Source organism: Pseudomonas sp. R3-57, assembly GCF_051132065.1.
GTDB lineage: Bacteria > Pseudomonadota > Gammaproteobacteria > Pseudomonadales > Pseudomonadaceae > Aquipseudomonas.
Window position 1 is genome coordinate 1,254,930 of sequence record NZ_CP071655.1, and the last position, 230,686, is coordinate 1,485,615.

Annotated in this window: 185 protein-coding genes, 1 tRNA gene and 2 pseudogenes (1 of these 188 running past the window's edge); 86 read left to right on the forward strand and 102 right to left on the reverse strand. The window is 60.2% G+C overall.

The genetic code is table 11. The features are described 5' to 3' along the window. Window positions 1-84: 84 nt before the first annotated feature. The 3 genes from J3P93_RS05845 to J3P93_RS05855 are packed head-to-tail and all read left to right on the forward strand — an operon-like array spanning window position 85 to window position 2,654. On the forward strand, window positions 85-828 hold the full coding sequence (locus tag J3P93_RS05845; protein ID WP_434595773.1) for a molecular chaperone: 744 nt from the start codon (window positions 85-87) through the stop codon (window positions 826-828). A gap of 33 nt (window positions 829-861) precedes the next feature. Beyond that, a complete protein-coding gene (locus J3P93_RS05850; RefSeq protein ID WP_434595775.1) occupies window positions 862-1,362 on the forward strand; it encodes a CS1 type fimbrial major subunit in 501 nt (166 codons plus the stop codon). A 47-nt stretch (window positions 1,363-1,409) separates the two neighbouring features. Further along, on the forward strand, window positions 1,410-2,654 hold the full coding sequence (locus tag J3P93_RS05855) for a hypothetical protein (protein WP_434595777.1): 1,245 nt from the start codon (window positions 1,410-1,412) through the stop codon (window positions 2,652-2,654). A 39-nt stretch (window positions 2,655-2,693) separates the two neighbouring features. Here J3P93_RS05855 and J3P93_RS05860 read toward each other — a convergent pair whose 3' ends face one another. Then, window positions 2,694-7,811, reverse strand: coding sequence for a dermonecrotic toxin domain-containing protein (locus J3P93_RS05860; RefSeq protein WP_434595779.1), 5,118 nt, complete (start codon window positions 7,809-7,811; stop codon window positions 2,694-2,696). Between the two features lie 192 nt (window positions 7,812-8,003). After that, the gene (locus tag J3P93_RS05865; RefSeq protein WP_434595781.1) at window positions 8,004-11,141 is read right to left on the reverse strand and encodes a transglycosylase domain-containing protein; all 3,138 of its coding nucleotides are present in this window, start codon (window positions 11,139-11,141) and stop codon (window positions 8,004-8,006) included. Window positions 11,142-11,699: 558 nt separating this feature from the next. On the opposite strand from J3P93_RS05865, the gene J3P93_RS05870 reads away from it, so the two are divergent. Then, on the forward strand, window positions 11,700-13,121 hold the full coding sequence (locus J3P93_RS05870) for an amino acid permease (RefSeq protein WP_434595783.1): 1,422 nt from the start codon (window positions 11,700-11,702) through the stop codon (window positions 13,119-13,121). A 51-nt stretch (window positions 13,122-13,172) separates the two neighbouring features. Here the strand turns inward: J3P93_RS05870 and J3P93_RS05875 are convergent, their stop codons facing one another. Together J3P93_RS05875 and J3P93_RS05880 are read right to left on the reverse strand one after the other, a co-directional pair. Further along, entirely contained in the window at window positions 13,173-14,792 is a 1,620-nt protein-coding gene (locus J3P93_RS05875) for an FMN-binding glutamate synthase family protein (protein ID WP_434595785.1), read from the reverse strand. Window positions 14,793-14,951: 159 nt separating this feature from the next. Beyond that, complete coding sequence (locus J3P93_RS05880; RefSeq protein WP_434595787.1) at window positions 14,952-15,752, reverse strand: response regulator transcription factor; 801 nt, start codon at window positions 15,750-15,752, stop codon at window positions 14,952-14,954. Between the two features lie 124 nt (window positions 15,753-15,876). Between J3P93_RS05880 and J3P93_RS05885 the strand changes: the two genes are divergently transcribed. Both J3P93_RS05885 and J3P93_RS05890 read left to right on the forward strand, forming a co-directional pair. Then, on the forward strand, window positions 15,877-16,692 hold the full coding sequence (locus J3P93_RS05885; RefSeq protein WP_434595789.1) for a carbon-nitrogen hydrolase family protein: 816 nt from the start codon (window positions 15,877-15,879) through the stop codon (window positions 16,690-16,692). Window positions 16,693-16,914: 222 nt separating this feature from the next. Next, window positions 16,915-18,240: an APC family permease gene (locus tag J3P93_RS05890; protein ID WP_434595791.1), complete on the forward strand. Its 1,326-nt coding sequence runs from the start codon at window positions 16,915-16,917 to the stop codon at window positions 18,238-18,240. 7 nt (window positions 18,241-18,247) lie between these two features. On the opposite strand, the gene J3P93_RS05895 is transcribed toward J3P93_RS05890, so the two are convergent. The 4 genes from J3P93_RS05895 to J3P93_RS05910 are packed head-to-tail and all read right to left on the reverse strand — an operon-like array spanning window position 18,248 to window position 24,295. Continuing rightward, window positions 18,248-19,651: an ATP-binding protein gene (locus J3P93_RS05895; protein WP_434595793.1), complete on the reverse strand. Its 1,404-nt coding sequence runs from the start codon at window positions 19,649-19,651 to the stop codon at window positions 18,248-18,250. Continuing rightward, the gene (locus J3P93_RS05900; RefSeq protein ID WP_434595795.1) at window positions 19,648-21,462 is read right to left on the reverse strand and encodes a DAHL domain-containing protein; all 1,815 of its coding nucleotides are present in this window, start codon (window positions 21,460-21,462) and stop codon (window positions 19,648-19,650) included. The genes J3P93_RS05895 and J3P93_RS05900 overlap by 4 nt, the downstream gene beginning before the upstream one ends. Continuing rightward, the gene (locus J3P93_RS05905) at window positions 21,459-22,436 is read right to left on the reverse strand and encodes a cytochrome-c peroxidase (RefSeq protein ID WP_434595797.1); all 978 of its coding nucleotides are present in this window, start codon (window positions 22,434-22,436) and stop codon (window positions 21,459-21,461) included. The genes J3P93_RS05900 and J3P93_RS05905 overlap by 4 nt, the downstream gene beginning before the upstream one ends. Next, window positions 22,424-24,295: a putative bifunctional diguanylate cyclase/phosphodiesterase gene (locus J3P93_RS05910; protein WP_434595799.1), complete on the reverse strand. Its 1,872-nt coding sequence runs from the start codon at window positions 24,293-24,295 to the stop codon at window positions 22,424-22,426. Before J3P93_RS05910 ends, J3P93_RS05905 begins: the two co-directional genes overlap by 13 nt. A 292-nt stretch (window positions 24,296-24,587) precedes the next feature. Between J3P93_RS05910 and J3P93_RS05915 the strand changes: the two genes are divergently transcribed. The 4 genes from J3P93_RS05915 to J3P93_RS05930 all read left to right on the forward strand — a co-directional run bounded on the left by J3P93_RS05915 (window position 24,588) and on the right by J3P93_RS05930 (window position 27,608). After that, complete coding sequence (locus tag J3P93_RS05915) at window positions 24,588-25,946, forward strand: HD domain-containing phosphohydrolase (RefSeq protein ID WP_434595801.1); 1,359 nt, start codon at window positions 24,588-24,590, stop codon at window positions 25,944-25,946. Window positions 25,947-26,011: 65 nt separating this feature from the next. Then, window positions 26,012-26,446 (forward strand): NUDIX hydrolase, encoded by a 435-nt coding sequence (locus J3P93_RS05920; RefSeq protein ID WP_434595803.1) that lies wholly within the window; start codon window positions 26,012-26,014, stop codon window positions 26,444-26,446. 23 nt (window positions 26,447-26,469) lie between these two features. Further along, a complete protein-coding gene (locus J3P93_RS05925) occupies window positions 26,470-27,108 on the forward strand; it encodes a LysE family translocator (protein WP_434595805.1) in 639 nt (212 codons plus the stop codon). Window positions 27,109-27,110: 2 nt separating this feature from the next. Further along, window positions 27,111-27,608, forward strand: coding sequence for a GNAT family N-acetyltransferase (locus tag J3P93_RS05930; RefSeq protein WP_434595807.1), 498 nt, complete (start codon window positions 27,111-27,113; stop codon window positions 27,606-27,608). Between the two features lie 165 nt (window positions 27,609-27,773). On the opposite strand, the gene metR is transcribed toward J3P93_RS05930, so the two are convergent. Both metR and J3P93_RS05940 read right to left on the reverse strand, forming a co-directional pair. Beyond that, window positions 27,774-28,691, reverse strand: coding sequence for a transcriptional regulator MetR (gene metR, locus J3P93_RS05935; RefSeq protein WP_090285902.1), 918 nt, complete (start codon window positions 28,689-28,691; stop codon window positions 27,774-27,776). Between the two features lie 154 nt (window positions 28,692-28,845). Then, window positions 28,846-34,386, reverse strand: a complete 5,541-nt coding sequence (locus J3P93_RS05940; RefSeq protein ID WP_434595810.1) for a dermonecrotic toxin domain-containing protein — start codon at window positions 34,384-34,386, stop codon at window positions 28,846-28,848. A 214-nt stretch (window positions 34,387-34,600) separates the two neighbouring features. Between J3P93_RS05940 and J3P93_RS05945 the strand changes: the two genes are divergently transcribed. Continuing rightward, window positions 34,601-35,635, forward strand: a complete 1,035-nt coding sequence (locus J3P93_RS05945) for an alpha/beta fold hydrolase (RefSeq protein ID WP_434598296.1) — start codon at window positions 34,601-34,603, stop codon at window positions 35,633-35,635. Between the two features lie 237 nt (window positions 35,636-35,872). Here the strand turns inward: J3P93_RS05945 and J3P93_RS05950 are convergent, their stop codons facing one another. The 11 genes from J3P93_RS05950 to J3P93_RS06000 form a co-directional block, all read right to left on the reverse strand. After that, window positions 35,873-36,202, reverse strand: coding sequence for a GlpM family protein (locus J3P93_RS05950; protein ID WP_197677986.1), 330 nt, complete (start codon window positions 36,200-36,202; stop codon window positions 35,873-35,875). Between the two features lie 8 nt (window positions 36,203-36,210). After that, window positions 36,211-37,488: a sigma-54-dependent transcriptional regulator gene (locus J3P93_RS05955; RefSeq protein ID WP_239007589.1), complete on the reverse strand. Its 1,278-nt coding sequence runs from the start codon at window positions 37,486-37,488 to the stop codon at window positions 36,211-36,213. A 44-nt stretch (window positions 37,489-37,532) separates the two neighbouring features. Continuing rightward, the gene (locus J3P93_RS05960) at window positions 37,533-39,434 is read right to left on the reverse strand and encodes a sensor histidine kinase (RefSeq protein ID WP_434595812.1); all 1,902 of its coding nucleotides are present in this window, start codon (window positions 39,432-39,434) and stop codon (window positions 37,533-37,535) included. A gap of 157 nt (window positions 39,435-39,591) precedes the next feature. After that, on the reverse strand, window positions 39,592-40,326 hold the full coding sequence (locus tag J3P93_RS05965) for an amino acid ABC transporter ATP-binding protein (protein ID WP_007916729.1): 735 nt from the start codon (window positions 40,324-40,326) through the stop codon (window positions 39,592-39,594). Continuing rightward, window positions 40,323-40,994, reverse strand: coding sequence for an amino acid ABC transporter permease (locus J3P93_RS05970; protein ID WP_090285895.1), 672 nt, complete (start codon window positions 40,992-40,994; stop codon window positions 40,323-40,325). The genes J3P93_RS05965 and J3P93_RS05970 overlap by 4 nt, the downstream gene beginning before the upstream one ends. Then, on the reverse strand, window positions 40,994-41,740 hold the full coding sequence (locus J3P93_RS05975) for an amino acid ABC transporter permease (RefSeq protein WP_039758393.1): 747 nt from the start codon (window positions 41,738-41,740) through the stop codon (window positions 40,994-40,996). Before J3P93_RS05975 ends, J3P93_RS05970 begins: the two co-directional genes overlap by 1 nt. A 192-nt stretch (window positions 41,741-41,932) precedes the next feature. Continuing rightward, entirely contained in the window at window positions 41,933-42,859 is a 927-nt protein-coding gene (locus J3P93_RS05980; protein ID WP_434595815.1) for a glutamate/aspartate ABC transporter substrate-binding protein, read from the reverse strand. A gap of 522 nt (window positions 42,860-43,381) precedes the next feature. Then, a complete protein-coding gene (gene glpD, locus J3P93_RS05985) occupies window positions 43,382-44,917 on the reverse strand; it encodes a glycerol-3-phosphate dehydrogenase (protein ID WP_434595817.1) in 1,536 nt (511 codons plus the stop codon). 291 nt (window positions 44,918-45,208) lie between these two features. Continuing rightward, entirely contained in the window at window positions 45,209-45,964 is a 756-nt protein-coding gene (locus J3P93_RS05990) for a DeoR/GlpR family transcriptional regulator (RefSeq protein ID WP_007963957.1), read from the reverse strand. Between the two features lie 95 nt (window positions 45,965-46,059). Then, on the reverse strand, window positions 46,060-47,562 hold the full coding sequence (gene glpK, locus J3P93_RS05995) for a glycerol kinase GlpK (RefSeq protein WP_434595820.1): 1,503 nt from the start codon (window positions 47,560-47,562) through the stop codon (window positions 46,060-46,062). 77 nt (window positions 47,563-47,639) lie between these two features. Beyond that, window positions 47,640-48,491 (reverse strand): MIP/aquaporin family protein, encoded by an 852-nt coding sequence (locus J3P93_RS06000; RefSeq protein ID WP_434595822.1) that lies wholly within the window; start codon window positions 48,489-48,491, stop codon window positions 47,640-47,642. A gap of 362 nt (window positions 48,492-48,853) precedes the next feature. Between J3P93_RS06000 and ybaK the strand changes: the two genes are divergently transcribed. Both ybaK and J3P93_RS06010 read left to right on the forward strand, forming a co-directional pair. Further along, on the forward strand, window positions 48,854-49,324 hold the full coding sequence (gene ybaK / locus J3P93_RS06005; RefSeq protein ID WP_434595824.1) for a Cys-tRNA(Pro) deacylase: 471 nt from the start codon (window positions 48,854-48,856) through the stop codon (window positions 49,322-49,324). A gap of 99 nt (window positions 49,325-49,423) precedes the next feature. Then, window positions 49,424-50,206: a PhzF family phenazine biosynthesis protein gene (locus J3P93_RS06010; protein WP_434595826.1), complete on the forward strand. Its 783-nt coding sequence runs from the start codon at window positions 49,424-49,426 to the stop codon at window positions 50,204-50,206. 118 nt (window positions 50,207-50,324) lie between these two features. On the opposite strand, the gene J3P93_RS06015 is transcribed toward J3P93_RS06010, so the two are convergent. After that, the gene (locus J3P93_RS06015; RefSeq protein WP_434595828.1) at window positions 50,325-51,434 is read right to left on the reverse strand and encodes an ABC transporter ATP-binding protein; all 1,110 of its coding nucleotides are present in this window, start codon (window positions 51,432-51,434) and stop codon (window positions 50,325-50,327) included. Continuing rightward, on the reverse strand, window positions 51,431-52,351 hold the full coding sequence (gene argF / locus J3P93_RS06020; RefSeq protein ID WP_434595830.1) for an ornithine carbamoyltransferase: 921 nt from the start codon (window positions 52,349-52,351) through the stop codon (window positions 51,431-51,433). Before argF ends, J3P93_RS06015 begins: the two co-directional genes overlap by 4 nt. A gap of 404 nt (window positions 52,352-52,755) precedes the next feature. On the opposite strand from argF, the gene J3P93_RS06025 reads away from it, so the two are divergent. The 3 genes from J3P93_RS06025 to grxD all read left to right on the forward strand — a co-directional run bounded on the left by J3P93_RS06025 (window position 52,756) and on the right by grxD (window position 55,728). After that, window positions 52,756-53,046, forward strand: a complete 291-nt coding sequence (locus tag J3P93_RS06025) for a hypothetical protein (RefSeq protein WP_090285872.1) — start codon at window positions 52,756-52,758, stop codon at window positions 53,044-53,046. Between the two features lie 135 nt (window positions 53,047-53,181). Next, window positions 53,182-55,287 (forward strand): molybdopterin oxidoreductase family protein, encoded by a 2,106-nt coding sequence (locus J3P93_RS06030; protein ID WP_434595832.1) that lies wholly within the window; start codon window positions 53,182-53,184, stop codon window positions 55,285-55,287. A 99-nt stretch (window positions 55,288-55,386) separates the two neighbouring features. Continuing rightward, window positions 55,387-55,728, forward strand: a complete 342-nt coding sequence (gene grxD / locus J3P93_RS06035; RefSeq protein WP_130912021.1) for a Grx4 family monothiol glutaredoxin — start codon at window positions 55,387-55,389, stop codon at window positions 55,726-55,728. A 177-nt stretch (window positions 55,729-55,905) separates the two neighbouring features. On the opposite strand, the gene bfr is transcribed toward grxD, so the two are convergent. Then, the gene (bfr, locus tag J3P93_RS06040; RefSeq protein WP_434595833.1) at window positions 55,906-56,379 is read right to left on the reverse strand and encodes a bacterioferritin; all 474 of its coding nucleotides are present in this window, start codon (window positions 56,377-56,379) and stop codon (window positions 55,906-55,908) included. A gap of 200 nt (window positions 56,380-56,579) precedes the next feature. Then, window positions 56,580-56,798 carry a bacterioferritin-associated ferredoxin gene (locus tag J3P93_RS06045; protein WP_007953193.1) on the reverse strand — a complete coding sequence of 73 codons (219 nt, stop codon included), beginning with the start codon at window positions 56,796-56,798 and terminating at the stop codon, window positions 56,580-56,582. Window positions 56,799-57,110: 312 nt separating this feature from the next. Here J3P93_RS06045 and J3P93_RS06050 point away from each other — a divergent pair, with 312 nt between their 5' ends. Continuing rightward, window positions 57,111-57,713: a peroxiredoxin gene (locus J3P93_RS06050; RefSeq protein WP_003227723.1), complete on the forward strand. Its 603-nt coding sequence runs from the start codon at window positions 57,111-57,113 to the stop codon at window positions 57,711-57,713. A gap of 73 nt (window positions 57,714-57,786) precedes the next feature. On the opposite strand, the gene rnt is transcribed toward J3P93_RS06050, so the two are convergent. Further along, a complete protein-coding gene (rnt, locus tag J3P93_RS06055) occupies window positions 57,787-58,464 on the reverse strand; it encodes a ribonuclease T (protein WP_090285860.1) in 678 nt (225 codons plus the stop codon). Next, on the reverse strand, window positions 58,461-59,507 hold the full coding sequence (gene pyrC / locus J3P93_RS06060) for a dihydroorotase (protein ID WP_434595837.1): 1,047 nt from the start codon (window positions 59,505-59,507) through the stop codon (window positions 58,461-58,463). The genes rnt and pyrC overlap by 4 nt, the downstream gene beginning before the upstream one ends. 160 nt (window positions 59,508-59,667) lie before the next feature. On the opposite strand from pyrC, the gene J3P93_RS06065 reads away from it, so the two are divergent. Next, window positions 59,668-60,582, forward strand: a complete 915-nt coding sequence (locus J3P93_RS06065) for a flagellar protein MotY (protein WP_434595839.1) — start codon at window positions 59,668-59,670, stop codon at window positions 60,580-60,582. Between the two features lie 129 nt (window positions 60,583-60,711). Continuing rightward, entirely contained in the window at window positions 60,712-61,929 is a 1,218-nt protein-coding gene (locus J3P93_RS06070; RefSeq protein WP_007916658.1) for an argininosuccinate synthase, read from the forward strand. 129 nt (window positions 61,930-62,058) lie between these two features. Here J3P93_RS06070 and J3P93_RS06075 read toward each other — a convergent pair whose 3' ends face one another. Beyond that, window positions 62,059-62,775, reverse strand: coding sequence for a hypothetical protein (locus J3P93_RS06075; RefSeq protein ID WP_434595841.1), 717 nt, complete (start codon window positions 62,773-62,775; stop codon window positions 62,059-62,061). 507 nt (window positions 62,776-63,282) lie between these two features. Here J3P93_RS06075 and J3P93_RS06080 point away from each other — a divergent pair. Further along, on the forward strand, window positions 63,283-63,909 hold the full coding sequence (locus J3P93_RS06080) for a response regulator transcription factor (RefSeq protein ID WP_090285851.1): 627 nt from the start codon (window positions 63,283-63,285) through the stop codon (window positions 63,907-63,909). An 88-nt stretch (window positions 63,910-63,997) separates the two neighbouring features. Here J3P93_RS06080 and J3P93_RS06085 read toward each other — a convergent pair whose 3' ends face one another. From J3P93_RS06085 to metG, 8 genes are all read right to left on the reverse strand, one after another. Further along, on the reverse strand, window positions 63,998-64,177 hold the full coding sequence (locus tag J3P93_RS06085; RefSeq protein ID WP_434595844.1) for a PA3496 family putative envelope integrity protein: 180 nt from the start codon (window positions 64,175-64,177) through the stop codon (window positions 63,998-64,000). Between the two features lie 107 nt (window positions 64,178-64,284). Beyond that, window positions 64,285-64,923 (reverse strand): endonuclease III, encoded by a 639-nt coding sequence (gene nth, locus J3P93_RS06090; protein ID WP_434595846.1) that lies wholly within the window; start codon window positions 64,921-64,923, stop codon window positions 64,285-64,287. Then, window positions 64,920-65,501 carry an Rnf-Nqr domain containing protein gene (locus tag J3P93_RS06095; protein WP_434595847.1) on the reverse strand — a complete coding sequence of 194 codons (582 nt, stop codon included), beginning with the start codon at window positions 65,499-65,501 and terminating at the stop codon, window positions 64,920-64,922. The genes nth and J3P93_RS06095 overlap by 4 nt, the downstream gene beginning before the upstream one ends. Then, complete coding sequence (locus tag J3P93_RS06100; RefSeq protein WP_434595848.1) at window positions 65,498-66,103, reverse strand: RnfABCDGE type electron transport complex subunit G; 606 nt, start codon at window positions 66,101-66,103, stop codon at window positions 65,498-65,500. Before J3P93_RS06100 ends, J3P93_RS06095 begins: the two co-directional genes overlap by 4 nt. Beyond that, a complete protein-coding gene (locus tag J3P93_RS06105; protein ID WP_434595849.1) occupies window positions 66,100-67,083 on the reverse strand; it encodes an RnfABCDGE type electron transport complex subunit D in 984 nt (327 codons plus the stop codon). The genes J3P93_RS06100 and J3P93_RS06105 overlap by 4 nt, the downstream gene beginning before the upstream one ends. Continuing rightward, window positions 67,070-68,077, reverse strand: a complete 1,008-nt coding sequence (gene rsxB / locus J3P93_RS06110; protein WP_434595850.1) for an electron transport complex subunit RsxB — start codon at window positions 68,075-68,077, stop codon at window positions 67,070-67,072. Before rsxB ends, J3P93_RS06105 begins: the two co-directional genes overlap by 14 nt. Further along, on the reverse strand, window positions 68,074-68,643 hold the full coding sequence (locus J3P93_RS06115; RefSeq protein WP_434595852.1) for an electron transport complex protein RnfA: 570 nt from the start codon (window positions 68,641-68,643) through the stop codon (window positions 68,074-68,076). Before J3P93_RS06115 ends, rsxB begins: the two co-directional genes overlap by 4 nt. 114 nt (window positions 68,644-68,757) lie before the next feature. After that, a complete protein-coding gene (gene metG, locus J3P93_RS06120; protein WP_336355331.1) occupies window positions 68,758-70,809 on the reverse strand; it encodes a methionine--tRNA ligase in 2,052 nt (683 codons plus the stop codon). 154 nt (window positions 70,810-70,963) lie between these two features. Here metG and apbC point away from each other — a divergent pair, with 154 nt between their 5' ends. After that, a complete protein-coding gene (gene apbC, locus J3P93_RS06125) occupies window positions 70,964-72,058 on the forward strand; it encodes an iron-sulfur cluster carrier protein ApbC (protein WP_434595855.1) in 1,095 nt (364 codons plus the stop codon). 133 nt (window positions 72,059-72,191) lie between these two features. Here apbC and J3P93_RS06130 read toward each other — a convergent pair whose 3' ends face one another. Beyond that, window positions 72,192-72,950 carry an SDR family oxidoreductase gene (locus tag J3P93_RS06130; RefSeq protein ID WP_434595857.1) on the reverse strand — a complete coding sequence of 253 codons (759 nt, stop codon included), beginning with the start codon at window positions 72,948-72,950 and terminating at the stop codon, window positions 72,192-72,194. Window positions 72,951-73,112: 162 nt separating this feature from the next. Here J3P93_RS06130 and J3P93_RS06135 point away from each other — a divergent pair, with 162 nt between their 5' ends. The 4 genes from J3P93_RS06135 (at window position 73,113) to groL (ending at window position 76,636) form a co-directional block, all read left to right on the forward strand. Further along, window positions 73,113-73,838, forward strand: coding sequence for a HugZ family protein (locus tag J3P93_RS06135; RefSeq protein ID WP_434595859.1), 726 nt, complete (start codon window positions 73,113-73,115; stop codon window positions 73,836-73,838). A 71-nt stretch (window positions 73,839-73,909) separates the two neighbouring features. Continuing rightward, complete coding sequence (locus J3P93_RS06140) at window positions 73,910-74,386, forward strand: FxsA family protein (RefSeq protein WP_434595860.1); 477 nt, start codon at window positions 73,910-73,912, stop codon at window positions 74,384-74,386. Window positions 74,387-74,645: 259 nt separating this feature from the next. Beyond that, on the forward strand, window positions 74,646-74,939 hold the full coding sequence (locus tag J3P93_RS06145; RefSeq protein WP_007916610.1) for a co-chaperone GroES: 294 nt from the start codon (window positions 74,646-74,648) through the stop codon (window positions 74,937-74,939). Window positions 74,940-74,989: 50 nt separating this feature from the next. Then, the gene (gene groL, locus J3P93_RS06150) at window positions 74,990-76,636 is read left to right on the forward strand and encodes a chaperonin GroEL (RefSeq protein WP_434595861.1); all 1,647 of its coding nucleotides are present in this window, start codon (window positions 74,990-74,992) and stop codon (window positions 76,634-76,636) included. Window positions 76,637-76,834: 198 nt separating this feature from the next. Here the strand turns inward: groL and J3P93_RS06155 are convergent, their stop codons facing one another. Next, entirely contained in the window at window positions 76,835-77,578 is a 744-nt protein-coding gene (locus J3P93_RS06155; protein ID WP_434595863.1) for a phosphatase PAP2 family protein, read from the reverse strand. A gap of 220 nt (window positions 77,579-77,798) precedes the next feature. On the opposite strand from J3P93_RS06155, the gene colR reads away from it, so the two are divergent. The 5 genes from colR to J3P93_RS06180 all read left to right on the forward strand — a co-directional run bounded on the left by colR (window position 77,799) and on the right by J3P93_RS06180 (window position 81,524). Continuing rightward, window positions 77,799-78,470, forward strand: a complete 672-nt coding sequence (gene colR, locus J3P93_RS06160) for a two-component system response regulator ColR (protein ID WP_064119015.1) — start codon at window positions 77,799-77,801, stop codon at window positions 78,468-78,470. Further along, window positions 78,470-79,753: a sensor histidine kinase gene (locus J3P93_RS06165; protein ID WP_434595867.1), complete on the forward strand. Its 1,284-nt coding sequence runs from the start codon at window positions 78,470-78,472 to the stop codon at window positions 79,751-79,753. The genes colR and J3P93_RS06165 overlap by 1 nt, the downstream gene beginning before the upstream one ends. Before the next feature lie 152 nt (window positions 79,754-79,905). Further along, a complete protein-coding gene (locus J3P93_RS06170; RefSeq protein ID WP_203419306.1) occupies window positions 79,906-80,574 on the forward strand; it encodes a class I SAM-dependent methyltransferase in 669 nt (222 codons plus the stop codon). A 3-nt stretch (window positions 80,575-80,577) separates the two neighbouring features. Further along, the gene (locus J3P93_RS06175; RefSeq protein WP_434595869.1) at window positions 80,578-81,294 is read left to right on the forward strand and encodes a lipopolysaccharide kinase InaA family protein; all 717 of its coding nucleotides are present in this window, start codon (window positions 80,578-80,580) and stop codon (window positions 81,292-81,294) included. Between the two features lie 2 nt (window positions 81,295-81,296). Then, a complete protein-coding gene (locus tag J3P93_RS06180; protein ID WP_090285811.1) occupies window positions 81,297-81,524 on the forward strand; it encodes a hypothetical protein in 228 nt (75 codons plus the stop codon). A 158-nt stretch (window positions 81,525-81,682) separates the two neighbouring features. Here J3P93_RS06180 and J3P93_RS06185 read toward each other — a convergent pair whose 3' ends face one another. The 10 genes from J3P93_RS06185 to J3P93_RS06230 form a co-directional block, all read right to left on the reverse strand. Further along, on the reverse strand, window positions 81,683-84,718 hold the full coding sequence (locus J3P93_RS06185; protein ID WP_434595870.1) for a multidrug efflux RND transporter permease subunit: 3,036 nt from the start codon (window positions 84,716-84,718) through the stop codon (window positions 81,683-81,685). A gap of 13 nt (window positions 84,719-84,731) precedes the next feature. After that, a complete protein-coding gene (locus tag J3P93_RS06190) occupies window positions 84,732-85,880 on the reverse strand; it encodes an efflux RND transporter periplasmic adaptor subunit (protein WP_434595872.1) in 1,149 nt (382 codons plus the stop codon). Window positions 85,881-86,037: 157 nt separating this feature from the next. After that, the gene (locus tag J3P93_RS06195) at window positions 86,038-87,138 is read right to left on the reverse strand and encodes a DUF1513 domain-containing protein (protein WP_434595874.1); all 1,101 of its coding nucleotides are present in this window, start codon (window positions 87,136-87,138) and stop codon (window positions 86,038-86,040) included. A 14-nt stretch (window positions 87,139-87,152) separates the two neighbouring features. Continuing rightward, window positions 87,153-88,217, reverse strand: coding sequence for an imelysin family protein (locus J3P93_RS06200; protein ID WP_090285802.1), 1,065 nt, complete (start codon window positions 88,215-88,217; stop codon window positions 87,153-87,155). Window positions 88,218-88,245: 28 nt separating this feature from the next. Then, window positions 88,246-89,673 carry a di-heme oxidoredictase family protein gene (locus tag J3P93_RS06205; RefSeq protein WP_434595876.1) on the reverse strand — a complete coding sequence of 476 codons (1,428 nt, stop codon included), beginning with the start codon at window positions 89,671-89,673 and terminating at the stop codon, window positions 88,246-88,248. A 293-nt stretch (window positions 89,674-89,966) separates the two neighbouring features. Further along, entirely contained in the window at window positions 89,967-91,319 is a 1,353-nt protein-coding gene (locus tag J3P93_RS06210; protein ID WP_434595878.1) for an imelysin family protein, read from the reverse strand. 184 nt (window positions 91,320-91,503) lie between these two features. Next, a complete protein-coding gene (locus tag J3P93_RS06215) occupies window positions 91,504-93,555 on the reverse strand; it encodes a putative bifunctional diguanylate cyclase/phosphodiesterase (protein ID WP_434595880.1) in 2,052 nt (683 codons plus the stop codon). Window positions 93,556-93,883: 328 nt separating this feature from the next. Further along, window positions 93,884-94,480 carry a superoxide dismutase gene (locus J3P93_RS06220; RefSeq protein WP_434595882.1) on the reverse strand — a complete coding sequence of 199 codons (597 nt, stop codon included), beginning with the start codon at window positions 94,478-94,480 and terminating at the stop codon, window positions 93,884-93,886. Window positions 94,481-94,656: 176 nt separating this feature from the next. Further along, a complete protein-coding gene (locus tag J3P93_RS06225; protein WP_434595885.1) occupies window positions 94,657-95,259 on the reverse strand; it encodes a LysE/ArgO family amino acid transporter in 603 nt (200 codons plus the stop codon). A 5-nt stretch (window positions 95,260-95,264) separates the two neighbouring features. Beyond that, window positions 95,265-95,666: an ACT domain-containing protein gene (locus tag J3P93_RS06230; RefSeq protein ID WP_434595887.1), complete on the reverse strand. Its 402-nt coding sequence runs from the start codon at window positions 95,664-95,666 to the stop codon at window positions 95,265-95,267. A gap of 96 nt (window positions 95,667-95,762) precedes the next feature. On the opposite strand from J3P93_RS06230, the gene J3P93_RS06235 reads away from it, so the two are divergent. From J3P93_RS06235 to J3P93_RS06250, 4 genes are all read left to right on the forward strand, one after another. Next, complete coding sequence (locus tag J3P93_RS06235) at window positions 95,763-96,650, forward strand: LysR family transcriptional regulator ArgP (protein WP_434595888.1); 888 nt, start codon at window positions 95,763-95,765, stop codon at window positions 96,648-96,650. Window positions 96,651-96,745: 95 nt separating this feature from the next. Then, window positions 96,746-97,738: an NAD-dependent epimerase/dehydratase family protein gene (locus J3P93_RS06240; RefSeq protein WP_434595890.1), complete on the forward strand. Its 993-nt coding sequence runs from the start codon at window positions 96,746-96,748 to the stop codon at window positions 97,736-97,738. A 116-nt stretch (window positions 97,739-97,854) separates the two neighbouring features. After that, the gene (locus tag J3P93_RS06245; protein WP_434595892.1) at window positions 97,855-98,712 is read left to right on the forward strand and encodes an ATPase; all 858 of its coding nucleotides are present in this window, start codon (window positions 97,855-97,857) and stop codon (window positions 98,710-98,712) included. Window positions 98,713-98,840: 128 nt separating this feature from the next. Beyond that, complete coding sequence (locus J3P93_RS06250; RefSeq protein ID WP_434595894.1) at window positions 98,841-99,689, forward strand: cache domain-containing protein; 849 nt, start codon at window positions 98,841-98,843, stop codon at window positions 99,687-99,689. 68 nt (window positions 99,690-99,757) lie between these two features. Here the strand turns inward: J3P93_RS06250 and J3P93_RS06255 are convergent, their stop codons facing one another. Together J3P93_RS06255 and pobA are read right to left on the reverse strand one after the other, a co-directional pair. Further along, a complete protein-coding gene (locus J3P93_RS06255; protein WP_434595896.1) occupies window positions 99,758-101,275 on the reverse strand; it encodes an MDR family MFS transporter in 1,518 nt (505 codons plus the stop codon). Between the two features lie 76 nt (window positions 101,276-101,351). Further along, window positions 101,352-102,545, reverse strand: coding sequence for a 4-hydroxybenzoate 3-monooxygenase (gene pobA, locus J3P93_RS06260; RefSeq protein ID WP_434595898.1), 1,194 nt, complete (start codon window positions 102,543-102,545; stop codon window positions 101,352-101,354). 177 nt (window positions 102,546-102,722) lie between these two features. On the opposite strand from pobA, the gene J3P93_RS06265 reads away from it, so the two are divergent. Further along, a complete protein-coding gene (locus tag J3P93_RS06265; protein ID WP_434595900.1) occupies window positions 102,723-103,613 on the forward strand; it encodes a helix-turn-helix domain-containing protein in 891 nt (296 codons plus the stop codon). A 129-nt stretch (window positions 103,614-103,742) separates the two neighbouring features. On the opposite strand, the gene J3P93_RS06270 is transcribed toward J3P93_RS06265, so the two are convergent. Continuing rightward, the gene (locus tag J3P93_RS06270; protein WP_434595902.1) at window positions 103,743-103,919 is read right to left on the reverse strand and encodes a hypothetical protein; all 177 of its coding nucleotides are present in this window, start codon (window positions 103,917-103,919) and stop codon (window positions 103,743-103,745) included. Between the two features lie 107 nt (window positions 103,920-104,026). Continuing rightward, window positions 104,027-104,956 carry a LysR family transcriptional regulator gene (locus J3P93_RS06275; RefSeq protein ID WP_434595904.1) on the reverse strand — a complete coding sequence of 310 codons (930 nt, stop codon included), beginning with the start codon at window positions 104,954-104,956 and terminating at the stop codon, window positions 104,027-104,029. Window positions 104,957-105,070: 114 nt separating this feature from the next. Here J3P93_RS06275 and J3P93_RS06280 point away from each other — a divergent pair, with 114 nt between their 5' ends. Continuing rightward, the gene (locus J3P93_RS06280; RefSeq protein WP_434595906.1) at window positions 105,071-105,949 is read left to right on the forward strand and encodes an MBL fold metallo-hydrolase; all 879 of its coding nucleotides are present in this window, start codon (window positions 105,071-105,073) and stop codon (window positions 105,947-105,949) included. A gap of 43 nt (window positions 105,950-105,992) precedes the next feature. Further along, on the forward strand, window positions 105,993-106,607 hold the full coding sequence (locus J3P93_RS06285; RefSeq protein ID WP_434595908.1) for an NAD(P)-dependent oxidoreductase: 615 nt from the start codon (window positions 105,993-105,995) through the stop codon (window positions 106,605-106,607). A gap of 196 nt (window positions 106,608-106,803) precedes the next feature. Here J3P93_RS06285 and J3P93_RS06290 read toward each other — a convergent pair whose 3' ends face one another. Then, a complete protein-coding gene (locus J3P93_RS06290) occupies window positions 106,804-107,685 on the reverse strand; it encodes a LysR substrate-binding domain-containing protein (RefSeq protein ID WP_434595910.1) in 882 nt (293 codons plus the stop codon). A gap of 227 nt (window positions 107,686-107,912) precedes the next feature. Here J3P93_RS06290 and J3P93_RS06295 point away from each other — a divergent pair, with 227 nt between their 5' ends. The 6 genes from J3P93_RS06295 (at window position 107,913) to J3P93_RS06320 (ending at window position 115,332) form a co-directional block, all read left to right on the forward strand. Beyond that, on the forward strand, window positions 107,913-109,550 hold the full coding sequence (locus J3P93_RS06295) for a 5-guanidino-2-oxopentanoate decarboxylase (RefSeq protein ID WP_434595912.1): 1,638 nt from the start codon (window positions 107,913-107,915) through the stop codon (window positions 109,548-109,550). After that, on the forward strand, window positions 109,550-110,998 hold the full coding sequence (locus J3P93_RS06300) for an aldehyde dehydrogenase family protein (RefSeq protein ID WP_434598299.1): 1,449 nt from the start codon (window positions 109,550-109,552) through the stop codon (window positions 110,996-110,998). The genes J3P93_RS06295 and J3P93_RS06300 overlap by 1 nt, the downstream gene beginning before the upstream one ends. A gap of 217 nt (window positions 110,999-111,215) precedes the next feature. Further along, window positions 111,216-112,319, forward strand: a complete 1,104-nt coding sequence (locus J3P93_RS06305) for an ABC transporter substrate-binding protein (protein WP_434595914.1) — start codon at window positions 111,216-111,218, stop codon at window positions 112,317-112,319. Window positions 112,320-112,509: 190 nt separating this feature from the next. Continuing rightward, window positions 112,510-113,418, forward strand: coding sequence for an ABC transporter permease (locus J3P93_RS06310; protein WP_434595915.1), 909 nt, complete (start codon window positions 112,510-112,512; stop codon window positions 113,416-113,418). After that, window positions 113,415-114,263 (forward strand): ABC transporter permease, encoded by an 849-nt coding sequence (locus tag J3P93_RS06315; RefSeq protein ID WP_434595917.1) that lies wholly within the window; start codon window positions 113,415-113,417, stop codon window positions 114,261-114,263. The genes J3P93_RS06310 and J3P93_RS06315 overlap by 4 nt, the downstream gene beginning before the upstream one ends. 13 nt (window positions 114,264-114,276) lie before the next feature. Next, a complete protein-coding gene (locus tag J3P93_RS06320) occupies window positions 114,277-115,332 on the forward strand; it encodes an ABC transporter ATP-binding protein (protein WP_434595919.1) in 1,056 nt (351 codons plus the stop codon). 152 nt (window positions 115,333-115,484) lie between these two features. Here J3P93_RS06320 and J3P93_RS06325 read toward each other — a convergent pair whose 3' ends face one another. After that, window positions 115,485-116,414, reverse strand: a complete 930-nt coding sequence (locus tag J3P93_RS06325; RefSeq protein ID WP_434595921.1) for an AraC family transcriptional regulator N-terminal domain-containing protein — start codon at window positions 116,412-116,414, stop codon at window positions 115,485-115,487. Between the two features lie 336 nt (window positions 116,415-116,750). Here J3P93_RS06325 and J3P93_RS06330 point away from each other — a divergent pair, with 336 nt between their 5' ends. Together J3P93_RS06330 and J3P93_RS06335 are read left to right on the forward strand one after the other, a co-directional pair. Continuing rightward, the gene (locus J3P93_RS06330) at window positions 116,751-117,104 is read left to right on the forward strand and encodes an antibiotic biosynthesis monooxygenase family protein (protein ID WP_093098867.1); all 354 of its coding nucleotides are present in this window, start codon (window positions 116,751-116,753) and stop codon (window positions 117,102-117,104) included. Between the two features lie 43 nt (window positions 117,105-117,147). Next, window positions 117,148-117,390 (forward strand): hypothetical protein, encoded by a 243-nt coding sequence (locus J3P93_RS06335; RefSeq protein WP_016773447.1) that lies wholly within the window; start codon window positions 117,148-117,150, stop codon window positions 117,388-117,390. Window positions 117,391-117,394: 4 nt separating this feature from the next. On the opposite strand, the gene J3P93_RS06340 is transcribed toward J3P93_RS06335, so the two are convergent. The 10 genes from J3P93_RS06340 to J3P93_RS06385 all read right to left on the reverse strand — a co-directional run bounded on the left by J3P93_RS06340 (window position 117,395) and on the right by J3P93_RS06385 (window position 135,396). Further along, window positions 117,395-118,024, reverse strand: coding sequence for a flavin reductase family protein (locus J3P93_RS06340; RefSeq protein ID WP_206415153.1), 630 nt, complete (start codon window positions 118,022-118,024; stop codon window positions 117,395-117,397). Window positions 118,025-118,263: 239 nt separating this feature from the next. Continuing rightward, complete coding sequence (locus tag J3P93_RS06345; protein ID WP_434595924.1) at window positions 118,264-118,497, reverse strand: hypothetical protein; 234 nt, start codon at window positions 118,495-118,497, stop codon at window positions 118,264-118,266. 380 nt (window positions 118,498-118,877) lie between these two features. Next, window positions 118,878-120,197 carry an MFS transporter gene (locus J3P93_RS06350; RefSeq protein WP_434595926.1) on the reverse strand — a complete coding sequence of 440 codons (1,320 nt, stop codon included), beginning with the start codon at window positions 120,195-120,197 and terminating at the stop codon, window positions 118,878-118,880. A 368-nt stretch (window positions 120,198-120,565) separates the two neighbouring features. Beyond that, window positions 120,566-121,894: a sigma-54-dependent transcriptional regulator gene (locus J3P93_RS06355; RefSeq protein ID WP_434595928.1), complete on the reverse strand. Its 1,329-nt coding sequence runs from the start codon at window positions 121,892-121,894 to the stop codon at window positions 120,566-120,568. Then, on the reverse strand, window positions 121,894-123,654 hold the full coding sequence (locus J3P93_RS06360; RefSeq protein WP_434598301.1) for an ATP-binding protein: 1,761 nt from the start codon (window positions 123,652-123,654) through the stop codon (window positions 121,894-121,896). Before J3P93_RS06360 ends, J3P93_RS06355 begins: the two co-directional genes overlap by 1 nt. 84 nt (window positions 123,655-123,738) lie before the next feature. Continuing rightward, window positions 123,739-126,351, reverse strand: coding sequence for an RHS repeat-associated core domain-containing protein (locus J3P93_RS06365; RefSeq protein ID WP_434595930.1), 2,613 nt, complete (start codon window positions 126,349-126,351; stop codon window positions 123,739-123,741). 29 nt (window positions 126,352-126,380) lie between these two features. After that, entirely contained in the window at window positions 126,381-129,170 is a 2,790-nt protein-coding gene (locus J3P93_RS06370) for an RHS repeat-associated core domain-containing protein (RefSeq protein ID WP_434595931.1), read from the reverse strand. After that, window positions 129,167-129,688 carry a hypothetical protein gene (locus J3P93_RS06375; RefSeq protein WP_434595933.1) on the reverse strand — a complete coding sequence of 174 codons (522 nt, stop codon included), beginning with the start codon at window positions 129,686-129,688 and terminating at the stop codon, window positions 129,167-129,169. The genes J3P93_RS06370 and J3P93_RS06375 overlap by 4 nt, the downstream gene beginning before the upstream one ends. Before the next feature lie 7 nt (window positions 129,689-129,695). Next, the gene (locus J3P93_RS06380; RefSeq protein WP_434595935.1) at window positions 129,696-133,670 is read right to left on the reverse strand and encodes a SpvB/TcaC N-terminal domain-containing protein; all 3,975 of its coding nucleotides are present in this window, start codon (window positions 133,668-133,670) and stop codon (window positions 129,696-129,698) included. A 202-nt stretch (window positions 133,671-133,872) separates the two neighbouring features. After that, window positions 133,873-135,396: a fumarate hydratase gene (locus J3P93_RS06385; RefSeq protein WP_434595937.1), complete on the reverse strand. Its 1,524-nt coding sequence runs from the start codon at window positions 135,394-135,396 to the stop codon at window positions 133,873-133,875. A 435-nt stretch (window positions 135,397-135,831) separates the two neighbouring features. Here J3P93_RS06385 and J3P93_RS06390 point away from each other — a divergent pair, with 435 nt between their 5' ends. The 3 genes from J3P93_RS06390 to J3P93_RS06400 are packed head-to-tail and all read left to right on the forward strand — an operon-like array spanning window position 135,832 to window position 138,643. Further along, window positions 135,832-136,938, forward strand: coding sequence for a GGDEF domain-containing protein (locus J3P93_RS06390; RefSeq protein ID WP_208939988.1), 1,107 nt, complete (start codon window positions 135,832-135,834; stop codon window positions 136,936-136,938). Further along, a complete protein-coding gene (locus J3P93_RS06395; protein ID WP_434595939.1) occupies window positions 136,931-137,866 on the forward strand; it encodes an iron-sulfur-binding ferredoxin reductase in 936 nt (311 codons plus the stop codon). The genes J3P93_RS06390 and J3P93_RS06395 overlap by 8 nt, the downstream gene beginning before the upstream one ends. 27 nt (window positions 137,867-137,893) lie before the next feature. Then, window positions 137,894-138,643, forward strand: coding sequence for an enoyl-CoA hydratase-related protein (locus tag J3P93_RS06400; protein ID WP_434595941.1), 750 nt, complete (start codon window positions 137,894-137,896; stop codon window positions 138,641-138,643). A 280-nt stretch (window positions 138,644-138,923) separates the two neighbouring features. On the opposite strand, the gene pyk is transcribed toward J3P93_RS06400, so the two are convergent. Then, entirely contained in the window at window positions 138,924-140,375 is a 1,452-nt protein-coding gene (gene pyk, locus J3P93_RS06405) for a pyruvate kinase (protein ID WP_090285716.1), read from the reverse strand. A 172-nt stretch (window positions 140,376-140,547) separates the two neighbouring features. On the opposite strand from pyk, the gene J3P93_RS06410 reads away from it, so the two are divergent. From J3P93_RS06410 to J3P93_RS06435, 6 genes are all read left to right on the forward strand, one after another. Beyond that, window positions 140,548-140,934, forward strand: coding sequence for a tetratricopeptide repeat protein (locus tag J3P93_RS06410; RefSeq protein ID WP_093098895.1), 387 nt, complete (start codon window positions 140,548-140,550; stop codon window positions 140,932-140,934). A 230-nt stretch (window positions 140,935-141,164) separates the two neighbouring features. After that, entirely contained in the window at window positions 141,165-141,524 is a 360-nt protein-coding gene (locus J3P93_RS06415) for a PilZ domain-containing protein (RefSeq protein ID WP_434595944.1), read from the forward strand. A 280-nt stretch (window positions 141,525-141,804) separates the two neighbouring features. Then, window positions 141,805-145,197, forward strand: coding sequence for a hypothetical protein (locus J3P93_RS06420; RefSeq protein WP_434595946.1), 3,393 nt, complete (start codon window positions 141,805-141,807; stop codon window positions 145,195-145,197). Window positions 145,198-145,344: 147 nt separating this feature from the next. Beyond that, the gene (locus J3P93_RS06425) at window positions 145,345-148,962 is read left to right on the forward strand and encodes a Tc toxin subunit A (protein ID WP_434595948.1); all 3,618 of its coding nucleotides are present in this window, start codon (window positions 145,345-145,347) and stop codon (window positions 148,960-148,962) included. 54 nt (window positions 148,963-149,016) lie between these two features. Next, window positions 149,017-153,096, forward strand: a complete 4,080-nt coding sequence (locus J3P93_RS06430) for a neuraminidase-like domain-containing protein (protein ID WP_434595950.1) — start codon at window positions 149,017-149,019, stop codon at window positions 153,094-153,096. Beyond that, window positions 153,089-157,162 carry an Ig-like domain-containing protein gene (locus tag J3P93_RS06435; protein WP_434595952.1) on the forward strand — a complete coding sequence of 1,358 codons (4,074 nt, stop codon included), beginning with the start codon at window positions 153,089-153,091 and terminating at the stop codon, window positions 157,160-157,162. Before J3P93_RS06430 ends, J3P93_RS06435 begins: the two co-directional genes overlap by 8 nt. On the opposite strand, the gene J3P93_RS06440 is transcribed toward J3P93_RS06435, so the two are convergent. Genes J3P93_RS06440 through J3P93_RS06465 form a run of 6 tightly spaced genes read right to left on the reverse strand, consistent with a single transcriptional unit; the run spans window position 157,163 to window position 163,882 of the window. Next, window positions 157,163-158,494: a DUF58 domain-containing protein gene (locus tag J3P93_RS06440; RefSeq protein ID WP_434595954.1), complete on the reverse strand. Its 1,332-nt coding sequence runs from the start codon at window positions 158,492-158,494 to the stop codon at window positions 157,163-157,165. It lies immediately after the preceding gene. Then, window positions 158,491-159,492 (reverse strand): AAA family ATPase, encoded by a 1,002-nt coding sequence (locus J3P93_RS06445; RefSeq protein ID WP_434595956.1) that lies wholly within the window; start codon window positions 159,490-159,492, stop codon window positions 158,491-158,493. The genes J3P93_RS06440 and J3P93_RS06445 overlap by 4 nt, the downstream gene beginning before the upstream one ends. Continuing rightward, window positions 159,489-160,652 carry a DUF4350 domain-containing protein gene (locus J3P93_RS06450; RefSeq protein WP_434595958.1) on the reverse strand — a complete coding sequence of 388 codons (1,164 nt, stop codon included), beginning with the start codon at window positions 160,650-160,652 and terminating at the stop codon, window positions 159,489-159,491. Before J3P93_RS06450 ends, J3P93_RS06445 begins: the two co-directional genes overlap by 4 nt. Then, on the reverse strand, window positions 160,649-162,196 hold the full coding sequence (locus tag J3P93_RS06455) for a DUF4129 domain-containing protein (protein WP_434595960.1): 1,548 nt from the start codon (window positions 162,194-162,196) through the stop codon (window positions 160,649-160,651). The genes J3P93_RS06450 and J3P93_RS06455 overlap by 4 nt, the downstream gene beginning before the upstream one ends. After that, window positions 162,183-163,160, reverse strand: a complete 978-nt coding sequence (locus J3P93_RS06460; RefSeq protein ID WP_434595962.1) for a stage II sporulation protein M — start codon at window positions 163,158-163,160, stop codon at window positions 162,183-162,185. The genes J3P93_RS06455 and J3P93_RS06460 overlap by 14 nt, the downstream gene beginning before the upstream one ends. Then, window positions 163,157-163,882 (reverse strand): RDD family protein, encoded by a 726-nt coding sequence (locus tag J3P93_RS06465; RefSeq protein ID WP_434595963.1) that lies wholly within the window; start codon window positions 163,880-163,882, stop codon window positions 163,157-163,159. The genes J3P93_RS06460 and J3P93_RS06465 overlap by 4 nt, the downstream gene beginning before the upstream one ends. 238 nt (window positions 163,883-164,120) lie before the next feature. Between J3P93_RS06465 and sbcB the strand changes: the two genes are divergently transcribed. Then, complete coding sequence (sbcB, locus tag J3P93_RS06470) at window positions 164,121-165,551, forward strand: exodeoxyribonuclease I (RefSeq protein WP_434595965.1); 1,431 nt, start codon at window positions 164,121-164,123, stop codon at window positions 165,549-165,551. A 97-nt stretch (window positions 165,552-165,648) separates the two neighbouring features. Here the strand turns inward: sbcB and mvaT are convergent, their stop codons facing one another. After that, a complete protein-coding gene (mvaT, locus tag J3P93_RS06475) occupies window positions 165,649-166,026 on the reverse strand; it encodes a histone-like nucleoid-structuring protein MvaT (protein WP_085689457.1) in 378 nt (125 codons plus the stop codon). A gap of 335 nt (window positions 166,027-166,361) precedes the next feature. Between mvaT and purU the strand changes: the two genes are divergently transcribed. Together purU and J3P93_RS06485 are read left to right on the forward strand one after the other, a co-directional pair. Next, entirely contained in the window at window positions 166,362-167,210 is an 849-nt protein-coding gene (purU, locus tag J3P93_RS06480; RefSeq protein WP_394508157.1) for a formyltetrahydrofolate deformylase, read from the forward strand. An 84-nt stretch (window positions 167,211-167,294) separates the two neighbouring features. Next, the gene (locus tag J3P93_RS06485; protein WP_434595968.1) at window positions 167,295-167,471 is read left to right on the forward strand and encodes a hypothetical protein; all 177 of its coding nucleotides are present in this window, start codon (window positions 167,295-167,297) and stop codon (window positions 167,469-167,471) included. Here the strand turns inward: J3P93_RS06485 and J3P93_RS06490 are convergent. From J3P93_RS06490 to J3P93_RS06510, 5 genes and pseudogenes are all read right to left on the reverse strand, one after another. Further along, entirely contained in the window at window positions 167,455-168,453 is a 999-nt protein-coding gene (locus J3P93_RS06490; protein WP_434595970.1) for a lysylphosphatidylglycerol synthase transmembrane domain-containing protein, read from the reverse strand. The genes J3P93_RS06485 and J3P93_RS06490 overlap by 17 nt on opposite strands. Next, window positions 168,450-169,226, reverse strand: coding sequence for a DUF2334 domain-containing protein (locus J3P93_RS06495; protein WP_434595972.1), 777 nt, complete (start codon window positions 169,224-169,226; stop codon window positions 168,450-168,452). The genes J3P93_RS06490 and J3P93_RS06495 overlap by 4 nt, the downstream gene beginning before the upstream one ends. Next, the gene (locus J3P93_RS06500) at window positions 169,219-170,340 is read right to left on the reverse strand and encodes a glycosyltransferase family 4 protein (RefSeq protein WP_434595974.1); all 1,122 of its coding nucleotides are present in this window, start codon (window positions 170,338-170,340) and stop codon (window positions 169,219-169,221) included. Before J3P93_RS06500 ends, J3P93_RS06495 begins: the two co-directional genes overlap by 8 nt. A 196-nt stretch (window positions 170,341-170,536) precedes the next feature. Then, entirely contained in the window at window positions 170,537-171,301 is a 765-nt protein-coding gene (locus J3P93_RS06505; protein ID WP_434598303.1) for a methyl-accepting chemotaxis protein, read from the reverse strand. 141 nt (window positions 171,302-171,442) lie between these two features. Beyond that, window positions 171,443-172,426, reverse strand: a pseudogene (locus tag J3P93_RS06510) (HAMP domain-containing protein); the annotation flags it as partial. Between the two features lie 187 nt (window positions 172,427-172,613). Between J3P93_RS06510 and J3P93_RS06515 the strand changes: the two are divergent. Further along, window positions 172,614-174,101: a helicase HerA-like domain-containing protein gene (locus J3P93_RS06515; RefSeq protein ID WP_434595976.1), complete on the forward strand. Its 1,488-nt coding sequence runs from the start codon at window positions 172,614-172,616 to the stop codon at window positions 174,099-174,101. Window positions 174,102-174,209: 108 nt separating this feature from the next. Here J3P93_RS06515 and J3P93_RS06520 read toward each other — a convergent pair whose 3' ends face one another. Further along, on the reverse strand, window positions 174,210-174,665 hold the full coding sequence (locus J3P93_RS06520; protein ID WP_203419252.1) for a DUF721 domain-containing protein: 456 nt from the start codon (window positions 174,663-174,665) through the stop codon (window positions 174,210-174,212). Between the two features lie 307 nt (window positions 174,666-174,972). Here J3P93_RS06520 and secA point away from each other — a divergent pair, with 307 nt between their 5' ends. The 4 genes from secA (at window position 174,973) to J3P93_RS06540 (ending at window position 180,806) form a co-directional block, all read left to right on the forward strand. Further along, window positions 174,973-177,708 carry a preprotein translocase subunit SecA gene (gene secA, locus J3P93_RS06525; RefSeq protein WP_434595978.1) on the forward strand — a complete coding sequence of 912 codons (2,736 nt, stop codon included), beginning with the start codon at window positions 174,973-174,975 and terminating at the stop codon, window positions 177,706-177,708. A 122-nt stretch (window positions 177,709-177,830) separates the two neighbouring features. Further along, entirely contained in the window at window positions 177,831-179,048 is a 1,218-nt protein-coding gene (gene argJ, locus J3P93_RS06530) for a bifunctional glutamate N-acetyltransferase/amino-acid acetyltransferase ArgJ (RefSeq protein ID WP_434595980.1), read from the forward strand. A gap of 181 nt (window positions 179,049-179,229) precedes the next feature. Then, window positions 179,230-179,862: a glutathione S-transferase family protein gene (locus J3P93_RS06535; protein ID WP_434595982.1), complete on the forward strand. Its 633-nt coding sequence runs from the start codon at window positions 179,230-179,232 to the stop codon at window positions 179,860-179,862. Continuing rightward, entirely contained in the window at window positions 179,859-180,806 is a 948-nt protein-coding gene (locus J3P93_RS06540; protein WP_434595984.1) for a Nudix family hydrolase, read from the forward strand. The genes J3P93_RS06535 and J3P93_RS06540 overlap by 4 nt, the downstream gene beginning before the upstream one ends. A 120-nt stretch (window positions 180,807-180,926) precedes the next feature. Here J3P93_RS06540 and J3P93_RS06545 read toward each other — a convergent pair whose 3' ends face one another. Genes J3P93_RS06545 through J3P93_RS06555 form a run of 3 tightly spaced genes read right to left on the reverse strand, consistent with a single transcriptional unit; the run spans window position 180,927 to window position 184,514 of the window. Next, complete coding sequence (locus tag J3P93_RS06545) at window positions 180,927-181,511, reverse strand: cob(I)yrinic acid a,c-diamide adenosyltransferase (RefSeq protein ID WP_434595985.1); 585 nt, start codon at window positions 181,509-181,511, stop codon at window positions 180,927-180,929. Window positions 181,512-181,514: 3 nt separating this feature from the next. Then, complete coding sequence (locus J3P93_RS06550; protein ID WP_090285639.1) at window positions 181,515-183,551, reverse strand: sensor histidine kinase; 2,037 nt, start codon at window positions 183,549-183,551, stop codon at window positions 181,515-181,517. Between the two features lie 45 nt (window positions 183,552-183,596). Beyond that, a complete protein-coding gene (locus J3P93_RS06555; protein ID WP_434595987.1) occupies window positions 183,597-184,514 on the reverse strand; it encodes a putative 2-dehydropantoate 2-reductase in 918 nt (305 codons plus the stop codon). A gap of 140 nt (window positions 184,515-184,654) precedes the next feature. Here J3P93_RS06555 and J3P93_RS06560 point away from each other — a divergent pair, with 140 nt between their 5' ends. Together J3P93_RS06560 and J3P93_RS06565 are read left to right on the forward strand one after the other, a co-directional pair. Next, a complete protein-coding gene (locus J3P93_RS06560) occupies window positions 184,655-185,140 on the forward strand; it encodes a YajQ family cyclic di-GMP-binding protein (RefSeq protein ID WP_090285634.1) in 486 nt (161 codons plus the stop codon). 150 nt (window positions 185,141-185,290) lie between these two features. Beyond that, window positions 185,291-186,133, forward strand: a complete 843-nt coding sequence (locus tag J3P93_RS06565; protein ID WP_434595989.1) for a mechanosensitive ion channel family protein — start codon at window positions 185,291-185,293, stop codon at window positions 186,131-186,133. A 117-nt stretch (window positions 186,134-186,250) separates the two neighbouring features. Here the strand turns inward: J3P93_RS06565 and J3P93_RS06570 are convergent, their stop codons facing one another. Beyond that, on the reverse strand, window positions 186,251-187,579 hold the full coding sequence (locus J3P93_RS06570) for an OprD family porin (RefSeq protein WP_203419245.1): 1,329 nt from the start codon (window positions 187,577-187,579) through the stop codon (window positions 186,251-186,253). Between the two features lie 891 nt (window positions 187,580-188,470). On the opposite strand from J3P93_RS06570, the gene J3P93_RS06575 reads away from it, so the two are divergent. Together J3P93_RS06575 and J3P93_RS06580 are read left to right on the forward strand one after the other, a co-directional pair. Then, the gene (locus J3P93_RS06575) at window positions 188,471-188,896 is read left to right on the forward strand and encodes an HIT family protein (protein WP_434595992.1); all 426 of its coding nucleotides are present in this window, start codon (window positions 188,471-188,473) and stop codon (window positions 188,894-188,896) included. 3 nt (window positions 188,897-188,899) lie between these two features. Beyond that, window positions 188,900-189,106, forward strand: coding sequence for a SlyX family protein (locus J3P93_RS06580; protein WP_332766508.1), 207 nt, complete (start codon window positions 188,900-188,902; stop codon window positions 189,104-189,106). Between the two features lie 61 nt (window positions 189,107-189,167). Here the strand turns inward: J3P93_RS06580 and J3P93_RS06585 are convergent, their stop codons facing one another. Continuing rightward, window positions 189,168-189,770: a cold shock domain-containing protein membrane protein gene (locus tag J3P93_RS06585; RefSeq protein ID WP_434595994.1), complete on the reverse strand. Its 603-nt coding sequence runs from the start codon at window positions 189,768-189,770 to the stop codon at window positions 189,168-189,170. Window positions 189,771-190,083: 313 nt separating this feature from the next. On the opposite strand from J3P93_RS06585, the gene J3P93_RS06590 reads away from it, so the two are divergent. From J3P93_RS06590 to nadA, 19 genes are all read left to right on the forward strand, one after another. Further along, window positions 190,084-190,554: a Dps family protein gene (locus tag J3P93_RS06590; RefSeq protein ID WP_007951212.1), complete on the forward strand. Its 471-nt coding sequence runs from the start codon at window positions 190,084-190,086 to the stop codon at window positions 190,552-190,554. A gap of 184 nt (window positions 190,555-190,738) precedes the next feature. Continuing rightward, window positions 190,739-191,077 (forward strand): ribbon-helix-helix domain-containing protein, encoded by a 339-nt coding sequence (locus J3P93_RS06595; protein ID WP_434595997.1) that lies wholly within the window; start codon window positions 190,739-190,741, stop codon window positions 191,075-191,077. A 131-nt stretch (window positions 191,078-191,208) separates the two neighbouring features. Further along, on the forward strand, window positions 191,209-191,430 hold the full coding sequence (locus tag J3P93_RS06600) for an FmdB family zinc ribbon protein (protein WP_332766516.1): 222 nt from the start codon (window positions 191,209-191,211) through the stop codon (window positions 191,428-191,430). A 97-nt stretch (window positions 191,431-191,527) separates the two neighbouring features. Further along, window positions 191,528-193,303, forward strand: coding sequence for an aspartate--tRNA ligase (gene aspS, locus J3P93_RS06605; RefSeq protein ID WP_434595999.1), 1,776 nt, complete (start codon window positions 191,528-191,530; stop codon window positions 193,301-193,303). A gap of 129 nt (window positions 193,304-193,432) precedes the next feature. Then, window positions 193,433-194,179, forward strand: a complete 747-nt coding sequence (locus J3P93_RS06610) for a YebC/PmpR family DNA-binding transcriptional regulator (RefSeq protein ID WP_434596001.1) — start codon at window positions 193,433-193,435, stop codon at window positions 194,177-194,179. Window positions 194,180-194,318: 139 nt separating this feature from the next. After that, window positions 194,319-194,846, forward strand: a complete 528-nt coding sequence (gene ruvC, locus J3P93_RS06615) for a crossover junction endodeoxyribonuclease RuvC (protein WP_007962095.1) — start codon at window positions 194,319-194,321, stop codon at window positions 194,844-194,846. Between the two features lie 113 nt (window positions 194,847-194,959). Further along, window positions 194,960-195,568 (forward strand): Holliday junction branch migration protein RuvA, encoded by a 609-nt coding sequence (gene ruvA, locus J3P93_RS06620; RefSeq protein WP_090285615.1) that lies wholly within the window; start codon window positions 194,960-194,962, stop codon window positions 195,566-195,568. Further along, window positions 195,569-196,630 (forward strand): Holliday junction branch migration DNA helicase RuvB, encoded by a 1,062-nt coding sequence (gene ruvB, locus J3P93_RS06625; RefSeq protein ID WP_434596004.1) that lies wholly within the window; start codon window positions 195,569-195,571, stop codon window positions 196,628-196,630. A 127-nt stretch (window positions 196,631-196,757) separates the two neighbouring features. Continuing rightward, window positions 196,758-197,225, forward strand: a complete 468-nt coding sequence (gene ybgC, locus J3P93_RS06630; RefSeq protein ID WP_090285611.1) for a tol-pal system-associated acyl-CoA thioesterase — start codon at window positions 196,758-196,760, stop codon at window positions 197,223-197,225. Beyond that, entirely contained in the window at window positions 197,215-197,910 is a 696-nt protein-coding gene (gene tolQ, locus J3P93_RS06635; protein ID WP_008080223.1) for a protein TolQ, read from the forward strand. Before ybgC ends, tolQ begins: the two co-directional genes overlap by 11 nt. 23 nt (window positions 197,911-197,933) lie before the next feature. Further along, window positions 197,934-198,386, forward strand: a complete 453-nt coding sequence (tolR, locus tag J3P93_RS06640; protein ID WP_160767866.1) for a protein TolR — start codon at window positions 197,934-197,936, stop codon at window positions 198,384-198,386. Next, window positions 198,386-199,462, forward strand: coding sequence for a cell envelope integrity protein TolA (gene tolA, locus J3P93_RS06645; RefSeq protein ID WP_016773505.1), 1,077 nt, complete (start codon window positions 198,386-198,388; stop codon window positions 199,460-199,462). The genes tolR and tolA overlap by 1 nt, the downstream gene beginning before the upstream one ends. A gap of 17 nt (window positions 199,463-199,479) precedes the next feature. Continuing rightward, window positions 199,480-200,760 (forward strand): Tol-Pal system beta propeller repeat protein TolB, encoded by a 1,281-nt coding sequence (gene tolB, locus J3P93_RS06650; protein WP_167359937.1) that lies wholly within the window; start codon window positions 199,480-199,482, stop codon window positions 200,758-200,760. 52 nt (window positions 200,761-200,812) lie between these two features. Next, window positions 200,813-201,310 carry a peptidoglycan-associated lipoprotein Pal gene (gene pal, locus J3P93_RS06655; protein WP_003178634.1) on the forward strand — a complete coding sequence of 166 codons (498 nt, stop codon included), beginning with the start codon at window positions 200,813-200,815 and terminating at the stop codon, window positions 201,308-201,310. Window positions 201,311-201,316: 6 nt separating this feature from the next. Then, window positions 201,317-202,156: a tol-pal system protein YbgF gene (gene ybgF / locus J3P93_RS06660; protein ID WP_090285605.1), complete on the forward strand. Its 840-nt coding sequence runs from the start codon at window positions 201,317-201,319 to the stop codon at window positions 202,154-202,156. A gap of 166 nt (window positions 202,157-202,322) precedes the next feature. Continuing rightward, window positions 202,323-202,970, forward strand: coding sequence for a 7-carboxy-7-deazaguanine synthase QueE (gene queE, locus J3P93_RS06665; protein ID WP_434596008.1), 648 nt, complete (start codon window positions 202,323-202,325; stop codon window positions 202,968-202,970). A gap of 1 nt (window position 202,971) precedes the next feature. Further along, window positions 202,972-203,664: a 7-cyano-7-deazaguanine synthase QueC gene (gene queC / locus J3P93_RS06670; RefSeq protein ID WP_130886989.1), complete on the forward strand. Its 693-nt coding sequence runs from the start codon at window positions 202,972-202,974 to the stop codon at window positions 203,662-203,664. 62 nt (window positions 203,665-203,726) lie between these two features. Beyond that, window positions 203,727-203,802: transfer RNA gene (locus J3P93_RS06675), tRNA-Lys, on the forward strand. Window positions 203,803-204,073: 271 nt separating this feature from the next. Next, a complete protein-coding gene (gene nadA / locus J3P93_RS06680; protein ID WP_434596010.1) occupies window positions 204,074-205,132 on the forward strand; it encodes a quinolinate synthase NadA in 1,059 nt (352 codons plus the stop codon). Between the two features lie 134 nt (window positions 205,133-205,266). Here nadA and J3P93_RS06685 read toward each other — a convergent pair whose 3' ends face one another. From J3P93_RS06685 to arcD (J3P93_RS06740), 12 genes are all read right to left on the reverse strand, one after another. Continuing rightward, window positions 205,267-205,755: an RDD family protein gene (locus J3P93_RS06685; RefSeq protein ID WP_434596012.1), complete on the reverse strand. Its 489-nt coding sequence runs from the start codon at window positions 205,753-205,755 to the stop codon at window positions 205,267-205,269. A 96-nt stretch (window positions 205,756-205,851) separates the two neighbouring features. Then, a complete protein-coding gene (locus tag J3P93_RS06690; protein ID WP_003227496.1) occupies window positions 205,852-206,064 on the reverse strand; it encodes a cold-shock protein in 213 nt (70 codons plus the stop codon). A 405-nt stretch (window positions 206,065-206,469) separates the two neighbouring features. Further along, window positions 206,470-207,597, reverse strand: a complete 1,128-nt coding sequence (gene gcvT, locus J3P93_RS06695; RefSeq protein ID WP_434596014.1) for a glycine cleavage system aminomethyltransferase GcvT — start codon at window positions 207,595-207,597, stop codon at window positions 206,470-206,472. Between the two features lie 172 nt (window positions 207,598-207,769). Next, window positions 207,770-209,146 carry an L-serine ammonia-lyase gene (locus tag J3P93_RS06700; RefSeq protein ID WP_434596016.1) on the reverse strand — a complete coding sequence of 459 codons (1,377 nt, stop codon included), beginning with the start codon at window positions 209,144-209,146 and terminating at the stop codon, window positions 207,770-207,772. Between the two features lie 179 nt (window positions 209,147-209,325). Next, window positions 209,326-212,178, reverse strand: a complete 2,853-nt coding sequence (gene gcvP, locus J3P93_RS06705) for an aminomethyl-transferring glycine dehydrogenase (protein ID WP_434596018.1) — start codon at window positions 212,176-212,178, stop codon at window positions 209,326-209,328. Window positions 212,179-212,189: 11 nt separating this feature from the next. Continuing rightward, window positions 212,190-212,573 (reverse strand): glycine cleavage system protein GcvH, encoded by a 384-nt coding sequence (gene gcvH / locus J3P93_RS06710; RefSeq protein WP_434596020.1) that lies wholly within the window; start codon window positions 212,571-212,573, stop codon window positions 212,190-212,192. 431 nt (window positions 212,574-213,004) lie between these two features. Continuing rightward, window positions 213,005-214,513: a sigma-54-dependent transcriptional regulator gene (locus J3P93_RS06715; RefSeq protein WP_434596022.1), complete on the reverse strand. Its 1,509-nt coding sequence runs from the start codon at window positions 214,511-214,513 to the stop codon at window positions 213,005-213,007. A 198-nt stretch (window positions 214,514-214,711) separates the two neighbouring features. Next, window positions 214,712-215,074 carry a DUF5064 family protein gene (locus J3P93_RS06720; protein ID WP_434596024.1) on the reverse strand — a complete coding sequence of 121 codons (363 nt, stop codon included), beginning with the start codon at window positions 215,072-215,074 and terminating at the stop codon, window positions 214,712-214,714. Between the two features lie 62 nt (window positions 215,075-215,136). After that, entirely contained in the window at window positions 215,137-216,066 is a 930-nt protein-coding gene (gene arcC / locus J3P93_RS06725; protein WP_258448216.1) for a carbamate kinase, read from the reverse strand. 160 nt (window positions 216,067-216,226) lie between these two features. Continuing rightward, complete coding sequence (locus J3P93_RS06730; RefSeq protein WP_434596026.1) at window positions 216,227-217,237, reverse strand: ornithine carbamoyltransferase; 1,011 nt, start codon at window positions 217,235-217,237, stop codon at window positions 216,227-216,229. A gap of 69 nt (window positions 217,238-217,306) precedes the next feature. Then, a complete protein-coding gene (gene arcA, locus J3P93_RS06735) occupies window positions 217,307-218,563 on the reverse strand; it encodes an arginine deiminase (RefSeq protein ID WP_434596028.1) in 1,257 nt (418 codons plus the stop codon). A gap of 35 nt (window positions 218,564-218,598) precedes the next feature. Further along, window positions 218,599-220,026: an arginine-ornithine antiporter gene (arcD, locus tag J3P93_RS06740; protein ID WP_434596030.1), complete on the reverse strand. Its 1,428-nt coding sequence runs from the start codon at window positions 220,024-220,026 to the stop codon at window positions 218,599-218,601. A 439-nt stretch (window positions 220,027-220,465) separates the two neighbouring features. On the opposite strand from arcD (J3P93_RS06740), the gene arcD (J3P93_RS06745) reads away from it, so the two are divergent. Then, the gene (gene arcD / locus J3P93_RS06745; protein ID WP_434596032.1) at window positions 220,466-221,893 is read left to right on the forward strand and encodes an arginine-ornithine antiporter; all 1,428 of its coding nucleotides are present in this window, start codon (window positions 220,466-220,468) and stop codon (window positions 221,891-221,893) included. A 106-nt stretch (window positions 221,894-221,999) separates the two neighbouring features. On the opposite strand, the gene J3P93_RS06750 is transcribed toward arcD (J3P93_RS06745), so the two are convergent. From J3P93_RS06750 to J3P93_RS06780, 7 genes and pseudogenes are all read right to left on the reverse strand, one after another. Next, a complete protein-coding gene (locus J3P93_RS06750) occupies window positions 222,000-223,346 on the reverse strand; it encodes a CoA transferase (protein ID WP_434596034.1) in 1,347 nt (448 codons plus the stop codon). A gap of 198 nt (window positions 223,347-223,544) precedes the next feature. Beyond that, window positions 223,545-224,300, reverse strand: coding sequence for a methyl-accepting chemotaxis protein (locus J3P93_RS06755; RefSeq protein WP_430523244.1), 756 nt, complete (start codon window positions 224,298-224,300; stop codon window positions 223,545-223,547). A gap of 150 nt (window positions 224,301-224,450) precedes the next feature. Continuing rightward, a pseudogene (locus J3P93_RS06760) lies at window positions 224,451-225,752 on the reverse strand (PDC sensor domain-containing protein); the annotation flags it as partial. Between the two features lie 122 nt (window positions 225,753-225,874). After that, window positions 225,875-226,270, reverse strand: a complete 396-nt coding sequence (locus tag J3P93_RS06765; RefSeq protein ID WP_434596036.1) for a YbaN family protein — start codon at window positions 226,268-226,270, stop codon at window positions 225,875-225,877. A 163-nt stretch (window positions 226,271-226,433) separates the two neighbouring features. After that, entirely contained in the window at window positions 226,434-227,030 is a 597-nt protein-coding gene (locus J3P93_RS06770) for a biliverdin-producing heme oxygenase (RefSeq protein ID WP_434596038.1), read from the reverse strand. A 109-nt stretch (window positions 227,031-227,139) separates the two neighbouring features. Continuing rightward, window positions 227,140-229,725 (reverse strand): TonB-dependent receptor, encoded by a 2,586-nt coding sequence (locus J3P93_RS06775; RefSeq protein ID WP_434596040.1) that lies wholly within the window; start codon window positions 229,723-229,725, stop codon window positions 227,140-227,142. Window positions 229,726-229,847: 122 nt separating this feature from the next. After that, window positions 229,848-230,686, reverse strand: partial view of a FecR family protein gene (locus tag J3P93_RS06780; protein ID WP_434596042.1) — the 3' portion only. 127 nt of this gene lie beyond the right edge of the window; the window shows 839 of its 966 coding nt (coding positions 128-966); its start codon lies beyond the right edge, outside the window; the stop codon is at window positions 229,848-229,850.

Sequence of the window (230,686 nt, forward strand, 5' to 3'; positions counted from 1 at the left end):
GCAGCAGCAATATCAGCGTTATCCGGGAAGCCGACATGAACGTGCGCGCCGGCGCCTTGTTCCTTTTTTTCATGGAGTTAAGTGATGAACCGTGGTTTTTTGCTGGGCGTGCTCAGCGTGTTTTGCCTGACGGCGCACGCCGGGCCGCAGATCAATGTCGGTACGGTGTACGACTATATGGATGGCGACAAGAGCACCTATCTGAAACGGGTGTTCAACAGCGGCGATGCCACCGCGTTCGTCAAGGTAAACGTTCTGGAGATTGTCTACGATGCCGACGGCACGCCGAAGGAAATCCCGGTTGAGAACGCTGCCGACGGCGCTTCGCGCAACGGCCTGATGGCCAGCCCGGCGCGGCTGATCGTCCCGGCCGAGGGCATGCAGGGCACCCGCTTGCTGTACATGGGCGAACGCGATCGCGAGCGTTACTTCCGCGTGCGCTTCGTGCCGGTGGTGCCGGAAATGGAAGACGAGTTCGCTGTCAGCCAGGAAGAACGGGAAGACTACAAAAAAGCACTGACGGCCGGGGTCAATGTGATGACCGGTTTCGGCACGGTGTTCTTCGTACGGCCCAGGGAAACACGGTTTGCCACGACGATCAATGAAACCGACAGCCGCTACGAACTGCGCAACGACGGCAACACCGTGGTGATTGTCGACGAGTTCAGAGACTGCTCGTTGAGCGACGAAACCGACTGCGGTGTGACCACCAAACACCATGTGCTGGCGGGCAAGACGTTCGCTTTCGACAAGGAGAAGGGCCGTGGGTACCGCTTCTTCCTGATCGAAGGCAGCGAGAAGAAGAACCTGACGGTCAGCAGCCGCTAGGTCTGCTTTTCATTGACGCAACGGGTAACCAACATGATCAAGCAATGCACCGTCGTCGCGCTGATAGCCGCGGCGGCCCTGGCCAGCGATGCGGCCTGGGCGGCTCGGGAAGCACACACGTTCGAAGTGACAGTGGAAGTGCCAAACCGTTCGTTCTACATCATTCCCGCGGTGCCGGACTGGATTCACCGACCGCAGCGGCTCGACTGGAATCACTCGACCTCAAGCCTGAGCAGTGTGCGCAAGTACTTTGATGTGCGTCACGACACCAGTGCGATTGAAGCGCGGCTGGAATCCGCACCCTACCTTTCGAACGGTCGGCCGGCGGACGATATCAGTCTGCGCGTGACCTTTAACAAGGTGGAGCTGAGCGCCGAGATGGCGTCGCGCGAGGTGGTGTCGCAGGCCGAGGCCGCTGCGGGGACACGGGTGCTGTTGCAGATCGACCCGATCAGCCCGGAGGGCGGCTACCGCCCCGGGGATTACGCCGGCAACGTGCTGTTGCTGTTCAGTGCCCGAGCGCCTGGCGAGTGAGATGGCTCGCGCAATGCTGGTATCGAAGTATTTTCTGGAGACCACCCATGATTTTTTCTAGCGCCCCGGGCATCCGCCCATGGATCGGATTGCTGTTGACGTTGTTCAGCGCTGCGGCAGTGGCCGAAGTGCACAACATTGATGCCACCTTCGAGCCGGACTTTGCCAATCCGCAAAAAAATCAGTTCAAGAATCAGACCCCATCCCAGGGGTTCTGCCGTCAGGTACCGGCAACGTGCGAGTCTTTGGGGCTGTTCAGCCTGATCGCGCAAATTCCGTTCGCCGCCAATGCACCGATTCAGGCCAACCACGCCGATCCGCGCCAGGGTGGCATGGCCAAAGTGCCGTCCGACTGGAGGACTGTTTCGGTGACCAACGCTGCCGGTGATAGCCACGTTGTCGAGGTGAGAATCGCCGGTGTTGGTCACGAGGCGGGCTTCCCGTTGTCGGTCGTCGAGCTGACCGGAGGCGGCTGGTGGGATGACTTGTGGGAGGGCGGCGCCTGGTTCTACGCTCCGTCACCGTGTCTGGGTGTCGGTACCGTTACAGCGGGACATCATGGTTACAACAGCTTCTGGAGAGTTCCGGAAGGGGCGGGGGTCTGCGCCAAGAAAGCTCTGTTCGATATCCCGCTTGGCATGAACTATCAATATTTCGTCTTTGCCTACGAACTGCGCACGCCGGATCCGCTGAAAATGGATGCTGGCGACTACACCGGTGCCATTACCTACACCGTCGGTCCGAACATGGATTTCGACATGGGCGATGTGATGATCCCGAACGACTCGATTCTGACCCTCAATTTCAATTTGAGGGTCACGCACACCATGAAGGTCGATATTCCTCCCGGCGGCAACCGCGTGGTGCTGGAGCCCGTGGGCGGCTGGCAGTCGTGGCTGAACGAGGGCCGCAAGCCAACCCGGCTGATGCGTGACCAGACGTTCAATATCTCGGCCTCGAGCCGCTTCAAGATGAACCTGCAATGCCAGTACCACAGTGGCAACAACTGTGGGCTGTGGGAGCCGAATGCCGGCCACACGGTTGCGCTGGAAACCAGCGTCACACTGCCCAACGGACTGACGGATGGCGCCGGGCAGCCGGTCAATCGTCGCCGCTTGTTGCGCGACGGCAGTGGCACCGAGTTACTTCAGCCAGGGTTCTACCTGGATCGCAAAGTCGGCACCCTGCATTTTGAAGTGGCCCGCGATGATGTGGATGAAATGATCAAACCCGGCACTGCCCGAAGTTATTCGGGCAATGTCACGGTGATCTGGGATTCAGAGGTTGGCTAGCGTCCACGGCCCCTCAATGGGGCCGCTTCCGTGCGAGGCTCAGAGGCCGGCTCGCACCAGAGCTTCACGGGTCAGTTGCCGCGACAAATCGTTGTGCGCGTAACCGATGTCGTCACGGTATTTGTCGTAACGGGCCTTGCTCATGGCTTCACCGCTGAAGACGTCACGCTGATCAATCCCCAGTTGATCGGCCAGTGTCGTCAATGTCTTTCCAAGCGGCGTCAACTTCTTCACATCGGTCTCGGCGGCCCATCGGTTCTGCGTCGTGCGCAGCTCATCGAGCAGGTCGAATTTTTCCAGGGTGAGTGCGTCTTTGTCTGCGTAGCGTTGCGGCCAGGCGTTGCGCAGATGACGCTCCCAGAATGCATCGCTGCCCGGATTGACCATCTTGCTCAGCAACCCGTCGCCTTTTTCAAAGTTGAGGATGCGCTCGTAGGCCGCGTCGATTTTCCTTTGGTCCACGCCTGAGCGCGTTTGGTAGAGCATGCCTTCGGATTGCCAGGGCAGATCCAGTCGCCCGGCAAGTCCGGTCTCGTACGCCAGATGGATTTCCACTTCATCGGGCGGCGGGGTAGCCGGATCGTTCGGGGTAATCAGGTTCTGCTGTTCCTGCCGGCTGTATTCTTCTTTGGCAATATCGTTCAGCCGTTCCAGTCGGGCCGCACTGCGCGCCAGACGCACCAGGCGCGGTTCCAGCTCCTCGGGGGTGACCGACTCGGCATAGGCCTTGGACACCAGCACTTTCATGCCCAGCGAATTGAACAGCTGCGCGCCAAGATCGCCGCAGTCCTGGGGCGTGACGATCTGCTGGAACAGCGTCTCGCGAAGCTTCGCGTCCAGCGCCACGGCATCGACCATTTCCCAGACGCGTTGGGTCAATCGCTTGCGGCCATCGTCTGTATGGTAATCGGCGCTTTCTCTAAGCTTGCGAATCACGCTGAAAAAACCGGCGCTGCCCGGTTCTGCCATCAGGTCGTGCCAGGACTCTTCGCGGTACTTGTTAAAGGATGCTGACGGGCTGAACGTGTCGGATTGTTGGGGAAACGATTGCCAGTGGCGAATCTCGTCATCGGCTGCGGGGAAATAATCCTGCACAAACCCCAGGCCGACAGATTCGCGATAGCCGCCAAGGCGAACGCGGTCCTCAACGGACAGCCGCGAAGTATCGAACCGCGCCCGACTGAGGATGCGCGCCTGCGTCGAGCCGGACGTGACTTCGGGCAATGTCTTGATCGGCGCGGCGCGCATATCCAGCATGAAGCTTTGCGGTCGTTGCTTGTCTACCGCACCAACCCTGAACAGACCTTCGGGCCAGCTCTCGATACGGGTGTTGGCCAGGCTCAGTTCGGTCAAGTGGTTCATCGCGCCGACATCCGGTGGCAGGTCCAGCGGATTGCCGTTCAGATTCAGCGTGCGCAGCTGTTCCAGCTTGCCAAGCTGTTGCCGCGATTCGGGCGTCAGTTTGATTCTGTTATCGGCCAGATCCAGGTCCTGCAAAGGACGCATCAGCCCGATGATGTCCGGGAGCGCCTGCAACTCACACTGCCGAGCGCTCAGTTGGCGCAGATTGGGCAAGCTGCTCAGCATCGCACTCGGATCGGGCGGAAGACGCGCTCTGTCCAGTTTCAGTGCGGTGATGCGATCGAAGTACGCCTTCATTTTCGGCCGCTTGAGCAAGGCCCACCACCAGCGCTCCAGATCATGGCGCATCAGGTCGGAAGACAAATCCAGGGTGAAGCCTTGATCGGGATGGGCGCTGCGCTCGCCGAACATTTCACTGCGCCGCTCGAAGCACTCGATCAGGCGCTTCTCGATGAAATCGCCGCCCTTGTGCAGGTAGTCCGAGGACAAGCCCGGATAACCGGTTTCCGGATCGACCTCTGTATAACTGCTGCGCCAGTCTGTTAACTCGTTTTGCAGATCCTTGCGTTCCTGCTCGAGCCGCGCTATGGCGTCTTTCGGCTCGCCCTTGCGCGTCAGTGCTTCAAGAAATGTGCTGGCTTCTCTTTCCGTCATCGCTGGATACAGATTGCGGATCCTTTCCTCGGCGGTCGCGCGGCGCAGAAACCTCGGCAAGCCCAGCAGTGTTTCGGTTTCGACGCTCGCCACCGGGCGAATCGGCGGTTCTGCGAGAACAGTGCGGCGCTCGGCGGGGGCTGCTGCGAGCTCCATCAGCCAGACCTTCAGCGCAGCGCCCTGGCCGCGCCGATAGCCGATGTTGGTGAGTGTTTCGTCAGGCAGGGCACGCAAGATCGCATCATGAAACTCGGCGGCGGGATGCAGCGAACGGGCGTTGGCGTCGAACACTTCGTAGCGGCCGTGTTCGGTTCTGATCAGGCGTCTGAGCGTTTTCGCGTTGTCCGGTCCGCTGCTGCAACGCAAGGGGCCGTCGAAGGTGCCGTCGCGCACCTCGATGCGCAGGTCGGCGAAGGTGTCGGTGTGCAGGCGCAAGGCTCCCAGCGCGAGGCGTTCGCTGTCGGCGCTCAGTTGATGGTCGCGATAGAAACCCTCGTAGGCACGGCTGCTTCTGGCTTCGAAATTCAGCTCTCGCGCCTGATTTTTCAGACGCAACGGCAAGCGCTGTTCGTTCAGGGTGCGTTGCATTTCAGCGGCGCTGGCCTGGCCGAGCAGTTTTTCACCCAGCGGCAACGGCAGTTCGGGGAAGGTCTTGCGCACCACCTGCAGGTCAGCCTTGCTGGTGCGATCGGCCGCTTGATAAAGACGCTGCGACACGTCCTCGCGGCGTTTGTCGACGGCATCGGCGAGCTTGTTGCGCAGTGCTTGCAGCCGTTCGGCGGCGGGCACGTCACGGCCCAATAGCGTGCGCATTTGCCCCTCGTCAAGAAAGGTCAGCAGGCGCTCCGGCAACTGTCCGGCGTTGAGCTCTGCCTGGGTAGTAGTCAGCGTGTCGGCAGCGCTGGCCATCGGGTTACCGTACTGGCGGGAATAACCGTCGAGATGGTCATACTCAACCTTCAACGCGCGTTCATATGGCCAGCCCGGCAGGCTGGTGGCGATCGGTTCGAACCAGTCCGACTCGGCTGCAATCGGCTTGCCGGCGCGGATGTTGGCGCTGGCGAGCTGCGCATCATCGTAGGCTGCAAAACGGGTCAGACTGTCGGTCAGCAACGGCGGCGGCGGGCTGCTGTCGCTGTGCATCCGGCGCAGGTGATGGTGGCCGGTGCCGCTGCTGATGCGGATCTGCTCCAGTTGCGTGGGCGAGAAGCGCTCGGCCCGATGACCCAGGCGCGGCATCAGTGCGTGGTCATCCCAGTCTGCCGGGTTCTCCGCCTCATGCCGCCACGCACCGTGCTCGTTGTGTTCCAGCACTGGCTTGTAGGCATTGGCACGCTCGGGATGCTTGGCCCGCCAGGTTTTCACCTCGGGACGCGACGAGGCCTTCTCCACGCTGTAGAGCTTGCCATCGAGCGGCAGCAGGCGTTCGCGGCCGTTATCGTGCAGGCCATGGGCGTCGGGTTTGGAGGCGATATCGAGTTGCAGGTTCTTTTGTTCATAGGGGCCAAGATCGGGGTGCCACAGCGATGCTTTGCCATCCGGCAATCGCACCGGCTTCATGCCCTCCACCAATGGCGACAACTTGACCTTGAACGCCCCGGCGATTTCCGCACCCGCGCCGAACGCGGCCAGTTCAATCAGGTTGGTGACCACACTGATGACATGCTCTCCAGCTTCCTGCCACAGACCTTCAGCCAGATCGACAATGCCTTCGATGACGTCGGTGGTCAGTTGATAAGCGGTATAGACCATCATCAGCTCACCCAGCCCCGGCACGAACGGTGCGGCGATCAACAGGGCGACATTGAAAATGTCGGAGAGGATCTTCTTGAAGTTGTCCCACCAGGCCCAGCGCGCCTTGCCGTCGGTGTCGGCGGTGGAGACGGCGATTTCCCGAGCGTCATTGAGAATCTTGTTGAGCTTTTGCTGATAGGCATGGCGCCAGTATTCGCCGGGCACTCTCAGCCGCTTGAATCGCAGGTCGGGGTTGTCTACGGCATCTTTGCGCCACGCCGGGCGCTGGTCGGTCGCATCGGCAGGCGGGTGATAGCGGGTGATGAACAGGCGCTGTTCGAGTTCGGCGAAAAAATGCCCGCGTTGCTGCTGATCGACGAACTGGCTGAAGAACTGCCGGTAGGTCTGTTGCGTTGCCTCGCTGAAGCGGTCCTCGCGAAGTTGCCGGGTCAGTTCCACGCGAAAGGCTTTCAGCGAGGTGTATTCCTTGAGCGGGTGATCGGGGTCATGCGGGACGTAGACGATCAGACGACGAACGCCGCGGCTGTCCGATTGTGCGTGTGTCAGCAGCAGGATCCCGGTCAGTGCGGTGTCGAGCAGCGACAGGTCGGCGCACACCAGCGAGCGGCCATTGAGCATCAGCAGCGGTTTGTTTTCGCTCAGGCTGAGAACCATCTTGTACGCGTCGTAGGCGATGTCCTCCTTTATCAGCGCCAGATGCGCGGCGACGACGAGGGCATCTTTCTGACTTTGGCTGACCTTGTATTGCAGCACGCTCTCGGCCAGCGGTTCACCGGGCAGCAGATAGCTCTCCAGGTGCTTCTTGTACTGCGCGCCGATGTCCAGTTCGCGGCATAGCTTTTGGAAATCGTTGATCGGCATGGCGCCTTTGATCGGCACGATATCGAACAGACCGCGCTCGTCGGGCTTGCTGATGTAGTCCGAGTCGCGATCGACCGTTTCACTGCTGGCAAAGTTGTGCAGCGCGGCATCCAGCAGCGACACCGTTCGGGTAACAATGCCCTCCGACACATTGATCGCGTACCAAGGCGTTTCGGCGGGCAGATAAAGGCGCAGATACGTGCTTTTGACGTCCGGTTCGATGCCATGATGCGCTTTGATTTTTGCCTTTAGCAACGGTTCGGCGAAGGCATACAGGTCGGTTTTCGCCAGCAGATGATCGACCTTGTTCTGAGAATTCCACGCCTTGAGGTTGGCCGCAGCGAGTTTTTTCAGCCAGGCAGCGGGCGCCGAGGAGAACCAGGCCTGGGGCTTGAGGGACACGTCGGCCAAGGTGCGGGCGCGGCTGACGGTCGCGTTCTTGAAACTGTTGTCAACGGCAGACTTGATGAATTCGTAATGCCGGCCTTTTTCTGGTTGTTCGGCAGGCAGGGGAGCGGGAGACATGGCCAATCATCCTTGATTGTTGGGGAGTGATCAGCCTACTCACGGCGGGGCAAAACAAAAGTTCAAAGATTGGGTGGCAAGCGGTGGTGCGGGTGACTGACCCGACGAAAATTCGAATGTGAAAAATATCCGGGTACCACCCGCCGCCGGGGAAAAACTCACCCTGATGCCGAGCCTTCCGACACGATTTCTTTACATCGCAGCAGGACGAGACGTGTCGTTGAGGGCGACGCTCGCGGTCTGCGTCGGCTGGCATTGCGAGTCGCTGCCCGGTTGCAGATACGGCGTCAGAATCGGCGCCATGCCCTTGAGCACCTGCGTAGGCAGGGCCGAAGTGAACTTGAAGTTCTCCGCCGAGCGCCCCGGAACGAACGCGGTCAGGGTGCCGAAATGGTGGTCGCCGATGTAGAACACGAAGGTCGCGGTGCGGTTGATCGACTTTGAACTGATGATGCGCCCGCCCGAGCCGATGGCCGCGATGCGGTTGTCGCCGGTACCGGTCTTGCCACCCATGGCCAGCGGCGTGCCATCGGCCAGTTTGAAACTGCCGGAAACACGTTTTGCCGTACCGGCATCGACCACCTGCGACAGCGCCTCGCGCATGGCTCTGGCAACCTCAACGGGCATCACCCGTTTACCGACATGCGGGTCGTTGACCACTTTGGTCTCGTAAGGCGTGCCGGCAGCGAAATGCAGGCTGTCGATGCGCAGCGTCGGCATGCGCACACCGTCATTGAGGATGGTGCCGATCAATTCAGCGAGGGCGGCGGGGCGGTCGCCGGAACTGCCGATGGCAGTGGCCAGTGACGGCACCAGGTGGTCGAACGGATAGCCGACTTTTTGCCAGCGCTGGTGAATATCCAGAAACGCTTCGATTTCCAGCATGGTGCGGATGCGGCTGTCGCGGGCGCCCTTGTGCCGGCTCTTGAACAGCCAGCTGTAGACTTCCTGGCGCTCGAAATGGCTGGCCTTGACGATCTCGCTGAACGTCGCGTCCGGGTGGTGCAGCAGATAGCCGATCATCCACAGATCCAACGGGTGAACCTTGGCGATGAAGCCTTGGTCGGGCAGGTCGTAACTGCCGGGTCCATAGGCATCGTAGAGGCGGATCAAGCGGTCGTCGGTCAATTTTTCATTGAGCTTGGTGCCCTTGAGGTGCGAGCGCACGAAGCGGTTGAAATCTTCCTGACTGGCTTCGGGCAGCAGATAGCGATGCACAGCGGCCATGCGGATCGGCGTCGGGCGCATGCTGTCGAGGAAGGTGTCGAGACGCGCCTGGGTGTCTTTGTTCCGGTATTTCTTCCAGAACTTGAGCAGGAATGAAGTGCCTTCACGATCAGCGAAACTGGCCAGGTATTCCTGGCGACGCGGGTCGCGGTCATCCTTGAGCAGTTCGGCGTTCGGCCCGGAATAGGTGGTGTAACGGACGATGTCGCGCATCAGCCGAATGAACGGTAGGTTGATCGATTCGCGAAGTGAATCGCGCAGGGTCGGCAGGCGGCCGTTGTCCTCTTTGCGAAAGTTGTGGAACGTATGTAAACCCCCGCCGGTGAAAAACGCCTCACCGGGGCTGGCCGAATATTTGCGATCCAGCGCGGCGCCGAGCAGTTTCGACAGGTCGTGGTCCTTGTTCTGCAGCAGGTAATCGATGACCCACTGACTCAGGCGATCCTGATCGGCAACCTCGACCTTCTTCAGCTCGGCTGCGCTCATCGCGGCGTACTTGTCGTGCAGCTCGGCGATGATTTGTAGGTAAGTAGTGAGCACGCGCATTTTAGCCGTCGAGCCGAGTTCCAGTTTGCTGCCTTCGTTGATGTCGAACGGCTGGTCGGTGCTGTCGGTCTGCACCCGTACGCGGGAACCGTCCGCAGTCAGTTCGAACAGGGTGAAGCTGTAGCGCACCTGAGTGGTGCTGGTCGGCGTCAGCAGGCGTTCGCCGAGCAAGCCGATTTCGGCGGCATAGGCCGGGTCGGCGAGTTTTTTCAGGTACGCCGTGGCCTGGGTTTGCAGGTCGCCCTGCAAGGTGCTGGTGGCGGACAGGTCGAGGCGGTCAAGGTCGTACAACGGCCGGTTGAGCATGCTCGCCAGCCGACTGCGGGCGGCACTGATGCCCTTGTTGGTTTCGATCGGCTGAATCGTCGGTTGGGTCTGCCAGTCGCGGTACGACACGATGCTCGCCAGCGCGGCATCGGCGAGTGCGCTGTCGATCACGCCGTTCTGTTTGAGCAGGCGCAGGTGGCTGTCGGTCAGGCTGGCGAGATCCTCGCGGCCCTTGGTCAGGTAATACGAAGGGCGGCGCTGGGCGATCATCAACGAGAGCATTTCACGCAGGGCCAGGCCTTTGGCAGCCATGGTCTGCGGGTCGGTGGCCGGGCTGTTCAGTTGCTCGTTGGCTTTGGCAAAATCACTGCCGTACCAGACCCGCAAGCCTTCAGCCATGCCATGCACTTCACCGTGCCCCGGCACCGCCGACAGCGGCACACTGTTGAGGTAATCACGCACGATGTTCTGCCGTGCCCCCAGGGTCTGCGGCCCGTCTTGATAAGCGCGCACGCTGGCGGAAAACATCTGCCGGAGTTTCTCGGCGCCTGACGCGGTAAGGCCTTCAGGCGAGTGCCGGTACTTTTCCAGTTGCGTCGCCAATGTGCTGCCACCGGCCGATTGCCCCGGCAGGCGCAACAGCTTCGCCACCTGCGACCACGCGGCCATGCCGAAACGCGGCCAGTCCACGGCCGGGTTGGCCAGCGGTTGTTTCGGGTCGAGCAGAAAACGGTTTTCGATGAACAGCAGGCTGTTGACCACCACCGGCGGGATCGCCGCGAAATCGGCATAGAGCTGTTGTGGATAGTTGTAGCGGTACAGCGGCGCGGCGCGGCAATCGGTGATCGACAAGCCGGCCTGAATCTTTTCCGAATAGGGCACGAACAGGCCTTTGTCGGTGTAGCTGAGCAGCGCCGGGGAAAACCGCGTCTGTTCGGTAATCACGTAATTGCGCTTGAGCAAACGCGGCAGGAATTCATCCAGCGAGCTGTACCCCAGGCGCAGGTCGAACGGCCCGTTGCCCGGATAACGGATCGCCTCGCTCGGCCCTGGTTCCAATTTGTAAGTCAGCGAGGCGGCGTATTGGCTGAGTTCGCGCGACTGAAAGCGCGAGGTGCGCATTTCTTTGGACGCGGCCAGCCCCACCACGATCGCGATGATCAGCAGCAACAACCAGAAAGCCTTCCACCCATGCCGATTGCGACGGGGTTTTTCAGGTACAGGCGCTTCATCCATACGTTCAGTCGGAACCACGGTTTTACTCGAATCGGTTTGCCATAAAGCGCCCATAGTCGATTGATCCATACACGCAGATTGATCGGACTTGTCTGAAGCTTAGACGGTGGTTGGCGCTGGCGAAGAAAATGTCGCGGGTGGTGGTGGGCGCCGATTTCTCTATAAAGCGCTGTCGCCTTTTGACTGCCATGGCGCGCAAGTTTGCCCGCGGCTTGCCTGCGTCACGGGGCGATGCAGCGGCGGCGTCGCCGTAGAAGCAAGAGCACCGCAATAGAGCGGTCAGCGCACACCTGACGACGACATTCGGGCATGACGATGCACCATTGCCGTGCAATACTCGGCGCCGTTAGAGATTGGTGAGTTTTCCTACACGGCCAGTTGATCGGACCGGCCTGGCGGCTTAACGCGACAATTCTCGCTGAATCCCATGTTTTTAAGAGTGAAAAGACCTGCAGCAAGGTTTTTATACTGACGTCCCGCTGATCTTTCAGGTTGCCCTGCAAGACGCGTCTGCCCACGAAGCCGACGCGGTTTCCTGCCCAGCCTAGGCCTATCGGCCGACGCTTCGAAACCCGGTGGTCTTATCCAATAACAAGACGAGGTTGTACCCCTATGCCAGTTGGCAATCCTCTGCCGCACGGCGATACCGCTCAGGGCGGTCCGCTCAAACGTGAACTCGGCGAACGGCATATCCGCCTGATGGCGCTCGGTGCCTGTATCGGCGTCGGCCTGTTCCTCGGTTCGGCCAAGGCCATTGAAATGGCCGGCCCGGCGATCATGCTTTCCTACATTCTTGGCGGTCTGGCGATTCTGGTGATCATGCGCGCCCTCGGTGAGATGGCGGTGCATAACCCGGTGGCCGGTTCGTTCAGCCGTTACGCACAGGACTACCTCGGCCCGCTGGCCGGTTTCCTCACTGGCTGGAACTACTGGTTCCTGTGGCTGGTGACCTGCGTGGCGGAAATCACCGCGGTGGCGGTGTACATGGGCATCTGGTTCCCCGATGTGCCGCGCTGGATCTGGGCGCTGGCGGCGCTGATCAGCATGGGCTCGATCAACCTGATTGCAGTCAAGGCTTTCGGCGAGTTCGAATTCTGGTTTGCACTGATCAAGATCGTCACGATCATTGCGATGGTCATTGGCGGCGTCGGCATCATCGCGTTCGGCTTTGGTAACGATGGCGTGGCACTGGGGATTTCCAATCTTTGGGCCCATGGCGGTTTCATGCCCAACGGCGTGACAGGTGTGCTGATGTCGTTGCAAATGGTCATGTTCGCCTACCTCGGTGTGGAGATGATCGGCCTCACCGCCGGCGAAGCGAAGAACCCGCAGAAAACCATTCCCGATGCGATCGGCTCGGTGTTCTGGCGGATTCTGCTGTTCTATGTCGGCGCGCTGTTCGTGATTCTGTCGATCTATCCGTGGAACGAAATCGGCACTCAAGGCAGCCCGTTCGTGATGACGTTTGAGCGTCTGGGCATCAAGACCGCCGCGGGCATCATCAACTTCGTGGTGATCACCGCCGCGCTGTCATCGTGCAACGGCGGCATCTTCAGCACCGGGCGCATGCTCTACAGCCTGGCGCAGAACGGCCAGGCCCCGGCCGGTTTCGCCAGGACATCGAACAATGGCGTACCACGCCGTGCGCTGCTGCTGTCGATTGCGGTGTTGCTGCTGGGCGTGATGCTCAACTATCTGGTGCCGGAGAAAGTCTTCGTCTGGGTCACTTCGATTGCCACCTTCGGTGCGATCTGGACTTGGGTAATGATCCTGCTGGCCCAGCTGAAATTCCGCAAAGGCCTGAGCGCCAGCGAACGTGCCGGCCTCAAGTACAGGATGTGGCTGTACCCGGTCAGCTCTTACTTTGCGCTGGCGTTCCTGGTGCTGGTAGTCGGCCTGATGGCGTACTTCCCGGATACGCGCGTGGCGCTGTATGTGGGGCCAGCGTTTTTGGTGTTGCTGACGGTGTTGTTTTACGTGTTCAAGTTGCAGCCGACCGAGGTAGCGCGGGGCTCGGCGCGTTCGGCTTCTTGAATCGATAGTCAGTCGCAAAGCGGGCGTACATTTCTGTACGCCCGCTGTGTTTCAGGCAGCCACCACTTCCTGCGGCTCAAAACTGTCCGCCCGTGCCATCTGCCACATCCGCGAATAAAACTCGCCGTTCACTTCGCCGGTGAGCAATTCCCCCGGTTTCAAAAACACATGCAACTGCGAGAACAGCTTGATCTCGGTCGCCGACATGCGTCGCACCAAGTGCTTGGCCGACAGTTGCGACGGGTGTTCAAGCCCTGCGGCGGCGAGCATTTCTGCCAGCGCCTTGAGCGTGTTGCGGTGGAAGTTGAATACGCGCTGGGCCTTGTCCGGCACCACCAGTGCGCGTTGGCGCAGCGCGTCCTGCGTGGCAACGCCGGTCGGGCATTTGTTGGTGTGGCAGCTTTGCGACTGGATGCAGCCGATGGCGAACATGAAGCCGCGCGCGGAGTTGGCCCAGTCGGCGCCGATGGCCAGCACGCTGGCAATGTCGAAGGCGCTGACAATCTTGCCGCTGGCGCCGAGTTTGATCTTGTCGCGCAGGTTCAGGCCGACCAGGGTGTTGTGGACGAACAGCAGGCCTTCGCGCATCGGCACGCCGATGTGGTCGGTGAATTCCACGGGCGCGGCGCCGGTGCCGCCTTCCTTGCCGTCAACGACGATAAAATCCGGAAGAATCCCGGTTTCCAGCATGGCTTTGGCAATGCCCATGAATTCCCACGGGTGGCCGAGGCAGAACTTGAAGCCCACCGGTTTGCCGCCGGACAGTTCACGCAGTTGCTGGATGAAATGCATCATTTCCAGCGGCGTGGAAAACGCGCTGTGGCGAGACGGCGAGACACAGTCTTCGCCCATCAGGATGCCGCGGGTCTCAGCGATTTCCCGAGTGACCTTGTGCTTGGGCAGGATGCCGCCGTGGCCGGGTTTGGCGCCCTGGCTCATCTTGATTTCGATCATCCGCACTTGCGGGTTCTGCGCCTGCACGGCAAAGCGCTCCGGGTCGAAACGGCCGTCGCTGGTGCGGCAGCCGAAGTAGCCGCTGCCCAATTCCCAGGTCAGATCGCCGCCGTGTTCGCGGTGATATGGGCTGATGCTGCCTTCACCGGTGTCATGGGCGAAGTTGCCGAGTTTCGCGCCCTGGTTCAGCGCGCGAATGGCGTTGGCGCTGAGTGAGCCGAAACTCATTGCCGAGATATTGAACACCGAGGCCGAATACGGCTGGCTGCATTGCGGGCCGCCGACGATGACGCGGAAACCGCTCGGGTCGCTCAGTGGCGCCGGACGCATCGAATGGCCAATGAACTCGAAACCCGATTGGTAGACGTCGATCAGCGTGCCGAACGGTTTGTCGGCAGTTTCGTTTTTCGCCCGCGAATACACCAGCGAACGCTGGGCGCGGGAAAAGGGCAGGGCATCGCTGTCGGATTCCAGCAGGTACTGGCGAATCTCCGGGCGGATGCCTTCGACCAGATAACGGATGTTGCCCAGAATCGGATAATTGCGCCGCACCGCGTGAGGGCTCTGCAGCAGATCGAACAGACCGATCAGACTCAAAACGCCGGTGACGGCGGTGATCGGCCACAGCCAGTCATGCTGCAGAAAGGGCAGGCTGGCGAGGGTGAACACCACGCAGACGGCAAAGAAGGCGTAGCGGCTCAGCAGTGACAGGCTCATACGGTTTCCTTGGGTTCGGACTCAAAATAATCAGCGCTGCAATCTCTTGTGGGAGCGAGCCTGCTCGCGAAGACGGTGGATCGGCCAACATGAATGTTGAATGTGATGGCCTCTTCGCGAGCAGGCTCGCTCCCACAAAAAAGCGTAAATCGCGCCGTTTCAGGCGTTCTGTGCTTGCAGAAAAATCGAAAACAGCTCGGACTGGGATTTGATCCCGAGCTTGCTGTACATGTGTTTCTTATGGACTTTCACGGTTTCCACGGAGATTTCCAGCTTGCGGGCGATTTCTTTACTGGAGCAACCGCTGAGCATCAAGCGCCCGACATCCAGTTCACGCGCCGTCAGTTGCGCGCCTTTGAGTTGTTGCACCGAGGCGTCCAGTTGCACCCGCCAGTCGGCTGGCGCTGGCGCGGCAGCGAGGGCGACGGTTTCGTTGATCTCGTACGGCAGGCGCTGGCGCAACAGACCCAACACCCATGGCTGAATCAAAGACAGCAAGGCGATCTGTTGCCCAGTGAAAGGTTTTTCACTGCCCAGCGACAGGCACAGCGTGCGCTCGCCTTCAAGCTGGCAATTGAACTGGATTTCATCGGCGACCACATTCAGACGAAAGTATCGCTGGTAGTACTCGGTCAGTTCGAAATGCTCCGGCGCTACTTCCGAGAGGCGATAAAGGCCAGTGCGCGATTGCTCGCGGCAGGCGATGTAGAACGGATCGAGCAGGTACAGGCCGCGCAGATAATCCTGAAACAACGGGTCGGGGCTGCCGTCTTCGCCGGGGCTCTCAGCAAAGACTTGCGGGTGTTGATCGGCACTGAACAGCAGCACCACCCAGCTATCGAACGGTACGTACTGTTCAAGCAAACGCAGCAGTTGCGCCCAGAAATTCGGCTTGTCGAGCGCATCGATCAGTTGCCCGACAGCGCGGTGCCAAGTGATGTCATCCAGCGAAAGTGTCATCGATCTACCCCTATCGGGTTACCCCGGCCGCGTAATTCCCTGGCCGGTTGCTTGCTGCGCATACTGGCCCACAGACAGAGGCCGGGCAATCTTTCCGCACCCGGTGCGATAACAAGGAACATTCATGAAAGTCGAACTCGCCCAACTGGCGGGCCGTGACAACGACACGGCGTACAACCTGCAACGTGCCTTGGCAGCCATCGCCGCCTGTGCCGCCGACACGCAATTGCTGGTGTTTCCAGAGACCCATCTGATGGGCTTCCCGAACCGCGAGACCGTGGCGCAGATCGCCGAACCCGTCGACGGCCCGAGCATCAGCGCCGTGCTGGCGGCGGCGCGCGAACGCAATATCGCCGTGGTAATCGGCATGGCCGAAAACGACAACGGTCGCTTCTACAACACCACGCTGCTGCTCACCCCTGAAGGCATCGCCCTGAAATACCGCAAAACCCATCTGTGGGCGTCGGATCGCGGCGTGTTCGAACCCGGCGACCGTTACGCGACCTGCGTGTGGAACGGCGTGCGCGTCGGTCTGTTGATCTGCTACGACATCGAATTCCCGGAGTCTGCCCGAGCCCTGGCGCAACTGGGCGCCGACCTGTTGATCGTGACCAACGGCAACATGGACCCGTACGGCCCGACTCACCGCACCGCGATCATGGCCCGCGCTCAGGAGAATCAGGCGTTTGCGCTGATGGTCAATCGCGTCGAGGCCGGGGATGACGGTCTGGTGTTTGCCGGCGGCAGCGCGCTGGTCGATCCGCTGGGGACACTGTTGTTCGAGGCTGGGCGTGAGCAAGGGCAGTTCAGTGTGGAGCTGGATTTTGCGCAGTTGCAGATTGCGCGCAGGGATTACCGCTATCTGGATGATCAGCGTTTGAAGTTGCCGGGGGAGGTGCTGGAGCAGGCTTCTGGCATGCGCGAACTGCTGATCCCTTGACCTGTTACTCCCGATCGTCCCCACGCTCTGCGTGGGCATGCAGCCCGGGACGCTCGGCGTCCCAGGAGCGGACGCGGAGCGTCCATTGAGGCATTCCCACGCAGAGCGTGGGAACGATCAGCAACACAAAACCCACGTAACACCACAACAAAAAAACACCCCCGAAAAAACTTTGCCGCACCCGGCTCTGCCATAAAACCAATAATTCGGAGTAAGTCGCCCATGGCTCGTTTGCAACGCACCCTTTCACTGGGGTCGGTGGTGCTGTTCGGCATCGCCTATATGACACCGATCATCGTCCTCGGCACCTTCGGCATCCTCGCCCAGACCACCGCAGGACTGGTCCCTGCGGCCTATCTGGCCGCGCTGGTGGCAATGTTTTTCACCGCGATGAGTTACGGCCGCATGGCCGCCGCGTTCCCGGTCGCCGGTTCCGCCTACAGCTATGTGCGCAAGGCGATCAGCCCCAAGCTCGGTTTCATTGCCGGTTGGGCGGTGTTGCTCGATTACCTGTTTCTGCCGATGGCGATCTGGTTGATCGGCGCGGCGTATCTGGCCTCGGCGTTCCCATCGATCCCGCAATGGCTGTGGGTGCTGGCCTTTATCGGCATCACCAGTGCGATCAACATCATCGGCCTGAAACTGGCCAACAGCATCAACGCTTTGCTGATGCTGGTGCAGTTTCTGGTGTTGATCGCGTTCGTCGCGCTGTGCGTGCACTACATTGGCGGCGATGCCAGCACGCCGTTGTGGTCGATCGAGCCGTTCTTCAATGGCGACCTGCAGATGCCGTTGATCATGAGCGGTGCAGCGATCGCCTGTTATTCGTTTCTCGGTTTCGATGCGGTCAGCACCCTGACCGAAGAAACCCGCGACCCGCGCCGCACCATTCCGCGGGCAATTATGTTGATTACCTTGATTGGCGGGCTGATCTTTGTCGGCGTCTCGTACTTCGTGCAAATGGCACATCCGTCATTCCAGTTCGACAGCGTCGACTCGGCGGCCTATGAGATTGCGCGCAACATCGGTGGCGACCTGTTCGTGTCGATCTTCCTCATCGGTCTGATCGTCGGCCAGTTCGCGTCGGGGCTGGCGGCGCAAGCCAGCGGCTCGCGCCTGCTGTTTGCCATGGGCCGCGACGGGGTGCTGCCGAAATCCTTCTTCGGCACGCTGCACGTGCGCTTCGGTACACCGGTCAACAGCATTCTGCTGTGCGCCGCGGTGGCGTTGCTGGCGCTGAAGCTCGACGTCACCACCTCGACCTCGTTCATCAACTTCGGCGCGTTTTTGGCGTTCAGTCTGGTCAACCTGTCGGTGATTTTTCATTACTGGATCGGCGGCGAGAAAAAGGGGCTGCGTGAATTCGTGTTTTTCCTGTTCTTCCCGTTTATCGGACTGGTTGCCGATGTCTGGCTGATGGTCAGCCTCGATCATCTCGCGGTGTACCTGGGCCTGAGCTGGCTGGCGATTGGCGTGGTGTACCTGGCCGTGCTTACCGGCGGTTTCCGACGCCAGCCGCCGGAGCTGGATTTTCAGGAAGCGAACTGACTCTGCCTCAAGCGGCCGGGCGGTTCTGGCGCATGGGCAGCTCGACACGGAATGTCGTGCCCACGCCCAGTTCGCTGCGCACCTGTATGTCGCCGCCATGTTTTTTGACGATGCCGTAAGACAGCGACAAGCCAAGCCCGGTGCCCTGACCGACCGGTTTGGTGGTGAAGAACGGATCGAAGATTTTCTGCAGCGTGTCCGGCGAGATGCCCGACCCGGTGTCGGCGACCTCGACCCAGGCCATGTCTTGCTGCAGGCCGGTGCGCAAGGTGATGGTGCCGCGCTCCGGCCCCATGGCCTGAGCCGCGTTGACCACCAGGTTCATGATCACCTGATTGATCTGCGACGGCAGGCATTCGATGTCCGGTAGCGGCTGGTAATCCTTGATCACGTCGGCCTTGTACTTCAGTTCACTGGCGACGATGTTCAGGGTCGACTCGATGCCTTGCTGCAAATTGGCCCACTGCCACTGCTGATTGTTGTCGACGCGGGAAAAGTCTTTCAGGTCTTTGACGATCTGGCCCACCCGGCCGATGCCTTCCTTGGACTCGCGAATCAGCAGCGGGATGTCCTCAAGGAGAAAATCCAGCTCAGCCTCTTCACGCAGGCGTTGCAGTCTGGCGGCGGATTCGCTGTCGAGGTGTGGCGCACAGCTCTGGTAGGCCTCAAGCAGGGAGAGCAACTGTTTGAAGTAGCCGTCGAGGGAGCCAAGATTGGAGGAAATGAAACCGATCGGGTTGTTGATTTCGTGGGCGACACCCGCCGCCAGTTGCCCCAGCGAGGCGAGTTTTTCCGACTGCACCAGTTGGCCTTCGAGTTGTTTGCGCTCATCCATTTCCCGTTGCAGGGCTTCGCTGGCCTGTTTGAACTGCACGGTACGCTGGTCGACCAGATGCTCCAGATGGTGCATTTGCAATGAAGCCTTTTCAGTCATCTGCCATTTGGTCAGCAGGGTATTGGCCATCTGCTGCACTTCGATATTGTCGAACGGCTTTTTCAGAATCAGCAATCGGTCGTGCGCCTGCAGACGGTCAAGCAATTCGTCCCAGGAGTAATCCGAATAGGCGGTACAGACCACAACCTGCAACTGCGGATCGTGCTGCCAGAGGTGTTCGATGGTTTTCGCCCCGTCCCAGCCGTCAGGCATGCGCATGTCGACAAAGGCCAATGCGTACGGGCGCTGCTCTTGCAGCGCCTTGATCAGCTTGCCCAGCCCTTCCTCGCCACCGTAGGCCGAATCCAGCTCCAGCAACGGCCGCTGGGGACGAGCCTGGGCGCCGAACAGGGCGGCTTCCATCTCGTCCAGCTCCGCTGACTGCGCCGTCGCGGGGGTGAGAATCTTGCGAAAGTCTTCATGAATCGACGGCATGTCGTCGATCAACAGAATGCGGCGGTTCGACAGTTCGCTCATGCGTGCTCCGTTACGGTAATCAGCGGTATCTGCAAGGTGAACAGCGCGCCTTTGCCCGGCCCGTCGCTATGCGCGCTGAGATGGCCATTCATCTCGATCGCGGCCAGAGCGCAGCTGTGCAGGCCGAAGCCGTGGCCTTCCTTGCGGGTGGTAAAGCCGTGGGCAAAGATCCGCGTCATGTTTTCCGCGGCGATGCCCTCGCCATCGTCCTTGACACTGATCTGCAAAAAGCTGTCATCGACGGTCTTCACTGCCAGAGTCATGGTGCGCGGACGATTGCTCAGGTCCGACATTGCGTACTTGGCGTTACTGATGAGGTTGACCAGGATCAGCAGCAGCCGGTGTTTGTCGCCCATCACTTGCGGCACGTCGCCGTAATCCCTGACCACCGTGACGTGATGGCGGGTCAGGGCGCCAGCGTTCATGCGCAAGGCGTCTTCGAGCAGCTCATCGATAAACAGCGGCTCGGTCATGCTGCTGGCGCCGGCGTAGGATTGCTGGGTGGCGACGATGTCTTTGATGTGATCAACGCTTTTGCTCATTTGCGTCAACTCTTCGGTCATTTCCTGCTGTTCCTGGGCAATGGCGCCGACCAGTTGGTTGAGGTAGCCGGGGAGCAATTTGCCTTTGGCATCTTCTTGCAGGAATACGCCGAGATCGTCGGGGTGTTCGTTGATCAGTTGCATGGCTTTGCCCAGGCCCTGAGTCTTGCTGTTGCGTAACTTGCGCGCGATCAGGTCGGCAGAAATGTTGACGCTGTTGAGCACGTTACCCACGTTGTGCAAAACGTTGGTGGCGATTTCCGCCATGCCGGCCTGACGTGCGGCGTCGAGCAGTTCGCTTTGCGCATTCTTCAGTTCACGGGTGCGTTCCTCGACCCGTTGCTCCAGCACATCGTTGGCGGTTTGCAGCGCCGCATTGACCCGGTTGATTTCGGAAAAACTGCCGATCAGGCGAATGGCCAGGACCACCAGCGACAACACCAGCAGCACGGAAAACAGCAGCATGTAGAAATGGTATTGCCGATCGATTTTCTCGGCTCGCTGCTGGTCGCGATCGAGCAGGGTGGTGATAGTGTCCAGGCGTTCGGCCACGGGGATGGCTTCGATGCTTTCGAGCAACTGATTGACCACCGGCTGTTCTCGCCCGATCAGCGCGATGTGATTACTGAGTATCCTGATAGGTGCCTGGAATTCCTGCGGCAACCGTTGCGCGTTCACCGCCAGTTTGTTCAGCCCCAGATCGATTTCTGCGGCGCGCTCGGCACTGGTGACCTGGGCGTATTCCAGTGCACTGAGCAGCAGGTCGTAGGTGTCGGTGGTGATGTTCTGCAACTGCAGTTTGTCGAAGTCGGGCAGGTTGGCCAGTTGCTGCTGGATATCGTCCTCGGCGGTGGGCAGGAACGCCAGGGAGTTGCGTAACAGGGCGTTGTGCGATTTGAACTGCTCGACCAGGCGGGTTTTCTCTTTGATGGCCTGCAGAAAATCACTGTGCGCCTGATCCCATTGCGCTCCATGGTTGCGTCCGAAACCGGACTCGATAGCGTCGAAGCGTTCCCAGAGCCGGTTAATGGCATTGAGCGGTGAGACCAGTGGGTCGTAGTTGTGAGAAATCGCCACCCTGGCCTTGAGGATTTCGTTTTCCCACAGCGAATCCTGTTGTTTGATCTGCCGGATCAGATCCCGCGATTCGGTATACATCACGGTCTGGTCGGAACTGGACTTGATGTACAGAAACAGCAATACCGAGGCCAGCACCGAGGCGATCAGCGTCAGCATCAGCAGGCTGCGGCGCCGCGAAACGTCCATCATGGCTTGGCCTCCCATTGGCCGCTCAGGGTTTTGAGAAACAGCACGATCAGGCTTTTATCTTCGGCGCTCGGCATGCGACCCAATTGGTACTGAAACATGACGTCCACCGCCCGCTCGAGGGTCGGCGCGGAGCCGTCGTGGAAGTACGGCGCAGTGAGTGCGACGTTGCGCAGGCTGGGCACCTTGAACACCGAACGATCAGCCTCGTCGCCGGTGACGTTGAAGCGCCCCTGATCGGCCTCGGTTACCCGGCCGCGATCGGCAAGGTAATCGCCGAACACACCGAATTTCTGGAACATGTTGCCGCCGATGTTGGCCCCCTGATGACAGGCAATGCAGCCGTATTCCTTGAAGCGCTGATAACCTTGTTTTTCCTCGTAGCTGATGGCAGCGGTGTCGCCCAGCAGGTATTGATCGAAGCGCGAACCGGGGGTCAACAAGGTGCGTTCGAAGGCTGCAAGTGACCGCTGGATATTGGTCTTGGTGACGCCGTCCGGGTAGATCGCGGCAAACTTGTGACGATAATCGGCGTCCGCGCCGATGCGTTTTACAACGCTGGCCCAGTCGCTGCCCATTTCATGCGGGCTGGTGATGACCACGTCAGTCTGCTCTTCGAGCGTCTCGACGCGACCGTCCCAGAACTGCCGAAAGTTGAGGCTGGCGTTGAACACCGTGGGTGTATTGACCGCCACCGGCAAGCCGTCGAAACCCAGGGAGCGCGCGCGGTCATCGGCGCCGCTCTTTTCCAGTTGGTGGCAACTGGCGCAGGACAGGGTGTTATTGACCGATAGCCGGGGATCATGGAACAGCTGCCGGCCGAGGGCCACGCGCTCCGGGCTCTGGCGGGTCGCGGTGGGCAAGGGTTTGAGCGGCTCGTTCAACGGTTCGGCCGTAGCGCTGCCAGCGCACAGGCACAGCAGCAGTGCCCAAACGCACCGCCACAGGCCTTTCGACAGGCGGCTCAGTGACTGCATGGGGCGCTTTTTCCCTGAGCGAGCCAGTGGGCGAATGCCGCCGCCGGCAGTGCCTGGCTGAAATAATAACCCTGGCCTTCTTCGCATTGGTGATCCTTGAGAAAGGCCAGTTGCTCGGCCGTCTCGATGCCTTCGGCAATGACCTTGAGACCCAGACTCCTGCCCAGGCTGATGATCGCATCGACAAGGGCGGCATCGTTGCTGTCGCAGCTCAAGCCGCGAATGAATGACTGATCGATCTTCAGCACATCGATGGGAAACCGACGCAGGTAACTCAGACTCGAATAGCCGGTGCCGAAATCATCGATGGCCAGCCGCACGCCCAGCGCTTTCAAACGATTGAGCGAGGTCATCGTCGCCTCGACGTTCTGCATCAATACGCCTTCGGTTATTTCCAGTTCGAGAATTTGCGCGGCCAGCCCGGACTGCTCCAGTACTCGCTCGATGCTGTCGACGAATCCAGGCTGACGAAAATCAATCGGCGAGATATTCACCGACAGGCTGATCGGTGGCAGCCCGGCCCGTTGCCATTCGCGCGCCTGACGGCAGGCTTCGGCGAGCACCCACTGACTCAGTGGCACGATCAGTCCGCTGTCTTCGGCCACGGCAATGAAGTCGCCCGGATAGATCAGCGTCTGCCCGGGTTTTTGCCAGCGCACCAGCGCTTCGGCGCCGACCACGGCAGTACTGCGCAGATCGATTTTCGGTTGGTAGTGGAGGACGAATTCGTGCTGCTGCAGGGCGCGGCGCAGACCGGATTCGATGCTGTGCTGTTCACGGGCACGCTGGTTCATGGCTTCGATGAAGAAGGCGCTGGAACCGGGGCCGTGCTCCTTGACGTTGTGCATCGCGGTTTCGGCTTTCTTGATCAGTTCGATGGCCTCCAGCCCGTCCTCAGGATAAAGGCTCATGCCCAGGCTGGCGGTCACGCTGATCTCGTGGCCGGCAATGGTCTGCGGTTGGCGAATGGCCGCGAGCAGTTTCTCGGCGATGCCGTGGATTTGCTGGGGATGATGGATGTCGCCGAGGAGCACCACGAACTCATCGGCGCCGTAGCGAAACACCGAGTCCGAGTCGCGTACGCACGCGCACAGCTGCTGGCCGGTGCGCTTGAGCATTTCGTCGCCGGCCGGGTGTCCCAGCGCATTGTTGATGCGCTTGACGCGGTCCAGACCGAGAAACATCACCACCAGTTGTTGGTCATGCCGACGGCAGTTCGCCAGTGCCTGGGTCAAACGATCGCCGAGCAGGGTGCTGTTGGGCAGCCCGGTGAGCGAATCGTATTGCAACAGATGCGAAACCTTGAGCAGTTCGTGAACCCGGGCCTCGATCGTGCGCTCCAGGCTGAGCATCTTCAGCGCCGCATCCTGAGCGAGCTGCCACTTCCAGGTCAGGGCATTGGCCATCTGGCGGATTTCCAGGCTGTCGAAGGGCTTTTTCAGGATCAGCAATTGATCGCCGAATTCCAGCCGCTCGGCCATCGCTTCCCAGCTGTAATCGCTGAAGGCCGTGCACAAGGCGATTTGCAGGTTCGGATCGACCCGCCACAATTGTTCGATGGTTTCCAGGCCATCCCAGCCAGGCGGCATGCGCATGTCGATGAAGGCCAGCGCATACGGGTTGCCTGCGTGCAGCGCGCGCTCGACCAGGGTGAGGGCGTCTTGGCCCTGATAGGCCGAATCGAGCTCGAAAGTCAGATGCGGCGCTTGCGCATCGCCAAACAGCGTTTGCTCCAGCTGCTGCAACTCGACTTCGTCCTGAGCGCGTGGCGCGAGGATCTTGCGAAAGTCATCGTGAATCGCCGGTGTGTCATCGATGATCAGGATGCGTCGATTGGTTTGTGCGAAGGGTGTCTTCATCTCCTGTGCCCCCCGACATCGGACAGATGAGCCCGGGCCCTGAGCGTTGGGGTTGCTCGCGATACACACGCTGTTGTCATCGGGAACATCCTTGCCCTCGTCCTGGACCTGTTCGACGACCGCAGTCGTTTACTCGATTGAGCGTAGTTGGCGCCTCGCCATTTTGCCTGCGAGCGCCGGCAGAAGTTTTGCGTGAAAGTGTAAAAAATCATCTAGCCTTGAAGCAGGCGCCGCGACACCGGGGGGTGTGCTGCGCATCGTTCATGTCCACTGTTTTGCTTGAGGCCCAGCCATGGAAGAGCCAACCACGCCCACGCCGAGTCAGCGACCGAAGGTGCTGCTGGTCGACGACGAAGAATCCATTCTCAACAGTCTGCGCCGCTTGTTACGCGGTCAGCCCTATGATGTTCTGCTGGCCACCAGCGGTGCCCAGGCGCTGGACCTGCTGGCGCAGCAACCGGTGGATATGGTGATGAGCGATGCGCGCATGCCCGGCATGGACGGCGCGACGTTGCTGGCGCAGGTGCGCGAACGTCATCCGGGGGCTCTGCGCATCATGCTGACCGGTTATGCCGACCCGAGCGCCATTATCAAGGCGATCAATGACGGGCAGATCCACCGTTACATCAGCAAGCCGTGGAACGATGAAGAGTTGCTGCTGATCCTGCGCCAGGCGCTGGAGCATCAACATTCGGAGCGTGAGCGGCAGCGCCTGGAGCGTCTGGCCCGGGCGCAGAATGCTCAGCTCAAACAGCTCAATACTTCGCTGGAAAAACACGTCGCGTCGCGCACCGCCGAGTTGCAGCAGACCGCCGACATGCTCGATCTGGCGTACGAAGAACTCAAACGCAGCTATGTCACCGGCACCGAGGTGTTTTCACTGCTGGCAAACCTGCGTTTGCCGCCCGCCAAACAGACCAACCGGCAGATCATCGAGCTGGTGCGCGGCTACAGCAAGGTCCATGGCCTCGACGAAGCGTCGAGTCGCGACCTGACCATGGCCGCAGCGTTGTACAACATCGGCAAACTGAGCTGGCCGGATTCGATGATGGTCACGCCGTCGGACCTGCTGCATTCGGCAGAGCGCGAACGCTATCGCGGCTATCCGAAGCAGAGCGAATCGCTGCTGATGACCCTCGATCCGATGAAAGATGCCGCCCGGCTGATCCTGCATCATCAGGAACACTGGGACGGCAGTGGTTTTCCCGACCGGCTCAAGGGTGAGGCGATTCCGTTCGGCTCGCGGTTGCTGAAACTGGCGGTGGACTTCGTCGAACTGCAACGCGGCTTGATTCTCGAACGGCAGATGAACAACGACGAAGCGCTGCTGTACCTGCGTCAGTACAGTGGCCGCCTGTACGATCCGGAGCTGGTTGAGGCGTTCATCGAGGTCTGTATGACATTGCTCAACGATGTCGCCCTGATCGACCCGCAAGTCAAGGTACTCAACACCCGCGAGCTGGCCGCCGGCATGATTCTGGCGCGTAACCTCAATGCCGATAACGGCATGCTCCTGCTCAACACTGGCAAGGTGCTCAGCGGCCCGTTGATCGAGAAGCTGATTGCCTTCGAAGCCATGGAGGGTGGCAAGTACCGGGTCTTCGTCAAAGAACCCGAGGAGCCAGAGGCGGCGCTTGAGGCACAGGGCTGAGGTGCATGACGACGGACGGTCGGGCATGGGATCCTTGGTTTTTTGCCCCAGGGATTTTCCGCCTCATGCCGCTGACTTCTGACGCTTCGCCCCGCACCCTCCATATCGCTGCTGCGCTGCTGCTCAACCCGCAAGGGCAGACCTTGCTGGTGCGCAAGCGCGGTACCACGGCGTTCATGCAACCGGGGGGCAAGATTGAAGCCGGCGAAGAACCGGTGCATGCCCTCGCGCGCGAGCTGGAAGAAGAACTCGGGCTGCACATCGATCCTGCGCAAGCGCAATTCCTTGGCGAGTTTTCCGCACCAGCAGCCAACGAGCCGGGGTTTGTCGTGTATGCACAGATTTTCCAGCTGACCATCGCAGTTGACGTCTGCCCGGCGGCGGAAATCGAGGAAGTCATCTGGGTCGATCCGGCCACAGATCCCGCCGTTGAACTGGCGCCATTGACACGCGAACACATCCTGCCGTTTTATCGCCGTTCACTGAGCGCACTCGCCTGATCATTCACGCAAGGGACTTTGCCATGATCCCGCTTGAAGACCTGCTGATTTTTGCCGCCGCTGCGTTGCTGATGGTGCTGACACCGGGGCCGAACATGATTTATCTGATCTCGCGTTCGATCTGTCAGGGTCGCCGGGCCGGTGTGACGTCGTTGCTGGGCGTGGTCGGTGGATTTTTCGTGCATATGTTCGCGGCGGCGGCGGGTTTGACTGCGGTGTTTCTGGCCGTGCCAATGGCCTATGAAGTGTTGAAGTGGGCGGGTGCGCTGTACCTGCTGTGGCTGGCCTGGCAAGCGGTAAAACCGGGGGCTCGTTCGCCGTTCGAGGCGCAGCAACTGCCAGCGGATTCATCGCGCAAACTGATCACCATGGGCTTTCTCACCAGTGCACTGAACCCGAAGATTGCGGTGTTCTATCTGTCGGTGTTTCCGCAGTTCATCAGCCCTGAACATGGCTCCGTATTCTCGCAAAGCATCGTTCTGGGCCTTACCCAGATCAGCGTCAGTTTCAGCGTCAATCTGCTGATCGCGTTGTTTGCCGCGGGCATTGCTGCGTGGTTTGTGCGCAATCCGACGTGGCTGTCGCTGCAACGTTATGTGATGGGGTTTGTGCTCGGCGGTCTGGCCGTGCGCCTGATGCTCGAACAGCGCAAGACGGCCTGAACATGTGGGTCGAACGGCTGGACGCCAGTCATGCGCTGGCTTATCGCGAACTGATGCTTGAAGCCTACGACCGCCATCCGCAGGCGTTTACCTCAAGCGTGCGCGAGCGCGCGGTGATGCCGTTGAGCTGGTGGGAAGGGCGCCTGACCAGCAAGTTCGACGTGGTATTGGGCGCGTTCGAAGGCGGAGCGCTGGCCGGGATCGTCGGCCTCGCCTTCGAACCGCGGGAAAAAGCCCGGCACAAAGCGACACTGTTCGGCATGTACGTGTCGGCCGACTTTCGTCTGCACGGCCTGGGTTTCGCATTGGTGCAAGCGGCGGTTGGCGAGGCGCAAGAACACCCCGCGCTGAAGCTCCTGCAACTCACGGTGACCGCCGGCAACGATGCGGCCTTCAACCTCTACCAGCGCTGCGGCTTTATCCAGTTCGGCCTAGAACCGCTGGCCGTACGGGTGGGCGAAGAGTATTTCGACAAGATTCATATGTGGCGTGAAATCTGAGCCGCGCAGATGATCGTTCCCATGCTCTGCGTGGGAATGTCTCTACGGACGCTCTGCGTTCGGCTTCAGAAGGGACGCGGAGCGTCCCGGGCTGCATTCCCACGCGGAGCGTGGGAACGATCGAATACGGGCCCCCATGTAGGAGGGGCCTACTGCTCAGGCGGTTTAGCGCACGGCACTGACGCCATCCAGCGTCGAGAACGAGGTGTCTTTCGCCGTCAGCAGGAAATCGCGCATGTACGGCGCATCGAGCATGTCGGTGCGAATCGCTGCATACAACGTCGCAAACAAACCTTTCTCGCCGAGCCGCTTGCCCTTCACATACCCGCGCGAACTGTATTCATGCAGCGCCCAGTGCGGCATGCCGCAGACACCGCGGCCGCTGGCGACCAGTTGCATCATCATCACTGTCAGCTCCGAGGTGCGCACCTGCGCCGGTTCGATATCGGCCGGTTCGAGAAAACGCGTGAAGATATCGAGGCGGTCACGCTCCACCGGATAGGTGATCAAGGTTTCGCTGAGCAAGTCTTCCGGGACGATGTACGGCTTGCTCGCCAGCGCATGCTGATTGGCCACCGCGAGCATGGCCTCGTAGGTGAACAGCGGCACATACGTGATGCCGGCGATGTCCAGCGGATCGGACGTTACCACCAGATCCAGATCGCCACGGGCCAGTGCCGGCAGCGGCGCGAAGGAGAAGCCTGAAGCGAGGTCGAGTTCAACCTCAGGCCAGGCGTCACGGAACTGGTCGATGGTTGGCATCAGCCATTGAAAGCAACTGTGGCATTCGATCGCCATGTGCAGGCGCCCGGCAGTGCCACCGGCCAGACGGCCGATGTCGCGCTCGGCGGCGCGCAGCAGTGGCAGGGTCGCATCGGCCAGTTGCAGCAGGCGCAAACCGGCGCTGGTGAAACGCACCGGTTTGGTCTTGCGCACGAAGAGCGCCATGCCCAGGCGCTCTTCGAGTTCCTTGAACTGATGCGATAACGCCGACTGCGTCAGGTGCAGGCGGTCGGCAGCATCGACGAGGCTGTCGGCATCGCGCAGGGCGTGAAGAGTCTTCAAGTGGCGGATTTCAAGCACCCGTGTGGCTCCATGAGAAAAACTTGTGATAACTAGATAGTTGTTGAGTTTGTCTCATGATAATCCGGTTGTCGACAACGGAGCACTTCGAAGTCAGCGCCAGTCGATCTTGCTCATGGTCATTACTGACTGTAAGCAAGATCGGGCGTTGGCTTCAAACCCGCTCGAAATGCCTAAGCACAACCGATTGTTTGCCGATTTTCGCATAGGGCAGCGTCGCATCATCGGCGTGGGTCAAAAAACGGTGCTGGGGCAATTTCAAATGCGCGGTTTCGAAGCGGTCGAATACCGGTGTCGCGTTGCGGTAGTGAAAGTGCGCGTACCACAGCAACTGTTCGGGTTCGCGCGAAATGTTCCAGATCTCGTATTCCTGCAGGTAGTCCGGATGGCCGCCATGCCTGCCGAGCAATTTGATCGGCTGCGTTCGGCGTATGTCCACGGCGCCTTGACCGATCAGGTCATCGAGCATGCCATCGGTAGGCTTCAGGCTGGTCAATGAGCGTTCGGTGCGCAGGGTGCGCCCGGCAACACCAAGCTCGGCGGCTTCATCACGCAATTGCTGGATCAGCGGATGCTGTGCAGATCTGCCGGCGATGCGGTCGGCGCGGGTGTTCAGCTCACTGGCCTGGGAGTCCATCATGTGTTGCAGATCGACCGGCAGCATGCCCCGGTCGGCATTGCTGTTCACGCTGGCCCGGTAAGCAGGAATTCTGTCCAGACGCTGCCGGGCATCGCTGACCAGAGCCGCGAGGGTGACGGGTGGTGCCTCGGGTGATCGAGCCTGAGGGCCGATCTGACGCGAGCGACCGTCGGCGCCTTGCTCCCAGATCTGCACTTCACCGTCTCTGAGTTTGCGTTCATAAATCCGCCGCTGCGACTTCGTGTCGAAGCGTTCCGTGCCGTACAGCAAGTTGCCGTCCTCGGTGGTGAAAACCCGCTGGGCAGGCTGGCCGGGTGTTTTCGGCGCCGGTGGATCAATGACGCCTCGGCGGGCACGACCGGCCATCTGCTCCAGGCCGTCAAGCAGTGGTTTGAGGGTGTCCTGATGAAAATGCTCGGGATAGGCCGTGCTCCAGATGGTCATCTGCCGCCGGAAGCGGGTGTAGACATCCAGACACTCCTCAAGCATGCGGCTGCGATTCTGCGCAGTGGTCAGAATGTTCGGCAGGTCGTACTGGGTGGTCGCGGCCTGTCTGGTCTGCTTCCAGAGTTCGTCTGTGCGCTCGCGGAAGTACATCCAGGAAACGTCATTGTCATAGCTGTAATTCTTGACCAGATCCAGGCGAATGTAGGTTTTGTGATAGAGCAGATGGGCGTCGCTGTGTTGGCTGTTGATGAGCTCGACAATGCTGAACTGAGTGGCCTTGTCGGATTTCAAGGTGATGCGTTCATTCCAATGATTGACTTTGGTCCTGAGGTCCTCCAGTACCTCAAATTTTTTCACGTAGTCCAGCTGCAACTCGCGAATCTGAGCAAACATTGCCATTCGCCGCGTCCGTGCGCCTGGAGGCAAAGCGTTCACTGTCCTGCTCAGCCGCATGATGTCGTCCAATACCATAACAGACGCTGCGGACACTTGACCCGAGCGCATGGCGTAGCGCGAAGTCAGTCGTTGAGCAATAGAGCTTTGCACTCGGTTGACGGAGGCTTGCTTATTGCCGCTGGTGAGCGGTTTCAACTCAGCCAGGGCCTCGTAACGCTGAACAGACAGGCGGATATCTTCAAGGCACGCCGTTTCGGCTGCCGGCAGCAGCGCGCGCTGGTTGCTCGGGCTGGCGTCCTGGAACGCCAGTATCGCGGTCTTGTGCGCCTCGACCTTGCTGTCGATGACATTGGCCAGGCGTTCAGTCTCGAATTCCAGCTGCTGATGCCGTCGAAACGTGCGCTCTGCCCACCAGCGTGGCAAGCGCTGGCGGATCACCGGCGGCCAGTAGGGGTCCAGCGCATCGGCCAGATGCCCGGCAACGTTGCCGCCCCCGCGCAAGCCATCCGCGCTGGCGGTGCCGTAGACACCGTACCAAGTGTCCCATTGGCCGCTTTCATCCAGCGTGATCGGTTGTTTGTAGGACTTGCGCGAATTACCGAACAGGCGCCAGTGGCGTGAGCCCGTGCCCAGTTCCACTTGGTAGATACGCCCCTGACGCTCGATGAAGTCGCCGTCGACATGTCGATAAATACCCCGGTACAGTCCGTGGCTGCCTGGCTTGACTCCGGCCAGCGATAGCGGTTGTTCGTAGTCGTAATCGCGGAAACGGGCGAGCACATGCCGGGCCTGCCGCTGCGTTTTGCCATGCAAAGCCGCGACGTTGCCCAGCAGCGTATGCAACTGGCGTGTACGTGTCAGAGCGCGGGTGGTGCGCGAGAGGGCCGAGGCCACCGCTTCGCCCGGCAGCAGATCCATGAGCGCGTCGATCAACGAAAGAAACATTGTCTCGATTTCCGCCAGGCCATCCGCCACGTCGCCGCGCAAAAATGCTGCTACGGCCTGATTGGCGGCAGTCCAGGCGTCGTACAGCGCCAGGACGGAGCCAACGAAAGGCACCATGCCCAGCGCCATTTTTATGTAGTTGAACGCGCGTGGCCCCTTCAGTGCGTAGCGCTCGAAGAACAGTTCATCGTTGGAGCGCGAGCTGCCGCGATGAGCTTCGAGCAAACGCCCCTTGTGCGCGTCGAGCAGGTGCGCGGCCAGCGAAGTGCTCGCGGGCCAGCGCGGGCCAATGTCGATAATGGCTTCGAAGTTTTTTTCCACCGCCTGGCCGATACGGCTGATGTGCGCGCGAACATCGCCGTGCAACGCCTTGCCCGCCAGATATGCACTCCAACGGTCAGTTGCGCACAGTCTGAACAGCCCTTTGCGCGCCGCTTCGAGGCTGTCGTAACAGCGAAAGAATTGCTCATCCGGACTGTCCGGCAGGTACAGCACAGTGGTGCCGCTGATCTGCTCTTCGATGAAGGTCACGCCGGACAAGGTCACCGGGCCTTCACGCGGGGTGTCTTTGCCGCCGGTTTTAAGCGAAACCGGCAACAGCACGATGCGCTTGCCCTTGGCGAGCCAGGCGTCTGCGGTGTTGGCGTCGATCGCGATGTCCACCACTTCAGCTTCATCTCGGTTGAGGTGTTTCTGTGCCTGCGCATTGGCACGCTGGATTTTCAACAGCAGGCGCCAGGGTTCGATCAGGCTTTCGCGTCGATGCTCGCGGACGTACAGCGGCTCGTCGGGCGCGCCATGGAAGGCTTCATGGATCCTGCGCTCATAGGCCTTGGGCAGGTCCAGCTGCGGCAGGACTTTACGCAGATAGCTCAGGTTGATGCCGTAGAGCAGACGATTGCGATCTTGTCGGCGCGCGGCATTGACGTCCAGGCGCATGAAAACCAGGCGCTGCGACAGGGCGTCATTGAGCACTGATTGAACGTTGTCGATATTCAGTTGGGCAAGGTCTTCCAGTGACATCCTGCTGTGCGTGGCGCCAGGCACGATCACGGTTTTACGGCGCGGGCCGGCGGGGCTGGACTCCACCACCGTTTCGGTTCTGGTCGAATCGGGCAATTCGACCTGCACGGAAAAATAGCCCTCGGTGGCAAAATCCTTGCGCAGGCGCGCGTGCAGATGTTTGCGAGTGAAGTCGTCGCGCGGTTCCAGTGCCAGGGTCATCAGGGCATGACTTTTACGCATCGCCTCGATGTACGCCTGGATGAGTTGTTTGAGCGCGATCCGCTCGCTTTTCTGCAGGTGCACCAGCCAGCCCGGCAGATGAGTGGCCAGCACGCCGCTGCGTTCCTGCTCCTGCACATGCGCGAACATCAGACCTCTGGCCGCGCTGACCGGTACCTGCATGGCGGCTGTGCAATCCTGGCGGAGAATTTCCAGTGCATCGGCGTGCCCGGATTGGTCGCGCAACCTGGCGGCCTGCATTTGGCAATCGGCGATGAGCGCGTTGAGACAATGACGCAGCGGGTCCGAAGTCATAGCGTTGAGTTGCAAAGCGGATTCGCTGTCCTGATCGTCAATTTTGAACAGTGCAAGCGCCAATGCCCGGCGATCGCTGAAGCGCTGCAGGCCACCGCCGTTGCCGGGGCAGTACAGCAGCAGACTCGTGTCGGACGCGCTGTCCGTCAGTGCGGCTTGCCGGGTAAATACCAATGCGCCCTTGAGCGTTTCGCGCTGTACCGTGGTGGCTGCATCGCGGGGTTCGCTCAGCGACAGGGTCAGGCTGGCCGCGACCAGATCTGCATCGCGTGTCCCCGCCACAGGGTTGTCCAGCACGGCTTTGAGCAGGTCATGTTCAGCGCTGTCGATTTGCCCCAGCAGCGCTTGCAGCTTCGCCTCGGCATACAAGCCATTTTTGTGAGCCTGATAAATCGCAGCGAACGTCGTGTCGGAGATCGGGTCGTTGTCGAGCAACGAGGTGCAGGCGCTTTCGCAAGTCTGCTCGGCGGTTTCCAGCGCTTTCAGTGCGTCCCGGCATTGTTGAAGACGCACGCCGTCGCGGTCGTTGGCCAACAGACGTTCGAGGGCCTCGCGCTCGCGCTTGAGCGCGGCATGCCTGAGGGTGAGCGGAATGCCTGCGGACAGGCTGCCGAATAACGGCTGGTCGTCACTCGCCGTGATCTCCGGTGCGGTGCGCGCCTGGGCCGGCGCGGCGACGATGATCGCAGTGCTGCGTTGATGGTCAATCAGCTCGACATGCAGCAGCGCCTGCGCACCGTGTTCGCGCAAGCCGGGGTTGCCCCGGTTGGTATGGCGCAAGGCATTGATTTGCGCGTGATGGCGGTCGGCGAACAGATCGCTGGCGCCGGTGATCATCGGATCTGTCGCTGCGCTGTAATCGAAGCGCAGGATCTGACGTGGCAGACCGGTGGGAATCTGCACCTGGCCGGCCAGCCACGTTTGCATCTCCGCTCGAGTGTCGAACGCCTGGATACACAGAGGGCGGCAGGGCAGGTAGAGCAGCGTTCGCGATGTTGCCGGGGCACCCGCGCTGATGACCCAAGCCCCCGGGAGTTTGACTTTGCTGTGGTTGCTCAACACCAGAGCCGGTTTTTCCAGATGCACCGACTGACCTTTGAAAGTCACTGGGGTGGAACCTGAGTCAACGATGTGCTGCAGTAGCTCGAGCTGTTCGGCGTTGATGATTTTATTGGCGTAGGCGGCGTCAGCGCTTGCTTCGAAATGCGCTCGGTACAAGGCGGTGGCGCGTGTGCGCCGCGAAACCGGTGTGCCAGGTGCCCGTGCTTCCCAGAATTCGGCCCAACGTGTGGCGTGGGCGCTCTGCGGGTCGAGCGGCTTGAGCTTTTCCAGCAGTTGCGACGGCCTCAGCGCGTACAGAGGATGACCGGGCGTCAGGCCGACGACGTGGCAGCGCTGGTCGAGCGAGGGTTCCAGCGTTGGATGTTGTACGACAAAAGCGCAGGCATCGGTAAGGCTGACGAAATGCTCTGGCTGCGTTTGGCTGGCTATGAAGTTGAATCCGGTTTTTTCGCCGTCCAGTTGCAGTTGTCGCCGCAGCGACGCGTTGATCGTATCGCGCAGTGCGGGACTGCTCGCAAACAATTCGCGCAAGCCATTGCTGCTGTCGCGCCAGCGCTGATTGGCCTGTAGCAGCAAACTTTCGTCGATGGTTTCAGGCAGTGCCAGGGTCGCCGCGAACGACTCCGGGGGTGCGGGCGGCAAATCGAGGGTAAGGGATTCGAGCATGGTGGATGACTCGCAAGGGGGAGCGGGGTATCCGCTCCTGTGCGGTTCATTCAAAACAGTTCGCTTCGGACCATGGCGGTACATGGATATTGTTTGCAGTGGCGCAATGACCACTCGGCACTCTTCATCAAACTGTCATCGAACTGTGGCAGCGCGCTTGAACAAACATCATCAGACTCGCGGCTTACTGGGGTTCTGCGTTTCGGTGTTTTTCATGGGTAAGCATTTTCTTTCTATCGCGGCCGTATTGGCCGCGCTTTTGTTCGGTTCGACGGCAGGGGCGGCGGCGCGTTGCGACGTCAATGTGCCGACCGAGCGGGCCGATCTGGCGCAGGTGAGCATCGCCTATCAAAGCATTGGCCGCGCCTCGGACCCGGCGCTGCTGCTAGTGATGGGCCTCGGTGGACAGTTGATTCACTGGCCGGATGAAGTGGTGGTTGCGCTGTGTCAGCAGGGCTTTCGGGTGATTCGCTATGACAATCGCGATGTCGGCCTGTCGACCTGGCGTCAGGCGCCGGTTGAGGCCAACCTGACCTTTGAAGTGCTGCGCTACAAGCTCGGTCTGCCGGTGGCGGCGCCGTACAGCCTGACCGACATGGCGGGTGATGCGCTGGGTCTGATGGACGCCTTGCATGTGGAGCAATTTCACGTACTCGGCGCGAGCATGGGCGGGATGATCGCTCAGCATGTGGCAGCGATGGCGCCGCAGCGCGTCGAGAGCCTGACGCTGATCATGAGCACTTCCGGCGCCGAAGGCTTGCCGGCCCCGAGTGCGGCGCTGGTGCAGTTACTGTCGCGCCGCGGCGCACCGAATCGTCAGATGGCGCTGGAACAGCAAGCCGATCTGCTCGCGGCGCTGGGCAGCCCCAACGTTACCGATGATCGCCAGGCGCTGCTGCAACAGGCCGCGGCGTCCTATGACCGAGCGTTCAACCCCGAAGGTGTGAAGCGGCAGATCATGGCCATTCTTGCCGAACCGAGCCGGGTGGCCCTGCTCAACCAGTTGCGCGTGCCGACGCTGGTGGTACACGGCACGGCGGATCCGCTGCTGCCGGTGATGCATGGCGTGCATCTGGCGGCGCACATTCAGGGCAGTCAGTTGAAGTTGATTCCGGGATTGGCGCATCGGTTTCAGGAGGCGTTCAAGGAACCGCTGCTGGCGGCGGTGTTGCCGTATTTGCAGGCGCATCGTGAGGATACGTCGCATTGGGCGCGGGTTGAGCCGGTGGCGGGTGGGGATGTGCTTTAGAGCGGCGAAGATCAAGAGCCCCTCACCCTGGCCCTCTCCCGGAGGGAGAGGGGACTGACCGAGGTATCTTGCGCTATCCGCCGACCTGAGCGATTGAGTCGATTATGGTTTCGGTGAGTGTTATCAAGTTGGTGCAACCATAGTCGACTCGGCTTTTCAGCTCGACGAAACCCGCAAGAACCCTGCGGTCGGCCCCCTCTCCCTTTTGGAGAGGGTTGGGGAGAGGGGCTTTTGATCTTAGCTGTGCAGCCGCACCCAAACGCTCACCAGCACCGTCGCCGCCATCAACCACGCCACCGCCGCCACCGCCAGCGAAGCCTCCAGCCGCATCCGGTCCACCATCACATACAAGGTCGCAAGATAAACAAAGTACGGAATGATCGACCACATCCCGAACACGATGGTGGTTTTCAGATCCTCAACCGAGCGCCCTTTGCCAACGATGTAGTGCGCAATCAGCGCGAAGGTCGGAAACAGCGGCACCAGACCTGCGATGTAATAATTTCTGGTTTTCGACAGCGCCGCGAGGATCAGCACCACGGCGGCGCCGATCGCGGCTTTGAGAATCAGATCCATCAGTGGCTCAGCCCGTACTTTTTCACTTTGTCGAACAGCGTGGTCTTGGCCATGCCCAGCTCCAGGCTCGCCTGGGTCAGGTTGCCGCCGCTGCGTTGCAGGGCGTCGCTGAGCAGGTTGCGTTCGAAGGCTTCCACCGCTTCGGCAAACGCCAGGCCTTGGCCGCCGCTGGCGCCGGATTTCTTGAACGCCGGCAAGCCGAGGGCGAAGCGTTCGGCGACGTTGCGCAGTTCGCGCACGTTGCCCGGCCAGTCGTGGCTCATCAGGTTCGACAGCGTCTGGTTGTCCAGCTCCGGCAAGGCACGGTCGAAGCGCAGCGCCGATTGCTGGGTGAAGTGTTCGAACAGTTGCAGGATGTCTTCGCGGCGTTCGCGCAGCGGCGGCAGTTCCAGGGTCACGACGTTGAGGCGGTAATACAAGTCGCTGCGAAACTCGCCGGCCTTGCTCGAGGCGTCGAGGTCGGATTTGGTCGCTGCGATCACCCGGCAATCCACCGCCACGCTCTGGTTCGAGCCGAGGCGTTCGAGGGTGCGTTCCTGCAATACGCGCAGCAGCTTGATTTGCAACGGCAGCGGCATGCTTTCCACTTCGTCGAGGAACAGCGTGCCGCCGTCGGCGTGTTCGATCTTGCCGATGCGGCGCTTGCCGGCTCCGGTAAAAGCGTTGGCCTCGTGGCCGAAGATCTCGCTTTCAAAGAGGTTTTCCGGCAGGCCGCCGCAGTTCAGCGCGACGAATTGTTTGCTGTGGCGGCGGCTGAAGTCGTGCAGGCAGCGTGCGACCAGTTCCTTGCCGGTACCGGTCTCGCCCTCGATCAACACGTTGGCCGAGGTGTCGGCAACGTTGGCGATCAATTCGCGCAGATTCTGCATGGCGGGCGAACGGCCAATGATGCGGCCTTCCAGCGAATCGCGTTCGGCCAGTTGCCGGCGCAGCGACGACACTTCGCGGGCGAGGCTGCGTTGTTCCAGCGCTCGCCGCGCGACATCGACCAGCCGTTCCGGCGAAAAGGGTTTTTCCATGAAGTCATAGGCGCCTTTCTGCATCGCGCCAACCGCCATGGAAATGTCGCCATGACCGGTGATCAACACCACCGGCAGGCTGCGATCGCGGGCCTTGAGGCGGGTCAGCAGTTCCAGGCCATCGATGCCCGGCAGGCGAATGTCGCTGATGACGATGCCGGCAAAGTTGTCGCCAACCTGCTCCAGCGCTTCTTCGGCACTGCCGACGCCGATGCAGGGAATGTCTTCCAGGGTCAGCGCCTGTTGGCAGCCGAGCAGCACATGGGGGTCGTCTTCGACGATCAGCACACTGAGATCGTTATTCATATGGGCTCGGCAGGTGTAGGGCTTACCAACGGTAAACTGAGTACGAAAGTGGTGCCACCGCTGGCCGGGTGTTCGACACCCAGATGCCCGCCGGTGGCGGCTGCGAGGCTGGCGGAAAGGGTCAGGCCCAGACCCAGACCTTGCGCGCCGGGCTTGGTAGTGAAAAACGGTTCGAACAGATGCTTGCGCGCTTCGGCGTCAATGCCGTGGCCGTTATCGCGCACACGCAGGCGATATTTGCCGTCGAATTCTTCGCCTTCCAGCCACAACTCGGGTTGCGTTTGTGCGTGCATGGCGTCGAGGGCGTTGCCGATCAGGTTGACCAGAATCTGTTCAAGACGGGTCTGGTCGATGTGCAACTGCACGTCGGCGAACTGTCGATGAATCTGCAGCGTTGAATTTTCCAGGCGTGCGCCGAGCAATTGCAGCGCCGCCTCGACAGCTTTGCCGAGGCTGGCCTGGCCGTGGTTGTCGCCGCGCCGGGCGAACGAGCGCAGGCTGGCGGTGATGCGGCCCATGCGGTCGATCAAGTCGTTGATGGTTTTCAGGTTGGTGCTGGCGACGTCCAGTTGCCCACGCTCAAGGAAGCGCACGGTGTTGCCGGACAGCGTGCGCATCGCCGCCAGCGGCTGGTTCAGTTCGTGTGCAATGCTGGTCGACATCTGGCCGATGGCGGCGAGTTTGCCGGCCTGCACCAGTTCATCCTGGGCGCGGCGCAAGGTCTCTTCGGCCTGACGGCGTTCGCGGATCTGGCTCTTCAACCGTTCGTTGCTGGCGCGCAGGTCGGTGGTGCGTTCGGTAATCCGACGCTCGAGTTGGCTGTTGGCTTCTTGCAGGGCTTCGCGGGCGGCCAGGCGGGTGGCGATGACTTTGCGCCGCTCGTTCCAGGCGATCAGCAGGAAGGCGAGGAAGGCGAACGCCACGGCGACCAGAATGCCTTGATTGATTGCTTCGCGGCGCAGGTCCTGCAGTGGGGTGAGCAGGGTGAAATTCCACGGCGTGTCGCTCAGCGGCCGGGTCTGCGCCAAGTAACTGATGTCGTCTTCGTCGGACTGCACTTCGCTGTTGGCCGGGAAGGTGAGTTTTTCCACGCCTTCGTCCAGCGTTTCGCGGGCCAGCGGTTGCAGTTCATTGAGCGGGAACCAGTAGTACTGCAGGCTGCGCGCCAGTTTTTCCTTGACCTCGTCGCTCAGCGGAATCACCGACTTGAGGCGTCGGGCCGGATCGCTGGAGAGAATGATGATGCCGTTCTCGTCGCTGACAAACGCTTCCAGGCGCGCGCGCTGCCAGCGTTCTTCCATGGCTTCCAGGCGCACTTTGACCACCGCGACGCCGATGATCTTGCCGTGCTCTTCGAGGCCGTGGGCGAGGTAATAACCGGGCTCGCCGCTGGTGCTGCCGATGCCGTAGAAGCGTCCGGGTTCGCCGCGTACGGCTTTCTGGAAGTAGGCGCGAAAGGACAGGTCTTCACCGAGGTAGCTGTCGACATCGCGCCAGTTGCTGGTGGCCATGACCCGGCCGGTGGTGTCCATGACGTAGATGGCCCGGCTACGGCTGCGCCGGTTCAGGCCTTCAAGATAATCGTTGACCGTGCGCCGGGTTTCCGGGGTCGGGTCGGCCAGCAGCTGCGAAACACTGGTTTCGAGCTCGAGCAGGCTGGGCAGGTAGGTGTATTTGCTGATCTCGCTTTCGACCGCGCGGGCGTGCAGTTCCAGCTGACGCTGGCCGTTCTCGCCGAGGCTGCGGATACCGAAATGCTCACTGGTCCAGAAGCCGATGAAACCCAGACCGATCATCAGCGCGATGACCAGCGGCGGCAGGAACAGATGACGAATCAGACGGGGCTTCACGGCAAGTGATGGCGGCGCTGCGCGATAAAGATTGGGGTCGCATTTCATCACAGTTGCCTTGGGTCAACCACCACACTTACTGAAAGCTGTCACCGTCCCTGTGGGAGCTGGCTTGCCAGCGATAGCGGTCTGTCAGTCACAGCAGTAGCGACTGACACGACCCCATCGCGGGCGAGCCCGCTCCCACAGGGATAGCGGTGTTTACTCAATGCTGCAGGATTTTCTCGAGGAAGTGCTGCGCGCGTTCGGAGCGGGCGCTGATGTCGCCGAAGAATTCCTCTTTCGGGCAGTCTTCGATGATCTTGCCGGCGTCCATGAAAATCACGCGGTCGGCCACTTTACGGGCGAAGCCCATTTCGTGGGTCACGCACATCATGGTCATGCCTTCGTGGGCCAGTTGCACCATGACGTCGAGCACTTCGTTGACCATTTCCGGGTCGAGCGCCGAGGTCGGTTCGTCGAACAGCATGACGATCGGGTCCATCGCCAGCGCACGGGCAATCGCCACACGCTGTTGCTGACCGCCGGACAGTTGCCCCGGATGCTTGTGGGCATGCGCCGACAGACCGACGCGCTCGAGCAGTTGCAGACCTTTTTTGGTCGCCTCTTCCTTGCTGCGGCCCAGCACCTTGATCTGCGCGATGGTCAGGTTTTCGGTGATGGTCAGGTGCGGGAACAGCTCGAAATGCTGGAACACCATGCCGACGCGCGAGCGCAGTTTCGGCAGGTTGGTCTTCGGGTCGGCAATCGATGTGCCGTCGACGACGATGTCGCCTTTCTGGAACGGCTCCAGCGCGTTGACGCACTTGATCAGCGTCGATTTGCCCGAGCCCGACGGGCCGCAGACCACGATCACTTCGCCTTTCTTGACCTCGGTGCTGCAATCAGTCAGCACCTGGAAGTCCCCATACCACTTGTTGATGTTCTTGATAGAGATCATACGGCGAACCTTTTTTGCAGACGCTTGACCAGCAGCGAGGCGGAAAAGCTGATGATGAAGTAGACGACACCGGCGAAGATCAGGAACTCGTTGGAACGGCCGATGATGTCGCCGTTCGAGCGCGCGGAGTTGAGGAAGTCGACCAGGCCCACGGTGTAGACGAGCGAGGTGTCCTGGAACAGGATGATGCTCTGTTGCAGCAGCAACGGCGTCATCTTGCGGAACGCCTGGGGCAGGATGATCAGGCGCATGGTCTGGCCATAGGTCATGCCCATCGCTTGCGCGGCAGCCATCTGGCCTTTGGGAATCGACTGCACCCCGGCCCGCACGATTTCACAGAAATACGCCGCTTCGAACATCATGAATGCCACGACGCACGAGGTGAATGCACCGATCGGCGTGTCTTCGCCGGTGATCCAGCGCAGCACGAACGGCACCGCCAGGTAGAACCAGGTGATCACCAGCAGCAGCGGGATCGAGCGGAAATAGTTGACGTATGCGCCGGCAATGTTCGACAGCAGTCTGCTCGACGACAGGCGCATCAGCGCCAGGATCGTGCCGAGCACGATACCGCCGATCACGCCCATGACCATCAACTGCAAGGTCATGACCATGCCGTTCCACAGGCCCGGGATCGCGGGGATGATGCCGCTGAAATCGAAGTCCATTATTTACCCCCCACGGAGATCAGACCGGGCACGGCGACTTTCTTCTCGACCATGCGCATCAGCAACATCAGGCTCATGTTCAGGGTGAAGTAGATCAGCGTGGCCAGGGTGAAGGCTTCAAACAGGTTGGCGGAAAACTCGGCGGTCTGTTTGGTTTGCGCCAGCAGTTCCATCAGGCCGATCAAGGACGCCACGGAGGAGTTCTTGAAGACGTTGAGGAATTCCGAGGTGAGCGGCGGAATGATGATCCGGTACGCCTGCGGCAGCAGCACGTTCCAGTAGATCTGCGGCAGCTTGAAACCCATGGCGCGGGCAGCAGATTCCTGACCGCGTGGCAGCGCCTGGATACCGGTGCGCACCTGCTCGCAGACACGGGCAGCGGTGAACAGACCCAGGCACACGACAACGCTCAGGTAAGCCGAGGTGGTCGGGTTGAGGTCTTGTTTGTACCAGTCCTGCAGGTTCTGCGGCAGCAGGTCGGGTACCAGGAAGTACCAGATGAACAGCTGAACCAGCAGCGGCACGTTGCGAAACAGTTCCACGTAGCAGGTTGCGATGCCCGCTACGATGCGGTTTGGCACAGTGCGCATGACCCCCAGAATGGAGCCCAGCAGCAAAGCGATGATCCACGCCACGACAGCGATGCCAATGGTCCAGCCCAGGCCGGCGATGTACCAGTCGAGATAAGTCTCGCTGCCAACGCCGGTGGACTTGAAGAACACGCCCCAGTCCCAGTTGTAATTCATTAGGGTCTCCCCTCGAAATCGATCGATGTACAAGCACCCGCTTGGGGAAGTTCCTTTCCCGTCCGACGAGGAACGTCGGACACACGCGATCGGCTCGAAAACCGCCAGGTCGAGTGTTCCACAGCAAAGCCAGCAGGCAGTAACAGACGTCTGAGGGAGGTCGCTCCCTCAGACGATAAGGTTAGTCAGGAATCAGATTTTCACGTCAGGCGCAGGCTTGTCGCTCGGATTGGCGATCAGTTCCTTCACCTTGTCGCTCATCGGGAAGTTCAGGTTCAGGCCTTTTGGCGGGATCGGGCTTTCGAACCACTTGCTGTAGATCTTGTTGATCTCGCCCGACTTGTACAGGCCGACAATGGCGTCATCGACAGCTTTCTTGAACGGCGCGTCGCCTTTGCGAACCATGCAGGCATAGGCTTCGAAGGATTGCGGGGTACCGGTGATGACCCAGTCAGCCGGCTTCTTGGCCTTGGCTTCTTCACCGGCCAGCAGGGCGTCGTCCATCATGAAGGCAACGGCGCGGCCGCTTTCGAGCATGTTGAAGGATTCGCCGTGGTCTTTGGCGGAGATGATGTTCATGCCCATCTGCTTGTCAGCGTTCATCGCTTTGATGATGCGCTCGGACGTGGTGCCAGCGGTGGTCACGACGTTTTTGCCTTTGAGGTCGGCGAAGTCGTTATAGGACGGCTTGCCTTCCTTGTCTTTCTTGACCAGCAGACGGGTGCCGATTTCGAAGATGTTGACGGTGAAGTCGACCTGCTGGGCGCGTTCGGTGTTGTTGGTGGTCGAACCACACTCGATATCCGCGGTGCCGTTCTGGATCAGCGGGATACGGGTCTGCGAGGTTACCAGGTTGTACTTGACCTGCAGGTCTGGCTTGTTCAGGTCTTTTTTCAGGGCTTCAACGATTGCCATCTGAATGTCGTGGGAGTAACCCACTGGTTTGCCGGAGGCATCCGCGATGTAGGAAAACGGGATGGAGCTGTCGCGGTGAGCGAGGGTGACGGTACCGGAATCGTTGATTTTCTTCAGGGTGCCGGTGAGTTCGGCGGCGAAAACTGGCGTGCTGATCAGAGCGGCAGCAATGGCTGCGCCCAGGATATGGGGAACGATGCGCATCAAATTTTCCTCGACATTGTTTTTTTTATGGAGCCAGTTTGTCGGCCCTTTTGTGCTTCGAATGCCTGACGGCTCCTGAAGTGTTGGCTCAGCGGGCATTCGTCGAGAGAGTGTAGAGCATGAGTCGTGCCAGAGCCGTTGGAGATGGTTAACTCACTGTTTTATAAGGTTATTAAATTTCTTTGATGATGTTTTTGTGGATGGCTGATCCGGTTTACCGAATTGACTGAAGAGTCTCGTTCGGAAAACCGAACGGTCAAAAGCCCCTCGCCCTAGCCCTCTCCCGGAGGGAGAGGGGACTGACCGAGTGGTTCTTGCGGGCTTCGCCGACCTAATTGTCGAGCCGAACTCAGGTCATGAAAAGCATAAAGATCTGCCCCCTTTCCCTTCGCCCCCGTGGGGGAGAGGGCTGGGGTGAGGGGGAAGAGATCTAACTGACCCAATCAAATTTTGCAGAGCCCACAAAACAAAAAAGCCCCTGAATCTCTCAATTCAGGGGCTTTCGTTTAAGCGTTGCTCACGTCACGCCGCTTCGATCTTGCGGTTCTGCTCAACCTTGCCCAGATACGCCGCCAGCTTCTGCTGCTCGTCCGCCGTAGTGAACAACCCCAGCTTGGTGCGACGCCACAGAATGTCATGCGCGGTGGTGGCCCACTCTTCGCTGCACAGATAATCGACTTCACGGGTGTAGAGACCGCCGCCGATGTGTTCGCCCATGTCGGCCAGGCTTTCTACGCCTTCGAGCATGCGCCAGGTGCGGCTGCCGTAGGTCACCGACCAGCGACGGGCGATTTCCGTCGGGACGAAGTCGAACTTGTCGCGGATCAGTGCGCTGAGTAACTGCGGGGTGGTCATGTCTTCGCCGCCGGGCAGGGTCGCCGTGGCGGTCCAGCTTGGGCGCATCTGGGTGAAGAACGGCATCAACTGCGCCATCGCCGACTCGGCGAGTTTGCGGTAGGTGGTCAACTTGCCGCCGAACACCGACAGCAATGGCGCCTCTTGCGCGTTGCCGGACAGCGCCAGTGTGTAGTCGCGGGTCACGGCCGATGGGTTATCCGATTCGTCGTTGCACAACGGACGTACACCCGAGTAGCTGTGCTGGATGTCGTCGCGGCTGAGCTGCTTCTTGAAGTGTTCGTTGACCACTTTCAGCAGGTAGTCGGTTTCAGCCTCGGTGATCGCCACTTTTGCCGGGTCGCCAGTGTATTCGCGGTCGGTGGTGCCGATCAGCGTGAAGTGGTTCAGGTACGGAATGGTGAAGACGATGCGCTGATCTTCGTTTTGCAGAATGTGCGCATGCTCGCCTTCGTACAGCTTCGGCACGATGATGTGGCTGCCCTGAATCAGGCGGATGCCGTACGGCGATTCCATCTTCAGATCGTCGCGGATGAACTTGGCGACCCACGGGCCGGCTGCGTTGACCAGGGCTTTGGCAGTGATCGAAAACAGGCTGCCGTCAGCGCGTTCCAGGTGCAGATGCCACAAGCCTTTGGCGCGACGTGCGCTGACGCAGCAGGTCTGGGTGTGCACATGAGCGCCTTTTTCGCGCGCGGCCATGGCGTTTAGCACCACGAGGCGGGCGTCATCGACCCAGCAATCGGAGTATTCGAAACCTTTCTTGATCTCGCTTTTCAGCGCGCTGTCGGCGCCGAACTTCAGGCTTTTCGAGCCTGGCAGTTTTTCGCGCTTGCCGAGGTTGTCATACAGGAACAGGCCTGCACGGATCATCCACGCCGGGCGCAGGTGCGGGCGGTGCGGCAGCACGAAGCGCATCGGTTTGACGATGTGCGGGGCCTTGGCCAGCAGTACTTCGCGTTCGGCCAATGCTTCACGCACCAGACGGAATTCGTAATGTTCGAGATAGCGCAAGCCTCCGTGGATCAGCTTGCTGCTGGCCGACGAGGTGTGGCTGGCCAGGTCGTCCTTTTCGCAAAGGAACACCGAGAGCCCGCGACCGGCGGCATCCGCAGCGATCCCGACGCCATTGATCCCGCCACCAATGACGGCGATATCGTAGATCTCGAAGACAGGGGGCGTTCGCAAGGTAGAGGTGGACATTGGCTGGCCTCGGGTTTTTTGATTTTCTATATTTGAAATCGAACATAAATGTTCATTTGCGAAAATGGTAGCCCATAAACACGCGCACAGCCAGTCGCCTTCGATTGAAAAAACTCATCGAAGGGCGGGGAAAGGAAAATTATCGAACATGGGGTGCGCGCAAAAGCGCCAGAGGTGTGCTGCTTGTAGGCGCCTATTCGCGAGCAGGCTCGCACACAATTTGAAATGCATTCCAAAGGTGGGAGCGAGCCTGCTCGCGAAGGCGTCAGTACCGCCAGCGAGGAAGCGGGATCAGACGACTTCCAGGCGAATCTTGTGCTGACTCAGCAACTGCGCCAGAGCCGGCACCGGTTGCTGATCGGTCACCAGGCAATCGATCAGGCTGATCGGCCCCAGCCGGATCATCGCGTTACGCCCGAACTTGCTTGAGTCTGCCGCCAGAATCACCTGGCGCGCGTTGGCAATGATCGCCTGGGATACCCGCACTTCCTGATAATCGAAGTCGAGCAGGCTGCCATCCTCGTCGATGCCGCTGATCCCGACCAGGGCGAAATCGACCTTGAACTGATTGATGAAATCCACGCTCGCCTGACCGACCACGCCGCCGTCGCGCCGTACATTGCCGCCGGTCAACAGTACGTCGAAATCGTCCTTGGCACTGAGCATCGACGCGACGTTGAGGTTGTTGGTGATGATTTTCAGATGGCTGTGGTTGAGCAGGGCGCGGGCAATCGATTCGGTGGTGGTGCCGATGTTGATGAACAGCGAGGCGTGATCGGGGATCTGCGCGGCGATGGCTTCGCCGATGCGTTGTTTTTCGTCGCGCATCTGATCGGCGCGCATCGCATAGGCGGTGTTTTCGACACTGGAATCGTACGCCGCGCCGCCGTGGTAGCGACGCAGCAGATTGGCTTCCGCGAGCTGATTGATATCGCGGCGAATGGTTTGCGGGGTAACAACGAACAGCGTGGCCATTTCCTCGATGCTGACATAGCCGCGTTCGCGGACCAGCTCGAGGATTTGCTGCTGACGGGGAGGCAGATTCATGGGGCTTCCTTTGGGCTGCCAAGCAAAATTTGCCCATGATGACGCAGGAATCCGCTCCCGACCAGTTTGATGCCTGTCTGTAACTGAACCTTGGCTTATTCAGCGTCCTCGCGCGCCCAGTCACGGGTGCGGCTGACGGCTTTTTTCCAGCCTTTGTACAGTTTCTCTTTCGCCGCTTCGTCGAGGCTCGGTTCGAACTCGCGCTCGATCACCGCTTTGCCGCGCAGTTCTTCCAGGCTGCCCCAGAAACCGCACGCCAGACCGGCCAGATACGCCGCGCCGAGGGCGGTGGTTTCGCGCATTTGCGGGCGCTCGACCTGCGTGCCGAGGATGTCGGCCTGGAACTGCATGAGGAAGTTGTTCGCCACCGCGCCGCCGTCCACACGCAGCGCCTTGAGGCGTTCGCCGGAGTCCTGTTGCATGGCGTCGAGCACATCGCGGGTCTGGTAGGCGATCGATTCCAGCGCGGCGCGGATGATGTGATCCACACGCACACCACGCGTCAGGCCGAACAGCGCGCCACGGGCATACGGGTCCCAGTACGGCGCGCCGAGACCGGTGAAGGCCGGTACCAGATAGACGCCGTTGCTGTCCTTGACCTTGTTGGCAAAGTACTCGGTGTCGTGGGCGTCGTTGACGATTTTCAGTTCGTCACGCAGCCACTGCACGGTCGAACCGCCGTTGAACACCGCGCCTTCCAGTGCGTAAGCCACTTCGCCGCGTGGGCCGCAAGCGATGGTGGTGAGCATGCCGTGCTGCGATTTCACTGCTTTGTCGCCGGTGTTCATCAGCAGGAAGCAGCCGGTGCCGTAGGTGTTTTTCGCCTGGCCCGGTTCGACGCACATCTGGCCGAACAGTGCTGCCTGCTGGTCGCCGGCGATACCGCCAATGGCAATGCCGCTCTTGGTGCGACCGTAGATTTCCGACGAGGCTTTGACTTCCGGGAGCATTTCGCGCGGGATATCGAGGATCTCCAGCATCTTCGAATCCCATTCCAGCGAATGGATATTGAAAAGCATGGTGCGCGAGGCGTTGGTGTAGTCGGTGACGTGCACCTTGCCGCCGGTGAATTTCCAGATCAGCCAGCTATCGACGGTGCCGAACAGCAGTTCGCCGTTACGCGCACGTTCGCGGCTGCCTTCGATGTTGTCGAGAATCCACTTCAGCTTGGTGCCGGAGAAGTACGGGTCGGTGACCAGGCCGGTGGTGTCGCGGATGTAGTCTTCATGGCCATCACGCTTGAGCTGCTGGCAAATCTCGGTGCTGCGGCGGCACTGCCAGACGATCGCGTTATAGACGGGACGGCCGGTGGTCTTGTCCCACACAACGGTGGTTTCACGCTGGTTGGTGATGCCGATGGCGGCCACCTGATCGTGATGCAGGCCCGCCTGGGCCAGCGCTTCGACCATCACCGCGCTCTGAGTGGCGAAGATTTCCATCGGATCGTGTTCGACCCAACCGGCCTGCGGGTAGTGCTGGACGAACTCGCGCTGCGCGGTGCAGACCACGTTGGCATCGCGGTCGAAAATGATCGCGCGCGAACTGGTCGTACCCTGATCGAGGGCAATGATGTAGTTCTTGTTCTGAATGTCGGTCATGTCGATTGCCTTGGACGAAATAAGGGAGAGTGGGCCGTGGCGCAGGCTCGGACGGGCAGGAGCCGGCGCCGACTGTTTCAGGACGTTCTGGGTTTGCCGTCAATGGCCGGTTCTGCATCCTTTGTAGCAGGTGTGGCGCCGGTCAGGTGACGGGCGATGAGCCCGCGGTACCCGGCAGCGCCGAGGCAGGCACCGACAATCGGTGCAAAAATCGGAATCAGGAAGTACGGAATGTCACGGCCGCCAGTGAGGGAAATTTCACCCCAGCCGGTGAAGAAAGTCATCAGTTTCGGACCGAAATCGCGCGCCGGGTTCATCGCAAAACCGGTCAGCGGGCCCATCGAGCTGCCGATCACGGCGATCAGCAAGCCGATCAGCAGCGGCGCCATCGGGCCGCGCGGCAAGCCATTGTTGTCGTCGGTCAGGGCCATGATCACGCCCATCAGGATGGCGGTGATGATCATCTCGACCAGAAAGGCCTGAGCGGTCGACAGCGCGGGATTCGGGAACGTCGAGAACACCGACGCCAATTCAAGGCTGGCGGCCGAGCCACGAACCATTTGGTGAGTTTGTTCGAAATCGAAGAACAGATTGCTGTACAGCGTATAGACCAGCAGCGCGCCACAGAAGGCGCCGGCAATCTGCGAAAGAATGTAGAACGGCAGTTTGCGCTTTTCGAAATCGGCGAAAACCGCCAGAGCGATGCTCACGGCCGGGTTCAAGTGCGCGCCGGAGACCCCGGCGGTCAGGTAGATCGCCATGCTCACGCCGACGCCCCAGATGATGCTGATTTCCCACAGGCCGAAGCTGGCGCCCGCGACTTTGAGCGCGGCGACACAACCGGTGCCGAAGAAGATCAGCAGGGCGGTGCCGAGAAATTCGGCCAGGCATTGGCCCCAAAGCGATGGTTGCGGTAAAGCAGTGGTCATTGAAAACCTCGGTTTTTGTTGTTGTCTGGCGCGCTGCTGACAGGGCAAGGCGCGATTTTCACCGGTTGGGAATCCCCATTCCGTTCCCGGTTTACTGCTGGGTACTGCGATATCGATAATTCTTACATTATTCAGTTTCGAAAAAATATAGACAAGAAACAAACCTGTCAAAGGTCGAAAGTGAACTGTCGGTCACAATAAAACTATTCGTAGCGTGAATGATCCCTCGTCGAAGGTGCCGTCTGGTTGGCCTGAAATCGCTGCAGGTCCCGGGAATCGTGGCATGCACTAGAGCCTTTTGTACGGTGATCGCCTAGAATCCGCCGCAGGTTATTTCTGTCACTGCCGAGCCCGGAGCTGCCATGACCCCCGCGTTGGACTTGTTGAAAAAAGTTCGTGCCGAACATCGCGTGCACAGTTACGAACATGACCCCAAAGCCGCTTCATACGGACTCGAGGCTGCAGAGAAATTGGCGCTTGAGCCGGCGCAGGTGTTCAAGACGCTGCTGGCGGCGAGCGAAAAAGGCGAATTGCTGGTGGCGGTGGTGCCGGTCGTCGGAAGCCTTGATCTGAAAGGTCTGGCGCATGCGGCAGGGGTGAAGAAAGTTGAAATGGCTGACCCGGCAGCGGCGCAGCGTTCCACCGGTTATCTGTTGGGCGGCATCAGTCCGCTGGGGCAGAAGAAGCGCCTGCGTACGTTCATTGATAACTCAGCGCAAGGCTTCGCCACTGTCTATGTCAGCGCCGGGCGCCGTGGTTTGGAAGTCGAGTTGGCGCCAGCAGTGCTTGCCGAGCACACCCAGGCGACATTCGCCGACATCGGCCGGCCATGAACTGCCTCGGCACTGTATGAAAGAAAATCGCCGGTTCTGTCACTGGCGCCGCCCGCCGCGTGGTCGCATGCTGTGTCGATTGACTTAAAGGAGAAGGTTATGCAGCTTGCGTTTCATCAGGTCGACGCGTTCAGTGACCGGCCGTTCAGCGGCAATCCGGCGATGGTATATCGGCTCGATGCGTGGCTCGCCGACGAGTTGATGCAGAAGATTGCCGCTGAGCACAATCTGGCGGAAACCGCGTTCCTGGTGCGCGAAGGCCAGGCCTGGCATATCCGCTGGTTCACCCCGACCACCGAAGTGCCGCTGTGCGGGCACGCGACGCTGGCCAGCGCTTATGTGCTGTTCGAGATCTACGGGGAAACCGCTGAGCGTATCGACTTCATCTGCAAATCCGGGCCGCTGAGCGTCAGCCGTGAGGGCGAGGGGTTGTGGCTGGACTTCCCGACAATCGTGCCGACCGAGATCGGCGTGACACTCGACGTGGAGCGCGCGTTGGGTGTCGAAGCGGTGGATGTGCTCGGCTCCAACGAGCTGTTCGTGGTGCTCGAGTCAGAACAGGCGGTGCTCGATTGCACGCCGGACATGGCGGCGCTGGCGAAGCTGCCGTGGCTGGGCGCGATCGTTACCGCTCGCGGCAACCAGCATGATTTCGTCTCACGCTATTTCGCCCCGGCGATTGGCATCAATGAAGATCCGGTCACCGGATCGACCCACTGCAGCCTGATTCCGTATTGGTCGAAGCGTCTGGGCAAATCGAGCCTGACCGCGTGCCAGCGCTCGGCGCGAGGTGGGGAGTTGTTCTGTCGACTGGAAGGTGAGCGGGTGAAGATCGGCGGCAATGCGACATTGGTGGCGAGCGGAACATTGCTCCTTAACTAATCGCAAAACTCACTGTGGGAGCTAGCCTGCTAGCGATTGCGATGTGTCAGTCACCTCAGTAGTGACAGATCAATCGAATCGCTAGCAGGCTAGCTCCCACAGGGTATCAATGTGTCGCTTAAAGGGCTGTGCTATGCCGGCGAACGCCATTTTCCACTGCCGGAATCTGCGCCGCCGTGCTGCCGGATGCCTGGAACAGCACCAGATGCTCGGCCACTACCCGAATCCCCACATCGGCACCGACCTGATGGTCCGCATGGCTGGGGAAAATCGATTCCAGTTGCGCACCGGTCGGTAGCTGCAAGCGATACAGCGTCGAAGCGCCGAGGAACGTCTTGCCGACAATCTGCGCCTTCAGTGAGCTATCCGGCGCATAGACAATGTCGTCCGGACGCAGCAACACATCGACCGCACCGCCAATTGGCCAGGTGTAAGCACGGTTGCCGCGCAGTTCACCGAGTTCGGTCTGCACCGACTCCGGGCTGGCGAGTTGCCCGCGAATGAAATAGCCCTGACCGATGAAACTGGCCACATAAGGCGTCGCGGGCTCGTGGTAGAGATTGTACGGGGTGTCCCATTGTTCCAGCCGCCCTTCCTTGAACACCCCGACGTGGTCGCTGACGGCGAAGGCTTCTTCCTGATCGTGGGTCACCAGAATCGCGCTGGTGCCACGTGCCTTGAGAATGTCGCGCACCTCATGGCTGAGCTTGCGTCGCAGTTCGCCATCAAGGTTGGAAAACGGCTCATCGAGCAGCAGCAATTGCGGCTCTGGCGCCAGGGCGCGGGCGAGGGCGACGCGCTGTTGCTGGCCGCCGGACAATTCGTGCGGGAAGCGCTTGCCGAGGTTCTTCAGGTTGACCAGTTCCAGCAGCTCTTCGGTGACGCGTTGCTTGTTCGGGTGCTTGCGAATGCCGAAGGCGATGTTGTCGGCGACGCTCAGGTGCGGGAACAGCGCGTAGTCCTGGAACACCATGCCGATCCGGCGTTTCTCCGGAGCCAGGGTGAACCCGGCGCTGGACAGGGTTTCGCCCCCCAAGGTGATTTCGCCTTCATGCACCGGCTCGAAACCGGCGATGGCGCGCAGCGTGGTGGTCTTGCCGCAGCCCGACGAGCCGAGCAGGCAACCGATGTCGCCGGCGTTGAGGTGCAGATTGAGGTTCTGCACCACACGTTGATCTTGATAGCCGCAAGCGAGGTTGCGCAGGTTCAGCAGTAATTCATGACTCATGCGTGGTGATATGCCGGTTCGACGAGGAACTCGAGCAGGGCCTTCTGTGCGTGGAGACGGTTTTCTGCCTGATCCCAGGCGACGGAGCGCGGGTCATCAAGCAGGTCGAGACTGATTTCTTCGCCGCGGTGCGCCGGCAGGCAATGCATGAACAACACGTCCTCGACGGCGAGGTCGAGCAGGGCACGGTTGACCTGAAACGGCGCGAACAACTTGAGGCGCTTGGCAGTTTCCTCTTCCTGACCCATCGAAGTCCAGACATCGGTGCTCACCAGATGCGCGCCACGCACGGCATCCTGCGGATCACGGACGATGGTGACACGGTCACCGGCACGGGCGACGAACTCGGGGTTCGGCTCATAGCCTTGCGGGCAGGCAACGCGCAACTGGAAGTCGAACTGGATCGCCGCTTCTATATAGCTGTTGCACATGTTGTTGCCATCGCCGATCCACGCCACGGTCTTGCCCTGGATCGAGCCGCGATGTTCGAGGAAGGTTTGCATGTCCGCCAGCAACTGGCACGGATGCAGGTCATCGGACAGGCCGTTGATCACCGGCACGCGCGAGTTGGCGGCGAATTCGGTCAGGGTGCTGTGGGCGAAGGTACGGATCATCACCGCATCGAGCATGCTCGACATGACGATGGCGCAGTCGCCGATCGGCTCGCCACGGCCCAGTTGGGTGTCGCGCGGCGAGAGGAAGATCGCCTGGCCGCCGAGCTGAATCATCCCGGCCTCGAAGGAAATGCGGGTGCGCGTCGAGGACTTTTCGAAGATCATCCCCAGCACGCGGTTTTTCAGAGGCTCGAACAGTACGCCGCGCTTACGCAGGTCCTTGAGCTCAACGCCTCGACGGATCACGCTGACCAGCTCTTCGGGCGTGCAATCCATCAGGGAGAGAAAGTGCCTTGCGCTCATCATTGACTACCTTTTTGCTACCAACCGCAGATGCTCAAAGCCTTGTTTAACGGAACAACGGGCGAGACCTGCGGCGTAAGCCGCACGGGGCGACGGAATAGGGGAAGGCGCGATATTGACATTAAATGTCGCGTTACGCCAATAGGCTACGGTTTACGCGGGAATCGAAGGGCGCGCTGCGCGTTGCAGTCGCGCATTTGCAGCCGGGTTCAGGGCAGCAGCGAGCCTCTTTGTACACTGGCCCCGCCGCGCTTGGCAATGCGCGGCGCCGCACACGGCATGGCTTTGGTCGGTTTGGCGCGGGGTGGCGGTGGATTCGCTTGGTCGGATGGCCGGGTTGAAACATTTGCTAAAGCAAAGTGCCGGGTTATAAATAACATTCGAGCGACGCAGGAAGCCTCCGCATGGAATCGAAAGAACAACTGTTAATGGAACTGCTGGGCCACACGGCTCGCTCCTTGACCCACCTCACCGCGTCGGTCACCTCGATGTCGTTCGAACTGCTGCGCAGTGAAGACGAAGTGGTGAAGACGGCCGGCCGGCACATGATCGACCGCATGGCCACGATCAGCGCCGGGCTCGACGAGCACTGGCGCCTGATTGGCGAACTGACCGGCGTGCACGTCGCTCACGAGCAGATCGAAACCATTCAGGAAATCCAGCTGGCGCCGCCACCCCAGTTGCCGTCGAACTGACGGCTGCAGCGGTATCGGCTCGCCTGATAAGCCCCGATTCACAAGACGAACGTCGCTGGCGCCGTGGTGCTGGCGGGGCCATAGTTTTGTTCCCGTGGGCGCGATCGCCCGCCCCGAACAAGACAGAGACTGGCCATGACCAAGATTCTCCATCATCGTGCCTGCCACCTGTGTGAGGCCATCTGTGGCCTGACCATCGAGACCACTGAAACCGATGGCCATGTCGCAATCACTTCGATCAAGGGCGATGCCCTCGACAGCTTTAGTCGCGGGCACATCTGCCCCAAAGCGGTGGCGCTGCAAGATATCCAGAATGACCCGGATCGCCTGCGCCAACCGATGCGGCGGGTGGGTAGCGAATGGCTGCCGATCGGCTGGGACGAGGCGTTTGCCCTGGTGGCGTCGAAGCTGGCGGCAATTCAGGAGCGTCACGGGCAAAACGCCGTGGCGGTCTATCAGGGCAACCCGAGTGTGCATAACTATGGGCTGATGACCCACAGCAACTACTTTCTCGGCTTGCTGAAAACCCGTAATCGCTACTCGGCGACGTCGGTTGACCAGTTGCCGCATCACCTGAGCAGTTACCTGATGTACGGCCACGGCTTGCTACTGCCGATTCCGGACATCGATCACACCGATTTCATGTTGATCCTTGGCGGTAATCCGCTGGCGTCCAATGGCAGCATCATGACCGTGCCGGATGTCGAGAAACGCCTCAGAGCGATTCAGGCGCGCGGCGGCAAAGTGGTGGTGGTCGATCCGCGCCGCAGCGAAACGGCGGCGATGGCCGATCAGCATCTGTTCGTGCGTCCGGGCGGCGATGCTGCGCTGTTGTTTGGCGTGCTGAACACATTGTTCAGCGAAGGTTTGACTTGCGACAGCCATCTGCCGGTCGATGGCCTCGACGAGGTGCGCGCTGCGGTGGCGACGTTCACGGCGGAGGCGATGAGCCCGTTGTGCGCCGTCCCAGCGGAGCAGATCCGCCAACTGGCGCGCGACTTCGCTGCCGCGCCGAGTGCGGTGTGCTACGGACGCATGGGCGTTTCGACTCAGGCGTTCGGCACGCTGTGTCATTGGCTCGTGCAGTTGATCAACCTGGTCACCGGCAACCTCGACCGCGTCGGCGGTGCTTTATGCACCGAGCCCGCTGTCGATCTGGTGGCTTCGACTTCGGGCGGGCATTTCAATAAATGGCAGAGTCGCGTCTCCGGCCGTCCCGAATACGGTGGCGAGTTGCCGGTGTCGGCGCTGGCCGAGGAAATGCTCACCGGAGGCGACGGGCAGATCCGCGCATTGATCACCGTGGCCGGCAATCCGGTGCTGTCGACACCGAACGGGCGGCAACTGGAGCAGGCGCTGGACGGGCTGGAGTTCATGCTCAGCATCGACCTGTACATCAACGAAACCACGCGCTACGCCGACCTGATCCTGCCATCGACCTCGGCACTGGAAAACGATCACTACGACACCACGTTCAATCTGTTTGCGGTGCGCAATGTCAGTCGCTTCAATCGCGCAATCCTCGCCAAACCTGAAGGTGCGCTGCACGACTGGGAAATCTTCGTCGGCCTCGCCAAAGCGTTTGCGGCGCAGACCGGCAAGGAACTGAAACCGACCATGCCGCCGTCGAAGATGATCGACATGGGCCTGCGCATGGGCCTTTATGGCGACGCGTCCGAACACAAACTGTCGCTGGCGACGTTGTTCGATCATCCGCACGGGATTGATCTGGGCGCTCTGCGGCCCAATCTGGCCGCGCGTCTGAAAACCTCGAATCAGCGAGTCCAGGCCGCACCACCGCAAATACTCGCCGATCTTCAACGCTTCGCCGCATTGCAGGCACCCGCTATCGATCAACTGCTGATGATCGGCCGCCGCCACGTGCGCAGCAACAACTCGTGGATGCACAACTACCATCGTCTGGTGAAAGGCAAACCGCGTCATCAGTTGCTCATGCATCCGGCCGATCTCGCCAGTCGAGGTCTCAGTGACGGCCAGCGAGTACGCGTCAGTTCGCGGGTCGGCCAGATCGAAGTGGAAGTGCTCGGCAGCGAGGACATGATGCAAGGAGTGGTCAGCCTGCCGCACGGTTGGGGCCATGCGCGACCGGGCGTGCAAATGGCAATTGCCAGCGGCCAGCCGGGCTCGAGTGCCAACGACCTGACCGATGAATGCCAACTCGATGAGTTGTCCGGCAACGCGGCGCTCAATGGTGTGCCGGTGACGGTGGTGGCGGCCTGAGCATGTGTCTGTCGGGGAGACCGAGCAGCGCGCTCGGGATTCCGTTACAATGCGCCACCGTGCCGACCCATGAGTCGGAAAGTTCAGCCGAGGTGCTCCATGGATATCATCGAAACGATTAAAGAGCAGATTGCCAACAACACCATTCTGCTTTACATGAAAGGCTCGCCGAATGCCCCGCAGTGCGGCTTCTCCGCAAAAGCTGCGCAGGCTGTCATGGCCTGTGGCGAAAAGTTTGCGTACGTGGACATCCTGCAGAACCCGGAAATCCGCGCCAACCTGCCGAAGTACGCCAACTGGCCGACTTTCCCGCAACTGTGGGTCGGCGGTGAGCTGATCGGCGGCAGCGACATCATGACCGAGATGGCAGCAGACGGTTCGCTGCAAAGCACCATCAAGTCGGCTGTCGAAGCCGCTGCGGCGAACAAGTCCGAAGCTTGATCGCTTTTCTGTAGGAGCGAGCCTGCTCGCGATAGCGTTCTGTCAGTTGGTTGAAATGTTGACTGACCCACCGCCATCGCGAGCAGGCTCACTCCTACAACGCGCCAGGCAATAAAAAGCCCCGCACCTCCAAAGAGGGCGGGGCTTTTTAGTGTCTGGCGTTCAGTGGGCGCTGACTTACTCTTCGCCCATCTGCGATTGCAAATAGTTTTCGATACCGATTTTATCGATCAGGCCCAGTTGGGTTTCCAGCCAGTCGATGTGTTCTTCTTCGGACTCGAGAATGTCTTCGAGCAGTTCACGGCTGCCAAAATCGGCAACGGTTTCGCACTGGGCGATGGCGGCCTTCAGATCGGCGTGGCCGGTCTTCTCGATACGCAGATCGCACTCGAGCATTTCGCGGGTGTGCTCGCCGATGTGCAGCTTGCCCAGGTCCTGTACGTTCGGCAGGCCTTCCAGGAACAGGATGCGCTTGATCAGCTTGTCCGCGTGTTTCATCTCATCGATGGATTCTTTGTATTCGTGCTTGCCGAGCTTGTTCAGACCCCAATCTTCGTACATGCGCGCATGCAGAAAGTACTGATTGATCGCGACCAGCTCATTGGCGAGGATCTTGTTGAGATGCTGGATGACGGTAATGTCGCCTTTCATGATCGGAGTCCTGCCCTGTAATCGCGGTATATAAGGCGGAGTTTGAGCTTCACACTTATAAGTGTCAAACCTAAGTTATTGAATAATATATGAAAATTAATCGGAATAAGAATGTTTGTGTTCCGCGTCTTGACGCTAAGCGATTGATTTTCAGGCATAAAAAAACCGGACATAAGTCCGGTTCTTTGAAATTGGGCTGATCAGGCGGCAGTAAATTCTGCAGGATAAGGAATCGCGGCCTGAGCGGTTTGCAGCTTGGTCAGGGTTTCGCGGACCACTTCCTTGGCCAGGCACGCGCATTTGCCGCACTGGCTGGCGACGCCGGTCGCCTGGCGAACTTCTTTATAGCTGCAGCAACCTTCATAGATCGCTTCGCGGATCTGTCCGTCGGTGACGCCAGTGCAGAGGCAAACATACATAAGTAAGAACCGTCGCTGGTTGTGACTCAATTGCGATGGATCTTAATGTTAACGAGAATGATTGTCAAAGTGCTTTACGGCAGCTTTTGGCCTTATTTGGCTCATGACTGACGAACGGTGTTTGAGCGCCGTTTGACTGTCCCTATAAATGCCAAACGGACAGCCGACCTGGAAAATCCGTTGAGGACAGGCGAAAAACGCAGTGTATGATGGTCGTCCCTTGCGAAGAGGGTTTGTGTCACAGGGCTGTCGCCTGAGGGTGGCAGGCTGGCCCGGACCCTGAACTTCAAGTCTTTACACCAGGAGATATCAATGAGCGTACTCGTAGGCAAACAAGCCCCTGACTTCACCGTCCCGGCCGTACTCGGCAATGGCGAGATCGTTGACAGCTTCACCCTGTCCTCGGCCATCAAAGGCAAATACGGCCTGGTGTTCTTCTACCCGCTGGACTTCACCTTCGTCTGCCCGTCCGAGCTGATCGCTCTGGACAACCGCATGGCCGACTTCAAGGCACGCAACGTTGAAGTGATCGCTGTGTCGATCGACTCGCACTTCACCCACAACGCGTGGCGCAACACCCCGGTCAACAATGGCGGTATCGGCCAGGTGAAATACACCATGGCAGCCGACATGAAGCACGACATCGCCAAGGCCTACGACGTTGAGTCCGAAGGCGGCGTGGCGTTCCGTGGCGCGTTCCTGATCGACGACAAGGGCGTTGTCCGCTCGCAGATCATCAACGACCTGCCGCTGGGCCGTAACATGGAAGAGCTGATCCGCCTGGTCGACGCGCTGCAATTCCACGAAGAGCACGGCGAAGTCTGCCCTGCCAACTGGAAGAAAGGCGACAAAGGCATGAACGCTTCGCCAGAAGGCGTTGCGGCTTACCTGACCGAGAACGCTGCTGCCCTCTAAAGCGCAACGTCGAGGTATAAAAAACCGGCCCAAGTGGCCGGTTTTTTTGTGCTCGGGTTTTATTCGGCGAGGATCAATCGTCGAAATCTTCCCAGCCGCCCATCTGCTTCCAGCGGTTGACGATGCCGCAGAACAGCTCAGCGGTTTTCTCGGTGTCGTAACGCGCCGAGTGCGCCTCGCGGCCATCAAAATCGATGCCGGCGGCCTGGCAGGCTTTGGCCAGCACGGTTTGACCGTAGGCCAGACCGGCCAGCGTCGCGGTGTCGAAGCTGGAGAAGGGGTGGAACGGGTTGCGCTTCATGTCCAGACGCGCAACTGCCGCGTTGAGGAAGCCCAGATCGAAGCTGCTGTTATGCCCAACGAGAATCGCCCGCTTGCAGCCGTTGGCCTTCAGCGCCTTGCGAATGCCGCGGAAGATGTCGGTCAGCGCGGTTTCTTCGCTGACCGCCATGCGCAACGGATGATCGAGTTTGATCCCGGTGAACTCCAGCGCCGCCGCTTCGACGTTGGCGCCTTCGAACGGCTCGACGCGGAAGAAGTAGGTGTGATCCGGGTACACAAAACCCTTTTCATCCATGGCGATGGTGGTCGCGGCGATCTCCAGCAAGGCATCGGTGGCCGCGTTGAAGCCACCGGTTTCTACGTCGACGACAACCGGCAGGTAGCCGCGAAAACGTGCTGCCATTGGATGGCGGGAACCGCCGCCGCCATTTTGACCGTCCAGTTCGTCGTCGAAATGCTCTTCACTCACGCGTGTTCCTCCAGCAGGCGCCAGCGCAGTTTTTCACCGGCGCGCAGCGGGATAACGGTCAGCTCGCCGAAAGGCAGACTGGTCGGGGCGGTCCATTCTTCACGAACCAGGGTGATGCGGTCGGTGTTTACCGGCAAACCGTAGAAGCGCGGGCCGTTGAGGCTGGCGAAGGCTTCGAGCTTGTCCAGTGCGTTACGCTGTTCGAACGCTTCGGCGTACATCTCGATCGCGGCGTACGCGGTGTAGCAGCCGGCGCAGCCGCAGGCGGCTTCCTTGGCGTGCTGGGCGTGCGGGGCCGAGTCGGTGCCGAGGAAGAACTTCGCGCTGCCGCTGGTGGCGGCGTCGAGCAAGGCTTCCTGATGCGTATTGCGCTTGAGGATCGGCAGGCAATAGAAGTGCGGCCGAATCCCGCCCACCAGCATGTGGTTGCGGTTGTACAGCAGGTGATGCGCGGTGATGGTCGCGCCGACGTTGACCGAAGCCTCGTTGACGAACTGCACGGCGTCACCGGTGGTGATGTGTTCGAACACCACTTTCAGCGTCGGGAACCGCTCGACGACACGGCGCATGTGTTCGTCGATGAAAATCTTTTCGCGGTCGAACACATCGACGTCGCCACGGGTGACTTCACCATGGATCAACAGCGGCATGCCGACTTCGGCCATGGCTTCCAGTGCCGGGAAAATCTTGTCGATGCTGGTGACACCGGAATCGGAGTTGGTGGTCGCACCGGCCGGGTACAGCTTGGCGGCATGCACGAAACCGCTGGCCTTGGCTTCACGAATTTCTTCGGGCTGGGTGCGGTCGGTGAGGTACAGCACCATCAGCGGCTCAAAGCGACTGCCGGCCGGGCGGGCAGCGAGGATCCGCTGGCGATAGCCGTGGGCTTCAGCGGCGTTGCGCACCGGTGGTACCAGGTTGGGCATGATGATCGCGCGCCCGAAGGTGCGAGCCACATCGGCAACGGTATTGGTCAACACGGCACCATCGCGAAGATGAATGTGCCAGTCGTCGGGACGCAGCAGGGTCAGGCGGTCGGACATGGGGGGCTTCCAGGCGGGTCAAACTGAGGCGAATGCTACCGGAAAAGACTCTTGCAGGCACTCGCTATCAAGTTTTGCGGCAAGCGTCCGATATCCCGAAGGTATGCCGTAAACATTGTGTGAATCGGTGTTTGTGTTTCACAAGCCAATGGAGCCTCCCGTGCGCCAGCGTTATCTAGCCTTGCTCAGTGTGTTTGCCAGCCTCCCTGCGATGGCGCTCACCTACCAGACCCGTCTGGAGAACATTGAGTGGACGGTCGCCGGCGACAAATTCGAGTGCCGTCTGACCCAGCCGATCACCGATTTCGGTTCGGGCGAGTTCGTGCGCAAGGCCGGCGAGCAGGCGATCTTCCGCCTCAACGCCTACAACGCCATGCTCGGCGGCGGTTCGGCGACCTTGCTGGCGGCCGCTGCACCCTGGCAGCCGGGGCGTGGCGACATCAATCTGGGCAGCGTGCGGCTGGGCAGCGGCAATGTCCTGTTCAACAGTTCGCAGTCGCAGGCCGGTGGGCTGATCAGCGGCCTGCTGGACGGTCGCAGTCCGGTCGTGCGCCGTGCATCGGGCGATGGCCGGGTCTCGGAAGTGCGTCTGCTGCCGGTCAAGTTCAGCAAGGCCTTCAACGATTATCAGACTTGTGTGGCGAAGTTGTTGCCGCAGAATTTTGACCAGATCAAGCAATCGCAGATCGGCTTTCCCGGCGAAGGCGTTGATCTCGACCCGGCTGCCAAAGCCAAACTGCAAGTGATGCTCGAATACATGAAGGCTGACCCGTCGGTGAACCACATCGAACTCGACGGCCACTCGGACAACAGCGGCAATCGCCTGACCAACCGTGAACTGTCACGCCGCCGAGCGCTGGCGGTGGTCGACTTCTTCAAGGCCAATGGCATTCAGGAGTCGCAGATCACTGTGCGTTTCCATGGCGAGCAGTATCCGATCGTGCCGAACACCAACAAAGCCAACCGGGCGAAGAATCGTCGCGTCAATGTGAAACTGGCGCGCGTCGCACCGACGACAGCCCCGGCCCCGACGCCACAAGCGGGTACGCCCGCCACTGCTGCAGCGACTTCCTGACTCGTCGGTCATCGTCGCGCTCTCGACAGATTCTGTCGCTTTGTCGTCTTAAGCTGTCGCGCCTCTGTAAATTATCGCGTTGGAGCGGTAGACTCCCCGGCTTTCCGTAGAACCCCGTGGAGTGATGGCATGGCGGACGTAAACAAGGTCGTTCTGGCGTATTCCGGCGGCCTGGACACTTCGGTGATCCTCAAGTGGCTGCAGGATACTTATAACTGTGAAGTGGTGACCTTCACCGCCGATCTCGGTCAAGGCGAAGAGGTCGAGCCGGCCCGCGCCAAGGCCCAGGCCATGGGCGTCAAAGAAATCTACATCGACGACCTGCGCGAAGAGTTTGTGCGTGATTTCGTCTTCCCGATGTTCCGCGCCAACACCGTTTACGAAGGCGAGTACCTGCTGGGTACTTCCATCGCACGTCCGCTGATCGCCAAGCGTCTGATCGAAATCGCCAACGAAACCGGCGCCGACGCCATTTCCCATGGCGCCACCGGCAAGGGCAACGACCAGGTGCGTTTCGAGCTGGGTGCTTACGCGCTCAAGCCAGGTGTGAAAGTGATTGCCCCTTGGCGTGAGTGGGACTTGCTGTCCCGCGAGAAGCTGATGGACTACGCCGAGAAGCACGCGATCCCGATCGAACGTCACGGCAAAAAGAAATCGCCGTACTCGATGGACGCCAACCTGCTGCACATCTCCTATGAAGGCGGCGTGCTGGAAGACACCTGGACCGAGCACGAAGAAGACATGTGGAAATGGACCGTCTCCCCGGAGAACGCTCCTGACAAAGCGCAATACCTGGAATTGACCTACCGTAACGGCGACATCGTTGCGCTGGACGGCGTTGAAATGACTCCGGCCACCGTGCTGGCGACGCTGAACAAGATCGGTGGTGCTCACGGTATCGGCCGTCTCGACATTGTCGAAAACCGTTATGTCGGCATGAAGTCCCGTGGCTGCTACGAAACCCCGGGCGGCACCATCATGCTGCGCGCGCACCGCGCCATCGAGTCAATCACCCTGGACCGCGAAGTCGCTCACCTCAAAGACGAGTTGATGCCGAAATACGCCAGCCTGATCTACACCGGCTACTGGTGGAGCCCGGAGCGTCTGATGCTGCAACAGATGATCGACGCATCGCAGGTCAACGTGAACGGTGTCGTGCGCCTGAAGCTGTACAAGGGCAACGTCATCGTCACCGGCCGCAAGTCCGACGATTCGCTGTTCGACTCCAACATCGCGACCTTCGAAGAAGACGGCGGCGCTTACAACCAGGCCGACGCGGCGGGCTTCATCAAGCTCAACGCGCTGCGCATGCGCATTGCTGCCAACAAGGGCCGCAAGCTGTTCTAGGCATCAAACGCTGACGCACAACAAAAAGGGCGGCCTTGTCTTCGAGACAGGGTCGCCCTTTTTGCATCAATGGGTGGCTGCTCCGACCGAGCATTTTTCCAGGCACCGGCGCGTGGCAGTGGCTCATTTTCAGACTGTTCCCAGACGCGTCACCGCTTGTGAGCAGAGGTTATAGACGATGCACAGCGTTTTACCGGAGCCTTTCTTGATCTGCCTGGCTTGCAACAGCGCATGTTGGGTAAGCAAGACATCCGATACATGATTGGAAAGAAATACAATCACTCGCGCCGTTTTGCGATCAAGGTTGCGGATGTTGTCCAGAATCGTCGCCAGTTCCTTTGCCGCATCGACATCCCGGGCATCGATCAGATGCAAATGACTGACCCACGCCGGCAATTGAATATTGTGCTGAACGATCTGACTGGATTTCGCATTGCTATTCGTCGGCGGATCGGCCGCATTGTGGACTTTGCACGAATCTTTGCGCTCGACACTGCCGGACTCGCTGGGGACGATGCAACTCGATAGCCCGAATGTACCTTGATCGCAGGGCTCCGAGGATGGTGCGTTTCGCTTGCTGTCGCGTTCATTGTTATCTATCACTTTGAGAAAGTTCTTGTCTTTATCAAAGTCTGACGGAGAATACAGAGAGCGATAGTTGAAGTTCAGGGTGATAAAGAAAAGAAACAGCAAGTAGAAAGGAAAGCTTATAAGGAACCACACATATATCTCCCTGTCCTTATTGTCCAGAAAAGGCAGGGAAACCGCCGCGGATGTTTCCGAGATGGCTGCAAATATGGCAATTACCGTCATTGGATTGGCGATCTTGTTTTTTAGTTTGATCATCTTTGTGCTCTTTGTTTTGATCTTTCTCATGGTCAATGTTTGTGTTGGTTGAGTTGTTTTAGTTGGGCTTTGTGCGTTCATATTTATAGAAAAAATATTGCCTTGGGTATAAATATCTTGTTTCAAGTGTTTATGTATCGAGGGGTTTTTCGCTAGCCGTATAAGCGACGGCTTCTGCATGTGTGCAATTGTTAAGGCATATGTTTCACAGTTCGGATCAGGCGGCTTCAAGCGGCGTTGGAACGCAGGTAGAGATCGCGATCAATCCTGCTGCCGATGCTGTCAGACGCACCCTGAAACAAAAGTAAAGGCGAAATCTTGCCGTAGGCCAAACAGCCAAAAGCGTCAGATGTTTAGGAAGTTAGCGATTTTTTGTAGGATTAATCCGCGATCGCTGTAGGGTATGTCTCTCGATGCAAGTGCGTGTCAACCCTGGCATGCCATGGAGCAAGTGACTGGGCTATTGTGCGTGTTCTAAAAATTCGAACAGCGAAACTGGACTTGCCCATGAATAAAGTGCTGATCGTGGATGATCACCCTGTCATTCGTCTTGCGGTGCGTATGCTAATGGAGCGTCATGGCTACGAAGTCATCGCAGAGACGGATAACGGTGTGGATGCGTTACAACTTGCTCGAGAACAAATGCCGGATATTGTCATTCTGGATATTGGCATTCCGAAACTTGACGGCCTGGAAGTTATCGCACGGCTGAGCTCGACGGCTATGCCTATAAAAGTACTGGTGCTGACTTCGCAGGCGCCCGGGCACTTTTCGATGCGTTGCATGCAATCGGGGGCCGCCGGCTATGTGTGCAAACAGCAGGACCTCACCGAATTGCTCAGTGCGATCAAGGCGGTGTTGTCCGGTTACAGCTATTTTCCCAACCAGGCCTTGCACACCGTGCGCACCAGTCTGGGCAATGCCAGCGAAGCGGACATGGTGGATCGTCTGTCCGGTCGGGAGATGATGGTTTTGCAGCAACTGGCGCGAGGCAAGACCAACAAGGAAATTGCCGACGGCATGTTTTTGAGCAACAAGACCGTGAGCACCTACAAGACGCGCTTGTTATTAAAGCTCAACGCGCGTTCGCTGGTCGATCTGATCGAGCTGGCACAGCGAAACGGTCTGGTCTGAATATACTGAAAGCTGACAGGTCATGGGCCGGCCGGAGCCAGTGTATTGCAGAAAGTAAAAAGCCTCCGGTTCGGGAGGCTTTCAAGTATCAAAGATCAAAATCGTAATCAGCCAATTGCCTTTGCAGTCGGCGCTCCTCAAGCAGGTTATCGATGGTGCGGCGCTTGCTCAGGTTGGTCTTTGCAACTTCTACGACGGGCTCTACCTCGTCGGCCTCAACGGCGACAAAATCGTCTTCTACGTCCAATTGCTCTTTGTCGGCACTCATAAGGTTAGCTCCCGGCCAAGTTTGCCTTTGGCGCTCCTTATATCGACATTCGGTTGGCGGGTAAAAAAGTTTTTTTCAATCGGCTTATCAGTTATTCCAATAGCCGCTCAATCGTCAGAAGTTTTTGCTTTGTACTCGCACAGGTCTTCTATCCGGCAACTGCCACAGCGCGGCTTGCGCGCCAGGCACACATAACGTCCGTGCAGGATCAGCCAGTGGTGGGAGTCGAGCAGGAATTCCCTGGGCACAAATTTCATCAGTTTCATTTCCACTTCAACCACATTTTTGCCCGGCGCAATGCCGGTGCGGTTGCTGACCCGAAAGATGTGGGTATCGACGGCCATGGTCAGTTGCCGGAACGCGGTATTAAGCACCACGTTGGCGGTCTTGCGGCCCACACCGGGCAAGGCTTCCAGTTCTTCACGGGTTTGCGGCACTTCACCACCGTGGCGTTCGACCAGCAGGCGGCAGGTTTCAATGACGTTTTTCGCCTTGCTGTTGTAGAGGCCGATGGTCTTGATGTATTCGGACAGCCCTTCAACGCCCAAGGCATGGATCGCGGCCGGCGTATTCGCCACCGGGAACAGCTTCGCCGTGGCCTTGTTGACGCCCACGTCCGTCGACTGGGCCGACAGAATCACCGCGATCAACAGCTCGAATGGCGACGAATACGCCAGTTCGGTTTTCGGCTCTGGGTTGTCTTCGTGCAGACGGCGGAAAATCTCCAGACGTTTTGCGGCATTCATGGGCGATGCGTTTCCTTTGAATTCAATTTCGGGCGAACCAGCGCCTGACGCGCTGCCAGCAGCAGCGCCAATACAATAAAAGCGCCGGGGATCAGACTGATCAGTGGCAGTCCGTCGCTGAACAGGACGATGCCTTGCCAGCTGTCGAAGGGGCTACGGCCAAGACTGCCACTCCCCGCGAGTTCGCGCACAGCCCCTAGCAGCAACAGCAATGCACCGAACACAGCGCAGAGTTTGCCGCGCTCAGCCAGTGCCTGGCGCCAAAAGCCATTGTATTCAAGCACCACACATTGCAAGGCGATCAAACTGGCATACAGGCCGAAGGCTTGCTGCCAGGGCAGAAACCAGCGTTGCGCCAACACATCTGCGCAACTGCTGAGCGCGGCGGCGAGCAAGACGCTGACCAGCAATCGGCCTGTTTCCGTCAATCGCGGGCGTAACGAGCGCATGCACAGACCGTACAGGCCCACGACAACGCTGAATACCAACAACGTGCCGATTGCGCTGACCAGTGAACCACTGCTGCCCAGCAGCAACGGCAGCATCAGACAGTGGGCCAGACCCGGCGACGGCTTCATGTTCCGCTCCCCAGCAGCGCGGCGCGATGGTCATCAAAATAGCGCAGGGCGTCATGCACCGCATTGATGACTGCGCGAGAAGTGACGGTCGCTCCGGCGATCTGATCGAACTGTCCTTCATCCTTCTTCAGCGCCCAGCCTGCTGCCGTCGGCGTATCACTCGACTTGCCGGCAAACGCCTGCAGCCAGGTACTCGGTCGGTCCGCCAGGTGCCCGCCAAGCGCTGGTGTTTCTTGCTGTTCTAACGTTTTCACCGCGAGCAACCTGCCATTCGGCTCGATGGCGATCAACAATTCGATGACGCCCACATAGCCCTGGGTCTGACTGTGCAACAGTATTGCAACGGGCTTGCCGGTCAGGGTCGCGCGATAGCCTGCGCTCAACTGGCTGTGGTCCAGTCGGGTATCGGTCAAACTCAGTGGTTGTTGCAGCGGCTGGTTGTCGTAGCTCTCCGGCGGCAGCATGTCGAGCCATTTACGGTTGTCGAGCAGTTGCTGCGCGGCGGCGATTTGTGGCGTGCTCCCACGCTGTACAAGGTAAGTCGCGGCGATACCGCTGATAGCCACCAGCAGCACGATCACCGTGCTGGCCCGGCGCTTCACGGGGTCACCTTGATCTGGCGATTGGCGACGAATCGCTCCAGCGCCGGCACGCAGAGATTCATCAGCAACACCGCAAACGCCAGCCCGTCCGGGTAGCCGCCCCACGTGCGGATCACGTATGTCAGCAACCCGACCCCGACGCCAAAGAGCAGGCGCGCCAGCGCGGTTTTCGCGCCGCAGACCGGTTCAGTGACAATGAAGAACGCGCCGAGCATGGTCGCGCCGCTGAGTAGATGAAACAGTGGCGAGCCATGCGAATCCGACCCCGAGCCATTCCAGCACAGCAGGCTGATCACCAACAGACTGGCGAGCATGCCCAGCGGTGCGTGCCAGCTGAACACCCGACGCTGCAACAAGAACACGCCACCGGCCAAAAAGGCCAGATTCACCCACTCGGCAGCGCGTCCGCCAAAATGCCCGAACGCCGGATGGCTGGCGAACAGTTCGTCGATGGTCAGGCTGGCGTTGACGCGCAGCGTGTCCAGCGCGGTCGCCTGCGCCCAAGCGTCCGGCGCCTGACTCCAGCCAAATATCGGCTGCAAGCTTGCCGCCAGATCCAGACCATGGGCCGGCCACAGGGTCATCGCTCTCGGGAACATGACCATCACCAACGCAAAACCGAGCATCGCCGGATTGAACGGGTTTTTCCCCGTGCCGCCGTACACGTGCTTGCCAAACAGCAGGCCCCCGGCGGTTGCCGTCACCGTCAGCCACCATGGGCAATAGGCCGGCAGTGCGGCCGCCAGCAATGTTGCACTGACCAGCGCACTGCCGTCGCGAAGCGTCGGCTGCACAGGCTGTCGGCGCAGTTGCGCAACGCCCGCTTCGACGATCAGGGCGGTGGTGATCGCCAGTATCAGGTTGATCAACACGCCCCAACCGTAAGACCACAACAGCGTCAGCAGCCCTGGCACCGTAGCCAGCAGCAAGGTTTTCATCGCCTGTTGCAGGCGATCGTCCGCTGCCTCAAGGGGCGGCATGTTCGCTTACCTGACGCTCGGCGGCTTGCAGTCGCGCGCGGGCCTCTTGAAGAATTTCGACGGGAGTGTCGGCGTTACGTTCGAGCTTGCCGTATTCGGCGCGACACATCGCCAGCTGGATCTTGGCGCGCTTCAAGTCGGCGTCTATGGCGGGCGGTGGTGCTGCGGCTGTGGGGGCGGCGCTGTTTTCCAGTTGCGCCAGCGCCTCTTCGGCCGCTTCGAACTGGCGCTGCAGGACAATCAATTGCGCCTGCTGCTCAAAGGTCGGTGGATGGCCGAAGGCTTTCAGCGATTTGTGCAGTTGCGCGCGGCTCATCGCAACCTCGACTTTGGCTTTTTTCACCGCCGCATCCGCGTTCGTCGCTTTTTGCGCGCGCACCCGTTCGAGTGCCGCTTGCACCGGGTCGGTGGTGCTCACTTGCGCTTGCGCCGGTCGCTTTGCCCGCGCCTCACGCTCAGCCTGTTTCTGTTGCTCTTCACGATGCAGGCGCTCGTTGCGCCGCTCGAAACGTTGCCGTGCGTGATCACGTTTGGCGGCGCGCGCGCGTTGCTCGTCGAGGCTGAACGCCAGCCCGCCCACCACCGGCAACGTCTCGGGTGGCAGCGGATGCATTTCGATGCAGTCCACCGGGCACGGCGCCACGCACAGGTCACAACCGGTGCATTCGTCGATCAGGACGGTGTGCATCAGTTTCGCCGCGCCGACAATCGCGTCGACCGGGCAAGCCTGAATGCACTTGGTGCAGCCGATGCACTCGGCTTCGCGAATGAACGCCACCTGGGCCGGCGCCGGGCCGCGGCTGACGTCCAGTTCCAGCACCGGCACTTTCAACAGCTCGGCCAGCGCAGCGATGGTTTCTTCGCCACCGGGCGGACACTTGTTGATCGGCTCGCCGGCGGCAATGCCTTGCGCGTAGGGTTTGCATCCGGGATGGCCGCACTTGCCGCACTGGGTCTGCGGCAGAAGAGCATCGATGCGTTGAATCAGACTCATGTTTTGATCAGTCCACTGAATCCGAGAAAAATCACTGCCATCAGTCCTGCGCCGAGCAGATCGATCGGCAAGCCGCGAAAGGGCAGAGGGATATCGTTACCCGCCGTACGTTCGCGCAAATCGCTGAACAGGCCCAATACCAACCAGAACCCCAACCCGGCACCCAGGCTCAGCGCCATTGTGTGAAGCAGGCCTTGATCGTTTTGCGCATTGATCAATGCCAGGCCGAGTACGCCGGCATTGCCCAGCAACAGCGGCCATAAGCCGTCGAAGGGCAGTTTCGGCAACCCGCGCCCCAGGCCTTTGAGCAGCGGTGCGATCAGCAAAACGCTCAACGGCAAAAACACGAACAGGCGCAGGGCTTGCAGTTGCAGCGGCACCAGCAGCCAGTGCCAGATCGCGTAGCCCACCACGCCGACGACAACCATCAGACACAAGGTCGCCAGCCCCAACGCGTGCACCTGGCGCCGGCTGCCCGCCAACAGCGGATCGACGCCCAGCGGCCAGTGCAACACGAAGTTGTTGAGCAGCGCGGCACTGATCAGCGTTAGGACGAATTCGGTCATGGTTCTGCCAGCGAAACGGGCGGGTGTCTCTCAAGGTTAGGCCTTATCCAGCCGCCTATGAAAAATCCCACCGGCATGCAGGGCACGCCGGTGGGATCGAGTTGCCGCAGGGTCTTACTTGATACGTTGACCCGGCTTGGCACCGCTGTCCGGGCTCAGCAGGTAGATCTCTTCACCGCCAGGGCCAGCCGCCATCACCATGCCTTCGGAGATGCCGAACTTCATTTTCCGCGGCTTCAGGTTGGCGATCATCATGGTCAGACGACCGTCGAGCTTCGACGGATCCGGGTAAGCACTCTTGATGCCGGAGAACACGTTGCGTTGCTCGTCGCCGATATCGAGGGTCAGGCGCAGCAGCTTGTCGGCGCCCTCGACGTGCTCAGCCTTGACGATCAGCGCGACGCGCAGGTCGATGGCGGCGAACGCGTCGAAGTCGATTTCCGGCGACAGCGGATCCTTGGCCAGTTCGCCATTGCCGGCCGGGGCGGCAGCGCCGGTGTCGGTCTGGCTGGCGCTGAGGTCTTCTTTCGAGGCGTCGGTCATGGCTTGCACTTTCACCGGGTCGATACGGGTCATCAACGGCTTGAATTCGTTGAGCTGATGGTTGGCCAGCAGCGTGGTGTGGTCGTTCCAGGTCAGCGGCGCGACGTTGAGGAACGCCTCGGCATCGGCGGCCAGCAGCGGCAGCACCGGTTTGAGGAAGATCACCAGCTGGCGGAACAGGTTGATGCCGGTGGCGCAGATCGCCTGGACTTCGTCCTGCTTGCCTTCCTGCTTGTTCAGCGACCACGGCGCCTTGTCGGCGATCCACGCGTTGGCGCGGTCGGCCAGGGCCATGGTCTCGCGCATGGCACGGGCAAAGTCGCGTGCTTCATAGGCGTCGGCAATGCTTGGCGCGGCGGCGAGGAAGGCCTCGGTCAGCTCCGGTGCGGCGTTGTTGTCGACCAGCAGACCGGCGTTGCCCTTGTGGATGAAACCGGCGCAACGGCTGGCGATGTTGACCACTTTGCCGACCAGATCGGAGTTGACCTTCTGCACGAAGTCTTCGAGGTTCAGGTCGAGGTCATCGACGCCACGGCCCAGTTTCGCCGCGTAGTAATAACGCAGGTATTCCGGCGACAGGTGATCCAGATACGTGCGGGCCTTGATGAAGGTGCCGCGCGATTTCGACATCTTCTGGCCGTTGACGGTCAGGTAGCCGTGCACATTGATCGCGGTCGGCTTGCGGAAGCCCGCACCTTCGAGCATCGCTGGCCAGAACAGCGCGTGGAAGTTGACGATGTCCTTGCCGATGAAGTGGTACAGCTCGGCGGTGGAATCCTTGCCCCAGAACGCGTCGAAGTCAAGCGCAGGCGTGCGGTTGCAGAGGTTCTTGAAGCTGGCCATGTAGCCGATCGGCGCATCCAGCCACACGTAGAAATACTTGCCCGGCTCGCCCGGAATCTCGAAGCCGAAGTACGGCGCATCGCGGGAGATGTCCCACTGTTGCAGGCCGGCGTCGAGCCATTCGGAAAGCTTGTTGGCGACGGCGTCCTGCAGGGTGCCGCTGCGGGTCCAGGCCTGCAGCATGTCCTGGAAGTCCGGCAGCTTGAAGAAGAAGTGCTGGGAATCCTTGAGCACCGGGGTAGCACCGGAGATCGCCGACTTCGGATCCTTCAGGTCGGTCGGGGCGTAGGTCGCGCCGCATTTTTCGCAGTTGTCGCCGTACTGGTCTTCGGTGCCGCATTTGGGGCAGGTGCCCTTGATGAAGCGGTCGGCCAGGAACATTTTCTTTTCCGGGTCGAAATACTGGGTGATCGAGCGTTGGGCAATGTGCCCGGCGTCACGCAGCTTGAGGTAGATCTGGCTCGACAGCTCACGGTTTTCTTCGGCGTGAGTGGAGTGGAAATTGTCGAAATCAACCAGGAAGTCGGCAAAGTCGGCGCTGTGTTCAGCCTGCACGTTGGCGATCAGTTGTTCCGGGGTGATGCCTTCCTTTTCCGCGCGCAGCATGATCGCCGAACCGTGGGCGTCGTCGGCGCAGACATAGATGCATTGGTTGCCGCGATGCTTCTGGAAGCGCACCCACATATCGGTCTGGATGTATTCCAGCATGTGGCCAAGGTGGATCGAACCATTGGCGTAGGGCAGGGCGCTGGTGACGAGGATCTTGCGTGGCTCGGACATGTAGGGCTTCGCTACTTGATGAAACGGAGGTCGGCCACTATAAAGCGCCGGACAAGATATTTCACCCCTGCAAATCGTTGCCGGGCATGCCGTCCGGAGGATAGAAGGGGTAGGATAGCCGCCATCTTTTCCAGTTTTGTTATCGGAGTTGCCCATGAGCGCCGTCACTCGCGCAGCGGTGGAAGCCGTCCTCAGCCAATACACCGACCCTTACCTGAACCAGGACCCGGTCAGCGCCGGTTGCGTGAAAAACATCGAGATCGTCGGTGACCGCGTCAATGTGCAGCTGGAAATCGGCTACGCCGCCGGTCTGTTCAAGAGCGGTTGGGCGCAATTGCTGCAACTGGCCATCGAAAACATCGACGGCGTGGTCATCGCCCGGGTTGAGGTCAACAGCGTGATCGCCGCGCACAAGGCCCAGGCGCAGATTCCGGGGCTGGCCAACGTCAAGAACGTGGTCGCCGTAGCCTCGGGAAAGGGCGGCGTGGGCAAGTCGACCACCGCCGCCAACCTCGCCCTGGCGCTGGCCCGCGAAGGCGCCAAAGTGGGGATTCTCGACGCCGATATCTACGGCCCGAGCCAGGGCATCATGTTCGGTATTCCCGAGCGCACCCGCCCGGAGGTCAAGGACCAGAAGTGGTTTGTGCCGCTCAAGGCCCACGGTGTTGAAGTCATGTCGATGGCGTTTCTGACCGATGACAACACGCCGATGGTCTGGCGCGGGCCGATGGTTTCCGGCGCGCTGCTGCAACTGGTCACGCAAACCGCGTGGGGCGATCTGGATTATCTGGTCATCGACATGCCGCCTGGCACCGGCGACATTCAACTGACCCTGGCGCAGAAAGTCCCGGTGGCGGGCGCAGTGATCGTCACCACGCCACAGGACCTGGCCCTGCTCGACGCACGCAAAGGCGTGGAAATGTTCCGCAAGGTCAACATTCCGGTATTGGGCGTGGTGGAAAACATGGCCGTGCACATCTGCTCGAACTGCGGGCATGCCGAGCATCTGTTCGGTGAGGGCGGTGGCGAGAAGCTTGCCACCCAGTACGGCGTGGAACTGCTGGCCTCGCTGCCGTTGTCGATGCTGATCCGCGAACAGGCCGATGGCGGCAAGCCGACGGTGATCGCCGAGCCGGACAGCCAGATCGCCATGGTCTACCAGGAGCTGGCCCGCCACGTCGGCGCGCGGATCGTCTTGCAGGAAGCGGCGACGCCGGCGATGCCGAATATCACCATCAGCGACGATTGATCTATCAGCAACGCTGAGATCCCTTGTAGGAGTGAGCCTGCTCGCGATCGCGGTTTAACATTCTCCAGCGATGGTGAATTGATTACCGCTATCGCGAGCAGGCTCACTCCTACATTTGTTTTTGTGTTGGCAGTCAGATACGCAAGCCGCCATCCATCTCCAGAATCCGCCCGGTGTAGTAGTCGTTCTCGAAGATATACGCCGCCGAATGGGCGATCTCTTGCGGCTTGCCCATGCGCTTGAGCGGGATGCCCGAGGTCATTTTCTCCAGCGCTTCGGGTTTCATGCCCAGGGTCATTTCGGTTTCGATGAAGCCCGGTGCAATGCCGGCCACGCGAATCCCGTAGCGCGCCAGTTCCTTGGCCCATGTCACGGTCACCGCGGCGACACCGGCCTTGGCCGCGGAATAGTTGGTCTGGCCGACATTGCCGGCGCGGGAGATCGACGAGATGTTGATGATCGCGCCGCTGTTCTTCAGCTCGACCATTTTCGCTGCCACCTCACGGGTGCAGAGGAACACGCCGGTCAGGTTGACATCGATCACCGCCTGCCACTGGGCAAGGCTCATCTTGCTCATTTCGCCGTCCTTGACCTTCAGCAGCAGGCCGTCACGCAGAATCCCGGCGTTGTTGATCAGGCCGTGAATCGCGCCAAAGTCAGCGGCAACCTGGGCGACCATGTGCTCGACCTGTTCTTCATTGGCGACGTTGCACAGGTAGCTGCGCGCTTCGACACCCTTGGCTTTGCACGCGGCGACGGCGTCGTCGAGCTTTTCCTGATTGAGATCGACCAGCGCGAGCTTCGCGCCTTTGCCGGCGAGATACTCGGCCATGGAGCGGCCCAAACCCTGGCAACCGCCAGTGATAATGATTACTTTGTCGTTGAGTTGCATGCGCGTGCCCCGATTGCTGGTCTGATGGTTTTTATTCTTGGCGGCTCCCGTTCGCCCCGGCCGTGGCCGGGTTGCGCAGGAGCATTGCCCGATGGCGTGGCCGAAACCTGTTTTCGCGCGCCTGTCCGTTTTTTCGACGGATTCTATCTAAGGAGTCATAAATTGAGCGTTGAAGTGGCGAAGAATGCCCGAGAATTGCTTCTCAAGGAATACCGTGGAGTGCTCTCGACCCACTCGAAATCGATGCCCGGATTTCCGTTCGGCTCCGTGGTCCCGTATTGCCTGGACGAGCAGGGCCGGCCGCTGATTCTGATCAGCCGCATCGCCCAGCACACCCACAATCTGCAAAAGGACCCGAAGTGCTCGATGCTGGTCGGTGAGCGCGAGGCCGATGATGTACAAGCGGTGGGGCGCCTGACGTATCTCGCGGAAGCGCAGAAACTCGAAGACCCTGCCGCCATCGAAGCCGCCGCCGAGCGCTACTACCGCTACTTCCCTGATTCGCAGAATTATCACAAGGCTCACGATTTCGATTTCTGGGTACTGAACCCGGTGCGTCACCGCTATATCGGCGGTTTCGGGGCGATTCACTGGATCGATCAGTTGACTCTGGCCAATCCGTTCGCCGGCAAGGCTGAAGTCAGCATGGTCGAGCACATGAACAGCGACCACGCCAAGGCCATCGCCCATTACGTTGAGCTCGCCGGTCTGCCGAACAGCGTGCCGGCGCAACTGGCCGGGATCGACAGCGAAGGCATGCACTTGCGCATCGGTCAGGCGCTGTACTGGCTAGGCTTCCCAAGCCCTTGCAATACGCCGACACAAGTGCGCGAAGCCTTGGTTTCATTGGCTCACGCCGAGGCCTGGCCAAAAAAAGCGGATTCTTAAGGTTGAATTCACGCAAGGGCGGCGTCATCTAAGGCTTACTGCAAGGCATTTCTTGCGTTGAGGACAATTTGATGCGCCCTTTTCTGTTGCTCTTTCTGCTGTTTCCAGTGCTGGAGCTGTTCGTATTCGTCAAAGTGGCAGGGGCGATCGGGTTCTTCCCGGCCCTGCTGCTGATTATCGTCGGCTCGATGTTCGGCGTGTTCGTGCTGCGCATCGCCGGCCTCGCCACGGCGCTGCGTGCCCGTGAAAGCCTGAACCGCGGCGAACTGCCGGCACAGACCATGCTTGAAGGTTTGATGCTGGCGCTGGCCGGCGGTCTGCTGATCATCCCGGGTTTCATCAGCGATGTGGTTGGTCTGGTCATGCTGCTGCCGTTCACCCGACGCTTGCTGGCGAATAAAATGCGCCAGCGTGCCGAAGACCAGGCCATGCGCCAGCGCGCTTTTGCCGATGACCTGCGACCCCGTGGCGGTCCGGCACCACGCGAGCCGTTGGGCCGTGAGCCGAATGTGATCGAAGGCGAGTACGAACATCGCGACAACAAGTAACGTCAACATCGACACGGCACCTTCGGGTGCCGTGCTCGTTTATGCGGCCTACTCGTCGGACGGCGTCAAAATTTTTTTTACCCCAGCCCTTGTAATCAGCTTGTACGCCCCTATGTATCGGTCACCGAAAGGTTTCCGGTGATTACACCGGACAGACTTGCGCGGTTCGCTCGACGAGCCGCACCCGGCACAGGCCGGATTTGTTAAACCCGCCGGGACTACACCGGCCGATGAAAACCACAATTAGGAGAGATCGACAATGAAGCTTCGTCCTCTGCATGACCGCGTCGTCATCCGTCGCAGCGAAGAAGAAAAGAAAACCGCTGGCGGTATCGTCCTGCCAGGTTCGGCTGCTGAAAAGGCCAACCACGGTGTGATTCTCGCTGTAGGCCCGGGCAAAGCTCTGGAAAACGGCGAAGTGCGTGCACTGTCCGTGAAGGAAGGCGACAAGGTTGTGTTCGGTCCTTACTCCGGCAGCAACACTGTGAAAGTCGATGGTGAAGACCTGCTGGTAATGAGCGAGAACGAAATCCTCGCTGTTATCGAAGGCTGATACTCCCGTTCATTTTCCCGTTACTACAAAGTATTTAAGGAATATCGATCATGGCTGCTAAAGAAGTTAAGTTCGGCGATGCCGCCCGCTCCAAGATGCTCAAAGGCGTCAACGTTCTGGCTGACGCGGTAAAAGCGACCCTGGGCCCGAAAGGCCGTAACGTGATCCTCGAGAAGAGCTTCGGCGCTCCGACCATCACCAAGGACGGCGTTTCCGTCGCCAAAGAAATCGAACTCGAAGATCGCTTCGAAAACATGGGCGCGCAGCTGGTCAAAGACGTTGCCTCCCGTGCCAACGATGACGCCGGTGACGGTACTACCACTGCCACCGTTCTGGCTCAGTCGATCGTCAACGAAGGCCTGAAAGCCGTCGCTGCCGGCATGAACCCGATGGACCTGAAACGCGGTATCGACAAGGCGACCATCGCCATCGTCAAAGAGCTCAAAGCCCTGTCCAAGCCATGCGCTGATTTCAAAGCCATCGCTCAGGTCGGCACCATCTCGGCCAACTCCGACAACTCCATCGGCGACATCATTGCCGAAGCCATGGAAAAAGTCGGTAAAGAAGGCGTGATCACCGTTGAAGAAGGCTCGGGCCTGGAAAACGAACTGTCGGTTGTAGAAGGCATGCAGTTCGACCGTGGCTACCTGTCGCCGTACTTCGTCAACAAGCCGGACACCATGGTTGCCGAGCTCGACGGCCCGCTGATCCTGCTGGTCGACAAGAAGATCTCGAACATCCGCGAAATGCTGCCAGTCCTGGAAGCCGTTGCCAAAGCCGGCCGTCCGCTGCTGATCGTTGCCGAAGACGTTGAAGGCGAAGCCCTGGCGACTCTGGTGGTGAACAACATGCGCGGTATCGTTAAAGTCGCTGCCGTCAAGGCACCAGGCTTCGGCGATCGTCGCAAGGCCATGCTGCAGGACATCGCTGTTCTGACCGGCGGCACCGTGATCTCCGAAGAGATCGGTCTGAGCCTGGAAAGCACCACCCTGGAGCACCTGGGTAACGCCAAGCGCGTGACCCTGTCCAAGGAAAACACCATCATCGTTGACGGTGCTGGCGTGCAGGCAGACATCGAAGGCCGTATCGCTCAGATCCGTGCCCAGGTTGCCGAAACTTCCTCGGACTACGACCGTGAAAAACTGCAAGAGCGTCTGGCCAAGCTGTCCGGCGGCGTTGCAGTGATCAAGGTTGGCGCGGGTTCCGAAGTTGAAATGAAAGAGAAGAAGGCCCGCGTTGAAGACGCCCTGCACGCAACCCGTGCAGCCGTTGAAGAAGGCGTGGTACCTGGCGGTGGCGTTGCGCTGATCCGCGCTCTGGAAGCCCTGACCGAACTGACCGGCGACAACGCTGACCAGAACGTCGGTATCGCTGTGCTGCGTCGCGCTGTTGAAGCGCCGCTGCGTCAGATCGCTGCCAACTCCGGTGACGAGCCAAGCGTAGTCGTCAACGAAGTGAAGAACGGCAAAGGTAACTTCGGTTACAACGCTGCTTCCGGCGAATACGGCGACATGATCGAAATGGGCATCCTGGATCCAACCAAGGTAACCCGTTCGGCTCTGCAAGCCGCAGCCTCGATCGGCGGTCTGATCCTGACCACCGAAGCGGCCGTTGCCGACGCGCCGAAGAAGGAAGGCTCGGCTGGCGGCGGTATGCCAGAAATGGGCGGCATGGGTGGCATGGGCGGCATGATGTAAGCCAGCCTTACCCCCGTAACGAAAAACCCCGCCGGCGCAAGCAGCGGGGTTTTTTATCGCCCGAATTCTAGGGTGGGCTACAGACCGAGGTGTGGCCATCGCTGGCAAGCCAGCTCCCACAGGAGTCCTAGGTCAGGCACATAGTGTGTGAACACTCTCAGTCCCTGTGGGAGCTGGCTTGCCAGCGATGGCGTCCGCTCAAGCGCTGACGGGGCGTGCTTTGACAACCGTTGCAGTCTTGCCCGCCGGGCGATACAGCACCCAGTAATAAGCCCCCAGACAAATCAGCCAGCAGAAGATCGCCGTCCATACGTTATGCGAGAAGAAGTGCGCGCCCTGCATCATCCGGCTGATCGAAAACACCGAGCCCAGCGCAAAGGCGAAGATGAATGCCTGCCGCGCCAGTCGTGGGCGACGATCGCGCAGAACGAAGAACAGCGCAAACAAGGTGAAACCCGTCGCCGCATGACCGCCAGGCCAGCAACGCCCCGGCTTGTCGGTTGGCGGGCGATGGTCCATCAACTTGCTGTATTTTTCGTGCCCGCCGAATTGCTCAAGGCTCCACGGGCATTGCACTGCCGTCACGGCTTTGACCGGGGTGACGAACGAAGTGGCCAGGCCCAGCGACAGCACCAGGCAGCCCAGCTCACGCTTGAAGGGTTTGAGTCGGGCGAGGAAAAACGAGCCGATGAAACCGAGGATCGCGAACACCGAGAAGGCGATAACCACTTCTTTGGCGCGGTCATGCAGGATGTCTTCGAGAAAATAGCTGTGCCGTCCGATGAAGTCGCCGGCGACCGGGTCATAGAACAGTCGGGCCAGGTCCATGTCCAGATCGGTCAGTTCGAGCAACACCAGAATGATCGCCGCAACAGCGGGTATGCCCAGGCAGAGCCAGAGGTTCAGCGGTCGGGAAACGGGATGGGCAGAGGTCAACGCCATGGGCAATTCCTTGGTGGCAAGAATGTTCGAGGGAGCGCAATCGCGCGGAGTCTGTGCGCACGGGCGTTGCCGATTCGTTAATCGAAAGTGAAAAAAACGTTGGCGGTCGCCGTGAGCATTTTTATCGGCAAACAACCCGACACATGCCTAGCCGTGAGCCACACTTGGCCGTAAGCTGCGCGGGCCAAGACGGCCGTAACCCCGTTCGGAGAAGGTGCCCATGCGTATTCTGCTGGTCGAAGACAACCGCGACATCCTGGCCAATCTGGCCGATTACCTGGGCCTCAAGGGCTACACCGTCGATTGCGCGCAGGACGGTCTGTCCGGCCTGCATCTGGCCGCCACCGAGCATTACGACCTGATCGTCCTCGATATCATGTTGCCGGGGATCGACGGCTATACCCTGTGCAAACGCCTGCGCGAAGATGCACGCCGCGACACACCGGTGATCATGCTTACCGCGCGCGACCAACTGGACGACCGCTTGCAGGGCTTCAAGTCGGGTGCCGACGATTACCTGATCAAACCGTTTGCCTTGTCCGAACTCGCGGCGCGGGTCGAAGCCGTGATGCGTCGCGCTCAGGGCGGTGGCCGGCGCGCCTTGCAGGTCGCCGACCTGAGCTATGACCTCGACACCCTGGAAGTGACGCGCGACGGCAAACTGCTCAAGCTCAACCCGGTCGGCCTGAAGCTGCTGGCCGTGCTGATGCAGAAGAGCCCGCATGTGTTGCGCCGGGAAATTCTCGAAGAAGCCCTGTGGGGCGATGACTGCCCGGACAGCGACAGCCTGCGCAGCCACGTGCACCAGTTGCGCCAGGTGATCGACAAACCTTTCGCCAAGCCACTGCTGCACACTGTGCACGGGGTGGGCTACCGCTTGGCCGACGTGTAATGGAGTTCAAGCAAAGCCTTTCGCAACGGATCATTATCGCCTTCGCCTTGATGAGCGCTCTGGTGGCTGGCGCGTTTGCCATGGGCATCGTTGCGACCGTGCATCTGGTCGAGGAAAAACTGATTTCGGCGGGGCTGGGCGGCGACTTGCAGCGCTTGTTGCTGATGGACAATGTTTCCGACTGGAGCCACCGCCCCGAACCGGATCAGCTGTTCTATTTCAGCGGCGGGCCGGGCGATTTCGATCTGCCCAAGGACCTGCGCCATCTCGATGCCGGTTTTCATGAAGTGTTCCGCGAGCAGCTGTCGTATCACGCGATGGTCGAGATCGTCGATGGCCGCCGGTACGTTCTGTTGCAGGATCAAAGCGATTTCGAAGAGCGCGAACGCGTTCTGTTTGCCGTGGTGCTGGTGGGTTTCGTGCTCAGCCTGGCACTGGCGGTGTTCCTCGGCTGGGTGCTGGCGCGCAAGGTGATGGCGCCGGTCGTACGGCTGGCGCGGCAGGTCCGTCATCGCGATCAGTTGCTCGGGCTGGCACCGCCGCTGGCGCCGGATTATGCGGCGGATGAAGTCGGTGAACTGGCGGTGGCGTTCGACGCGACATTGGGGCGCCTGCGTCAGGCGCTGACCCGCGAGCGCTTGTTCACCAGCGACGTCAGTCATGAATTGCGTACGCCGCTGATGGTGCTGGCCAGCTCCTGCGAGCTGCTGCTGGAGAATCCGGGCATCGATCAGCGCGGTCGCTCGCAGGTCGAGCGTATCGCTCGTGCCAGTGAGGAGATGCGCGAATTGGTGCAGACGTTCCTGATGCTGGCGCGCGCGCAAAACGAAGAGCCCGGAGCGGCGCCGCAACACAACCTTACGCAAGTGGCGCAAAGCCTGCTGTGCCTGTGGCGCGAGCCGATCGAGCGCAAGGGCCTGAGGCTGGTGTTCGAGCCGGGCAGCCCATCGGACGCCCGCTACAACGCGACGTTACTCAACGCGGTGATGGGCAACCTGCTGCGCAACGCGCTGCATTACACCGAGGAGGGTTTCATTCGCCTGACCCTGACGGCCCACGGCTTTATCGTCGAGGATTCCGGTGTCGGGATTCCCGAGGAAAAGCGCGAAGCGATGTTCGAACCGTTTGTGCGCGGCAGTGAGAAACGCGGTGACGGCCTCGGGCTTGGCTTATCGCTGGTGCAGCGTATCTGCGAAAACCAGGGCTGGACCGTCAGCTTGAGCACGATGGAACCCAATGGCTGCCGATTCGAGGTAGATCTTGGCGTGAATGCAGGCAAATAGTCGTACGAGGCTACTCCCGCCAACCTGTCGGATTCCTGTATAACGTTGTAATACTTTGCCGGTTTACCTGACATTTTTTTCACAATTGGATGACCTGACGCTGACACGCCGCTGACTAAGGTGGCGTCATCAGACATTCAGGAGTCCAGATCATGGCCGACCCGATCAAGCTCGATTTTTCCGAGAAGTATGACGACCAGCACGCGCAGCGATATCTGCGCAAGCACAAGGAGAGTCTGGGCCGTCGCCTGTCGCATTGGCGCGATGAACAGTTGGCACGCAAGGCCTTGTCACTGGCGGGTGATCCCGGTCTGGTGCTGGACCTGCCCTGCGGTGCCGGGCGTTTCTGGCCGATGCTCGCGGAGAAACCCAACCGGGTGATCATCGGCGCGGACAATTCCGAGTCGATGATCAAGACGGCACTCGAGGGACAACCGGCCGACGTGGTCAAGCGGGTACAGCCGCTGCATACCTCGGCGTTCGACATTGCCTTGCCGGACAACTCGGTCGACAGCATCTTCTGCATGCGTCTGCTGCACCACATCGGTGAGTCCGAGCATCGTCAGGTGATCCTGCGCGAATTCGAACGCGTGAGCCGCGACAGCGTGATTGTTTCATTGTGGGTAGACGGCAACTTCAAGGCCTGGAAGCGCAAGCGCGCCGAGCTGGACCGGCCGAATCGTGATTACCAGAATCGTTTTCTGATTCCGGCGGCGACGATCGAGAAAGAATTTGAACAGGCCGGGTTCCGCATTCAGGAACAACTGGACTTTATACCGCTCTATGCGATGTGGCGGGTTTACGTATTACGCAAGAGGTAGAGAATGGCAGTGCAAGCAGCGGTTGAAGCGGATGTCGCTCCACAGGATCGTTTCGATTACTACTGGGCCCAGCGCGGCGAATGGGTTGAAGAACCCAATGTGCGCCGCGGCGGCGAAAGCGGGGTACAGCGCATCGTCGGTCGCGACGGTCAGTTGCTGTACGCCAAGCGCCAGACCGGACACATCTATCGCAGCTGGTTGCACCCGTTCGGTCGTCCTACCGTATTGCGTGAACTCGATGCGCTGACCGGCGTAAGCAAACTCGGTGTACGCGTGCCGCAAATCGTTTTCTGTGGCGCTCAGCCTGATCCACAGCACAAATGGCGCGCACTGCTGGTGACCAGATCCCTGGACGGTTTCCAGGAACTGGAACACTGGCTGGCCGCTGCCGGCGGGCGTGATCAATGTGGCGACGTGGTCTACGAGCGCGTGCTCAAGGACCTGGCGGAAAACCTCGCGCGCATGCACAAGGGCCGCTGGCAGCACAGCTGCATCTACATCAAGCACGTATTCGTGCGGGTGACCGGCGAGGGCGAGTCGGCCAAGGTTGAAGTAGCATTGATCGATCTGGAAAAATGCCGCCAGCGCTTGACCGCCTATCGCGCCGCACAGCACGACATGAAGCAACTGCGTCGCCATTCGTCGTTCCGCGATGCCGACTGGAAAAAACTCGTCTATTTTTATGAGACGGCGTTTGGCAGCGCTATCAAAGGTTTATAGCGATGAAACTAGAAATTGCACGAGGTTTGTTTCTGGTCGGAGCCTTGGCAGTCGCTTCATTGGCGGTGGCTGCCTGGGAGCAGCCCCGCATGCAGGTCATCGGAGCGTCCACGACGGACGCTCATTGCACACTGCCACGGGTGGCGAAAGCCTCCGTGGCGACCAAACCCGATCATGATCTGCTGTTGTTCATGTTCGGGCTATCTCAAGGGATGAGGCCAGCCAGTTGAAATTGATGCCCACGTAAAAGGCCTCGCAGATGCGAGGCCTTTTTTTTACACACCGCTCCCCCCTGTAGGAGTGAGCCTGCTCGCGATAGCGGTGTGTCAGTCAACATTATGGCAACTGACATACCGCTATCGCGAGCAGGCTCACTCCTAACAAGGGGCTATGTCGAGGGTTTGGGATCGGGTTTCGCCAGCAGGGTATATACGCACGGCAACACGAACAGCGTAAACAGCGTGCCGATCGACATGCCCGTCGCAATCACCATACCGATATCAAAGCGGCTGACCGCCCCCGCGCCCGTTGCGAGAATCAGCGGCACCATGCCGAACACCATCGCCGCGGTGGTCATCAGCACCGGGCGCAAGCGAATCGCTGCCGCTTCCTCAACCGCTTCACGGGCTGTCAGGCCTTTGTCCTTGCGCAACTGGTTGGCGAACTCGACGATCAGGATCCCGTGTTTGCTGATCAGCCCGATCAGCGTCACCAACCCGACCTGGGTGTAGATGTTCATGCTCGACCAGCCGAGAAACAGCGGAATCAACGCCCCGCAGATCGACAACGGCACCGTGACCAGGATCACCAGCGGATCGCGGAAGCTTTCAAATTGCGCCGCCAGCACCAGAAAGATGATCGCCAGCGCCAGAGCGAAGGTGACCCACAAGGCGCTGCCTTCCTGAACGAATTGCCGGGATGCGCCGCCATAGTCAAAGGCAAACCCGGCAGGTGCTTCTTCGCGGGCGATCTGCAACACGGTGTCGATGGCTTCACCCATGCTCACCAGCGGGAAACCGGAAATCTTCGCCGCATTGAGTTGCTGGAACTGGTTGAGCTGACGCGGCCGCGCACGGTCGCTGACCTTGATCAGCGTCGATAGCGGCAACAGTTCGCCCTGGGTGTTCTTCACGTAGTAGTTGTTCAGCCAGTCCGGGTTGTCGCGGTAAGGCCGTTCGACCTGCGCGATCACCTTGTAGCTGCGTCCCTCAATGGTGAAACGGTTGATCTCGGCCTCGCCCAACAAGGTCGCCAGAGTGCCGCCGAGGTCGAGCATCGACACGCCCATCTGCGCGGCCTTGGCGCGATCGATATCGACCACCACTTCCGGTTTGTCGAACGCCAGATCAAGGTCGACGAAGGCGAACTTGCCCGACTCCATCGCACGTTTCTTGATCCGATCAGCGACTTGCAGCAGCAGCTCGTAATCGTTGGCCGTGTTGACCACGAATTCGAACGGCAACCCTTCGCCGGTGCCGGGCAGGGAGGGCAGGTTGAAGCCGAAGATCTGCAAGCCCGGAATGCTTTCGAGTTTGCCTTGCACTTCCGGGAGGATTTCCATCTGCGTGCGGCTGCGCTCGTTCCATGGTTTCAGCAGGAAGCCGCCAATCCCCGCCTGCACACCGTTGTAGCCGTTGATCTGGAACGAGGAATAGTACTCGGGGAATTCCTTGAAGATCTTGATGAATTCGTCGGTGTAGGTACTCAGGTAATCGAGGTTGGTCGGCTGCGGCGCACTGGCCATCATGAAAATGATGCCCTGATCTTCGTCCGGCGCCAGTTCCGACTTGGTGAACTTGAGGAACACTGGAATCAGGCACAGCACGATCAGCGCAAACACCAGCACCACCGGCCGTGTATTGAGCGTGCCATGCAGCATGCTCTGATAGCGGCGTTTAAGGCTGTCGAAGATCCGGTCGAGACGATGGGCCAGGCCGCTGGGGTTCTGGTCATGCCGCAGCAGGAACGCGCACATCATCGGTGACAGGGTCAGGGCCACGACGCCGGAAATCACCACCGCACCGGCCAGAGTCAGGGCGAACTCCTTGAACAGCGCCCCGGTCAGGCCGGTGAGAAAGCCGATCGGCGCATACACCGCCGCCAGGGTGATGGTCATCGACACCACCGGCATGGCGATTTCACGGGCACCTTCCAGCGCTGCGTCGAACGGTGTCTTGCCTTCCTCGATGTGGCGGTGAATGTTCTCCACCACGACAATCGCATCGTCGACCACCAGCCCGATGGCGAGCACCATCGCCAGCAGCGTCAGCAGGTTCATCGAGTAACCCATCATCTGCATGAAGAACATCACGCCGATCATCGACAACGGAATGGTCACCACCGGGATCACCACCGAGCGCAGCGCACCGAGGAACAGGAACACCACGACGATGACGATCAGCACCGCTTCGAACAGGGTTTTCACCACTTCGTCGATCGAGGCCTGAATGAACAGCGTGGCATCGTAGGCGATTTCGCTTTTCAGGTTCGGCGGCAACTGCGCTTCCAGTTCCGGCATCAGCTTGCGCACTTCCTTGATCACATCCAGAGGGTTGGCCCCCGGAGTGGCCTTGATGCCGATGTACACCGATGGCGTGCCGCCGAACGAGCTGATCGAGTCGTAGTTTTCCGCGCCCATCTCGACCCGTGCGACATCGCTGAGCAATACGCGGCTGTCGCCATCGACCTTGAGCGGAATCGCCGCGAAGGCTTCGGCGGACTTCAGTTCGGTATTGGCGTTGATGCTGGTCACGGTGTATTCGCCTTTCACTTCGCCGGCGGCGGAGAGAAAGTTGTACTGGCGCACCGCGTTGGTCACGTCAGCGGCGCTGAGACCGAAACCGGCGAGTTTCACCGGGTCGAGCCACAGGCGCATGGCAAACACCTGATTGCCGAGAATCTCTGCTTCGGCCATGCCCGGCAGGGTCGCCAGTTTTGGCTGGATTACCCGTGACAGGTAATCGGTGATCTGCGGGTTGCTCAGGTCCTCGCTGAAGAAACTGATGTACATCAGGGCCGAGGCGTCGGCGGATTCCTTGCTCAGCACCGGATCTTCGGCGTCCTGCGGCAGCTTGTTTTTTACCTCGTTGGCCTTGGCCAGCAGTTCGGTGAAAAGGCGATCGGTGTTGGCGCCGATTCGCGCATAGATCGAAATCACCGAGAAGTTCTGCCGGCTGACCGAGGTCATGTAGTCGATGCCCTCGGCACTCGCCAGACTTTGCTGCATCGGCTGGGTGATGTAGCCCTGAATGGTTTCGGCATTGGCCCCGGGGTAGGCGGTGGTGACCGTGATCAGCGCGTTTTCCATTTGCGGGTACTGGCGCAGCGGCAACTTGCTCCAGGCCTGGAAGCCGAGCAGCACAATCAACAGGCTGACCACGGTGGCGAGCACCGGGCGACGGATGAACGGGTCGGTGAAAGCCATGGGGATTCCTTGATCAGTCGGCGCGGGGCGGACTGTTCTGCTCGCCGAGGGTCTTGTCGTCGCTGATGGCGATGTGTGCGCCGTTGTCCAGTTTGATCTGGCCGGCCGTCACCACTTGCTCGCCGCTCTGCACGCCCTTGTTGATCATCACCAGGCCATCGCGGCGCTCACCGGTTTCGATGAAACGGCGTTCGGCGATCAGCACCAGTTGGCCCTTGTCGTCTTTTTCGACGCTGCCGTCCTCGGCTTTCTTCTGCCCGACCACGTACACCGAGTTGCCGTAGAGGGTGTAGGTGATCGCGCTCTCCGGCACCACGATGTGTTTCTGCGGCTCCGGCAGCAGCACTTCGAGACTGGCGAACATGCCCGGCAGCAGCTTGCCATCGGGATTGGCCAGGGTCGCGCGGACCAGAATGTTGCGCGTAGAGCTTTCGACGATCGGGTTGATCGCGCTGATCTTGCCAGCGAAGTTCTGCTGCGGATAAGCGGCGACTGCGATCCGTACCGGTTGACCGATGGCCAGTTTCGGCACCGATTGTTCAGGCAGGTAGAAGTCGGCGTAGAGGCTGCTCAAATCCTGCAGCGTGGCGATTCTGGTACCGCTGGCGAGATAATCGCCTACGTCGACCTGACGGATGCCGATGGTGCCGCTGAACGGCGCGAGAATGCGTTTTTTCGCCAGCGATGCGTTGAGCTGATTGACCGTGGCCTTGTTCTTTTGCAGCACAGCGGAGAGGCGGTCGTACTCGCCTTTGGAGATGGCGCGGCTGTCGACCAGTTGGCTGCCGCGGCCGAAATCCAGTTGTGCCAGGCCGAGATCAGCCTTGGCGGTTTCCAGCAGCGCGGTTTCGACGGCGCTGTCGAGTTGCAGCAGCGGCTGCCCGGCCTTGACCTTCTGCCCCGATTCGAACTTGAGTTCGGTCACCGTGCCGGCGACTTCCAGGCTCAGTTCGACACCTTGCAGCGCCTTGAGCGTGCCGACTGTCGGCAGGCGCATCTGCCATGGCTGTTCGCTGGCCCTGGCCACGGCGACGCTGATCGGCGGTTTCGGTTTGGCAAAGCCCTGGATCATCGTGTAGATCGAAAAGGCTTTGTACCCGCCCAGCACCAGGACGATCAGCAACACAACACCCAACATGATCAGCATGCGGCGACGCAGCATATTTCCAGTTCCTTGGATAAATCAGGTGAGACAGGCGGGCACATTACTCCGAGTACAAGGGGTATTCCAACTGGCAGTTATTACAGGCGATGAAAAGGGCGAGGGCCATGAAATGACGCTCGCCCTCGAGATGCTGTCAGCCGCTGCCGCGCGCGGCTTATGCCATCAGATGCAGATGGTTGTCCCAGAGCCCTGCGGGCAATTCCAGCGGCTTGGCCAGCAACTGCGCCTGACGGCAATCGTAATAACGGCAACGGCCTTGACCTGAGGTCACGACAAAACCGTCCTGCACCGCACCGACCCCGGCGCAATCGGGCAACGGCGCGTCGAGGCGCACTTCGCCGCTGTCCAGATCCCAGATGAAAAAACGGTTGCCCCGCGGCGCGGTCAGCGCGACCAGCCGTAACTCGCTGTGCACCGCGACGCTGGCGGTGTAATGCCCCATCGCTTGCAGCTGATGTTCCGGCACCGGGAATGCGACGAATGGCTGCCCCGGGCGCTTGATCGCCAACAGCTCCGAGCGCTCATGAGAGGCGCCCATGAACTGCTGACCGGCGACGATGGTGCCGTCACTGGCGATGCCCAGGTGGCGCACGCTGTTCATCTGCTGGGCGAGGGTTTCCTTGCTCAGCAAAGTCCCGTCGCGCTGCATCAGCACCAGGCTCGGCTCCATGGCGTTGAGGTTCATGTCGACGCGGCTTTCCGCTTCGGTTCGAATCCCGCCGTTGGCTACCACCAGCGTCTCGCCGTCGGGCATCCAGGACACCTGATGCGGGCCGAGACCGTGGGTGGAAATCTCGCCGCTGTGCACCAGCCGCGCGCCGTCGAACTTGTACACGCCGAGCAAGCCACGACCCGGATCGGTGGTGTCGTTCTCGGTGGCGTACAGGTATTCGCCGTCCTTGTGCACCACGGCATGCCCGTAGAAATGCCGGTTCGGTTGTGAGGTCACGGTTTGGAGCAGGGTCCCGTCGCGCAGGTCGATCAAGTAGCTTTCGGTGCCCGGACGACGGGCCACGAACAGTGCGATCGGCTGCGTCGGGTGGTTGATGATGTCGTGGCAGCGCTGGCCGACCTGCGTGGCAAACACCCGCGTACCGTCGAGCCGATAACCGACGGCGTAATGCCTGCCGTCGGTGTCGTCGCGCGCCGACAGCAGCAGCGGGCTCTGATCCTTGCGTTTGAACAGCGTCCAGCCGCCCAGCGTCACTGCTCCCAGCAGCACACTACCTAAAGTCAGAGCCTGGCGTCGCAGCATGGCACTTGCCCTCATCAGTCACCGTCGTTGGCGTTGAAGCCCAGTTGAATGCCCAGCGCCTTGGCCAGTTCGCCTTCGTGCAGGCGATGGACGACGTTGAGGCTGTCGTAGATGTCGTTCAGTTGCTGACGACCGGCGTCGTCTTCAAGCATTTCGCCGAGCGAGCGCTGGGTGCTGTCGAACAGTTTCAGCGAGGCAGCATAGGCGGCGTCGATCTTGTCGGCCAACGGCTTCTGCTCGGCTGGCAACAGACCGCGCAGGCCTTTGTTGTCGACGCCTTCCCAGACGGTTTTGGCCGCTGCAAGACTGGCTTGCAGTGCGGTCAGCGACGACTGGCTGCGCCACGCATCAGCCTGGAACGGCTGTGGCACGCCCTTGCTCTGGCGGCCCATCGGCGTGCCGAGCTTTTTCTTCAGGGTGTCCAGGGCGGTGACCTGCACGCGCAGCAGATCGGCGATCGCTTCGTGAGAGTCGGCATAACGCTGATTCGGGAATTTGCTCATCTGCGCGAGCATGCCGTCGGTGTTGTTCCAGCCCTGCAGAATCTCTTCGGCCAATTGCTTCTGGCGTTCGCCGATGGCGATCAGCAGCGGGCAGTATTTGGCTTTCTGCTCGGCGTTGGCGACATCAGGCTTGGCATCGAAGAGGATGTATTCGTAGGCCGACAGGCCCTGAACCACCACGCTCGACTTGGCCAGTGCCGCAGCATCGATCTGCGGCTGGGCTACAACCAGTTGTTCGACCTGACGGCCCACGAGGTTCTTCTTGTCCGGCCAGAACTGCACCTGCCACGAACGATTGCCCTCGGCCAGCGGGCCGATCAGCAGCGGTTGCAGCTCAGCCCAGGCTTTCTGCGCGTGAAGGAAATCAGCGCGCGCGGTTTCCAGGGTTTCCTTGCCCTGGCAGTAGGCGAGGGCGCTGACGGCCAGTTGCTTATCGGCTTCAACCCAGCGGGTATAGGTCGGCAGAATCACCGATTTGGCGATGGCTGCCGAGGTGACCGCTTGCGGGTCCTGCGGCGAGCAGGCGCCGAGGGCGAGCGCGGCAAGGCTGGTGAACAGTAGCTTGGGACGGAACATGTCGGGCTCCCGATTCTTTTTTCAGTATTTAAAGTGAGTTCAAAAATGCCAGCAACGCAGCACGCTGCTCGGCATTGAAAGACAAAACCTGTTGCTGCGCGGCTTGCGCTTCGCCGCCATGCCAGAGCACGGCTTCAAGCAGATTGCGCGCGCGGCCGTCATGCAAGAACTGGGTGTGGCCGCTGACCGCTTGCGTCAGGCCGATGCCCCACAACGGCGGGGTGCGCCAGTCGCGGCCGGAGGCCTGGAATTCTGTGCGATTGTCCGCCAGACCGTCGCCCATGTCGTGCAGCAGCAGATCGCTGTATGGCCGGATCAGTTGATTGGCCAGTTCCGGTTCGGCGGCGTTGGCGGCGGTGGTGTATTTCGGCGTATGGCACGACTGGCAGCCAGCCTGGAAAAACAGATTCTTGCCGGCTAGCACCTCGGCATCGTTGACGCCACGTCGCGCCGGCACCGCGAGGTTGCGGCTGTAGAACAGCACCAGCCGCAGAATGTTATCGCTGACTTCCGGTTCGCCGTTCGGCCCGTTGCCGTTCGGTGCCTGCTTGCAGGCGGTTTGCACGTCGGAGCAGTCATCGAAGGGGCGCAGGCTGGTGGTCAGGCCCATGTCACCAGAAAAGGCGTGAACGTTTTGTTGATTGAGGTTCGGTTGCCCGGCTTTCCAGCCGAAACGGCCGATCACGGTTTTCTGCAACTCATCGTCCCAGACCCGGTTCGGCCGGCCGTTGATGCCCTGGTTGTCTTTGGCTTGTGCGGCTGCGTTGGCAAGAATCGCTTCTTCCGGGATCGCTTCAAGCAGACCCAGACCGATCATCGGCGGGGCGACGCGCGCGGAAAACCGCGTGTCCGGGTGCATCGGACCGTAGCCCAGTTGCGTGATCTGCAGCACCGGTTTGCGCAGCTCGACCTCCGTGCCATCGGCGAACCGCACCGGCACCGGCGTGTAGTCGACGCGCACCTTGCCTTCCGGGGCGACGCCGGGCACGGCCATGTCCTGGAGTTGGCCGCCGTAGACCGGTTCCGGCACCACGCCAAGCTGTTCGATGACTTTGGCATATTGCGGCGCATCGGCAATCGACAGCCTGACCAGCATCGACACCGCATTGCTTGCGTTCGGCGCCGGTGGATGACCGCGACCGTCCTTGATGTGGCAGTTCTGGCAAGCGTTGGTATTGAACAGCGGGCCGAGGCCGTCGCGCGCAGTGGTGGTCGACGGCGCGATCACCCACGGGCTGCGAAAGAAGCTGTTGCCGACACTGAAATCCACCCGTCGCGACGGTGGCAGGTTGGCTGACGGCAGGGAAAATGCGTTCTGATCGCTCTTGCGCACCGTCGCCGCGCCACCCGAACGCGCTTCACCGGGCTCGGCCTGGGTGAAACGCGGGGCGTCATCGCAGGCACTCAGGCCCAGGGCCAGCAACAGTGCGGACAAGCGAAGAGGCAGCGAGGGCATCAGACATCCTGCAGACGGGCGAAAACAAAGGCGCAAAGTCTAACAGGGCCGGGGAGTTTGAATAAGAGGAATTATCGTTTGCTTGATTTGCGGCAGAGTTTCATTTGAGGCCGTGCGGCCTCTATCGCTGGCAAGCCAGCTCCCACAGGTTTTGCAGTGTTTGAAAAATCTGTGTACGCCACCCTTCCCTGTGGGAGCTGGCTTGCCAGCGATGGGGTCACCAGCATCAACACAAAAGGCAGAGATCAAAAAGGCGACCCGAAGGTCGCCTTTTTTTGAAGCACACGCGTTGATCAGAACTCGTGATCGGCGTTGTCCGGGTTCAGGTCGCTGATGCCCAGTTTGCCGGCAGCGGCTTCGATCGAACCGGTCTGCTTGACCAGCGCGGCGATCGCGTCACGAACGATCTGGTTGCCCGCGGTGTTGCCAGCCGCGATCAACTGGTCGTAGTGCTCGCCCTTGTTGGCGTGATCGACCATGACCTGGATCTTCGCTTCGGTTGCGGCCAGATCGGCTTTCAGTGCGGTGTCGGCAGCCGGATCAGCCTTGGCCACCAGCGACGACAGGCTGGCGCCGGTCAGCTTGGTGCCGTCGACGCGGGTGTACTCGCCCAGGTAAACGTTACGCACGCCTTTGGCATCGTAGAAATGCGAGTAGTGGGTGTTGTCGCTGAAGCAATCCTGCTCGTCTTCCGGGGAGTTGGCTTCCAGGGAAACTTTCATGCGCTCGCCCGCCAGTTCGCCGAGGGACAGGCTGCCCATACCGAACAACATTTTGCGCAGACCGGATTCACCCGGCTCGGCTTCCAACGTGGCGCGGTAGTTGTCGGCCACGTTTGGCTTCCAGTTGCCGACCATTTCTTCCAGATCGCTGACCAGCAGCTCGGTCACGGCTTTGAGGTAGGCACGGCGACGATCGTTGTGACCGCCGGTGGCGCCGGCGCCTTCCAGGTAATCGGAGGCCGGACGGTTGCCAGCGCCCGGGCCGGTGCCGTTGAGGTCCTGGCCCCACAGCAGGAATTCGATGGCGTGGTAGCCGGTAGCGACGTTCGCCTCGGAACCGCCCAGCTCGTTGAGGCTGGCGAGTTTCTCGGCGGTGATGTCCTTGACGTCGACCTTGTCTTCGCCAACCTGAACTTCGGTGTTGGCGATGATGTTGGCGGTGGCGCCCGGGTTACCCAGCGCGTGCGCGTAGGATTTGTCGACGTAGTCGATCAGACCTTCGTCCAGCGGCCAGGCGTTAACCTGACCTTCCCAATCGTCGATGATGGTGTTGCCGAAGCGGAACACTTCACTTTGCAGGTACGGAACACGTGCGGCGACCCAGGCAGCCTTGGCGGCTTTCAGGGTGTCGGCGTTCGGCTTGGCGAGGAACGCGTCGATCGCGCTCTGTAAGGTTTTCGCGGTGGATTCGGCATCGCTGTAGACGGCGAAGACCATGTCGGCGTAGTGCGCGACCACAGCCTTGGCGGCAGCATCGTCGACTTTACCGGCAGCAGGCGCAGGCGTAGCGACAGGGGCTGGAGCAGCGCTGCTGGAAGCCGGCGTCATTTCGGAGGCTTTTTCTTTGTCCTTGCCTTCGCCGCAACCGGCGAGGGAAATAGCGATGGCCAGCAGACTGGCGGTAGCCAGAGGCATACGAATCATGGCGAACATCCTGCTTCGGTAGTTGAGTGGACTGGCGCCGAGGGCGCGCAAAACTGCGACATAATGCAAATCTTTCGCATTATGTGTAAAGGGTTGTGGCTGGAAATATTTCTTGTTTACGACATGGGTGCGCTGGATCAAGCGCACGATCCCGATCGGCGAGAGGCGCCGCATTCACGGCGTTTCACAGAATGACGGCGTTGCTGCGTTGCGCCTGCTTGAGATAAGCGCTCAACTCGCGGGCCGGCAGCGGTTTGCTGTAGTGATAACCCTGACCCTCGTGGCAGCCTTCAGAGATGATGTAGGTCTCCTGCTCGGCGGTTTCCACGCCCTCGGCAATCACCTGCATGCCAAGGCTCTTGCCCAACTGGATGATCGCGCGAACGATGGTCGCATCGTCGTCGTCATCGAGCAGGTCCTGGACGAAGCTCTTGTCGATCTTGATCTTGTCCAGCGGCAGGCTTTTCAGATAACTGAGCGATGAATAACCGGTGCCGAAGTCGTCAATGGCGATCAACGCTCCGGAGCGGCGCAGGCTCAGTAGATGCTGGGCGGCGGTGCTGATGTCTTCCATCAGGCCGGTTTCGGTCACTTCCAGCTCCAGACTGCGCGGCGGCAAGCGGTACATCTGCAACAGGTTGTTGACCACTCGCGGCAGCTCGGCGTGGTGCAGTTGCACCGTCGACAGATTGACCGCCATGCGCAGATCGGCAAAACCCTGATCGTGCCAGTCGCGTAGCTGCTTGCAGGCTTGATCGAGCACCCATTCGCCGATGGCGATGATCGTGCCGTTCTGCTCGGCCAGCGGAATGAACAGGTCCGGCGGCACCAGGCCGTGTTCGGGATGCTGCCAGCGAATCAACGCTTCGACACCGACTACACGGTGATCGCGATAGCTGATCTGTGGCTGGTAGACGAGATAGAACTGATCGCGGATCAGCGCATCGCGCAGGTCTTTTTCCAGCTCGCGACGACGACGCATCTCGCTGTCGACGCTGGCGATGTAGAACTGATAACGGTTGCGTGAGCGAGTCTTGGCCAGGGTCATGGTCTGCTCGGCTTTCTGCAACAGCTTCTCGGTGCTGTCGCCATCCTCCGGGAACAAAGTGATGCCGATGGTCGCGCGCAGGCGGATCTCCTGATGATCAAGGGCGAATGGCGCTTCCAGATCGTCGAGGATGCTTTGCGCCAGTTCCGCCGCTTCGTAGGGCTGTTCGATATCGGCCTGGACCAGCGCGAACTGATCGCCGCCAAGACGGGCGAGGGCGCCGAGGCGACCGCTGTGGGCGCGCAAACGGTCGGCCAGGGCCAGCAGCAACTGGTCGCCGGTCTGGTAGCTGAACTGCTCGTTGATGCCTTTGAAATCATCCAGCCCTACGCACAATACCGCGACGCGGCGTTGCAGCTTCCCGGCGTCGACCAGAATCTTGTCCAGTTGCTGCTGCAACTGCTGGCGGTTCGGCAGGCCAGTGAGGAAATCGTACTGGGCCATGCGCAGCAGGCTGTTTTCCGCTTCGTGACGCAGATGGGTGTTGCGTTCGATCGATTCCAGCAACTGATTGGCGGTGTTGATCCATACGCCCAACTCGTTTTTCTCGTGGCCCTTGAGCTGCGGAATCTTGTGTTCGCTGGGGCGATCCGGGTTGATCTCGGTGAGGTGCTCGATGATCCGCGACAGCGGCTTGGTCAGCAGCCAGTGATAAACCAGGTACAGCACCAGGCCCATGGCCAGGGCTCGCAGGACGCCGGAAATGAAGATGATCACCGAACTGACAAGAAAACCTTCGCCATAAGTGGCGGTGTCGAGGGTAATGCTCAGGTCGCCGTAATACTCGCTATAAGGCCCGCGCCCGACCAGTTGGGTGGTGAAGGTGCGTTCCTGCCCGAGGATCAGGTCGGTCAGCCAGCGGCTGTTGGAGTGCTGCAGCTCGCGGGATTTCTGCGCGAGCATGGCTTCGTTGGGATGGCCGATGGATGCCTGACGCACGGCATCGTCCTGGAACAGGCCTTCGATCACCTGCATGCCCATTTCCCGATCCAGGCTGTACACGGCCTGAGTCGACGGGTCGCGGAACATGTCGAGGATCCGCTCGGCATCGCCGGCCACCGCCTGACGGGTCTTGTAGGCATCGAAGACAATTTGCGCGCAGCTCAAGACCACACCGACGATCAATGCCGACAGGAGCACGACCCGGAGCAACTTCACCGACAAGCTGTTCTTGAGTTCCAGCTTCAAAGAGGTATTCCTTGTTCCGTGCGGGTAGCGTCAAGTTGCCATGAGTATTGGCAATCCCGGGGTGGCAGTCAAAGGGACAATCGGGCTCAGGGATATTCCCCCAAGCCTTGGTCAGAATGCTGCCAATTGGAGTATTAGCTCTGAATTAACTGTGTCGGTAGTGGCGGCCCTCAACTTGAGCCTGCACATGATATTTTTTGCGCTCTGTGATGGTAGCTTCACGTGCGCTCCCGACAAACGGCACGAAGCTGTTTTCAGCGTGAGAAAAACGCCATCCGCGAGCATAAAAAAACCCGGCAAAAGCCGGGTTTCTTGTCTGGCGTGCAGCTTAAGCAGTGAAGGCTTTACCTTCGAACTGCTCGGCCACGAACTTCCAGTTGACCAGGTTCCAGAACGCTTCTACGTACTTCGGACGCACGTTGCGGTAGTCGATGTAGTAAGCGTGTTCCCAGACGTCGCAGGTCAGCAGCGGGGTGTCGCCGCTGGTGATCGGGTTGCCGGCGCCGATGGTGCTGGCCAGCGCCAGGGAACCGTCAGCCTTTTTCACCAGCCAGCCCCAGCCGGAACCGAAGGTGCCGATCGAGGTTTTGCTGAACTCTTCCTTGAACTTGTCGAACGAACCGAAGGCTGCGTTGATCGCTTCAGCCAGCGCGCCGGTTGGTTGACCGCCGGCGTTTGGCGCCAGGCAGTTCCAGTAGAAGGTGTGGTTCCAGACCTGAGCGGCGTTGTTGAAGATACCGCCCGAGGAAGTCTTGACGATTTCTTCCAGGGTCTTGCCTTCGAACTCGGTGCCTGGCACCAGGTTGTTCAGGTTCACGACATAGGTGTTGTGGTGCTTGTCGTGGTGGTATTCCAGGGTTTCCTTGGAAATGTGCGGCTGCAGGGCATCGTGTGGGTAAGGCAGCGGCGGCAATTCGAAAGCCATGATGATTCTCCTAATCAGGTCTGTTGCGGTGAGCGCAAGGCCGATCACGGGCGGCCAGAAATGCACCGGCGAGTTTTTACTCTTTGCGGCGCAGGGTCTGGATCATAGCACCGGGGTTGCGGCATAACCACGCAACAACTGTGTGGGATAGAGGTTCCAGAGCTGTTTGGAATAAATCAACTCGAGATAATCAACTGCCCGGCCACCGCGAACATCATCAACGCCACCACCAGATCGAGAATCCGCCAGGTACTCGGTCTAGCGAGCCACGGTGCCAGCCACGCCGCGCCCAGCGCCAGGGTGAAAAACCACAGCAGCGAAGCGCTCGCCGCGCCGACCACATAAGCCCCCGGCACCGATTGTTGCGCACCGAGCGAGCCAATCAGCAACACGGTATCCAGATAAACGTGCGGATTGAGCAGCGTCACCGCCAGCGCGCTGAGCATCACGGCACGCAATGAACGTACGGTCTGGTTTGCGCCTTGATCCAGGCTTTGCTTAGAACAGGCCCGGCGCAACGCCTGGCTGCCATACCAGATCAGAAAGGTCGCGCCGCCCCAACGAGCGATCGCCAACAGCGTCGGGTTCTGCGCGAGGACCGTCGCCAGGCCGAACACCCCGGCCGCCACCAGCAGCGCATCGCACGCCACGCACAGTGCGGCGACCGGTAAATGATGTTCACGGCGCAGGCTCTGCGCCAATACGAAAGCGTTCTGGGTGCCGATCGCCATGATCAGCCCGAGGGCCACCAGCAGGCCGTTCACATAGCTTTGCCACATGACGTTTACTCCGCGTTGGCTGCGAGATCGCGCAGCACTTGCATGGCGCGTTCGGCGTCGGCCTGGCCGACGAACAAATGGTCGTGGTAGTAGCCGGCAATCACGTTGCAACTGATCCCGGCCTGGCCCAACGCCGTGGCGAACGCGGCGGTGAGACCGACCGCTTCCAGCGCGGAGTGCACGTTGAGAGTGATCCACGCCGCCACATAGTCGAAGTGCAAACCGGCCTGTTCGGCATGGGCACGCTGCACGATCAGCGTCAGGCCTTCCTGCTCGCGGAAGCTGCCGACAATCTCCAGATCGCGCGGCAGCACGCCATCGGGCAGGGTGCAGAACACGTATTCGCCGGCGTTGAGTTGCGGGCTCATGCTGCGTAATAAAGTGTTGAGTGAAGTTTCGCCGGCCATGAACGTGATCCTTGAGAATGAGTGCTTACTGGCTATTCTCCGGTCGAGCGTTGTATAAGAAAAACCAATATTGCTGATCGCTCATTAGGAAAACTGATGTTCGACTATAAATTGCTGTCTGCATTGGCCGCTGTGGTGGAACAGGCCGGCTTCGAACGGGCCGCGCAGGTACTGGGTTTGTCGCAATCGGCGATCTCGCAGCGGATCAAACTGCTCGAAGCGCGAGTCGGTCAGCCGGTGCTGATTCGTGGCACACCGCCGGCGCCAACCGAGATCGGCCGGCGCTTGCTCAACCATGTGCAGCAGGTGCGTTTGCTGGAGCGTGACCTGCAAAGCGTTGTCCCGGCGCTGGACGAAGAGGGGGTGCCGGATCGTCTGCGTATCGCACTGAACGCCGACAGTCTCGCCACCTGGTGGGGGCAAGCGGTGGGGGATTTCTGCGCTGCCCAGCATCTACTGCTGGACCTGATCGTTGAAGACCAGACGGTCGGCCTCAAACGCATGCGCGCCGGTGAAGTGGCGGCCTGTCTTTGCGCCAGCGAGCGACCGGTGGCCGGCGCGCGCAGTGTGTTGCTCGGGGCGATGCGTTATCGCGCGTTGGCCAGCCCGGCCTTCATCGAACGGCATTTCCCCCAGGGTGTGCGCGCCGAACAACTGCCGCGCACGCCGGCACTGGTGTTCGGCCCGGACGATTTTCTGCAGCATCGCTATCTCGCATCGCTGGGCGTCGATGGTGGTTTCGAACACCATTTGTGTCCGTCGTCGGAAGGTTTCATTCGCTTGGCCGAGGCCGGAATCGGCTGGGGACTGGTGCCAGAGTTGCAGGTGCGCGAACAGTTGCGCAGCGGCGTATTGCGCGAGTTGTTGCCAGATAAACCGATCGATGTGCCGCTGTACTGGCATCATTGGCGCAACGGCGGGCAATTGCTCAACCTGCTCACCGAGCAATTACTGCGCTCGTCAACGCAATGGCTAGTGGCTTAGAAGCAGCTGCGAGCGTCAAGCTGCAAGCGGCAAGCGCAGCGTTTTAACTTGCAGCTGATGGCTTGTGGCTTGCAGCTGTATCTGTGGAGTTTTTGATGAAGATTTTGGTTACCGGCGCGAGCGGCTTCATTGGCGGGCGCTTTGCGCGTTTCGCCCTGGAGCAGGGCCTTGAGGTGCGCGTCAACGGGCGCCGGGCCGAGAGCGTCGAGCATCTGGTGCGCCGTGGCGCCGAGTTTGTGCCCGGCGATCTGACCGATGCCGAACTGGCCCGCGAGCTGTGCGCGGATGTCGAAGCGGTGGTGCATTGCGCCGGTGCGGTCGGTGTGTGGGGGCGTTATCAGGATTTCCATCAGGGCAACGTGCAGGTCACCGAGAACATCGTCGAGGCCTGCCTCAAACAGCGAGTCCGGCGTTTGGTGCACCTGTCGTCACCGTCGATCTATTTCGATGGCCGCGACCATCTCGGTCTGACCGAAGAACAAGTGCCCAAGCGCTTTCGGCATCCGTACGCGGCGACCAAGTATCTGGCCGAGCAGAAGGTCTTCGGTGCTCAGGAATTCGGCTTGGAAACCATCGCGTTGCGCCCGCGCTTCGTCACCGGGGCCGGCGACATGAGCATCTTTCCGCGCCTGCTCAACATGCAGCGCAAGGGCCGTCTGGCGATCATCGGCAATGGCCTGAACAAGGTCGATTTCACCAGCGTGCACAACCTTAACGAAGCCATGCTCAGCAGTTTGCTGGCGGCGGGTTCGGCGCTGGGCAAGGCCTACAACATCAGCAACGGTGCGCCAGTGCCGCTGTGGGACGTGGTCAATTATGTGATGCGCAACATGGACGTGCCGCAGGTGCGCAAGTATCGCTCCTACGCGCTGGCCTACAGCGTTGCCGCGCTCAACGAAGGTGCCTGCAAACTTTGGCCGGGGCGCCCGGAGCCGACGCTGTCGCGGCTGGGCATGCAAGTGATGAACAAAAATTTCACCCTCGACATCAGCCGCGCCCGGCATTATCTGGACTACGATCCGAAAGTCAGCCTGTGGTCGGCCCTCGACGAGTTCTGCGCCTGGTGGAAGGCTCAGGACATTCGTTGAAACCATTCGGTCGGCCAGCAATGAACCGCGCCCCCGGATGGGGGTCAATGCCTGCGGCTGCGGCGGTTATACTTCGCAGCATTTAGCCATCACCGCGTTTCTCAAAGGTTGCCTCAATGTCCATGCGTAACGATGCTCACGACGACGATTTCGATAACGTGCCCAGCCTGCGCGCCGACCCCTTCGACGACGATGACATTCCCACCACTGCCCGCACCTCCGTGCACTCGCGCACGCCGTCGGTGGTCAAGGTCAAGGCGGCCAGCACCGGGCCTTTGTGGGCGTTGGTCGGCGCATTGTTCTTTGCCTTTATCGGTCTGGCCTGGTGGAGTTTCCAGCAAATCTCGCTGATGGAGCAGCAACTGGTCGCAACCCAGGAAAGCTTTGCGCGAATCAGCGAAGAAGCGGCAGGGCGCCTGCAGGACATTTCCGGCAAGGTCGTAGCCAGCCAGTCCAACGTCAGCAGCGACAGCGAAGCGTTGAAATTGCAGATCAAGCAACTGGAAGGCAAGTTGCTCGATCAGAGCAAACAGCAGCAAGGCGTTGCCGGGCAGGCCAGCGACCTGGACAAGCGTCTGGCGCAGATGACCGCGCAGACCAGCGAACTGCAAAACGCCAACAACCAGCTGCAGGCGCAGGTGAAAACCTTGAGCACCGAACTGGCGACGCTGAAAAGCACACCGGCTGACACCAGCAAGCTCGACGCGGAATTGAAAGCGTTCGATGCGCAGTTCAAGAGCCTCGGCGCCGATATCGTCGCGCTGAAGAAACAGGGCAACCCGAGCGCAGCCATCGATCGGCTGGAGCAGGAAATCGTCGTGCTCAAAAGCGAACAGGACAACCGCCCGGCAACGCCGCAGGGTGGCGGCAACACCGCTGAGTTCGACGCCTTCCGTGCGCAGATGACCCGCAACCTCAACACGCTGCAGGCGCAGATCCAGAACCTGCAACAGCAGATCAACGCGCGACCTTGATGTCGAACGACTGTGGCGGGGCTTGCCCGCCGCAGCCACCGCGTAACGTTCAGAAACCCTCTGAATGTCCATGCATCAGCCCAAGCCGTCTACGCTCTTGAAACACCAACAAGAACGAGGGATGCGCTATGGGGTTTTTGCATAAAGTGGCCTGGCTCGGCGTGATGCTACTGGCCGGTTTCGGCCAGGCCAGCGCCGCGACCGATGGCAAGGATGACAGCCAGGCCGCCGTCGCCCTGCTGGAAAAAGCCCTGGCTTACTACCACGACAACGGCGACAAGGCGTTCGCCGCGTTCAGCCGGCAGGGGGAGTTCGTCGATAAGGATCGCTACGTATTTGTGGTCGATACCAAGGGTGTGATGCTGGCCAGCGGCGGGCCTTCAGCGGCATTGATCGGCCGCGATGTCAGCGAGGTACTTGGCCCGGATTTGCAAAAAGCCTTCAAGAACGCCCTGAAAGTCCCGGAGGGCAATGGCGTCCAGCAGGCCGAGTACCGTTGGCAGAACTGGGCTGACGGCAAGGTCGAGCGCAAGCACGTGTTTTATCAGCGCGTCGGGCAGCGGATTCTGGCGGTGGGTTATTACTTGCCGCGCGCTTCGGCCGAGCAGGCCAAAGCGCTGCTGGATAAAGCCGCGACGGACCTCGGCAAGGACGAAAAGGGCACGCTGACCGCGGTCAACTCGCTCAAGGGCGGTTATCTGCAGGATGACCTTTATGTGTTCGTGGTCGACCTCAACGCCCGCCGCTACGTGGCGCATGGCACCAACCTGCGGCTGATCAACACCGATTTCACCAAGGTCAAGGATCCGGAAGGCAAACCGGTGGGCGAACCGATTCTGGCGCTGATCGGCAAGCAGGATGAAGGCGAATACGAATACCGCTGGAAAAACCCGGTGACCGGCAAGGTCGAGGACAAACACGCCTACCTGAAAAAGGTCGGGCATTTCCTCGTCGCGGTGGGTTACTACAGTCCTTGACCGAAACACCGGCCCCCCCTTGTGGGAGCGAGCAGGCTCGCTCCCACAAGGGGTCTGTAGTGTTGCGGTTATTTCGCGCCGTGCTCGCGCCCGCGCAGCAGGTTGTTCGGCATGGCAATCGCTGCCGCGAGTCCGAGCAACGATACCGCTGCACTCACCCACAGCAAGTGCCGGAACGTCACCAGCAACTCCGCCCGCAGCGCATTCTGTGCATCGCCGGGCGCTGCGTTGAGGCCATCGAGCAGGACATTGCCCGAATGCCCCTCGCTGAGCAGTGAACTGCTTGCCAGGTGGGCGAAACTCGAATGTTGCAGCAGTGCCAGCAACAGTGCCGACATCAACGCCACACCGACCGCACCGCCAAGGGAGCGAAACAGGTTGGTGGTGCTGGTGGCCACGCCAATGTCGCGTTGTTCGACCGAATTCTGCGTGCCGACCAGCGAGGTCGGGAACTGCATGCCGCCGGCAACGCCGCTGAGCAACATGAACACGCCGCTGAGCAGCGTCGCTTCCGGTGGGCTGAACGCCATGCCGAGAATCGAGATCGGCATCAATATCGCGCCGGCGAGAATTTGCGGTTTGTAGCGCCCGGTGATCGAGGTGCGGCGACCGGCGAAATACGCGCCGATCGGCAGACCCATGGCCAGCGGCAACAAGTGCAGCGCGGCGCTGTCGGCCCCGGCCCCGGTGACGCTCTGAAAACGTAGCGGCATCAGCACGATCAGCGAAATCGCCTGGAAACTGGTGAAGAAAATCGTGCACCAGCACAGCAGGGCGCTGCGGTTGGCGAACAGGTGCATCGGCAGCAACGGCTCGCGTGCGCGCCGTTCATGCCAGACGAACGCCGCCAGCACCAACACCGCACAAGCGAGCAGACCGAGCACTTCGCTGCTGCGCCACGAATGCCCCTGACCGACCTCGGTGATCCCGAGCAGCAGGGCGGTCAGACCGATGATCATCAACACCGTACCGAGGTAGTCGATCACCGGTTTGCGCTGCGGTATCGGCAAACCGCGCAGGTTGCGCCGGGCCACCCACCAGGCACCGAGGCCCAGCGGCAGGTTGATCAGAAATACCCAGCGCCACGACAGGTATTCGGTCATGTAGCCGCCGAGCACCGGGCCGGCAACACTCGCCACCGCGTACATGCTGCTGAAATAGCCCTGATAACGGCCCCGTTCACGCGGCGGCACGATGTCGCCGATGATCGCCTGACTCACCGAAATCATTCCGCCGGCACCGATGCCCTGAAGAATACGCGCCAGCACCAGTTGCTCCATGCTCTGGGCCATGCCGCAGAACAGCGAAGCCAACGTGAACAGGCCCATGCCGAACAGCATCAGTTTGCGCCGCCCGTACAGGTCGCCGAGCTTGCCGTAGATCGGCACCGCCACAGTCATCGCCACCATGTAACCGGAAATCACCCAGGCCAGCAGGCTGACGTCCTTGAATTGCGCAGAGATGGCCGGCATCGACACGGCGACAATGGTCTGGTCGAGCGCGCCGAGAAAGATCGCCATCATCAGGGCGACCAGCACGCTGCGAATGGCCGGTTTGGGTATTTCAGGCGGGTTCAGAGTGGTCACGGTAAACCTGCGGGCAGTGATTGACCCGCAAAGACATGGCGAGCGGGGATGCTCGCCAGTGTAAGTCGATAGCAGGCTATTCGATAGCCTCGTACGCAAGCCCGACGTAATTTTCTGCAATGGTTTTGCGCCCGGCCTCCGAGTCGACGAAATAGTCCAGTTCTGCGGCGCAGATGCGCTGGTTGAACGCGTCGTGATCGTCGAAGCGGTGCAGCATCGAGGTCATCCACCAGGAAAAGCGCTCGGCTTTCCACACGCGGCGCAGGCAGACTTCTGAGTACTTCTCCAGCAAGTCGGTGCGCCCGTCGCGGTAAACCTTGAGCAGAATATTGAACAGCGTACTGACATCGCTGGCCGCCAGGTTCAAGCCTTTGGCGCCGGTGGGCGGGACGATGTGCGCGGCGTCGCCGACCAGGAACATCCGCCCGTATTGCATCGGCTCGACGACAAAGCTGCGCAGCGGCGCGATGCTTTTTTCGATCGACGGACCGGTGACCAGTTTCTCCGCCAGTGCGCTCGGCAAGCGGCTTTTCAATTCGTCCCAGAAGCGCTCGTCGCTCCAGTCCTCCACGTTGTCATCAGCCGGCACCTGCACGTAATAGCGCGTGCGCGTCTGCGAACGCATGCTGCACAAGGCAAAACCACGTTCGTGACGGGCATAGACCAGCTCGTCGTGTACCGGCGGGGTGTCGGCGAGAATGCCCAGCCAGCCAAATGGATAAACCCGTTCGAAGACCTTCAGGCAATCGGCCGGAATCGATTGCCGGGCGACCCCGTGGAAACCGTCGCAGCCGGCGATGTAATCGCAATCGACGCGCCAGGTTTCGCCATCCTTTTCAAAAGTGACGAAGGCTTCGTCGCTTTTCATGCCGTGCGGAACGACATTGCTCGCTTGATAAATCGTCGGCGCGCCGGCCTCCCGACGAGCGGCCATCAGGTCGCGGGTGACTTCGGTCTGGCCGTAGATCATCACGCTCTTGCCGCCGGTCAAAGCGTGCAGGTCGATGTGCACCTGGCGTCCGTCGAGGGCCAGTTCGAAACCGCCATGGACCAGCCCTTCGGCGTCCATGCGCTGGCTTACCCCGGCCTGACGCAACAGCTCTACCATGCCTTGTTCAAGCACGCCGGCGCGGATGCGCCCGAGCACATAGTCGGGCGTTTGCCGTTCGAGGATAAGGGTGTCGATGCCAGCGTTGTGCAACAACTGGCCGAGGAGCAAACCGGACGGGCCGGCGCCGATGATCGCGATTTGGGTTTTCAGCGTTTTCATTGTTTTTATGACTCGCAAGCGTCACACGGCAAACGCCGGTGAGGGTTTTTTATGGATCGAGTGCTTGCATTTTTCCCTTGCGGGTCTGTCAATTGAAGGTGAAAACTGAGCCGATACCTGTACATTCTGCCAATCGGTGCGATTATCGCCCACAACCCCGAGGCCTGGATTGAAGTGATGAACAAGCCTGAGCTGCCTTCGATTCCCGTGTTCAAGCTCTACGGTGAAAGCCTGGACTGGCCGACCCCTGACTTGCTGCACTGTGAAACCATTTCTTCCCGCAGTCGCGAACATGAATGGGAAATCAAACCCCATCGCCACGCCGATCTGTGCCAGTTGCTGTTCGTTTTCAAAGGTCAGGCAGAGCTTGAAATCGAAGGCCAGCGCACGCAATTGCAAACCCCGGCGATCCAGGTCCTGCCACCGCTGTCGGTGCACGGCTTTCGGTTTTCCGAGGACGTCGAGGGCTTCATCGTTACCCTCGCCACACCGCTGATCAACCATCTGCAGGCACAACTGGGCGATGCGGTACACGCGCTGGCCAGCGCCGAGCATTACCCGGCGGGCGCGGACGGCGACTACCTCAACAGTCTGTTCAGCGCCTTGCAGGCCGAGTACAACGGCCATCAACCAGCGCGGGAAATGCTCATGCATTCGCTGGTCAGCGTGATCATGGTCTGGGTCAGTCGCCAGGCGATCGTGCGCCACAAAGCCAGTCAACGACCGCAGCGTCAGCGCGAATATCTGAATGGTTTTATTCAGTTGGTGGAAGAAACCTATCGCCAGCACGTGAAGGTCGAGGACCTGGCCCATCGCCTGGGCATTTCCGTCTCGCACCTCAACGGCACCTGCCGCGAACTGGCCGGGCAACCGGCGTTGCAGATCATGCACGAGCGCCAGCTACTCGAAGCCAAGCGCTTGCTGACCTACACCAGCATGACCATTTACGAGATGTCGGAGCTGCTGGGGTTTTCCGACCCGACCAACTTCACACGCCTGTTCCGGCGTCGGGTGGGGATATCGCCGAAAGCGTTCCGTGATCGCCTGAAGAGCGAGCAGCAATCCTGACAACACCGCCAAACCCTGTGGGAGCTGGCTTGCCAGCGATAGGGGCGGATCAGGCGCCTGCAATGCTGAATGTCTGTCTGCAATCGCTGGCAAGCCAGCTCCCACGGGGCTCAATTCAAGCCCGACCCATCAGCGCAACGCATTGAGCGTCGCATTGTGCGGAATACAGCGCTCGTAATTGCAGCTCGCGTACTCGCGCGGCAGCTGACGCAACTGCTCGACCCGCCAGGCTGCGGTGCCGTACAGCGCCAGCGAGGCGGCGCAGGTGATGAAAATTGCGAAATACCTTCTTGTTTTGATGTTCATGGCGATGACCTCTGAACGACATACCCTGCGGTACTACTTTCAGCATAGGTCAGTAGGGGGCAGCTGCAAGCTTCGAGTTGTAAGCTGCAAGTTGAGTCATGACGGCGCTAGCTTGTGGCTTGTGGCTTGCCGCTTGCAGCTTCGTCCCATTGCGGATTTTCGGGAAAGCGTTCCACCAGAAAATCCAACAGGCTGCGCAGTGCCGCAGGCATGTGCTTGCGTGAGGCATACACGGCATAGATGTTCATTTGCCGTGGTTCGGCGTGGGGCAGCAGGCGCAGCAGTTCGCCGCTGCTGATATGCACGCCGGCCTGATAGGTCGGCAGCATCGCCACCCCGGCGCCGGCCAGTGTCGCGCGCAGCAGGGTGCTGGCCTCGTTGGCGCTGATGTTGCCCTGCACCGGCACCGAAACCGCTTCGCCATCTTCTTCGAAATGCCACAGGCTTTTGCCGAAATACGAATGGGTCAGGCAGTTGTGTCGAGTCAACTCCTCGACCCGCACAGGCGCCGGTTGTTCTTGCAGATAGGCCGGCGCCGCGCAGACCACCGAACGGCACACGGTCAGGCGCCGGGCGATCAGGTTGGGATCGAGATCGTTGCTGGTGCGAATCGCCAGGTCGATGCGCTCGTCCACCAGGTTCACCGTACGATCGAGCATCTGCAGGTCGATGCTTACACCCGGATAACGTTTGACGTAGACCGCCATCGCATCGGCCAGCTGCGCCTGACCAAACGAGGTGCTGACGCTGATGCGCAGCAGCCCGCGCGGCGCGGCGTCGGGTTCGCTGACGGCGGCCTGCATGTCGCTCGACAGTTCGAGCATTTGCCGGCAGCGCGGCAGGATCTCGTTGCCGGCGGCGGTCAGGCTCAATTTTCGTGTGGTGCGGTGCATCAAGCGCGCGCCGACCCAGTCTTCCAGCTCCGCCAGATAACGCGAGACCACTGGCCGTGAGAGGTCCAGATGGTCGGCCGCCGCCGACTGGCTGCCCAGATCGACCACACTGACGAACACGCGCATTGCTTGTAGCCGATCCATGATTTGCCCGCTTTCAGAAACAAACTATGTTCAAGCATCGCATTTTTTGTACCGAGTCAGGCAACTAAGCTCTGTGCCATCGCCAGCAACGGCATTCGCACAGCGGAGCAACAGATGATCGGCTTCACCACACTCAAACGCGTTGTACTCGCCACGGCAGCCCTCGGTTTCGCCGCACACGCAGCGGCGGCCAACCTGACCCTCGACGTCTACAACCCGGGCACCGAGGCGATTTTTCCGGTGACCTCGGTGCTGGTCAGCGGCGAAAAAGAAGCCATTCTCGTCGACGCACAGTTCGGCAATTCCCAGGCGCAACAGGTGGTGGAAAAGATCCGCGCCAGTGGCAAGCAACTGACCACGATCTACATCAGCCATGGCGACCCGGATTACTACTTCGGCCTCGACACCCTGACTCAGGCCTTCCCGAAGGCCAAGGTGCTGGCCTCGCAGCCGACCGTAGATCACATCAACCAGACCGTCGCCGGCAAACTGGCGTTCTGGGGCCCGAAAATGGGCGCCGACGTTCCGGCGAAAACCGTCGTGCCCGGCGTGCTCAAGGGCGATAGTCTGGTGCTCGAAGGGCAAAAATTGCAGGTCATCGGCCTGCAAGGCAAACAACCGGATCGCAGCTTCGTGTGGATTCCTTCGCTCAAGGCCGTGGTCGGTGGTGTGGTGATCGCCGAGAACATTCACGTATGGATGGCCGACACCCAGACCGCGCAATCCCACGCTGATTGGCTGGAGACGCTGGATTCGATCGAATCCCTGAAACCGACCACAGTGATACCGGGCCATTACCTCGGCGACAGCAGCCGTTCGCTGGCCAGCGTCAAGTTCACCGCTGACTACATCAAGGCGTTCGACACCGAAACCGCCAAGGCCAAGGATTCCGCGGCATTGATCGCCGCGATGAAGAGACGCTACCCGTCGCTCGGCGAAGAAAGCTCGCTGGAGCTGAGCGCCAAAGTCGCCAAGGGCGAAATGGCCTGGTAAGCCGATTCCATACGCAGCACTCTCAAGCCAACTGGAGAACGTCATGAGCAAGATCGCAATCATCGGTGCCACCGGCCGTGCCGGCAGCCAATTGCTGGAAGAAGCCCTGCGTCGGGGGCACAGCGTTACCGCCATCGCCCGTGACACGTCGAAGATCGGCAGCCGTGCCGGTGTGGTCAGCAAGAATGTCGATGTGCTCGATGCGGCGGCGCTGCAGGACGCAGTGGCCGGTCACGATGCTGTGATCACTGCGGCGCACTTCGCCACCGTGGCAGCGGCTGCGATTGTCGGGCCGGTAAAGCGTGCTGAAGTAAAGCGCTTGCTGGTGGTCGGCGGTGCCGGTTCGCTGTTATTGCCCGATGACACGCGGGTGATCGACAGCGCGGGGTTTCCGGCCGAGTACAAGACCGAAGCCAGCGCCGGGGCGGCGTTTCTTGAAGCGTTGCGTCAGGAGAGCGATCTGGACTGGACGTTCCTGTCGCCATCGGCGGAGTTTGTTGAAGGTGAGCGCACAGGCACGTTTCGTGTCGGCAAGGATCATTTGCTGGTGAGCAGCGAAGGGCGCAGCTGGATCAGCTTTGCCGATTATGCGATTGCGTTGATCGATGAAGTGGAAACGCCGAAGCATGTGCGTCAGCGGTTTACAGTCGGCTATTGAGTGAACCCTTTCCCCTCACCCCAGCCCTCTCCCAAGGGAGAGGGAGCCGACCGGGTTGTCTGGCGTTGTACATCGACCTGAATGAGCGAGTCGATTATGGATTCAACACAGTAATTTCACGTCGGCGTATTTTTAGAGCATCCCCCAATCAGTCTCCTCTCCCTCAGGGAGAGGGTTAGGGTGAGGGAAAAACGCTTCAGCGCAAATGCGCCTGCTCAACCAGCCAAAGCATCAACTCTTCCAATTGCGGCGACGGCTGCGCTCTGTCAGGCAGCACCACGTAATACGCCAGCCCCGTCTTGACCTTCAGCTCGAACGGCATCACCAGTCGCCCGGCACGCAAGTCATCGCCGATCAGCGACCAGTCCCCGATCGCCACGCCCGTGCCATGCGAGGCCATCGACATCGCTTGGTCCAGCGTCTCGAAATGCTGGCCGTTGCCGAGATTGCTCAACTGCAAGCCCGCCGCATCGAGCCACACCGACCAGTCCTGAATGTCGTGGGTCGGGTGCAGCAACAGATGCTTCTGCAGATCCGACGGTGAATTCAGCGCGGCTGAACCGTTGAGCAGCTGCGGCGAGCAGACCGGTGTCAGTTGTTCGTCGAACAAGTGCAAGGCGCCTGGCGAATGGTCCGGTGGCGGGCCATAGATCACGGCGGCATCGAACTGCTCGCGCTGAAAGTCCACACCGTGTTGCAGCGAGGCCGTCAGCTTCACCGGCACGTCCGGACGTTCTTTTTGCCACTGCAGCAGGCGCGGCAGCAGCCAGCGCATCACACAGCTCGGTGCCTTGAGTTGCAAAGTCTGATGCTTGAGCCCGATCTGCTCGGTCGCTTCGCTGATGAGCCCGAAGACTTTCTCCACCTGCGGCAGCCATTCACGTCCTTCGGCCGTCAGCGTCAGCCCACGGGCCAGACGGATGAACAGCGGATAGCCGAGCTGTTCTTCCAGCCCGGCGATCTGCCGGCTCACCGCACCCTGAGTAATGTGCAGCTGCTCGGCGGCGCGGGTGAAGTTGCAGCACTGCGCGGTGACCAGAAACGTGTGCAGGGCGGGCAGGGGAGGCAGTCGCTTCATGTGGATCCAAGGTATGACGTGAGGACATGGCTAGTATGACTTTTAATCGATTGTTGCCGCTAGCGGCCGCCCGTTCAATGAGCCCCAGTGAACGGCTTTCTGTAGGAGTGAGCCTGCTCGCGATAGCGGTGTGTCAGGCAACAACCATGTGACTGACACACCGCTATCGCGAGCAGGCTCACTCCTACAAGAGACCGTGTATTCAGCGAACAACAAGGGCAATCGACATGGCGACGTGTGGCGAAGTACTGGTCAAGTTACTCGAAGGTTACGGGGTCGAGCAGGTGTTCGGCATTCCCGGTGTGCATACCGTGGAGCTGTATCGCGGGCTGGCTCGTTCGAGCATCAACCATGTCACGCCTCGGCATGAGCAGGGCGCCGGTTTCATGGCCGACGGTTATGCGCGCACCAGCGGCAAACCGGGCGTGTGCTTCATCATCACCGGCCCGGGCATGACCAACATCACCACGGCGATGGGCCAGGCCTACGCCGACTCGATTCCGATGCTGGTGATCTCCAGCGTGCAGAGCCGCAGTCAGTTGGGCGGCGGGCGCGGCAAGCTGCACGAATTGCCGAACCAGAGCGCGCTGATCGGCGGCGTCGCGGCGTTCTCGCACACCTTGATGTCGGCCGCGGAACTGCCAGGTGTGCTGGCTCGCGCATTTGCCTTGTTCCAGGCTGGCCGCCCGCGCCCGGTGCACATCGAAATTCCATTGGACGTGCTGGTCGAAGACGCCGACGAACTGCTCGCCAGCCTGCCGGTGCATATCGACCGCGCCGGTGCCGCGCCGGCTGCCATCAGCCGTATGACCGAATTGTTGGCCGGCGCGCAACGGCCGCTGATCCTTGCGGGTGGCGGTGCCATCGACGCCGCTGCCGAACTCAGCGAGCTGGCGGAACTGCTCGACGCGCCGGTCGCGCTGACCATCAACGCCAAAGGCCTGCTGCCTTCGACGCATCCACTGTTGATCGGTTCGACGCAAAGCCTGGTCGCCACCCGCGCGCTGGTCGCCGATGCCGATGTGGTGCTGGCGATCGGCACCGAGCTGGCCGAGACCGATTACGACGTGACCTTCGCTGGCGGTTTCGAGATTCCTGGCAAGTTGCTGCGTATCGACATTGATGCCGATCAGACCGTGCGCAACTATCCGCCACACGTCGCGTTGGTTGCCGACTCGCGCAACGCCGCGCAGGCCTTGCTCAGCGCCTTGTCGCACAAACCGCTAGCCGAGCGCCGCAACGATTGGGGGCAAGTACGCGCAGCTCGTCTGCGTGATGACCTGGCCGCGAGCTGGGACACCGCGACCCTGGCGCAGACGCGTTTCCTTGAAACCGTGCTGCAGGAATTGCCTGACGCGGTATTCGTCGGCGATTCGACGCAACCGGTGTACACCGGCAACCTCACCTTCAATCCCGAGCGCCCGCGACGCTGGTTCAACTCGTCGACCGGTTACGGCACCCTCGGTTATGCCTTGCCGGCGGCCATTGGCGCCTGGCTCGGTGGGCCGTTAGAGAAAGGCGTCCGCCCGCCAGTGGTCTGCCTGATCGGCGACGGCGGTCTGCAATTCACCCTGCCGGAACTGGCCAGCGCCGTCGAAGCACGTACGCCGGTGATCGTCCTGCTGTGGAATAACCAGGGCTATGAAGAGATCAAGAAATACATGGTCAACCGCGCCATCGAGCCGGTCGGTGTCGACATCTACACCCCGGACTTTATCGGCGTCGCCAAGGCCCTCGGCTGCGCCGCCGAAGCGATCGGCTCTGTAGCGCAATTGCGCAGTGCGCTGCGTGCCGCTACTGATCGCCAAGGCCCGACCGTGATCGAAATCGACCAGAACCAGTGGATGCAGGCGGTGGCCCAATGATCAATTTTCCAACCACACTCGACGGCCTCTACATCGACGGCCAATGGTCTGCCGGCCGCGAGCATCTGCGGGTGATCAACCCGGCCACCGAAGCGCTGCTGACCACGGTCAATGGCGGTGACGAACTTGCGGTCGATCACGCCATTACCGCAGCAGTCGCCGCATTCAAAGACTGGTCGCAAACCAGCGGCGCCGAGCGCGCGGCAATCCTGCGCAACATCGCCAACGGCGTGCGCAACGGTCGCGAGCACTTGATGAATCTGCAATCGAGCAACAACGGCAAACCGCTGTTCGAAGCGGCGATCGACGTCGACGATGTCATCGCGACCTTCGAGTATTACGCCGAGCTCGCCGAAGGCCTCGACGCGCAGCGAGACATGAATGTGCCGCTGCCCAGCGACGACTTCAGTGCACGTCTGCGCCGCGAGCCGTGCGGTGTGGTCGGGCTGATCGTGCCGTGGAATTTCCCGATGGTCACCACGGCCTGGAAACTCGCCCCGGCGCTGGCGGCCGGCTGCTGCGTGGTGCTCAAACCCTCGGAAGTCACGCCGTTGCCGGAGCTGGAACTGGCGGCGATCATCGCTGAGTCCGGTCTGCCGGAAGGCGTATTCAATCTGGTCTGCGGCACCGGCCTGGCCGTGGGCGCGCCGCTGTCGGCGGACCCGTGCATTGCCAAGATCTCCTTCACCGGCAGCAACGCCGTTGGCGTGCAGGTAATGCAACGCGCGGCGGAAACGGTGAAGGGCGTAAGTCTGGAGCTGGGCGGAAAATCTTCGCTGCTGGTGCTCGAAGACGCTGATCTGGAGCTGGCGGTGGAGCTGGCCTGTGGTGGCGGGTTCTTCAATGCCGGGCAGATGTGCTCGGCGACCAGCCGCGTGCTGGTCGCCGATGAACTGGCGGATGAATTTCTCGAGCGTTTGCAGCAGCGTGCGCAAGCGATTCGCGTGGCCGACCCGTTCGAGGCGGACGTAGAAATGGGCGCACTGGTCAATCAGGCGCAATACCAGCGCGTGCTCGGGCACATCGATCACGGCCTCAGCGCCGGAGCGAAGCTGGTCTGCGGCGGCAATCGTCCGGCGCACCTGCCGCGCGGCTTTTTTTTGCAGCCGACGGTGTTCACCGAAGTGCCTCTCGACAGTGCGCTGTGGTGCGAAGAGATTTTCGGCCCGGTACTGTGCGTGCGCAGTTTTAGCAGCGAAGAAGAAGCGATTGCGCTGGCCAACGACAGCCCGTTCGGCCTGGTTGCCAGTGTGGTGACGCGTAACGCCGAGGCCGCCGAACGTGTCGCCAATGCCTTGCAGGCCGGGTTGGTGTGGCTCAACGCGCCGCAAGTGATTTTTCCGCAGACGGCGTGGGGCGGTTACAAACAGAGCAGCATCGGCCGCGAACTGGGGCCGTGGGGCCTGCAGGCGTTTCAGGAAATCAAGCATGTGATCCGGGCGCGCTGAGCGCCCGTAAAAGGGCAGCGCATGCCTCGCAACGAGGCATGCGCAAGCGTCATGGCATCAATGAGTTTTTATCGATAGTCAGGTGTTTTGCACGACCTCAGGATGAACCCGTCGGCAGCGCTCAAGCCCTTGTAACACGGGGCCTGGCGCGGATCCGGCCGCGCGGATGCAACGGTTGCGACCAATCTCATACTTAAAAGAACAAAGGGAGTCCGTCATGGGCGAGCACGATCTGAACAGGCGTCAATTCATCAAAACCGTCGGCGTCGCCTCGGTGGCTGCGGCCGCCCTGAGCATGCCCTTCATCCGGGCAAGTGCCAGCGACACGCGTTTCGCCGGCAAGACCCTGCGCTTGCTGACCTGGTCGGATGACACCGGCCTGGCTGCACTGCGTAACATCGCCGCAACGTTTGAGGCCAAAACCGGCGCCAAGGTCATCGCCGACCGCACCGGCAGCACCTCGGAAATGGTCGCCAAACTCAAGGCCGGCGGCGATCGTCCGCAGTACGACATCATCACCCTGGCGGGCGTCGGCGCCGAAGGTCTGGCCGCCGCCGGGCTGCTGGAAAAACCCGACCTCAACCGCATTCCCAACCTGATCGACGTGCCGGAGCAATACCGCACCGGCGCCAATGGCCACGGCATCGGTTATCTGCTGTGGTGCAACAGTCTGGTCTACAGCACTCGTACGCAGAAAGAAGCACCGACCAGTTACGCCGCCCTTTGGGACGCCGATCTGGCGCCGAACATTTTCCTGCCGCCGCCGAACTGGACCGAGGCCATGGACCTGATCATCATCGCCGCGAAACTGGCCGGCGGTGACGAACACAACATCGAACCGGGCTTCAAGAAACTCGCTGAACTGAAGGACCGCGTGGTGACGCTCGGCGAAAACCCCAATCAGATTGCCGAGCTGTTCCGCACCGGTTCGCTGGACATGGGCGGCTTGTACGCGCCGGCATTTTTCCCCAAGCAGATTCGTGATCCGAACTACGGCCTCGGTGCCACGTTCGGCATGAAGGAAGGTTTCTACACCGACCTGATGCTTTCGGTGATGCCGAAGAACCGTCCCGGCGACACCGACCTGGCCTACGCCTTCATCAATCACTCTCTGGACCCGCTGGTGCAGGGCAAAATGGCCGAAGACATCTTCAACGGCCCGGTAAACGCCAAGGCGATCATTTCCGCCGAAGCGCGCAAGAGCCCGTTCATCCTCACCCCGGAGCAGATCGCCGAAAAGGCGATCATGCACGACAACGCCTTCCTGGCGACCGTGCATGATCAATGGATTCGTCGCTATACGGAAATTTTTTCTTCCTGAGCCGAACACCAGTCTTCAGAACACCGCAACCCCCTGTAGGAGTGAGCCTGCTCGCGATAGCGTCATACCCGTCAACCTATCAAGGTGACTGACACACCGCTATCGCGAGCAGGCTCACTCCTACAAGGGATCGGGGGTGGTTTGAAGAGTCGTGTTCGTCAGTTGTTTTTCCATTGACGAGATCATTGCTATGGAACATCAATCCCTGACCCAAGCGGTCGGCGCCGCTGCCGGGCGCCCGGCGCGCGCTGTTTCACCGACCGCGCGGGCGTGGCTTTTCCTTTCACCGTCGATGCTGTTTCTCGGCGTGCTGATCGCCGCCAGCCTGCTGGTGCTGCGCATGAGCGTTGGCACCAAAGGCGCGGAATGGAGCGGTTTCAGCCTCGCCAGTTACGCGCAGTTGCTCGAACCCTATTACCTGAAATCCTTGCTGCTGACGTTGCGTCTGGCGCTGATCAGCGCGGTGATCGCCGTGCTGCTGGCGATCCCGGTGGCGTACACCATGTCGCGGCTGACCTCGCCGTTCGTGCGGCGGATTTTTCTCGCTGCGGTGCTGTTGCCGTTGCTGGTCAATCTGCTGCTGCAAAGCTACGGCTGGCTGGTGATCCTGGGCCCCGCCGGCATGCTCAACCAGGCGCTGATGGGCCTGGGCCTGATCAAGCGGCCGATCATGTTGCTGTACAACCAGAACGGCGTGCTCATGGGCCTGGTGCAGACCGCGTTCCCGCTGGCCGTGCTACCGATCGCCAGCGCCATGCGCGGTGTCGCGCGCAGTTACGAGGAAGCGGCGGCAACCCTCGGCGCCAGTCGTTTTCAAGTGTTCCGTCAGGTGGTGTTACCGATGAGTCTGCCGGGGATCATTACCGGTGCGACGCTGGTGTTCGCCTACAACGCCAGCAGTTTCGTCGTGCCGCTACTGCTCGGCGGCCGGCGCGTGCCGATGCTGGCGGTGATGGTGCATGACCAGATCGCCCCGCTGATGAACTGGCCCGCCGCGTCAGCAGCCGGGGTGGTGTTGATCGTCACCACGCTGCTGATCATGACGTTATCCGAATACATCACCGGCCGTCGTCGGCGTCTGCTGGAGGCTTCGCAATGAGTGTTCTGAGCAAAAAGCGCATGGCGTTGCTGCCCGGCGATACCGGCAAGTTCGCCGGCATTCTTTCCGGGTGCATTCTGCTGTTGGCGGTGTTGCCGATCCTGACCATGATCGTGATGTCGTTCAGCGGCGCGTCGAACCTCGATTTCCCGCCGAGCAGCTACAGCCTGCAGTGGTACAAGGCGGCCTGGCACACTTTTGTGTCGCCGGACGCCAGCGACGTACTGAGCCTCGGCCAGGCCATGGCCACCAGCCTGGTGGTGGCATGCCTGACCATGATCTTCGCTACGTTGATTGCGGTACCGGCGGCCTATGCGCTGACCCGCTGCGAGTTTCGCGGCAAGGCCGTAGCCCTGCAGCTGATGTCGCTGCCGCTGGTGTTTCCGATGGTAGTGCTGGGGCTTGCGTTGCTGCTGGTGTTCGACAGCCTGCCGTTCCATATGACCACTTCGCGGCTGGTGATCGCCCATGTGATTCTGGCGTTGCCGTTCGTGGTGAAAAATTGCACTGCAGCGATGCTTTCCATTGGCAGCGAAGTCGAAGAGGCGGCGCGGATGCTCGGTGCCTCGCCACTGCGGGCGATCATCGATGTGGTGGTGCCGTTGATGAAATCGGGGATTCTGGCGGGCATGCTGCTGGCGTTCATCGTCTCGTTCAACGAATTCACCGTGACCTATTTCCTCTACACCATCGACGTCATGACCGTGCCGATCTGGATGTACAGCCGCACCGTGTCATCGCTCGACCCTACCGTGTTCTCGTTTGCCGTGCTGATCGTGCTGATCGACTTCGTCCTGATCTGGGCGCTGGAGAAGCTGGTGGGCGAGGGCGGCGTTTCCTTTTGATTTGAGGTGCAACATGACTGGTCTGATTTTGGAAAACGTCGAAAAATTCTACGGTTCGGCGTGCGCGGTACAAGACGTCAACCTGCATTTGCCGGAAGGCAAGCTGGTGTGTTTTCTCGGCCCTTCCGGCTGCGGCAAAACCACTTTGCTGCGGATGATCGCCGGCCTGGAAACCCTTAGCGGCGGCGAGATTCGCCTCGATGGCGAAGACATCGGCCACACCCCGGCGCACCTGCGCAACTTCGGCATGGTGTTCCAGTCGCTGGCGTTGTTCCCGCACATGACGGTGGGCGAGAACATTGCCTATCCGCTGAAACTGCGCGGCGTGAGCAAGGCTGACCAGCAAAAACGCGTGGTGGAGTTGCTCGAGCTGATCCAGTTGCAGGCCATGATCGATCGCCCGGTGGCGAAGCTTTCCGGCGGGCAACGCCAGCGCGTGGCGATTGCCCGGGCGATCGCCTCGCATCCGAAGATTCTGTTGCTCGACGAGCCTTTGTCGGCGCTCGACGCCAAACTGCGCGAATCGATGCAGGTGGAAATCCGCCAACTGCAGCAACGCCTTAACATCACCACGATCATGGTCACCCACGATCAGCGCGAGGCGATGACCATGGCCGATATCGTCGTGGTGCTGGGCGAGCAAAAGGTCCAGCAGGTAGGGACGCCGATCGAAATCTATCGCCATCCGGCCAACGAGTTTGTCGCTGACTTCATTGGCTCGGGCAATATTTTTGCGGCCACGGCACTGGGCGACGGCAAGGTCAGCCTGCCGGGCGGTGATGCGCTGCAGGTACCGATCTGCAGCAGTATCGTCGTCGGGCAAAAAGTGAAAATGCTGATCCGCCCGGAGGACCTGCAACTGTCTGCCGCGCAGGCAACGGCGGGGAATCGTTTGCTGGGCAAGGTGACGTTCGTGCGCGATATCGGCGCGACCATCGAAACCACGGTGGAATGTTCGGGGGTGACGTTTACTGCGCTGAGCACGCCGTGTCAGGGGATCGGACTGGGGGTTGGGCATCCGGTGTCGGTGACCTTGCCGGCTGAGGCGTGCCGGGTGCTCGGTGCCTGATTTTGGATTGAGGTTGTCTTGACTGACCCCATCGCTGGCAAGCCAGCTCCCACAGGTTTTTCGGGGTGTGCACAAATTCTCTGTTCAGCATAAAACCCTGTGGGAGCTGGCTTGCCAGCGATGGCGTCAGTCGACACAGCGCAATGTCGGTATCAGACCGTCAGCCGCAACCGCGCCAGATCTCTAAGCGGCGGCGCGCCAAACAGGCGGCTGTACTCGCGGCTGAATTGCGACGGGCTTTCATAGCCCACGCGGTACCCCGCGGCCGACGCTTCCAGCCCTTCGGTCAGCATCAGGCGCCGCGCCTCTTGCAAGCGCAATTGCTTCTGATACTGCAACGGACTCATCGCCGTCATCGCCTTGAAGCGGTGATGCAGGGTCGAGACGCTGAGGTTCACTTCTTTGGCCAGATCATCGATGCGCAGCGGCTGCTCGAAGTTGCCGTTGAGCCATTTGATCGCCTGGCTGATGCGATGGCTCTGGCTGTTGGCAATCGCGATTTCGTACAAGCGATGGCCCTGCGGACTGCGCAGCAGGCGATAGAGAATCTCGCGGCGAATCAGCGGCGCGAGCATGGCGATGTCTTTCGGTGCATCGAGCAGTCGGGCCAGACGCAGCACCGCGTCGAGCATCGAACTGTCGATGCGCTCCACGTACAGGCCACGCCCGGTCGGCCGGGTCGGTACGCCCATCGGGCCGGCGTCGGCGATCAGCGCGGTGATTTCGGTCGGGTCGATATCCAGGCGCACGGCGAGGATCGGTTCGTCCGGCGAGACATTGACCACGCGCCCGCTCAGCGGCATCGAAACCGATACCACCAGGTAATTCAGCGGGTCGTAATTGAAGAATTCGTCGGCCAGCCGCACCTCTTTGCGCCCCTGCGCCATGATGCACAGCGCCGGTTGCGCAAGCACCGGGGCGAAGTCGTGGGATTTGGTGTGACGCGACATGAACAGCGAGCCAATGGCGGTCTGGTAGCTGCCATCGTCGCTGGTGTTGCGGCGAATGATTGCCGCCAGCTCCGCGCGCTGTTTTTCCATGTCAGCAGTGGGTTCGGCTTGAAAACGATCGAATGACGTCATGCACGGCATCCTCGGCAGGTGAGGTGGAATGCAGCAGAGCATAAGTTTGTGCAAGCGCGAGCGGTAGACACATTCTGTCAAATGCTTGCCTGATTCTGCCGGCGCTTGCCTGGCTGCCGAGCCACAGCAGGACGCAGCCCGGCAAACTTGCTTGATACACCGTATGACAAGCCTGTGACACGGATTTACAGCTTGTTACAGGTGCAGCGCGCAGCCACGCAGGATTGGGCAACTCGTCGACAGGAATCGACTAACGGCGCAAACGGCTCGGCGCTTAATCTTTGCTTCAGTCGCAGCCCGTCCCTGGCTGCCACGCGATTTCATGGAGGGTTGATCATGTCCAAGCAGATGCCTGTCAGTCACATGGCCTTCGTTCGTGCCCAAGCCGGGCGTTCGGCGGAACTCGGTGTGCGCCTGAGCGCGTTGATCGAAGTTTCACGATCGGCACCCGGTTGCCTGAGTTTTTCCTTGCAACAATCGCAGTGCGATCCAGAGCTGTGGCTGGTGTCCGGGTTCTGGAGCAGTCAGCCGATGATGACCGCCTATTTCAATAGTCCATCGATGGAAGTTTTCGCCGAGCTGGTGCAGGACCTGGTGGTCAACAGCCTCGATTTTCACACCTTCCGCGACGTCTCGGCTGCACAAGCCCTGCGCCAGTGCCCGGCGCCGGTACACAAACTCGTCGGTTGAGGGTTTAATGGCCGGCTTATTTGTCTGAGCCGGGATGTGTGACATGGCACGTAAAGAGTTCGAACGCTTCGAAGCGGTTTCCGCAGTGGTCCCCGTCGAGTTGGGCGGCAACAAGGGTTATTACGCGGCAATCGCGGTCAAGGCCCTGGTCGATGGCGGTGCGCCACGCTTTCACAAACTGCTCGATGAGCAAGTGTTCCCCGGTGCGATTGCCGCCGACGACGCCGCGATCAATGAGCTGGACAAACTCAAGGGCGTCACTGATGACGCCGAGTTGATCTGGTAAGCGTTTACTTGCCTGCGCCCGGACGCCACATCTTGAACAGCGCCTCCGGCCCCAACTGGAAATAATCCGCCGGCCCGCCGCCGCGCAAAATCGGTTGGGCCGCGGCGGTGTCGTAGATGCCGTCTTTCAGCAACCACTTGGCGATGTGCACGGCGACCACTTCGCCGAGGATCAGCCAGCTCGGCACCGTTTCGCCATCGGCGCGCTGCAACTGAATGATCTGCGTGACCTTGCACTCGAAGGACACCGGGCTTTGCGCCACGCGCGGCACGGCGATCACCTTCGACGCTACGGTCGTCAATCCCGCCAGTTCGAACTCGTTCACCTCAGGCGCGACCATCGCGCAGCTCTGGTTCATCTGCTCGGCCAGTGGCCGCGTGGCGAGGTTCCAGGCGAATTCGCCGGTCTGCTCGATGTTGTTCAGGCTGTCTTTGCGACCGACGCTGGAAAAGCCAATGATCGGCGGAATGTAGTTGAACGCGTTGAAAAAACTGTAAGGCGCCAGGTTGAGCTGACCTTCGGCACTCTGCGAGGAAATCCAGCCGATGGGCCGCGGGCCGACGATGGCGTTGAACGGATCGTGTGGCAGGCCGTGGCCGTTGGCGGGTTCGTAGAAGTGGATGTCATCGGGCATGGCGGGTGGTCCTGCGAAATGTTTTTCGAGCGCTACATAGTGCAAGCCCACGTCGCAGATTTCCAGCCAGATGCAAATCCCCTGTGGGAGCCAGCCTGCTGGCGATAGCGGTGTATCAGTTACAACTGCATTGACTGATATGGCGCTATCGCGAGCAGGCTCGCTCCCACAGGTATGTTTGCAATGCCCGAAAATGAGCAAGCCCGGACTGAGCCGGGCTGTGTGAGGACTGCGGTGACTCAGCTGATTGCGTCGGCCGTACCGGTTTTGTCGAAACCATCGGCGGCGACGGTTTTGCCAATGTGGGTCTTGTCGAAACCGTCCGCGGCATAAGTGCTCGAATGGCTGGTTTCGATGGCAGCAGTGGCGCCGGAAATGAAGTCGGCGGATTTGGTTCGGTCCGAGCCATCGGCAGCGAAGGTGTTGGCAGCCAGTACGGACAGGGTCAGGGCAAGCATCAGTCGGGTTTTCATGGCGGCTACTCCGGATGAGTTGGCGTGTGTGTCTTGCATGGGTTAGATGCTACGCCAATTAAAGTGATTGAAAATCGCAAATTAATGCTAAAAACTATCGATTAACTTGATATTAAGGGCGGCGCATGTTTTTCGCTTTCTTCGCAGGAGCGAGCGTCGCGCAGGTCATCGATCAGGTAGGGGCAGGATGCGGTGGCGGGATTAATTAGCGATTAATCGATTTCAGGGGGAGGTTGATTCTTAAGCCTGTAGACCGTGGAGCCCTATCGCGAGCAGGCTCACTCTTACAAGGGATTGGTGCAACCACCGATCCAGTGTAGGAGCGAGCCTGCTCGCGAAGGGCCAGCAAAGCCACCGTTGCAGTGGCGTTGTGAACCCGATCAGTCAGTCACAATGCGCGAATGCTTCTGGGTGTCCTTCATGGTGATGTACACCAGTAACGACACGGCGATGCACGCGGTCACGTACCAGTAGTAACCGGTTTCCATGCCGATGCTCTTGAACCACAGCGCGATGTATTCGGCGGTGCCGCCGAAGATCGACACGGTCAGTGCGTACGGCAGGCCGACGCCCAGGGCACGGATTTCGGTCGGGAACAGTTCGGCTTTGACCACCGCGTTGATCGAGGTGTAGCCACTGACGATGATCAGCGCCGCCATGATCAGGAAGAACGCGCCCCACCAGGTCTGGATGGTGTGCAGGGTCATCAGGATCGGCACGGTGAAGATCGTCCCCAGGACACCAAACGCGATCAGGATCGGGCGACGACCGATCTTGTCCGACAGGCCGCCGATGATCGGTTGCAGACACATGAACAGGAACAGCGTGGCGGCGGAAATGGTGGTCGAATCGGAAATGCTCATGCCCACCGTGTTGACCAGATATTTCTGCATGTAGGTGGTGTAGGTATAGAACGCCAGCGTGCCGCCCATGGTCAGGCCGACCACGGTCAACAGCTCTTTGGGGTGACGCATCAAGGTGCGCATCGCGCTTTCCTTGGACTTTTCTTTCTTGGTGAACGACTCGGTTTCTTCCATGCCGCGACGCAGGTAGAGCGCAACCACGGCACACAGCGCGCCGATGGCGAACGGAATGCGCCAGCCCCACGCGTACAGTTGCTCAGTGGTCAGCGTGTTCTGCAGCACGATCAATACGCCCAGCGCGATGAGCTGGCCAGAGATCAGGGTCACGTACTGGAAACTGGAGAAGAAGCCACGACGTTCCTTGGTCGCCATCTCCGAGAGGTAAGTGGCCGAGGTGCCGTATTCGCCACCGACCGACAGGCCTTGCAGCAGACGGGCGAACACCAGCAGGATCGGCGCGCCGATGCCGATGGTTTCGTAGTTCGGGCTCAGCGCGATCAGCAGCGAGCCGAAGCACATCAGGTAGACCGAGGCCATCAGGGCTTTCTTGCGGCCGACCTTGTCGGCGTACATGCCCATCAGCCAACCGCCGATCGGACGCATCAGAAAGCCGACGGCGAAGATCGCCGCAGTATTCATCAACTGCGCAGTGGTGGAACCGGCGGGAAAGAAGGTTTTTGCGAAGTACAGCGAGAAGGCGGCATACACGTACCAGTCGTACCACTCGACCATGTTGCCGACGGAACCGCTGAAGATCGATTTGATCCGGCTGGCGGTGGTTCTTGCTTTGATCGGCGCAGCCGCCGACCCAAGTGGCAGGGCGTTGGAGTTATCCATCGAAGGATCCTTCGTTTAATTGTTTTTGTGAAGCGCGTCGAAACGCAGCCTGCCGGGGCTATAGCAGGAGCTGTGCCAACGGGGGGGAGGGCCGGTTTAGAGGGGGTGGCAGGAAAGCGTGAGCGGATTTGTGCCGACCAATTTGGCTGCGTGAGCGGATTTCCGCTTATCGGCGTAAAGATCAACAGCCCTCACCCTAGCCCTCTCCCAAGGGGAGAGGGGACTGATTGAGTGGATTGTTCGAGGTGCACCGACCTGAGCTATCGAGTCGAACTCAGGTTTTGAAAAGCGTGAAGATCAGCTCCCTTTACCCCTCGCCCCTTGGGGGAGAGGGTTGGGGTGAGGGGGATGGTTCAGCCCACACAAAATCATTCGGCCAGAAACATCTCCCGACTCAACCCATGCCGCTGCATTTTTTCATTGAACGTGCGGCGCGGCAGTTGCAGCTCCTCAAGCACCGCTTTCACATCACCTTTGTGCCGGGTCAGCGCCGCACGTAGACATTGCGCCTCAAACGCTTCCTGCTGTGCGGCTAGCGATTGCCCGGGATCGATCCCCGGCACCGGTTCATCCAGCCCCAGTATCTGGCGTTCGGCAACGTTCGCCAGTTCGCGCACGTTACCCGGCCAGTCATGGCTGAGCAGGTGACTCAGCTGCGCGCCGCTCAACGGCGCAAAGGTGCGACCGAGGCGCTCGGCGGCCTGGCGGGCGAAGGTGTCGAAGAGCAACGGAATGTCTTCGCGGCGCTCGCGCAGCGGCGGCAAGCGCAGCTCGGCGACATTCAGGCGATAGGCCAGATCTTCGCGAAAGCGTCCGGCGCGCGCTTCGTCGAGCAGGTCAGGCTTGGTCGCCGCGACAATCCGCAGATCGACGCGGATGCTCTGGTTCGAGCCCAGCCGTTCCAGCTTTTGCTCCTGCAACACCCGCAGCAGTTTCACTTGCTGGGCCAGGGGCATGCTTTCGATCTCGTCGAGAAACAGCGTGCCGCCATCGGCATATTCGAGTTTGCCGATGCGCTTGCCCGAGGCACCGGTGAACGCGCCGCTCTCGTGGCCGAACAACTCGGCTTCGAACAGTTGCTCGGGGATCGCCGCGCAGTTCAGCGCCACAAACGGCTTGTCTGCGCGCGGGCCGAAATCATGCAGGCAGCGCGCGACCAGTTCTTTGCCGCTGCCGGTTTCGCCGCGAATCAGCACGTTGACCGGCAACGCGGCCAGATCCAGCACTTGCCGGCGCAGGGTCTGCAAGCCACGGGAAACGCCGAGCAGGGTCGCATCGAGTCTGGCGCGGTGGTCGGCCTGTTCGTGCAGCGCGCGGTTCTCCAGAACCAGGCGACGTTTGTCCAGCGCCCGGCGCAAGCTGCCCAGCAGGCTCTCCGGGCTGAACGGTTTTTCCAGGAAGTCGTAGGCGCCGTCGCGCATCGCTTCGACCGCCATCGGCACATCGCCGTGGCCGGTAAGCAGAATCACCGGCAGATCGGCATCGCGTTTCTGCACATCGGCCAATAACGCCAGCCCGCCCATGCCGGGCATGCGCACGTCGCTGAGGATTACCCCGGCAAAGTGCGCGGGCAGGGCGGCGAGGCATTCTTCGGCACGGCTGAACAGTTGCACCTCGAACCCCGACAGGTTCAGCCACTGTTCGACGGCGCTGCGAATGCTGCTTTCGTCATCGACCACCATCACCGAATTGAGCATCAGATGTGTGCCTCCAGATCGATCGGCAAGGTCAGGCTGAACACCGCGCCAGCGTCGCCATTCTCGGCGCTCAGGCGGCCGCCGGATTCATGCACGATGGCGAACGATACCGCCAGGCCAAGGCCCAGACCATCACCCACCGGTTTGGTGGTGAAGAACGGGTCGAACACCTGGGCCAGATGTTCTTCGGCAATCCCGCCGCCATTGTCGCTGACGCTCAGGTGCCACAGTTGCTCATCGGCCTGCAGGCGGATTTCCAGACGCTTGCAGGGTTTGCCGTGCATCGCATCCAGTGCGTTGCGCAGCAGGTTGATCAATACCTGTTCGAGGCGAATTGCATCACCGCGCACCCATGCCGGGCGGGTCAGGTGCAGCACCAGGCTGACCTGTTCGTCACGCAGCCGTGCATCGAGCAGTTGCAAGGCCTGATCGACCACGGTCGCCAAGTCCAGGCGTTCACGCAAACCGCTGGGGCTCTTGCGCGCGAAGGTCTTGAGATGGCCGGTGAGGGCGGCCATGCGCGTGAGCATGTCGTCCACCGGTTTCAGCGCTTTGTAGGCATCGTCGACGCGGCCGTGTTCGAGCAGCAAGCGCAGCGTCGCCAGTTGCATGCGCTGAGCGGTCAGCGGTTGATTGATTTCATGGGCCAGCGCGGCGGACATTTGCCCGAGCGCGGCCAGTTTGGCCGATTGCACCAGACCTTCTTGCGCGGTGCGCAGGTCGCGGGTGCGTTCCTCCACCAGCCGTTCCAGCTCTTCGCGGTTGCGCTGGCGGATCTTCGACAGGCGCCAGCGCTGATTGAGAAGCAGCAACAGAAACACCACTGCCAGCCACACCCCGGCGGCGGCCAGCCCGGCATTGCGCAGGTCTTCGAACGCCACCTGCGGACGGCGCAGCAGATGCAGGGTCCAGCCTTCGGCGGCCAGCGGCAGCGATTCCCACAAATAATCGGCGGTGCCGTCCGGGCCTTCGACGCGGCGCAGGTCGCTGTTGTCATCGAAACGGCGCAGCGCCAGATGCGTCAACGGCAGCAATGTCTGTTTGTCGTACTGCCGCGTGGCCTTGATTTCGGCCATGTCGCTGGCACTCAACGGCCGCAGCGCGCGATAGCGCCAGCCCGGCTGATTGGCGATGAAAATGATCCCGCGTGCGTCGCTGACCAGCAGCGTGTCGCTGCCCTGGCGCCACTCGCGCTCAAGCTCCGGGAACTCCAGCTTGACTACCATTGCGCCGAGAAACTCGTCGTTGTCGCTGAGTACTGCACTGGAAAGGAAATAGCCGGGAATCCCGCTGGTCACGCCCACCGCATAAAACCGCCCGCTGCCTTGGGTGCGGGTCTGGCTGAAGTACGGGCGAAAACCGTAGTTGTGGCCAACGTAACTGCTCGGCAACCGCCAGTTGCTCGCCGCCACGGCCAGACCGCTACGATCAAGCAATTCCAGGGTCGAGGACTGTGCCGCGCCGTTGATCTTTTCCAGTTTCAGGTTCAGCGCCGCTTGTTCTTCGGCATCCACCGGACCTGTCAGCGCAGTACGCAGTTGCGGGTCCAGCGCCAGCACGGCGGGCAGGGCGCGGTAGCGGTCGATCAGGGTGTGCAGCGAGTTGGCATACAGCGCCAGTTGCTGATTGGCGCGGGCGGCGTCTTCTTCCAGTGCCTGACGTTCGGCGTGACGGATCGCCAGCGTCGCGGCCAGTGCGGTACCGGCGATGATCAGCAGGGTATACAACGACAGACGCAGGGTACGGGAAGTCGGCAGCATGCTGGGCGAAGGGTCGGCAGGACGGGCGGGCACGATAGCATGCGCCGAGGTGGCCCGGCGTGCTGTCCGCGCGGGCCACGTGGGTCATACGGCCGTTTCCTGCACCGAACGTCTTCGCTGTAGATTCAGCCGTGGTTTCGGCACGGGTCTGGGACGTGGCTCGTCAGCAATTGACTGTTCCAGTTGTTTCAGGCGTTCAGTCACATCCTCTGCTTCGCTGAGGTTATCAAGTACGTCTCGAGTCGTTTCCAGTGCGTCCCGGGTGTTGTTGATAAGCGCAGTGGTTTTAGCCGTTATCGTGCGGTAAGCGTCAGCGACGGAAAGGCCCTCGTCCACTAGTTTTGCGAAATCAAGCTGATCGAGTGGGGCCATCTTTTGGACCTTTTGCAGAATGGCCTCTGTGGCTGTTTGCCGGAGCTGGTTGATCCCTTCCTGAATGGACTGTGGCAGCGTGCCATTGGCCAAATCATTTGCACCCTGCGCAATGGTTTGTGTGGCGTCGCGCACTTCAGCCGTGTGCAGCGCTTCGGTTACGCGAATGCCGCGCTTGAAAAACCGGTAACGAATAAAGGCTGCTCCCAATCCGCCGAGCAGACCACCGACAAAACCGCCAATCGTGTTGCCAATGACCGGTGCGAACGAACCGGCCGCTCCGCCGACGGCGGCACCGACAGTGAAACCCAGACCGAAAGCCCCCAATCCGTTTTTGCTGAAGAGGTAGCGGCGGAAGGTCATCCCGGCCCGGGTTTCCTGGCTGACATCGGCTTCGTCATCGGGACCATCAAATTCAGTTGCTGCATCATGAGCCTGGCTCGCGACGTTGGCTGTGGTGCGAAACACACCGACGATTTGGGAAAAGTCGAACTGTCTGCGGCCATCGGTATCGACATTGACCATCGGGTTGTTCGACACCATCGCATACAGATTCAACCCGTCCACATCCCCCGCAGGGTCTGCACTGACCCAACGCTGCAACCACGGCGCGTAATAACGGGCGCCGTAGTAATACAACCCGCTGACATCCATTTCCTTGCCCGAATAACGGACAAACCTGTAGCTCACTTCAAGCGCTGAGCGCGCGACCATCCATGCGGTCTCGCCAAACGGGTAATAACCTTCGTGGCTGATCAGTTGTGCGTGTTGATCAAGTTCGATCACGCAGGAACCGAGATGATCCTCAAGGCTGTAGCGCAATTGATCAGCATCGATGCCATCGGGTTTGTTCGCCACCCAGTGCAGGCAGCGCGCGCTGCCGACGCTGATGATGTGCAGTTCTTCGCCGTTGTCTTTGGTACGGATTTCCAGGCCTGGCAAATAGCGCACCTGATGAAAATGTTCGGCGTTGGCGGCCAGGTATTCGTGGCGTTTGAAAACGCGCATCCCCTGGCTGTATTCGTATCGCTCGATATCGCAAATCTGATTTTCGCGGCCGACCAGCGTCACCTGTTGCACTTCGTCACGAACAGTCCAGAGCAGAGGTTTGCCGGGGTGCACGGCCTGTTGATTGCCGTGGCGGTCGAACAGCGTGTCGAAGTCCGGATCGACGCCTTCTGCCCAGCGCACCGCGCGATTGCTGCGCGAATCAATGTGCATTCGCCGGGTGTAATTGTTGCCGGCGCGCACATGCCGCAACTCGATCAGGTTGCCGCCGTGGTCGTATTGGTAGGTCTGGGTGTAATTGAGACGGTTGTTCGGGTCGGTCGGTTGCGGCAGGCCGGGAATATCGCTTGGTGGCGCGTCGTCGTAACCCGTGGCGTGGATCAATCGGTAAAGCGAGTCGTAGCTGAATTCGCGGTGGCCGTCGACGCGCTGGTTGGCAAAATAATGCGGCTCGAACGCATGATCTTCGATGCGCAGGATGTTGCCGACGCGGTCGTAAAAGTATTCGAAATCCTGCAAGACACTGCCGTCGCTCTTGCGGCTGGACTGGGTGTGCAGACGGCCGTCCGCCGGGTCGTAGGTCCAGCGACTGCGCACATCGTTGCCGGCCAGTTGCTCAATGATCTGGTTGGCGGCGTTGTAGCTGATGACTTGCAACACCGTCTGCCAATCGGTTTTGCCATTGATCAGCAGATGCATTTGTTTGAGTTGTCCGGCCAGACCGTAGCGCGATTGCTGCCAATGGCCGCCAGCGTCGGTCTGCTCAAGCACTGCACCCAGCGGGCTGAACACATATCGGCTGGTGAACGCTGCACCCTCGTGGAAAGTGCGGGTTTCGCTCAGCGTGTGGTCGACAAGGGCGAAGCTGTCGGTGCGCAGGGAGCCCGAGCGATCCTTCTGTTCCAGCAACTTGCCGCGCTGGTTATATCCTGCATCAGCCGTGGCGCCAGCGTAGGTGAAGATGTCGACACCGGCCTCGTTGTTTTCATCGACCGCCACTTTGCGCAGTTGCTCATCGAAGGTCGTCCGCCAATGGTTGCCGCGCGCATCCCAGCGCTGCAACGGCTCGCCCGCCAGGCCTGGCAGACTCAAGCGCCAGCCGGCATCGACACTGCCGGTTTTCAACCGTTCGCCGTTCAGTGCATGAATGGCAGTGAGGTTGGCCTCGGGCAGGCGTGGGTCCCGCTGGGCTATCAGTCTGCCTGCCGGGTCGTGCTGTTGGCGCGTGACCAGAGCGATGACGACGCCGTTCGCTGTTTCGCGAAGGTACTCGATCCGCCGTACCGGCAACTGGCGAGGGTCTGTCACGGCAAGCATCGGCGTACGCCAATGGACTGCTCCGGCTTTCATCCTTGGGTGTACCAGTTATACAACCGCCCGTGCGGTTTTTTGCTTGCCTGATGAGCTTGCCTTAACAGGTGCTGATTGTCCGTTGAGCCCGTTTCCTTGTAGTAGGCGAGCATGTTTTGCGCGCGGCTGATGTGGCCCAAGGTGGTTTTGGTTTGCTGGCGCAGTCCTGAGCGAGTGATCGGTGCCAGGGCTTCGGGGGACGTCATATGAGTGACGTTGGTCAGTACGTTTGCAGGGTCGATGGCGTCCGTGCCCAAGGCATCGAATGCGTTTTCTGCCCAGGCAGCGCGTTGCCCGACGGCAGCTTTCCATTCATCGAGCATTTTTTCGATTTTTTCGATTTTCACTGGATCGAGCCGATTCTTGATGTCCTCGTTCTCCACGGCCCTGGTGAACAGCGTCAGAAAATGGGGAATGATCGAGAATACTGAGCCAACCACTCTATTCATGATGAAGTCGGGATTGAGGACAGAATCGAGCGCCGGGTTGAGCAGTTCGTCCGTCATGTCTGACCAGGAATTGATTTCGCTGACGGCGCCACTGACGCCCAATCGTTCGTCAATGGCACTGACAGACATTTTCGACGTCTGCGGAATAAGCGGACCAAACCCCAGCCCGGCACTCTCTGCTACCGGAGCGATCATGCCTGCGGTGACATCGCCGGCGATGTTGCCGCCGATAAGCCCGGCGGGTGTGGGAAATATGTTGGCGTCAGGCATGGGAAGAACGGGTTCGACAAGGCCGCTACCCAGATTGCCTCCGTGGTACGTCGAGGCAAGCCAATAGCCACCTTCTACGGCAAAATTCATAAGCATGTTCGCGGCAGCGGGCTGCGGATAGAGGATGTTATGTAGCTGGGCGACCACCTGTTGGGAATGTTCGTTGACTGCAGAAACAAACTGCGATGCCAGCATGATGACGCCTTCCGCTCTTTTGTTTCCGTCTGGATCTACATAGCGCATCGGGTTATTGCCCACAAACGCATACAGATTCAAACCATCCGCCTGCTCCGCATCCGTGCTGATCCAGCGCTGCAACCACGGCGCGTAATACCGGGCGCCGTAGTAATACAACCCGCTGACATCCATTTCCTTGCCCGAATAACGGACAAACCTGTAGCTCACTTCAAGCGCTGAGCGCGCGACCATCCATGCGGTCTCGCCAAACGGGTAATAACCTTCCTGGCTGATCAGTCGCGCCTGTTGATCGAGTTCGATCACGCAGGAACCGAGATGATCCTCAAGGCTGTAGCGCAATTGATCAGCATCGATGCCATCGGGTTTGTTCGCCACCCAGTGCAGGCAGCGCGCGCTGCCGACGCTGATGATGTGCAGTTCTTCGCCGTTGTCTTTGGTACGGATTTCCAGGCCTGGCAAATAGCGCACCTGATGAAAATGTTCGGCGTTGGCGGCCAGGTATTCGTGGCGTTTGAAAACGCGCATCCCCTGGCTGTATTCGTATCGCTCGATATCGCAAATCTGATTTTCGCGGCCGACCAGCGTCACCTGTTGCACTTCGTCACGAACAGTCCAGAGCAGAGGTTTGCCGGGGTGCACGGCCTGTTGATTGCCGTGGCGGTCGAACAGCGTGTCGAAGTCCGGATCGACGCCTTCTGCCCAGCGCACCCCGCGATTGCTGCGCGAATCAATGTGCATTCGCCGGGTGTAATTGTTGCCGGCGCGCACATGCCGCAACTCGATCAGGTTGCCGCCGTGGTCGTATTGGTAGGTCTGGGTGTAGTTGAGGCGGTTGTTCGGGTCGGTCGGTTGCGGCAGGCCGGGAATATCGCTTGGTGGCGCGTCGTCGTAACCCGTGGCGTGGATCAATCGGTAAAGCGAGTCGTAGCTGAATTCGCGGTGGCCGTCGACGCGCTGGTTGGCAAAATAATGCGGCTCGAACGCATGATCTTCGATGCGCAGGATGTTGCCGACGCGGTCGTAAAAGTATTCGAGATCCTGCAAGACACTGCCGTCGCTCTTGCGGCTGGACTGGGTGTGCAGACGGCCGTCGGCGGGGTCGTAGCTCCAGCGACCGCGCACCTGGTTGCCAGCCTGTTGTTCGACGATCTGGTCAGTGGCGTTGTACTGCGCATCCTGCAACACCGTTTGCCATTCGGTGTGGCCGTTGATCAGCAGATGCAATTGTCTGGGTTGCCCGGCCAGACCGTAGCGTGACAGTTGCCGGTGGCCGCCGGCGTCGGTCTGCTCCAGCACTGCGCCCAGTGGACTGAACCGCCGCTGACTGCTGAACGCCAGGGCGTCGGCAAAAGTGCGGGTTTCTTTCAGCGCTTGGCCGGCAAGAGAAAAGCTGTCCACTGTCAATGTGCCCGAACGATCGTTCTGTTCCAGCAATTGGCCACGCTGATTGCGTCCGGCATCAGCCAACGCATCGGCATAGGTGAACCTGTCGGTTACCTCGGCGTTTTCGGCAAGCGTCAGCACGCGCAGTTGTGCATCGAAGGTCGAGTTCCAGCGCGTGTGGCGCTGGTCCCAACGCTGCAAGGGCTCCCCGGCCGGCCCCGGCAAGTGCAGGCGCCAGCCGGAATCGACGCTGGCCGACCGCAGTAGCGCGCCGTCGAGGCGGTGTACCGCGATCAGCGCCGGCACCGCAAGACGCGAATCCCACTGCTCGACCACTCGGCCCGCGTGGTCATGCTGCTGTCGGGTCACCAGGACAACGGGCGGCTCATCGGCGACAGTGCGCAGATATGCGATCTGCCGCACTGGCAAACCGCGCGCATCGCTCACCGCCAGCGCCGGCGTACGCCGATGCAGGCTGGCGATCATGACCGCTGCACCCTTACAGGCAGCGGTGACTCGGCGGTGTCATTGAAGTCCTCGCTGGCGTGATACCACGGGTGATACGACTCGCGAGAAAAATCACCCTTGGCGTTGATCAGTCTGATCTGTCGGCCCAAGGCGTCATAAAACACCTGATCGAAATAGCCCGACTCGCGCAGCGACTGGTCGTTGACATAGCGGTGAGTGTTGGCAAAAAAACCCCGGAACTGACGCACCGGCAGGCCCTTGTTGTTGTACTCGACGCGTTCGCTGATGCGCCAGCGCGGGTCGGCATCGACTTCCTTGATCTGGCCGTTTTCCACGATCAGCGAGCCGTCTGCGCCCACCGCCCAGGCCTTGCCCGGATCTACCAGCTGCTGGGTCTGCAGCGCCCGACCAAACCCGTCAACGCAGGCTTTGATGATCTGGATCTGCGCCGGCACCGGATCGTCGGGGTAGCGGTCGGCACTGAGCATCACGCTGTGTACCGGTTCGCGATGCGCCGTCGTAATTGCTTCGAACAAGGACTGTTCATCGGGCGGCAGGGCGGTCCGGCGCCGTTCGAGTTGCCAACGGGCACTGGCTCTGACATGGCCGCTGGGCAGAAGGTAGCCGCGGGCGACCCATGGGTCGATATCGCCCGGCACACGCCCCATCCAGCTGAACAGATCCTTGTGCAAGGTGCTGGCGGCTTTTTGCAACGTCCCGGCGGGGTCGGCAATGGCAGCTTCCGGGCTGGTCCTGCACCGGTTCGTAGGCGTCCAGGGGCGCAAAGCCTGCGGGCAAGCCGTTTTCGGTACCGTAAAAACTGGTCGCCAGCGGCTGGCCGGAAGGCTCGTAAATTGCCTCGTGAATATTGTCGTTGGCATCAATGATGCGCAGTGGTTGCAGCGCGTGGTAATCGTACGTGATGCGCGTGGTGCAGCCATCCGGCAGCTCGACGAGCGTGACGGCCAGTCCATGGACGTCATACTCGCCGCGGGTGTAGCCGTGGCTGAGCGTTTCGCGGTAGCGACGGACTTTGTAGAAACCTTCAAGACCGGCATATTCGGCGTAGCCGTAACAGGCGGACCAGAGGTTCTGCTCGTCATTAGGCGGCGACTCCTGGAACCGAAACGGCATGGGCTCGTAACCGATTTTTGCCAGTTCCACCCGTATGTCGATGCCCAGGGCCGGATCGCTGTAGGCATCCAGCGCAGTTTTGTCCAGTTGCGCCAGTTCCAGGCTCCCGGACAACGCTTCGAACCCGGCAACGCCATCGGGTAGCGGGCGACCGCTCGTATCGACGTAGCGCTGCACCGACTGGCTGGTCAGCACACGTTCGCTGTTCCAGTGCGTGGAATCCTCATGAGCGATAAGGGATTCATAGGTAATCTGCGCCGGTTCCAGTCCTGCGGGCAGCGTGCCCTTGGGCAGCACCAACGCATTGCCACGCTGTTGATACGGCAACCCCAGGCGCCAGTGATCAGGCTCCAGCAGATCAATGAACCGCGCGCGCATTTCATTCACGTAATAACACTGCTGGCACGGGTCATGGGCGTCCTGCCACCAGCGCTGTTCATCGGGATCGCCGAACGGAGGCTCATCCTTTTCGGTCAGTCGCCGGGCGTAACTGACGGTCATGGAATGGGTCGGCTGACCATGGGCGTTGAAGCGCAGGTTGAGCTCTTTGCGGCACAGCGGATCGTCAACGAAACGGTCGTACTGGTAATCGATTTTTTCCAGCAGCAGCGGCAGCAGCACCGCAGCGCCATACACACCTTGCGGGCGTACCTCGCGTACCCGGTAGCGCAGCTCTTGCACCGTGTGAGGAACAGCGAGGCCAGGCACGTCCAGATCGGCTGCAGCCCAGGTTTCGCTGCGCAACACCGAGCCGACCAGTGCTCGGGCCATCTGGTAGCGGGTGTCGTCATTCGGCGGATCGATTGTTTCGTCCTCGTCATCGTTGGCGTGATAGCGGCTGAACAAGGTATCGCCCAGCGCCACCGCGCCCCGGTCCCGATTGAAACAGTCATCGCGCGGCAGATCCAGCGATTGCCCGGTGTGGAACCAAGTGCAGACGCGCACGGCTTCACTGAAACCGGCATCCTCGTCACCCGAGGCGCTTTCGCTGTCGGACTGCAGCAATTTGCCGAAACCGCGGAATTCGCGCTCGCGGCTGTCGTACATACCCTGGCACCAGCTAAATTGCTGAGTCAGGCAGTTGCCGGTGATTTCATCGAGTTGCCGCTGTTTCTTTACCACCGGCACCGGAAACGGCAAATGGCAGACCGGCAAGCGCTTGAGGGTCAGCAAGCGGTGTTTTTCATCCAGCCATTCCTGCGCCGAACTGCGGTAGATCACCTCGGCGCTGCAACCCATATTGTTGTTGCTGGTGGTCAGCAGATACGGTTTGGCCGCAACGAAATCGTAGCGCCAGTGCTGCGGCTGCATGTGCGGCACCGTCAGGATCAAACTCGCGCATCCGAGGCCTTGCAGGTCGGCGAAACTGACTTGCGTGAAGCGGTCATAGCGCACGCCGGCAGGCCATGGCACGCTGATCGGTATCTGCTCCAGACCATTGCCGCCGCGGTTCAGGTAGATATCGAAGGCCTCCGAGCGCAGGTAGATCAAGGCTGTCGCGCCCGATCCGTCGAGGTCGGCCAGACGCACTCGGGAGGCATCGAATTGCTCGTAGGTAAACGGCAGATCGCTGATCTTGCGACCCTTGCCGAAGCGGCCATGACCGAGGTTCGGCCAGCAACGGATTTCGTCGTGGCGAATCCGGCACAGCTCGGGCATGTCGCTGCCCAACAGATTGCCCAGCAGCACCCGCTCCGTGGGCGAATCGCCGAACACCGGCAAGCGGTCATCGTCGGGTTTGTGCACCACTTCTTGCGCCGCGGCGAAGCCGTGTTCGCGCTGGTTGGCGTAAACCTTGACGGAGTGCGGGTTGATCAAACCTATCGAGATCAGGCCGTCGCCGCTGAAGTCACCGCGTACTGCGTACGGGTTGAAAAAATCCAGCGGGAAGGCCTTGAACGGCACGAAGTCGGCGAACACCTGTTGCGCGGTCAGGGTGCGAAAGCCGCTGCTGCCCGGTTGTGCCGTGACCCATTCCAGCCGCCCGTCACCGGTCAGGTCCGTGAGCAGTTGTTGCACCGCGCGATTGCGGTTGGCCGCGGGAATCCGCTCCAGCGCGGTCCACGGCCCGTAGGTGATCTTGTCCGTTCCCACCCCGTCGCGCAGCGGTTCGCGGTAATACCAGCTCTGGTCATATCGACACAAAAAACCGGGTACGCCTTCGCCGTGAAGATCGACGCACTGGTAGAACCCACCGTCTTCAATCCCAGGCTGAACCTGGTGTTCGAACAGTCGCGTCGACGTTTTATCGAGTTCGAAAGGGCTGTAGTCGAATTCTATCGGCGGTGTGTTTTCGACAAGGCCACGGGCATCGAACGCCTGATAATGCGCTGCACAGATCTGGCTGTAAGCCCATTGTCCGATATTCTGTGGCTGGCGATATTCCAGCAGCAGACGGCGCACGAGTTTTTTGCTTCGGCTTTCTCCAACAGGGATGTCATGAAACATCAGTACTTGCCGGCAGAGGCGGCGGGTGCCCAGTTCGAAGCCCTGACCATGGGTGAAAAAGCGGTCCGCTCGCAGCGTCCACGGTTGAAGTGTTTCACCCTCATACACCGGGATATCGGTCAACGAGGTGCTGCGCTCGCCATAGTCAAACACCAGATGGAAGTACCAGTCGAGTTCGGCGGGGTTGGTTGTTCCCCAGCTATCCAGCTGGCTGCTGGCGGTGCAGTTGCCGTAGTAAACCCGATGCAGATAGCGCTGCGCGCGGTAGTCATGCAGCGGGTCGGCTTCCTGATCGTCGGCCTTGTATTCGTAATAGATGTGATGACCGCGAGCGTTCATGCTTTCGCACAGCAGCCAGGCGCTGATTCGCTGCGGGGCGTCGGGATCGGCGCGACGTGAAGCGGCCGTTTTGCCGTAAAGGTGCAGCGAGCCGTCGGCGCCGTGGATCAGCCAGAAGTCGGATGGGCTGGCTTCTTTGGATTGCCGCTGCCAGCGTTCGCGCAAAGCGAAATCGCTTTCGATCGCCGGCCAGTAACGCACCACGCGGTGCGGGCCGATGTCGACGCCGTTGTAGCTCGACTCCAGTCGTGCCTTGATTGACCCGTCGGTTTCGAGCTCTGGCATCCACACTTCGCCATCGTGACCGATGATTTCATCGTGATCGGTGTAGCGCGGCACACCCTTGTTGGTGCGACGGCTGACCTGACCGACGCCGAGCAGATTCCAGCCGATGCCAAAGCTACCGTTGCCGCTCTGGCTGCTGTAGCTCAGCGCCAGGGTGGGGCTCAAGACATCCGCAGTCGAAAGGGGAATCGGCAGCTCAAACGATGCAGCGCCGGTCGGTCCGACACTGCCCCAGCTCTTACCGATGGTGGCGATCGACGTGCTGGTAGCGATGGAGGGCGTGGTGATGCTCAGGTCTTGTGGCTCAGCCATGGTCGAATCCATTGCGCGCAGGTCGGGCTTGAATGGATTGACGCTAACAAGAATCGCCGAGAAATGGACCTGTCAGATCTGACAGGTGCGCAAGACTGTTTTGTGTGCTTGGCCAACGTTTTTATCGCCAAATGCACGCATAAACAAAAACGGCCGGGTCATCGCTGTGGATGAACCGGCCGTTTTCATTCAGGCAAAGCGCTTATTGCACTTCGACCGCCAGGCTTTCGCTGATCTTCTGTTGCCAGATCGCAGGACCGGTGATGTGCACCGACTCACCCTTGCTGTCCACCGCCACGGTGACCGGCATGTCCTTGACCTCGAACTCGTAGATCGCTTCCATGCCCAGTTCGGCGAATGCCAATACCCTGGACTTCTTGATCGCCTGGGCGACCAGGTAAGCGGCGCCGCCCACGGCCATCAAGTACACGGCCTTGTTGTCCTTGATCGCCTCGATTGCGGTCGGGCCGCGCTCGGATTTGCCGATCATGCCCAACAGGCCGGTCTGCTCGAGGATCTGCCGGGTGAACTTGTCCATCCGCGTCGCGGTGGTCGGGCCAGCCGGGCCCACCACTTCGTCACCGACCGGATCGACCGGACCGACGTAGTAGATAAAGCGACCTTTCAGATCCACCGGCAGGGTTTCACCCTTGTTGAGCATCTCGACCATGCGCTTGTGCGCAGCGTCACGACCGGTGAGCATCTTGCCGTTGAGCAGCACGGTTTCGCCCGGTTTCCAGCTCTGCACGTCTTCCGGGGTCAGGGTATCGAGGTTGACGCGACGGGCTGACGGGCCGGCTTCCCAGACGATTTCCGGGTAGGCGTCGAGCGGCGGCGCTTCCAGCGAGGCCGGGCCGGAACCGTCGAGCACGAAATGCGCGTGACGGGTGGCGGCGCAGTTGGGGATCATGCACACCGGCAAGGAGGCGGCGTGGGTCGGGTAGTCCATGATCTTCACGTCGAGCACGGTGGTCAGGCCACCGAGGCCCTGGGCGCCGATGCCCAACTGGTTGACCTTCTCGAACAGCTCCAGACGCATTTCTTCGATGCGGTTCTGCGGGCCACGGGCCTTCAGTTCGTGAATGTCGATGGACTCCATCAGCACTTCCTTGGCCATCACCGCGGCTTTCTCGGCGGTGCCGCCGATGCCGATGCCGAGCATGCCCGGCGGGCACCAGCCGGCGCCCATGGTCGGGACGGTCTTGAGCACCCAGTCGACGATCGAGTCGGACGGGTTGAGCATGGCCATTTTCGACTTGTTCTCGGAACCGCCGCCCTTGGCCGCCACGTCCACTTCCACGGTGTTACCCGGAACGATGGAGTAGTGAATGACCGCCGGGGTGTTGTCCTTGGTGTTCTTGCGAGCACCCGCCGGGTCGGCGAGGATCGAAGCCCGCAGGACGTTTTCCGGCAGGTTGTAGGCGCGACGCACGCCTTCGTTGATCATGTCGTCCAGGCCCATGGTGGCGCCATCCCAGCGCACGTCCATGCCGACACGCACGAACACGGTGACGATACCGGTGTCCTGGCAGATCGGGCGGTGGCCGGTGGCGCACATGCGGGAGTTGATCAGGATCTGCGCCATCGAGTCACGGGCCGCTGGCGATTCTTCGCGCAGGTAGGCTTCGTGCATCGCCTGGATGAAATCCACGGGGTGGTAATAGGAAATGAACTGCAGGGCGTCGGCAACGCTCTGAATCAGGTCGTCTTGCTTGATCACGGTCATGAGTCGCGCTCCTCTAAAACACGATGGGGCAGCTACAAGCTTCTAGCTTCGAGCGGCAAGTTAAGCATTACGCGGACAGCTTGAGCTTGCCGCTTCAGGCTTGCGGCTTGTAGCTGTCCCTTTGTGGCGCGACGCTAAAAAGGCGCGGCAGTATACCGCGCATCAAAGGGGCATACACGCATTGGCGGTCATTCTCGGCGGCAGCTTCAAGCTTCAAGCGTCGAGCGGCAAGTTCAAGCAGTACGCGTAATGCTTTAACTTGCCGCTTGAAGCTCGCGACTTGTAGCTGCCCGTCTGGGCCAGGCGGGCCACACTTTTGACGCCATTTTCCCGGCCCGAAAATCGGTGGTCATTTAGCGACCGGGCCTCTAAAGTGGCAACCGGTCTGTAGAGTAGGACACTCGGTCAGCTTCTTATCGCACGGTGAGTCAACGATTGACCCATAACGCCATTCAACGTCTTTTGCTCAAACGCTTCGCCCTCGCTGCCGCCACCTACGGATTGGCTTTGCTGCTGCTGTGGCTGGCGTTTTTTACCGGTCATTACGAGCAATCCCTTAGCGCCGTGAGCATCGGCAGCGCGTTGGTGGTCATCAGCCAGGCGGTGCTGTTTGCGTTGTTCTGGAGCGGGCGCAACCTGCGTTTCGCCGACCCCAGCCTGACCGAAGCGCAAGTGCTGCTCGGGCTCGGCTGGCAGACCTGGCTGATCGCCCATCTGGATGAGGCGCGCGGCGTCTTTCTGGTGTTTTACGTGATGATCCTGTTGTTCGGGCTGTTCCATCTCAGTCGGCGAGCGTTCGTCCGTTGTGCCTTGCTGGTGTTCTTCAGTTTCAGTGCGATCACCTTGTGGGACGGTTACCAGTTGCGCCTGCGCGAACCGGCGCTCGCGGCGTTGCAGGTGTGCGTACTGGCGCTGGTGCTGGCGTGGCTGGTGCTGTATGCGCGCTTCGTCCAGGTTTCGCGGCAACGCCAGCGCCAGCGCCGGTTTGCCTTGCAGGCGCATCAGGACACCTTGCGCGGGATGATGCGCCAACTCGAGGATCTGGTCGCCACCGATGAACTGACCGGGTTGTTCAACCGTCGGCACTTCCTGCGCCTGGCCTCACGCGAGCTCAATGCGATGGACAGCGATGTCGTGCATGGCCTGGCCTTGATCGACCTCGACCATTTCAAACGCATCAACGACCTGCACGGTCATGCGGCGGGTGATCAGGTATTGCAAGCCTTCGCCGGGGTCGCCCAGGCATGCCTGCGCGAGGGCGATGTGCTGGCGCGTTATGGTGGCGAGGAATTCGTCGTGCTGCTGCCCGATTGCGACGCCGAACGGCTGACCGCGTGCTGCGAGCGCCTGCGTATCGCCTTTACCGATGTGGAACTGGTGGGCTTGAATGTGCGCAACCTCAGTTTGTCGGCTGGCATGACCCTGCTGGGGCTGGGTGATGATCTGGACGACGCCTTGCAGCGCGCCGATCAGGCGCTGTACCGGGCCAAGCGCGACGGGCGCAATCGCTGCGCGGCAGCGTGGGAGAACGTCGATGCCTGAACTGCGTGTCGGTGAGCGGCACTGGTCGGTGGCGGCGGGCAGCAACCTGCTCGATGCGCTCAATCAGAACGGCGTCGCCGTACCTTACAGTTGCCGCGCAGGCAGTTGCCATGCGTGTCTGGTGCAGTGCGTGCAAGGCCTGCCCGCCGATAATCGCCCGGACGCCTTGAGCGTTGAGCAGCGTCAGGACGGCTGGCGCCTGGCCTGCCAGTGTCAGATAACCGAAGATTTGCAGATACACACCTTCGACCCGGTTACCGACGGTCGCCCGGCCGTGGTCGAGGCTCTGGACTGGCTCAGCGACAACGTCCTGCGGCTGCGCCTGACAGCACAACAGCCACTGCGCTACAGCGCCGGGCAACATCTGGTGCTGTGGCTCGGGCAGATTGCGCGTCCCTATTCGCTGGCGAGCCTGCCGCAGGAAGACCGTTTTCTCGAATTCCACCTCGATTGCCGTCAGCCTGGTGAGTTCAGCGACGCGGCGCGCCGCTTGCAGATCGGCGACCCGCTGCGCCTCGGCGAATTGCGTGGCGGCGCCTTGCACTACGACCCTGACTGGCACGACCGGCCCTTGTGGCTGCTGGCCGCTGGAACGGGGCTGGGCCCGCTGTTCGGTGTGCTGCGCGAAGCCTTGCGCCAGGATCACCAAGGCGCCATCCGCGTCATTCATCTGGCCCATGACGAGCGCGAACACTATCTGGCCAAACCCCTGGCGGCACTGGCGGCGCAGCGCGAAAACCTCAGTGTCGAGTTATGGACGGCGGCCGAGTCGGCCGTCGCTTTGGCGCAACTGCGCCTTGTTTCCCGGCAAACCCTGGCTTTAGTCTGCGGCTCGACCGCCAGTGTCGACGCCTTCGCCCGGCGCCTGTATCTGGCCGGATTGCCGCGCAACCAACTGCTGGCCGACGTGTTCCTGAGCCGTGGTTGAGCGCTGAATTCAGACGCGAGACACGCCATGACCGAAGCCATCCTGTTGCACCGCGAATGCGGTTTACTGACCCTGCGCCTCAATCGCCCGCACAAGAAAAACGCCCTGACCCGCGCCATGTACAGCCGCCTCGCCGAGGCATTGCAACAGGCCGACAGCGATCCCGACATCAATGCCGTGCTGATCAGCGGCAGCGCCGAATGCTTCACCGCCGGCAACGACATTGCCGACTTCATCCAGCAACCGCCGAGCGACCTCGACAGCCCGGTGTTCCACTTCATGCTCAATCTGCTCGAATGCCGCAAACCGGTGATCGCCGCCGTGGCCGGTGCCGCAGTGGGTATCGGCACGACCATGCTGCTGCATTGCGATCTGGTCTATGTCAGCCGCGATGCACGCTTGCGCATGCCGTTCGTCAATCTGGGGCTGTGCCCGGAATTCGGCTCCAGCCTGATCCTGCCGCGGCTGCTCGGGCAGGCCAGAGCAGCAGAGCTGTTGTTGCTCGGCGAAGGCTTCAGCGGTGAACAAGCCGCAGCCTGGGGCATTGCCACCGAGGCGCTGGGCAGTGGCGACGCGGCGTTGAGCAAGGCCCGGGAAGTGGCGCTGCGCTTCGACGAACTGCCAGCCGAGGCGGTGCGCATTAGTAAGCAATTGATGAAGGCGCCGGATCGTCAATTGTTGCGCAAGGTGATTGAGGAGGAGGGCGCGTTGTTTACCCAGCGGCTGCGATCGCCGGAGGCGTTGGCGGCTTTGAGCGGATTTATCAAACGGCATTGAAAAGCCAACCCTCACCCCAGCCCTCCCGAAACGTCGGACCGCCCCGAGGGAGAGGGCGCCAACCGAGGTGTGATGCGTTTTACATCGACCTGGAAGAACCGGTCGGATTCAACGCAGAGCTATCAGGTCGGTGCAATTCTGCAATATCCCTCGATCGGTTCCCTCTCCCTCGGGGCGGTCCGACGTTTCGGGAGGGCTAGGGTGAGGGCTTTCGATTCAACGTAGACAACAAAAAGCCCCGGCATTCACATGCCGGGGCTCTTGTTTTTCAGCGCGTCACTCAGACCTGCGGATCACCGACATGCAGAATCTTCATGCCGTTGGTGCCGCCGGTGGTGTGGTAGCTGTCGCCCTTGGTCAGGATGACCCAGTCGCCTTTTTCCACGACGCCGCGTTTGGTCAGTTCGTCGATGGCTTTCTGGCTGACTTCGTGCGGTTCCAGCGAGGCTGGATCGAACGGGATGGTGTAGACGCCGCGGAACATCGCCGCGCGAGCCTGGGCTTCGCGGTGCGGGGTAAAGGCGTAGATCGGCACCGAGGAGCGGATACGCGACATGATCAGCGGGGTGAAGCCACTTTCGGTCAGGGCGATGATCGCCTTGACGCCCGGGAAGTGGTTGGCGGTGTACATGGTTGCCAGCGCGATGCTTTCGTCGCAGCGGGTGAATTCCTTGCCGATGCGGTGGCTGGAGGTTTTACCGGTCGGGTGCTTTTCCGCGCCGACGCAGATCCGCGCCATCGCCTGCACGGCTTCCAGCGGGTACAAGCCAGCGGCGGATTCGGCGGACAACATCACGGCGTCGGTGTAATCGAGCACGGCGTTGGCCACGTCGGAGACTTCGGCGCGGGTCGGCATCGGGTTCTGGATCATCGACTCCATCATCTGGGTCGCAACGATCACCGCCTTGTTGTGGCGGCGTGCGTGCAGAATGATCTTCTTCTGAATGCCTACCAGCTCAGCGTCGCCGATTTCCACACCGAGGTCACCACGGGCAACCATCACTGCGTCGGAAGCCTTGATCAGGCCGTCGAGGGTTTCGTCGTCCGCTACGGCTTCGGCGCGTTCGATCTTCGCCACCAGCCAGGCAGTGCCGCCGGCTTCGTCGCGCAGTTGACGGGCGTATTCCATGTCGGCAGCGTCACGCGGGAACGACACGGCGAGGTAGTCGACTTCCATTTCCGCGGCGAGCTTGATGTCGGCCTTGTCTTTTTCAGTCAGGGCCGGTGCGGTCAGGCCGCCACCGCGACGGTTGATGCCTTTGTGATCGGACAGCGGGCCGCCGATGGTCACGGTGCAATGCAAGGCATCGTCGGTTTGGGTATCAACGCGCATCACCACACGGCCGTCGTCGAGCAGCAGCTCGTCGCCCACGCCGCAGTCCTTGACCAGATCCGGGTAGTCGATGCCGACCACTTGCTGATTGCCTTCGGTCAACGGATGGCTGGTGGAGAAGGTGAACTTGTCGCCGATCTTCAGCTCGATCTTCTTGTTGGCGAATTTGGCGATACGGATTTTCGGGCCTTGCAGGTCACCGAGCAGGGCGACGAAGCGGCCGTGCTTGGCAGCCAGGTCACGCACCAGCTTCGCGCGAGCCTTGTGCTCGTCGGGGGTGCCGTGGGAGAAGTTCAGACGGGCGACGTCCAGACCAGCCAGAATCAGCTGTTCGAGAACTTCCGGCGAGTTACTGGCCGGGCCAAGGGTAGCGACGATTTTGGTACGACGGACGGACATGCAAAGACTCCTGAGTTCAAGCGCCAGCGAAGGCTACTATGCTCGAAGGGTGTAGTCATTGTTCGTTTGCACTACTTATCGTTTTCTTTATTGAACGCAGCAACTTCGGGACAAACGCGCCTGAAGATTTCCGACGATGGGTCGATACAGAGCACAAGACAGGAGAACCCCCATGCGATTGTTGCCCATTGCCGCCCTTGCCCTCAGCGTCCTCGCCGTCACGGGCTGCACCCGTTGGTCGATGAACCATCATTTGAATAACGCCTACAGCGCCTACGACCGTGGCAACTGTGAGCAGGTCATGCTCGAGCTGTCCAAGGTCGAACGCGCCAGCCGTGCCCGCCCGTACGTGTGGCCGGAAGTGTCAATGATGCGCGGCCAGTGCCTGGAACGGCAGAAGCTCTACATCGACGCGGTGCAGACCTACCAGTTCATCATCGCCTCGTACCCGAACAGCGAATACGCCTACCGCGCCCGCGCGCGTCTGGAAACCTTGCAGAGCCTGGGCCACTACCCGACCCGCAGCGCGGCAGCCGTGGTCCGTCCGACGCGTTTCTGATCCCAGCGTTGCGGTACAAAATCTGGCCGTGTGTACAAGCTCAGCTATAGTCAGATAACCCGGATCCAGCGCACACGCAGAAATCCGGAACAACACCTGCAACTGGTCAGCGGTAAGGTGACGGCGACTTGGCGACCGGCACACCGGAAGCGGGGAGAGCGGCCCCAGTACGGGCACGTTCCGAAGCAAAGGTGCGGCTCCGTGATGGAGCCTTGCATGGCGAACTGCGCATGTTTACCGACCGCCGGATCCAGCGGCATCAGCTGCCGTATTTCCTCAGGGTGTTCAACACCGTCACCGACAAACCGATCGGCTTTCTGGGCGACGTCTCCGAAGACGGGCTGATGCTCATCAGTCAATTGCCGATGATGGTCGGCGTCGACTTTCAACTACGTTTGAAAATCCCTTCCAGCGATGGCTGCCAGCAGACCATCGACTTCAGCGCCTGCTGCGTGTGGTGCCATGAAGATGCCACGCCACTGCATTACGACGCCGGGTTCATTCTTCTGCAACCGCCAGTGGAATTTGGCCTGTTGGTGCAAGCGCTGCGGCAGTATTTCAGTTTTCAGCCGTTGCCGGCTTCGGCTTGATTCGATTGCGCGAAAATCCTTCGTGTCACTCACAGGCCACTAAATCGACCACTGATTGGCGACGCTACGGCTCACGTTGCGAGCATCTTCAACATGCCGGCGAGTTCCCGGCGATGTAGACGCAACAGCGCCCGCTGCTGTTGTTCACGTCTAAAGGTCATCAGCCTATTGGAAAGATTACCGCTCGTCGGGACTGTCAGAATTTACAGGTGTCGTATTTTAAGGCAGTCGATTTAATTGCAGCGGCAGCTCTTGCATCCATTCATTGAGGCACCGTGTCATGGAAAATGAACTGAACGACGACGATAAAGCGGCCGGTGAACAACTTGAAAATGGAAAAAAAGAGCTCGCAAAGCCTGGGCGGGAAGAAACTCCAAGTATTCTTGTTCCCATCAAGGAATTTCGCAAACCTATATCAAGACATGTACTTGACATTAAGGAAGATTTTATTGCGCCAGCAATTGGCGATGTACACGAAATAGAGGCGCATATTTACGATGATGCTACTGGTAATTACTATGGTAAATATCATCGTTGGGCGATGCCTGGGCAAGTAATTAGAGATCCGATACATTTATGGTATGAATTAGGGCCTCGAAAAGTTGGGGCCAACTATCTTCACTACCAGTACAGAGTCAACGATTGGTGGAGCGGTTGGTTCGATTCTGGTTCGTTTTTCTTAATGGAACCTCCGGTTATTAGTTCAGAGAAATTCAACGTTTATACATCGAGTGTTGTAATAATTGAAGGCTCTGCCGCTCCAGGCGCGGAGGTGCAGTTGTTTCTTTCTACAGGCGAGCCTTGTAGTTCCAGAATAGCGGTTTCCGATAAAGGTTTATTCAAGATCGTGACCAGTTTTACTGAAGGTATTAAACTTGTTTATGCTAAGTGTACAGTGAACGGTTATGTCAATGGTATAGACTCGATTTTCCATCCTTTCGCGGTGATGTGGTCTGGTCCGGTAATTACTTCAGTCGATAGTGGGCGGCATCCACGTATCAGTGGTGAAAAGGCAATATATGGTGCAATAGTTGAGGTATATATAAAGAATACGAATACGAAAGTGCTTGAGGTATCCGATGATGACTTGGATGGCAGATGGAGTGATACTAGTGACTATGTTTTTGAGGCATCTGGCAGGTATACACTTGTTGCTCGTCAGCGTGTGTACGATATCCTTTCTGTAGAAGGCCCAAACTACGATTTTGTTTTCCTGGGCCCGCCCAATATCCTGAAACCACTACCGTCTTCAATACACGATCAGTCTTTCCTGTTGGAAGGTAACAACGGTGCGCCCGGCGCCCGGCTGGAGGTTCTGCCCCCCGTAGGTAACACTCCGCTTTATGGCTCGGGCACCGTGCCTGCGGGCAATGGTGCCTGGAGTATTCCGCTCACTGGAGTACCGTCGGGTAAGCTCAGTCTCGTCGTCGAACAGACTTTGAATAACGTCCCCTCCGGCCGTAGCCAACCGCTGACGCTGCATATCCGGCCTCCCGCGCTGCTGATCGCTGGGCCTCCTGCAGCTAGCCTGCAAGACACATCGTTCACCCTTACCGGGAATGGCGCGGTGGCAAACGCGACCATCAAGATTTTCAAGGATCTGGCCGGCAATCCGCCGTTGATCAGTATTCCCGGCGCGGCGGCCGGAGATTGGAGCGCAGCACTGACGGGCCTGGACCCAGGAGTACTGTCACTCGTAGCGGTGCAGGAAGGGGATGGCATTCCATCCACGCCCAGCGCTGCCCGCGCCTTCAAAATCCGCCCGCCCAAGCTGACCGCCCCTGTCGTCACCTATCCCACTGACACCACCGTGAAATTCGCTGGAGCGGGGCATGACCGCGCCACAGTGCAAATCACTGTCGACAGTGGCCCGAGTGCAACACCCCCGCCCTCTGTTGTCGTGGCGAACGGCAAATGGGAAACCATCGCGACGAACTGGCCGGTGGGTACATACGCACTGACCATTGTGCAGAGGCTGTCCGATGGCGCCGGCGGCTGGATCGACTCACTGCCCCTGCAATTCACCCTGAACAAAGCGCTGCCTGATGTCAGTGATTTAAAGCACACCGTGGAATACCGACCCACCTTCAGTGGCAAGGGTTTCAACGGTGCCACGGTGCACGTTCGGCATCCCAACAGCGCCAACCTCGCGGCGCCAACGACAGTCGTTTCCGGTAATGAATGGTCAACAACAGCATCTGCAATCTGGGGGCCCTCAAACAATCGGGAAGTCCATGTCAAACAAATTCTGGATGGTCAGTGGTCGCCCACCTGGTGCGTCCTCAAAGTCACTGTCCCCCCCCTGGCGCCCGGGCTGAACGTACCTTCCGAAGAAGGTCTTTCTCCGGTATTCAGCGGAACCGGTTGGTCGGGAGCCGAAGTGCATATCAACTTCAACGGTGATTCACAGACCTATAAAGCGCCTGTCGTTGCAGAGGTCTGGACGTTTCAGCGAGCCACACCCTTCATCGCTGATACTCCCCACACGATTGAGGTGAAGCAAGTTGCCGCGGAGCTGGAATCGCCGAAAGCGGCGAAGACTTTCACGGTTTATCCGGTAGTGGAACAGCCGGTTATCACTTATCCGCTGGAAGGCAGTGAAGTACCCCGCGACCTGTCCGTCACCGGCTCGGGCGGCATGGCAGGTGCCACTATGCGATTGTGGGATGATCGATACGGGAAGTATCTGACTCCACCACAACTCTTGGCCAATGATGGCGAATGGGTGATCGCCCTGACGGAGCTGGCGTTTGATGAGCATGTCATCCGGGCGGAGCAAACGATTTACTCGCGGCCTTTCAAGCGAAGTGAGCAACGCAAGTTCAAGGCGGTCGTCCCCCCTCCGGAGATTACCTGCCCGAACGACGGACAACGGTTGCCACGTACTTCGAAGCTCACCGGCAAGGGGATGCCACACGCAAGGGTTGAAGTGTGGATGCTCGGCGAAACTTCTGCGCCGATCACCGAAGCGAATGTTGATGGCGAGGGCAACTGGAGTGCCGAGGTGACCTTGCCGGTGGGCGATAAGACTATCTGGGCGCTGCAAATTTACGACGATAACGGTGTCCCTCAAACATCGCGAGACAGCGATCAAGTTACCTATCAGGTAGTCCCGAAAGCACCCGATATCGAGTCTCCGACGACAGACGAACATGCCGGGCGGGTATTGGTGGTCTCCGGGTTCGGTGTGGCTGGCGACACGGTGACCGTCAAGGTTGGCACTGAGCAACAAAGCGCGCCAGTGAAGGCTGATCGCACCTGGTCGGTGAGGCTGGAACTCGGCCAGCCTGGCGGCGATTCTCTGCTGGAGGTGGTCTCGGCGCTCGACGAATTCGAATCTGAACCGGCAATCCGCCCGATTGTGCTGAGCACTTACGCGCCCACCATTGAGTTACCGGCACCCGGTAGTTGGGTAGCTAACCCGGTATCCCTGTCAGGCAGCGGTCGCCAGGGTATCGGAGAAGTCGTGAGCTGGTTCGATCCGGATCTGGTGATGACCGCGAACATTCCTGTCGACCCCTTGGTTGGCTGGCGAGCGCAGGCCGGATCGTCGCTAATGACAGGAGGGCAGTGGTCTCGGTTCAGACAGAGCCTCAACGATGTCGAGAAAAGGTCTGACTGGGTCGATAGCGAGCGCTTTGAAGTTGAACCTGGTTCTTCAAAGCTGACGTAAGCCGATTTCCCGATAAACGGTCGTAAATACTGTCAGATCTGACAGTAGGCGAATCTCAGTCAAAAGCGCTAAATCTTACACACCGACCGACAATCTGATGATGACGTCAGATTGTCGGGACCCGCTATCGTCTCAAGGATATTGACCATGACTGTTGCGTCCCGCCCCGTTATGCAGATGTTCGAGCAAATATTTGGCGAAGCACAAATCGCCGACAACGCCGGGCTGGGGAAACTGAAATCCTATCTGGAACAGGACGGTTCGATTTTTCCGCTGGTGGAAAAGGGCGTTCAGGGCCTGGTCAGTGAGCAACAACTCAGTGTGGACGAGGCTCGACAATTCATTCGGCGGGCCAACAGTCTGGCCACCTATATCCGGCGCGAGTTTATCGAACACACTTTAAAAGGCGATGAAATCAGGGAGGCCGATCAATCGAGCGGGTTGCTGTCGATGGTTGAAGGTCCGAAATACGAGATCCTCTTTTCCACCCGATTCGATAGCATGTGTCCCCCCGAGGCGTTGGAATCATGCCTCTCCCCCGTGGCATACCTGATCGATCTGTTGCGCTGGATTCTCCTGCGTATCGAGCCTTTTGGAGACGCTACGCTAAAGCTCCCGCTGCATGACAGACGTACCGACTTGAAGTTGCTGTCCGTTGACTGGCCAGCGGTGCATCAGGCGGTGTCGTCGGTCGACATCATCATCGCGGTGCTGGAGAAATTCATCACGGCATATCAGTCGGATTCGATTGAAGATGCGTTGATCAACGCGCGCTACCCCAACGGCCTGCCTTACTATCAGGACTGGGTCACCATTGACGGCGTGGCGCGCTCCAAAGGGCTTTCGGTGGGGGATTTCAACCGCAGCATCGATCTGTCCTATCCTTATTTTCTACCCTCTTTTGACAGTGTTTCGCGTAACACCCGGGCTTTGGCGCATGCCTCGCGGCTAGGCCCGTACCAGCGGAATCTGCTGACTGAACCTATGTACGATATTTTGGATGCCGGGGAGTTTTATCGGGACAATTTCGATGTTTACGAGCCTGTCTGGGGGAACCTCAACCAGGTCAGATATTTTGGTGAAGCAACCCAACTCGGGACAGTGGCGATCGAGCGGTTGTTATCGGTGGGTGAATTTGCACCGGTTCGTTCGGCGAATATTGAGTATGCCGACGAAACGGATAAGTCTGCAGAAAGTGCACGTTCCGGTTCCGTTTATATCAACGCCAATGTGCACCCCGGTATCGGAATCAGTTACTCAGCGCAGGAATTCTTGAGCAAGCTGACAATTGATCCCGCAACCCAGGTAGGCCTGACTGCAATCGACCGGATGAACCGCAAATTGCGCCTGGACAGCTGGCTGGAGTTGCCAAGCGAAGAGGTGGATGCGCTGTTGACTGCGGCAATCAGAGCTGAAGCCCGCGGCAAGACGAAGGCGCCGACATGGGAGATATCTGACGACGTCGTGCATGCCTTGGGGTTGTTCCAGCATTTGCGCGAACGCTATCGCTGCACGGCGGCGGATTTCGCTGTCATCATTGATCAGTTTTCGATTTATGGTCGTGGCGAAACCCTTTCGCAATTCGATCAGATCTTCAATGGTCAGGGGGCATATCGCGAACCCTTGAAGCTTGGTGATGGACTGTTCCCGGTAACGCCAGTACCCGGTGAGGCCGACCTGACGATCAGCCAGCTGTGCAATGGCCTGGGAATCGATCTGCAGACCTATCATTATCTGGCGCTGGCGGTTGCCGGCGCTTACAAGCGAGAAACTTTACAACTCACCCCGGCGATCGTTTCCAGTTTATGTCGCCTGGTCATACTGCCGCGGCTGTTCAACATGACACCGGTCGAAGGTGTATTGATGCTGACGTTGCTGGGCGGGCAGCAATGGCTTGATGGCCTGGCGGGCGAGCCGTTGATCAACGCCTCGGCGAGCAGCACACCGGATGTGCTGAGTCTGGTCGAAGCCATGGATACCTGTGTGCAGTGGTGCGAGCACAGTAATCTGTCGGTGCTGTGGATGTTGCAACACGTTGCCGTACCGCAGCGTGTCAGCGTAGCGAGCGAGTCCGACCTGCAATTTTTCGATCAGGTCACTAACCTGCTGCCTGCTGCGCGGTTATCCAACAATGCCTTTTTGACCGCAGGCGTTCCTTCTGTTGGCGCGTTCGACTGGTTGGATTTCCTGTCGACCAGCCGGGGCGGGGGAGCTCTGGTCGATCATTACGGACTGGTGTTGCCCTACGCCGGAACGCTAGAGGAATACGAGGCTGTCGCGCGCACGAAACTGCTGTGGGTTGTGGAAAATGCTGTTGGTGGGCTCGATGAGTCTTTGCATGGCGTTATCGTTGACACAATGCTCACAGTGCTTTTGCAGACCCGGGATGCTCAGATAGCGCTAGTGAAGGAGACGATGGCCGTCTATGCCGCAATCCCGGCGGAGCACGTCATACCGATATTGGGCTGGGCGAATTCGACCACTCACTTCTTGCTGGATCAGGTGGTTGCGCATACTGCGCAAGAACGACGTGACGCGGGCGGTCCATTGTTTGATTTGCTGGCCGAGGTGCGGCGGCGCAGTGAAGTGGCCATGACACTGAACCTCAGTGTCGAGTTATTGCAGGGCTACCTGGATTACGGCCACAAGGTCTGGTTTGGCAAGGCTCCGAACGCCGAGCCTGAACTCTCGGTGCGCACTCTGTACTACTTGAGCACGCTGACACGCGCCTTCGATCTTGGCCGGCAACCGCCACATAAGCTGCTGGATTACCTGCGTGAGGTCAATGCCCTGCCAGAGGTCACAGGCAATGCATTGCGGCTGGCGCAACAGGCCTCAGCCATCAGGCTGGCCGAGTTTTTCGGCTGGAGCGCGCAGGAGGTGCGCGACTGTCTGGCACACATCGACCCGTCTGCAAGTCTGGTGCTCGGAAGTCTCGTCGAACTCGATCTGTTGATGCGTGTACGCGTGCTGTCAAGCGAAACCGGCATGGACGCATCGACAATTTTCCAGATCGGCAATCTGCCTGAGACGGTGGACAAGGAGGCCTACGCCAAGGGCGCCGAGCTTGCCTTGCTGAACGAGTCCCGGCGGCAGGTACCGCTGGTGCATGCGCCGGGCGACCTCAAGGCATTGGTCAAAACCAGGTATGAAATCCTCGATAGCAACTATCTGATCGCTAACAAACCTGATGAAAAAGCTACCTACAGAGTGACCGTTACAGATGCAGCAAACGTTCCGCTTTCGGGTGTCAACGTTTACTGGCACACCGCGCTAGGGACCATGAGCAACAAAGCGACCGATATAAACGGCCAGGTCGAGGTTGAATACTGGCCTGGCAAGGTCATGGGAACAGACCAGGTTCTGTACCGGCTGGACTTGTTCGATCCCGAGCCTGTCGACCCCATTGTTATCAACTTCGATGGAAGCAGCATGGGCTTTCCAAGTGACTTCAAATCCCCGATACCGCTGGAGATCGTTCCCCGCGGGCAGGAAGTCGAGCTTTACGCAACGGCGGAAGACAGATACGCCAACCTCGGGAAAGACGTGCTTGTGAAGTGGTTCGTGCAAAGCGTGCCGGCATCGCGGATCAATGAAGCGATCATCCGACCGGCGGATGGATTCACCAATCAGGAAGGGGTGACACGTGTGGTCGTTTCCAGCCGCACCGGCGGGACATTCGTATTCAGCGTGCGTACCGATGGTGGCGAAGTAGAAACCTATTTCGAACCCATCACCTTTGCCGGCGATGAGGCCGAGCAATGAGCGGTTTGGCCTGACGGCCATTTGACTCAGCATCTTGTCCCGGGAGCACGCATCATGGATTTGAATACCACTGCTGGTTTGCTGGAAAAACGTCGTTCGGCTTTGCTCGATTACTGCGTTGGAAAGATCAACCGGGAAAAGTATCCGTTCCTCAAGAGCCCGGAAGATCTCTTCGAATTGCTGCGCATGGATCCGCTGGACAGTTATGCCAGGCAAAGCTCATGGGTCGCTGAAGCGATCAGTTGCGTGCAGCAGTATATAAATGCGGTGCATCGCAAACTGGAACCGGGCTTCACCGATTACCAGGTGCCTGCAGAACATCTGGCGCAGTGGGACCTCTACAGCAACTATTCCGATTGGGCAGCCGTTCAACTCATCAGCCTCTATCCGGAAAACTATATCAACCCGTTTGTTCGCCTGCGCAAGACCAGCCTGTTCAAGAGCCTTGAAAACGACCTCAACCAGACGCGTCTGAGCGTTGATTCGGTTCAGGCAGCGATGCGCGGATATTTGCAAACGTTCGAGCAGACTTGCGATCTGGATGTCCTCAGTTGCTACATGGACGGAGATAGACCTGAACGTGCCGATTACTACTTCATTGGGCGCCAGCGTGTGCAACCGTGCCAGTACTTCTGGCGCAGGGCGCAGATCGAACTGACGTCGACCTGCACGGCGGTCAACCCGGCGGCGTGGAGCGAATGGCAAGCCGTGGACGTTCAACCAGCCAATCGGGTCGTGGACATACGCCCGGTATTCTGGAATGGCCGTTTGTGTCTGGTCTGGGCGGAATGGCGCGACCCGGTTGCCGGTAAAAACGAAGGCGAGTCCATCGACGGCAAACTGGATATCAACCTGGCGTTCATGACGCAGAACGGGCAATGGTCGGCACCGCTGATCGTCCACAGTCGCGCCTATCCGAGGACGAAGGATGCCGGGTTTTCCTTGACCGCGATGGTGGTGACGGTGCGCACCGATTCTGTGGAGCCCAAAGGGACGCTGGGCATTTTGTTCGAAGGTTTATATGGCGCTCAGGAAGTGTCAGCGCGAACGGTTCACGACGTACTGATGCGCCCCGTTACGTATGACGATGGCGCGTGGCTGGACATGGCATGGGAAAAACGCTTCAAGACCCCCGAGACCGTTCAGCATCCGCTGCCCAGCCAGGTTGAGATCGTCAGCCGGCTCGAAACAGGCGGCACGATGGTCCCCTATCTGGGGTTGCGAGTCACGGCACGTCGTGAAGGTGAACAGGATGTTCTGGTGGTGCAGGGATTTTGCACGCCAACGGGCGAATCGGGTAGCACTAAGGTGCTCGTCAAATTAGCGTTGTTGAACAGAACCAATGATGACCCGACAGACGTTTCGGCGACTCTTCCGATCACAGGCAACTGGTACATGAACGCTGATGGGGAGTTCATTCGAGCGAAAGGTACCTGGCCGAAGGAAACCACCTTCTCTCTTGATGCTGGTACGCACGGAGTCAAGCATTTCACGCTTGATGTCATCAACCTGCTGGATTTCGACCCGCCAACCCTGGTGAAGAACACCGTCGATGCCGCTCAGTTTCTTTCCTTCAACCAGGATTCGCTAACGCTGCGTTATACCCGTCTGAATTCGCTGTTTGGCCCGGAACTGGTCTGGCGGGCCAATATCTCAGTCGACGCCGTGCTGCACTGGGACACGCAGTTCATGAAGGAGCCGCCGCCGACAGGCTGTGAATTCGTCGAACCGAACGGTGCTTTTGATGGTGCCAACGGGCTGTTTTTCTGGGAGTTGTTTGTTCATTTGGTGCACCTTGTGGCGGTACGCCTGCGCGATGAGGAGCGTTATCTCGAGGCGCAACAGTGGCTGCATTACATTTTTGACCCGCAAGCCATCAAAGACGACGCCTCGCTGCCTCCAAAACCGAGCTACTGGCGCAGCCGACCGCTGGCGATGAATCAAGGTAATCCCGGCTGTGAAGCGCTGGCTCCAGCCGACCCGGATGCAATCGGTTATTCCAAGCCTGTGCATTTCAAAATACTGATATTCACCGAGTACGTTGAAAACCTGATGGCGTGGGGCGACTGGTATTACCGCCAGCTGACGCGAGACAGCCTGGTGGCGGCCAAACTATGTTATGTGCAGGCCGGCTTTCTGATGGGCAAGGCTCCCACTGCTCGCGCGGTGAGCAATTGGCAAACCGATACGGTCGGCAACCTGCTGTTGCAAAGTTGCACGCGTCCGGCTCTGGAAGCATTCGAAAAGACACTCGATTTCACTCTGGCGGATGTCCCGCCCGGTTCCGATACGGCGCCCATGCTCGGGCTCTTGGCTTGCAAGCCTTTCAAGACTCCCATCAATCAATCGCTGCTTGATCTGTTTGCCGCGCCGCAGCAGCGCATTCATAACCTGCGTAACAACCTCACGCTGGACGGCAAGCCTCTGGACATTCCCTTGTTCAGCCCACCGACGGATCCGAACCAATTGCTGCGCGATCTCGCGGCGGGCGGTGTCGCCGGTCCGCGGCCTTTGGGGGGGCGGTTGGTGGTCAACGCGTTTCGTTGGCGCGTGACATTCGAGGTCGCCTTGCGGGCCGTACAAGCGCTGCAGGATTACGGCAATCAGGTGCTCAATCTGCTTGAGCGTCGCGACCGTGCCGAGCAGGAAGAACTGCAACAGAACCATCTGGTGGAACTGGGCAGCTACGCACAAACAGTACAAGAGCAATCCATTGCCCAACTGGAGGCGAGCGTAACGGCGCTCGAGCAGAGTCGGGCAGTGGCACAGCAGCGCGCTGATGCGTATGCACGGCGTTATGACGAAAACATATCGGCCGTTGAATATGAGGTCATGGCTAGCCTGGACAAGTCAAAGGTGTTTGCGCTGACCGCAAAGGTCGTCAAGCCGGTAGGGGCCGTTCTGGCTTCGTTTCCAAACGTTTTTGGCTTGGCCAACGGCGGCCACCGTGTTGAAAAAGTCACCGATGCCGTGTGTTTCGGTTTAGAGATTGCCTCGTCACTGTTGCAAATTGATGCCGATAAGCAGTCCACCACCGAAGGCTACCGTCGCCGCCGCAATGAATGGGGGCTGCAACGCGATCAGGCATTGGCGGAGGTCGGTGCGATCAATGCACAAATCGAGGCGCAACGGCATGCGGTGACCGCTGCCCGCTCCAGCCTGGCACAAACGCTGCGGGCCAATGGCCAGGCATTGGCGGTGTACGACTATCTGCAAAAGCGTGCGACCAATGCTGAACTGTATGGCTGGATGATCGGCCAGCTCAAAGCGCTGCATTATCAGGCCTACGATGCGGTGCTCAGTTTGTGCCTGAGTGCCCAAGCGTCGTTGAATGCCGAAACCGGCGATTACGACACACAGTGGCCGTTGCTGCAGTTCTGGCTGGATCAGCGTCATGGGTTGACGGCCGGCGAGCATTTGCGTGCCCACCTCCTGCGTATGGAAAGAGAGTATCTGCAACGCAACGAGCGACGGCTCGAAATCGTCAAGACCGTTTCGTTACGACAATTGTTCGATGACGCAATAGACCCTCAGCCAGGTATAGATAGCTGGGCGGATGCGTTGACGGAACTGCAAACCCATGGCTCGCTGGAATTCAGATTCACGCAGTTGGGGTTCGACCGCGATCATCCTGGACATTACTGCCGACAGATCAGTGCGGTGGAAGTTGATCTGCCGGTTCTCACCGGGCCTCATGAGGATGTGCGCGCCACGCTGGTTCAGCTCGGCAGCATGACGGCCACCAAGGCAACGCCGCAATCGGTCAAGTATTTGCATGACGTCGAGGGCGGTGTGGCACCGATCGATGTGCAATTCAACCTGCGCAGCGGTCAACAGATCGCCATTTCCAAAGGCATTGCCGACAAGGGGTTGACGGCAATGAAACCTGATGAGGGCTTGCTCTATCCGTTCGAAAATACCGGAGCGATCTCCAGTTGGAGATTGAGTTTTCCCTGGTCTGCGCAAGATTCGCAGGCGGCAGTGCTGCGTTCTCTGACGGAGATCGTGATACGCATCCACTACATGGCCAGGGCAGGTGATGCTGCTTTCGGGCGGCACGTGGAAGACATGGTCACCACGGCTAAAACAGCGGGTGCAAAGCGTCGACGCCAAGGAGCGAGCCGCCATGAGTGAAACGGAGATTTACGCCAACGAAAGTCTGATTCGCAACGGTGAGTTTCTTCAAGGGCTGACTCATTGGAATACCACGGGGTCGGCTGCTAAAGAGGCAGAGTTATGGAACGGGTTCCTGACGCCCTTCCTGGCCATCAAGAATGGTGGTCGGGCGAGTCAGGCCTTGCAGGTACCGCAGAACCCCGGTGATGACGCGCGCTATACGTTGAGCTTTTGCTGCGAAACGAGACACGAAGAATCGGGTTGGATGTTCATCTACAAGGGTGAGGAAAAATTGCATGAGATCGAACTCAAACCGCACAGCCCGCTTGGTCACGCACAACACCAAGCCCATCGCGAAGCCGGGCAACCGCTGGCTCTGGACCTCAAGGAATACGTTTTACCCCTGGGAGAAGCGTTCGCTCGCGACGACACGCTGCGTATCGAGATCCACAGCCCGTTGAATAACGAAAATGACCGTTACTCGAAAATCTGCATTACCTATCTGGACATCCAGTTGCAACTGGACGAATTGAAGCTGCAAGCGGTGCATGTGGATCGAGAACGCCTGACGCCAGGGCAAAAAATTTATTTGTGCGTAGGGGCTTCGTTGGGCGGTGAACAGAACCCGTCGCCGATGGTCACGCCTCACCAGTTGTCGTTTGAACTCGAACCGGGCAGTTCATGGGCAGGCACCAAGGCTGCCTTGATCAGCGCTGACAACCCGCAGGAGGCGGTCGTCATAGAGCCCGACTGGGGCGTCGATCAACTTTTAACGTCAGCGTGGTCGATCGATGTTCCGATGATCAATGAACCACTGCCCTACGAATTTTCACTGAGTTTGCAAAACCAGTACCGCGCCGAAGCCTATCCGATCTGCATATCACTGGGGCATCACCGTCTGGCCTTCAGAGACCGACTCGAAGCGGCGTATTACCCGGTACTGGAATATGGCCAGAAAGTGCAACTGGGTGTGCAAGTTATATCCTTTTACACGTCCCAACCCATAGAAGGCTGCACGGTGAACTGGTCGGTGGCGGGGGGCAGCGTGAAAGCTGCATCCAATACCGATGCACGGGGCTGGGCTTACTACGACTTCGAACCGAAGGTAGCGGGAGAGGCTGTTATTCAAGCCGCGGTCGAGAGCCTTTATTACGCCAGTGGAATATGGGCTGAAAATTTCCATGTGCCGGTATTGGCCCAGGACCCGTGGGCAGACCTGCGGGCTGTAGTCGAAGGTGTTGAAACTGACTGGGACGCGCAAGGTTATCCGAATCGTGGGAGTAACCATGACCTGCAGGTGCGCCTGCCGCTACCGCTCGGCAGTCCATTGCTGGGAGCCGGGTTTTCTTTGTACTGGAGCGGCGAAAGCCCTGAGCAACTGGGTGTCGACGTCAGCCCTGCGCTTGAAACGCCGGTAGAAGGCACCGGAGACGATATGGTCTGGATCCTGAGCAGTGAGGATAAGCGCGACGGCTCCTTCAAACTGACGCTGGTCTGTTCGAAACTGTTATTGCCGTCGCTGCCCAAACCGATGTCACTGGCGCGTAATCGGGTCAAGGTGGGCGAGGTGCGCGAGGCCAACAGATTCCCGATCGTGGACGAGGCCGAAAGTGTGTTGCTGCGCTTGCAGGCTGTACACGACACGATTAGCGGTGACGGTGATCCAGTCATTGGCGCGTTGGTCGAATGGATTGTTCCCGATGGTGAACCGGTCAGCGATGTGACCGGAGCCGGTGGCTGGGCGAGTCTGCTGTATACGCCAAAAAACGCCGGCGAACTGACCGTCAAAGCTGTTCTCAGGGCGCATGAAGAGGCGGTACCGACCGGGCAAGACTTCAGCGTCAAGGCCATCGCCACGAGCCCGTGGAAAAGCCAGGCCAGAATCTGGCTCGACGATATCGATGTTCAAGGCAATCCGCTGGGTGTGCTTTGTTTACGTGGCAAGATCCACACACTGAAAGTCGTACCCATTGCCGGCAGTGAATGGTTGGGACGGAACATCAGCCTGCACTGGCGCGGTGACAGAGATCCAGGCATCGGCTTGAAACCCGCAGACCTGACAATCCCCAAACCGTTGATTGCGGGTGGGGTGCAGTGGGAACTGGTTTCCGACGAGACTGACAGCCACAGCAGTTTGTTTGAGCTTGAACTGCGCCTTGCAGACCTGCCCAGCGTACGCGAATTGTCGGGGCGGCTGCTCGCTGAGGATCTGCAGAAGGAAGTCGCTCTGATGCTCGATCAGGTGCAGTCTTCGCTAGATGAACGCAGTTTTTATCCCTGCCTCAAGGCTATTCACCGCTTCAAGGTTTTACCCCATGCGCTGAGTCCGTTGATCGGGCTCGATGCGTCATTGATCTGGACGGGCACACCTGCAGATGCGTTAGGAGCACATGTTGAGCCACCCCTGGATGAGCCACAGACGTTGAGCGACGGCGGTGCGACCTGGGTACTGAACTTTGAAGGGAGCGAGGAGCCGGACGAATTTGCCCTGACGCTTGCCTTGCCGCAACTGCAATTCGAAGCGGTTGCCAAGCCGATGGTACTTGACCACAACAAACTCAGAATCGAGGCGTGGCGTGAGTCGGCGGTGGATCCGGTCATGAACCAGGATGCGGCGTGGATGTGGGTACAGGTTTACTCGTACCACACAGAAAAGCCTGTGGATCAGGCACCCGTGAGCTGGATCATCGATGCGGAACCGCGAGAAATCCGTACGACAGTGGATGGCTGGAGCGGTTTCGAATTCAAACCGCAGAAAGCCGGCAAGCAGGCGGTGATCGCGACCGTACTCAGTCGCTTTGACGACTTTGAAGAGCGTCGTCCGATGACGGTCAATTCGTTGCCAAGCAACCCCTGGGATGAGTTGATGGTGGGTTTCGACACTCGTGACCCGGAGGACTATCAGCCGGTGGGTACGCAAACGTTCTTCCCCAGGCACCATCTCCAGCATGTGTTGAACGTCATCGCGCCGAGCGACAGTGCCTTGGTGGGCAAGGAGATGACGTTGGGAATGACCGGCACTGGACCGGCGGCACTGGGCTTGCAGTTTGAGGAACCAAGGCTGGGGGATCCCCGATTTTTTTCAGAGCTCGGACAGACTTATGCGTTCAAGGCGATTGGCGCCATGGATGGAAGTTTTGGCTTGCGCTTTGCGTCCACTCGGCTGGCCCGTTTGTCTCCGATCATTGCAATGTCGCTGGGGCCGGGTGAACGCGTATTGAAAATCGCTGAGCGTCAGCGCGTCAACCAGACATTGCTCTGGGGGGAAGAGCTGTCGGAGCAGATCAAAGTGGTCTCGGTGATCAGCGGCAGGCCGATGGCGGGGATGGTAGTTGTCTGGCGCAGTGCGGATCTTGGCGAGGTGGCGACGACCACCAACTTCTACGGCGAAGCGCGGATCCGCTTTGTGCCCAAGACTCACGGAGCGGCGCAACTGACCGCGACGGTGGGGGGCGCGCAGTATTCGGAATCGGTTTCGTTGTCGTATTTCCTGCATGAGCCTCGACAGATCAAGGAACTGTTCAGCGATGATTTGACCGGTTATCCGGGGCAAGAAATTTCAGCTCAGGCTTTGGTGGTTTCAGCCAATACAGGGGAGCCTTTGGCCAATGTTGAAGTGATGTGGGAGTACGACAACAAATCTTTACCGGCAACACTGACGGATACCGATGGCATGGCAACGGTGCGCTTTGTCTTGGGCTCTGCAGGTGAGGCAGCATTGTGGGCGTCGGTAAAGGGCGGCTTGGCTGGCTGGGATGTGGAAACGCTGCGGTTGACTGTCACGGAACGTTCTGCAGTTGTGAAGTCCGTCATCGCTGCGCCGAATCCGGCTTTCGTGAACGACTGGGTAACCATGACTGCGTTGATCGTAGACAAGGCTTCTGGAGAACCGATGCCGAAAAGGACAATTCTTGTCTCCATTAACGGCAGGCTATTCATTGATTCCAGTACAAATGGCAACGGTGAATACGCAACCTCTTGGAGGGTGATGGATCTGTCGGAAACCGTTTCCCTTGACGTCAAAGTCGAGAATCCTGACGGTACCTCGAGCAACGGATCTGTGCACGTGCGGATCGAGAGATGATCAAAGCGCCGCACTTCTCTTCCAACTGAGATACCGCGTCACCAGTTCGGCCCCCAACTCGGCAGGCCGAACATCCACCACCGGAACCCCATGAGCGCTCAACCGCTCATGGAGTTCTGCCCGTTCATTCATGTAGTTCACCGTGCCGCAGTAAGCCAACGCCTCGGGCAATATTTGCACCTTGGTCTGACGTAACGTATCCAGCATTTCTTCGCGCAGACTGGCGACCAGCACCCGATGTTGTGCGCTCAGGCGCTTGACCGCGCTCAGCAACTCCTCATCGTCCTCATCGCGCAGGTTGGTTACCAGCACCACCAATGCCCGGCGCTTCTGGCGACTCAGCAGTTGATTGGCGGCGGCCTGATAATCGGCAGGACGTTGCGTGCTGTCGAGGTCATAAACCGTGTTGAGCAGCACATTCAACTGTCCGCTGCCTTTTACCGGCGCGAGATGGCGTGGGTGTTCGCTAGCGAAGGTACTCAAACCCACCGCATCGCCCTGACGCAAGGCTACATAACTGAGCAACAGGCAGGCATTGAGCGCATGGTCGAAGTGCGACAGTTCATCGTCCTGGCTGCGCATGCGTCGGCCGCAGTCGAGCAGGAAGATGATTTGCTGGTCGCGCTCGTCCTGATACTCACGGGCAATCGGCGTGCGTTGGCGCGCGGTGGCTTTCCAGTCGATCTGATGCAGGCTGTCGCCTTCACGGAATTCGCGCAGTTGGTGAAATTCCAAGCCCTGACCGCGGCGTTGCCGTTGGCGTACACCGAGCTGGCTGAGCCAGTTGTCCACGGCCAGCAGTTCACCGCCGTAGAGCCGGGCGAAGTCTGGGTAGACGCGGGTCTGGTCGCTGACATCGAGCAGGCGCTTGCCTGTCCATAATCCCAAAGGACTCGGCAGATTGATTTCGCAGTGTTCAAAAATGAAATGCCCGCGCTTCAACGGACGCAGGCGATAGCCGATCTGGCTGGACTGACCGGGTTGCAGCTCGATGGCCAGCGGCAAATTGTCGAAGCTCAGGCCATCCGGGACATGGTCGAAGAGGTGAATGCTCAGCGGCGCGCCGAAGTCATGTTCAACCTTGAGCGGTACTTCGGCCCAGCGCCCGAGGGCGTGACTCCCCGGCATCTGCCTGCTGATCCGTACCTGCGGCAGGCGCTTGAGGCGCAGCGCATCCAGCAGCGCCAGAGCCAACAGCGCCAGCAGCAGGCCCCAGTTGATCGATATCAGGCTGGCCGGGATTGTCAATTCCAGAGCCTGCAAAGTGCCCAGCGCGATGCCAATGACCAGCAGCGCTGCGACCCAGCCCAGCAACAGTCGTGAGGGTTTCACAGACGCGGCGCCGGTACTTGATCGAGCAATTGCGTCAGCACCTGATCGACCTGCAGGCCTTCGATATCCAGCTCCGGCGCAAGGCGCACGCGATGGCGCAGCACCGCCAGGGCACAACCTTTGATGTCGTCGGGAATCACAAACTCACCACCGCGCAATAACGCGCGGGCGCGGGCGCAACGTACCAGCGCAATCGACGCGCGCGGTCCGGCACCGAGGGTCAATCCCGGCCAGGTGCGCGTGCTGCGCGCCAGGCGCACGGCGTAATCGAGGACCTGATCGTCCATCGGCAAATCACTGGCAATGCGCTGCAAGGCTTGCACATCCTTGGCCTGCAACAGGGTGCGCAGCGGTTGCACGTCGAGCATGTCGGCGCGGGTCGAGCGGCTGACCTGACGCACCATGTCCAGCTCCTGATCGGCGTCGGGATAGTCCATGCGCACCTTGAGCATAAAGCGGTCCAATTCGGCTTCCGGCAGGGGATAGGTGCCTTCCTGCTCGATCGGGTTTTGCGTGGCCAGCACCATGAACGGTTGCGCGATCGGCAGGGCGCGGCCTTCGAGGGTGACCTGACGCTCCTGCATCGCTTCGAGCAACGCCGCCTGGGTTTTCGCCGGGGCACGGTTGATCTCGTCGGCCAGCAACAGGTTGGTAAACAGCGGGCCTTTGCGCAGCTTGAATTGCTCGGTTTGCAGGTCGTACACCGCGTGGCCGGTAACGTCGCTGGGCATCAGGTCGGGGGTGAACTGAATCCGCGCGAATTCGCCGCCGAAGCAGCGGGCGAGGGCGCGCACCAACAATGTTTTACCCAGCCCCGGCACGCCTTCGAGCAATACATGGCCGCCGGCGATCAGTGCGGTCAGCACATCATCGATCACCGCATGCTGACCGATCAGTGCTTTGCGCAATTCGCCGCGCACCGCTTGTGCCAACTGGCTGGCACGCTGGCGTTGCTGCGCGGCGTGGCTGGCGCTGCCGGGCTCGATCTGTTCAGTCATAGCGTGTTCCTCAAGGTTTGCAGGTGGGCGACCTGGCGGCAGAAGTCAGCGCTGGACAGCCGCCGGTTCGACACCGGGCTCAGGGCCTGGCTGATGGCGCGGGTGGGTTGCCGGGTCAGGCGCGACAACGCCAGCCATTGTTCGGCAACGTTCAATTGGTCGAAGCCGGGATGACGGCGGCGCGCGCGGCGCAGCACGTCTTGTTGCAAGGCTTGCAGCAGCGCTTGCTGGCCGTTATGGCGCAGCAGGAAATCGGTACTGGCCCGCAGATGTTCCTGCAACTGTCGACGCCCGCTCGAGGCGGGCGCCTGAACCGGGCCATGACGCATGCCGACATGCCATAACCACAGGCCGATCAAGGCGAGCAGGGCGACGAGTGCTTGCGGGAAGTAGCGCCGAAGCAAGGTCAGCAAGCCGTCGTGTTCGCTGTTGTAGATCAGCGTGACGTCGGTGTCGGCGCTCAGATACCACAGCAGCCAGGCGTTGTCGTACTCGGCGATCGCAGCGGTTTTCCACAGCTCGGCGTCGGTCACCACCGTGATCGAGCCGAGTCCGTGAGGCAGTTGCATCATGTGCGTAGCCTTGGCGCTGTTGGCCCAGGCCTGGGCGAGATTTTTCGGATCGTCGAGGTGGAAGTCGGTATCGAAGCCGGCGTAGGCCGGTGCGTCTTCGTCTTCAAGATAGAGTTTGGTCAGCTTTGGAAAAGGCTCGGGTTCTGCGTCTGCGGGGACGTCTTTCAGATCCTTGCTCAGGGATTGATGCAGTTGCACCCGATCGAGCAGCAGGTCGTTGCTCTGTTTGCTCTGCTCGTCCCACAGCGATTCGGCGACGAATATCAGTCGCCCGCCGGCACGGGTCCAGTTCAATACCTGATCGACCTGACGTGGCGTCATTCGCGAGCGATCTTTGAACAACAGCAGCGTATGCTGGTGCGGGTCGATGTCTGGAAGTACCGCGAGGCTTTCGGCATGGCTGATGTTGAGGCCACGTTCACGCAAAAACAGTTCGGCCGCGAGATACGGATTGGCCTGGGCGGCGGGCGAGGGGCCGTGATCGATTTGTTCCTGATACGGCGTGGCCTTCATAAACAGAAAAACGCCCAGCGCGCCGAGCAACGCGACCAGCAATGCGCCGATCCACGCCGATGTGCGGCGACTCAACGGGCCGTCTCCTTGCCGAACAGAACGCGCCAGCCATCGCACAATTCCTGCCGCGCAGACGCTGTCGGTACTCGATGCCCGTAAGCCATGTTCTGCCAGTGAGCAGTCAGGCTGCGGCTGAAGGCGAGCAGTTGCGGACGCTGCAATTGCTCGACCCGCGCCAGCACCTGATTTTCGGTGTCGGCGGCTTTCAGTTGCAGATCAAAGTCGTGCAGCAAATGACTGAGCAAGCCGCGATAAAGCAGGCTCAACGCCGCGCGCGGTTGGCTGTGCCAGAGTTGTTCGGCGCTGGCGGCGATATCGTCGGGCAGACTGTCGCGGTGCACATCCAGACCGAAGGCCTGCTGCGGTACTGCGCGTTTGGGTTTTACCGGCAGCTTCGGGCGACGGCTGACGAAGGCTTTTACAAAGTCGCGATAACGCCAGACCAGCCAGCCGATCACGGCAATCACCGCAGTCCACAACAACACCTCAATGAGTTTTGCCAAACCATTAAGGTGCTGCCCGTCGAGCCAGCCCAGCAGGGTTTTCAGCCACTGCGGTGCCTCGCCAGATTCAGAGCCCTTGGCCGGCGCCGCCGGGTCGTCGCCGAAGCGATAGCGGGTGACGGATTCCTTGTGCTTGAACGGTGGCTGCTCGAGCAATGCCTTGATACTTTCTCGGGATGCCTGACTGGTCAGCGGCTGATTCAGCAGGCGTGGAGCCTGCGGACCGTCATCGGCAGCGGCAGCCCAGACTGTCGGCACATTCGGCAACACCAGACACACCGCCAGCAGCAGCCCCGACACCGAATGGTTCAGCCGCTGGCGCAGGCGGCGGAATACCAGTTCGATATCCCATGCCTCCAGTTGCGTGCGCCGGTTCAGGTACAGGCTGAAGCCGCACGCGACATACACCGGCCCCCAAACCACCAATACCAGCGCATAGAAGGCATTGGTCAGGTGTTCCAGCCAACGCCACTGATGATCCGTCGCGAGGATCAGTGACTGCCAGTCCCAATCGGTTTCGATCTGCTGCGGCAACAACAGGTAGAACAGCACCATCAGACCGATCCACAGCGCGGTTTCCAGGTGCACGCCAATGATCGTCAGCCACTGCGCGGCGCCGGCGTTGCGTTGCAACAGCACTTGCAAGCGCTGCTGACGGACGTGGCCATCAAGACCTTCGAGTTGCACTACCGGCAGCAGGAAGCTGCGGCTCAGGCTCAGTCGGCGCCAGGTCAGGCTGGCAAGCAGTTGCGGTTTGAGCAGCCGCGGCCATTCACGCAAGGCCTGGCGCAGCGTCGGCGTTTCGCCGAACAACGCCTTGGAAAGGATGTACAACGGCAATCTTTCGTAGGCCGGCTTCAGCCACCAGAAGATGAACACTGCCAGCGAGGGCGAATCCCACAGCAACAGGCTGAGCAGAGCGAACAGGGGCAGGGTGACAATCGCCCAACTGGTTATCAACAGACGCCGATGCTGCTGACTCATGAGCACGCCCAGGTCCATGGCTTCCCAGGTCGTGCGCGGGCGAATTTCCACCGTGGCGTCACTCAGGCGCATGGCGCGTCCTTCCGGCAAACAACAGGTAGACCGCAACCAACAGCCACAGACCGGCGCCGACCAGATATTTGGTCAACGGCGTGACGCTGGTTTTCGACGACCAATAGGCTTCGATGAAGGCCGCGATCAACAGGAACAGCATCACCCCGCAGACCAGCAACACGCTTTTGCGCGCCGCACATTGCAGCGCTTCGCCGCGACTCACGCGCCCAGGGGCGATCAAGGCCCAGCCGAGTTGCAGGCCCGCCGCGCCAGCCAGGGCAATGGCGGTGAGTTCGAAGGCACCGTGGGCGATAACGAACGACCAGAAGGTCTGGCCGTAACCGATGTCGCTCAGGTGCCCGGCCACCGCCCCGATGACCATGCCGTTATAGAAGAGGAAAAACGCACTGCCCACGCCGAGCAACAGCCCGCTGGCGAAAGTCTGAAAGGCAATGCCGATGTTGTGCATCACGTAATAACCGAACATCACCCAGTCTTCGCTGGCCGCGCGTTCCACGGGGCGGCCGAGGTGACCGGCGACCGGATCGTACATGCCTTGCATTTCGCGCACCTGATCGGCGGGGATCAGGTTGTAGATCAACTCCGGAAACGCATAAACCAGCACACCGACGCCGATCAGACTGCCGAAAAACAGCAGGCCGGCGGCCAGCACGAAGCGCCATTCGGCACGCACCAGTCGCGGGAAGTCCGCCAGGACAAAGCTCAGCAGGTTGGCGCCGAGGTGGCTGCGATGACGGTAGAGCTGTTGATGCCCGCGCAGCACTTGCTGCCGCAACGAGTCAATGAGAAAGCTGCTGTAGCCGCGCTCTTGCGCCAGCGCCAGATGCTGGCAAAGCCTGCGGTAGGCTTTGGGGAAATCGGCCACTTGCGTGGTGTCCTTGCCGTGCTCGAGGCGTTCGAGGGCCAGGGCGAAACGCTCCCATTCGACCTTGTGGCGGCTTTCGAAAAGGCTTTGTTTCATGTCGGGCCCAACAAGCCGCGGGCGATGCCGTTGAGTTCGGCAACGGCTTTGGGGGCGGAAATATGCAGCGGCTGGGCCAATAGCGCCGCGAGTTCATTGATGCGCGCCGGCGACAGTTCGTTCTGGCGCTCGGCAAAGGACAGCACTGCGCGTTGTTCCTTGAGGGTCAGCGTGACCGGCGTGCGCCGCGGTTCGGCGTCAGGCAGTTGCGGCCGGGTCAGCGGGCGCTCGCTGTAGACCACCAGCGTGCCAGCAGCGATATCACCCAGGCGTTTGAACGTCGGGTGATGCAGGCAGCTCAACGAGCCAAGGAAATAGCCGAACGGCAACAGGTCGACAAAGCGCAGCAGATTGCGCAGCAGCGAGGCCGACCAGCCCACCGGCGTGCCGTCGTCGTGCACCACACGCAAGCCCATCCACTGTTTGCCGGGAGAGCGACCCTGGCGCAGCACTTCGAACAGCACCATGTACCACCAACTGATCACAAACAGCAGCAGCGAACCGAGGCCCATGCCGAGCTTGCCGAGAAATGCCAGAACCGTGAACAGCACGCCCATGATTACCCCGCGCAACGCCAGATCAATGGCGAAGGCCACCGCGCGTACCGGCAACCCGGCGGGGCGCAAGGGCAGGTCGATGCCTTCCGGTGTTTCGACCTGATGCCGCGTATCCAGCGGTGGGGCCAGCGGTGCTTTCCTTGGCGGTGCTGTGGGCTCGAGCATGGGCTACCTGATGTTCGCCGGTTCGGAGGCAAGTGCGGTCGATGCTAGCAGCCTCTCGGGGGGAAACGACATAACTATGTATTGCACTGCATGTAAAAGCAGCCGGTTGAAAATCCCGCAAGGGAAATGCATGTGCAGCTGTAGGAATCTGGAGAAATGACTGTTGGAGGGCTTCAAGGCTGGCCGTGGCAACCCGGTAGCGCCTAGACTTCGGCGATCTTCAGCTCAGGAACCGCCCGTGACTTCAATCTTCTGGTACGACTACGAAACCACTGGCATCAATCCGCGCAACGATCGCCCGTTGCAGGTGGCCGGCATTCGCACCGACCACGCACTCAACGAAATCGACGAGCCGGTCAACCTCTATTGCCAGCCGAGCGAAGACATCCTGCCGCATCCGGCGGCGTGCGCGATCACTGGCATCACACCCGCCCAGCTCGCCGAACACGGCTTGAGCGAAGCCGATTTCATGACCCGCGTGCACGCGCAACTCGCGGCACCGGGCACCTGCGGCGCAGGCTACAACACGCTGCGTTTCGATGACGAAATGACCCGCTACAGCCTGTACCGCAATTTCTTCGACCCGTACGCCCGAGAATGGCAGGGCGGTAACAGTCGCTGGGACCTGATCGATGTGGTGCGCGCCGCTTACGCGCTGCGCCCCGATGGCCTGGTCTGGCCGACCGACGAGGAAGGCCGGGTGACGCTCAAGCTCGAACGCCTGACCGCTGCCAACCAGATCGACCATGGCCATGCTCATGAAGCGTTGTCGGACGTGCGCGCGACCATTGCGCTGGCCAGGCTCGTTCGCGAAAAACAACCGAAACTCTACGACTGGCTGTTCCAGTTGCGCAGCAAGCAGAAAGTCATGGACCAGATCCGTCTGCTGCAACCGTTGGTGCATGTGTCCGGACGATTCTCGGCGGCGCGCAGTTATGTCGGTGTAGTCCTGCCACTGGCTTGGCACCCGAAAAACCGCAACGCCCTGATCGTCTGCGATTTGCATCTCGACCCGCAGGGATTGTTGGACCTTGATGCGCAAACCCTGCGTCAGCGTTTGTACACGCGTCGTGACGAGCTGGCGGAAGGCGAGTTGCCGGTGCCGCTCAAGCTTATCCATATCAATCGTTGCCCGGTGGTGGCCCCGCTTGCAGTGTTGCGTGCAGAGGATCAGCAGCGTCTGGGCCTGGACATGGCGTTGTATCAACAGCGCGCACTGCGGCTAACTGACGCACAACAAGTCTGGAAAGATAAAGTTGCCGAGATTTATGTCGCTGAAGATTTCACTCCCAGCGAAGATCCGGAACAACAGTTGTACGACGGATTTATCGGTGATCGCGATCGGCGCCTGTGCGAGCAAGTGCGCAACGCCGACCCGGCTCAACTGGCACAAGAGCAATGGCCGTTCGATGATGAACGTTTACCCGAATTGCTCTTTCGATATCGCGCACGCAACTTTGCCCAGACCCTGACGGGCGAAGAGCAACAACGCTGGCGAATATTTTGCCAGCAGCGTTTGACTCAGCCTGAATACGGCGCACCGAATACCTTGCAATCTTTTACCGAGGCCGCCGAGCAATGGGCAGTTAATGCCACACCGTTGCAGAGAGAGGTGCTCAATGACTGGCAAAATTATGTCCAGGCATTGCGCAAACGTTTGGATCTTTGAATTCGAACATGCCCGGGCTTAAATGCCGGGCATAAAAAAACGCCAGCGTTCGCTGGCGTTTGTTTTTTCACCGATTGCTCAGCGAAAGGCGTACGGCTTAGCCCAGCAGGGTAGCCCAGCCTTCAACCACGTCACCGCCCCACTTGGCTTTCCACTCTTTCAGAGTCTTGTGGTTGCCACCTTTGGTTTCGATGACTTCGCCGTTGTGCGGGTTTTTGTATTGTTTAACTTTGCGTGCACGCTTGGTGCCGGTAGTTTTCACTGCGCCGCCACGTGGCGCCTTGGTTTTTGCTTCTGGATCCAGCAGCGCGATGATGTCGCGCAGGGATTTGGAGTATTCGCCCATCAGGGTGCGCAGTTTGCCTTCGAATTCCAGCTCGGCTTGCAGTTTGTCGTCTTGCGACAGGTTCTTCAAACGAGCTTGCAGCTCTTTGATGGCTTCTTCGGTGGCGCGATATTCGTTGATCAGGGACATGGTTACTACCTTGGTGAAGTGTTGAATGGCAGGGGGACAGTGTCGCAATAATAGTCAGGGTGTTTCATCAAGTAAACATTTAACCGGGGTTTTTATTTGAATTAGTTACGAGAAACTGCCGACTTTTGAATATTCCGTTAAATAATGTGATCGGCTCGTCACAGATATTCACAGTTGCCTGATCGAATGCCGCCTCCAGCGTCTGAGCGGTTGACGTTGAGTACCAACTAAAGGCGTAGCGCCCGCCGTGGCGAGGCCTGGTGCCGATCAATACTGCAGTTTTCCCGCGCAGTCGCTAGAATGGCGGCCTTTGCGAAGTTCTGGAGTTCCCCCTCATGCGCACTTTTCGTCTGGTGATCTCTTGCCCGGACCGCGTTGGCATCGTTGCCAAAGTCAGTAATTTTCTGGCCTCTCATAACGGCTGGATCACCGAAGCGAGCCACCACTCCGACAATCAAGTGGGCTGGTTCTTCATGCGTCACGAAATTCGTGCCGACTCGCTGCCGTTCGGTATTGAAGAGTTGCGCGAGAAGTTTGCGCCGATCGCCGAAGAGTTCGCGATGGACTGGCGCATCACCGACACCGAGCAGAAAAAGCGCGTGGTGTTGATGGCCAGCCGTGAATCCCACTGTCTGGCGGACTTGCTGCACCGCTGGCACAGCGATGAACTGGACTGCGAAATCGCCTGCGTGATTTCCAACCACGACGACCTGCGCAGCATGGTCGAGTGGCATGGCATTCCTTATTACCACGTCCCGGTCAATCCGCAGGACAAGCAGCCGGCGTTCGCCGAAGTGTCGCGGCTGGTCAAGCAGCACGACGCCGAAGTGGTGGTGCTGGCGCGCTACATGCAGATTCTGCCGCCCGAGTTGTGCCGCGAATACGCGCACAAGGTCATCAACATCCACCACAGCTTCCTGCCGTCGTTCGTCGGCGCCAAGCCGTATCACCAGGCCTCGCTGCGTGGTGTGAAACTGATCGGTGCGACCTGCCACTACGTTACTGAAGAGCTCGACGCCGGTCCGATCATCGAGCAGGACGTGGTGCGCGTCAGCCACAGCGACAGCATCGAAGACATGGTGCGTTTCGGCCGTGACGTCGAGAAGATGGTCCTGGCCCGCGGCCTGCGCTATCACCTCGAAGACCGCGTGCTGGTGCACGGCAACAAGACTGTGGTGTTCTGATCGAACCCACGGGCTTGAAAAAAACCGGGTCTGGGCGTTGAATCGCTCAGGCCCTTTTTTATTCCAGCCACTCGGAGCAAGCCGATGAGCGATCCACTCGACAAAGCCACCTCCAAAGCCCCGGCGACCTTGGGCGAAGGCTGTTTGAGCCGCTACGACCCGGAGGACCTGAGCCCTGACGACGGTACGGAGTTTCCCGGAGCCGCCGAGTTGTGGGAACAGCTTCAGGATCAGCAGGACGACGTCAGGAAGCCTGCCTGACATTCATCAGCTTCTTCAGCAGCGGCCGGCCCAGCATCAACACGAATACCGGGCCACCGACCAGCAGATAGAAGTAATACGTCACTACCCGCCAGATCAGGATCGCTGCCGCTGCGGTGGATTTGCCTACCATCGGTGCGAGCAACGCCGCCGAGGTCAATTCCGCGGCCCCGGCGCCACCCGGCAGCAGGCTGAACTGCCCGGCGCCCAGCGAAAGCATCTGTATCAGGAAGCTCCACGCCCACTGCAAGTCCGCGCCCAGCCCGCGCAGCGCCAGATACAGCACGCTGTAACGCAGCAACCAATGCACGCAGGTCAGGGCGAAGACCTTGATCAGGGTTTGCCAAGGCAACTTCAGGGTGTCGGTGAACGCGGCGAGAAAATGCAATAACTTGCGCGCCCAGCGCCGCCGCGTGCGCGCCGTGACGTTCATGCCGGCCAGCAATCGCCCGCTGAGGCGAATCAATGCGCGGTGATAACGCGCAATCAGCACACAACTGAACAACCCGCCAAACAGCGACACTGCACTGAGCATCAACAGCCACTCAAGACGATCGCTCAGATGCTGGAACAACGCGTAAATCAGAATGCCGCTCAGGGCGCAGAGAAAGAACAGCAGATCGCTGAGCTGATCCATGGCAAACACCGCACTGCTGCGCGCCGGGCGTACACCGAAGCGGGCCAGCAAGGCCATGATGGTCAGCGGCCCACCGCTGCCGCCGGGGGTGGCGCAATAGGCGAATTCAGCGGCCATGACCACGCCGAGGCTTTTGATCGGCGGCACCTGCCCACGCTGGTCGCCCAGCAACAGGCGCAAACGCAGAGTGTTGATGCCCCAGCAGAGCAGAATCATGCCGAACATCAGCAGCAACCAGCGCAGCGGGAAGCTTTGCAGGCGCGCCCAGGTTTCGCCACCGCCCAGCACGACTGGAATCAGCACCGCGACGAGCAGGCCGATCAGCAACAACAGGCTGCGCTTCATGCCGCACGTTCCATTTGCATGGATTGTCGAGCGAGCCAGTTGACCTTGGTCAGCGGTTCGCGGCCATCGGCCAGCAGGCGTTCAAGAGTTTGCAGCCAATAATGGCGCGAGAAAGGGTGGCGCATGTCCACCGGGTGCAGGCCCAGGCGAATCACTGGCGCCTGACGCCAGCGCTGTTCGCGCTGATCGCTGAGCACTTTAGACAAACCACGCCGCCAGGCACTGCGCGCGCTCCACACCAGTCCCGGTGCGTCGATGGCGGTGAAGTCCGGCAACCGATAAATGTGCTGCGGATCGCTGGTGTACTGCAGCGGCAATTCGCGCAATGCCTGGCGCGTGCCATCGCTCATCAGCCACGCCGGGGCGACGAAACCGTGCACAGGCCAGTCGTGGCGTTGAAAGATCTCAAGACCGGCATGCAAACGGGAGAGGGCGGTTTCGCGGGACAAGCGATAGAACTCGCCTTCGTGGGTGTAGACCCGACGCATGAACCAGTCACGCGGTGTTCTAGGGGCTGGCTCCTGGTCGTCGTGATAGTAACCGTGCAGGGCCAGTTCATCGCCCCGCACCAGCCGCTCGTCAAGCAAGCGGCGGAACGCCGGATGCGCATCAAGGGCATTACGCCGGTGAAAATCCGGCACGACCAGCCACGTCATCGGCACTGCACCCATGGCATCGACCGCTTCGACAAACGGCTGATAATCGGCCCAGGTTTCCGGCGCCACGTCATGCAAGACCAGCAGTACGGCGCCGCGATTGTTCGATTCAGCCATTGGCCACCTTGGGAGTCGCGTGGCCGAGTACGGCGTGATAGTGACTGAGCAGACTGTCGACCACATTGTCCCAGGCGTAATGCTGCTCGACGTGCTGGCGCGCTTGTCGGCCAAGTTTTGCGCAGCCGCGACTGAACAGTTCGCGCACGGCATTGGCCATCGCCTGCGGATTGTTCGGCGCGCACAACAGGCCGCAGGACTCGTCGACGATTTCTTCGAAGGCTCCCGCTGCCACGGCAACCACCGGAATGCCGCAGGCCATGGCTTCGAGAATCACCAGACCGAAGGTTTCCTGGTCACCGGCATGCACGAGGGCATCGGCGCTGGCCATCAATTGCGCGACCCGCGCCGGTGGGCAGAACTCGTCGATGACGCTAACGTTGTCCGGAACGATGGCCGGCATCGACGAGCCAACCAGCAGCAGGTGATAACGCGGGCCGAGGCGCTTCATGCACTTGAGCAGTACCGGCAGATTTTTTTCCTTCGAACCGCGCCCGGCGAAAATCAGCAGACGCGTGTCCTCGGCGATGCCCAGTTCGGCGCGCAGATTGCGCTCGCACGCGCCCGGATGGAAGGTCTGCAGATCGACGCCCAGAGGCTGCACGTAGACGTTGCGCACGCCCAGCCCGGTGAGCTTGTCGGCCATCACTTGGCTGGGGGCCAGCACGCGGTCAAAGTTGCCGTAGAGTTTGGTCACGTAGGCCTCGACATTCGGCGTGACCCAATGGCCCATGCGGTTGCCGACCAGTAGCGGCAGGTCCGAGTGATAGAAGCCGATCACCGGCACATCGAGTTGCCGCCGCGCATCCAGCGCCGCCCAAGCGGTCAGGTAGGGATCGCCGACTTCGATCAGATCAGGCTGCAAGTCCTGCAAAACATTGCGCCATGGCGCCAGGCGCAGCGGGAAGCGATAACCCTTGCCAAAAGGCAGGGCAGGGGCCGGTACGCTGTAAACGCCGTCGTTTTCGCCATAACGGGCGCCGGGAATCAACAGGCTGTGGCGAATGCCGGGTCTGCCCGTCAACCGACGGTGCTTGGCATCCAGATAAGTCCGCACGCCGCCACTGGCCGGGGCGTAGAACATGGTGATGTCGGCGATATGCACGGTGATCATCCCTCCGCTGCTGGGTTCTCCCTTGTTGACCTTTATCGAGAATGGATGTTCGGTCGGGATTGCGCGGTGGGGTGTCAGACAGGTGGTTCGAGGCATAGAGGCCGCCATCGCCAGCAGGCTGGCTCCCACATGGATCTGTGTGGCTCACAAACCCCCTGTGGGAGCCAGCCTGCTGGCGATGGCGGTAGATCAGACGCTATATGCGAAAACTGCCCACCAGTTGCTTCAACCGTGCAGCCTGCTGTTCCAGATCCGAACAGGCACGCAAGGTCGCGTGGAGGTTCTCCACGCCTTCCTGGTTCAGCGTATTGATCTCGGTAATGTCGACGTTGATCGACTCGACCACCGCGGTCTGTTCCTCGGTCGCAGTCGCCACCGACTGGTTCATGCCGTCGATTTCACCGATGCGCTGGGTCACGCTGTTCAAGCGCTCGCCGGCGAGGTTGGCGATCTCGACGCTGTCCTGGCTGTGGCGCTGGCTGTCGCTCATGGTGCTCACCGACTCACGAGCGCCGACTTGCAGTTCCTCGATCATGGTCTGCACCTGCTGCGCCGATTCCTGGGTGCGGTGGGCAAGATTGCGCACTTCATCGGCGACCACGGCAAAGCCACGGCCAGCCTCGCCGGCGCGCGCCGCTTCAATTGCCGCGTTGAGCGCCAGCAGGTTGGTCTGCTGGGAAATGCTGGTGATCACTTCGAGAATCTGCCCGATGTTCACGGTTTTGCTGTTCAGCGACTCGATGTTGCTGCTCGATGCACTGAGCATGCTCGACAACCGGTTCATTGCTTGAATGCTACGTTCGACCACTTGCTGGCCATCTTCGGCGAGACCGCGCGCATCGCTGGCCTGATTCGACGCCTGCGCCGCATTGCGGGCGATTTCCTGCGCGGCGGCGCCGAGCTGGTTGATCGCTGCCGCCACGCTGCTGGTGCGCGAGGCTTGCTGGTCGGAGTTGTACATCGACGAGTTCGAGGCCGCGACCACGCGCAGGGCGACTTCGTTGACTTGTCCGGTGGCCGACGAGACTTCGCGGATCGAGCCGTGAATACGCTCGACGAAACGGTTGAATGCAGTACCCAGCACGCCAAACTCGTCATTGTTGATGATAGTCAGGCGCTTGGTCAGATCGCCTTCGCCATCGGCGATGTCTTCCATGGCGCGGGTCATGACGTGCAGCGGCTGAATCAGGATGCGGATCAGCATGCCCAGCAGCGCCAGAATGATCGCCACGGCAATCACCGTCGCAATCACCGCCGAAGTGCGGAATTCGCTGAGCATCGCGAACGCCTGATCCTTGTCCACCGACAAGCCGATGTACCAGTTCACTGACGGCAGACCCTTGATCGGCGCGAAGGTGAGGATGCGGGTCTTGCCATCGACGCTGACTTCGCTGAAGTCGCTGCTGATGCGCGGGGTATCCTGCGGATAGGCTTCTTTGAGTGACTTCATCACCAGGGCCTTGTCCGGGTGCACGAGGATCTTGCCGTCGGCGCTGACCAGGAACACATAACCCATGCCGTCGAAATCCCGTGCGGCGAGGGTGTCGACCAGCGATTGCAGGCTCAGATCACCGCCGACCACGCCGACGCTCTGGCCGGCCTTTTTCGAGGCGGTGGCGATGGAAATGATCAACTGCCCGGTTGCCGCATCGATGTACGGCTCGGTCAGGGTCGAGGTGCTGCTGCTCTCGGCGCCTTTGTACCAAGGGCGCACGCGCGGGTCGAAACCGTCCGGCATTTTCGTGTCGGGGCGGATGGTGAAATGGCCGGTGGCATCACCCAGGTAGGTGGCCATGAACGTCGAGGTCAGGGTTTTCTGCTCGAGCAGGCTGGCGACGTTGGCAGGTTCCGGATTGGCGGCGATGTTCTGGGCGGCGTTTTCGATCAGCAGAATGCGACCGGTCAGCCAGGTCTGGATATTGCCGGCAGTGACCTCGCCCATTTCTTCGAGGTAACTGTTCAAGTCATCGCGGATCGCGTTGCGTTGCAACCAATCGTTATACAGGGTGAACGAGGCGAAGGCGGCGATGACGACGAGGGCGGCGGCAAGCAGGATTTTATGGCTGAAGCGCAGATTTTTGTTCATGGCTTGGGGTTCCGCTAAGGTCTTAATGTCCCGGGCGTGCTTTTATAGAGGCACGTGAAACGGGCAAGGGTCAAAACAAGCTGATATTTCCGTCTCTCCTTAGGGAAATGTCCGGCCTGACTCGGGTCGGGTCTCTCCACCTTTCTATCGGCCATGCAGCATCAAAGATTAACCATTGGGTGACAAAATGCCTGACTCCTCGCAACTCGTAATCGGCGCCGATCCGGCTGGCCAGCAGACTGCTCAGGCGATGCGCCTGGCGAACCGCCACGGCCTGATCGCCGGCGCCACCGGCACCGGTAAGACCGTCACCTTGCAGCGTCTGGCCGAAGCCTTCAGCGACGCCGGTGTCGCGGTGTTCGCCGCCGACATCAAGGGTGACCTGTGCGGCCTCGGTGCCGCCGGCAATCCACAGGGCAAGGTCGCCGAGCGCATCGCCGGGATGCCGTGGCTCGACCACACTCCACAGGCGTACCCGGTGACCCTGTGGGATATACATGGCGAATCCGGGCACCCGCTGCGTACCACGTTGAGCGAAATGGGCCCGCTACTGATCGGCAGTCTGCTGGAGCTCACCGACAGTCAGCAGTCGGCGCTGTATGCGGCGTTCAAGGTTGCCGATCGTGAAGGTCTGTTGCTGCTCGATCTGAAAGATCTGAAAGCGCTGCTCAATCACCTCAAGGATAATCCGCAACTGCTCGGCGAAGACGCCGCGCTGATGACCACCGGTTCCAGTCAGGCGCTGCTACGGCGGTTGGCAACCCTGGAGCAGCAGGGCGCAGAAGCCTTGTTCGGCGAGCCGGCGTTACAACTGGAAGATATTCTGCAACCGACGGCCGACGGTCGCGGACGTATTCATCTGCTCGACGCCAGCCGCCTGGTGCACGAAGCGCCGAAGGTCTATGCGACGTTCCTGTTGTGGCTGCTGGCCGAACTGTTCGAGCAATTGCCGGAGCGTGGCGATGCCGACAAACCGCTGCTGGCGCTGTTCTTCGATGAGGCGCATTTGCTGTTTGGCGACACACCAAAGGCGTTGCAGGAGCGTCTGGAACAAGTGGTGCGGTTGATTCGCTCCAAGGGCGTTGGCGTGTATTTCGTCACCCAGTCGCCCGCCGATCTGCCCGATGACGTGCTGGCCCAACTCGGTTTGCGTATCCAGCACGGCTTGCGCGCGTTCACCGCCAAAGAACAGAAATCCCTGCGCGCGGTAGCTGACGGTTTCCGCCCGAATCCGGCGTTCGACAGCTTGTCGGTACTGACCGAGCTGGGGATTGGCGAGGCTCTGGTCGGCACCCTGACCGAGAAGGGCACGCCGGAAATGGTTCAGCGGGTGCTGGTGGCGCCGCCGCAATCGCGCATCGGGCCGCTGAGCGCAACCGAACGCACCGTGCTGATTGCCGGTTCGCCGCTCAAAGGCCGTTATGACAAGCCGATCGACCGCGAGTCGGCGTATGAAATCCTCATGGGGCGAAAGGGGCTGGCGCCGGACGCTGATGCGCCCGCAGGCAAAGCGGCTGCCGAAGAACCAAGCCTGGCCGATCGGGCGGGAGAGTTTCTCGGAACCGCTGCGGGGCAGGCGCTTAAATCGGCCATGCGCCAGGCGGCCAATAATCTTGGCAAGCAACTGGTGCGCGGTTTGATGGGGTCTTTATTAGGCGGCAGCAAACGCCGCTGAACCCATGTAAGAGTGAGCCTGCTCGCGATGGCGAGGCATCGGTCGACACTTGAAGTGACTGGTCTACCGCCATCGCGAGCAGGCTCACTCTTACAGGTTTGCTGATTTTCAGGTTTTGGCCTTGGCATGCGCCGCCAGTCTTTCCAGCGCCGCACGCAACCCCGGATCGCTGATCCCGTCGGCCGTTTCCTGAATCGTCGCGGCAGCATCGGTCGACAGATCCATGGTGTGTCCGGTCGCGCCGCGCTGCACTGTCGGCGGCTGCACCTTGAACAGAATCCGCGTCAGGCTGGCGAACTCGTCGAACATCTGCAATTGCCGCTGCAAGCGTTTCTGCTGATAACGCAGGCGTGTGGCCCAATGGCCGTCGGTAACAATCAGCAGCAGACTGCCCTCGCGCCACGACGCCACATGGCAGTGTTCGCGGGCGGCGGGTTGCAGCTGGCTTTCGAGCAGACGTTGCAAATGCCCCAGCCGTTGGGCATGGCCGAGGATGGCTTTGAGCGGCTTGGCTTCGCGTAACAGAACGGCGGGTGCTCTGGCCGTGAGGGGGCGAAATGCCATGATTGAACACCTGAAGTAACAGAGGCGCCATGGTAGCAGAAAGCTGCGGAACCACTCGCCCATTGCTTTTGTCCCTGCTTTGCTCATTAAATCAACGACTAACTTCTTGCCCCTGTGGGTTGAAGTTGAGCAAAACGCCCTTATTTCAAGTGAGCCCCGTCAAAGCGCAGTGCCAGCATCGTGGAACATCGCCACTTTCCTCACCACCGTTTCCGGGTAGAATGCTCGTTCGCATGCGGCCATGAGGGCTGCACGGGCGACTCACGGGGCCGCCCTCCATCCCTTTAGTGTGGAAGATCCTGCCGATATGTTTGCGCCTTTGTTAAAGAAACTTTTTGGAAGCAAGAACGAGCGTGAAGTCAAACGCATGCTCAAGACGGTGCAGCTCGTCAATGCCTTCGAAGAGCAAATGGTGGCCCTTTCGGACGATCAATTGCGCGCCAAGACTCAAGAGTTCAAGGACCGCATCGCCAAAGGGGAAACCCTCGACAAGCTGTTGCCGGAAGCCTTTGCCGTGGCCCGCGAGGCCGGCAAGCGCGTGATGGGCATGCGCCACTTCGACGTGCAACTCGTCGGCGGCATGACCCTGCACGAAGGCAAGATCGCCGAAATGCGCACAGGTGAAGGTAAAACCCTGGTGGCAACCCTCGGCGTTTACCTCAATGCACTGTCCGGAAAGGGCGTGCATGTGGTGACGGTGAACGACTACCTGGCCCGTCGTGACGCCAACTGGATGCGTCCGCTGTACGAATTCCTCGGCCTGACCGTCGGCGTCGTGACGCCGTTCCAGCCGCCGGAAGAGAAGCGTCTGGCCTACGCCGCCGATATTACCTACGGCACCAACAACGAATTCGGTTTCGACTACCTGCGCGACAACATGGCGTTCAGCATGGAAGAAAAATTCCAGCGCGAACTCAACTTTGCCGTGATCGACGAAGTCGACTCCATCCTCATCGACGAAGCGCGTACCCCGCTGATCATTTCCGGTCAGGCCGAGGACAGCTCCAAGCTGTACATGGAGATCAACAAACTGATCCCGCAGCTGGAACTGCACGTCGAGGAAGTCGAAGGTCAGGTCACCAAGGCCGGCCACTACACCGTTGACGAGAAGACCCGTCAGGTCGAACTCAACGAAGCCGGTCACCAGTTCATCGAAGACATGCTCACCCGCGTCGGCCTGCTGGCCGAAGGCGAGAGCCTGTACTCGGCGCACAACCTCGGTCTGCTGACCCACGTTTACGCCGGTCTGCGTGCGCACAAGCTGTTCAACCGCAACGTTGAATACATCGTGCAGGACGGTCAGGTCGTGCTGGTCGACGAGCACACCGGTCGTACCATGCCGGGTCGTCGTCTGTCCGAAGGCCTGCACCAGGCCATCGAAGCCAAGGAAGGTCTGAACATTCAGGCCGAGAGCCAGACCCTGGCCTCGACCACGTTCCAGAACTACTTCCGTCTGTACGAAAAGCTGTCCGGCATGACCGGTACCGCTGACACCGAAGCGTTCGAATTCCACCAGATCTACAACCTGCCGGTCGTGGTCATTCCGCCGAACAAGCCGTTGGCGCGTAAAGACTACAACGACCTGGTGTTCCTGACCGCCGAAGAGAAATACGCGGCGATCATCAACGACATCAAGGAAGGCATGGCCCAGGGCCGGCCGATCCTCGTCGGTACGGCGACCATCGAGACTTCCGAGCACGTGTCCAGCCTGCTCGCCAAGGAAGGCATCGAACACAAGGTCCTGAACGCCAAGTTCCACGAAAAAGAAGCTGAAATCATCGCTCAGGCCGGTCGTCCGGGCGCCCTGACCATCGCCACCAACATGGCCGGTCGCGGTACCGACATTCTGTTGGGCGGCAACTGGGAAGTGGAAGTCGCGGCGCTGGAAAACCCGAGCCCTGAACAGATCGCCCAGATCAAGGCCGACTGGCAGAAGCGTCATCAGCAAGTGCTGGAATCCGGCGGCTTGCAGGTGATCGCTTCCGAGCGTCACGAATCGCGTCGTATCGACAACCAGTTGCGTGGCCGTGCCGGCCGTCAGGGCGATGCCGGTTCGAGCCGCTTCTACCTGTCGCTGGAAGACAGCCTGATGCGCATCTTTGCCTCTGACCGGGTGAAGAACTTCATGAAAGCCCTGGGCATGCAGCCGGGCGAAGCGATCGAGCACCGCATGGTGACCAACGCGATCGAGAAGGCGCAGCGCAAGGTTGAAGGCCGCAACTTCGATATCCGCAAGCAATTGCTCGAGTTCGACGACGTCAACAACGAACAGCGTAAAGTGATCTATCACATGCGTAACACGTTGCTGGCCGCTGACAACATCGGTGAGACCATCGCTGACTTCCGTCAGGACGTACTCAACGCTACCGTCAGCGCGCACATTCCGCCGCAATCGCTGCCTGAGCAGTGGGACGTCGCCGGTCTGGAAGCGACGATTGCCAGCGATTTCGGAGTGAAACTGCCGATCCAGCAATGGCTTGACGAAGACGATCACCTCTACGAAGAAACCCTGCGCGAGAAGCTGATGGCCGAGCTGATCGCCGCGTACAACGAAAAAGAAGATCAGGCCGGTGCCGAAGCACTGCGCTCGTTCGAGAAACAAATCGTGCTCCGCGTACTGGACGACCTGTGGAAAGACCACCTGTCGACCATGGATCACCTGCGTCACGGCATCCACCTGCGTGGCTACGCACAGAAGAACCCGAAGCAGGAATACAAGCGCGAGTCGTTCACGCTGTTCTCCGAGCTGCTCGATTCGATCAAGCGCGACTCGATCCGTGTGCTGTCGCACGTTCAGGTTCGCCGCGAAGATCCGGAAGCCGAAGAGCAACGGCTGCGTCAGGAAGCCGAAGCGCTGGCCGCCCGCATGCAGTTCGAACACGCCGAAGCGCCGGGGCTGGATCAGCCCGAAGCGCTGGGTGAAGAGGTCGATGTCGCCCTCGCCACCGCGCCGGTACGTAACGAGCAGAAGCTGGGCCGCAACGAGCTGTGCTATTGCGGTTCGGGCAAGAAATACAAGCATTGCCACGGGCAGATCCAGTAAAACCCGTCGCACCCGCTGAACTACCCGCGCCGCGACCGGCTCCTGCCGTCGCGGCGTTTTGCCATTCACACCATCGTCGCTGCGAGCGGCGGTGCTGACATCATTGAGTAAGGAGCGCATTCATGGCTGTTGGTCTTGGTCCGTTGCCAACGTTGCACCCGGTTGCCGGTTTTGAACTCGGTATCGCCTCGGCCGGCATCAAGCGCCCCGGGCGCAAGGATGTGGTGGTGATGCGCTGTGCCGAAGGCTCGACCGTGGCGGGCGTGTTCACCTTGAACGCCTTCTGTGCAGCGCCGGTGATTCTGGCGAAAAAACGCGTGCAGAATGCCGTGCGCTACCTGTTGACCAACACCGGTAACGCCAATGCCGGCACTGGCGAACCAGGCCTGGCGGCTGCCGAGCGCACCACCGCGAAACTGGCTGAGCTGACCGGCGTCGATGCCAGCCAGATCCTGCCGTACTCCACCGGGGTGATCGGTGAGCCGCTGCCCGTCGAGAAGATCGAAGGCGCGCTGCAAGCGGCGCTCGACGATCTGTCGGAAAACAACTGGGAAGCCGCCGCCACCGGGATCATGACCACCGACACCTTGCCGAAGGGCGCCAGCCGCCAGTTCGAGCATGATGGAGTGACCATCACCGTCACCGGTATCAGCAAAGGCGCGGGCATGATCCGCCCGAACATGGCGACCATGCTCGGCTACATCGCCACCGATGCCAAAGTCTCGCGCGATGTGCTGCACAAACTGATGCTCGATGGCGCCAACAAGTCGTTCAACCGCATCACCATCGACGGCGACACCTCGACCAACGACTGCTGCATGCTGATCGCTACCGGCAAGGCTGCGCTGCCGGAGATCACCCGTGCTGAAGGCGAGCTGTTCGCCAAGCTCAAGCAAGCGGTGTTCGAAGTGTGCATGGACGTGGCCCAGGCCATCGTGCGTGACGGCGAAGGCGCGACCAAGTTCGTCACCGTTGAGGTCAACGGCGGCGGCAATCATCAGGAATGCCTGGACGTCGGCTACACCGTGGCCCACTCGCCGTTGATCAAGACCGCGCTGTTCGCTTCCGACCCGAACTGGGGCCGTATTCTTGCTGCGGTCGGCCGTGCCGGTGTGCCGGACCTGGACGTGAGCAAGATCGACGTATTCCTTGGCGAGGTGTGCATCGCCAGCCGCGGCGCGCGTGCGGCGACCTACACTGAAGCGCAAGGTTCGGCGGTCATGCAGCAGGAAGAGATCACCATCCGTATCGAGCTGCGGCGCGGCGATTGCAGCGAAACCATCTGGACCACCGACCTGTCGCACGAGTATGTGAAGATCAACGCTGAGTACCGTACGTGATTCAAAGTGTGGGAGTGGGCTGCCGGCCTCTTCGCGGGCAAGCCCGCTCCCACAGTGATTGCGGTCGTTCACAAATGCCGTGTACACCACCGAAACCTGTGGGAGCGGGCTTGCCCGCGATGACGGACGACCAGACGCCAGACATTCTGGATTGTTTCCCTGACGAAAAGGCGCCACCACCATGTCCTTGCACCTGATCATCGGCGACAAACTGCTTTCCTCCTGGTCCCTGCGCGCCGCCCTGGCGCTGGAGCTGACCGGTGCACCGTACAGCGAAGAACTGATCAGACTCGGCAAGCCCGACACTCGCGCGCTACTGCTCAAGCATTCGCCAACCGCGAAGGTGCCGCTGCTGAAAACCACCCGCGGTACCATCGCCGATTCGCTGGCGATCGCCGAATACCTCGCCGAGCAATTCCCCTCCGAGCAGCTCTGGCCGAGTGATCTGTTCGCTCGCGCTCAGGCCCGCTCTGCCTGTGCGCAAATGCACAGTGGCTTCTTCGCCATGCGCAATCACATGCCGTTCAACCTCAACCATGACGCGCCGCTCGATCCGGTGCCGCCAGAAGTGAAGGTCGACATCGAGCGCATGCTTGCCTTGTGGGCGGAGTGTCGTGCAGCAGCGACCGAAGAAGGGCCATACCTGTTCGGCCGGGTCAGTCTGGCCGATGCCTTCTTCGCACCAATTGCCGTACGCCTGCGTACCTATCAAGTGCAACTGCCGGCCGCCGACGAAGCCTATGTTGAAACCGTCTACCAGTGGCCTGCATTCAAAGCGTGGCAGAAGGCCGGGCTGGAGGAATTGAAGCCGTGAAACGCGTTCATGTCGCCGCTGCGGTCATTCGTGACGCCAGCGGCAAAATCCTCATCGCGCGCCGCGCCGACACCCAGCATCAGGGTGGTCTGTGGGAATTTCCCGGCGGCAAGGTCGAGGCTGACGAGTCGGTAGAAAGCGCCCTGGCGCGGGAATTGAACGAGGAGCTGGGCATCGTCGTCGGCGCCGCCCGGCCGCTGATCAAGGTGCGCCATGATTATCCAGACAAACAAGTGTTGCTGGATGTCTGGGAAGTCTCGGCCTTCACGGGTGAACCGCATGGCGCCGAAGGCCAGCCATTGGCCTGGGTGACGGCGAAGGAACTGGTGAATTATGAATTCCCGGCGGCCAACCAGCCAATCGTTGCCGCGGCGCGTTTGCCCGCCGAATACCTGATCACCCCCGAAGATCTGGAAACCCCAGCGCTGCTGCGCGGCATCCAGAAGGCGATTGCGGGTGGCATCAAGCTGATTCAGTTGCGTGCGCCGAATGGCTACGACCCCAAGTATCGCGATCTGGCGGTGGATGCGGTCGGCCTGTGTGCTGGCAAGGCGCAGTTGATGATCAAAGGGCCGTTCGAATGGCTCGGCGATTTTCCTTCGGCCGGCTGGCACATCACCTCGGCGCAACTGCGCAAATACGCGGCGGCGGGGCGGCCGTTGCCGGCAGAGCGCTGGTTGGCCGCGTCGTGCCATAACGCCGAAGAGCTGGCGCTGGCCGAGCAGATGGGGGTGGATTTTGTCACCCTGTCGCCGGTGCAGCCGACGCTGACTCACCCGGATGCGCAGCCGTTGGGCTGGGAGCAGGCCGAGACTTTAGTCGAGGGTTTCAGCAAACCGGTGTTTTTGCTCGGTGGGGTCGGGCCGGCGGAGCGGGACAAGGCCTGGAGCGTCGGGGCGCAGGGTGTGGCGGGAATTCGCGCATTCTGGCCTGCGTCTCTATAAAGGCTGATGGCCTCATCGCTGGCAAGCCAGCTCCCACAGGGTTTTGTGTCGTTCACAAATTTTGCGTAAGCCACTTAACCTGTGGGAGCTGGCTTGCCAGCGATGGCGGCTAAACAGGCGCTACATTTCTGTTGGCTTTGGGGCCGCCTGCCACAAAATCTCCGCCACCCCCTGCCGCCGCGCAATCAACCTTGCCGCCACAAACAACAGATCCGACAACCGATTGATATACGCCAGGCCAACCCCGGCCAGCGGTTCCAGCGCATTCAGGTGCTGACAACGCCGCTCGGCACTGCGCGCCAGGCTGCGGCAGACATGTGCTTGAGCGATAAGCATTGAGCCACCGGGCAAAATGAAATTCTCCAGCGGCCCCAACTCTTCATTCCACACGTCGATCGCGGCTTCCAGCCGTTCGATTTCTGCTGCGTTCAACGCCTGATATTCCGGCATTGCCAGTTCACCACCCAAATCAAACAGGCGATGCTGACAAGGCGCCAGCACCTCGATCAGCTCGTTCAGCCCCGGGCAGCTTTCGCGTTCGGCGATCAGTACGGCCAGCAGCACGCCGACCTGACTGTTGAGCGTATCGACTTCGCCGATCGCCTCGATCCGTGGATGATCCTTGGGCACGCGACGGCCATCGCCGAGGCCGGTTTCGCCGGTGTCGCCGGTGCGGGTGTAGATTTTCGACAGGCGAAAGCCCATGGGTTACCTCGGTAGTTGATGGTTTTCGGCGGCGATGGGTGTTGGCTGGGTCAGTGGCAGGCGCAAGGTGAAGCAGGTGCCCTGGCCCGGCGCGGACTGCACTTCCATCTGCCCCTTGTGATTGTTGGTAATGATGAAGTACGACACCGACAGGCCCAGCCCGGTGCCCTGGCCGATCTCCTTGGTGGTGAAGAACGGCTCGAAGGTGCGTTTGCGCACGCTCTCGCTCATGCCGATGCCGTTGTCTTCGACCTGAATTTCGGCCCAGGGCGGATTGAGTCTGGTGCGCAAGATGATGCGCCCCGGCTCGCGGTCGTCTTCGCGCTGGTGAATCGCCTGCGCGGCGTTTTTCAACAGATTGAGCAGTACCTGCTCGAGCTCGTTGGCGGTGCCCGGTACCGGGCCGAGCGCCGGGTCGAACTGGCGGATGATCGCCTGGCCCTTGAAATCGAAACCGATGGCCAGATCGAAGTCGTTGCCAGCGATTTCCACGGCTTGGTCGATCAGTGCCGGCAAATCGCACGGGGCCATTTGCCGAGTGCTGCGGCGGCTGAAACTGAGCATGTGTGTAACGATTTTCGCCGCTCGCGCACCGGCCTGTTGGATGCCGTCGAGCAGTTGCGGCACTTCGCGCCCTTGCAGGTAGCGGTTGACCGTGTCCAGTTCGATGCCCAGTTGTTCGGCGGTTTCCAGGTTCTTCGGCAGATCCGCGGACAGGCGTCGGCGGATGTTTTGCACGTTGTGCAGGATCGCGCCCAGCGGGTTGTTGATTTCGTGGGCCATGCCGGCGGCGAGGCCACCGACCGAGAGCATTTTTTCCGACTGCACCATCATCTCTTCCAGCGACAGGCGCTGGGTGATGTCGTCAATGCGGATCACCACGCCGCGCCCGGCACCGCCCATCAGCGGATAAAAGGTCAGCGCGTAGTGCTTCGGCTCTTCGTCCTTGAACCAGGTGACCCGCTCGATTTTCGCCACGGTGTGCTGCTCGACGGTCTGCTTGAGTTGCGGCAAAAAGGGCTTGAGCGGTTCGAAGGCAAGGAAGATCGGCTGGTTCAGCGCTTCATCCAGACGCGTGCCGGAGAGGGCGCTGGCTTCCTGGTTCCATTGGGTGACGTAGAGCTGCTCATCGAGGGCGATCAGCGCCGAGGGCATCGAGTCGATGATGCTGTTGAGGTAGTTCTGGAAACCGGTGAGTTTCTTCTCGATCTTGCTGCGCACCTGGACTTCCAGTTCCAGTTTGCGATTGGTGTGGCGGGTTTCCTCGGCCAGCCCCTGGGCCTGATCGTAAGCCGCCTGCGAATCATCACGGGCGCGCTTGAGCTGCTGCTCGCGTGCTTCGATGCGCGAGAGCATGGTGTTGAACGCCTCGGCCAGACTGCCAATTTCATCGTGGTTACCGCGCGCGGCACGCAGGGCGTAGTTTTCTTCGCGGGTGACCTGCCGAGACAGCTCTTCGAGCTGATGGATTGGCCGGGTGATCAGGCGTTTGATCTGCCGGGCAATCACCAGCCACAGCAGCACGCTGAAAATCAGAATGCCAAGGCTTGCGGTCAACGTGCCGGTGTAGAACGCCATCGGCAATTCGCTGCTGGCGACCAGCAACAGATGGCCCGGCGAAGTGCCGGGACGGGGCAGGGTGATCAGTTGGTTGCTGCGAAACTCGGTCAATTGCCACGCCTCGACGTGGCGATAATGCTCCGGCAGGCTGAGCTTGTCGCCGCGCTGCACTTGCGCCAGGCGTTGCCCTTTGCCGTCGTAGAGGGCCGCGGCGCGCAGCGGTGAATAGCTGTCGAGCTCCTTGAGCAGGCGCTCGGCGCTCTGCGGTGATTGCAGGGCTTCGCTGACCAGGCTCGGGTTGGAGATCAGCCGGCCGATGGTCTGCAAGGCCTGCGGGGCCATGCTCTCCTGGGAGATGTAATAGGCGGCGCTGATGAAGGTCAGGTTGGCGACCAGCAGAACCGTGGTCAACAACACCAGCAGGGCGGCCAGTAATTTCTGGCCGACCGGCAGGTTTTCGAGGCGCTGGCGCAATGGCATCAGGTTTTTCGCAACAAAGGAACAAGTCGCCAGCGTAGCCGCTGCTCAGTCGCTGGGCAATCCGAGGCTGCGCAGATGGCCGATCAGACGTTGTTGCAATTGTTGCAGGTGCGGCAGGTTCACCTGATGGCGCTCGGCAACTTTGCAGGCGTGGCCCAACAGGTAACTGATTTCGGTACGGCGTTGGTTGGCGACGTCCTGGTACATCGAGGAGTAATTGGCCGCGGTGGCCTGAATCACCCGCTCGACTTCCGCTTGCAGATTGCCCGCCGCTGCCGGTTGGCCGCAGCGTTCAAGCAATTCGGCCAGTTCGCCACACAGCGTGGCAACTTCGCAGTGATGCTCGGTCAATCCGCCGTTACGGCAGTCGTGCAACACCGTCAGCGGGTTGATCGCGCAGTTGAGCGCCAGTTTGCGCCACAGGCGGGTGAGGATGTCGGCGGTCCATTCATGAGGAATGTTCGCCGCTTGCAGATCGTCCAGCCAGATCGGCGCCAATGGATTTGCCGCATCGCCGAGCCAGGTGAAACCATGACCGGCAAACACCACGCGCCAGTCGCCATCACGAAACGCGCCTTCGGTGCTCGAGGCGCTGATGCAACGTGCATGCGGGACCTGGGCGGCGACCGCGTCCTGACTGCCGAGGCCGTTCTGCAGCAGGATCAGCTCGGCATCCGCCGCCAGGCGCGGGGCGATGCGGGCGACGGCGCTTTCGGCGTCGTAGGCCTTGCACGCCACCAGCAGACGGTGAATCGGCGCGGGGTGGTCTGCGGTTTCAGCGGGAACTGCATGGGTACTGGCTTGTCCGTTTTCTACCAGAGTCAGTCCACCGGCGGCCTCGTAGCTGCGCAAACGCGTTTCGTCGCGCACGATCAACCGCACCGGCAGACCCGCGCGGGCCAGGCGGGTCGCCCATAACGTGCCGAGACTGCCGGCGCCCAGTACATGCCAGGGAGTCGACATCAGTTTTTTGCTCGATTGCTTGCAGGCATGTGCGGCGCGCCGTATCGGTGGGAAAAGACCCGTTATAATGAGCCCGATTTTAACCGCAAGCCAAGCGCGCTCCATCACCATCGAGCGCGCCTTTTTATTGGAGAGATTACATGCCGTCGTTCGACGTGGTATCCGAACTGGACAAACACGAGCTCACCAACGCGGTCGAGAATGCCGTGAAGGAACTCGACCGTCGTTATGACCTGAAAGGCAAAGGCAGCTTCGAGTTCAAGGAAAAGGACCTGACCGTCAGCCTGACCGCCGAGGCCGAATTCCAGCTCGAAGCGATGATCGAAATCCTCAAGCTGGCGCTGGTCAAGCGCAAGATCGACGTGCAATGCCTTGAGGTCAAGGACGCCTATGCCTCGGGCAAGCTGATGAAGCAGGACGCCGTGCTCAAGGAAGGCATCGACAAGGAGCTGGCGAAGAAGATTGTCGGCCACATCAAGGAAGCCAAATTGAAAGTGCAGGCCGCCATTCAGGGCGAGCAAGTGCGTGTGACCGGCAAGAAGCGCGACGACCTGCAGGAAGCCATCGCGGCACTGCGCGCCAAGGAATTCGGCATGCCGCTGCAGTTCAACAATTTCCGCGACTAAACTCTGTCGGATGGCCTGTGGGAGCGAGCCTGCTCGCGAATGCGATGTTTCATTCAGCGAAAAGTTGACTGACACACCGTATTCGCGAGCAGGCTCGCTCCCACATTATTTTGTGTACACCCCGGGAAGCCGGAAATCAGGAGATGGAACATGGATTTGAATGCTGAGGTGGACAACCTGGTCAAAGCGTCCCAGGCGTGGATTCCGATGATCATGGAATACGGCAGCCGTGTGCTGCTGGCGGTGATTACCCTGGCCATCGGCTGGTGGCTGATCAACAAGGTCACGCAAAAGCTCGGCGGCCTGCTGGCCCTGCGCAATGCCGACCTGGCGCTGCAAGGCTTTATCAGCAGCCTGGCGAACATCATTCTCAAGGTACTGCTGATCGTCAGCGTCGCGTCGATGATCGGCGTGGAAACCACCTCGTTCGTCGCAGCGATTGGTGCGGCCGGTCTGGCCATTGGTCTGGCGTTGCAGGGCAGCCTGGCGAACTTCGCCGGTGGCGTGCTGATTCTGCTGTTCCGGCCGTTCCGCATCGGTGACTGGATCGAAGCCCAAGGCGTGGCGGGCACTGTCGACAGCATCCAGATTTTCCACACCGTACTGCGTACGGGCGACAACAAGACGATCATCCTGCCCAACGGCAATCTGTCCAACGGCATCATCACCAACACCAACCGTCAGCCGACCCGCAAGGTTGTGTTCGATGTCGGTGTCGATTATGAAGCAGACCTGCAAAAAGCCCGTCAAGTGTTGCTGGACCTGGCCAAGGATGAGCGCGTATTGCAGGACCCTGAGCCACAAGCGGTGATTTCGACACTGGGTGACAGTTCGATCACGGTTTCCCTGCGGGTGTGGGTTAAAACTGCCGATTACTGGGATGTGATGTTCATGTTCAATGAACTGTCGCGCGATCACTTGAAAGCTGCCGGGATTGATATTCCTTTTCCGCAGCGGGTTATTCGGGTAATGCAGGAACCGCTGGCTAAATGATAGGTTGCTAATTAATTGTCTGACTTGTTAGTCAATGCAGTTGAACGCAGCAGTAATAAAAAAGGCCCATCCTGAGATGGGCCTTTTTATGTGTTATCGCAAACTAACTGGATGCGATTACAACAGCGACAGCGGGTAGTCAACGATCAGACGGAACTCTTTGATATCGCCTTCGCCCTGGTCAGCGTTAGCTTGGTGCCATGCTTGACGAATGCGGAAGGAGAGATCTTTTGCCGGGCCAGACTGAACAACGTACTTGGCTTCCAGGTTGGTCTCGTTGTGCTTGCCATCTTCACCGTACAGGCCAGCGTAAGCGCTGCCAGTTGGGGTGTTGGTGCCATCGATGTCCCAGCCTTTAACGTAACGGGTCATGAAGCTCAGACCTGGAACGCCGTACTCGGCCATTTTGATGTCATAACGGATCTGAGCGGATTTCTCGTTCGGACCGTTGAAGTCAGAGTACTGAATGGAGTTGGCGAGGAAGATCGAGTCGCCACCACGGTTGTTCTTGCCAACGCCGATGTAATCGAAAGGCGTGTCACCATTGACCTTCTGGAAGGCCACGGTAATGGTGTGCGCTTTCAGGAACGAAAGAGCGGTCGCCAGGGAGAACGTGGTGTTGCTGATATCGCCGGCTTTCGCGTCACCGGTGTCGGTGGTGCGGTAGATGTTGAAGTCGGTGTTCAGCGAGGTGTCACCACTGAAAGGCGTGGTGAGGTTCACGTTGGCGTAGTACTGGTTCCAGATGTCTTCCAGCTTGGCGCCGTAGAGCGATGCGCTCAGGTTTTCGGTGATGCCGTACTTGCCGCCGAAGTAGTCGATGGTGTTGGCTTCTTCGCCAGCGTAGTTGGCGTACAGACCGCCTTCGCGGGAGTTACGGTCCTGGCTGGTACCCGAGTAGAAGTGGCCGGCTTCGAGATCAAGGTCTTTGATTTCGCTGCTCTGCAGCTGGAAGCCGCTGGCAGTTTGCGGAAGGATACGGGAACCACCGACTGCGAACACTGGAGAGGTGCTCGGCTGCATGTCGCCCACTTTCAGCTCGGTTTTCGATACGCGGAACTTGACCGCAGCACCGGCTTTGCCCTGGCTGTCGTTGACTTCGCCATCGGCATCGCGGCTCATGTTGCCGGTGCCACCAGTGCCGTCACCACCATCGAGTTTGATGGCCAGATAACCGAAGGCATCAATGCCCACGCCTACGGTGCCTTGGGTGTAACCAGAGCTGAAGTTGCCCCAGATACCCTGGGTCCAGTCTTTCTGGTCGTTGCCGCCATTCTTGTTATTGCGGTTGAAGTAATAGTTACGAATCAGCAAGTCAGCTTTGGCGTCTTCAACGAAGCCCTTGGCCTCTGCCTGGTCACTAACGAACGGTGCGGCCGTAGCCAACTGAGAACCGGCAGCTGCTGCAACTGCCAGTGCGATCATGCTCCACTTCATCACGCGCATCGTGATTTGCTCCTTTGGTTTTAGAAGAGTACTGCCGTCCCACCTGTTTTATTATCTGGGCGGCTCTTTCTTTTTGTGTCGGCGCAAACTTATATCACGCCGACAATGTTGGCGATACTTGCGAATTCAACCTTTCAGCTTCTTTACGACGTTGTCGCGAATGACTGGATGGATGTCGCAAATTCACAGTACCGACGCAGCCGGACTGACAACTTTCGCGCTGTTTACGGGCCTTTTTGCATCGGTAAAAAAGAGTCCCTGGCAAAACACTTGAATCTCCATCGGGCAACCCTGCCACTGTTTTTATGGGGCTTAGGCATCCACTTCCGGTGGTGCGCTTATAGTCCATATGGGGACGAATGCAACAAGCGTGCTCAAACCGTGTTTTCCATGCGGTTATTTTCTCCGGTGCCTCTCTGCATTTGTGAAAACCTTGTGAAACGGGGGCTTCAAGCCTGTTTTTTTCTGCGCTTGACGTCAGCCCTGCCATGGTGTTGACACGCTGGTTCGCGCGCATGACAACCAAAAACGTTACCCGTTCACCCCGCCAGTGAGTATTCGGCGGATGCCCGACGCACTGAGCGTAGACGTGTTGTGCGTTTTTGGTGCAAATAATTTTCTGCCTGGACTAGACTCCCGGCGGCTTTGAGCGCTTGAGAGGCTGAGCATAGGGCGTGTTTCGGTCAATTCATCGGTATGTCGGTGGGTATGGGGTCCGTGTTGGTGCGTAGCGCTTGCAAATGTCCCATGTCGGGGCGCAAGCGCGACAAGACAGGCGCGCTGCCGTGAAGGCTCGCGCGATCAGAGGTATGCTGCACGCCTGTCGCTTGGCGGGCCGTCCACAATGATCGCCGCTAAGCTGAATATGTCGATCAGCCGGGAGTGCGCGCAGTGTTTGCTTTAGATTCACGACTTCAACAGGACACGCTGGTCATCGGTGACTTTCCGCTCTGCCGCTTGCTGCTGTCCAACGACAGCCAGTACCCGTGGTTCATCCTGGTGCCGCGTCGCGAGGATATCAGCGAGTTGTTTCAGTTGGATGTCGCTGACCAGCAGCAGCTCTGGCAGGAAACCACCACGCTGGCCGAGCTGCTCAAGGATTCGTTCGATGCCGACAAACTGAACGTCGCCACCTTGGGCAACGTGGTCAGCCAGTTGCACATGCATGTCATCGTGCGCAAACGCGATGACGCCGCGTGGCCGGCGCCGGTTTGGGGCAAGCACCCGGCCCAGCCTTATAGCGCAGAGCAGGTCGCCGCCATCCGCGAGCGCTTGCGCCTGGTGCTGACCGATGATTTCACTTTTGTGGAGGGCTGAGTCATGACTCTGGAGCAACGCGTTACCGATCTGGAGAGCCGGTTGGCCTTTCAGGACGATACGATTCAGGCGTTGAATGATGTGCTGGTTGCGCAGCAGCGCGTGGTCGAGCGCCTGCAGCTGCAGATGGCGGCACTGCTCAAGCGCCAGGAAGAAATGGTCGGGCAGTTCGGTTCTTTCGAAGAAGACGCACCGCCGCCGCATTATTGAGTTCATGCAGGCATAAAAAAACCGCGAGCAGCCAGGCTGTTCGCGGTTTTTTTGCTTTGGCTCAGCGACGCGGCAGCGCGGCGATGACGTCCTCGGCTTGCAGGCCCTTGTCGCGGTTCATCACCGAGAACTCCACGCGCTGGCCTTCGACCAGAACGCGGTGACCTTCGCCACGGATCGCACGGAAGTGCACGAAAATATCATCGCCGGAATCGCGCGAGATAAAGCCGAAGCCTTTGGAGGTGTTGAACCACTTGACGGTGCCGGTATCACGGTTGGTCATGTCGTAGCTGGTCGGCGTGGCGGCCGGTGAAGAATGATAGAAGCTAACCGCCAGGTGCACGACCACCGCAACCAGTGCGATCACCAGGCTGAACAGTACGGCTGGCTGGCCGGCAATGACCGGCATCGGTGCGATCAGGGTCAGGGTTTGCAGGACGACGGTCAGTACCAGAAGAGCGCTGACCAGGTTTTGCAGATGCTGACGCGGACCTTTGTTCCAATAGGGAATTACTGGCGCAAGGATCAGGTTCAACAGGCCGAAAAAGGCCAGGTAAAGTGCATCGGGTTGTTGCAGGTAGGGAACGGCTTCGGATTTCAAGCTGGGTATGAACGACAGCAGCAAGGCCGCTGCGCCCATCAGCAGGTGGACGATTTTCAACATTTTGATTGGCTCACGTTTATGACGGCTCACAAGGAAGAGCTGAAGGCGAACGGTTCGCTTCGGAATAAAAAAAGAGGCGGTGGACACGTTCACGGCATCAGCCTATGCGCGAACACCCCGAAAAACGGGGCATGGCGACACATCGCCTATTTAACAGCAAAGCCTGCGGCGACTCAAATCAGCCCGGCCAGTGGCAGTGCGTCGGTCGTTTTGTCGCAGTGCAAGCGTTTGATCGGGGCTGCGAGGTGGCGACAGCCTTGCTAGAGTGGGCCTGCATCTTTTGGATGAAATCAATCGCCCTCAGGAGGTCACCATGGCAATCGATATCGGTATCAGTGAAGAAGACCGCAAGTCCATCGTCGAAGGACTGTCGCGTCTGTTGTCGGACACCTACGTGCTGTATCTGAAAACCCATAACTTCCACTGGAACGTCACCGGCCCGATGTTCCGTACCCTGCATCTGATGTTCGAAGAGCAGTACAACGAACTGGCGCTGGCGGTGGACTCGATCGCCGAGCGTATCCGCGCCCTGGGTTTTCCGGCGCCGGGTGCCTATGCCACCTACGCACGTCTGTCTTCCATCAAGGAAGAGGAGGGCGTGCCGAGCGCCGAAGACATGATCAAACAACTGGTCGAAGGCCAGGAAGCGGTGACCCGCACGGCACGCGGGATTTTCCCGCTGCTCGACAAGGTCAGCGATGAGCCGACTGCCGACCTGCTGACCCAGCGCATGCAGGTGCACGAGAAGACCGCGTGGATGCTGCGCGCACTGCTCGAAGCCTGATTGCCGCACGCAGGCCTTGCCTCTCAAGGCCTGCGTACCTGAGCAAAGTCTTACTTGTATCGTTGGCTTATCCTACGGCGACGGTCAACAAGTCGTCTGGCTATAACTTTGTGTCTGCGCTTTTATGAAAGCCACAGGATGTGACTTTTCACACAAGCAGAGATGGCAAAGGAGTGTCAGCGATATGGTAGAAGGAGACAGGCGCGGCGACCGCAGGGGCGGCGCGCCACATGATTTGAAGGTCGATCCGTTCGTCAGCGGATTCGACATGGCGCTGATCAGGCCATTGTCGAGGTCCGTACGCCTGAACGGTTACGCCACCTGCCTGCGTCTGGAGCAGGTTTACTGGAACATCCTCGGCTCGATGGCGGCAGACAACTGCTGTTCGATCAGCTCGCTGTTGTCTCACGTCGACCGTGAGGTACATCTGCGTCACGGCGGGGTGAAGAATTTCAGCGCGCTGGTGCGGGTCGTGTGTGTCATGAACGGAATCGGTCAGGCGGCGCGGTCCGATTCGCTCTGAGACGGCGCTTGCAAACGAGGTCGCGGCCTGTGCAGCTTAGCGGCTGCACAGGCCGCATTTAATCGATATAATCCCGCTCTTTCGCCGCAAAGCCCTGCGCGCGGCAGCAATCTGATCGCCGAGACACCTCCATGCCGATGTACGATTACCAATGTGCTTCCTGTGGTCATCAGTTGGAAGCCATTCAGAAGATCAGCGATGCACCGCTGGTCGACTGCCCTGCCTGCCAGGCACCCGAACTGAAAAAACAGCTGTCGATGCCGGGTTTTCGCCTCAGCGGCAGCGGTTGGTACGAGACCGATTTCAAGACCGGCGCGAAGAAGAATCTGGCCGGTGGCGACAAAGCTGACTAGGGTTCAAGCCCTGAACGAACGACACGCGTGAGTTTCCGCATTGCTTGAGCAACGGGATCTCCACCGAATATCGAATGACGAGAAGCGAACCATTATCATGATGCGCAGCCACTATTGCGGCCAACTGAACGAAAGCCTGGAAGGTCAGGAAATTACCCTTTGCGGATGGGTTCACCGTCGTCGCGACCACGGCGGGGTGATTTTCCTCGATATCCGTGATCGTGACGGTCTGGCCCAGGTGGTCTTCGATCCGGATCGCGCCGAGAGCTTCGCCGCCGCCGATCGCGTGCGCAGCGAATACGTGGTGAAGATCACCGGCAAGGTGCGTCTGCGTCCTGCTGGCGCAACCAACGCCAACATGGCTTCGGGCATGATCGAAGTGCTGGGCTACGAACTGGAAGTGCTGAACGAGTCGGAAACCCCGCCGTTCCCGCTCAACGAGTTCTCCGACGTCGGTGAAGAAACCCGTCTGCGCTACCGCTTCCTCGACCTGCGTCGTCCGGAAATGGCCGAGAAGCTGCGTCTGCGTTCGCGCATGACCACCAGCATCCGTCGCTTCCTCGACGAAAACGGCTTCCTCGACGTCGAAACCCCGATCCTGACCCGTGCCACCCCTGAAGGTGCGCGTGACTATCTGGTGCCAAGCCGTACCCACGCCGGTTCGTTCTTCGCCCTGCCGCAATCGCCGCAGCTGTTCAAGCAACTGCTGATGGTGGCCGGCTTCGACCGTTATTACCAGATCGCCAAGTGCTTCCGCGACGAAGACCTGCGCGCCGACCGTCAACCGGAATTCACCCAGATCGACATCGAGACCAGCTTCCTCGATGAAAAAGAGATCATGGGCCTGACCGAACAAATGATCCGCAACCTGTTCAAGGAAGTGCTGGATCTGGAATTCGGCGAATTCCCGCACATGACCTTTGAAGAGGCCATGCGCCGCTACGGTTCCGACAAGCCGGACCTGCGTATTCCGCTGGAACTGGTGGACGTTGCCGACCAGCTCAAGGAAGTCGACTTCAAGGTGTTCAGCGGTCCGGCCAACGATCCGAAGTGCCGCATTGCCGCACTGCGCGTTCCAGGCGGGGCGAGCATGCCGCGCAAGCAGATCGACGACTACACCAAGTTCGTCGGCATCTACGGCGCCAAGGGCCTGGCCTACATCAAGGTCAACGAGCGCGCGGCCGGTGTTGACGGTCTGCAATCGCCGATCGTCAAGAACATCCCTGAAGACAAGCTCAACGTGATCCTTGATCGCGTCGGCGCGGTCGATGGCGACATCGTGTTCTTCGGTGCCGACAAGGCCAAGATCGTCAGCGAAGCTCTGGGCGCGCTGCGCATCAAGCTCGGTCACGACCTCAAGTTGCTGACCTGCGAGTGGGCGCCAATGTGGGTCGTCGATTTCCCGATGTTCGAAGAAAACGACGACGGCAGCTTCTCGGCGCTGCACCACCCGTTCACCGCACCGAAGTGCACCCCGCAGGAGCTCGAAGCCAACCCGGCCGGCGCACTGTCGCGTGCCTACGACATGGTATTGAACGGCACCGAGCTGGGTGGCGGTTCGATCCGTATTCACCGCAAGGAAATGCAGCAGGCGGTATTCCGTCTGCTGGGCATCAACGAAGCGGAACAGGAAGAGAAGTTCGGCTTCCTGCTCGACGCGCTGAAGTACGGTGCACCGCCGCACGGTGGTCTGGCCTTCGGTCTTGACCGTCTGGTAATGCTGATGACCGGCGCCCAGTCGATCCGTGAAGTGATCGCCTTCCCGAAAACCCAGAGTGCTGCCGACGTGATGACGCAGGCTCCGGGCGTGGTGGATGCCAAGGCCTTGCGCGAGCTGCACATTCGTTTGCGCGAAACGCCAAAGGCTGAGTAAGACGGGCCTGAAGGCGCATCTTCGGATGCGCCTTTTTTCTTTCTATAAAGAGCAGGTCGAGATTTTTGTGTTTGCTGGCCGCTGCACACGCAGGGCGGGCCACGTTTCAAAGAGAATTCGGAGCGAGTTATGGCAGGTCATTCCAAGTGGGCGAACATCAAGCACCGCAAAGAACGTCAGGATGCCAAGAGGGGCAAGATCTTCACCAAGTGGATCCGCGAACTGACTGTTGCGGCCCGTCAGGGCGGCGGTGATCCGGGTTCCAACCCGCGTCTGCGTCTGGCCCTGGACAAGGCCCTGAGCGCCAACATGAGCCGCGACATCATCGACCGCGCCGTTGCGCGCGGCGCCGGTGCGACCGAGGCGGACAACGTTGAAGAGCTGACCTACGAAGGCTACGGCCCGGGCGGCGTGGCGGTGATGGTCGAGTGCATGACCGACAACCGCAATCGTACCGCTGCGGCGGTGCGCCACGCGTTCAGCAAATGCGGCGGTAACCTCGGCACCGACGGTTCGGTGGCGTATCTGTTCGAACGCAAGGGCCAGATCAGCTTCGCGCCGGGCGTTGACGAAGACGCGCTGACCGAAGCGGCGCTTGAGGCTGACGCCGATGACGTCATCACGCACGAGGACGGCTCGATCGACGTGTTCACCTCGTTCACCAGCTTCTACGCAGTGCGTAACGCGCTGGAAGCGGCCGGATTCAAGGGCGACGACGCGGAAATTGTCATGCAGCCGACCACCAGCGCCGAGCTGGATCTGGAGGGTGCGGAGAAGGTGCTCAAGCTGATCGACATGCTGGAAGACCTGGATGACGTGCAGAACGTCTATTCCAATGCGGACATTCCGGAAGACGTCGCCGCTCAGCTCGGTTAAGAGCGACTAGGCTTCAATGTGGGAGCTGGCTTGCCAGCGATGGCGTCGGCGCATCAGCATTGATGGCGCCTGACACTCCGTCATCGCTGGCAAGCCAGCTCCCACATTTGTTTTTGTGTTATTTCGAACCAGCAGGCCTATGACTTTAATTCTTGGTATCGACCCCGGCTCGCGCATTACCGGTTACGGGATTGTTCGCGATACCGGACGGGGTGGCTGCATTTATGTGGCGTCTGGCTGCATCCGTACCGGTGCGGGCGAGCTGCACGAGCGTTTGCAGATTGTTTATCGCGGCGTGCGCGAAATCATCCAGACTTACGGCCCTGTCACCATGGGTATTGAAAAGGTCTTCATGGCGAAGAATGCCGACTCGGCGCTGAAGCTCGGGCAAGCCCGTGGAGCGGCTATCGTTGCGGGCGCCGAAGAGTGCCTGGAAATTGCCGAGTACACAGCCACTCAGGTCAAGCAGGCCGTGGTGGGTACCGGCGCCGCCAATAAAGAACAAGTGCAAATGATGGTCATGCACATGCTGAAACTGACCAGCAAACCGCAGATCGACGCTTCCGATGCCCTCGCAATCGCCATCTGCCATGCGCACACGCGTTCCAGTCTGCTACCGCACGGCCTGGGGACCGCACGCAGTCGTGGCGGGCGCCTGCGTCTCTGATAGCATCAGCAGCAATTTTCCTGAAAGCGGATTTATGCGCCTGTGTCGTCGGCGCGATTTCGCCTTTCGACAGTCGCCAGCCCACGGCTGGCCAACGCTCAAGGATCTGAAACGTGATTGGACGCTTGCGCGGCACCCTGGTTGAGAAACAGCCGCCGCACCTGATTCTGGATGTAAACGGCCTCGGGTATGAGCTGGAAGTGCCCATGACCACCCTCTATCGCCTGCCGTCTGTCGGTGAACCGCTGACCCTGCATACCCATCTGGTCGTACGCGAAGATGCGCAGTTGCTCTATGGTTTCGCCGGCAAGCGTGAACGAGACTTTTTCCGCGAGTTGATAAGGCTCAATGGTGTCGGGCCGAAGTTGGCGCTGGCACTGATGTCGAGCCTCGAGGTCGACGAGCTGATCCGTTGCGTACAGTCGCAGGACACCTCGGCGCTGACCAAGGTGCCAGGTGTCGGCAAGAAGACCGCCGAACGCCTGCTGGTCGAATTGAAGGATCGCTTCAAGGCCTGGGAAACCTCGCCGGCCATGTTTGCCCTGGTGCCGAATCAGCCGGACGGCCCGGCGCCGGTCAATACCGCCGAAAACGATGCGGTCAGCGCGCTGATTTCCCTGGGCTACAAGCCGCAGGAAGCGAGCAAGGCGATTTCCGCCATCAAGGACAAGAATTTGAGCAGTGAAGACATGATCCGCCGCGCCCTGAAGGGAATGATTTAAGTGATTGAAGCTGATCGTCTGATCGCCGCCGCGCACAGCCCGCGCGAGCGCGAAGAAGTCCAGGACCGCGCCATTCGCCCGGTCAGCCTGGCCGACTACATCGGCCAGCCGACCGTGCGCGAGCAGATGGAGTTGTTCATCCAGGCCGCGCGTGGGCGCAGCGAGTCGCTCGACCACACGCTGATTTTCGGCCCGCCGGGGCTGGGTAAAACCACGCTGGCCAATATCATCGCCGAAGAAATGGGCGTATCGATCAAGAGCACCTCCGGCCCGGTGCTGGAACGTCCGGGCGATCTGGCGGCGCTGCTGACCAATCTCGAGCCGCACGACGTGTTGTTCATCGACGAAATCCATCGCCTGTCGCCAATTGTCGAAGAAGTGCTGTACCCGGCCATGGAAGATTTTCAGCTCGACATCATGATCGGCGAAGGGCCGGCGGCGCGTTCGATCAAGCTCGACCTGCCGCCGTTCACCCTGGTTGGCGCCACCACGCGTGCCGGCATGCTGACCAATCCGCTGCGTGACCGCTTCGGTATCGTTCAGCGCCTGGAGTTCTACAGCACGGCGGATCTGGCGACGATCGTCAGCCGTTCGGCGAGCATTCTTGGCTTGCCGCTGGATCCGGAAGGCGCCTTTGAGGTGGCTCGCCGCGCTCGAGGCACGCCGCGAATTGCCAACCGTTTGCTGCGTCGGGTGCGCGACTTCGCTGAAGTCCGCGCCAAGGGGCACATCACCAAGTCGGTGGCGGACCTGGCGTTGAACCTGCTGGATGTCGACGAACATGGTTTCGATCATCAGGACCGGCGTCTGCTGCTGACGATGATCGAGAAGTTCGATGGCGGCCCGGTCGGTATCGACAGCCTGGCGGCGGCCATCAGCGAAGAACGCCATACCATCGAGGACGTGCTCGAGCCGTATCTGATTCAGCAGGGCTACATCATGCGCACGCCGCGGGGCAGGGTAGTGACTCGACATGCGTATCTGCATTTCGGTTTGAACATCCCGTCACGCATGGGCGAGATGCCCGTGGCAGACGAGTTTCTCGATGCTGCGGACGATTGATACACATTTGTTGGCGATTTATTCAGGGTTTGTACTGTCAGAGCACGGTACTTTTGCGTTAAAGCTCTGAAACCACGAAAAACAGTTGTCTCGCCGGATTGGCAACCTGAGGAGTAAGCACTAGAGTATGCGCGCGCAAAACGGGCTTGGGCCGTTCGCACATCGTTGTCGCGTTTATTACGAGGACACCGATGCGGGCGGCATCGTGTATTACGTTAATTACCTCAAGTTTATGGAACGGGCTCGAACCGAGCGGCTCCGCGAGCTGGGCTTTGCCCAGTCTGCGCTTGCCGGGGAGGACCTGTTGTTTGTCGTGCATTCCAGCGAAGCGCGCTACCACGCGCCGGCGCGACTGGACGACGAATTGCTGGTAAGCGCTGATGTAACCGAATTGAACCGTGCCAGCCTGCGCTTCAAGCAGCAGGTCAGGCGGGCGACGGATAATGTGCTGCTCTGCGAAGGGCAGTTTCTGGTGGCCTGTGTGCGCACCGACAGTTTGAAACCCCGGGCCCTTCCCGAAGACTTGCGGGCGGCCTTCGCCGACGCGGTCGGTCCGGGTACACACTCAAAGCAGGAGATAAAGCGTGGAAGCTAACGTCGTCGACCATTCCTCCATGTGGAGCCTGGTCAGCAATGCCAGCATCGTGGTGCAGTTGGTAATGTTGACCCTGGTGGCCGCATCGGTGACCTCATGGATCATGATCTTTCAGCGCAGCAATCTGCTGCGTGCCGGTCGACGCGCCCTGGAGAGCTTTGAAGAGCGCTTCTGGTCGGGGATCGATCTGTCCAAGCTGTACCGTCAGGCCGGTAGCAACCCGGATCCGGATTCGGGCGTCGAGCAGATCTTCCGTGCCGGCTTCAAGGAATTCTCCCGTCTGCGTCAGCAGCCAGGTGTCGATCCTGAAGCGGTGATGGAAGGTGTGGCCCGTGCCATGCGCGTCGCCATCTCGCGTGAAGAAGAGAAACTCGAGCAGAGCCTGCCGTTTCTCGCCACTGTCGGTTCGGTCAGCCCGTACATCGGTCTGTTCGGTACCGTGTGGGGCATCATGAACTCGTTCCGCGGTCTGGCCAGCGCCCAGCAGGCGACCCTCGCCACCGTGGCACCGGGTATTGCCGAAGCACTGATCGCCACCGCGATCGGTCTGTTCGCCGCGATTCCGGCCGTTATCGCTTACAACCGTTTCGCTGCCCGCAGCGAAACCTTGCTGGGCCGCTACTACACCTTCGCCGATGAATTCCAGGCGATCCTGCACCGCAAAGTGCACACCAGCGAAGAATAAGCAGGTATTTCCCGATGGCTTTAATCGCTCGAGCTCGCAAAAAGCGCAAGCCGGTCGCCGAGATGAACGTAGTGCCCTACATCGACGTGATGTTGGTGCTGCTGGTCATTTTCATGGTGACCGCGCCGATGCTCAATCAGGGCGTGAAAGTTGATCTGCCCAAGGTTTCCAGCGAAGCCTTGCCGCAGGACAACAACACCCAGGTCCTGACCATTTCGATCAAGGCTGACAAGACCTACTACTGGAACCTTGGCAGCGAAGTCGACACCGAGAAACAGCAGGATCGCGCCATGACCCTGCCGCAGATGACCGACGCTGTGACCAAGATCATTCGTGCCGGCACCGAGGGCGGCAAACGCACCCAGGTGTTCATTCGTGGCGACAAGACTGTCGACTACGGCGCCGTCATGGGCGCCATGGGCGGGTTGCAGAAGGCCGGGGTCGGTAACGTTGGTCTGATTACCGAGGCCCCCTGATGCAGCAACAGCGAGAGCCGTCCGCCTCGGAAAGCTACTTCTGGCCCAGCGTTCTGGCGATTGTCCTGCACGTGCTGGTGTTCGGCATGCTGTTCGTCAGTTTTGCCTTCACGCCTGAACTGCCGCCGGCCAAGCCGATCGTCCAGGCGACCCTGTACCAGCTGAAATCGAAAAGTCAGGCAACCACCCAGACCAATCAGAAGATTGCGGGTGAGGCGAAGAAATCCGCCGCGCGCCAGACCGAAGTCGAGCAGATGGAACAGAAAAAGATCGAGCAGGAAGCGGTAAAGGCGGCGGAACAAAAGAAAGAGGAAGCGGCTCAAAAGGCCGAGGAAGCCAAGAAGGCCGACGAGGCGAAGAAAGCGGACGAAGCGAAAAAGGCTGATGAAGCCAAGAAAGCCGACGACGCGAAAAAAGCCGAAGCGAAAAAGGCCGAAGAGAAACAATTGGCTGATATAGCCAAGAAGAAAGCCGAAGACGAAGCCAAGAAGGCCGCTGAAGAAGAGGCCAAGAAAGCCGCTGCGGAAGAAGCCAAGAAGAAAATCGTCGAAGACGCGAAAAAGAAAGCCGCCGAAGACGCCAAGAAGAAAGCTGAAGCTGAAGAGGCGAAGAAGAAAGTCGCCGAAGACGCGAAGAAGAAAGCTGCTGCCGATGCTGCGAAGAAGAAAGCGCAGGAAGCGGCACGCAAATCTGCCGAAGACAAAAAGGCTCAGGCCCTGGCAGATCTGCTTTCCGACACGCCGCAGCGCCAGCAGGCCTTGGCCGATGAGCAGGGTGACGAAGTCGCGGGCAGTTTCGATGACCTGATTCGTGCACGAGCAGCAGAAGGCTGGGCACGTCCGCCTTCGGCACGCAAAGGCATGACGGTGGTGCTGCAGATCGGCATGTTGCCGGACGGTACGGTGACTTCGGTCAGCGTGGCCAAGTCCAGTGGCGATGGTCCGTTCGATGCTTCGGCAGTCGCGGCAGTGAAGAATATTGGACGTTTGACAGAAATGCAGGGAATGAAGCCGAGCGATTTCGCTCCGTATCGTTCATTCAAGATGACATTCACACCTGAGGATCTAGCCTTGTGAGAAACCTTCTTCGAGGAATGCTGGTCGTGATCTGCTGCATGGCAGGGATCGCGATGGCAGAGGAAAAGAACATTCTGGTCACCAGCGGCAGCGATCGGGCAACGCCGATCGCGGTTGTACCGTTCGGCATGCAGGGCGGCGCGGTGCTGCCGGATGACATGGCTGAAATCATTGGCAACGATTTGCGCAACTCGGGCTATTACTCGCCGATTCCAAAAGCCAACATGATCAGCCAGCCAAGCCAGCCGAGCGAAATCATCTTCCGTGACTGGAAGGCGGTGGGCGCTCAGTACATGATGGTCGGCAGCATTGCTCCAGCGGGCGGTCGCCTGCAAGTGCAGTGGGCACTGTTCAACGTTGCCACCGAACAGAAAGTAGCGGACGGCAGTGTCTCCGGAACCACCGAGCAACTGCGTGACATGGCGCACTTCATCTCCGACCAGTCGTTCCAGAAACTGACCGGTATCGACGGTGCGTTCTCGACGCGTCTGCTGTACGTGACCGCCGAGCGCTTCTCCGAGAAAAACACTCGCTACACCCTGCAGCGTTCCGACTATGACGGCGCCCGTGCAGTGACCCTGCTGCAATCGCGCGAGCCGATCCTGTCGCCGCGTTTCGCACCGGATGGCAAGCGCATCGCCTACGTGTCGTTCGAGCAGAAGCGTCCGCGCATCTTCATGCAGAACATCGACACCGGCCGCCGCGAGCAGATCACCAACTTCGAAGGCCTGAACGGCGCGCCAGCCTGGTCGCCGGATGGCACGCGCCTGGCGTTCGTACTGTCGAAAGACGGTAACCCGGACATCTACGTCATGAACCTCGGTTCGCGTCAGATCACCCGCGTGACCTCGGGACCTGGCATCAACACCGAACCGTACTGGGGCAAGGATGGCTCGACCATCTACTTCACCTCGGACCGTGGCGGCAAGCCGCAGATCTATAAAACCAGCGCCAGTGGCGGTGGTGCCGAGCGTGTGACGTTCGTAGGCAACTACAACGCCAACCCGAAACTTTCGGCTGATGAAAAGACTTTGGTGATGATCCATCGTCAGGATGGCTTCACCAATTTCAAGGTGGCAGCTCAGGATCTGCAGCGAGGTAGTGTAAAGATCCTCACTGATAGCACTCTGGACGAGTCGCCTACTGTTGCGCCCAACGGCACCATGGTAATCTACGCCACCCGCCAACAGGGCCGGGGAGTCTTGATGCTCGTGTCCATTAATGGACGCGTGAGGCTCCCGCTTCCTACCGCTCAAGGCGAAGTCAGAGAACCGTCCTGGTCCCCTTACCTGAAGTGAGCGGGCGCTACACGTTTTACTTAACACACTGGGGTTCATTAGGAGTTTCACGATGGAAATGCTGAAGTTTGGTAAATTTGCTGCGCTGGCTCTGGCCATGGCTGTAGCTGTAGGTTGCTCGTCCAAAGGCGGCGACAACGCCGGTGAAGGCGCTGTTGATCCAAACGCTGGTTACGGCGCAAACACTGGTGCCGTTGACGGTTCCCTGAGCGAAGAAGCTGCTCTGCGCGCAATCACCACCTTCTACTTCGAATACGACAGCTCGGACCTGAAGCCAGAAGCCATGCGCGCTCTGGACGTTCACGCCAAAGACCTGAAAGCAAACGGCGCTCGCGTTGTTCTGGAAGGCAACACCGACGAACGTGGTACTCGTGAGTACAACATGGCACTGGGCGAGCGTCGTGCGAAAGCCGTTCAGCGCTACCTGGTACTGCAAGGTGTTTCCCCAGCTCAGCTGGAACTGGTTTCCTACGGCGAAGAGCGTCCAGTTGCTACCGGCAACGACGAGCAGTCCTGGGCCCAGAACCGTCGCGTCGAACTGCGTAAGTAATTCGATATGCGAACGTGCCGTCGTGCTGTAACTGTTCTGGCTCTCAGCCTCGCGCCGCTTGCGGCGTGGGCTGCGGTTCCTGTGGTCGATGACAACTCCGGTTATAACAATAGCGGGAGCAGTTATCCGCCTGCGGGTTACGGTACGAACGGCGCCTATGCCGGGGGAGCGGCTTCGGCCCCTGCCTCGGCACAAGGCATGCTGTTCAACCAATTGCAACAGATGCAGGATCAGATCTCGCGCCAGCAAGGCGTGATCGAAGAACTGCAGAATCAGGTTGCGCGCATGAAGCAGGAATCCCTGGAGCGATACCAGGATCTTGATCGGCGCATAGGATCCGGCGTTGCACCAGCCGCGACTCCCGAGAATTCTTCTGCCGGTGGCGATGCAAGTGCTGCTGCCGGTGCTGCCGCGGGTGCGGGGGCTGCCACGGCTGCCCAAGCGCCTGCCGCAGGTAGCGAACCGGCTGATCCGGCCAAGGAAAAGCTGTATTACGATGCCGCTTTCGACCTGATCAAAGCCAAGGATTTCGACAAGGCCAGCCAGGCATTTGCCGCTTTCCTGCGTAAATACCCGAACAGCCAGTACGCGGGCAACGCCCAGTACTGGCTGGGCGAAGTGAACCTGGCCAAAGGCGATCTGCAAGGTGCAGGTCAGGCGTTTGCCAAGGTTTCGCAGCTATATCCCAAGCACAACAAGGTGCCGGATTCGCTGTACAAGCTGGCTGACGTAGAGCGCCGCCTCGGTCACACCGACAAGGTCAAAGGCATTTTGCAGCAGGTGGTTTCCCAGTATCCGGGGACTTCCGCCGCGCAACTGGCCCAGCGCGATCTGCAACGCATGTAAGCAGGCTTGACCCGTTTGGAAGAAACCCGCGCTTGTCGCGGGTTTTTTCGTTAGAATTCACGCCCTTTTTCTGAAACACGCTTCTTGCGGTCCACGCGTTGGCGGGATTGCCTGAAGTGCCTGACGGAGGCGGACAGCCTGTTTAGCTGTTACGCCCGTGGCGACTATGCAAGACACATTGAGAATCACCGAAGTTTTCTACTCGTTGCAGGGGGAAACGCGGACTGCCGGGCTGCCCACGGTTTTCGTGCGCCTGACCGGTTGCCCCTTGCGTTGCCAGTACTGCGACAGCGCCTATGCATTCAGCGGCGGCACCGTGCGCACCCTTGACGACATCCTCGAGCAGGTCGCCGGGTTTCGCCCGCGCTACGTCTGCGTCACCGGCGGTGAGCCGCTGGCCCAGCCGAACGCCATTCCTTTGCTCAAGCAGTTGTGTGATGCCGGCTATGAGGTCTCGCTGGAAACCAGCGGCGCCCTCGACGTCTCGGCGGTCGATCCGCGCGTCAGTCGCGTTGTGGATCTGAAAACGCCGGATTCGAAAGAAGCCCATCGCAACCGCTACGAAAATATCGAATTGCTCACGCCCAACGATCAGGTGAAGTTCGTCATCTGCTCGCGCGATGACTACGACTGGGCGGTATCGAAACTGATTCAGTACGGTCTCGACCGCCGCGCCGGGGAAGTACTGTTTTCCCCCAGTCACCATGACTTGAATGCGCGCGAGCTGGCGGACTGGGTGGTGGCGGACAATCTGCCGGTGCGCCTGCAATTGCAGTTGCACAAATATCTTTGGAATGACGAGCCGGGGCGCTGAGATGACTGAACAACTGAACACTACCGAAAAACGTGCGGTCATCCTGCTGTCCGGCGGCCTCGATTCGGCCACCGTGGTGGCCATGGCCCGTGCCGAAGGTTATGCCTGCTACACCATGAGCTTCGATTACGGCCAGCGCTCGCACGCCGAATTGCACGCCGCTGCGCGCGTGGCTCGCGATCTGGGCGTGGTCGAGCACAAGGTCATCGGTCTCAATCTGAATGGCATGGGCGGCTCCGCATTGACCGACACCAGCATCGACATTCCAGAAGAGCTGGGCGAGGGCATTCCGGTCACTTACGTGCCGGCACGCAACACGGTGTTCCTGTCGCTGGCACTGGGCTGGGCAGAAGTGCTCGGCGCTCGTGACATCTTCATCGGCGTCAATGCGGTGGATTATTCCGGTTACCCGGATTGCCGCCCGGAGTTCATCGAGTCGTTCGAGCGCATGGCCAATCTGGCGACCAAGGCTGGCGTTGAAGGCAATGGCTTCCGCATCCAGGCGCCGCTGCAGAACCTGAGCAAGGCGCAGATCGTCCAGGCCGGTGTGAAGCTAGGCGTCGATTATGGCCTGACCGTTTCCTGCTATCAGGCCGATGATAACGGCCGTGCGTGCGGCAAATGCGACAGCTGCCGACTGCGCGCAGAAGGCTTCGCGGCAGCGGGTGTGGACGATCCAACCCCTTATTTTTGATTTTTTTCAAAAAGGTGTTGAATAGTCCTTAAAAATCAGTATTATACGCGCCACCACACAGCGGGTCGTTAGCTCAGTTGGTAGAGCAGTTGGCTTTTAACCAATTGGTCGTAGGTTCGAATCCCACACGACCCACCATATTTGGCGGTTTAGAAAATCCGGAAGGCCCACGAAAGTGAGGATTTCCGGGTTTTTTTTTGCCTGCAATCCGGCCATTGCCTGTTTCGCCGATGCCTGCGCTGACACAGGTCAGAATCATCTTTTGTATCAACGGGATATTCTGTAGCCTTGCGCAGCTTCAACGCTGTCCGTGCCTGATATTACTCACTCTCCCGGCGGTACCCTCTAGCGGTCCGGAGCCGGGTGTATACTCGACTTTCGCGCGAATGCGCCTGCAGGTCTTGCGAACATGACGCAAATTTCCGAACGCCTTCTGGTTCAAGCCCACCTCGATGCCAAACAGCCCAAACCGCTGACGGCCGAGCAGGAGGCCTATTACCGTGCCGCCATTGCCGCCGAGCTCAAGGCTCAGGACGCGGTGCTCGTGGCTCACTTCTATTGCGATCCGGTGATTCAGGCCTTGGCCGAGGAAACCGGTGGTTGCGTGTCCGACTCGCTGGAGATGGCGCGCTTTGGCAATGCCCACCCGGCCAAGACCGTGGTGGTCGCTGGCGTCAAGTTCATGGGCGAGACGGCGAAGATTCTCAACCCGGAAAAACGCGTGCTGATGCCAACCCTGGAGGCGACCTGCTCGCTGGACCTCGGTTGCCCGGTCGATGAGTTCTCGGCGTTCTGCGATCAGCACCCGGAACGTACCGTCGTGGTCTACGCCAACACCTCGGCAGCGGTAAAGGCGCGTGCCGACTGGGTGGTGACTTCGAGTTGCGCGCTGGAAATCGTCGAAAGCCTGATGGACAACGGCGAGACGATCATCTGGGGCCCGGACAAGCACCTCGGCACCTACATTCAGCGCAAGACCGGCGCCGACATGCTGCTCTGGGACGGTGCCTGCATCGTTCACGAAGAGTTCAAGTCCAAGCAGCTCGAAGACATGAAAGCGCTGTACCCGGACGCGGCGATTCTGGTGCACCCGGAGTCGCCGACTTCGGTGATCGAGCTGGCCGATGCCGTCGGCTCGACCAGTCAGTTGATTGCCGCAGCACAAAGCCTGCCGAACAAGACCCTGATCGTGGCGACCGACCGTGGCATCTTCTACAAGATGCAGCAGCTGTGCCCGGACAAGGTCTTCATCGAGGCGCCCACCGCCGGTAACGGCGCCGCGTGCCGCAGTTGTGCACATTGCCCGTGGATGGCCATGAACACCCTTGAGCGCACGCTGAAGAGCTTGAAGGAAGGCACGAACGAGATTTTTGTTGATCCGGCATTGGTCCCACAGGCGATCCGGCCGCTCAAGCGCATGCTGGACTTTACCCAGGCGGCACGGATGAAGCTGGCCGGTAACGCCTAGATCTTTCAGGCAACAAACAAACCTGTAGGAGTGAGCCTGCTCGCGATAGCGGTGTGTCAAACAACGAATATATTGACTGACACACCGCTATCGCGAGCAGGCTCACTCCTACATTGGTTTTGGGTGTTCGGAAATTATCTGGTCTTCTTCGGGATCCGCACAACATGGCTATCCGAGTAGATGTCATGCCAGGTGCGCTTCTGCTTGTCGTACAGCGACCAGAAGAATCCCAGCCCAACGCATAGCCACGACGCAATCGATACCATGAAGCGCAGCAGCGCCTGCCACAGGCTGATTGCCGTGCCATTGGCGTTCTGCACGCGAATGCCCCACACCTGCATGCCCAGCGTCTGCCCGCCATGGGTCCAGAACTTGGCGAAAAAGCCGAACAGCACCAGCAGCAGCACCGTCGAGTAGAGTGGATCGCCATCGAGTTGCCCGGCATCGGTCATCACTCGCAGGCGTTCTTCGCCAATAATTGCGGCCTGAATCAGCTTGTATACGAAGCCGGTGACGATCAGCAGGGCGGTGCACAGCAGAAAGTCATAAAACATTGCGGCCAGACGCCGACCAAGATCGACGGCAGGAAAGTCGCCCTGTGGGGTGAGCAGGTTTTTCGACATGGCAGCCTCTGGACGCGAAGGGAAACGGCATTTTACGGATTCGCGCGCACAAAAAAGCCCCTGATATCAATATCAGGGGCTTTTTCGTAGCAGAAATCAGGCTTCGGCTTGTACTTCGTCAGCCTGCATGCCTTTCTGGCCCTGCACAGCAACGAAAGTCACTTTCTGGCCTTCTTTCAGGCTCTTGAAGCCGTTGCCCTGAATGGCACGGAAATGCACGAACAGATCCGGACCGCTTTCAGGAGTGATAAAACCAAAACCTTTCTCGTCGTTGAACCACTTGACGGTACCGCTCTGACGTGTGGACATTTCTTATTTCCTTTGACGCATTAAATTAATGACAGTCTCTTTCTCATGAAAGAGTACTGGGGCTGGTTGCAGGAGAGTAAGAAGACGTCGAGCGGGATGTAGCTAACTTGTAGGCTACTGCCCAGGTCACGATTCCAAGCTGACCCATGCAAACACAGTGAACGAACTCTACGCCAACTACGGGAGAAAAAACAAGCCCCGTGAAGCGCCCGGTTTTACGGCACTTGCTGGCATTTTGGCAGTTTGTTAGTGCAGCCTTACAAGGTTGGCTTGTTCGCTTGTTTTCAAAGGTTATAAGTAAAGTTCATATTCGAATCAAACGTCGGGTAATGCACTTTTTTGTGGCGATTGCGTTACACATCAGTGCACGCATAACGCAATCGCGTTACTTATAGAAACAGTCAATCAACCACGGTAGTAGCGTTGCGGAACAAATGGCATTTTGCTTACAAGCATTTGCACCTTTTTCCCACGCACGATGGCCCACACCGGTGTCTCAAGCGCGGCATATGCGCTGTCGAGATAACCCATCGCCAACGGCCCACCTAACGTCGGGCCGAAACCGCCGCTGCACACGCTGCCGATGATTTCCCCGGCTTCGTTGACGATCTCTGCGCCTTCACGCACTGGCGTACGTTCCTGCGGCAGCAGGCCGACGCGTTTGCGGGCGATGCCGTTCTGCTGTTGCGCGAAAATCTGCTCCGCGCCGGGGAAACCGCCGGCCCGCGCGCCATCCGCGCGACGCGCCTTGGAGATTGCCCAGAGCAAGCTGGCTTCGATCGGCGTGGTCTCGGTGTTCATGTCGTGGCCGTACAGGCACAAGCCGGCTTCCAGACGCAGCGAGTCGCGGGCACCGAGGCCAATGGCCTGGACCTCCGGTTCGGCGAGCAGGGCGCGTGCGAGTTTTTCCGCGTCAGCGGCGGGTACGGAGATTTCGAAACCGTCTTCACCGGTGTAGCCCGAACGGCTGACAAAGCAGTCGATACCCAGCAGATTGACGCGGGCGAATTGCATGAAGGTCATCTTCGCCACGTCCGGAGCCAGTCGTGCCAGCACGGTAACGGCTGCCGGACCTTGCAGCGCCAGAAGCGCGCGCTCTTCAAACAGCGCTGTAATGGTGCACTGATCGCCGATATGTTGTTGCAGATGCGCCAGGTCCTGATCCTTGCACGCGGCGTTGACTACCAGAAACAGTTCGCCGTTGCCGAGGTTGGCGACCATCAGGTCATCGAGGATGCCGCCGGTCTCGTTGGTGAACATCGCGTAACGCTGCATGCCCACTGGCAGGTCAATGATGTCTACCGGAACCAGGGTTTCCAGGGCTTGGGCGGCGTTGGCGCCGGTCAGGCGGATCTGGCCCATGTGCGAGACGTCGAACAGGCCGGCCTGTTCGCGGGTGTGCTGGTGCTCTTTCATCACGCCGAGCGGGTATTGCACGGGCATGTCGTAGCCGGCGAAGGGCACCATGCGCGCGCCGAGTTCGAGGTGCAGCGCGTGCAGCGGGGTTTTCGAGAGATGTTGTTCGGTGGACATGCGTGGCTCCTATGAAATTCGGTTCAGGTGAAAGGCAAGATCAAAAGCCCCTCACCCCAGCCCTCTCCCGGAGGGAGAGGGAGTTAACTGTGTAGTCTCCCGGAGGGAGAGGGAGTTGATTGCGTTGCCTCCCGGAGGGAGAGGGCGCTAGTACGTTTGGCTGAGTTCGTAATCAGCATTCGATAATGTTGACCGCCAGGCCGCCGCGGGCGGTTTCCTTGTATTTGCTTTTCATGTCGGCGCCGGTCTGGCGCATGGTGCGGATGACTTTGTCGAGGGAGACGAAATGCTGGCCGTCGCCGCGCATCGCCATGCGCACCGCGTTGATCGCTTTCACCGAGCCCATCGCGTTGCGCTCGATGCACGGCACTTGCACCAGTCCGCCAATCGGGTCGCAGGTCAGGCCGAGGTTGTGTTCCATGCCGATTTCTGCGGCGTTCTCGACTTGCTGCACGCTGCCGCCGAGCACTTCGCACAGCGCGCCGGCCGCCATCGAACAGGCGACGCCGACTTCACCCTGACAACCGACTTCAGCGCCGGAGATCGAAGCGTTTTCCTTGTAGAGAATGCCAATCGCCGCAGCGGTCAGCAGAAAACGCACGACGCCGTCGTCATTCGCGCCGGGGATAAAACGCATGTAGTAATGCAGCACGGCCGGAATGATCCCCGCCGCGCCGTTGGTTGGCGCCGTGACCACGCGCCCGCCGTTGGCGTTTTCTTCGTTGACCGCCAGCGCATACAGATTGACCCAGTCGAGCACTGACAGCGGATCGCGCAATGCCGATTCCGGATTTTTGCACAACTGCCGATGCAGCGCCGCCGCCCGGCGTTTGACCTTCAAACCACCCGGCAGAATGCCTTCGTTGCGGCATCCTGCAGCGACGCAGTCCTGCATGACCTGCCAGATTTTCAGTAGTCCGGTGCGGGTCTCTGCTTCCGGGCGCCAGGCGCTTTCGTTGGTCAGCATCACCTGGCTGATCGACAGACCGTAGGTGCTGCAATGCCCGAGCAAGTCCTTGGCACTTTTGAACGGGAACGTCAGCGGTGTGGCGTCCTCGACGATGCGGTCGGCACCGGCCGCATCCTCATCGACGACAAAACCACCGCCCACCGAGTAGTACTCACGGCTGCGAACCTGCAGCCCCGCCGCATCGAAGGCGCGGAAAATCATGCCGTTGGGGTGATAGGCCAGCGGTTTGCGAATCATCGCCAGATGTTCTTTCTCGTTGAAGGCAATGCTCTGTTCGCCGAGCAGATTCAGTTGGCCGCTGCCACGAATCTCTTGCAGACGCGCGGCGACGGTTTCGGTGTCGACGGTGTCCGGGTGCTCGCCTTCGAGGCCGAGCAACACGGCTTTATCGCTGCCGTGACCTTTACCGGTGGCGCCGAGCGAACCGTACAGCTCGACGCGAACGCTGGCGGTGGCCGCCAGCAGGTTTTCACGCCGCAGACCTTCGGCGAAACGCACCGCCGCGCGCATCGGCCCGACGGTGTGTGAACTGGAGGGACCGATGCCAATCTTGAACAGGTCGAACACGCTTAACGACATGGGGGGCTCCTGCGGAGCAGTTGGGAGCTTTTAGCTGCAAGCTGCAAGTGAAAGGCGGATCGGGTATTCCTTGCAGCTTGTGTTCACACTGCAATTGCTGCTGCAAAACAACAGCCGCAAGTCAGAACCCGATCTGCCCTGACTTGCAGCTTGTAGCTCAAAGCTTGCAGCTGCTTTTTTTAAGCATAGCTTTCGATCGACGGGCAGGCGCACACCAGGTTGCGATCGCCGAAGACGTTGTCGACGCGACCGACGGGTGGCCAGTATTTGCCTTCAACCAGCGACGCCACCGGGTACACCGCTTGCTCGCGGCTGTACGGGTGGGTCCACTCGCCCACCAGTTCCGCTGCGGTGTGCGGGGCGTTTTTCAGTGGGTTGTCGTCCTTGTCCAGGGTGCCGTTTTCCACTGCGCGGATTTCTTCGCGGATGCGGATCATGGCGTCGCAAAAGCGATCCAGTTCTTCTTTGGATTCGCTTTCGGTCGGCTCGATCATCAGCGTGCCGGCGACCGGGAACGACATGGTCGGGGCGTGGAAACCGAAGTCGATCAGGCGCTTGGCGACGTCATCGACGCTGATGCCGCTGCTGTCTTTCAATGGGCGCAGATCGAGAATGCACTCGTGCGCGACCAGGCCGTTGCTGCCGGTGTACAGCACGGGGTAATGCTCTTCGAGGCGACGGGAAATGTAGTTGGCATTGAGGATCGCCAGTTGCGAAGCGCGTTTCAGACCGGCGCCGCCCATCATGCGGATGTACATCCAGGTAATCGGCAGAATGCTCGCGCTGCCGAACGGTGCTGCGCAGACCGCGCCTTCCTTGCGTTCCATCTGGCCGTGGCCCGGCAGGAACGGCGTCAGGTGCGACTTAACGCCAATCGGGCCGACGCCAGGGCCGCCACCGCCGTGAGGAATGCAGAAGGTCTTGTGCAGGTTCAGGTGCGAGACGTCGCCGCCGAACTTGCCCGGTGCGCAGAGGCCGACCATCGCATTCATGTTGGCACCGTCGATGTACACCTGGCCGCCGTTGTCATGAATGATCGCGCAGATTTCGCGGATGCCTTCTTCGAACACGCCGTGGGTCGAGGGGTAAGTGATCATCAACGCGGCGAGGTGTTCGCGGTGCTCGATGGCTTTGGCGCGCAGGTCTTCGATGTCGACGTTGCCACGCGCATCGCACGCGGTGACGACGACGCGCATGCCGGCCATGTTGGCGGTGGCCGGGTTGGTGCCGTGGGCCGACGACGGAATCAGGCAGATGTCGCGGCGCTCATCGCCACGGCTCTGGTGGTAGGCGCGGATCGCCAGCAGGCCGGCGTACTCGCCTTGCGAACCGGCGTTCGGTTGCAGCGAGATCGAGTCGTAACCGGTGGCGGCGCAGAGCATCGCTTCCAGTTCATCGGTCAGTTGCTGGTAACCGGCGCTTTGTGCGGCCGGGGCGAACGGGTGCAGGGCGCCGAACTCGGCCCAGGTCACCGGGATCATTTCACTCGCGGCGTTGAGTTTCATGGTGCACGAGCCCAGCGGGATCATGGTGCGATCCAGTGCCAGGTCCTTGTCCGCCAGTTTGCGCAGGTAGCGCATCAGCTCGGTTTCCGAGTGGTAACGATTGAACACCGGGTGGCTGAGGATCGGCGACTGGCGAACCAGCGAGGCCGGAATGCTGCTCTGCACCGACGCGGCCAGCGCAGCGAAGTCCGGCAGGGTCTTGCCATCAGCGAACAGGCCCCACAGGGTTTCGATATCCGCCTGAGTGGTGGTTTCGTCGACCGACAGGCCCAGACGTTCGGCATCGATCACGCGCAGGTTGATCTGCGCCGCGTGCGCCTTGTCGTGCAGCGCGGCGGTTTGCGCGCCGGTGGCTACGGTCAGGGTGTCGAAGAAGCTGGCTTGTTCGACTTTGGCGCCCAGCGCGGCCAGGCCCTTGGCCAGAATCGCGGTCAGGTGATGCACGCGGTTGGCGATCTGGGTCAGGCCTTTCGGGCCGTGGTAGACGGCGTACATGCTGGCGATGTTGGCCAGCAGCACCTGCGCGGTGCAGATGTTCGAAGTGGCTTTCTCGCGACGGATATGTTGCTCGCGGGTCTGCATGGCCAGACGCAGGGCCGGCTTGCCGAAGCGGTCAACCGAAACCCCGACCAGACGGCCCGGCATGTCGCGCTTGAACGCATCTTTGGTAGAGAAGTACGCGGCGTGCGGGCCACCGAAGCCCAGCGGTACGCCGAAGCGTTGCGCCGAACCGATGGCGACGTCAGCGCCGAACTCGCCCGGCGCGGTCAGCAGGGTCAGAGCCAGCAGGTCAGCGGCCACGGCAACCAAAGCGTTGGCAGCGTGGAAGCGTTCGGTCAGTTCGCGGTAGTCGAACACGTCACCGTTGCTGGCCGGGTATTGCAGCAGTGCGCCGAAGAACGGCGTCACGTCGGTCAGTTCGCGCTCATCGCCCACGACCACGTCGATGCCCAGCGGCTCGGCACGGGTGCGCAGCACGTCGAGAGTTTGCGGGTGGCTGTGGATCGAGGCGAAGAACTGGTGGCTGCCCTTGTTCTTGCTCAGGCGTTTGCAGAAAGTCATGGCTTCGGCAGCGGCGGTAGCTTCGTCGAGCAGGGAAGCGTTGGCGATCGGCAGGCCGGTGAGGTCGCTGATCAGCGTCTGGAAGTTCAGCAGGGCTTCGAGACGGCCTTGGGAAATCTCTGGCTGGTACGGCGTATACGCGGTGTACCAGGCCGGGTTTTCCAGCAGGTTGCGCAGGATCGGCGACGGCGTGTGGCAGTTGTAGTAGCCCTGGCCGATGTAGGTTTTGAACAGTTGGTTTTTGCCGGCGATCGATTTGATCATCGCCAGCGCGTCGGCTTCGCTGAGGCCGTCGTCCATGCCGAGCACGCTGGTGCCCTTGATGCTTTCCGGGATGACGCTGGCGCTCAAGGCTTCGAGGGAATCGAAGCCGAGGCTGTTGAGCATGGCTTGCTCGTCGCCGGCGCGCGGGCCGATGTGACGGGCGATGAATTCGTTGGCAGTGCCGAGGTTTACTTGGGTCATGACGTTATTCCTCAGGCTTCGGCTTGGGCTTTGATCAGACGGTCGTAAGCGTCCTGGTCGAGCAGTTTGGCTACTGCCGACGCGTCGCTTGGCTGAAAGCGGAAGAACCAGCCTTGGCCGAGCGGATCTTCGTTGACCAGTTCCGGAGCATCTTCCAGCGCCGGGTTGACTGCCAGTACGTCGCCATCGAGCGGCATGTACACGCCGCTGGCAGCTTTTACCGATTCCACGGTGGCGGCTTCGGCGCCTTTTTCGTAGGCCTGCAGCTCAGGCAGTTGCACGAACACCACGTCGCCCAAGGCGTTCTGCGCGAAAGCGGTAATGCCGACAGTAACGCTGCCGTCAGCTTCGGTGCGCAGCCATTCGTGATCTTCAGTAAAACGCAACTCGCTCATGGAAACTCCTCAGGGGCCAGACTCGTCTGGTGGACGCGGTGGAAAGCGTGGGCAGTGATGCCCTTATTGATGAGGGAATGAGTAGCAAGAATGCGGCCAATAAGGTTTTTGCGTTTTTAATCAATGAGTTAGCGATTAATGAATGCGGGGATAAGGCGATAGGTGTAGCGAAATCGCTACAGTGGTAGGCGAAGAAAAAAGCTGAGCGGGATCAAAGCCTTGCACAGCGGTGATCGAGGAAGGCTGTATTGGTATCGTTCCACTGTAGCGGTTTCAGTACAGATGGAGGGCGTTTTTGAGCGGATTTCGAATCCGCCCCTTTCCTTGTGGGAGCTGGCTTGCCAGCGATAGCGGTGGACCAGTCACCATCAATGGTGCCTGTGCCGCCGTCATCGCTGGCAAGCCAGCTCCCACAGGTTTTTGCGTTGTGTTCAGGGCTTGTTGGGAATGCCGTACTTGCGCAGCCGATGGGCGATCGCCGTATGCGAGGTCTGCAAACGGCTGGCAAGTTGCCGGGTCGAGGGATAGCTGACGTAGAGCTTTTCCAGCAGCTCGCGTTCGAACCCTTCGACTGCCTGTTCGAGGCTGTCGACATCAGTGTCGGTCTGCCGCGCAACCGAGGTGCCGGCGATGTCGAGGTCGCCGATATCCACCAGGCTGCTTTCACAAATCGCCGCCGCGCGGAAGATCACGTTCTGTAGCTGGCGCACATTGCCCGGCCAGCGGTTGCCGAGCAGCGCCGGGTAAGTCCCCGGCGCGAGGCGGCAGACCGGGCGCTGAATCTGCGCGCAGGCCTGCTGCATGAAATAGCGCGCGAGCAGCAGAATGTCCTGGCCGCGTTCGCGCAGCGGCGGCACTTCGACGTTGAGCACGTTGAGGCGATAGAACAGGTCTTCGCGGAACAGGCCTTCGCTGACCATTTTTTCCAGATCGCGATGGGTGGCGCTGAGGATGCGCACATCGACGTTCACTTCGCGATCACCGCCCACCCGACGAAAGCTGCCGTCGTTCAAGAAACGCAGCAGCTTGGCCTGCAAATACGGCGACATCTCGCCGATCTCATCGAGAAATACCGTGCCCTGGTTGGCCAGCTCCATCAGCCCTGGTTTGCCACCGCGCGCCGCGCCAGTAAAGGCGCCGGGGGCGTAGCCGAACAGTTCGCTCTCGGCGAGGTTTTCCGGCAGGGCTGCGCAGTTCAGTGCAAGAAACGGCGCACTGTGGCGCGCACTGATCGCATGGCAGGCGCGGGCGACCAGTTCTTTACCGGTGCCGGTTTCGCCCTGGATCAGCAGCGGCGCATCCAGCGCGGCAACCCGTTGCGCGCGGGCCTTGAGGGTGCGGATCGCCGGGGATTCGCCGAGCAGCGCATCGAAGCCTTCGGCGTGGTCATGGTGCAACGCCGAGAGTTGTTCGCCGATGCGGTTCGGTTGATACAGGGTGAGCAGGGCGCCGGCGTCGGTGATCGGCGTGGCGTCGAGCAGCAAGGTCTGGCCATTGACGGTGATCTCGCGCAGCGGCAGGCGGAAGCCCTGTTCGAGCAGGGTGTCGAGCAGCGCCGGATCGTTGAACAGTTCCGCGACACTTTCCCCGGCCGGTTCGCGACCGTACAACGCGATCAACGCCGGGTTGGCCAGCAGCACCTTGCCGGCGCTGTCGAGGGCCAGCACCGGGTCGGTCATCGCCGCCAGCAGGGCATCGAGTTGCAGGTGTCGACGTTGGCCGGGAAGGATGTCGACCACCGTCACCGCCTCGACGCCACGCACCCGAAACAGCGCATCCTTGAGCTCTTCGAGCACTTGCGCGCTCAGGGTCGGCGCGTCGATGTAGACGTTCGGCGGGATCATCTCCACCGCATCCAGATTGAGATTGCGCCCACCGAGGATAGCCAGGACTTCCTGGGTAATGCCGACGCGGTCGATAAAGCTGACGTGGATACGCATGGGGCGGTTCAGTGATCTGCAGGGCGGGGAGGGCGCAAGTATGCCTTGGGGCGGGGGATTGGTGAAATCTGTGTCCTGCGCCGATCGTTCCCATGCTCCGCGTGGGGATGCATCCCGTGACGCTCTGCGTCACAGCGGACGCGGAGCGTCCGTGGCGGCATTCCCACGCAGAGCGTGGGAACGATCACGGGAAGGGGGTTATTCGAAGTGCTCGGGATTGACCGGATCCCCCGAGTGCATATTCAGCTTCTGCCGAATATCCTCGAACATCAGATCGTAATGCTTGTGCACCGAACCGATCTGGCTGTGGGTCTTGGGGATTCCGTACTTCTCGGCGATCCGTGTGACATCGCGGGCGAAGTTGTAAGCCTCTTCCTTGGGCAGGAAAAACACCTCCTTCACGTCCTTGCCTTGCATGCTGCCATGCAGGGTGAACTGAATGCCTTTGCCTTTCTGCGGATCGGTGAACACTTCGTAGTCCAGGCAGACGTTGTAATTGACGTCATCGTCAGTCAACGCATGCCGTTCGATGTGCAGATGACCAGGTTCGAATTGGGCCATTGAGTTACTCCTTTCAAGGCATGGGAGAAGGGCAGACCTCGGCCTGCCCTTGGCGTTTTTTGTTATCGGTAACTGATGCCCGGCTTGGCCGTGGTCACGCGGGTACCGGCGGTGCCCTGCACGATCGCTTCGATATCGGCCAGCGAGCCGATCACCGCGACCTTGCCAGTATGGCGCGCGAATTCGCAGGCTGCCTGCACCTTCGGTCCCATGGAGCCAGCGGCGAAACCGAGGCGTTCGAGTTCATCCGGGTGCGCTTCGGCGATGGCTTTCTGCGTCGGTTTGCCGTAGTCGATGAACGCCGCGTTGACGTCCGTGGCGATCACCAGCAGATCGGCTTCCAGTTGTTCAGCGAGCAGCGCCGAGCACAGGTCCTTGTCGATCACCGCCTCGATGCCCTTGAGGTTGCGCTGCTCGTCGTACATGGTCGGAATCCCGCCACCCCCGGCGCAGATCACGATGCTGCCTTTGTCGAGCAGCCATTTGATCGGGCGGATTTCGAAGATGCGTTTCGGCCGCGGACTGGCGACCACGCGACGGTATTTGTCGCCGTCCGGGGCAATCGCCCAGCCTTTCTCGGCGGCGAGTTTTTCCGCTTCGGCCTTGTCGTAGACCGGGCCGATCGGTTTGGTCGGGTTCTTGAAAGCCGGGTCGTTGGCGTCTACTTCGACCTGGGTCAGCAGGGTGGCGAACGGTACTTCGAAGTCGAGCAGGTTGCCCAGTTCCTGTTCGATGATGTAGCCGATCATACCCTCGGTTTCAGCACCGAGGACGTCCAGCGGGTAAGGGCTGACCGAGGTGTAGGCCGCCGCTTGCAGCGACAGCAGCCCGACTTGCGGGCCATTGCCGTGGGCGATGACCAGTTGGTTGCCGGGATGGATCTTGGCGATTTGCTCGGTGGCGATGCGGATGTTGGCGCGCTGGTTGTCAGCGGTCATCGGCTCGCCACGGCGGAGCAGGGCGTTACCGCCCAGAGCTACGACGATACGCATGGTGCATGTCCTTCTAGAAAACAGTGAGTTCGTGCAGGACGAATGCGATCCCTGTGGGAGCCGGGCTTGCCCGCGATGGCGGTGTATCAGTCAGTGTCTATGTCGGCTGACACACCGCAATCGCTGGCAAGCCAGCTCCCACAGGGACCGGGTCGATCAGTTACAGATCAGCCAGGGTCGAGACCAGAATCGCCTTGATCGTGTGCATGCGGTTTTCCGCTTGCTCGAAGGCGATGCAGGCGGGCGACTCGAACACGTCGTCGGTCACTTCGATGCCGTTTTTCAAGTGCGGATACTGCTCGGCAATCTGCTTGCCGACCTTGGTATCGCTGTTGTGAAAGGCCGGCAGGCAGTGCATGAACTTGGTGCGCGGGTTACCGCTGGCTTTCATCAGTTCGGCGTTGACCTGGTACGGCAGCAGTTGCTGGATGCGCTCGGCCCAGGCTTCCACCGGCTCGCCCATCGACACCCAGACGTCGGTGTGAATGAAGTCGACGCCTTTGACCGCCTCTTTGGGATCTTCGGTCAGAGTGATACGTGCGCCACTTTCTTCCGCATATTTACGGCAACGCTCAACCAGATCATCCAGCGGCCACAGGGCTTTCGGCGCGCAGATGCGCACGTCCATGCCCAGTTTGGCGCCGATCAGCAGCAGCGAATTGCCCATGTTGTTGCGCGCATCGCCGAGGTAGGCGTAGCTGATTTCATGGATCGGCTTGTCGGCGTGCTCACGCATGGTCAGCACGTCGGCGATCATCTGGGTCGGGTGATACTCATCGGTCAGGCCGTTGAACACCGGCACCCCGGCGAACTTCGCCAGCTCCTCGACGATTTCCTGTTTGAAGCCACGGTATTCGATTGCGTCGTACATGCGCCCGAGCACGCGGGCGGTGTCCCTCATGCTTTCCTTGTGGCCGATCTGCGAGGAATTCGGGTCGATGTAGGTGACGTTGGCGCCCTGGTCGTAGGCCGCGACTTCGAATGCGCAACGGGTGCGGGTCGAGGTCTTTTCGAAGATCAGGGCGATGTTGTTGCCCTTCAGGTGTTGTTGCTCGGTGCCGGTGTATTTCGCGCGTTTCAGATCGCGGGACAGGTCGAGCAGGTAGCGCAATTCGCGAGGGGTGTGGTGTTCGAGGCTCAGCAAATTACGGTTGTGAATATTAAAAGCCATGATGGATCTCCTTCGGTGTCGGTTATCCCCCTGGCTGCACTCGGTAAGCGCCAGCCAGGGCTCAGAGGTTTAGTAATCGATCGGGTCGCGGATGATCGGGCAGGTCATGCAGTGGCCGCCGCCGCGGCCGCGGCCGAGTTCGCCGGCGCTGATGGTGATGACTTCCACACCGGCCTTGCGCAGCAGGGTGTTGGTGTAGGTGTTGCGGTCGTAGCCGATGACCACGCCCGGTTCCACCGCGACCACGTTGTTGCCGTCGTCCCATTGCTCGCGTTCGGCGGCGAAGCTGTTGCCGCCGGTTTCCACCACGCGCAGCTTGGCCAGGTTGAGCGCCGCGGCGACGGTGTCGAGGAAGCTGCCTTCTTCGCGGCGGATGTCGATGCCGCCCTGTTTGCTGTCGTCAGGGCGCAGGGTGAAGGCGACGATCTGGTTGACCACTTCCGGGAAGATCGTCACCAGGTCGCGGTCGCAGAAGCTGAACACGGTGTCCAGGTGCATCGCCGCGCGGGATTTCGGCAGGCCGGCGACGATGACTTTTTCCACGGCTTTGTTTTTGAACAGGTTCAGCGCCAGTTGGCCGATGGCCTGACGCGACGAACGTTCGCCCATGCCGATCAGCACCACGCCATTGCCGATCGGCATGACGTCGCCGCCCTCAAGGGTGGAGCTGCCATGATCCTTGTCCGGGTCGCCGTACCAGATCTCGAATTCGGCGTTGGTGAACTGCGGATGGAATTTGTAGATGGCGGTGGTCAGCAAGGTTTCCTGACGGCGCGCCGGCCAGTACATCGGGTTGAGCGTCACGCCGCCGTAGATCCAGCAAGTGGTGTCGCGGGTGAACTGGGTGTTCGGCAGCGGCGGCAGAATGAAGCTGGAATGGCCGAGGAAGTCGCGGAACATCTGGATGGTCTTGCCACCGAAGCTGTCCGGCAGGTCATCGGCGGAAACACCGCCAATCAGAAACTCGGCAATGTGCCGTGGCTCGAGGCTTTTCAGCCAGGATTTGACTTCGTTGATCAGGCCCAGGCCCACCGAGTCGGCGGTGACCTTGCGCTCGAGAATCCAGTCCAGTGCCTCGGGGATGGCGACGATGTCGGTGAGCAGGTTGTGCATTTCCAGCACATCGATGCCGCGCTCGCGCATCTTGGTGACGAAGTCGAAGTGATCGCGCTTGGCCTGCGCCACCCACAGCACGTCGTCGAACAGCAGTTCATCGCAGTTGTTCGGGGTCAGCCGCTGATGGGCCAGACCTGGGGAGCAGACCATGACTTTACGCAGTTTCCCGGCTTCGGAGTGGACGCCGTACTTCACTTTTTCCGTGGTCATTTCAGTGTTCCTCCAGATGACAATTCAATCAGGGGTTACAGCGTCAGGAAGCCGTCGTAGAGACCGTAGGCCGCCACCACGGCGCCTATGACCACTGCGGCGAAAATCAGCTTCTCGACGTTGGTGAAAACCGGTTGCTTGAGTTCCAGTTTGGCTTTGGCAAAGAGAATCGCGCCGGGCGCATACAGCAGCGCCGACAGCAGCAGGTACTTGACCCCGCCGGCGTACAGCAGCCACACCGCATAGATCAGGGCGATGCCGCCGATGATCAGGTCCTTGCGCCGCTCGGCGGCGAAGCCTTCGTAACTCTCGCCACGCACTGCCAGCAGCAGGGCGTAAGCCGCCGACCACAGGTACGGCACCAGAATCATCGACGTGGCGAGGTAGATCAGCGACAGGTAAGTACTCGCCGAAAACAGCGTGATGATCAGGAACACCTGCACCATCGCGTTGGTCAGCCACAGGGCGTTGACCGGTACGTGGTTGGCGTTTTCCTTGCGCAGAAACTCCGGCATGGTGTGGTCTTTGGCGGCGGCGAACATGATCTCCGCGCACAGCAGCACCCACGACAGCAGCGCCCCCAACAGCGAGATGATCAGGCCGACGCTGATCAGCACCGCGCCCCAGTGCCCGACCACATGCTCAAGCACGGCGGCCATCGACGGGTTCTGCAGTTTCGCCAGTTCCGGCTGGGTCATGATGCCCAGCGACAGCACGTTGACCAGCACCAGAAACAGCAACACGGTGATGAAACCGATCACCGTGGCCTTGCCGACGTCCGAACGTTTTTCCGCCCGGGCCGAGAAGATGCTCGCGCCTTCGATGCCGATGAACACCCACACGGTGACCAGCATCATGTTGCGCACCTGGTTCATCACACTGCCCAGGTCAGGGTTTTTCACGCCCCAGATGTCGGCGGTGAAGATGTCCAGTCTGAACGCGAAGACCGCGATCAGCACGAACAGCAGCAGCGGCACGACCTTGGCAACCGTGGTCACCAGGTTGATGAACGCCGCTTCCTTGATTCCGCGCAGCACCAGAAAGTGCACGCCCCACAGCAACACCGAGGCGCCGATCACCGCCGCCGGGGTATTGCCTTCGCCGAATATCGGAAAGAAGTAACCCAGGGTGCTGAACAGCAACACGAAGTAACCGACGTTGCCCAGCCAGGCACTGATCCAGTAGCCCCAGGCGGACGAGAAACCCATGTAATCGCCAAATCCGGCCTTGGCGTAGGCGTAGACACCGCCGTCCAGATCCGGCTTGCGATTGGCGAGGGTCTGAAAAACAAAAGCGAGGGTGAGCATGCCGACTGCGGTGATGGCCCAGCCGATCAGCACTGCACCGACGTCGGCGCTGGCGGCCATGTTTTGTGGCAACGAAAATATCCCGCCACCGATCATTGAACCGACTACCAGTGCAACCAGTGCACCGAGTCTTAGTTTTCCGGGCGCTTCAGACATTTGCATGACTCCATTGCAGGAGAGAAGAGATCACAGCGTAAATCTGTTGTCTGTTCAAACAGCTGACGTAGATCAGTTCATGGTCACATTCCATTGTTAATGAATGACTTAGGCAACCACTGGTGGCATAAGGCTTTCGTCTGCGAGGCCCGTTCTAGAGGCTTTGTGGCTATGTGGTTGGGAATGGCTATTATTACTTTCGAATTATCACGCTAGTTCTTTTCTGGCGTTTGGCAAATTTTCCGCTGCTGTTTTCAGTACAGAATTGATTAATCAGGATCAGCGCACAGAATTGTCTCGACGTGCTATGCGTTATCGTTGTCGGCTATATATAAAGGGGTAAGCTGAACCTTTATCTGATAAGCATCATCTACCATTAAGATTTTTAGCCGGTCCTTGTTACAAATAAACTTCGCCACTGTTTTTCAAGGAGACTTGCATGTCGCAACCGACACAGAAGCTGCGACTGGGCGCGCTGATTGCGCTGGTGGTGGGGTCGATGATCGGCGGGGGAATTTTCTCGCTGCCGCAGAACATGGCCGCGCGCGCTGATGCCGGAGCGATCCTGATCGGGTGGGGCATCACTGCCGTCGGCATGCTGACGCTGGCTTTCGTGTTCCAGATTTTGGCCAATCGCAAACCGGAACTGGACTCCGGCGTGTACGCCTACGCCAAGGCCGGGTTCGGCGATTACATGGGCTTTTCCTCGGCGTGGGGTTACTGGATCAGCGCCTGGCTGGGCAATGTCGGTTACTTCGTGTTGCTGTTCAGCACCCTCGGCTATTTCTTTCCGGTGTTCGGTCAGGGCAACACGCCGATCGCCATCGGCTGTGCTTCGGTGCTGCTGTGGGCGGTGCATTTTCTGGTGATGCGCGGGATCAAGGAGGCGGCGCTGATCAACCAGTTGACCACCGTCGCCAAGGTTGTGCCGCTGATCATGTTCATCGTCATCGCCGCTGTGGCGTTCCAGGCGGATATTTTCACCCGCGACATCTGGGGCACCAGTAACCCGAATTTCGGCGGGGTGATGGATCAGGTGCGCAACATGATGCTGGTCACCGTGTTCGTGTTCATCGGCATCGAAGGCGCCAGCGTGTACTCGGCGCGGGCGGAGAAACGCAGCGATGTCGGTCGCGCCACGGTGATCGGTTTTATCGGCGTGCTGGCGCTGCTGGTGCTGGTCAACGTGCTGTCGCTGGGCATCATGACCCAACCGGAACTGGCCAATCTGCAGAACCCGTCACTGGCGGCGGTGCTTGAGCACATCGTCGGGCCGTGGGGCGCGCTGCTGATCAGCATCGGCCTGGCGATCTCGCTGCTCGGGGCGTTGTTGTCATGGGCCTTGCTCTGCGCGGAGATTCTCTTCGCCACCGCCAGGGACAAGACCATGCCGGCGTTCCTGACCAAGGAAAACAAAAACCACGTGCCGGTCAACGCGCTGTGGCTGACCAACGCGATGATCCAGATTTTCCTGCTGATCACGCTGTTTTCGGCGGGCACTTATACCAGTCTGATTTACTTGGCCTCATCGATGATTCTGGTGCCCTACCTGTGGTCGGCGGCCTACGCGGTGCTGCTCAGCGGCCGCGGCGAAACCTACGAACACGCCTCGGCCGAGCGCACCAAGGACCTGCTGATCGGCGGCATCGCCTTGGTTTACGCGGTGTGGTTGTTGTACGCCGGCGGGGTCAAATACCTGCTGCTGTCGGCGCTGCTTTATGCGCCGGGGGTGATTCTGTTTGCCAAGGCCAAGCGTGAGGCGGGGGAGCCGTTGTTTACCACGGTGGAGAAGGGGATTTTTGCTTGTGTGGTGATTGGCGCGGGGTTGGCGGCGTATGGGTTGTACAGCGGGGTGTTGAGTTTGTAGGGTGGTTTGCTTTGGCAGGTCAGGCCTCATCGCGAGCAGGCTCACTCCTACATTTGGAATGCGTTCCCCTGTAGGAGTGAGCCTGCTCGCGATAGCGGTTTCAAATTCACCACCGTGGGCAATGCGAACCCAGATCAGCTGCGGGCAAATCCCATTGGACCGGCGTCCCGCCTATCTCTACCGGCACGCGCAACCGCCGCGCCGCCCCCCATGCCGTCTGTTCAATCGCCGGATCCTGATCCAGCGCTTCTTCGGCACGCAACGGCTCATTCGTCCCCGGCCCATGCTCGATCAACAACTTCGCCGTACGCGCCAGCGACAATCGCGCCGAACCCCCGCGTCCGTTGGCCAGGCGTTCAGTCAGCAACCTCAGCGCACTCGCCGCCATCAGATACCCGGTCGCATGGTCCAGCGCCTGCACCGGCAAGGGCGTCGGTTTATCCGCCTGCTTCCAGCGTTGCCCGGCCTCGGCAATGCCGCTGCTCATCTGCACCAGGCTGTCGAAGCCGCGCCGGTTGCGCCACGGGCCGCTCCAGCCGTAGGCGTTCAGGCTGACGTCGATCAACCCCGGCGCCAGTTGCTGCCGACGTTCAAGCCCGAAACCGAGATGTTCCAGGGCATCGGCGCGATAGCCATGCAGCAAGAGGTCGGCATCTTTCAACAAGCTTTCGAACACCGCACGATCCGCCGCGTCATGCAGATCCAGGCGCGCGCAGCGTTTGCCCAAGGTCATTTCCGGGACGACGCCAGGTTCGTTCCATGTCGGCGAATCGATGCGCAGCACATCCGCGCCCAGTCCGGCGAGAAAACGGCTGGCCGTGGGGCCGGCCAACACGCGGGTCAGGTCCAGCACCTTGATCCCGGCCAGCGGTCGTGCGGCCGAGCCTTGCCACGCCAAGGCTCTGCCATCCGCTTGTTCTGCGAAATGCACCAGCGGTTCGGCATTCACCGCACGCCCTTGCGGGTGCTGCTGCCACTGCGCCCAGCTGCGCATTTCGGCGGCGCAACCGTTGGCTTCGACCACCGCTTGCTCCAGTGCCGTGCTGGTCCACTTTGCGACTTGCGCCGCCATCGCCGCACGGTCGGCGCAGGCACCGAGCACCCGTTCCGCGGCGGCGCGGTGATGCGGGGCGTTGGTGTGCAGGCGGATCCAGCCGTCGGCGGTGGCATAGTCACCGGCGACCGGGTCCCACAGCGGCGGGACTTGCCAGCCGATCGGCCGGATTGAGGAGCTGAACCAGAACGACGCCAGACGTCGGTCGACGGAAACTGGCGGCAACTTGCCTGTCTGCTGGCGGAGCAATTCGCTGACCGCCTGACCAGCGGTGGCGAGGCTGGCGCAGGCGAGATCGGTAGCGGCGAACGCCGAGGGCAGGGCGCCACGCCCATTGAAGGCGATTGGCGTGGGCGGCAAGCCGAGCGCGGCTTGCAGGGAGGTGAGCAAGTCAGTCATCGAAAACCCTCCGGAGCGAGAGGGCGATGATAGTGCAAAAGATTCGCGGTTTAGATAAAACCGCAGGATAACACTCACTCCTGTGGGAGCTGGCTTGCCAGCGATAGCGGTGTGTCAGCCACAGAATGGTCAACTGACCTGCCGCCATCGCTGGCAAGCCAGCTCCCACAGGGATTTGTGGTGTTCCTGCTCTGGCGATCAGACGCGGAACTGATCCATCAATTTCATCTGCTGGCTCGCCAGGCTGTTGAGCTGGCTGCTGATCGCGGCCGATTCAGTGGCCTGCCCGGTCAGGGTTTCGGTCACGGTGCGGATCGCCGAGACGTTGCGGTTGACCTCTTCGGCCACGGCGCTCTGCTGTTCGGCGGCGCTGGCGATCTGCAGGTTCATGTCGCTGATCACCGTCACGGCGTCGCTGATCTTGCCCAGCGCATCGACCGCGTGACGAATCTGCCCGGCGTTGTTGTGCGCCTGGGTCTGGCTCGAATGCATGGTCGCGACCACGCCACGGGTGCCGGTCTGGATGCGCTCGATCACCAGGCGGATTTCCTCGACCGAGTCCTGGGTGCGCTTGGCGAGGTTGCGCACTTCGTCGGCGACCACGGCAAAACCGCGCCCGCTCTCACCGGCGCGGGCGGCTTCGATGGCAGCGTTGAGGGCGAGCAGGTTGGTTTGCTCGGCGATGCTGCGGATCACTTCCAGCACCGAGCCGATCTGCTCGCTGTTGACCGCCAGCGCTTCGACTTCAGTCACCGCTTTGCTGACTTCGTCGGCCAACTGATTGATGTCGCGGGTGCTGCGCTCGATGATCGCCATACCGTCCTTGGCCGACTGATCGGCGCCCTTGGCGGCATTGGCGGCGTTCGAAGCGCTGTTGGCGACGTCGTGGGCAGTGGCGCTCATTTCGTTCGACGCGGTGGCGACCTGGTCGATCTCGCGGAACTGTACCTGCATGCCTTCGCTGGTCTGCCGGGCGATTTCCGAAGACTGGTCGGCGGTGCCGCGGGCTTCGGTGATGCTTTGCTTGATCTGGGCGATGGTCGGTTGCAGCTTGTCGAGGAAGCGGTTGAACCAGTTCACCAGTTCGCCCAATTCATCTTTTTTGCTGTAGTTCAGACGCTGGGTCAGATCGCCTTCGCCGCTGGCGATATTCTTCAGCATTTCGGCGACGCTGTTGATCGGACGGGTAACGCCGGAAGCGGTGAGCCAGATCAGCAGCAGGCCGACCAAACCGGCCACCACGGCGACCAGCAGCGCGGTGATCACGCCGGTTTCTTGGGCGTCGTCGAGCACCGCTTGCAGCTTCACCGAGTCGGCCAGCAGCACGTGTTTCGGCAAATCGATGACCACGCCCCAGGCGCGCGAATTGCCGATCGGGTCGACCGGATACACCGCGCGGATCAAATCGCCCTGTTCGAGGATCTTCGGCGTGCCGGCGGTCAGCAGTTGCAGTATTTCCTTGCTGTCGACCCCGGGCGTGTCGCCGATCTTTTTGCCGACCTTGCTTGCATCGGCACTGTCCGCCGCGAGCACGCCGCTGCCGGAGACGATGAGCATGTGCCCGGCGTTGTTGAACAGGTTGCGCTGCGATTCGACGGCGGCGGCTTGCAGGGCATCGAGGGCGATGTCGATACCGACCACGCCGAGGGCTTTGCCGTCGACCATCAAGGGTACGGAAATGGTCGTCATGAGCATTTCCTTGGTCCCGACGGTGTCGGCGTACGGGTCGAGCAGGCAGGTGCGCTTGTTGTCGCGAGGGCAGGTGTACCAGCTGTTGTAGGGCGTGCCGCTGACGCTGAGGGTGGTTTTGGTCAGGTCTTCTTCGACCATGATCGTGTTCAGCGCAGCACCGCCAGCGCGGCTCCAGTAAGTGGCGAAGCGCCCGGCTTCGTTGGACTGGCGCGCGGCGTCATCGACGAATTCGCTGTCCTTGCCGTCGAGGCCGTTGGGTTCGAAGGCCAGCCAGATGCCCAGCACCTTGTCGTTGCGCTCGAACGCGGTTTTCAGGCTCTGGTTCAACTCTTCCCGCAGGGCACCGGCGTCGAGCGAGCGCTTGGTGGCCATGACGCGCAAATCCTTGATCTGGTCGGCCAGCGCGGTGATCACCAGCAGGCTTTCGCCGAAGGTTTTCTGCACGCGCACCGCTTGTTCGGCAGCTTTGGCCTGCAGCAGGTTCTGCACGCTGGCAGTGAGCAGCTGGTTGCTGGAGGTGCTGACCAGTTCATCGTTCTGATTGGTCTGGTACATGTTCATGCCGACAATCAGCGCGACCACACCGAGCAGGCACAGGCCGGAGAGCAGGACGATTTTCAGGCGAATGGAGAGAGAGTCGAACATCGGGCGTCTCGTAAATGGATAAGTAAAGTGACTGTCGGGTAAATGAACTACCCGGTTCGCCAAATCCATTCAGCGCCATGTCTGCTCATCGGCGAGCAACGAAATGGCATGAGGCGGCTGCCGACGAACGGTCAGCGCTAAACGTTTGCGCAGGAGATTGTGCCGAAAACAAGAATAATTACAGGGATGTTTCAGTGTGCAGCAGGGAGGTTTTCCGGGCGCGACCAGATCCACAGATTGCCCAGCGCCATGCCGGCGATGGCCAGATAGACCGGCCAGCCATGCTCGAGCAGCACCAGCATCAGCGTTGCGCACAGCAGCATGCTGACGGTGGCACTGACCTTGGCCTTGCGCGCGATGATCTTGCCGTTGCGCCAGTTGCCGAGGATCGGCCCGAACAGGCGATGGTTTTCCAGCCACGCACTCAAGCGTGGCGAACTGCGCGTCGCCGCCCACGCGGCAAGGAGGATGAACTCGGTGGTCGGCAGACCGGGCACGACAATCGCGACCAGCCCGATGCCAAGGCTGATATAAGCGAGCAGGCCGAACAGCAGGCGGGCGAGTTTTGAGGGGGCGGGCGTGGGCATGGGCTCGGGATTGCAGTGAGGCGAAACGGGGATTCTACAGGCTTGCAGAGATCCCTGTGGGAGCTGGCTTGCCAGCGATAACGGTGGAACAGTCGACATCGTATTGACTGATCCATCGCCATCGCTGGCAAGCCAGCTCCCACAGGGTCTTGTGTTGTATCAGTCAGGCAGGTTCGGCTTCTGTCGCGTAAGCCTGCTCCAGCAGCACGGTGAAGCGATTGAACGCATCGAGCGCGCCTTGCTCGGCTTCGGCTTCCTCTTCAGCCGTGAATGGCAGTGCATCGAGGGTGCGCACGAAACTCTTCCAGCCTTCGGCACGGCCACCGGCAGGTTCGCCGAGATGACGCGCGCCGAAGCTTTCGCTCAGCTCCAGCGCCACCGCACGTTTGATCAAAAACGCCGCGCCGAGCTTCGAGCCCTCGGAGACGAACAGCCAGCCCAGCGCGCGGGCCTTGCCCGGGTTGTTCACGGCACCGGCGACCGGCGCCGGGATTTCGGTGTCGAGGTCGGCGAGGTCTGCCCTGGCGGCTTCGGCGCGACAACGGGCCGGCAGGTCAGGGATGATCGCGGTGAGTTCGGCATCGTTGTACAGCGCGACCAGTTCCGACTGGAACAAGTACTGCGCAACGACAAAACGGGCAAAGCTGGCGCGCGTCTCGAACGGTGCATGGGCTTTCACTAGCGCATCGAGCTTGCTGTGCGGCTCATGGGTGATCTGGTTCAGGCGTTGCGAACGCAGGGCTTTTTCCGAGGCAGTCATGGGGTGTCCTTGATAAATGAGGCGCTTGATAACAAGACGTACGGGCGGGCGCTGGAGCGTAAAAAAAACCTCACTGCGGCGCAGCACACGCGCAGTGAGGTCGGCCGGATCAGATGTCCCAGATCAGGTTGATCGCAAAGTTGCGGCCCGGCTGGGTCAGGCGATCGAGGTTGGCTGGCTGGGTGACCGAGGCTTCGCCGACGCTGTCGTAACCGCGCACGTCATCCCACAGCCAGTACTGCTTGTCGGTGAGGTTGTAGATGCCGCCGCTGACGGTGACGTCGTCGCTGACCTTGTAATACCCGGCCAGATCGAGAATGCCGAAGCCCGGCGTCTTGAACTGGCTGCTGACGCCGTCCGGCGACTTGAAATTGCTGTCGTCGACGCGGTCCTTTTTCTTCACCACGGTCCAGCTCAGCAAGCCGCCGTAATTGTCCTGGTCGTAACCGAGGCCGAACACGCCGGTCAGCGGGTTGACGCTGTTGATCGGCTCGCCGCTGTCGTTGTTGCGACCGTAGGCGTAGGCGATCGAGCCCTGGGTGTACAGGCCTTGCGGCGCGCCGAACGCATCCAGATTCAAGCGGCCTTTGACTTCTGCGCCCTTGATGGTGGCGCGCTTGATGTTGTTGCTCTGGAAGGTCAGTTGATCGTCGCCCGGCTTGACCGCGTCTTCGTTGATGAAATCGCGGTACTTGTTATAGAACACCGCCACGTCGAACGAGCCGTGCTCGAAATGGCCGCGCAGACCGGTTTCGAAGCTTTTGCTTTTCTCCGGCTCAAGATCGGCATTCGGTGCGACGGTGTAACCGGTGGTGCTGTTCTCGAAGCGCCCATACAGCGATTTTGCCGTCGGGGTGCGGAAGCCTTCGGCGTACTGGCCGTACCAGGTGTAGTTCTCGGTCAGGGCATAGGTCAGGCCGAATTTCGGCGAGACTTTGTGCCAGGTCTTGTTCTTGTCGCTGACGGTGCCCTGGCCGTCGGCGGCCACGGTGTTGAGGAATTCCTGGGTGATGTGTGGCTTGAGCTGGGTGTAGTCGTAGCGCAGGCCCGGCAGGAAGGTCCAGTCGTTCCAGCTGATCTGGTCCTGCGCGAACAGGCTGTAGGTGTTGATGGTCGGGTCGGGGAAATCGCTGGCCTTGGCCAGCACGTCTGCCGCACTGGTCGCGCCAATCGCCGTGCAGCCACGGCCGACGGCCAGACAGGTGCCGTCGCCGCTGCGCGAGCCGGTGACTTTCTGCTGCTTGATCGTAGTGCCGTAGGTCAGCACATGATCAATGGCGCCGATGGCAAAGGCCTTGTCCAGTTGTGCATCGAAGACCCACTGTTTTTCTTCGTAGATCGTGTCGCGGGTGCGCAGCACTTTGCGGGTGATCGGGTAGTAATACTCTTCGGTGCTCTGGTCGGTCTTGGCGATCTGATAATTGAGGCTCCACTTCACGTTATCGACCAGCAGGCTGTCGAGGGCGAACGTGTGCTCGAGGCCAAAGCGCTCACGGCTGATGGTGTCGTTGCCGGTGCGCCACTGGTACATGCCCCCGGGCAACACGCTGTCAGGGATGGTCGGCGCACCATTGAAGTAGGGGCCGCCGTAAGCGCTTTTCTGATCGGTGTCGCGGTCGTCCTTGTACTTTTCGTAGGTAAGGCCCAGACGCGAATCTTCGTTGTAGTTCCAGCCGAGCTTGGCCAGCACGTTGCTCGCGCGCACGTTTTCCGGGTTGGCGGCGGTGCGCGCAAGGCCGGTGCCGTTGTTGCCGCCGTAGGATTCGGTTTCGTGGCCGTCGCGCTGGCTGTAGTGCAGCAAACCGTCGAAGTCACCGGAGCGCCCGGCGACCGTGGCGGATTTCAGCCAGCTGTCATCGGCCGAGCTGTAACCGGTTTTCAAGCGCGCGCCGAGGTCTTTGCCGGGCTTGATGATGTCGTCGGCATCCAGCGTGTAATAGCTGACCGCGCCGCCGATGGCGTTGCTGCCGTACAGCACCGAGGCCGGGCCACGCAGGATCTCCACGCGTTTGACGATTTCCGGGTCAACGTAATTGCGCTGGCTCTTGGCGTACGGGCCGTTGAAGAAACCGTTGGGGATTTCCACGCCATCGACCTGCGTGAGGATGCGGTCGCCGTCGATACCACGGATGTTGTAGCCGCTGATGCCGCCACGCTGGCCGGCGCCACCGACGGAAACACCCGGCTCGTAGCGCACCAGTTCCTTGATGGTGTTGACGTTGTGACGATCAAGGTCTTCGCGGGTCTGCACGCTGACGGTGGCCGGCACGCTGTTGACCGACTGCTCCTGGCGGGTGGCGCTGATGGTCACCTGATCCAGGTTCAGCGTGCCGCTGTTGTTGCGCTTTTCCAGCACGACGTTGTTGTTGCTCAGCTTGCGGAAGCTCAGGTTGGTCCCCACCAACAGCCGCTCGAGGGCTTTTTCCGGCGGCAGCGAACCGCGCACACCCGGCGATGCCACGCCCTGGCCCAGTTCCGCCGGCAGGCCGACCTGCCAACCGGTCACGGCAGTAAAAGCGTTCAACGCCGAAACCAAAGGCTGTTGGCCAATGGCAAACGCATAATCGCCCATGTTGCGCGCCGGTTGCTCAGGGGCAGCCAGCAACGGTGCGGTGCCGGCCATGAGGATGGCCGCGGTCAGCAGCGACAGTACGCGGGAAGGGGAAGCAGTCTGGCGGGTAAGGCGTGAGGACATCGATAGCGCTCCGTGTCGCACGAATCTTTATAGGTGCTGATTGGCATCGCTTGATGCGAATCAATTGCATTGGCTATAACGAGACGTACTGACGCGGGCTATCGAGTAAAAATAATTCTCATTTAGTTCAGGATGACCAAAGCGGGGAATTCTTGCAGCCGCGCCGAAGTGATGTGCGCGAGGGAACGGACCACGTCGAGCGGCTGATCGAGGCGGTAATTACCGGTCACGGCGACGTCGGCCAACTGCTCGTTGGTGTTGATGATCCAGCCCGGATAGTAGCGGCGTAGTTCGGCCAGCACCTGGTTCAGCGGGCAGTTCTCGAACACCAGGCGGCCCTGCACCCAGGCCAGATCGGTATTGGCGTCGAGTCTGGCCGGGCGATCGAAACCGTTGGGGCCAATGCGGATACTTTCGCCGGCGCTCAGGCGTACCCGCGCATCGTTGTGGGTGGCGCGCAGGTCGACATCGCCACGCTGCACATTGACCTGCGCGACCCCGTCGAGATAACGCACGGCAAATGCGGTGTCGCGCACGCTGGCGCGGACCGGCCCGGCATCGATTTCCAGCGCCTGACCGCGGCCACTGGCGACCTCGAAAAACGCCTCGCCCTGAAACAGCCGGGCCACGCGCTGCTGATCGTTGATCGTGCTGGAAAACGCCGAGTTGGTGTTGAGCAGGACTTTCGAGCCGTCCTCCAGTTGCAAGCGCTGGCGCTCGCCCACCACGGTCAGGTGATCGGCTTGCAGGCGCATTGGCAGGTTGCTGAAACTGAACAGACCGAGGACCAGCACCGCCGCCGTGGCCAGCGGTTTCCAGTGCGGGCGCAAGCGCTGCAGAAAGGTGACTTTCGCTGGTTTTGCCGCCAGGGCTTGTGCGCACAATGCCACTTGCGGACCGTCCCAGATCGCCTGGGCCTTGGCGAACGCTTCGGCATTCAACGGATCGGCCGCCAGCCAGG

Coding starts and splice junctions, on each gene's coding strand:
- J3P93_RS06395 (WP_434595939.1), top strand. CDS start 136,931: ATGCCTGAACTGCGTGTCGGTGAGCGGCACTGGTCGGTGGCGGCGGGC.
- glpD (WP_434595817.1), bottom strand. CDS start 44,917: ATGTCCACCTCTACCTTGCGAACGCCCCCTGTCTTCGAGATCTACGAT.
- J3P93_RS06580 (WP_332766508.1), top strand. CDS start 188,900: ATGACTCTGGAGCAACGCGTTACCGATCTGGAGAGCCGGTTGGCCTTT.
- J3P93_RS06320 (WP_434595919.1), top strand. CDS start 114,277: ATGACTGGTCTGATTTTGGAAAACGTCGAAAAATTCTACGGTTCGGCG.
- J3P93_RS05885 (WP_434595789.1), top strand. CDS start 15,877: ATGAAAGTCGAACTCGCCCAACTGGCGGGCCGTGACAACGACACGGCG.
- J3P93_RS06015 (WP_434595828.1), bottom strand. CDS start 51,434: ATGAGTCATGAATTACTGCTGAACCTGCGCAACCTCGCTTGCGGCTAT.
- J3P93_RS05975 (WP_039758393.1), bottom strand. CDS start 41,740: ATGAATTACAACTGGGACTGGGGCGTGTTCTTCAAGTCCACCGGCGTT.
- ruvC (WP_007962095.1), top strand. CDS start 194,319: ATGACTTTAATTCTTGGTATCGACCCCGGCTCGCGCATTACCGGTTAC.
- J3P93_RS06030 (WP_434595832.1), top strand. CDS start 53,182: ATGACCAAGATTCTCCATCATCGTGCCTGCCACCTGTGTGAGGCCATC.
- J3P93_RS06280 (WP_434595906.1), top strand. CDS start 105,071: ATGATCGGCTTCACCACACTCAAACGCGTTGTACTCGCCACGGCAGCC.
- arcA (WP_434596028.1), bottom strand. CDS start 218,563: ATGACCACGGAAAAAGTGAAGTACGGCGTCCACTCCGAAGCCGGGAAA.
- J3P93_RS06700 (WP_434596016.1), bottom strand. CDS start 209,146: ATGTCGTTAAGCGTGTTCGACCTGTTCAAGATTGGCATCGGTCCCTCC.
- pal (WP_003178634.1), top strand. CDS start 200,813: ATGGAAATGCTGAAGTTTGGTAAATTTGCTGCGCTGGCTCTGGCCATG.
- J3P93_RS05980 (WP_434595815.1), bottom strand. CDS start 42,859: ATGCGCATCGTTCCCCATATCCTGGGCGCAGCCATTGCTGCCGCTCTG.
- J3P93_RS06180 (WP_090285811.1), top strand. CDS start 81,297: ATGAAACTAGAAATTGCACGAGGTTTGTTTCTGGTCGGAGCCTTGGCA.
- J3P93_RS06445 (WP_434595956.1), bottom strand. CDS start 159,492: ATGACTGAACAGATCGAGCCCGGCAGCGCCAGCCACGCCGCGCAGCAA.
- J3P93_RS06185 (WP_434595870.1), bottom strand. CDS start 84,718: ATGGCTTTCACCGACCCGTTCATCCGTCGCCCGGTGCTCGCCACCGTG.
- J3P93_RS06500 (WP_434595974.1), bottom strand. CDS start 170,340: ATGATCACCGTGCATATCGCCGACATCACCATGTTCTACGCCCCGGCC.
- J3P93_RS06720 (WP_434596024.1), bottom strand. CDS start 215,074: ATGGCCCAATTCGAACCTGGTCATCTGCACATCGAACGGCATGCGTTG.
- J3P93_RS06520 (WP_203419252.1), bottom strand. CDS start 174,665: ATGGCATTTCGCCCCCTCACGGCCAGAGCACCCGCCGTTCTGTTACGC.
- J3P93_RS05940 (WP_434595810.1), bottom strand. CDS start 34,386: ATGCTCGAATCCCTTACCCTCGATTTGCCGCCCGCACCCCCGGAGTCG.
- ybgF (WP_090285605.1), top strand. CDS start 201,317: ATGCGAACGTGCCGTCGTGCTGTAACTGTTCTGGCTCTCAGCCTCGCG.
- J3P93_RS06265 (WP_434595900.1), top strand. CDS start 102,723: ATGAACAAGCCTGAGCTGCCTTCGATTCCCGTGTTCAAGCTCTACGGT.
- J3P93_RS06175 (WP_434595869.1), top strand. CDS start 80,578: ATGGCAGTGCAAGCAGCGGTTGAAGCGGATGTCGCTCCACAGGATCGT.
- J3P93_RS06590 (WP_007951212.1), top strand. CDS start 190,084: ATGGCAATCGATATCGGTATCAGTGAAGAAGACCGCAAGTCCATCGTC.
- J3P93_RS05845 (WP_434595773.1), top strand. CDS start 85: ATGAACCGTGGTTTTTTGCTGGGCGTGCTCAGCGTGTTTTGCCTGACG.
- J3P93_RS06385 (WP_434595937.1), bottom strand. CDS start 135,396: ATGACCGTGATCAAGCAAGACGACCTGATTCAGAGCGTTGCCGACGCC.
- J3P93_RS06045 (WP_007953193.1), bottom strand. CDS start 56,798: ATGTATGTTTGCCTCTGCACTGGCGTCACCGACGGACAGATCCGCGAA.
- J3P93_RS06190 (WP_434595872.1), bottom strand. CDS start 85,880: ATGCTGCGTCGCCGCATGCTGATCATGTTGGGTGTTGTGTTGCTGATC.
- J3P93_RS05875 (WP_434595785.1), bottom strand. CDS start 14,792: ATGAGCCTGTCACTGCTGAGCCGCTACGCCTTCTTTGCCGTCTGCGTG.
- J3P93_RS06455 (WP_434595960.1), bottom strand. CDS start 162,196: ATGCGCCTGAGTGACGCCACGGTGGAAATTCGCCCGCGCACGACCTGG.
- J3P93_RS06165 (WP_434595867.1), top strand. CDS start 78,470: ATGGAGTTCAAGCAAAGCCTTTCGCAACGGATCATTATCGCCTTCGCC.
- J3P93_RS05920 (WP_434595803.1), top strand. CDS start 26,012: ATGCCGCTGACTTCTGACGCTTCGCCCCGCACCCTCCATATCGCTGCT.
- J3P93_RS06420 (WP_434595946.1), top strand. CDS start 141,805: ATGGAAAATGAACTGAACGACGACGATAAAGCGGCCGGTGAACAACTT.
- J3P93_RS05880 (WP_434595787.1), bottom strand. CDS start 15,752: ATGACACTTTCGCTGGATGACATCACTTGGCACCGCGCTGTCGGGCAA.
- J3P93_RS05855 (WP_434595777.1), top strand. CDS start 1,410: ATGATTTTTTCTAGCGCCCCGGGCATCCGCCCATGGATCGGATTGCTG.
- nadA (WP_434596010.1), top strand. CDS start 204,074: ATGACGCAAATTTCCGAACGCCTTCTGGTTCAAGCCCACCTCGATGCC.
- J3P93_RS05900 (WP_434595795.1), bottom strand. CDS start 21,462: ATGATGGACGTTTCGCGGCGCCGCAGCCTGCTGATGCTGACGCTGATC.
- gcvT (WP_434596014.1), bottom strand. CDS start 207,597: ATGTCCACCGAACAACATCTCTCGAAAACCCCGCTGCACGCGCTGCAC.
- J3P93_RS06200 (WP_090285802.1), bottom strand. CDS start 88,217: ATGTTCCGTCCCAAGCTACTGTTCACCAGCCTTGCCGCGCTCGCCCTC.
- J3P93_RS05915 (WP_434595801.1), top strand. CDS start 24,588: ATGGAAGAGCCAACCACGCCCACGCCGAGTCAGCGACCGAAGGTGCTG.
- pyrC (WP_434595837.1), bottom strand. CDS start 59,507: ATGTCCGACCGCCTGACCCTGCTGCGTCCCGACGACTGGCACATTCAT.
- J3P93_RS06170 (WP_203419306.1), top strand. CDS start 79,906: ATGGCCGACCCGATCAAGCTCGATTTTTCCGAGAAGTATGACGACCAG.
- J3P93_RS05960 (WP_434595812.1), bottom strand. CDS start 39,434: ATGAAATGCGACCCCAATCTTTATCGCGCAGCGCCGCCATCACTTGCC.
- J3P93_RS06750 (WP_434596034.1), bottom strand. CDS start 223,346: ATGACTGACTTGCTCACCTCCCTGCAAGCCGCGCTCGGCTTGCCGCCC.
- J3P93_RS06225 (WP_434595885.1), bottom strand. CDS start 95,259: ATGTGGCAAAGCTATGTGAACGGCCTGCTGGTGGCCCTCGGGCTGATC.
- J3P93_RS06250 (WP_434595894.1), top strand. CDS start 98,841: ATGGGGTTTTTGCATAAAGTGGCCTGGCTCGGCGTGATGCTACTGGCC.
- J3P93_RS06460 (WP_434595962.1), bottom strand. CDS start 163,160: ATGAAACAAAGCCTTTTCGAAAGCCGCCACAAGGTCGAATGGGAGCGT.
- J3P93_RS06610 (WP_434596001.1), top strand. CDS start 193,433: ATGGCAGGTCATTCCAAGTGGGCGAACATCAAGCACCGCAAAGAACGT.
- gcvH (WP_434596020.1), bottom strand. CDS start 212,573: ATGAGCGAGTTGCGTTTTACTGAAGATCACGAATGGCTGCGCACCGAA.
- J3P93_RS06000 (WP_434595822.1), bottom strand. CDS start 48,491: ATGACCACTGCTTTACCGCAACCATCGCTTTGGGGCCAATGCCTGGCC.
- nth (WP_434595846.1), bottom strand. CDS start 64,923: ATGAATGCCGCAAAACGTCTGGAGATTTTCCGCCGTCTGCACGAAGAC.
- ybgC (WP_090285611.1), top strand. CDS start 196,758: ATGCGCGCGCAAAACGGGCTTGGGCCGTTCGCACATCGTTGTCGCGTT.
- J3P93_RS06560 (WP_090285634.1), top strand. CDS start 184,655: ATGCCGTCGTTCGACGTGGTATCCGAACTGGACAAACACGAGCTCACC.
- J3P93_RS05895 (WP_434595793.1), bottom strand. CDS start 19,651: ATGAGCGAACTGTCGAACCGCCGCATTCTGTTGATCGACGACATGCCG.
- arcC (WP_258448216.1), bottom strand. CDS start 216,066: ATGCGTATCGTCGTAGCTCTGGGCGGTAACGCCCTGCTCCGCCGTGGC.
- J3P93_RS06275 (WP_434595904.1), bottom strand. CDS start 104,956: ATGGATCGGCTACAAGCAATGCGCGTGTTCGTCAGTGTGGTCGATCTG.
- J3P93_RS05870 (WP_434595783.1), top strand. CDS start 11,700: ATGCCAGTTGGCAATCCTCTGCCGCACGGCGATACCGCTCAGGGCGGT.
- arcD (WP_434596032.1), top strand. CDS start 220,466: ATGTCGCAACCGACACAGAAGCTGCGACTGGGCGCGCTGATTGCGCTG.
- mvaT (WP_085689457.1), bottom strand. CDS start 166,026: ATGTCCCTGATCAACGAATATCGCGCCACCGAAGAAGCCATCAAAGAG.
- J3P93_RS06270 (WP_434595902.1), bottom strand. CDS start 103,919: ATGAACATCAAAACAAGAAGGTATTTCGCAATTTTCATCACCTGCGCC.
- colR (WP_064119015.1), top strand. CDS start 77,799: ATGCGTATTCTGCTGGTCGAAGACAACCGCGACATCCTGGCCAATCTG.
- J3P93_RS06550 (WP_090285639.1), bottom strand. CDS start 183,551: ATGCCATTGCGCCAGCGCCTCGAAAACCTGCCGGTCGGCCAGAAATTA.
- tolB (WP_167359937.1), top strand. CDS start 199,480: ATGCTGGTCGTGATCTGCTGCATGGCAGGGATCGCGATGGCAGAGGAA.
- J3P93_RS06415 (WP_434595944.1), top strand. CDS start 141,165: ATGTTTACCGACCGCCGGATCCAGCGGCATCAGCTGCCGTATTTCCTC.
- J3P93_RS06380 (WP_434595935.1), bottom strand. CDS start 133,670: ATGGCTGAGCCACAAGACCTGAGCATCACCACGCCCTCCATCGCTACC.
- J3P93_RS06315 (WP_434595917.1), top strand. CDS start 113,415: ATGAGTGTTCTGAGCAAAAAGCGCATGGCGTTGCTGCCCGGCGATACC.
- J3P93_RS05930 (WP_434595807.1), top strand. CDS start 27,111: ATGTGGGTCGAACGGCTGGACGCCAGTCATGCGCTGGCTTATCGCGAA.
- J3P93_RS05910 (WP_434595799.1), bottom strand. CDS start 24,295: ATGAAGACACCCTTCGCACAAACCAATCGACGCATCCTGATCATCGAT.
- J3P93_RS06545 (WP_434595985.1), bottom strand. CDS start 181,511: ATGGGCTTTCGCCTGTCGAAAATCTACACCCGCACCGGCGACACCGGC.
- J3P93_RS06370 (WP_434595931.1), bottom strand. CDS start 129,170: ATGATCGCCAGCCTGCATCGGCGTACGCCGGCGCTGGCGGTGAGCGAT.
- J3P93_RS06010 (WP_434595826.1), top strand. CDS start 49,424: ATGCAGCTTGCGTTTCATCAGGTCGACGCGTTCAGTGACCGGCCGTTC.
- J3P93_RS06685 (WP_434596012.1), bottom strand. CDS start 205,755: ATGTCGAAAAACCTGCTCACCCCACAGGGCGACTTTCCTGCCGTCGAT.
- J3P93_RS05850 (WP_434595775.1), top strand. CDS start 862: ATGATCAAGCAATGCACCGTCGTCGCGCTGATAGCCGCGGCGGCCCTG.
- J3P93_RS05990 (WP_007963957.1), bottom strand. CDS start 45,964: ATGAATCTGCCTCCCCGTCAGCAGCAAATCCTCGAGCTGGTCCGCGAA.
- J3P93_RS06355 (WP_434595928.1), bottom strand. CDS start 121,894: ATGCTCAATTCGGTGATGGTGGTCGATGACGAAAGCAGCATTCGCAGC.
- J3P93_RS06025 (WP_090285872.1), top strand. CDS start 52,756: ATGGAATCGAAAGAACAACTGTTAATGGAACTGCTGGGCCACACGGCT.
- apbC (WP_434595855.1), top strand. CDS start 70,964: ATGAGCGCCGTCACTCGCGCAGCGGTGGAAGCCGTCCTCAGCCAATAC.
- gcvP (WP_434596018.1), bottom strand. CDS start 212,178: ATGACCCAAGTAAACCTCGGCACTGCCAACGAATTCATCGCCCGTCAC.
- J3P93_RS06350 (WP_434595926.1), bottom strand. CDS start 120,197: ATGGATAACTCCAACGCCCTGCCACTTGGGTCGGCGGCTGCGCCGATC.
- J3P93_RS06585 (WP_434595994.1), bottom strand. CDS start 189,770: ATGTTGAAAATCGTCCACCTGCTGATGGGCGCAGCGGCCTTGCTGCTG.
- J3P93_RS06240 (WP_434595890.1), top strand. CDS start 96,746: ATGAAGATTTTGGTTACCGGCGCGAGCGGCTTCATTGGCGGGCGCTTT.
- J3P93_RS06325 (WP_434595921.1), bottom strand. CDS start 116,414: ATGACGTCATTCGATCGTTTTCAAGCCGAACCCACTGCTGACATGGAA.
- J3P93_RS06765 (WP_434596036.1), bottom strand. CDS start 226,270: ATGCCCACGCCCGCCCCCTCAAAACTCGCCCGCCTGCTGTTCGGCCTG.
- J3P93_RS05860 (WP_434595779.1), bottom strand. CDS start 7,811: ATGTCTCCCGCTCCCCTGCCTGCCGAACAACCAGAAAAAGGCCGGCAT.
- queE (WP_434596008.1), top strand. CDS start 202,323: ATGCAAGACACATTGAGAATCACCGAAGTTTTCTACTCGTTGCAGGGG.
- J3P93_RS06285 (WP_434595908.1), top strand. CDS start 105,993: ATGAGCAAGATCGCAATCATCGGTGCCACCGGCCGTGCCGGCAGCCAA.
- J3P93_RS06690 (WP_003227496.1), bottom strand. CDS start 206,064: ATGTCCACACGTCAGAGCGGTACCGTCAAGTGGTTCAACGACGAGAAA.
- J3P93_RS06310 (WP_434595915.1), top strand. CDS start 112,510: ATGGAACATCAATCCCTGACCCAAGCGGTCGGCGCCGCTGCCGGGCGC.
- J3P93_RS06365 (WP_434595930.1), bottom strand. CDS start 126,351: ATGCTTGCCGTGACAGACCCTCGCCAGTTGCCGGTACGGCGGATCGAG.
- ybaK (WP_434595824.1), top strand. CDS start 48,854: ATGACCCCCGCGTTGGACTTGTTGAAAAAAGTTCGTGCCGAACATCGC.
- J3P93_RS06220 (WP_434595882.1), bottom strand. CDS start 94,480: ATGGCTTTCGAATTGCCGCCGCTGCCTTACCCACACGATGCCCTGCAG.
- J3P93_RS06210 (WP_434595878.1), bottom strand. CDS start 91,319: ATGATTCGTATGCCTCTGGCTACCGCCAGTCTGCTGGCCATCGCTATT.
- groL (WP_434595861.1), top strand. CDS start 74,990: ATGGCTGCTAAAGAAGTTAAGTTCGGCGATGCCGCCCGCTCCAAGATG.
- J3P93_RS06600 (WP_332766516.1), top strand. CDS start 191,209: ATGCCGATGTACGATTACCAATGTGCTTCCTGTGGTCATCAGTTGGAA.
- J3P93_RS06130 (WP_434595857.1), bottom strand. CDS start 72,950: ATGCAACTCAACGACAAAGTAATCATTATCACTGGCGGTTGCCAGGGT.
- pobA (WP_434595898.1), bottom strand. CDS start 102,545: ATGAAAACGCTGAAAACCCAAATCGCGATCATCGGCGCCGGCCCGTCC.
- metG (WP_336355331.1), bottom strand. CDS start 70,809: ATGTCCGAGCCACGCAAGATCCTCGTCACCAGCGCCCTGCCCTACGCC.
- J3P93_RS06465 (WP_434595963.1), bottom strand. CDS start 163,882: ATGCTCGAGCCCACAGCACCGCCAAGGAAAGCACCGCTGGCCCCACCG.
- J3P93_RS06345 (WP_434595924.1), bottom strand. CDS start 118,497: ATGAAAACCCGACTGATGCTTGCCCTGACCCTGTCCGTACTGGCTGCC.
- J3P93_RS06775 (WP_434596040.1), bottom strand. CDS start 229,725: ATGTCCTCACGCCTTACCCGCCAGACTGCTTCCCCTTCCCGCGTACTG.
- J3P93_RS06335 (WP_016773447.1), top strand. CDS start 117,148: ATGGCACGTAAAGAGTTCGAACGCTTCGAAGCGGTTTCCGCAGTGGTC.
- J3P93_RS06095 (WP_434595847.1), bottom strand. CDS start 65,501: ATGAAGCCGTCGCCGGGTCTGGCCCACTGTCTGATGCTGCCGTTGCTG.
- J3P93_RS06195 (WP_434595874.1), bottom strand. CDS start 87,138: ATGCTGCGACGCCAGGCTCTGACTTTAGGTAGTGTGCTGCTGGGAGCA.
- purU (WP_394508157.1), top strand. CDS start 166,362: ATGCGCACTTTTCGTCTGGTGATCTCTTGCCCGGACCGCGTTGGCATC.
- J3P93_RS06140 (WP_434595860.1), top strand. CDS start 73,910: ATGCGCCCTTTTCTGTTGCTCTTTCTGCTGTTTCCAGTGCTGGAGCTG.
- secA (WP_434595978.1), top strand. CDS start 174,973: ATGTTTGCGCCTTTGTTAAAGAAACTTTTTGGAAGCAAGAACGAGCGT.
- J3P93_RS06435 (WP_434595952.1), top strand. CDS start 153,089: ATGAGTGAAACGGAGATTTACGCCAACGAAAGTCTGATTCGCAACGGT.
- J3P93_RS06770 (WP_434596038.1), bottom strand. CDS start 227,030: ATGACTGCCTCGGAAAAAGCCCTGCGTTCGCAACGCCTGAACCAGATC.
- pyk (WP_090285716.1), bottom strand. CDS start 140,375: ATGTCCGTCCGTCGTACCAAAATCGTCGCTACCCTTGGCCCGGCCAGT.
- J3P93_RS06145 (WP_007916610.1), top strand. CDS start 74,646: ATGAAGCTTCGTCCTCTGCATGACCGCGTCGTCATCCGTCGCAGCGAA.
- grxD (WP_130912021.1), top strand. CDS start 55,387: ATGGATATCATCGAAACGATTAAAGAGCAGATTGCCAACAACACCATT.
- J3P93_RS06430 (WP_434595950.1), top strand. CDS start 149,017: ATGGATTTGAATACCACTGCTGGTTTGCTGGAAAAACGTCGTTCGGCT.
- J3P93_RS06715 (WP_434596022.1), bottom strand. CDS start 214,513: ATGCGTATCCACGTCAGCTTTATCGACCGCGTCGGCATTACCCAGGAA.
- J3P93_RS06485 (WP_434595968.1), top strand. CDS start 167,295: ATGAGCGATCCACTCGACAAAGCCACCTCCAAAGCCCCGGCGACCTTG.
- J3P93_RS06505 (WP_434598303.1), bottom strand. CDS start 171,301: ATGTACAACTCCGACCAGCAAGCCTCGCGCACCAGCAGCGTGGCGGCA.
- J3P93_RS06085 (WP_434595844.1), bottom strand. CDS start 64,177: ATGAGTGCCGACAAAGAGCAATTGGACGTAGAAGACGATTTTGTCGCC.
- J3P93_RS06290 (WP_434595910.1), bottom strand. CDS start 107,685: ATGAAGCGACTGCCTCCCCTGCCCGCCCTGCACACGTTTCTGGTCACC.
- J3P93_RS06570 (WP_203419245.1), bottom strand. CDS start 187,579: ATGCGCGTGATGAAGTGGAGCATGATCGCACTGGCAGTTGCAGCAGCT.
- J3P93_RS06565 (WP_434595989.1), top strand. CDS start 185,291: ATGGATTTGAATGCTGAGGTGGACAACCTGGTCAAAGCGTCCCAGGCG.
- J3P93_RS06425 (WP_434595948.1), top strand. CDS start 145,345: ATGACTGTTGCGTCCCGCCCCGTTATGCAGATGTTCGAGCAAATATTT.
- J3P93_RS06230 (WP_434595887.1), bottom strand. CDS start 95,666: ATGGCCGGCGAAACTTCACTCAACACTTTATTACGCAGCATGAGCCCG.
- rsxB (WP_434595850.1), bottom strand. CDS start 68,077: ATGAGTCTGATTCAACGCATCGATGCTCTTCTGCCGCAGACCCAGTGC.
- J3P93_RS06155 (WP_434595863.1), bottom strand. CDS start 77,578: ATGGCGTTGACCTCTGCCCATCCCGTTTCCCGACCGCTGAACCTCTGG.
- J3P93_RS05905 (WP_434595797.1), bottom strand. CDS start 22,436: ATGCAGTCACTGAGCCGCCTGTCGAAAGGCCTGTGGCGGTGCGTTTGG.
- J3P93_RS06305 (WP_434595914.1), top strand. CDS start 111,216: ATGGGCGAGCACGATCTGAACAGGCGTCAATTCATCAAAACCGTCGGC.
- J3P93_RS06495 (WP_434595972.1), bottom strand. CDS start 169,226: ATGGCTGAATCGAACAATCGCGGCGCCGTACTGCTGGTCTTGCATGAC.
- argF (WP_434595830.1), bottom strand. CDS start 52,351: ATGAGCGCAAGGCACTTTCTCTCCCTGATGGATTGCACGCCCGAAGAG.
- J3P93_RS06235 (WP_434595888.1), top strand. CDS start 95,763: ATGTTCGACTATAAATTGCTGTCTGCATTGGCCGCTGTGGTGGAACAG.
- J3P93_RS06050 (WP_003227723.1), top strand. CDS start 57,111: ATGAGCGTACTCGTAGGCAAACAAGCCCCTGACTTCACCGTCCCGGCC.
- arcD (WP_434596030.1), bottom strand. CDS start 220,026: ATGTCTGAAGCGCCCGGAAAACTAAGACTCGGTGCACTGGTTGCACTG.
- J3P93_RS06205 (WP_434595876.1), bottom strand. CDS start 89,673: ATGCCCTCGCTGCCTCTTCGCTTGTCCGCACTGTTGCTGGCCCTGGGC.
- bfr (WP_434595833.1), bottom strand. CDS start 56,379: ATGAAAGGCGACATTACCGTCATCCAGCATCTCAACAAGATCCTCGCC.
- queC (WP_130886989.1), top strand. CDS start 202,972: ATGACTGAACAACTGAACACTACCGAAAAACGTGCGGTCATCCTGCTG.
- J3P93_RS06115 (WP_434595852.1), bottom strand. CDS start 68,643: ATGACCGAATTCGTCCTAACGCTGATCAGTGCCGCGCTGCTCAACAAC.
- J3P93_RS05925 (WP_434595805.1), top strand. CDS start 26,470: ATGATCCCGCTTGAAGACCTGCTGATTTTTGCCGCCGCTGCGTTGCTG.
- J3P93_RS05890 (WP_434595791.1), top strand. CDS start 16,915: ATGGCTCGTTTGCAACGCACCCTTTCACTGGGGTCGGTGGTGCTGTTC.
- J3P93_RS06515 (WP_434595976.1), top strand. CDS start 172,614: ATGCCTGACTCCTCGCAACTCGTAATCGGCGCCGATCCGGCTGGCCAG.
- J3P93_RS05945 (WP_434598296.1), top strand. CDS start 34,601: ATGGGTAAGCATTTTCTTTCTATCGCGGCCGTATTGGCCGCGCTTTTG.
- J3P93_RS06410 (WP_093098895.1), top strand. CDS start 140,548: ATGCGATTGTTGCCCATTGCCGCCCTTGCCCTCAGCGTCCTCGCCGTC.
- J3P93_RS05865 (WP_434595781.1), bottom strand. CDS start 11,141: ATGGGCGCTTTATGGCAAACCGATTCGAGTAAAACCGTGGTTCCGACT.
- glpK (WP_434595820.1), bottom strand. CDS start 47,562: ATGACCGACATTCAGAACAAGAACTACATCATTGCCCTCGATCAGGGT.
- J3P93_RS06400 (WP_434595941.1), top strand. CDS start 137,894: ATGACCGAAGCCATCCTGTTGCACCGCGAATGCGGTTTACTGACCCTG.
- J3P93_RS06595 (WP_434595997.1), top strand. CDS start 190,739: ATGGTAGAAGGAGACAGGCGCGGCGACCGCAGGGGCGGCGCGCCACAT.
- J3P93_RS06330 (WP_093098867.1), top strand. CDS start 116,751: ATGTCCAAGCAGATGCCTGTCAGTCACATGGCCTTCGTTCGTGCCCAA.
- J3P93_RS06295 (WP_434595912.1), top strand. CDS start 107,913: ATGGCGACGTGTGGCGAAGTACTGGTCAAGTTACTCGAAGGTTACGGG.
- J3P93_RS06080 (WP_090285851.1), top strand. CDS start 63,283: ATGAATAAAGTGCTGATCGTGGATGATCACCCTGTCATTCGTCTTGCG.
- tolA (WP_016773505.1), top strand. CDS start 198,386: ATGCAGCAACAGCGAGAGCCGTCCGCCTCGGAAAGCTACTTCTGGCCC.
- J3P93_RS05970 (WP_090285895.1), bottom strand. CDS start 40,994: ATGGACTTCGATTTCAGCGGCATCATCCCCGCGATCCCGGGCCTGTGG.
- J3P93_RS06075 (WP_434595841.1), bottom strand. CDS start 62,775: ATGATCAAACTAAAAAACAAGATCGCCAATCCAATGACGGTAATTGCC.
- J3P93_RS05965 (WP_007916729.1), bottom strand. CDS start 40,326: ATGATCTCTATCAAGAACATCAACAAGTGGTATGGGGACTTCCAGGTG.
- J3P93_RS06730 (WP_434596026.1), bottom strand. CDS start 217,237: ATGGCTTTTAATATTCACAACCGTAATTTGCTGAGCCTCGAACACCAC.
- J3P93_RS06070 (WP_007916658.1), top strand. CDS start 60,712: ATGGCGGACGTAAACAAGGTCGTTCTGGCGTATTCCGGCGGCCTGGAC.
- J3P93_RS06360 (WP_434598301.1), bottom strand. CDS start 123,654: ATGCTGCCGACTTCCCGTACCCTGCGTCTGTCGTTGTATACCCTGCTG.
- J3P93_RS06755 (WP_430523244.1), bottom strand. CDS start 224,300: ATGCAGGTACAGTTCCGCGAGATCGACCAGGTCGCCACCGCGTCGAAC.
- J3P93_RS06555 (WP_434595987.1), bottom strand. CDS start 184,514: ATGTCGACTCCCTGGCATGTACTGGGCGCCGGCAGTCTCGGCACGTTA.
- aspS (WP_434595999.1), top strand. CDS start 191,528: ATGATGCGCAGCCACTATTGCGGCCAACTGAACGAAAGCCTGGAAGGT.
- J3P93_RS06340 (WP_206415153.1), bottom strand. CDS start 118,024: ATGCCCGATGACATCCACTTCTACGAACCCGCCAACGGCCACGGCCTG.
- J3P93_RS06535 (WP_434595982.1), top strand. CDS start 179,230: ATGTCCTTGCACCTGATCATCGGCGACAAACTGCTTTCCTCCTGGTCC.
- J3P93_RS06245 (WP_434595892.1), top strand. CDS start 97,855: ATGTCCATGCGTAACGATGCTCACGACGACGATTTCGATAACGTGCCC.
- argJ (WP_434595980.1), top strand. CDS start 177,831: ATGGCTGTTGGTCTTGGTCCGTTGCCAACGTTGCACCCGGTTGCCGGT.
- J3P93_RS06105 (WP_434595849.1), bottom strand. CDS start 67,083: ATGCCGCCCCTTGAGGCAGCGGACGATCGCCTGCAACAGGCGATGAAA.
- J3P93_RS06490 (WP_434595970.1), bottom strand. CDS start 168,453: ATGAAGCGCAGCCTGTTGTTGCTGATCGGCCTGCTCGTCGCGGTGCTG.